The sequence below is a fragment of the Variovorax sp. CAN15 genome, assembly GCF_030462475.1.
GTDB lineage: Bacteria > Pseudomonadota > Gammaproteobacteria > Burkholderiales > Burkholderiaceae_C > Variovorax.
In genome coordinates this window covers 1-191189 of sequence record NZ_JASMRZ010000005.1, presented here as the reverse complement: position 1 = coordinate 191189, position 191189 = coordinate 1, and the positions used below count along the sequence as shown (strand labels likewise).

183 protein-coding genes, 1 tRNA gene and 3 pseudogenes are annotated in these 191189 nt (G+C 67.5%); 71 read left to right on the top strand and 116 right to left on the bottom strand.

Annotation, left to right across the window (positions count from 1 at the left end):
* Positions 1-270: pseudogene (locus tag QMO14_RS06750) on the bottom strand (superoxide dismutase); the annotation flags it as partial.
* Between the two features lie 50 nt (positions 271-320).
* On the opposite strand from QMO14_RS06750, the pseudogene QMO14_RS06745 reads away from it, so the two are divergent.
* Both QMO14_RS06745 and QMO14_RS06740 read left to right on the top strand, forming a co-directional pair.
* Positions 321-608 (top strand): annotated as a pseudogene (locus QMO14_RS06745) (LysR substrate-binding domain-containing protein); the annotation flags it as partial.
* A 90-nt stretch (positions 609-698) separates the two neighbouring features.
* Positions 699-1721, top strand: a complete 1023-nt coding sequence (locus QMO14_RS06740; RefSeq protein ID WP_301505601.1) for a tripartite tricarboxylate transporter substrate binding protein — start codon at positions 699-701, stop codon at positions 1719-1721.
* A gap of 124 nt (positions 1722-1845) precedes the next feature.
* Here the strand turns inward: QMO14_RS06740 and QMO14_RS06735 are convergent, their stop codons facing one another.
* Positions 1846-2169, bottom strand: coding sequence for a DUF1840 domain-containing protein (locus QMO14_RS06735; RefSeq protein ID WP_367618151.1), 324 nt, complete (start codon positions 2167-2169; stop codon positions 1846-1848).
* A gap of 14 nt (positions 2170-2183) precedes the next feature.
* Positions 2184-3455 (bottom strand): cyclopropane-fatty-acyl-phospholipid synthase family protein, encoded by a 1272-nt coding sequence (locus tag QMO14_RS06730; protein WP_301505599.1) that lies wholly within the window; start codon positions 3453-3455, stop codon positions 2184-2186.
* Between the two features lie 131 nt (positions 3456-3586).
* Between QMO14_RS06730 and QMO14_RS06725 the strand changes: the two genes are divergently transcribed.
* Genes QMO14_RS06725 through QMO14_RS06700 form a run of 6 tightly spaced genes read left to right on the top strand, consistent with a single transcriptional unit; the run spans position 3587 to position 10512 of the window.
* Positions 3587-5956 (top strand): bifunctional salicylyl-CoA 5-hydroxylase/oxidoreductase, encoded by a 2370-nt coding sequence (locus tag QMO14_RS06725; protein WP_301505598.1) that lies wholly within the window; start codon positions 3587-3589, stop codon positions 5954-5956.
* Position 5957: 1 nt separating this feature from the next.
* Positions 5958-6440, top strand: coding sequence for a MarR family winged helix-turn-helix transcriptional regulator (locus tag QMO14_RS06720; RefSeq protein WP_301505597.1), 483 nt, complete (start codon positions 5958-5960; stop codon positions 6438-6440).
* Positions 6437-7291, top strand: a complete 855-nt coding sequence (locus QMO14_RS06715; protein ID WP_301505596.1) for an enoyl-CoA hydratase family protein — start codon at positions 6437-6439, stop codon at positions 7289-7291. The genes QMO14_RS06720 and QMO14_RS06715 overlap by 4 nt, the downstream gene beginning before the upstream one ends.
* 4 nt (positions 7292-7295) lie before the next feature.
* The gene (locus QMO14_RS06710) at positions 7296-8489 is read left to right on the top strand and encodes an acyl-CoA dehydrogenase family protein (protein ID WP_301505595.1); all 1194 of its coding nucleotides are present in this window, start codon (positions 7296-7298) and stop codon (positions 8487-8489) included.
* A gap of 5 nt (positions 8490-8494) precedes the next feature.
* Positions 8495-10117 carry an AMP-binding protein gene (locus tag QMO14_RS06705; RefSeq protein ID WP_301505594.1) on the top strand — a complete coding sequence of 541 codons (1623 nt, stop codon included), beginning with the start codon at positions 8495-8497 and terminating at the stop codon, positions 10115-10117.
* Positions 10114-10512 (top strand): RidA family protein, encoded by a 399-nt coding sequence (locus tag QMO14_RS06700; RefSeq protein ID WP_301505593.1) that lies wholly within the window; start codon positions 10114-10116, stop codon positions 10510-10512. Before QMO14_RS06705 ends, QMO14_RS06700 begins: the two co-directional genes overlap by 4 nt.
* A 134-nt stretch (positions 10513-10646) precedes the next feature.
* Here QMO14_RS06700 and QMO14_RS06695 read toward each other — a convergent pair.
* From QMO14_RS06695 to rplN, 18 genes are all read right to left on the bottom strand, one after another.
* Positions 10647-10723: transfer RNA gene (locus QMO14_RS06695), tRNA-Met, on the bottom strand.
* Positions 10724-10741: 18 nt separating this feature from the next.
* Positions 10742-11140 (bottom strand): 50S ribosomal protein L17, encoded by a 399-nt coding sequence (rplQ, locus tag QMO14_RS06690; RefSeq protein WP_126021204.1) that lies wholly within the window; start codon positions 11138-11140, stop codon positions 10742-10744.
* Between the two features lie 93 nt (positions 11141-11233).
* Positions 11234-12223 (bottom strand): DNA-directed RNA polymerase subunit alpha, encoded by a 990-nt coding sequence (gene rpoA / locus QMO14_RS06685; protein ID WP_009124827.1) that lies wholly within the window; start codon positions 12221-12223, stop codon positions 11234-11236.
* A gap of 142 nt (positions 12224-12365) precedes the next feature.
* On the bottom strand, positions 12366-12989 hold the full coding sequence (gene rpsD / locus QMO14_RS06680; protein WP_093196104.1) for a 30S ribosomal protein S4: 624 nt from the start codon (positions 12987-12989) through the stop codon (positions 12366-12368).
* A 131-nt stretch (positions 12990-13120) separates the two neighbouring features.
* Positions 13121-13525, bottom strand: coding sequence for a 30S ribosomal protein S11 (gene rpsK, locus QMO14_RS06675; RefSeq protein ID WP_009124825.1), 405 nt, complete (start codon positions 13523-13525; stop codon positions 13121-13123).
* 12 nt (positions 13526-13537) lie between these two features.
* Positions 13538-13903 (bottom strand): 30S ribosomal protein S13, encoded by a 366-nt coding sequence (gene rpsM, locus QMO14_RS06670; RefSeq protein WP_013544105.1) that lies wholly within the window; start codon positions 13901-13903, stop codon positions 13538-13540.
* A gap of 23 nt (positions 13904-13926) precedes the next feature.
* Positions 13927-14040 (bottom strand): 50S ribosomal protein L36, encoded by a 114-nt coding sequence (rpmJ, locus tag QMO14_RS06665; protein WP_013544106.1) that lies wholly within the window; start codon positions 14038-14040, stop codon positions 13927-13929.
* 64 nt (positions 14041-14104) lie between these two features.
* A complete protein-coding gene (gene secY, locus QMO14_RS06660) occupies positions 14105-15418 on the bottom strand; it encodes a preprotein translocase subunit SecY (RefSeq protein WP_176665147.1) in 1314 nt (437 codons plus the stop codon).
* Between the two features lie 27 nt (positions 15419-15445).
* Positions 15446-15877, bottom strand: a complete 432-nt coding sequence (rplO, locus tag QMO14_RS06655; RefSeq protein WP_019653975.1) for a 50S ribosomal protein L15 — start codon at positions 15875-15877, stop codon at positions 15446-15448.
* 11 nt (positions 15878-15888) lie between these two features.
* Positions 15889-16074 carry a 50S ribosomal protein L30 gene (rpmD, locus tag QMO14_RS06650; RefSeq protein ID WP_009124818.1) on the bottom strand — a complete coding sequence of 62 codons (186 nt, stop codon included), beginning with the start codon at positions 16072-16074 and terminating at the stop codon, positions 15889-15891.
* A gap of 35 nt (positions 16075-16109) precedes the next feature.
* A complete protein-coding gene (gene rpsE, locus QMO14_RS06645) occupies positions 16110-16628 on the bottom strand; it encodes a 30S ribosomal protein S5 (RefSeq protein WP_301505592.1) in 519 nt (172 codons plus the stop codon).
* An 18-nt stretch (positions 16629-16646) separates the two neighbouring features.
* On the bottom strand, positions 16647-17012 hold the full coding sequence (gene rplR, locus QMO14_RS06640; protein WP_081267539.1) for a 50S ribosomal protein L18: 366 nt from the start codon (positions 17010-17012) through the stop codon (positions 16647-16649).
* A 14-nt stretch (positions 17013-17026) separates the two neighbouring features.
* Positions 17027-17560 carry a 50S ribosomal protein L6 gene (gene rplF, locus QMO14_RS06635; RefSeq protein ID WP_301505591.1) on the bottom strand — a complete coding sequence of 178 codons (534 nt, stop codon included), beginning with the start codon at positions 17558-17560 and terminating at the stop codon, positions 17027-17029.
* A 24-nt stretch (positions 17561-17584) separates the two neighbouring features.
* Positions 17585-17980, bottom strand: a complete 396-nt coding sequence (rpsH, locus tag QMO14_RS06630; RefSeq protein WP_301505590.1) for a 30S ribosomal protein S8 — start codon at positions 17978-17980, stop codon at positions 17585-17587.
* A 20-nt stretch (positions 17981-18000) separates the two neighbouring features.
* On the bottom strand, positions 18001-18306 hold the full coding sequence (gene rpsN, locus QMO14_RS06625) for a 30S ribosomal protein S14 (RefSeq protein ID WP_019653969.1): 306 nt from the start codon (positions 18304-18306) through the stop codon (positions 18001-18003).
* An 8-nt stretch (positions 18307-18314) separates the two neighbouring features.
* On the bottom strand, positions 18315-18854 hold the full coding sequence (gene rplE, locus QMO14_RS06620; RefSeq protein WP_081267426.1) for a 50S ribosomal protein L5: 540 nt from the start codon (positions 18852-18854) through the stop codon (positions 18315-18317).
* 11 nt (positions 18855-18865) lie between these two features.
* On the bottom strand, positions 18866-19198 hold the full coding sequence (gene rplX / locus QMO14_RS06615) for a 50S ribosomal protein L24 (RefSeq protein WP_301505589.1): 333 nt from the start codon (positions 19196-19198) through the stop codon (positions 18866-18868).
* 12 nt (positions 19199-19210) lie between these two features.
* Complete coding sequence (gene rplN, locus QMO14_RS06610) at positions 19211-19579, bottom strand: 50S ribosomal protein L14 (protein WP_009124801.1); 369 nt, start codon at positions 19577-19579, stop codon at positions 19211-19213.
* Between the two features lie 214 nt (positions 19580-19793).
* On the opposite strand from rplN, the gene QMO14_RS06605 reads away from it, so the two are divergent.
* Both QMO14_RS06605 and proC read left to right on the top strand, forming a co-directional pair.
* On the top strand, positions 19794-20966 hold the full coding sequence (locus tag QMO14_RS06605; RefSeq protein WP_301505588.1) for an esterase-like activity of phytase family protein: 1173 nt from the start codon (positions 19794-19796) through the stop codon (positions 20964-20966).
* Positions 20963-21820 carry a pyrroline-5-carboxylate reductase gene (gene proC, locus QMO14_RS06600; RefSeq protein WP_301505587.1) on the top strand — a complete coding sequence of 286 codons (858 nt, stop codon included), beginning with the start codon at positions 20963-20965 and terminating at the stop codon, positions 21818-21820. Before QMO14_RS06605 ends, proC begins: the two co-directional genes overlap by 4 nt.
* 33 nt (positions 21821-21853) lie before the next feature.
* Here the strand turns inward: proC and QMO14_RS06595 are convergent, their stop codons facing one another.
* The 4 genes from QMO14_RS06595 to QMO14_RS06580 form a co-directional block, all read right to left on the bottom strand.
* On the bottom strand, positions 21854-22339 hold the full coding sequence (locus tag QMO14_RS06595) for a MaoC/PaaZ C-terminal domain-containing protein (RefSeq protein ID WP_301505586.1): 486 nt from the start codon (positions 22337-22339) through the stop codon (positions 21854-21856).
* 7 nt (positions 22340-22346) lie between these two features.
* Positions 22347-23246 carry a 4-hydroxybenzoate octaprenyltransferase gene (gene ubiA, locus QMO14_RS06590; RefSeq protein ID WP_301505585.1) on the bottom strand — a complete coding sequence of 300 codons (900 nt, stop codon included), beginning with the start codon at positions 23244-23246 and terminating at the stop codon, positions 22347-22349.
* Entirely contained in the window at positions 23236-23811 is a 576-nt protein-coding gene (locus QMO14_RS06585) for a Dps family protein (protein ID WP_301505584.1), read from the bottom strand. The genes ubiA and QMO14_RS06585 overlap by 11 nt, the downstream gene beginning before the upstream one ends.
* Positions 23812-23963: 152 nt before the next feature.
* Complete coding sequence (locus tag QMO14_RS06580; RefSeq protein WP_301505583.1) at positions 23964-24929, bottom strand: LysR substrate-binding domain-containing protein; 966 nt, start codon at positions 24927-24929, stop codon at positions 23964-23966.
* A 269-nt stretch (positions 24930-25198) separates the two neighbouring features.
* Here QMO14_RS06580 and QMO14_RS06575 point away from each other — a divergent pair, with 269 nt between their 5' ends.
* Positions 25199-25447, top strand: a complete 249-nt coding sequence (locus QMO14_RS06575; protein WP_301505582.1) for a hypothetical protein — start codon at positions 25199-25201, stop codon at positions 25445-25447.
* A gap of 32 nt (positions 25448-25479) precedes the next feature.
* On the opposite strand, the gene QMO14_RS06570 is transcribed toward QMO14_RS06575, so the two are convergent.
* The 5 genes from QMO14_RS06570 to iaaH are packed head-to-tail and all read right to left on the bottom strand — an operon-like array spanning position 25480 to position 31314.
* On the bottom strand, positions 25480-26166 hold the full coding sequence (locus tag QMO14_RS06570) for an ABC transporter ATP-binding protein (RefSeq protein WP_301505581.1): 687 nt from the start codon (positions 26164-26166) through the stop codon (positions 25480-25482).
* Entirely contained in the window at positions 26163-27899 is a 1737-nt protein-coding gene (locus QMO14_RS06565) for an ATP-binding cassette domain-containing protein (protein WP_301505580.1), read from the bottom strand. The genes QMO14_RS06570 and QMO14_RS06565 overlap by 4 nt, the downstream gene beginning before the upstream one ends.
* The gene (locus QMO14_RS06560; protein ID WP_301505579.1) at positions 27877-28734 is read right to left on the bottom strand and encodes a branched-chain amino acid ABC transporter permease; all 858 of its coding nucleotides are present in this window, start codon (positions 28732-28734) and stop codon (positions 27877-27879) included. The genes QMO14_RS06565 and QMO14_RS06560 overlap by 23 nt, the downstream gene beginning before the upstream one ends.
* A gap of 2 nt (positions 28735-28736) precedes the next feature.
* Positions 28737-29888, bottom strand: coding sequence for a substrate-binding domain-containing protein (locus QMO14_RS06555; protein WP_301505578.1), 1152 nt, complete (start codon positions 29886-29888; stop codon positions 28737-28739).
* 19 nt (positions 29889-29907) lie between these two features.
* Positions 29908-31314 carry an indoleacetamide hydrolase gene (iaaH, locus tag QMO14_RS06550; RefSeq protein WP_301505577.1) on the bottom strand — a complete coding sequence of 469 codons (1407 nt, stop codon included), beginning with the start codon at positions 31312-31314 and terminating at the stop codon, positions 29908-29910.
* A gap of 176 nt (positions 31315-31490) precedes the next feature.
* On the opposite strand from iaaH, the gene QMO14_RS06545 reads away from it, so the two are divergent.
* The gene (locus tag QMO14_RS06545) at positions 31491-32378 is read left to right on the top strand and encodes a helix-turn-helix transcriptional regulator (protein WP_301505576.1); all 888 of its coding nucleotides are present in this window, start codon (positions 31491-31493) and stop codon (positions 32376-32378) included.
* A 14-nt stretch (positions 32379-32392) separates the two neighbouring features.
* On the opposite strand, the pseudogene QMO14_RS06540 reads toward QMO14_RS06545, so the two are convergent.
* Positions 32393-32554: pseudogene (locus tag QMO14_RS06540) on the bottom strand (IS3 family transposase); the annotation flags it as partial.
* Positions 32555-32777: 223 nt separating this feature from the next.
* Here QMO14_RS06540 and QMO14_RS06535 point away from each other — a divergent pair.
* Positions 32778-33338, top strand: coding sequence for a cytochrome b (locus QMO14_RS06535; RefSeq protein ID WP_301505575.1), 561 nt, complete (start codon positions 32778-32780; stop codon positions 33336-33338).
* A gap of 18 nt (positions 33339-33356) precedes the next feature.
* A complete protein-coding gene (locus tag QMO14_RS06530) occupies positions 33357-34064 on the top strand; it encodes a VIT family protein (RefSeq protein WP_301505574.1) in 708 nt (235 codons plus the stop codon).
* Between the two features lie 299 nt (positions 34065-34363).
* Here the strand turns inward: QMO14_RS06530 and QMO14_RS06525 are convergent, their stop codons facing one another.
* The 9 genes from QMO14_RS06525 to QMO14_RS06485 form a co-directional block, all read right to left on the bottom strand.
* Entirely contained in the window at positions 34364-34588 is a 225-nt protein-coding gene (locus QMO14_RS06525) for an MbtH family protein (RefSeq protein WP_301505573.1), read from the bottom strand.
* A gap of 39 nt (positions 34589-34627) precedes the next feature.
* Positions 34628-35950, bottom strand: a complete 1323-nt coding sequence (locus QMO14_RS06520) for a glycosyltransferase (protein ID WP_301505572.1) — start codon at positions 35948-35950, stop codon at positions 34628-34630.
* A gap of 1 nt (position 35951) precedes the next feature.
* Positions 35952-43478 carry a non-ribosomal peptide synthetase gene (locus QMO14_RS06515; RefSeq protein WP_301505571.1) on the bottom strand — a complete coding sequence of 2509 codons (7527 nt, stop codon included), beginning with the start codon at positions 43476-43478 and terminating at the stop codon, positions 35952-35954.
* Positions 43479-43864: 386 nt separating this feature from the next.
* Positions 43865-45595 (bottom strand): biotin carboxylase N-terminal domain-containing protein, encoded by a 1731-nt coding sequence (locus tag QMO14_RS06510; protein ID WP_301505570.1) that lies wholly within the window; start codon positions 45593-45595, stop codon positions 43865-43867.
* A complete protein-coding gene (locus QMO14_RS06505) occupies positions 45592-47169 on the bottom strand; it encodes an urea amidolyase family protein (protein ID WP_301505609.1) in 1578 nt (525 codons plus the stop codon). The genes QMO14_RS06510 and QMO14_RS06505 overlap by 4 nt, the downstream gene beginning before the upstream one ends.
* A 5-nt stretch (positions 47170-47174) precedes the next feature.
* Positions 47175-47939: a LamB/YcsF family protein gene (locus QMO14_RS06500; RefSeq protein WP_301505569.1), complete on the bottom strand. Its 765-nt coding sequence runs from the start codon at positions 47937-47939 to the stop codon at positions 47175-47177.
* 54 nt (positions 47940-47993) lie between these two features.
* Positions 47994-48689 carry a pyroglutamyl-peptidase I gene (gene pcp / locus QMO14_RS06495; protein ID WP_301505568.1) on the bottom strand — a complete coding sequence of 232 codons (696 nt, stop codon included), beginning with the start codon at positions 48687-48689 and terminating at the stop codon, positions 47994-47996.
* Positions 48690-48699: 10 nt separating this feature from the next.
* Positions 48700-49656, bottom strand: a complete 957-nt coding sequence (locus tag QMO14_RS06490) for a DUF979 domain-containing protein (RefSeq protein WP_301505567.1) — start codon at positions 49654-49656, stop codon at positions 48700-48702.
* 2 nt (positions 49657-49658) lie between these two features.
* Positions 49659-50399: a DUF969 domain-containing protein gene (locus QMO14_RS06485; protein WP_301505566.1), complete on the bottom strand. Its 741-nt coding sequence runs from the start codon at positions 50397-50399 to the stop codon at positions 49659-49661.
* A gap of 302 nt (positions 50400-50701) precedes the next feature.
* On the opposite strand from QMO14_RS06485, the gene QMO14_RS06480 reads away from it, so the two are divergent.
* Both QMO14_RS06480 and QMO14_RS06475 read left to right on the top strand, forming a co-directional pair.
* The gene (locus QMO14_RS06480) at positions 50702-51418 is read left to right on the top strand and encodes a GntR family transcriptional regulator (RefSeq protein ID WP_301505565.1); all 717 of its coding nucleotides are present in this window, start codon (positions 50702-50704) and stop codon (positions 51416-51418) included.
* A gap of 48 nt (positions 51419-51466) precedes the next feature.
* Positions 51467-52105, top strand: a complete 639-nt coding sequence (locus tag QMO14_RS06475; protein ID WP_301505564.1) for a LysE family translocator — start codon at positions 51467-51469, stop codon at positions 52103-52105.
* A gap of 6 nt (positions 52106-52111) precedes the next feature.
* Here the strand turns inward: QMO14_RS06475 and recG are convergent, their stop codons facing one another.
* From recG to QMO14_RS06460, 3 genes are read right to left on the bottom strand one after another with little or no spacing between them, the layout of a single operon-like run.
* Positions 52112-54319: an ATP-dependent DNA helicase RecG gene (gene recG / locus QMO14_RS06470; RefSeq protein ID WP_301505563.1), complete on the bottom strand. Its 2208-nt coding sequence runs from the start codon at positions 54317-54319 to the stop codon at positions 52112-52114.
* An 11-nt stretch (positions 54320-54330) separates the two neighbouring features.
* Complete coding sequence (locus QMO14_RS06465; RefSeq protein ID WP_301505562.1) at positions 54331-55821, bottom strand: TIGR01777 family oxidoreductase; 1491 nt, start codon at positions 55819-55821, stop codon at positions 54331-54333.
* The gene (locus QMO14_RS06460; RefSeq protein ID WP_301505561.1) at positions 55818-56495 is read right to left on the bottom strand and encodes a DUF4166 domain-containing protein; all 678 of its coding nucleotides are present in this window, start codon (positions 56493-56495) and stop codon (positions 55818-55820) included. Before QMO14_RS06460 ends, QMO14_RS06465 begins: the two co-directional genes overlap by 4 nt.
* 136 nt (positions 56496-56631) lie before the next feature.
* Here QMO14_RS06460 and queA point away from each other — a divergent pair, with 136 nt between their 5' ends.
* Positions 56632-57675 (top strand): tRNA preQ1(34) S-adenosylmethionine ribosyltransferase-isomerase QueA, encoded by a 1044-nt coding sequence (gene queA, locus QMO14_RS06455; protein ID WP_301505560.1) that lies wholly within the window; start codon positions 56632-56634, stop codon positions 57673-57675.
* 5 nt (positions 57676-57680) lie between these two features.
* Positions 57681-58853 (top strand): tRNA guanosine(34) transglycosylase Tgt, encoded by a 1173-nt coding sequence (gene tgt / locus QMO14_RS06450; protein WP_301505559.1) that lies wholly within the window; start codon positions 57681-57683, stop codon positions 58851-58853.
* Between the two features lie 16 nt (positions 58854-58869).
* Here the strand turns inward: tgt and QMO14_RS06445 are convergent, their stop codons facing one another.
* Positions 58870-59256, bottom strand: a complete 387-nt coding sequence (locus QMO14_RS06445; protein ID WP_301505558.1) for a hypothetical protein — start codon at positions 59254-59256, stop codon at positions 58870-58872.
* Positions 59257-59367: 111 nt separating this feature from the next.
* On the opposite strand from QMO14_RS06445, the gene QMO14_RS06440 reads away from it, so the two are divergent.
* Positions 59368-60153, top strand: coding sequence for an SDR family NAD(P)-dependent oxidoreductase (locus QMO14_RS06440; protein ID WP_301505608.1), 786 nt, complete (start codon positions 59368-59370; stop codon positions 60151-60153).
* Positions 60154-60291: 138 nt separating this feature from the next.
* Here QMO14_RS06440 and QMO14_RS06435 read toward each other — a convergent pair whose 3' ends face one another.
* From QMO14_RS06435 to QMO14_RS06405, 7 genes are all read right to left on the bottom strand, one after another.
* On the bottom strand, positions 60292-60675 hold the full coding sequence (locus QMO14_RS06435) for a DUF3597 domain-containing protein (protein WP_301505557.1): 384 nt from the start codon (positions 60673-60675) through the stop codon (positions 60292-60294).
* 137 nt (positions 60676-60812) lie between these two features.
* Positions 60813-61883, bottom strand: a complete 1071-nt coding sequence (locus QMO14_RS06430) for a serine endopeptidase (RefSeq protein WP_301505556.1) — start codon at positions 61881-61883, stop codon at positions 60813-60815.
* Between the two features lie 22 nt (positions 61884-61905).
* Positions 61906-62649, bottom strand: coding sequence for a DUF2145 domain-containing protein (locus tag QMO14_RS06425; RefSeq protein WP_301505607.1), 744 nt, complete (start codon positions 62647-62649; stop codon positions 61906-61908).
* Between the two features lie 77 nt (positions 62650-62726).
* Positions 62727-63185 (bottom strand): hypothetical protein, encoded by a 459-nt coding sequence (locus QMO14_RS06420; protein WP_301505555.1) that lies wholly within the window; start codon positions 63183-63185, stop codon positions 62727-62729.
* A gap of 27 nt (positions 63186-63212) precedes the next feature.
* Positions 63213-63737 carry a YiaA/YiaB family inner membrane protein gene (locus QMO14_RS06415; protein ID WP_301505554.1) on the bottom strand — a complete coding sequence of 175 codons (525 nt, stop codon included), beginning with the start codon at positions 63735-63737 and terminating at the stop codon, positions 63213-63215.
* A 126-nt stretch (positions 63738-63863) separates the two neighbouring features.
* Complete coding sequence (locus QMO14_RS06410) at positions 63864-65828, bottom strand: MFS transporter (RefSeq protein WP_301505553.1); 1965 nt, start codon at positions 65826-65828, stop codon at positions 63864-63866.
* A gap of 14 nt (positions 65829-65842) precedes the next feature.
* Positions 65843-66697, bottom strand: a complete 855-nt coding sequence (locus QMO14_RS06405) for a hypothetical protein (RefSeq protein WP_301505552.1) — start codon at positions 66695-66697, stop codon at positions 65843-65845.
* 145 nt (positions 66698-66842) lie between these two features.
* Between QMO14_RS06405 and QMO14_RS06400 the strand changes: the two genes are divergently transcribed.
* On the top strand, positions 66843-67577 hold the full coding sequence (locus QMO14_RS06400) for a helix-turn-helix transcriptional regulator (protein WP_125950470.1): 735 nt from the start codon (positions 66843-66845) through the stop codon (positions 67575-67577).
* 3 nt (positions 67578-67580) lie between these two features.
* Here the strand turns inward: QMO14_RS06400 and pyrF are convergent, their stop codons facing one another.
* The 5 genes from pyrF to QMO14_RS06375 are packed head-to-tail and all read right to left on the bottom strand — an operon-like array spanning position 67581 to position 71354.
* Positions 67581-68405: an orotidine-5'-phosphate decarboxylase gene (gene pyrF, locus QMO14_RS06395; protein WP_301505551.1), complete on the bottom strand. Its 825-nt coding sequence runs from the start codon at positions 68403-68405 to the stop codon at positions 67581-67583.
* A 44-nt stretch (positions 68406-68449) separates the two neighbouring features.
* The gene (locus QMO14_RS06390; RefSeq protein WP_301505550.1) at positions 68450-69253 is read right to left on the bottom strand and encodes a uracil-DNA glycosylase; all 804 of its coding nucleotides are present in this window, start codon (positions 69251-69253) and stop codon (positions 68450-68452) included.
* Positions 69250-69792 (bottom strand): ribosomal protein S18-alanine N-acetyltransferase, encoded by a 543-nt coding sequence (gene rimI / locus QMO14_RS06385; RefSeq protein ID WP_301505549.1) that lies wholly within the window; start codon positions 69790-69792, stop codon positions 69250-69252. Before rimI ends, QMO14_RS06390 begins: the two co-directional genes overlap by 4 nt.
* A 13-nt stretch (positions 69793-69805) precedes the next feature.
* Positions 69806-70522, bottom strand: coding sequence for a tRNA (adenosine(37)-N6)-threonylcarbamoyltransferase complex dimerization subunit type 1 TsaB (tsaB, locus tag QMO14_RS06380; RefSeq protein WP_301505548.1), 717 nt, complete (start codon positions 70520-70522; stop codon positions 69806-69808).
* 7 nt (positions 70523-70529) lie between these two features.
* The gene (locus tag QMO14_RS06375) at positions 70530-71354 is read right to left on the bottom strand and encodes a DeoR/GlpR family DNA-binding transcription regulator (protein ID WP_301505547.1); all 825 of its coding nucleotides are present in this window, start codon (positions 71352-71354) and stop codon (positions 70530-70532) included.
* Positions 71355-71433: 79 nt separating this feature from the next.
* On the opposite strand from QMO14_RS06375, the gene QMO14_RS06370 reads away from it, so the two are divergent.
* The 3 genes from QMO14_RS06370 to QMO14_RS06360 all read left to right on the top strand — a co-directional run bounded on the left by QMO14_RS06370 (position 71434) and on the right by QMO14_RS06360 (position 75209).
* Positions 71434-72021 carry a GDP-mannose pyrophosphatase gene (locus QMO14_RS06370; RefSeq protein ID WP_301505546.1) on the top strand — a complete coding sequence of 196 codons (588 nt, stop codon included), beginning with the start codon at positions 71434-71436 and terminating at the stop codon, positions 72019-72021.
* Between the two features lie 7 nt (positions 72022-72028).
* The gene (dacB, locus tag QMO14_RS06365; protein ID WP_301505545.1) at positions 72029-73459 is read left to right on the top strand and encodes a D-alanyl-D-alanine carboxypeptidase/D-alanyl-D-alanine-endopeptidase; all 1431 of its coding nucleotides are present in this window, start codon (positions 72029-72031) and stop codon (positions 73457-73459) included.
* Positions 73460-73607: 148 nt separating this feature from the next.
* On the top strand, positions 73608-75209 hold the full coding sequence (locus tag QMO14_RS06360; protein WP_301505544.1) for a S9 family peptidase: 1602 nt from the start codon (positions 73608-73610) through the stop codon (positions 75207-75209).
* A gap of 118 nt (positions 75210-75327) precedes the next feature.
* Here QMO14_RS06360 and QMO14_RS06355 read toward each other — a convergent pair whose 3' ends face one another.
* The 3 genes from QMO14_RS06355 to purE are packed head-to-tail and all read right to left on the bottom strand — an operon-like array spanning position 75328 to position 78094.
* Positions 75328-76329 (bottom strand): L-threonylcarbamoyladenylate synthase, encoded by a 1002-nt coding sequence (locus QMO14_RS06355; RefSeq protein WP_301505543.1) that lies wholly within the window; start codon positions 76327-76329, stop codon positions 75328-75330.
* Complete coding sequence (locus tag QMO14_RS06350) at positions 76326-77546, bottom strand: 5-(carboxyamino)imidazole ribonucleotide synthase (protein ID WP_301505542.1); 1221 nt, start codon at positions 77544-77546, stop codon at positions 76326-76328. The genes QMO14_RS06355 and QMO14_RS06350 overlap by 4 nt, the downstream gene beginning before the upstream one ends.
* Positions 77543-78094, bottom strand: a complete 552-nt coding sequence (purE, locus tag QMO14_RS06345; RefSeq protein ID WP_093196053.1) for a 5-(carboxyamino)imidazole ribonucleotide mutase — start codon at positions 78092-78094, stop codon at positions 77543-77545. The genes QMO14_RS06350 and purE overlap by 4 nt, the downstream gene beginning before the upstream one ends.
* Positions 78095-78130: 36 nt before the next feature.
* On the opposite strand from purE, the gene QMO14_RS06340 reads away from it, so the two are divergent.
* On the top strand, positions 78131-79051 hold the full coding sequence (locus QMO14_RS06340) for a tetratricopeptide repeat protein (protein WP_301505541.1): 921 nt from the start codon (positions 78131-78133) through the stop codon (positions 79049-79051).
* 146 nt (positions 79052-79197) lie between these two features.
* Complete coding sequence (locus tag QMO14_RS06335) at positions 79198-79647, top strand: META domain-containing protein (protein ID WP_301505540.1); 450 nt, start codon at positions 79198-79200, stop codon at positions 79645-79647.
* 20 nt (positions 79648-79667) lie between these two features.
* On the opposite strand, the gene QMO14_RS06330 is transcribed toward QMO14_RS06335, so the two are convergent.
* The 5 genes from QMO14_RS06330 to QMO14_RS06310 form a co-directional block, all read right to left on the bottom strand.
* Positions 79668-80573, bottom strand: a complete 906-nt coding sequence (locus QMO14_RS06330; RefSeq protein ID WP_301505539.1) for a phosphoribosylaminoimidazolesuccinocarboxamide synthase — start codon at positions 80571-80573, stop codon at positions 79668-79670.
* A gap of 102 nt (positions 80574-80675) precedes the next feature.
* Positions 80676-81740 (bottom strand): class II fructose-bisphosphate aldolase, encoded by a 1065-nt coding sequence (fba, locus tag QMO14_RS06325; protein ID WP_301505538.1) that lies wholly within the window; start codon positions 81738-81740, stop codon positions 80676-80678.
* Positions 81741-81804: 64 nt separating this feature from the next.
* Positions 81805-82734, bottom strand: coding sequence for an alpha/beta hydrolase (locus tag QMO14_RS06320; RefSeq protein ID WP_301505537.1), 930 nt, complete (start codon positions 82732-82734; stop codon positions 81805-81807).
* 35 nt (positions 82735-82769) lie between these two features.
* Positions 82770-83255, bottom strand: a complete 486-nt coding sequence (locus tag QMO14_RS06315; protein ID WP_301505536.1) for an Lrp/AsnC family transcriptional regulator — start codon at positions 83253-83255, stop codon at positions 82770-82772.
* Complete coding sequence (locus tag QMO14_RS06310) at positions 83233-83373, bottom strand: hypothetical protein (protein WP_301505535.1); 141 nt, start codon at positions 83371-83373, stop codon at positions 83233-83235. The genes QMO14_RS06315 and QMO14_RS06310 overlap by 23 nt, the downstream gene beginning before the upstream one ends.
* 24 nt (positions 83374-83397) lie before the next feature.
* On the opposite strand from QMO14_RS06310, the gene QMO14_RS06305 reads away from it, so the two are divergent.
* Positions 83398-84414, top strand: a complete 1017-nt coding sequence (locus QMO14_RS06305) for a 1-aminocyclopropane-1-carboxylate deaminase (RefSeq protein WP_301505534.1) — start codon at positions 83398-83400, stop codon at positions 84412-84414.
* Between the two features lie 102 nt (positions 84415-84516).
* Here the strand turns inward: QMO14_RS06305 and pyk are convergent, their stop codons facing one another.
* From pyk to QMO14_RS06290, 3 genes are all read right to left on the bottom strand, one after another.
* Positions 84517-85965 carry a pyruvate kinase gene (gene pyk / locus QMO14_RS06300; protein WP_301505533.1) on the bottom strand — a complete coding sequence of 483 codons (1449 nt, stop codon included), beginning with the start codon at positions 85963-85965 and terminating at the stop codon, positions 84517-84519.
* Between the two features lie 107 nt (positions 85966-86072).
* Positions 86073-87266 carry a phosphoglycerate kinase gene (locus QMO14_RS06295; RefSeq protein WP_301505532.1) on the bottom strand — a complete coding sequence of 398 codons (1194 nt, stop codon included), beginning with the start codon at positions 87264-87266 and terminating at the stop codon, positions 86073-86075.
* 103 nt (positions 87267-87369) lie between these two features.
* Positions 87370-88278, bottom strand: coding sequence for a LysR family transcriptional regulator (locus QMO14_RS06290; protein ID WP_301505531.1), 909 nt, complete (start codon positions 88276-88278; stop codon positions 87370-87372).
* Positions 88279-88369: 91 nt separating this feature from the next.
* Between QMO14_RS06290 and QMO14_RS06285 the strand changes: the two genes are divergently transcribed.
* Genes QMO14_RS06285 through QMO14_RS06260 form a run of 6 tightly spaced genes read left to right on the top strand, consistent with a single transcriptional unit; the run spans position 88370 to position 93896 of the window.
* The gene (locus QMO14_RS06285) at positions 88370-88930 is read left to right on the top strand and encodes a VOC family protein (RefSeq protein ID WP_301505530.1); all 561 of its coding nucleotides are present in this window, start codon (positions 88370-88372) and stop codon (positions 88928-88930) included.
* Complete coding sequence (locus QMO14_RS06280) at positions 88923-90044, top strand: alpha/beta hydrolase (protein WP_301505529.1); 1122 nt, start codon at positions 88923-88925, stop codon at positions 90042-90044. The genes QMO14_RS06285 and QMO14_RS06280 overlap by 8 nt, the downstream gene beginning before the upstream one ends.
* 7 nt (positions 90045-90051) lie before the next feature.
* Positions 90052-91704, top strand: coding sequence for an FAD-dependent monooxygenase (locus tag QMO14_RS06275; RefSeq protein WP_301505528.1), 1653 nt, complete (start codon positions 90052-90054; stop codon positions 91702-91704).
* Positions 91701-91919 (top strand): DUF2783 domain-containing protein, encoded by a 219-nt coding sequence (locus QMO14_RS06270; protein WP_301505527.1) that lies wholly within the window; start codon positions 91701-91703, stop codon positions 91917-91919. Before QMO14_RS06275 ends, QMO14_RS06270 begins: the two co-directional genes overlap by 4 nt.
* Positions 91916-92881: an MBL fold metallo-hydrolase gene (locus tag QMO14_RS06265; RefSeq protein WP_301505526.1), complete on the top strand. Its 966-nt coding sequence runs from the start codon at positions 91916-91918 to the stop codon at positions 92879-92881. Before QMO14_RS06270 ends, QMO14_RS06265 begins: the two co-directional genes overlap by 4 nt.
* 40 nt (positions 92882-92921) lie before the next feature.
* Positions 92922-93896 (top strand): tripartite tricarboxylate transporter substrate binding protein, encoded by a 975-nt coding sequence (locus tag QMO14_RS06260; protein WP_301505525.1) that lies wholly within the window; start codon positions 92922-92924, stop codon positions 93894-93896.
* Positions 93897-93980: 84 nt separating this feature from the next.
* Here QMO14_RS06260 and QMO14_RS06255 read toward each other — a convergent pair whose 3' ends face one another.
* The 5 genes from QMO14_RS06255 to def form a co-directional block, all read right to left on the bottom strand.
* A complete protein-coding gene (locus QMO14_RS06255) occupies positions 93981-94292 on the bottom strand; it encodes an AzlD domain-containing protein (RefSeq protein WP_301505606.1) in 312 nt (103 codons plus the stop codon).
* Between the two features lie 133 nt (positions 94293-94425).
* Entirely contained in the window at positions 94426-95166 is a 741-nt protein-coding gene (locus QMO14_RS06250) for an AzlC family ABC transporter permease (protein ID WP_301505524.1), read from the bottom strand.
* Complete coding sequence (gene fmt / locus QMO14_RS06245; RefSeq protein ID WP_301505523.1) at positions 95166-96128, bottom strand: methionyl-tRNA formyltransferase; 963 nt, start codon at positions 96126-96128, stop codon at positions 95166-95168. Before fmt ends, QMO14_RS06250 begins: the two co-directional genes overlap by 1 nt.
* On the bottom strand, positions 96125-96640 hold the full coding sequence (locus QMO14_RS06240) for a hypothetical protein (RefSeq protein WP_301505605.1): 516 nt from the start codon (positions 96638-96640) through the stop codon (positions 96125-96127). Before QMO14_RS06240 ends, fmt begins: the two co-directional genes overlap by 4 nt.
* 5 nt (positions 96641-96645) lie before the next feature.
* The gene (gene def / locus QMO14_RS06235) at positions 96646-97164 is read right to left on the bottom strand and encodes a peptide deformylase (RefSeq protein WP_301505522.1); all 519 of its coding nucleotides are present in this window, start codon (positions 97162-97164) and stop codon (positions 96646-96648) included.
* A gap of 158 nt (positions 97165-97322) precedes the next feature.
* On the opposite strand from def, the gene QMO14_RS06230 reads away from it, so the two are divergent.
* The 3 genes from QMO14_RS06230 to QMO14_RS06220 are packed head-to-tail and all read left to right on the top strand — an operon-like array spanning position 97323 to position 100285.
* Complete coding sequence (locus QMO14_RS06230) at positions 97323-98540, top strand: LysM peptidoglycan-binding domain-containing protein (protein WP_301505521.1); 1218 nt, start codon at positions 97323-97325, stop codon at positions 98538-98540.
* Between the two features lie 34 nt (positions 98541-98574).
* Positions 98575-99729 carry a DNA-processing protein DprA gene (gene dprA, locus QMO14_RS06225; RefSeq protein ID WP_301505520.1) on the top strand — a complete coding sequence of 385 codons (1155 nt, stop codon included), beginning with the start codon at positions 98575-98577 and terminating at the stop codon, positions 99727-99729.
* Positions 99730-99763: 34 nt separating this feature from the next.
* On the top strand, positions 99764-100285 hold the full coding sequence (locus tag QMO14_RS06220; RefSeq protein ID WP_301505519.1) for a DUF494 family protein: 522 nt from the start codon (positions 99764-99766) through the stop codon (positions 100283-100285).
* Between the two features lie 78 nt (positions 100286-100363).
* Here QMO14_RS06220 and QMO14_RS06215 read toward each other — a convergent pair whose 3' ends face one another.
* The 5 genes from QMO14_RS06215 to QMO14_RS06195 form a co-directional block, all read right to left on the bottom strand.
* Positions 100364-102790 (bottom strand): DUF1631 family protein, encoded by a 2427-nt coding sequence (locus QMO14_RS06215; protein ID WP_301505518.1) that lies wholly within the window; start codon positions 102788-102790, stop codon positions 100364-100366.
* A 162-nt stretch (positions 102791-102952) separates the two neighbouring features.
* Complete coding sequence (gene secF, locus QMO14_RS06210) at positions 102953-103906, bottom strand: protein translocase subunit SecF (protein WP_301505517.1); 954 nt, start codon at positions 103904-103906, stop codon at positions 102953-102955.
* 24 nt (positions 103907-103930) lie between these two features.
* Positions 103931-105814, bottom strand: a complete 1884-nt coding sequence (secD, locus tag QMO14_RS06205) for a protein translocase subunit SecD (protein ID WP_301505516.1) — start codon at positions 105812-105814, stop codon at positions 103931-103933.
* A gap of 78 nt (positions 105815-105892) precedes the next feature.
* Complete coding sequence (gene yajC / locus QMO14_RS06200) at positions 105893-106222, bottom strand: preprotein translocase subunit YajC (RefSeq protein WP_125950429.1); 330 nt, start codon at positions 106220-106222, stop codon at positions 105893-105895.
* 300 nt (positions 106223-106522) lie between these two features.
* A complete protein-coding gene (locus tag QMO14_RS06195; protein WP_301505515.1) occupies positions 106523-110134 on the bottom strand; it encodes an indolepyruvate ferredoxin oxidoreductase family protein in 3612 nt (1203 codons plus the stop codon).
* A 175-nt stretch (positions 110135-110309) separates the two neighbouring features.
* Here QMO14_RS06195 and QMO14_RS06190 point away from each other — a divergent pair, with 175 nt between their 5' ends.
* Positions 110310-110819, top strand: a complete 510-nt coding sequence (locus tag QMO14_RS06190; RefSeq protein WP_301505514.1) for an Lrp/AsnC family transcriptional regulator — start codon at positions 110310-110312, stop codon at positions 110817-110819.
* A 76-nt stretch (positions 110820-110895) separates the two neighbouring features.
* Here the strand turns inward: QMO14_RS06190 and QMO14_RS06185 are convergent, their stop codons facing one another.
* The 4 genes from QMO14_RS06185 to QMO14_RS06170 form a co-directional block, all read right to left on the bottom strand.
* On the bottom strand, positions 110896-111255 hold the full coding sequence (locus QMO14_RS06185) for a hypothetical protein (RefSeq protein ID WP_301505513.1): 360 nt from the start codon (positions 111253-111255) through the stop codon (positions 110896-110898).
* A 104-nt stretch (positions 111256-111359) separates the two neighbouring features.
* Positions 111360-111743, bottom strand: a complete 384-nt coding sequence (locus QMO14_RS06180) for a roadblock/LC7 domain-containing protein (protein ID WP_301505512.1) — start codon at positions 111741-111743, stop codon at positions 111360-111362.
* Positions 111740-112282, bottom strand: coding sequence for an ATP/GTP-binding protein (locus tag QMO14_RS06175; protein WP_301505511.1), 543 nt, complete (start codon positions 112280-112282; stop codon positions 111740-111742). The genes QMO14_RS06180 and QMO14_RS06175 overlap by 4 nt, the downstream gene beginning before the upstream one ends.
* A gap of 13 nt (positions 112283-112295) precedes the next feature.
* A complete protein-coding gene (locus QMO14_RS06170) occupies positions 112296-112874 on the bottom strand; it encodes a hypothetical protein (protein ID WP_301505510.1) in 579 nt (192 codons plus the stop codon).
* Positions 112875-113195: 321 nt separating this feature from the next.
* Between QMO14_RS06170 and QMO14_RS06165 the strand changes: the two genes are divergently transcribed.
* The 11 genes from QMO14_RS06165 (at position 113196) to QMO14_RS06115 (ending at position 124430) form a co-directional block, all read left to right on the top strand.
* Entirely contained in the window at positions 113196-113960 is a 765-nt protein-coding gene (locus QMO14_RS06165) for a basic amino acid ABC transporter substrate-binding protein (protein WP_301505509.1), read from the top strand.
* Between the two features lie 119 nt (positions 113961-114079).
* A complete protein-coding gene (locus QMO14_RS06160; RefSeq protein ID WP_301505508.1) occupies positions 114080-114850 on the top strand; it encodes an amino acid ABC transporter permease in 771 nt (256 codons plus the stop codon).
* Positions 114851-114999: 149 nt separating this feature from the next.
* Positions 115000-116625 carry an MFS transporter gene (locus QMO14_RS06155; RefSeq protein ID WP_301505507.1) on the top strand — a complete coding sequence of 542 codons (1626 nt, stop codon included), beginning with the start codon at positions 115000-115002 and terminating at the stop codon, positions 116623-116625.
* A gap of 161 nt (positions 116626-116786) precedes the next feature.
* The gene (locus tag QMO14_RS06150; protein WP_301505506.1) at positions 116787-117608 is read left to right on the top strand and encodes a creatininase family protein; all 822 of its coding nucleotides are present in this window, start codon (positions 116787-116789) and stop codon (positions 117606-117608) included.
* Positions 117605-118414 (top strand): ABC transporter ATP-binding protein, encoded by an 810-nt coding sequence (locus tag QMO14_RS06145; protein WP_301505505.1) that lies wholly within the window; start codon positions 117605-117607, stop codon positions 118412-118414. Before QMO14_RS06150 ends, QMO14_RS06145 begins: the two co-directional genes overlap by 4 nt.
* Positions 118392-119282 carry an ABC transporter permease gene (locus QMO14_RS06140; RefSeq protein WP_301505504.1) on the top strand — a complete coding sequence of 297 codons (891 nt, stop codon included), beginning with the start codon at positions 118392-118394 and terminating at the stop codon, positions 119280-119282. Before QMO14_RS06145 ends, QMO14_RS06140 begins: the two co-directional genes overlap by 23 nt.
* Positions 119283-119411: 129 nt before the next feature.
* Positions 119412-120794, top strand: a complete 1383-nt coding sequence (locus QMO14_RS06135; RefSeq protein WP_301505503.1) for an FAD-binding oxidoreductase — start codon at positions 119412-119414, stop codon at positions 120792-120794.
* A gap of 183 nt (positions 120795-120977) precedes the next feature.
* Complete coding sequence (locus QMO14_RS06130; RefSeq protein WP_301505502.1) at positions 120978-122006, top strand: ABC transporter substrate-binding protein; 1029 nt, start codon at positions 120978-120980, stop codon at positions 122004-122006.
* 156 nt (positions 122007-122162) lie between these two features.
* A complete protein-coding gene (locus QMO14_RS06125) occupies positions 122163-122753 on the top strand; it encodes an NAD(P)H-dependent oxidoreductase (protein ID WP_301505501.1) in 591 nt (196 codons plus the stop codon).
* A gap of 37 nt (positions 122754-122790) precedes the next feature.
* Positions 122791-123759 (top strand): PDR/VanB family oxidoreductase, encoded by a 969-nt coding sequence (locus tag QMO14_RS06120; RefSeq protein WP_301505500.1) that lies wholly within the window; start codon positions 122791-122793, stop codon positions 123757-123759.
* On the top strand, positions 123756-124430 hold the full coding sequence (locus tag QMO14_RS06115; RefSeq protein WP_301505499.1) for a TetR family transcriptional regulator C-terminal domain-containing protein: 675 nt from the start codon (positions 123756-123758) through the stop codon (positions 124428-124430). The genes QMO14_RS06120 and QMO14_RS06115 overlap by 4 nt, the downstream gene beginning before the upstream one ends.
* A 110-nt stretch (positions 124431-124540) precedes the next feature.
* On the opposite strand, the gene QMO14_RS06110 is transcribed toward QMO14_RS06115, so the two are convergent.
* The 9 genes from QMO14_RS06110 to mdeB form a co-directional block, all read right to left on the bottom strand.
* Positions 124541-124996 carry a RidA family protein gene (locus QMO14_RS06110; protein ID WP_301505498.1) on the bottom strand — a complete coding sequence of 152 codons (456 nt, stop codon included), beginning with the start codon at positions 124994-124996 and terminating at the stop codon, positions 124541-124543.
* On the bottom strand, positions 124993-126192 hold the full coding sequence (locus QMO14_RS06105) for an amidohydrolase family protein (RefSeq protein ID WP_301505497.1): 1200 nt from the start codon (positions 126190-126192) through the stop codon (positions 124993-124995). Before QMO14_RS06105 ends, QMO14_RS06110 begins: the two co-directional genes overlap by 4 nt.
* The gene (otnI, locus tag QMO14_RS06100; protein ID WP_301505496.1) at positions 126189-127010 is read right to left on the bottom strand and encodes a 2-oxo-tetronate isomerase; all 822 of its coding nucleotides are present in this window, start codon (positions 127008-127010) and stop codon (positions 126189-126191) included. Before otnI ends, QMO14_RS06105 begins: the two co-directional genes overlap by 4 nt.
* A gap of 12 nt (positions 127011-127022) precedes the next feature.
* A complete protein-coding gene (locus tag QMO14_RS06095) occupies positions 127023-127691 on the bottom strand; it encodes an aldolase (RefSeq protein WP_301505495.1) in 669 nt (222 codons plus the stop codon).
* An 8-nt stretch (positions 127692-127699) separates the two neighbouring features.
* Positions 127700-128971: a 3-oxo-tetronate kinase gene (otnK, locus tag QMO14_RS06090; RefSeq protein ID WP_301505494.1), complete on the bottom strand. Its 1272-nt coding sequence runs from the start codon at positions 128969-128971 to the stop codon at positions 127700-127702.
* 5 nt (positions 128972-128976) lie between these two features.
* The gene (denD, locus tag QMO14_RS06085) at positions 128977-129990 is read right to left on the bottom strand and encodes a D-erythronate dehydrogenase (protein WP_301505493.1); all 1014 of its coding nucleotides are present in this window, start codon (positions 129988-129990) and stop codon (positions 128977-128979) included.
* A 38-nt stretch (positions 129991-130028) separates the two neighbouring features.
* Positions 130029-130961, bottom strand: a complete 933-nt coding sequence (gene ltnD / locus QMO14_RS06080; RefSeq protein ID WP_301505492.1) for an L-threonate dehydrogenase — start codon at positions 130959-130961, stop codon at positions 130029-130031.
* 390 nt (positions 130962-131351) lie between these two features.
* Complete coding sequence (locus QMO14_RS06075) at positions 131352-132128, bottom strand: FadR/GntR family transcriptional regulator (protein ID WP_301505491.1); 777 nt, start codon at positions 132126-132128, stop codon at positions 131352-131354.
* Between the two features lie 64 nt (positions 132129-132192).
* Positions 132193-134847 carry an alpha-ketoglutarate dehydrogenase gene (gene mdeB / locus QMO14_RS06070; RefSeq protein WP_301505490.1) on the bottom strand — a complete coding sequence of 885 codons (2655 nt, stop codon included), beginning with the start codon at positions 134845-134847 and terminating at the stop codon, positions 132193-132195.
* Between the two features lie 105 nt (positions 134848-134952).
* Here mdeB and QMO14_RS06065 point away from each other — a divergent pair, with 105 nt between their 5' ends.
* Positions 134953-135426: an Lrp/AsnC family transcriptional regulator gene (locus QMO14_RS06065; protein WP_301505488.1), complete on the top strand. Its 474-nt coding sequence runs from the start codon at positions 134953-134955 to the stop codon at positions 135424-135426.
* 30 nt (positions 135427-135456) lie between these two features.
* Here QMO14_RS06065 and QMO14_RS06060 read toward each other — a convergent pair whose 3' ends face one another.
* From QMO14_RS06060 to QMO14_RS06050, 3 genes are all read right to left on the bottom strand, one after another.
* Entirely contained in the window at positions 135457-137523 is a 2067-nt protein-coding gene (locus QMO14_RS06060) for a PhoX family phosphatase (protein WP_301505486.1), read from the bottom strand.
* A 186-nt stretch (positions 137524-137709) separates the two neighbouring features.
* A complete protein-coding gene (locus QMO14_RS06055; protein WP_301505485.1) occupies positions 137710-139938 on the bottom strand; it encodes a PhoX family phosphatase in 2229 nt (742 codons plus the stop codon).
* 173 nt (positions 139939-140111) lie between these two features.
* Complete coding sequence (locus QMO14_RS06050) at positions 140112-141260, bottom strand: murein transglycosylase A (RefSeq protein ID WP_301505483.1); 1149 nt, start codon at positions 141258-141260, stop codon at positions 140112-140114.
* Between QMO14_RS06050 and QMO14_RS06045 the strand changes: the two genes are divergently transcribed.
* From QMO14_RS06045 to QMO14_RS06035, 3 genes are all read left to right on the top strand, one after another.
* Complete coding sequence (locus tag QMO14_RS06045; RefSeq protein WP_301505482.1) at positions 141259-141423, top strand: hypothetical protein; 165 nt, start codon at positions 141259-141261, stop codon at positions 141421-141423. The two genes, QMO14_RS06050 and QMO14_RS06045, sit on opposite strands and share 2 nt — an antisense overlap.
* Positions 141424-141620: 197 nt before the next feature.
* Entirely contained in the window at positions 141621-142280 is a 660-nt protein-coding gene (locus QMO14_RS06040; protein ID WP_301505480.1) for an OmpA family protein, read from the top strand.
* A 90-nt stretch (positions 142281-142370) separates the two neighbouring features.
* Entirely contained in the window at positions 142371-142937 is a 567-nt protein-coding gene (locus tag QMO14_RS06035; RefSeq protein ID WP_301505478.1) for an OmpA family protein, read from the top strand.
* Between the two features lie 204 nt (positions 142938-143141).
* Here the strand turns inward: QMO14_RS06035 and QMO14_RS06030 are convergent, their stop codons facing one another.
* The 4 genes from QMO14_RS06030 to QMO14_RS06015 form a co-directional block, all read right to left on the bottom strand.
* Positions 143142-143768 (bottom strand): response regulator transcription factor, encoded by a 627-nt coding sequence (locus QMO14_RS06030; RefSeq protein WP_301505475.1) that lies wholly within the window; start codon positions 143766-143768, stop codon positions 143142-143144.
* A gap of 136 nt (positions 143769-143904) precedes the next feature.
* Entirely contained in the window at positions 143905-145947 is a 2043-nt protein-coding gene (locus QMO14_RS06025; RefSeq protein ID WP_301505473.1) for an ATP-binding protein, read from the bottom strand.
* A 138-nt stretch (positions 145948-146085) separates the two neighbouring features.
* On the bottom strand, positions 146086-146901 hold the full coding sequence (locus QMO14_RS06020) for a carbon-nitrogen hydrolase family protein (protein ID WP_301505471.1): 816 nt from the start codon (positions 146899-146901) through the stop codon (positions 146086-146088).
* A complete protein-coding gene (locus QMO14_RS06015; RefSeq protein WP_367618150.1) occupies positions 146898-151139 on the bottom strand; it encodes a YhdP family protein in 4242 nt (1413 codons plus the stop codon). Before QMO14_RS06015 ends, QMO14_RS06020 begins: the two co-directional genes overlap by 4 nt.
* Positions 151140-151164: 25 nt before the next feature.
* Between QMO14_RS06015 and glnE the strand changes: the two genes are divergently transcribed.
* Positions 151165-153978 carry a bifunctional [glutamate--ammonia ligase]-adenylyl-L-tyrosine phosphorylase/[glutamate--ammonia-ligase] adenylyltransferase gene (gene glnE / locus QMO14_RS06010; protein ID WP_301505467.1) on the top strand — a complete coding sequence of 938 codons (2814 nt, stop codon included), beginning with the start codon at positions 151165-151167 and terminating at the stop codon, positions 153976-153978.
* Positions 153971-155182 (top strand): septal ring lytic transglycosylase RlpA family protein, encoded by a 1212-nt coding sequence (locus QMO14_RS06005; protein WP_301505465.1) that lies wholly within the window; start codon positions 153971-153973, stop codon positions 155180-155182. The genes glnE and QMO14_RS06005 overlap by 8 nt, the downstream gene beginning before the upstream one ends.
* A gap of 4 nt (positions 155183-155186) precedes the next feature.
* Here QMO14_RS06005 and QMO14_RS06000 read toward each other — a convergent pair whose 3' ends face one another.
* The 3 genes from QMO14_RS06000 to QMO14_RS05990 all read right to left on the bottom strand — a co-directional run bounded on the left by QMO14_RS06000 (position 155187) and on the right by QMO14_RS05990 (position 157579).
* Positions 155187-155648 (bottom strand): carboxymuconolactone decarboxylase family protein, encoded by a 462-nt coding sequence (locus QMO14_RS06000; protein WP_301505464.1) that lies wholly within the window; start codon positions 155646-155648, stop codon positions 155187-155189.
* Between the two features lie 87 nt (positions 155649-155735).
* A complete protein-coding gene (locus tag QMO14_RS05995; protein WP_301505462.1) occupies positions 155736-156626 on the bottom strand; it encodes an RNA polymerase sigma-70 factor in 891 nt (296 codons plus the stop codon).
* A 95-nt stretch (positions 156627-156721) separates the two neighbouring features.
* Positions 156722-157579 carry a ferritin-like domain-containing protein gene (locus QMO14_RS05990; RefSeq protein WP_301505460.1) on the bottom strand — a complete coding sequence of 286 codons (858 nt, stop codon included), beginning with the start codon at positions 157577-157579 and terminating at the stop codon, positions 156722-156724.
* Between the two features lie 129 nt (positions 157580-157708).
* Here QMO14_RS05990 and QMO14_RS05985 point away from each other — a divergent pair, with 129 nt between their 5' ends.
* Together QMO14_RS05985 and QMO14_RS05980 are read left to right on the top strand one after the other, a co-directional pair.
* Positions 157709-158323, top strand: a complete 615-nt coding sequence (locus QMO14_RS05985) for a glutathione peroxidase (protein WP_301505458.1) — start codon at positions 157709-157711, stop codon at positions 158321-158323.
* Between the two features lie 447 nt (positions 158324-158770).
* On the top strand, positions 158771-159991 hold the full coding sequence (locus tag QMO14_RS05980) for a cyclopropane-fatty-acyl-phospholipid synthase family protein (protein WP_301505604.1): 1221 nt from the start codon (positions 158771-158773) through the stop codon (positions 159989-159991).
* A 51-nt stretch (positions 159992-160042) separates the two neighbouring features.
* On the opposite strand, the gene QMO14_RS05975 is transcribed toward QMO14_RS05980, so the two are convergent.
* Positions 160043-160654 carry a glutathione S-transferase N-terminal domain-containing protein gene (locus tag QMO14_RS05975; protein ID WP_301505456.1) on the bottom strand — a complete coding sequence of 204 codons (612 nt, stop codon included), beginning with the start codon at positions 160652-160654 and terminating at the stop codon, positions 160043-160045.
* A 131-nt stretch (positions 160655-160785) separates the two neighbouring features.
* Between QMO14_RS05975 and purB the strand changes: the two genes are divergently transcribed.
* Positions 160786-162165, top strand: coding sequence for an adenylosuccinate lyase (gene purB, locus QMO14_RS05970; protein ID WP_301505454.1), 1380 nt, complete (start codon positions 160786-160788; stop codon positions 162163-162165).
* Positions 162165-162725: a YaeQ family protein gene (locus QMO14_RS05965; protein ID WP_301505453.1), complete on the top strand. Its 561-nt coding sequence runs from the start codon at positions 162165-162167 to the stop codon at positions 162723-162725. The genes purB and QMO14_RS05965 overlap by 1 nt, the downstream gene beginning before the upstream one ends.
* A gap of 10 nt (positions 162726-162735) precedes the next feature.
* On the opposite strand, the gene QMO14_RS05960 is transcribed toward QMO14_RS05965, so the two are convergent.
* Together QMO14_RS05960 and QMO14_RS05955 are read right to left on the bottom strand one after the other, a co-directional pair.
* Positions 162736-163041 (bottom strand): DUF2007 domain-containing protein, encoded by a 306-nt coding sequence (locus QMO14_RS05960; RefSeq protein WP_301505451.1) that lies wholly within the window; start codon positions 163039-163041, stop codon positions 162736-162738.
* Between the two features lie 2 nt (positions 163042-163043).
* Positions 163044-163523, bottom strand: a complete 480-nt coding sequence (locus QMO14_RS05955) for a DUF3717 domain-containing protein (protein ID WP_301505449.1) — start codon at positions 163521-163523, stop codon at positions 163044-163046.
* A 496-nt stretch (positions 163524-164019) separates the two neighbouring features.
* Here QMO14_RS05955 and QMO14_RS05950 point away from each other — a divergent pair, with 496 nt between their 5' ends.
* From QMO14_RS05950 to QMO14_RS05940, 3 genes are all read left to right on the top strand, one after another.
* Positions 164020-164769 (top strand): TerC family protein, encoded by a 750-nt coding sequence (locus tag QMO14_RS05950; protein WP_301505447.1) that lies wholly within the window; start codon positions 164020-164022, stop codon positions 164767-164769.
* A 79-nt stretch (positions 164770-164848) separates the two neighbouring features.
* Positions 164849-165313, top strand: coding sequence for a hypothetical protein (locus QMO14_RS05945; protein WP_301505445.1), 465 nt, complete (start codon positions 164849-164851; stop codon positions 165311-165313).
* A 93-nt stretch (positions 165314-165406) separates the two neighbouring features.
* Positions 165407-165760, top strand: a complete 354-nt coding sequence (locus QMO14_RS05940) for a phage holin family protein (protein WP_301505444.1) — start codon at positions 165407-165409, stop codon at positions 165758-165760.
* Positions 165761-165770: 10 nt separating this feature from the next.
* On the opposite strand, the gene QMO14_RS05935 is transcribed toward QMO14_RS05940, so the two are convergent.
* Positions 165771-167195, bottom strand: a complete 1425-nt coding sequence (locus QMO14_RS05935) for a M48 family metalloprotease (protein ID WP_301505603.1) — start codon at positions 167193-167195, stop codon at positions 165771-165773.
* A gap of 195 nt (positions 167196-167390) precedes the next feature.
* Here QMO14_RS05935 and moaC point away from each other — a divergent pair, with 195 nt between their 5' ends.
* A complete protein-coding gene (gene moaC / locus QMO14_RS05930) occupies positions 167391-167885 on the top strand; it encodes a cyclic pyranopterin monophosphate synthase MoaC (RefSeq protein WP_301505442.1) in 495 nt (164 codons plus the stop codon).
* A gap of 301 nt (positions 167886-168186) precedes the next feature.
* On the opposite strand, the gene QMO14_RS05925 is transcribed toward moaC, so the two are convergent.
* Positions 168187-168750, bottom strand: a complete 564-nt coding sequence (locus tag QMO14_RS05925) for a pilin (protein WP_367618149.1) — start codon at positions 168748-168750, stop codon at positions 168187-168189.
* A gap of 420 nt (positions 168751-169170) precedes the next feature.
* Here QMO14_RS05925 and QMO14_RS05920 point away from each other — a divergent pair, with 420 nt between their 5' ends.
* Positions 169171-169653, top strand: a complete 483-nt coding sequence (locus tag QMO14_RS05920) for a tetratricopeptide repeat protein (protein ID WP_301505439.1) — start codon at positions 169171-169173, stop codon at positions 169651-169653.
* A gap of 73 nt (positions 169654-169726) precedes the next feature.
* Here QMO14_RS05920 and QMO14_RS05915 read toward each other — a convergent pair whose 3' ends face one another.
* Positions 169727-171118 carry a Wzy polymerase domain-containing protein gene (locus QMO14_RS05915; RefSeq protein ID WP_301505437.1) on the bottom strand — a complete coding sequence of 464 codons (1392 nt, stop codon included), beginning with the start codon at positions 171116-171118 and terminating at the stop codon, positions 169727-169729.
* A 472-nt stretch (positions 171119-171590) separates the two neighbouring features.
* Between QMO14_RS05915 and QMO14_RS05910 the strand changes: the two genes are divergently transcribed.
* From QMO14_RS05910 to QMO14_RS05875, 8 genes are all read left to right on the top strand, one after another.
* Positions 171591-172091: a type IV pilin protein gene (locus tag QMO14_RS05910; RefSeq protein WP_301505435.1), complete on the top strand. Its 501-nt coding sequence runs from the start codon at positions 171591-171593 to the stop codon at positions 172089-172091.
* Positions 172076-172711, top strand: coding sequence for a Tfp pilus assembly protein FimT/FimU (locus QMO14_RS05905; protein ID WP_301505433.1), 636 nt, complete (start codon positions 172076-172078; stop codon positions 172709-172711). Before QMO14_RS05910 ends, QMO14_RS05905 begins: the two co-directional genes overlap by 16 nt.
* A gap of 2 nt (positions 172712-172713) precedes the next feature.
* A complete protein-coding gene (gene pilV, locus QMO14_RS05900) occupies positions 172714-173118 on the top strand; it encodes a type IV pilus modification protein PilV (RefSeq protein WP_301505431.1) in 405 nt (134 codons plus the stop codon).
* Positions 173115-174287: a PilW family protein gene (locus tag QMO14_RS05895; RefSeq protein WP_301505429.1), complete on the top strand. Its 1173-nt coding sequence runs from the start codon at positions 173115-173117 to the stop codon at positions 174285-174287. Before pilV ends, QMO14_RS05895 begins: the two co-directional genes overlap by 4 nt.
* Complete coding sequence (locus QMO14_RS05890; protein WP_301505427.1) at positions 174284-174877, top strand: hypothetical protein; 594 nt, start codon at positions 174284-174286, stop codon at positions 174875-174877. The genes QMO14_RS05895 and QMO14_RS05890 overlap by 4 nt, the downstream gene beginning before the upstream one ends.
* Before the next feature lie 17 nt (positions 174878-174894).
* A complete protein-coding gene (locus QMO14_RS05885; RefSeq protein ID WP_301505425.1) occupies positions 174895-179055 on the top strand; it encodes a PilC/PilY family type IV pilus protein in 4161 nt (1386 codons plus the stop codon).
* A gap of 544 nt (positions 179056-179599) precedes the next feature.
* Positions 179600-179914, top strand: coding sequence for a hypothetical protein (locus tag QMO14_RS05880; RefSeq protein ID WP_301505423.1), 315 nt, complete (start codon positions 179600-179602; stop codon positions 179912-179914).
* Between the two features lie 185 nt (positions 179915-180099).
* Positions 180100-180297 carry a hypothetical protein gene (locus QMO14_RS05875; RefSeq protein WP_301505421.1) on the top strand — a complete coding sequence of 66 codons (198 nt, stop codon included), beginning with the start codon at positions 180100-180102 and terminating at the stop codon, positions 180295-180297.
* 130 nt (positions 180298-180427) lie between these two features.
* Here QMO14_RS05875 and QMO14_RS05870 read toward each other — a convergent pair whose 3' ends face one another.
* The 9 genes from QMO14_RS05870 to sucC all read right to left on the bottom strand — a co-directional run bounded on the left by QMO14_RS05870 (position 180428) and on the right by sucC (position 189396).
* A complete protein-coding gene (locus tag QMO14_RS05870) occupies positions 180428-181045 on the bottom strand; it encodes an isoprenylcysteine carboxylmethyltransferase family protein (RefSeq protein ID WP_301505419.1) in 618 nt (205 codons plus the stop codon).
* A gap of 49 nt (positions 181046-181094) precedes the next feature.
* Positions 181095-181604: a pilin gene (locus QMO14_RS05865; RefSeq protein ID WP_301505417.1), complete on the bottom strand. Its 510-nt coding sequence runs from the start codon at positions 181602-181604 to the stop codon at positions 181095-181097.
* Positions 181605-181812: 208 nt separating this feature from the next.
* On the bottom strand, positions 181813-182616 hold the full coding sequence (locus QMO14_RS05860) for a 3',5'-cyclic-nucleotide phosphodiesterase (protein WP_301505415.1): 804 nt from the start codon (positions 182614-182616) through the stop codon (positions 181813-181815).
* 29 nt (positions 182617-182645) lie between these two features.
* Entirely contained in the window at positions 182646-184904 is a 2259-nt protein-coding gene (locus tag QMO14_RS05855; RefSeq protein ID WP_301505413.1) for a CHASE2 domain-containing protein, read from the bottom strand.
* 51 nt (positions 184905-184955) lie between these two features.
* Positions 184956-185609 carry an FHA domain-containing protein gene (locus QMO14_RS05850; RefSeq protein WP_301505412.1) on the bottom strand — a complete coding sequence of 218 codons (654 nt, stop codon included), beginning with the start codon at positions 185607-185609 and terminating at the stop codon, positions 184956-184958.
* Between the two features lie 93 nt (positions 185610-185702).
* Positions 185703-186491 carry a Stp1/IreP family PP2C-type Ser/Thr phosphatase gene (locus QMO14_RS05845; RefSeq protein ID WP_301505409.1) on the bottom strand — a complete coding sequence of 263 codons (789 nt, stop codon included), beginning with the start codon at positions 186489-186491 and terminating at the stop codon, positions 185703-185705.
* Between the two features lie 28 nt (positions 186492-186519).
* The gene (locus QMO14_RS05840; RefSeq protein ID WP_301505407.1) at positions 186520-187206 is read right to left on the bottom strand and encodes a TerC family protein; all 687 of its coding nucleotides are present in this window, start codon (positions 187204-187206) and stop codon (positions 186520-186522) included.
* Positions 187207-187325: 119 nt separating this feature from the next.
* Positions 187326-188219 (bottom strand): succinate--CoA ligase subunit alpha, encoded by an 894-nt coding sequence (sucD, locus tag QMO14_RS05835; protein ID WP_301505405.1) that lies wholly within the window; start codon positions 188217-188219, stop codon positions 187326-187328.
* 10 nt (positions 188220-188229) lie between these two features.
* A complete protein-coding gene (sucC, locus tag QMO14_RS05830) occupies positions 188230-189396 on the bottom strand; it encodes an ADP-forming succinate--CoA ligase subunit beta (RefSeq protein WP_019653821.1) in 1167 nt (388 codons plus the stop codon).
* Positions 189397-189602: 206 nt separating this feature from the next.
* Between sucC and argC the strand changes: the two genes are divergently transcribed.
* Positions 189603-190526 carry an N-acetyl-gamma-glutamyl-phosphate reductase gene (gene argC, locus QMO14_RS05825; protein ID WP_301505403.1) on the top strand — a complete coding sequence of 308 codons (924 nt, stop codon included), beginning with the start codon at positions 189603-189605 and terminating at the stop codon, positions 190524-190526.
* Positions 190527-190557: 31 nt separating this feature from the next.
* On the opposite strand, the gene QMO14_RS05820 is transcribed toward argC, so the two are convergent.
* A partial coding sequence (locus tag QMO14_RS05820; RefSeq protein WP_301505401.1) for a hypothetical protein occupies positions 190558-191189 on the bottom strand: 632 nt, incomplete at its 5' end.

Sequence of the window (191189 nt, the reverse complement as noted above, 5' to 3'; positions counted from 1 at the left end):
CACCGAGCCGTCGGCCTTCTTCACCAGCCAGGTCCAGCCCGAGCCGAAGTTGCCCACGGCCGATTTCACGAAGGCTTCCTTGAAGGCGTCGTAGCTGCCCCACTTGGCCTCGATGGCCTTGGCCAGCGCGCCGGTGGGCGTACCGCCGCCTTGCGGCTTCATGCAGTTCCAGAAGAAGGTGTGGTTCCAGATCTGCGCGGCGTTGTTGTAGATGCCGCCGCTGGACTTCTTGACGATCTCTTCGAGCGTCATCGACTCGAACTTGGACCCTGCGGCGCGTGCGGGCGCGAGCCGGCGAAGGGGGAGGCGAAGGCGAGGTCAGCGTCGAACTGCCGCGGCCGCGCGCCATCTTCAACGACCCCGAGGCGATCGCGCATGCCGCGCTGATGGGGCTGGGCGTGGCGATGCTGCCCATGCCTTTCGTCGAGCGCGGGCTGCGCAGCGGCGAGTTGCTGCGGCTCTTGCCCGAGTGGTACCAGGAGGCCGGCGCGGTGTGGCTCTACTACCCCAGCAAGAAGCTGCTGCCGCCGAAGACGCGGGTGTTCATCGACTTCGTGCTGGAGCGTTTCCGAGAGGAGCGGTTCGCGCGGCGGATGCAGGTGGCCTGAGACGCCTTCGCGACCGGACCGCGACAACCTCACGGGTTCACGGGGTTTTCACCCGCGACGTCCGAGGCGCGCGCCTGTACAAACGCGCGCATGACCAATCAGACTTCGTTCTCCCCGAATCGCCGCACCGCGCTGGCCGCATCCGTCGCCGCCGCGCTGACCCTCATGACCGCTCCTTCGTGGGCCCAGGGCACCTGGCCGACCAAGCCGGTGCGCATCGTCGTGCCGTTCGCGGCCGGCGGCACCACCGACATCCTGGCGCGCGCCGTGGCGCCCGAGCTTTCCAAGGCCTTCGGCCAGCAGTTCATCGTGGACAACCGCGCCGGTGCTGGCGGCAACGTGGGCGCCGAGATCGTGGCGCGCGCGCCGAACGACGGCTACACGCTGCTGATGGGCACCGTGGGCACGCACGGCATCAACCGCGCGCTGTACCCGAAGCTGCCCTTCGACCCGATCAAGGACTTCGCGCCGATCACGCTGGTGGCCGCCGTGCCGAACGTGATGGAGATGAATGCCGAGAAGGCGAAGACGCTGAACATCCACAACGTGCAGGACTTCATCAAGTACGCCAAGGCCAACCCTGGCAAGCTGAACATGGCCTCCAGCGGCAGCGGCACCTCGATCCACCTGGCGGGCGAGCTGTTCAAGAGCATGACGGGCACCTTCATGGCCCACATCCCGTACAAGGGCTCCGGCCCGGCACTGCTGGACATGGTGGGCGGCAATGCCGACGTGATGTTCGACAACCTGCCCTCGTCGATGGCGCAGATCAAGGCCGGCAAGCTCACCGCGCTGGCGGTGACGAGCACGCAGCGTTCGCCCGCCCTGCCCGACATTCCGACGGTGGCGGAAGTGGGCGGCCCCTCGCTCAAGGGCTACGAGGCGAGCTCATGGTTCGGGCTGCTGGCGCCGGCGGGCACGTCACCGGAGATCGTGAACCGCATCCAGCAGGAAGTGGCCAAGGCGCTGAGCACGCCGGCCATGAAGGAGAAGATGCTCGCGCAGGGCGCGATCCCGAGCGGGAATTCGCCGGCCGACTTCACGAAGCTCATTGCGAGCGAGCATGTGAAGTGGGCAAAGGTGGTGAAGGACTCCGGCGCGAAAGTTGACTGACCCCCAGGCTTCGCGCACTTCGTGTCGCTTCGCCAACCCCCTTGCAGGGGGCAACGCCTGCGGCCCGGCAAAGCCGGTTCCGCGGCGTTTCACGAAAAGATCCGGGGGTAGCTGATCTGGTTGATCAGGTCTTCCAGGTCACGTCTTTCTTTTCGGCCAGCGAATCCTTGAGCATGTGCAGCAGGGGGATCGCGCGCTGGTGCAGCCCGATGTGCTGCTTCTCGGCCTCGTTGGCGTGGCCTTCGACGGCGTAGTCGTCGTTGTTGTGGGAGTTGGAGGCCTCGCGCGCCAGCGCGGCTTCGAGGGCCGAGATGGCGCCGGGGATCTGCTCGACGGTGATGATGCCCTGCGGGGCGGCCGACTTGCCGACGATCTCCAGCAGCTGGCGCGCATGCACTTCCAGCATCACGAAATCGGGAGAGGCGCGGGACTGGAATCGATAGAGCATGGTGTAGTTCTCACTCACTTGTTGTAGATGTAGTCGCGCGCAAAAGGGTACACCGATTGCGCGCCGCGAAGGACGCCGTGTTCGACCTTGCCATCGGGTTTGGTGGAGAGCATCTGGTGCAGCGAAATCCAGCCCTGCTCGAAGCTCATGGCGGACCCCGCGAGGTACAGGCGGTAGGCGCGCAGCACGCGCTCTGCGTTCTCGGCCTGGCGCCCGCCGCTGCGCTGGAGCACTTCGCGCGCGGCGTCGAGCTGCGCTTCCAGGGCGTCCGACCAGGCCCAGAGCGTGCGCGCGTAGTGCGGGCGCAGGCTTTCGGTGTCGACCATCTCCAGGCCGGCCGCGGCCGTCTCGCGCAGCACGTGCGTCACGTGCAGCAGCTCGCCGCCGGGGAAGATGTATTTCTCGATGAAATCGCCCATGCCGGCGCCGAGCTGGCGGTAGTTGAGCTCACCGGAGGTGATGCCGTGGTTCATCACGAGGCCGCCGGGCTTCAGCAGCGAATGGATCTTGCGGAAGTAGGTCGGCATGTTGGCCGCGCCCACGTGCTCGAACATGCCGACGGAGGAGATCTTGTCGAAGGGCTTGTCGGTGGGCACTTCGCGGTAGTCGCGCAGCTCGACGCGCACGCGGCCCTGCAGGCCCTTTTCTTCGATCAAGCGCTGCACGTACGCATGCTGGTTCTTCGACAGCGTGATGCCGGTGGCGTCCACGCCGTAGTGCTCGGCGGCCCACAGCAGCAGCGCGCCCCAGCCGGAGCCGATGTCGAGGTAGCGCTCGCCGGGCTGCAGCATCAGCTTGCGGCAGATGTGATCGAGCTTGGCCTCCTGCGCCTGCGCCAGAGTAAGGTCGGGCGTGCGGAAGTAGGCGCATGAATACACGCGGCGCGCATCGAGCCACAGCGCGTAGAAGTCGTCGGAAACGTCGTAGTGGAACTCGATCTGCGCCGCGTCCTTGCGCAGCGAGTGCGAGCCGTGCGACTTGGCCCGGCGCTGCAGGCGGCTCCACCAGCCGGTGTCGGTCTCGGCCGGGTTGCCGGGGAGCATGCCGACCGTGGCGTCGATCAGGTCGCGCATGGCGCCTTCGATCTGCACCTTGCCTTCGACGTATGCCTCGCCGATGGCTCCCACCTGACGTGCAGCCAGCTTGGCGAGCACCGCCCATTCCTTGAAGGCCAGCGTGACGCGGGCTCCCGCCTGGGCTACGCGCCGGCCATCGGGCAGCTCGAGCGCGATGGGAACAGGCAGCGAAGCCAGCTGCGACTCGATTTTGGGTATCAAGTGTTGCATGGGGCCATGGTATTGATTTTTCCAAGCTTTTGCATGACTTCCCGTGTCGGCGCAAGCCGCGATCTGCGGCGGCTTTCGGCCGGCACGAACCCGGATTGACAACAGATTGTTTATGTCTAAACTATTTAGCCATGAACAGCCTCAGCCCGACCCGATCCGCTCCCGCCTCGGACCTCCAACGCATCCTGTGCATCGGCGGCGGGCCGGCAGGCCTGTACTTCGCCCTGTTGATGAAGGCGCGCAACCCTTCGCTGCAGATCACCGTGGTGGAGCGCAACCGCCCCTTCGACACCTTCGGCTGGGGCGTGGTGCTCAGCGACCAGACGCTCGCCAACCTGCGCACGGCCGATGCGCCGACCGCGGCGCTCATCGGCAACGAGTTCCACCACTGGGACGACATCCAGGTCTTCTTCAAGGGCCGCCAGGTGCGCTCCGGCGGTCACGGCTTCTGCGGCATCGGCCGCAAGCGGCTGCTCAACATCCTGCAGGAGCGCTGCCTCGCGCTCGGCGTCGAGCTGGTGTTCGAGACCGACGTCGCCGACGACCAGGCAATCGCCGCGAAGTACAAGGCCGACCTGGTGATCGCCAGCGACGGCCTCAACAGCCGCATCCGCCAGCGCTACGCCGACGTGTTCAGGCCCGACGTCGACCTGCGCAACTGCCGCTTCGTGTGGCTGGGCACGCACCAGACCTTCGACGCCTTCACCTTCGCCTTCGAGCAGACCGAGCACGGCTGGTTTCAGGCGCACGCCTACCAGTTCGACGACAAGACCTCGACCTTCATCGTCGAGACGCCCGAGGCCGTGTGGAAGGCCCACGGCCTCGACCAGATGGAGCAGCCCGAGGCCATCGCCTTCTGCGAGAAGCTCTTCGCCAAGTACCTCGGCGGCCACCCTCTGATCAGCAACGCCACGCACCTGCGCGGCTCGGCCAACTGGATCCGCTTTCCGCGCGTGGTGTGCGAGCGCTGGACGCACAGCATCGACGTCGAGGGCCGCTCCGTGCCCGTGGTGCTGATGGGCGACGCGGCGCACACGGCGCACTTCTCCATCGGCTCGGGCACCAAGCTCGCGCTGGAAGACGCGATCGACCTGGCCAACGAGTTCGCGCAGGGCGGCACCGTGGACCATGTGCTCGAAGGCTACGAGGCACGCCGCAGCGTCGAGGTGCTGAAGATCCAGAACGCAGCGCGCAACTCCACCGAGTGGTTCGAGAACGTGCCGCGCTACACCGGCATGCAGATCGAGCAGTTCGCCTACTCGCTGCTCACCCGCTCGCAGCGCATCAGCCACGAGAACCTGCGGCTGCGCGACACGAAATGGCTCAGCGGCTACGAGCAGTGGCTCGCCGGCGGCAAGGCGCTGCCCCCGATGCTCATGCCCTACAAGGTGCGCGGGCTCACGCTGAAGAACCGCATCCTGGTGTCGCCGATGGCCACCTACAGCGCAGTCGACGGCGTGCCGCAAGACTTCCTGCTGGTGCACCTCGGCGCGCGCGCTCTCGGCGGCGCCGCGATGGTGTTCGTCGAAATGACCAGCCCGACGCCCGAAGGCCGCATCACCCCCGGCTGCACCGGCCTTTACAACAACGAGCAGCAGGCCGCCTTCAAGCGAATCGTCGACTTCGTGCACACGCAGTCGAGCGCGAAGATCGCGATGCAGCTCGGCCACAGCGGCCCCAAGGGCTCCACCCGCGTGGGCTGGGAAGGCACCGACGAACCGCTCGAAAGCGGCAACTGGCCGCTGCTGGCCGCCAGCGCGCTGCCCTACGGCGAGCAGAACCAGCTTCCCGCTGCCATCACGCGCGCCGAGATGGACACGCTGCGCGACCAATTTGTCGACTCGACCCGCCGCGCCGCCGAATGCGGCTTCGACTGGCTCGAGCTGCACTGCGCGCACGGATACCTGCTGTCGGCCTTCATCAGCCCGCTGACCAACCTGCGCACCGACGAGTACGGCGGCGACATCGAGGCGCGCTGCCGCTATCCGCTCGAAGTATTCCGCGCCATGCGCGCCGCGTGGCCCGCCGACAAGCCGATGAGTGTGCGCATCTCGGCGCACGATTGGGCGCCAGGCGGCAACACCGACGCCGACGCCATCGTGGTGGCACGCCTCTTCAAGGAGGCCGGCGCCGACTTCATCGACGTGTCGTCGGGCCAGACCACGCGCGCCGCCAAGCCGGTGTACGGCCGCATGTACCAGACGCCGTTCTCGGACCGCATCCGCAACGAGGTCGGCATCTCGACCATCGCCGTGGGCGCGATCACCGACGCCGACCAGGCCAACAGCATCATCGCGGCCGGCCGCGCCGACCTGTGCGCCATCGCGCGCCCGCACCTGGCCGACCCGGCGTGGACGCTGCACGAGGCCGCCAAGCTTCAGAGCCGCGAAGTCGACTGGCCGAAGCAATACCTGAGCGGCCGCGACCAGATGTACCGCGAGATCGCCAAGCAGCAGCAGATGGCTGCGGCAGCCGCGGCGAACCCCGAGGAGACGCACTGACATGGACCTCGAAGCGCGCGCGCATGCCGAGCACCCCGAAGCCCTGCGGCTCTGGCTGCGGCTGCTCACCTGCACCCAGCTCATCGAAAAGCAGGTGCGCAACGAACTGCGCTCGCAGTTCGCGACAACGCTGCCGCGCTTCGACCTGATGTCCCAGCTCGAGCGCTCGCCCGAGGGCCTGAAGATGAACGAGCTCTCGCGCCGCATGATGGTGACCGGCGGCAACGTGACCGGCATCACCGACCAGCTCGTGGCCGAAGGGCTGGTGGAGCGCATCAACGTCGAGGGCGACCGCCGCGCCTGGCGCGTGCGCCTCACGCCGCGGGGCCGCAAGCTCTTCAACGACATGGCGCAGCAGCATGAAGACTGGATCGTCGAGGCCTTCTCGGGCCTCAGCGCGAAGGAGATCGCGCAACTGCACAAGCTGCTCGGCAAGGTCAAGCAGCACTCGCACAACCAACTACTGATGGCGGAGACCGAATGAAGCACTACATCGGCGCGGGCAATCCCATGCGCGCGCAATTCGAACCCAAGGCGGCCTACAAGGCGGAGCACTTCGCATGGAGCTTCGAGGCCGGCGTGGGCACCATCACGCTGAACCGGCCGGATCGCAAGAACCCGCTGACCTTCGACTCGTACGGCGAGCTGCGCGACCTGTTCCGCGCGCTGGTCTACGCCACCGACGTGAAGACGATCGTCGTGACCGGTGCGGGCGGCAACTTCTGCTCCGGCGGCGACGTGCACGAGATCATCGGCCCGCTGACCGGCATGCGCATGCCCGAGCTGCTGGAGTTCACGCGCATGACGGGCGACCTGGTGAAGGCCATGCGCGCCTGCCCGCAGCCCATCGTCGGCGCGATCGACGGCGTGTGCGCGGGTGCCGGCGCGATGATCGCGCTGGCCTGCGACCTGCGCTACGGCTCGCCTGCCACGCGCACCGCGTTCCTCTTCACGCGCGTGGGCCTCGCCGGAGCCGACATGGGCGCCTGCGCGCTGCTGCCGCGCGTGATCGGCCAGGGGCGCGCATCGGAGCTGCTGTTCACCGGCCGCGCGATGACCGCGCAAGAGGGCCACGCCTGGGGCTTCTTCAACGCGCTGCACGAAAGCGAGGCGCTGCTCGAGGCCGCGACGAAGGTCGCACGCGACCTGGCCGAGGGTCCGACCTTCGCCCACGGCATGACGAAGACGATGCTGTCGCAGGAATGGTCGATGACCATCGACCAGGCCATCGAGGCTGAAGCGCAGGCACAGGCCATCTGCATGCAGACCGAAGACTTCAAGCGCGCCTACGAGGCCTTCGCGGCCAAGCGCAAGCCGGTATTCGGCGGGGACTGACGCGATGATGACCAAGGCTCCCGCACCACCATCGACGGCGCACCTCGCGCTGCCCTTCTTCGACGACGCGCACCGCGCGCTCGCCGATGAGCTGCTGCCCTGGGCCGACGCGCAGGAAGTCGACGAGCACGACGACCGCGCGGCCTGCCGTGAATGGGTCCAGCGGCTCGGCGCCGGCGGCTGGCTGCGCTACTGCGTGCCTGGCAGTTCCGGCGGCGCATTGGAGCGGCTCGATTCGCGCGCCCTCGTGCTGCTGCGCGAAACGCTCGCCTACCACTCGCCGCTGGCTGATTTCGCCTTCGCTATGCAGGGCCTGGGCAGCGGCGCGATCACGCTGGCCGGCACGCCGCAGCAGCATGCCGACTACCTGACGGCCGTGGCCAGGGGCAACAAGATCGCAGCCTTCGCGCTCAGCGAACCCGAAGCAGGCTCCGACGTGGGCGCGATGGCGATGCGCGCCGAGCCCACTGCCGATGGCTGGAAGCTCAACGGCGAGAAGACCTGGATCAGCAACGGCGGCATCGCCGACTTTTACTGCGTGTTCGCGAAGACCGACCCGGCGGGCGGTACGCGCGGCATCACTGCGTTCATCGTCGATGCGAAGACGCCAGGTCTCGACACTTCCGCGCACATCGACGTGATGGCCCCGCATCCGCTGGCCACGCTGCGCTTCGAGAACTGCGTCGTGCCGCGCGCCGCACAGCTCGGCGAGCTCAACGGCGGCTTCAAGCTGGCGATGCGCACGCTCGACATCTTCCGCGCCTCGGTGGCAGCAGCCGCGCTCGGCATGGGCCGGCGCGCGCTGGCGGAAGCGATCGCCCATTCGAAGAAGCGCCGCATGTTCGGCCAGACGCTGGCGGACTTCCAGCTCACGCAGGCCAAGCTCGGCGAGATGGCCGCGCTGATCGACAGCGCCGCATTGCTCACCTACCGCGCCGCATGGATGCGCGACGACGCAGAGCGGCGCGGCGCACCTGCTGTGGGCGACGTGTCGGCCGCCGCGGCCATGGCCAAGATGTGCGCCACCGAGAACGCAAGCCGCGTGATCGACATGGCGCTGCAGATGCATGGCGGCCTCGGCGTGAAGGTTGGCACGAAGGTTGAAAGCCTCTACCGCGACATCCGCTCGCTGCGCATCTATGAAGGCGCGACGGAAGTCCAACAACTGATCATCGGCAAATCCGTTCTGCGGGGATAAACACCGTGTCTGCCCAAGTCGACCGCTTCGTTCACGACCGCCTGCCGCCTGCGGCGCAGTTGCCCGTCTTCCGCTACGACCTGCCCGAGCTTCGGCTGCCCGACCAGCTCAACCTGGTCGAGKAACTGCTCGACAAGGCTGCGGCGAAGGGCTTCGGCGACAAGCCGATGCTGCGCTCGCCGCAAGGCACGCTGACCTATGCGCAGGCGGCCGTCGAGGTCAACCGCATCGCGCAGGTGCTGGTCGAGGATCTCGGGCTGGTGCCGGGCAATCGTGTGCTGCTGCGCGGCGGCAATTCGGTGGCGATGGCGCTGGCATGGCTGGCGGTGGTGAAGGCCGGGCTGATCGCCGTGGCGACGATGCCGCTGCTGCGCGCCAAGGAACTGGGCGACATCATCGAGAAGTCGCAGCCTGTGGCCGCGCTGTGCGACGGGCGGCTGCTCGACGAGCTGCTGCTGGCGCAGCAGGCGCATCCAGTGCTCGCCACGGTGGTGGCGTTCAACAAGCCCGATGCGGACGATTCGCTCTCGGCGCGCGCAGCGAAGAAGAGCGGCGTGTTCAAGGCATGCCCCACGGCGTCCGACGACATCGCGCTGCTGGCCTTCACCTCGGGCACCACCGGCAAGCCGAAGGCCCCCGTCACCACGCACCGCGACGTGCTCGCGATGTGCGAAACCTGGCCGCGCCATGTGCTGCGCGCGCGCAGCGACGACATCGTGGTGGGGTCGCCGCCGCTGGCCTTCACCTTCGGGCTCGGCGGGCTGCTGGTGTTTCCGATGTGGGCGGGGGCATCGGTCTATTTCCCCGATGCGCCTTTCACGCCCGAAGGGCTRGTGAAGCTCATCAACGAAGTCGGTGCGACCATCTGCTACACGGCGCCGACCTTCTATCGCCAGATGGCGACGTTCGTGAAGCAGCACGGCATGCCCAGCCTGCGCATCAGCGTGAGTGCGGGCGAGGCCTTGCCCGACGCCACGCGCCAGTTGTGGAAGGAAGCTTCGGGCATCGAGATGCTCGATGGCATCGGCGGGACCGAGGTGTTCCACATCTACATCTCCGCTGCGGGCGACGACGTGCGCCGGGGAGCAGTCGGCAAGGCGGTGCCCGGCTTCACCGCGAAGGTGGTGGACGGCGAGGGCAACGAGGTGCCGCACGGCACGGTCGGCAAGCTCGCGCTGCAGGGGCCGGTGGGTTGCCGCTATCTCGACGATCCGCGCCAGGCCGACTATGTGAAGAACGGATGGAACTATCCGGGCGATTCGTTCGTGCAGGACGACGACGGCTATTTCTTCTATCAGGCGCGCGCGGACGACATGATCATCACGGCCGGCTACAACGTCGGCGGGCCGGAGGTGGAAGATGCGCTTCTCAAGCACCCCGCCGTGGCCGAGTGCGGCGTGATCGGCAAGCCCGATGCCGAGCGCGGCATGATCGTGAAGGCGTTCTGCGTTCTCAAGCCCGGCAACGAGGGCAACGCAGCCCTCGTGAAGGCGCTGCAGGACCATGTGAAGGCGACCATTGCGCCATTCAAATACCCAAGGGAGATCGAGTTCGTGCCGGTACTGCCGCGCACGGAAACCGGCAAGCTCCAACGATTCAAACTGAGACAACTCAACACGACATCATGATCAACAAACTCCTGCAGCCCGAAGGCTGGCTGCCTCCCAAGGGCTATGCGAACGGCGTGGCCGCTCGCGGAACGATGCTGTTCGTCGGCGGCCAGATCGGCTGGAATGCACAGCAGCAATTCGAGTCCGACGACTTCATCGACCAGTGCGGCCTGGCTCTGCGCAACATCGTCGAGGTGCTGCGCGCAGGTGGTGCGGGCCCAGAGCACATGGTGCGCATGACCTGGTACGTGACGGACCGCGACGAATACAGCCGCCGGCTGGGCGAGCTCGGGCCGGTCTATCGCGATGCGATGGGGCGCAATTTCCCGGCCATGACCTGCGTGCAGGTGGCGGCGCTGGTGGAGCACCGGGCCAAGGTCGAGATCGAGGTGACGGCGGTCATTCCGGACTGACCCGTTTCCTCGTCGCCCAAAATAAAAATGCCCTCATTGCGAGGGCATTTCTTTTTGCCACTCACTGGCAATTGATCGACAAAAAGATCGGCGAAGAAAAAGGCCCTTTGATTTGTCAAAGGGCCTTTTCAATTTGGTTGCGCGAGCAAGATTTGAACTTGCGACCTTTGGGTTATGAGCCCAACGAGCTACCAGGCTGCTCCATCGCGCGGCAGACTTAGATTATAGCTTATTCAGCGGCGTTTTGCTCGGCTGCGTCTTCTTTAATTTCAGGACGGTCGACCAGTTCGACAAGCGCCATCGGGGCGTTGTCACCCACGCGGAAACCCATCTTCAGGATGCGGGTGTAGCCGCCCGGACGCGTTGCGAAACGCGGGCCGAGGTCGCCGAAGAGCTTCACGACGGCATCGCGGTTGCGCAGGCGATCGAAGGCCAGGCGCTTGTTGGCGACGGTGGGCTTCTTGGCGAGCGTGATCATCGGCTCGATGACGCGGCGCAGTTCCTTGGCCTTGGGGACCGTGGTCTTGATGACTTCGTGCTCGATGAGCGAATTCATCATGTTCTGCAGCATCGCGAGGCGGTGCGAGCTGGTGCGGTTGAGTTTGCGGAGTCCGTGTCCGTGACGCATGGTGCTTTCCTTTACTTTATAAAAACAGGCAGCCGTGTCAGGTACTGCCCGCTGCACTGGCCCTTTTCAGGGGGCCTCTTCAAAAAATTCAAATCAACGCTTGTCGAGACCGGCCGGCGGCCAGCTTTCGAGCTTCATGCCCAAGGTCAGGCCGCGCGAGGCGAGCACTTCCTTGATTTCGTTGAGCGACTTGCGACCCAGGTTCGGGGTCTTGAGCAGCTCGTTCTCGGTGCGCTGGATCAGGTCACCGATGTAGTAGATGTTTTCGGCCTTCAGGCAGTTGGCCGAACGCACCGTCAGTTCGAGTTCGTCGACAGGGCGCAGCAGGATCGGATCGAACTGCTGTGCGCTGCGCGGAGCCGGAGCGTCGAACGCAGCGAGTTCGCCGCCTTCGAGCTGCGCGAACACGGCGAGCTGCTCGACCAGGATTTTAGCCGATGCGCGCACTGCGTCTTCGGCGGTGATCGCGCCGTTGGTCTCGATTTCGACCAGCAGCTTGTCGAGGTCGGTGCGCTGCTCGACGCGGGCGCTTTCGACGGTGTAGCTCACGCGCTTGACGGGCGAGAACGAAGCGTCGAGGACGATGCGGCCGATCGACTTGGTAGGCTCGTCCGCATAACGGCGCATCGTGCCGGGCACGTAGCCGCGGCCCTTCTCGACCTTGATCTGCATGTCGAGCTTGCCGCCTTGCGACAGGTGGGCGATCACGTGGTCGGGGTTGATGATCTCGACGTCGTGCGGGGTCTGGATGTCCGACGCCAGGACCGGGCCTTCGCCGTCCTTGCGCAGGCTCAGCGTGACTTCGTCGCGGTTGTGGAGCTTGAACACCACGCCCTTGAGGTTCAGCAGGATGTTGACGACATCTTCCTGCACGCCGTCGATCGACGAGTACTCATGCAGAACGCCAGCGATCGTGACTTCGGTGGCCGAGTAGCCCACCATGGACGACAGCAGAACGCGACGCAGCGCGTTGCCGAGCGTGTGGCCGTAGCCGCGCTCGAAAGGCTCGAGCGTCACCTTGGCCTTGTTGGCGGCAAGTTGCTCGACCTGGATGGTCTTGGGTTTCAGCAGGGTGGTTTGCATGCAGACTTCCTCTCAATACCCCCGGCTCGTTACACCGGTAAGGCTGGTGAAGCACCTGAGCCGCGACGGAGCGCGGAACAGGAACGTGAACAACAAAAACAATCTCCCGCCGGCGCGTGAAAGCGCAGGCGGGTAGAAAAAATCAACGCGAATACAGTTCGACGATCAGCGATTCGTTGATGTCGGCTGCGAATTCGTCGCGATCGGGCACCTTCTTGAACGTGCCTTCGGCCTTGTCGGCATTCACGTCGACCCATGCCGGAATACCGACTTGCTGGGCGAGTTGCAGAGCTTCGACAACGCGGGTCTGCTTCTTCGACTTGTCGCGCACGGCGATCACGTCGCCGGTCTTGACCAGGTACGACGGGATGTTGACCGACTGACCGTTCACCGTGATCGCCTTGTGCGACACGAGTTGGCGCGCTTCGGCGCGGGTCGAGCCGAAGCCCATGCGGTAGACGACGTTGTCCAGGCGCGATTCGAGGATGAACAGCAGGTTGGCGCCGGTGTTGCCACGGCGGCGGTCGGCTTCCTCGAAGTAGCGGCGGAATTGCTTCTCGAGCACGCCGTACATGCGCTTGACCTTCTGCTTCTCGCGCAGCTGCAGGCCGTAGTCGGAGGTGCGCTGGCCCGAGGTGCGGCCGTGCTGGCCTGGCTTGGAGTCGAACTTGGCCTTGTCCTGGATCGAACGGCGGGCGCTCTTCAGGAACAGGTCGGTGCCTTCACGGCGGGAAAGTTTGGCCTTGGGGCCGAGGTAACGTGCCACGATTTTTCCTTTGTGTCATCTGCCGCAGTTGCCTGCGGGAGCCATCGGCGGAATGCTGATGGCGGTGGGCTTAGTTAAAAAACAAATGCGCAGCCGCTATTCAAAGCCGGCTGCGCCTTGCTGGCTGACGATCAGATGCGGCGACGCTTCTGGGGACGGCAGCCGTTGTGCGGAACGGGCGTCACGTCGGCGATCGAATTGATCCGGATGCCGAGCGCAGCCAGTGCGCGCACCGACGATTCGCGACCGGGGCCGGGGCCCTTGATCTCGACGTCGAGGTTCTTGATGCCTTGTTCGACAGCAGCACGGCCGGCCACTTCGGAAGCCACCTGCGCAGCGAACGGCGTCGACTTGCGCGAGCCCTTGAAGCCCTGGCCACCCGACGAAGCCCACGACAGGGCGTTGCCCTGGCGATCGGTGATCGTGATGATGGTGTTGTTGAACGAAGCGTGCACGTGAGCGATACCGTCCGCGACGTTCTTGCGAACCTTCTTGCGAACGCGCTGTGCGGCGTTGTTTGCAGGTGCTTTAGCCATGCTGTTCTATCCTTATTTCTTCAGGGACTGCGCAGCCTTGCGCGGACCCTTGCGGGTGCGGGCGTTGGTGCGCGTGCGCTGGCCGCGCATCGGCAGGCCGCGACGATGACGGAAGCCGCGGTAGCAGCCGATGTCCATCAGGCGCTTGATGTTCATCGTCGTTTCGCGACGCAGGTCGCCTTCGATCGTGAACAGCGCGATCTGGTCGCGGATCTTCTCGAGATCGGCGTCGGTCAGATCCTTGATCTTCTTCGAATACTCGATGCCGCTCGCTTCGCAGATCTGACGGGCGCGGGTGCGACCGATGCCGAAGATGGCGGTCAGGCCGATTTCAGCGTGCTTGTGCGGCGGGATGTTGATGCCAGCAATACGTGCCATGTGCGTCCTCTAATACTCTTCAATCAACCCTGGCGCTGCTTGTGGCGCGGGTCGGTGCAGATCACGCGCACCACACCCTTGCGGCGGATGACCTTGCAATTACGGCAAATGGTTTTGACCGAAGCCGAAACTCTCATTTCACTCTCCTAAAACTGTTTAACGTGGCGGTCTACCGCCCGGACTCAATACTGAAACACAGCCCTACGATGTCTTGAAGTTCGCCTTCTTCAGCAGCGATTCGTACTGCTGGGACATCATGTAGTTTTGCACCTGGGCCATGAAGTCCATCGTGACGACCACGATGATCAGCAGGGAGGTACCACCGAAGTAGAACGGCACGTTGTACTTCAGGATCAGGAACTCTGGCAGCAGGCAGACGAAGGTGATGTACACCGCGCCAGCCAGCGTCAGGCGAACCAGAATCTTGTCGATGTAGCGAGCGGTCTGGTCACCCGGGCGAATGCCAGGAATGAATGCACCGCTCTTCTTCAGGTTGTCGGCCGTTTCCTTGCTGTTGAACACGAGCGCCGTGTAGAAGAAGCAGAAGAAAACGATGGCAGCGGCATACAGCAGCACGTAGATCGGCTCGCCGGGGCGCAGAGCGCTGGCAACGTCCTTGATCCAGCGAAAGCCGCCTTCACCGGTACTGAACCAGCCGACCACCGTTGCCGGCAGCAGGATGATCGACGAAGCGAAGATCGGCGGGATCACGCCAGCCATGTTCAGCTTCAGCGGCAGATGCGACGACTGGCCGCCATACACCTTGTTGCCCACCTGGCGCCGCGCATAGTTCACGAGGATCTTGCGCTGGCCGCGTTCGACGAACACCACGAAGTAGGTGACCAGCACCACCACGGCGACGATGAAGAGCGCGACGATCACGTTCATGGCACCGGTACGCACCAGCTCAAGCAGGCCGCCGATGGCGTTGGGCAGACCGGCCGCGATACCTGCAAAGATCAGGATCGAGATACCGTTGCCGAGGCCACGTTCGGTGATCTGCTCGCCGAGCCACATCAGGAACATGGAGCCCGCCGTCAGGCTCACCATGGCGGTCAGGCGGAAGCCGAAGCCGGGCGAGATGACCAGACCGGCCGACGATTCCAGAGCCACCGCGATGCTGAACGACTGGAACAGGGCCAGACCCAGCGCGCCATAGCGCGTGTACTGCGTGATCTTGCGGCGTCCCGCCTCGCCTTCCTTCTTCAATTGCTCGAAGGTCGGAAGCACGTAGGTCATCAGCTGCATGATGATCGACGCCGAGATGTACGGCATGATCCCCAACGCGAACACGGTGAAACGCGACAGCGCCCCGCCCGAGAACATGTTGAACAGGCTCAGAATGCCGCCCTGCTGGCCCTGGAACAACGCTGCCAACTGGTCCGGGTTGATACCCGGCACAGGGATATGAGCGCCAATCCGGTAGACCACGAGCGCGAGCAGCAAAAAGACGAGCCGACGACGGAGGTCGCCGAACTTGCCTGTTTTTGCGATCGTTGCCGCGTTAGTTGCCACGAAGAACTTCTTTCAGTCCGATGATGATCAGGCGATGCTGCCGCCGGCTGCTTCGATAGCAGCCTTGGCACCAGCCGTTGCGCCCACGCCCGTCAGCTTGACGGCCTTGGTGAGCTCACCGGTCTTCACGACCTTGACGACCTTGGCGAGTTGGCCCACTAGGCCGGCTTGCTTCAGCGCCAGGATGTCCACTTCGGCCAGGCCCAGTTGCTCGAGAGCAGTCAGCGTGACTTCGGCGTTGAACTTCAGCAGGTGCGACTTGAAGCCACGCTTCGGCAGGCGACGCTGCAGCGGCATTTGACCGCCTTCGAAGCCGACCTTGTGGAAACCGCCTGCGCGCGACTTCTGGCCCTTGTGGCCACGGCCCGAGGTCTTGCCCAGGCCGGAGCCGATACCGCGGCCGACACGGCGCTTGGCGTGCTTGGCGCCATCCGCCGGCTTGATGCCATTGAGTTCCATATCAGTCTCTCTTACAGAACTTTGACCAGATAACTGATCTTGTTGATCATGCCGCGCACAGCGGGCGTGTCTTGCAGCTCGCTCACGCTGTTGAGCTTGCGCAGGCCGAGGCCACGCACGGTCGCGCGATGCGATTCCTTGGTACCGATCGGGCTCTTGACCAATTGGACCTTGAGGGTTTGTTGTTGCGTCGTCATTTGAATGCTTCCTGCAGGCTTTCGAAGGCCCGCGTTTAAGCGAAGATTTCTTCGACGGTGAGGCCGCGCTTGGCAGCCACCTGGCCCGCCGTCGTCGAGTTCTTCAACCCGTCGAGCGTGGCGCGAACCATGTTGTAGGGGTTCGACGAACCATGGCTCTTGGCCACGATGTCGGTGATACCCATCACTTCGAACACGGCGCGCATCGGGCCGCCGGCGATGATGCCGGTACCCTTGGGAGCCGGGTACATCACGACAGTCGAGGCACCATGGTGGCCTTGCACCTGGTGATGCAGCGTGCCGTTCTTGATCGAAACCTTCAGCAGGTTGCGACGTGCTTCTTCCATTGCCTTCTGCACCGCAGCGGGCACTTCCTTCGACTTGCCCTTGCCCATGCCGACGCGACCATCGCCGTCACCGACCACGGTGAGTGCCGCGAAACCGAGGATACGACCACCCTTCACCACCTTGGTGACGCGGTTGATCGCGATCATCTTCTCGCGCAAACCGTCCTCGGGGCCTTCGTTCTGCGCTCTTGCCTGAATCTTTGCCATTTTGAATCTCGTGTCCGTTTAGAACTGCAGGCCGGCTTCGCGGGCAGCTTCGGCCAGCGCCTTGACGCGGCCGTGGTATGCGAAACCTGCGCGGTCGAAGGCAACCTTCTCGACGCCGGCAGCCTTCGCCTTCTCGGCGATGCGCTTGCCGACGGCGGTGGCTGCAGCGGCATTGCCGCCCTTGCCCGAACCGCCGAGCGAGGTACGCACTTCGGCTTCTGCCGTCGATGCGGTTGCAATCACCTTGGAGCCGTCGTCGGAGATGACGGTGGCGTAGATGTGCAGGTTGGTGCGATTCACCGTCAGACGGGCCACGCCCTGCGTCGCGATGCGGATGCGGGTCTGGCGCGAGCGGCGAAGACGCTGTGCTTTTTTGGTCAACATCATTTTGCTGCCCCTTACTTCTTCTTGGTCTCTTTGATCGCGATCTTCTCGTCCGAATAACGGATGCCTTTGCCCTTGTAAGGCTCAGGCGGACGAACAGCGCGGATCTCAGCGGCGATTTGACCAACGCGCTGACGGTCAGCACCCTTGATCACGATTTCGGTCGGGGTCGCGGTGAGCACCGTGATGCCTTGCGGCATGTCGATGTTGACCGGATGCGAATAACCGACTTGCAGGTTCAGCTTGTTGTTGGCTGCGGCTGCCTTGTAGCCCACGCCGACCAGGTTGAGCTTCTTCTCGAAGCCCTTGGTCACGCCAACCACCATGTTGTTCACCAGCTGACGGACCGTGCCGCTCATAGCGTTCGCTTCACGCGAATCGTTGGCGGGCTCGAAGTTCAGCTGGCCGTCATTGCTGACGATCTTGACCAGGGCATTGCGCGCCAGGCTGAGCGAACCGCCCGTGCCCTTGACGCTGATCTGGTCTTCCTTGATCGACACATCCACGCCTGCGGGGATGGTGATCGGCATTTTTCCTACTCGGGACATTTCAGTAACTCCTCGATGTCTCGGTTAGGCGACGTAGCACAGAACTTCGCCGCCGACACCGGTGGCGCGAGCCTTACGGTCGGTCATCACGCCCTTGGGGGTCGTGACGATCGCAACACCGAGGCCGTTCTGGACTTGCGGAATGGAAGAACTGGCCTTGTAGACACGCAGGCCGGGGCGGCTCACACGCTCGATGCGCTCGATGACCGGACGGCCAGCGTAGTACTTCAGCGAGATTTCAAGTTCGCTCTTGCCGGCTTCGGTCTTGACCTGGAAGCCGTCGATGTAGCCCTCGTCCTTCAGGACTTGTGCGATCGCGACCTTCACCTTGGAAGACGGGACCGACACGGTGGGCTTCGCCACCATCTGCGCGTTGCGGATACGCGTCAGCAGGTCGGCAATGGGATCACTCATGCTCATGTTGTTTGCTCCTGCCTGGCTTACCAGCTGGCCTTGGTGACACCGGGGATGTCGCCGTTGAAAGCCAGTTCGCGGATCTTGGCGCGGGCCAGACCGAATTGACGGAAAGTGCCACGCGGGCGACCGGTGATTTCGCAACGGTTGCGCTGACGCGTGGGGTTCGCGTTGCGCGGCAGCTTCTGCAGCGCCAGACGCGCAGCAGCACGTTCTTCTTCGGTCTTCTTCAGGTCGTTGGAAGCCGCCTTCAGTTCGGCGTGCTTCGCTGCGAACTTGGCAACCAGCTTGTCGCGCTTGAGTTCGCGCTGGATCAAAGATGCTTTAGCCACAGGTCACCTCAGTTCTTGAACGGGAAACGGAAGCCAGCGAGAAGCGCCTTGGCTTCTTCGTCGGTCTTGGCCGTCGTCGTGATGCTGATATTGAGACCGCGCAGGGCATCGACCTTGTCGTACTCGATCTCGGGGAAAATGATCTGTTCCTTGACGCCGATGTTGTAGTTGCCACGGCCATCGAACGCACGACCCGAGATACCACGGAAGTCGCGAACGCGCGGCAGCGCGATGGTCACGAAGCGGTCCAGGAATTCGTACATTTGCACGCCACGCAGCGTGACCATGCAACCGATCGGCTGGTTTTCGCGGATCTTGAAACCGGCGATGGCCTTCTTCGACTTGGTAACCACGGGCTTCTGGCCAGCGATCTTGGTCAGGTCGGCGACGGCGTTGTCGAGAACCTTCTTGTCGGCGACTGCTTCACCCACACCCATGTTGAGCGTGATCTTGGTGAGGCGCGGAACCTGCATCGGCGACGTGTAGCCGAACTTTTCCGTCAGGTCTTTCGCGATCTTTTCGCGATAGTGTTGTTGGAGACGTGCCATGTGAGTACCTCTTAGGCGAACTTGATTTCTTCGCCGCTCGACTTGAACACGCGAACAGCCACGCGCTTGCCGTCAACATCCTGGGAGATCTTGACGCCCACGCGATCGGCCTTGCCGGTCGCGGCGTTGAAGATCGCCACGTTGGATTGGTGAATCGGCATGGCCTTCTCGACGATGCCACCGGTCGTACCCTTGAGCGGGTTCGGCTTGGTGTGCTTCTTGACGAGGTTGATGCCTTCGATGACCACGTGCGAGTCATCCTTGCGCAGCGAGACGGTGCCCCGCTTGCCCTTGTCGCGGCCGGCCAACACGATGACCTGGTCGCCCTTGCGAATCTTGTTCATGGCGTTGTGTCCTTAGAGAACTTCGGGTGCCAGCGACACGATCTTCATGAACTTCTCGGTGCGCAGTTCGCGCGTGACCGGTCCGAAGATGCGGGTGCCGATGGGCTCCAGCTTGGCATTGAGCAACACTGCTGCGTTGCCGTCGAACTTGACGAGCGAACCGTCGGCGCGACGGATGCCCTTGGCGGTGCGGACCACCACTGCGCTGTAGATCTCGCCCTTCTTGACGCGACCACGCGGAGCGGCTTCCTTGATGCTGACCTTGATGACGTCGCCCACGCTGGCGTAACGCCGCTTGGAGCCACCGAGCACCTTGATACACAGGACGGATTTCGCGCCCGTGTTGTCGGCCACTTCGAGCCGGGATTCAGTTTGGATCATTTCTTGATATTCCCAACTTGTACCGATGTGCATCCAGGAGGGAGGCAAATCAGTCAGTCTTGGGCCCGTCGTCCATACCCCGAACCACTCGAGGCACTTCCGCTTTGGGCTGAAAGCTTCGCCTTTTGAAAGCGAAGCCCGCGATTGTTGCACGCAAGAAGCCGGAAGTCAACACCCCCGGTTGCCTTGAAGTACTGCAACTAGACTCCGGAGCGTGCACGCCCCCGAAAAACCCGTTCTTTCGACCTCATCACGGCAACGCCGCTTGCTGCTGGCCGGCGGGGCCGGTCTGGCAGGGTGGGCGCTGGCCGGCTGCAGGAGTGGCGCGACGCCGAATGCAGACCCTGGCCAGCTGCGCCTCCTCGCCCAGGCGCGCTGGCCGCACCGCCTTCATATTGAGGGAATCACGGTCGGCGGCCTCTCAGGCGTCGACTACGACCCGATCCGAGGTGAGTACCTGCTCATCAGCGACGACCGATCGGATATCGCCCCCGTGCGCTACTGCACCGCACGCTGGCCCTTCCCGCAGTCCACGCCGCCCGAGCCGACCGGCGTGGTGCAGCTGCAACGCCCCGGCGGCGGCCCCTGGCCCAGCCGGCGCAATGCGGTCGATGGCCTGCCGGTGCCCGACCCCGAAGCTCTCCGGCTGCGCCCCGCCAGCAACACCCTGCTGTGGAGCAGCGAGGGCGACGTCGCCCGCGGCTTCGGCCCGGCGCTGTACGAATCGGCCCGGGACGGCCGCTTCCTGCGCGAGTTCCGCATGCCGGCGATGTTCCAGCCCGACCCGGCCCAGCGCCGCGGCCCGCGCGACAACCTGACTTTCGAGGGCGTCAGCCTCTCGCCCGACGGCCGCTTCGCCTGGCTGGGAATGGAAAACGCCCTGGTCCAGGACGGTCCCGAGCCCACCACCAGCGCTCCGGGAGGCCCCTGCCGCTTCACCCGGGTCGACCTCGAGACCGGCCAGGTCGATCGGCAGATTGCCTATGTTCCCGACGCCATCCCTTTGCGCCCGCTGATCCCCGGCAGCTACGCCGACAACGGCGTGAGCGAAATCCTGATGCTCGACGCCGACCGCATGCTGGTGCTGGAGCGCGCCTACGCCAGCGGCGCTGGCAATTCGCTGCGCCTGTACGAGATCGACACCCGCGCCGCCAGCGACGTGCTCGCCGTCGACGCGCTGGCGTCCGGCAACCACCGGCCGGCGGCCAAGAGGCTGGTGGCCGATTTCGCAGCGCTCGGCCTGTCCAGGCTCGACAACACCGAAGGCATGTGCTGGGGCCCGCCCCTGCCAGGCGGCAGGCGCATGCTGGTGGTCGTGAGCGACGACAATTTCAACCCGCTTCAAATCACCCAGTTCGCCGCCTTCGAATACGCCGACCGACCATGACCATCGCCGTGACCTTCCTGCCCCGCACCGGCCCCGCGCCGCTGCCCCCCGTCGCCTTCATCGGGGGCGGCAACATGGCCAGCGCCATCATCGGCGGCCTGATCCAGCAAGGCACTCCGGCGGATGCCTTCGAAGTCGTCGAGCCTTTCGAGGAGGCCCGCGCGAAGCTGGCGCAGTCCTTCGGCATCGTCGCGAAGGCCGAGGCGAGCGAGGCGCTGTCGCGCTGCGGCGTGGCGGTCTGGGCAGTCAAGCCTCAGACCTTCGCCGACGCCGCGAAGGCGGTGCGCCCCTTCGCAGTCCAGGCCCTGCACCTGAGCGTGGCTGCCGGCATTCCTTCCGACAGCATCGCGCGCTGGCTCGGCACCGAACGCGTGGTACGCGCCATGCCCAACACGCCCGCGCTGGTGGGCAAGGGCATGACAGGCCTGTTCGCGCGCCCCGGCGTCGAGAACAGCGACCGCTCGATGGTCGGCCAGCTGCTGGCGCCCACCGGCGAACTGCTCTGGGTCGACGCAGAACCGGCGCTCGACGCCGTCACCGCCATGTCGGGCTCCGGCCCGGCCTACGTGTTCTATTTCATCGAGGCGATGACCGAGGCGGGAGTGGAGATGGGCCTCACGCCCGAACAGGCCCAGCGGCTGGCCATCGGCACCTTCACCGGCGCCTCGGCGCTGGCGCACAGCGCGACCGAGCCGCCGTCGGTGCTGCGCGAGCGCGTGACCTCCAAGGGAGGCACGACCTATGCGGCCATCACCTCGCTGCAGGCGGCGGACGTGAAGTCGCAGTTCAAGACCGCGATCCGCGCGGCGCAGAAGCGTGCGGCCGAACTGGGCGAGGAATTCGGCCGCGACTGAACGCGGCAGCTGGCTACATGAATAGAGAGAAGCTCAGCATCCGGACAGCGCGCCCGGGCCGAGCAGGAACAGCCATTCGGCGGCCAGCGTGACGGTGCCGTCTTCCAGCTCCAGCCAGACTTCTTCCTTCAGCAAAAAGCTGTCGCCCGGCCTGGCCGCCACGTCCGCGATGCGTATGCGCGCCCGGAAACGCGCGCCCACCGGCATCGGCCGCACGAAGCGCAGGCGATCGAAGCCGTAGTTGAGCGCGTGATTCGAGTCGAAGGGCAGCAGCGTGCGCATGGCCTCGCCGGTCAGCCGGATCAAGTGCGACACCTGGAAGAAGCCCTGCACGATGGTGCCGCCGTAGGCCGCCTCGCGCGCCGCGCGCTCGGGATCGAGGTGAATCCACTCGCCTTCGCCGTCGCCCGAGAGCTCCGAGTAGCGGTCGACCATCTCCTGCGTGATGCGATGCCAGCCGGAGTGGGCCTGCTGGCCGATCTTGAGCTTCAGCCGCTGCAGCAGCGCGTCGGACATCATGTTCCGTTCAACGCAGCGCGTAGCCGGCCACGACGCCGGCGAACACGGTGAAGCCCAGCCAGTGGTTCAGGCGGAAGGCCTTGAAGCAGCCTTCGCGCGTGCGGTCGTGGATCAGTTGCCAGTGCCACAGCGCCTGCGCCGCGGCCACCGCGATGCCGACGTAGAACAGCACGCCCAGCGAACGGCTCGCGCCGGCCCAGGCCCAGACGGCGAGGAAGATCGCGTAGCTCGTCATTACCGCCGCCACGTCGAGGCGGCCGAAGGTGATGGCCGACGTCTTCATGCCGATCTTCAGGTCGTCGTCGCGGTCGACCATCGCGTACTCGGTGTCGTAGGCCAGCACCCAGAACAGGTTGCCTGCGAGCAGCGCCGCCGCGAAGAGCGGCACGGTCGACTGCACCGCCGCAAAGGCCATCGGAATGCCGAAGCTGAAGGCGATGCCCAGCACCGCCTGCGGCACCGAGACAAAACGCTTGGCGAAGGGGTAGATCAGCGTGATGGCCAGTGCCGCGAACGACCACAGCACCGTCGTGCGGTTGGTCGTGAGCACCAGGCCGAAGGACACCAGCGCCAGCACCACGCCCAGCCCCAGCGCCTCCTTGACCGACAGCTCGCCGCTGGTCACGGGCCGCTGCGCCGTGCGCTTGACGTGGCGGTCGAAGTCGCGGTCGGCCACGTCGTTCACGCAGCAGCCGGCGCTGCGCATCAGGAAGGTGCCGAGCGTGAACACGATGAGCAGGTGCCAGCCCGGCCAGCCGCCCGCCGCGAACCACAGCGCGCCCAGCGTGGGCCAAAGCAGCAGCAGCCAGCCCGCCGGGCGGTTCCAGCGGATCAGGTCGAGATACAACGCAAAACGCCCGCGGCGAACCGCGGGCGCGATGGCGGTAGGAGCGGAATCAGTCTTCAAGGAGAGAACGCAGCATCCAGGCCGTCTGATCGTGCACCGTGCAGCGCGCGGTCAGCATGTCGGCCGTCGGGTCGTCGCCGGCTTCTTCGGCGACAGGAATGAATTCGCGCGCGATGCGCGACACGGTCTCGTGGCCCTTCACCAGGATGCGCACCATCTCCATCGCCTTGGGCGGGTTTTGCGGCACGTCGGGCACGGTGGCGATCTTGCTGAACTCGGCGTACGAGCCCGGCGCGTAGTGGCCCAGTGCGCGGATGCGCTCGGCCAGCACGTCGGTCGCGCCCCACAGCTCGGTGTACTGGGACATGAACATCGCATGCAGCGAGTTGAAGTGCGGGCCCGTCACGTTCCAGTGGAAGTTGTGCGTGGTGAGGTACAGCGTGTAGGTGTCGGCCAGCACGCGGCTCAGGCCTTCGGCGATGGCGGCGCGGTCCTGGCGCTCGATGCCGATGTTGATGATGGGCGCGTTGCGGCTGCCCGACTCCTGCGCGACCTGTTTGCCGCCCTTCTTGGGCACCTTGCCGGCGGAAGCGGCGGACGATGGTTTCTTCGAGTCTTTGGCCATGGCGGGAGATCCTTTTCTTCGGTCGAGTTCCTGGAAGGGTGTCGCCGGAATTCTGAAAGCCGGCACGCGGCTTGGCAACAGCGCCACTCTATCTCAGCGATCAACGATTCAAACCAGCAGCCGCGTAGGCCAAGTTCTCGAATTGCGGCCTGCTACGAAAGGCGCTTCACGCCCGGCAGCTCGCACGCGTAGATCGCATTGCGCAGCGCGGCGATGGCCTCGTAGCGCGTGAAGGTGCGCCGCCATGCGAGCACCACGCGGCGCGTGGGCGGATCGCGGTCCTGCGCGTCGCGCACAGGCAGATAGCGCACCATCTGCTCGGGCTCCTTGCGGCCCTTCACCTTGGGCTTGAGCGCATCGGCCGGCACCGACAGGCGCGGCACCAGCGTCACGCCCATGCCCGAGGCCACCATGTGCTTGATGGTCTCGAGCGAAGAGCCCTCGAAGCTCTTGCGGATGCCCTCGGCATTGCTGGAGAAGCGCGCGAACTCCGGGCACACCTCCAGCACGTGGTCGCGGAAGCAATGGCCGGTGCCCAGCAGCAGCATGGTCTCGCTCTGCAGTTCTTCAGACGTGATCGATTCGCGGTCGGCAAACTTGTGCTTGCTCGGCAGCGCCGCCATGAAAGGCTCGTCGTACAGCGGCGCCATCGCCAGACCGGTGTCGGGAAAGGGCTCGGCCATGATGGCGCAGTCGATCTCGCCCGCGCGCAGCATCTCCAGCAGCTTGACGGTGAAGTTCTCCTGCAGCACCAGCGGCATCTGTGGCGTGCGCTGGATCACCTGGCGCACGAGGTCGGGCAGCAGGTAAGGCCCGATGGTGTAGATGACGCCCAGGTTCAGCGGTCCGGCCAGCGGGTCCTTGCCGCGCTTGGCGATCTCCTTGATGCTCGCGGCCTGGTCGAGCACGCTCTGGGCCTGCTGCACGATCTGCTCGCCCAGCGGCGTGACGGTCACTTCGCCGGCACTGCGCTCGAAGAGCTTGACCTCGAGCTCGTCCTCGAGCTTCTTGATGGCAACAGAGAGCGTCGGCTGCGAAACGTAGCAGGCCTCGGCCGCCTTGCCGAAGTGCCGTTCGCGGGCCACTGCGACGATGTATTTGAGTTCGGTGAGAGTCATAGCTTGCGTCAATTATGCGCAAGGGCCTGTGACACGGCAGGCCTGGGGTCTTGGAGGCTCCCAACAGAGTGTCAAATTTCCCAACAGAGTGTCAAAAGCTGAATCGCCCCGGCTTTCACGGAAGCCGGGGCGATTCAGATGGCATCTGGAATGCAGCGCGCCATGAGTCCGAGCAAGACGTGGTCGAGCGGGACGAAGTAGATGCCGGGACGAGTCTTTCGCACTTGGCCCGTGCCGGGGCACTGGATACCAGGGCGGAGGATCGTCCCTTGTCGGACACACGCGCCGAACGCTGGGCGATCCTTCCGAAGGGAACGGGCCCGTTTGAGCACATGAAGAGCGTGCTCGCGCGGCAGGACCTCGCGCTGCCCAGCGTGGTCGTCGAGACGCGCTCGGTCATGGCGCTCAAGAGCCTGCTCGGCCGCTCGGGCTTTCCTGGGTGGATGCCGGCGCCGATGTACGACGCCGAGCGAAAGGCCGGGCTGCTCGACGAGCTTCGCGCGCTGACGGCAGCCTGAAGCGACATGAGGCACGCATCGATCGAAGATGGTCAGACGACCATGTGCTGCTCGATCCGCTCGCGGCCCAGGGCGGCGAAGTTGCCCTGCAGGACAACCTCTCCGTGGTCCAGGACCAGGACCGTGTCGGCAAAGGCCGCGACGAACTCCAGGTTCTGCTCGACGATGATGAACGAATCGCCACTGGCTTTCCTGCGATTGACCATCGCGGCCATCCGGTCGATGTTTTCCGGCTGTACACCTTCGGTAGGTTCGTCGAGCATCGCGAGCTTCGCCTGCAGCCCCATGGTCCGGGCGAAGGACAACAGCTTGCGCTCGCCGCCGCTGAGCGACCCCGCCCGCTGGTCGAGCCGGCGCTGAAGCAGCGGGAAGTGCTGGAAGACCTCCTCGTACCGTTCGGCCTTCCTGTCGTCGAGGTGCAGCCACAGGTTGTCCGCCACCGTCAGCTCGCCGAAAACGACGTTCTCCTGGGGCGCGAATGCGATTCCCAGGCCAAGCCGGGCGTGCAGCGGCTTGTCGCCGAGCGCCTGGCCGTTCCAGTCGACGTCGCCGCTCGTGAGCGGCAACTGGCCAGCCAAGGCCTTCAGGAGCGTGCTCTTGCCGACACCGTTTCTTCCCACGATGGCGAGCGCACGGCCGGGCCGGACTTCTCCGGACACCCCACGGACCACGACGGTGTCGCCGTAGCCGCATACCAATTCGTTGAAGACCAGAGTCATTTGCGGCCTCCCGCGTACACCGCCCGCACCGCCGCGCTGGACTGGATGTCCGCCAGCGAGCCCTTGTCGAGGAGACGCCCCTGGTGCAGCACATACACATCGCCGCCCATGGCATCCACGGCCGTGATGTCATGCTCGATGAGCAGCGCAGCCGCACCGATCTGGCTCACCAGGGTCTTGATGGCATCGATCATTTGATGGGTCTCGCCGGGCGAAAGCCCCGCGCAGGGTTCGTCCAGCAACACCAGCTTCGGCTCCGGAAGGAGCGTCATCGCCAGTTCCAGCGCTTGCCGATGCCCTTGCGCCAGCGTGCCGGCCGGAGCGTCGAGTTGCGACGCGAGGGCGGGAAACTCTTGCAGGATGTCGGCGAGAAGCCCGGTGTGCCATCCCAGCGTGGCCCGCTTCAGCATGTCGACGGCGGATGCCCGCCCGGCCCAGACAGCCAGGCCCAGGTTCTCCCGCACCGTGAGGTCGTGAAAGACCGACGGCACCTGCATCTTGCGTCCGATGCCCTTGCGCGCCACGCGCCACGCGGACAGGCCACCGATATCGTGGCCGTTGAGCGCGACCCCGCCGCCGAGAAGCGGAAGCCGGCCCGTGATGACGTTGAACGAAGAGGTCTTCCCCGCGCCGTTGGGACCGATGACGCAGCGGATACCGGGCCCGCTGAGGGCCAGGGAAAGCCCGTCGAGGATCGTCACGCCCGACTGGGCCGTCTTCACCCCGTCGAGAGTCAGGGAAACGGGCGCCTTGGTCGTAGCCGCTTCATGCGCGGCAGGGGCCGGCGAATCCTTGCCGTGGCGCGGGTCGGCCCGGCGCTTCAGCAGGCCGGCGACTCCGTTCGGCAGGAACAGCACCACGACGATGAAGAGCGCCGCCACCGCGACTTCCCAGTAGAGGAACTGCTCCCGAAGCTCGGCGGACGCATAGCCGACCACGGTGGCACCGAGCAATGGCCCCAGCGAGCTCCCCTTGCCTCCGACGGCGGCCCAGATCACGAACTCAGTCGAGAGGATGAAGCTCATCGCCTGCGGGGTCACGATGCCCTGGTGCGCGGAGAACAAGGCACCTGCCGCCGCGGCGAGCAAGGCGGAGAACGCGTAGGCGTTCGCCTTGACCCGGTCCGTTGCATACCCGAGCAGCTGAAGCCGCTCCTCGTTCTGCGCCACCGCCTCCCAGACCACCCCGATGGGCCGGGCTGCCAGCATCGCGAGCACGAGCGTCGAGACGACCGCGACCGCCGCCACGAGCCAGTACAAGGTCTCGTAGCGGGACGTGCCCGGAATGTCGGGAATGTTCGCCATGCCGTTGAAGCCGCCGGTAAGGCCGCTCCACTGCTGCGCCGCCAGGAAGCCCAGCATCGTCAGCGCCAGGGTGATGAGCGAGAAGTAGGGCCCGCTGCGCGAGCTTCTGGCGAACACCAGGCGCGCGATGACGTAGGCGAGCAACGCCGGCACCGCCACGGCGAGCGGCAGCGCCAGGTACAGCGCGGGGTTCGACTCCGCGCCCTTGAGCATTCCCCCGAAGAGGTAGGCTCCCAGCCCGAAGAAGAGCGCGTGCCCCAGGGGCAGGAATCCAAGGCGCCCCCAGCAGAGGGCCACGCCCTGCGCGGCAATCCCGTAGATCAGGAACAGGGCGATCTGGTACGCCACGAACTCGCTGGACGCGAACGGCAGCGCAACCAGTACCGCGGCCAGGAAGGCCGCCGATTTAGCGTCGCGAAAAAAGGCCATTGGGCTTGAGCCACAGAAAGATGATGGAGAGCATGAGCACCACCGCGTAGCCGCTGGTCTGCCCTGCCACGCTGCTGACGATGGCCTGCGAGCCGCCGATGATTCCGACACCGCCGAACATGCCGCCCAAGGTCCCGAGCCCGCCCACGACCAGCACGAAGAACGCGTCCAGCAGGTAGTCGACGCCGATGCCCGGTTCGATGCGGATCAACGGCGCAAGGAGCACCCCGGACAGGCCGGCGAACACGACTCCGATGACGAACGCCTGCGAAGCGAGCCGGCGGGTGTTGATGCCCAGCGCCTGCGCAAGAACGGGATTCGCCGTCATGGCACGCACTCGAAGCCCGGCCGCACTGCGCCGATACCAGAGGAAGAGCCCCGCCATCACAGCGAGCGCCAGAACGATCAGCGCCAGGCGATAGGCCGGGTACTGCGAACCGAAGACCATCATCGGTTCGGTCAGCGTCGATTCGACGTTCCGGTACTCCCTGCCGAAGACCGCTTCGACCAGCTTTCTCAGGAGCATGGCGAGCGCCCAGGTCGCGAGCAGCGTATCGAAAGGCCGCGCATAGAGCGGCCGTATGAGCCAGCGCTCCACCACGTACCCGAGCGCGCCGCACACCACCACCGCCAGGGGAGCCGCGGCCACCAGCGGCAGCCCCAGCTTCTGCACCGTCACCACCGAATAGGCCCCGAGCATCACGAACTCCCCGTGCGCCATGTTCATGACGCCCAGCAGGCCGAAGACGATCGCCAGGCCCAGCGTCGTGAGTGCGAGCGTGGACAGTTCGTAGGCCAGGTTCAGGCCGTGCAGCAGGATGTTGCCGTCGAGCATGGTCAGACCTTGCAAGTCTGGCCGGCGCCGACTTTCGGGAAGGTCTTCACCACGCGGAAGCCCTTGTCCGTGACGTCGGCCACGTAGATGTCCTGCTCCACGTGGCGCGCCTTCACGGTCACCGTGCCTCTCGGACCGTCGTAGGTCGTTCCATTCGAGGCGGCATCGAGCTTCGCCGGGTCCAGGCTCCCCGCCTTCTTCGCGAGCGCTTCGAGCATCAGGAAGCCTTCGTAGGTCGATTCGGCGAGGCCGTTCAGTGCCGGTGCATTCGCGCCGTTGGCCTTGGCATAGTCCGCGGCGAAGGCCTTTGCCGCGGGCGTGTCGATGTTCGCGAAGTATCCCGAGCTCGAATAGAGGTTGCGCGCGTTGGCGAAGCCGATGCCCGCGAGGGTGTTCTCCTCGATCAGCGTGCCCAGGCGGATCGCCTTGTCCGAAAGGCCGAAGCTCGCGAACGACTTGTTGAAGGTCACCGAAGCCCCGCCGACCAGCGACACGAGCACGGCGTCCGCGCCGCTGTCGCGGATGCGCGCGAGGCTCGCATCGAAGTTGTCGACGGTGAAGGGAAGGTACTCGTCCCCGACCACCTTGGCGCCGGTCTTCTCGATGTAGGCCCTGGCGGTGGCATTGGTGTTGCGGCCCCAGATGTAGTCGTTGCCGATCATGTACCACTTGGTCGGCTTTCGTTCGGCCGCCAGCCATGGGATGACGGGCTCGAGCTGCTGCTGCGGCGTCTCGCCCTTGACGTACGTACCCTTTGCGCACTCCCCGCCTTCATAGACGGGCGTGTACAGGTACGGCACCTGGCCCTTGAACAGCCCCACGAGCGCACCGCGCACCGCGCTGTCGTGCATTCCGATGACGGCACCCGCCTTCTGGCCCTTCCAGAGCCTCAGCGCGGCCTGGCCAGCTTCCGCAGGAGCGAGGCCCGCATCTCCGTACAGGAGCTCGATCTTGCGGCCCAGCACGCCGCCACGGGCGTTCAAGGCTACGGCGGCCATCTCGGCGCACGCCTTGCACGACGGACCGAACAACCCTCCGGGACCGCTCTGGGGAATCATCACGGCCACCTTGAGCGGGTCGGCCGCGAAGGCTTTGGGCAGTGCGGAAGCTGCCCCTGCGGCCAGCGTTGCTTGCAGGAAATGACGACGATCCATGGAATGCTCCTTCGGGATTTCAGTTGGGAGTTGTGAGTTGAGGGGCAGGCGGAAGCGCTGACTGGACGGCTTCGGCGATCGCCAGAAGCCGGCGGTCGGAGTTCATGGGGCCATCGAGCGCGAGGCCCACCGGCAGGTTGTCGGCAAGGCCGAGAGGGATGGTCACGCCGGGCAACGATGCATTGCTTCCGGGGTCTGTATTGCGAATGAATGTCCCGAAGGTCGACTGCTGCGTGCCGTTCAGGTCGACCGTCTCGTCCTCACCGATGAGGGCCGCAACCCGTGGCGTCGTGGGGAAGACCAGCGCTTCGATCCGATGCGATTCGAATGTCCGCTTGTAGAGGGCCTGCAACTGCCGTCTCGCCTGAAGAGCGCTCTCGTAGACTTCTTCGGGAATGCTCCCGCCGGTCAGAAGCGTACCGACCGCGCCGCGCACGTCCGGGCTGCCGACGGCTGCGATCAGCTCCTCGAGCGTGACGCCGCGCCCGCGCTCCTCGAGATATCTCCGCATGTCGCGTACGAACTCGAAGAGCGCCACCGGGAAGCCGACACCGGCATTGAGCTCGCGCAGGGCGGGCATGTCGACATCCACGAACTCGACACCGGCCTGCCGCAGCGTCTTGAGCGCGGATTCAGCCACCTGTTCGAGTGCGGGCTCCAGGTCATTCCAGAACGGAAGCCTCGGGACGCCAAGGCGCAGCCCCTTGAGCGCCACCTTCACCTGGCCGTCCTTGGCGCCTGTCATCACCTCATCGAGAAGGGCGCAGTCCGCAATGGTGTAGGCCACCGGCCCGGGCGTGTCACGAGTGAGCGAAATTGGTGCGATGCCCTGTGCCGACACGCGTCCCACGGTCGGCCGGAAGCCGCTGACCCCGCAGAGGGCCGCCGGGACGCGGACCGACCCGCCCGTGTCCGTTCCGATGGAGGCGGGAACAATGCGCGCACCGACCACGGCGCCCGAGCCCCCGCTGCTGCCGCCGGGAATCCTGGTGCGATCCCAGGGGTTTCTGACGGCACCGGTGACCGCGTTGTTGTTGGTGATGCCGAACGCCAGCTCGTGCATACCCACTTTGCCCGCAATCACGGCCCCCGCCGTCCGCAGGCGGGCGACCAGCTCCGCATCCGCGTTGGGCTTCTTTCCGCTCAATGACGCCGTACCGGCTCCACAGGCCATGCCGGCCGCCTCGATGTTGTCCTTCAAGGCGATGGGAATGCCCAGCAGGGGGAGCCGCTCGCCGGCGGCAAGACGACGGTCCGCATCGCGCGCTTCCTTCCGCAGTGCTTCGGGATCGAAGCTGACCCACACGTTGAGGTCGCTGCGGGCTTGCGACCGCGCGATGCAGGCCTCGGCCAGATCCAGGCTTGAAACGGACGCTCCATCAAGGAGCTTGCGAATGGCAGAGAGAGGAAGGTCGATCGCGTGCATGGCTCGTTCAGCGTTTGGTGACGATTCAATGTACGCAGCGGGGTTTTGCCGGGAACCTATAGAAATCGTTAGGGGGCCCGCTCGCCGGACGAAACGTAGGGTCAGACCCGACTGGCGAAAACCTCCCTACTGCCTAGCATTGGTGCCCCTCGCATGAAGCTTGCTTGGAATCGGCCATGCACCTCTCCACCACTCAGACCAGAGCCCTGTCGGACCTCATGCGCCTGGTCGCGAACTCGACCGACGGTAACGAACTGCGCGAGCGCATGGCGCTGCCAATGCTCGACCTCCTTCATGCCGACACCTATGTGTCGATGGTGTGGGACGGCGAAAGGCAGCGCTTCGGCCGGACGACCGCGCTCAACGTGTCCGAGGAGAATCTGCGGTCCTGGGACGACTACTTCCGCTTCGTGGACCCGCTGACTTACCCCATGATGCAGCGTCGCAAGCCGACCTTGGCGACGCAGGTGCTCTGCCAGAGAGACCTGTCGCGCACGGAGTTCTTCAATGACTTCCTTCGTCGCGACCGTATGTACTGGGGAGTGAATGTCTATTTCTACGATCAAGAGCGGTGCGTCGGGGACGTTCGCATCTGGCGCAATCGGGAGCGGGGCAACTTCGATACGGGAGAAATCGAGATACTGAGCCTCGTTGAGCCAGCAATCACCGCCGCGCTTTCACGGCTCGGCTGGAAGGAAACTGCACCTGTCGGCGAGGTAAGTGAATCCGCCGAGGCGACGCTGCAGCGCGAAGGACGCCTGAGCAAGCGTGAGGCCGAAGTGGCCTGGCTTGTCAGTTGCGGCTGTCCTGACAAGGAGATTCAGCGCCGGCTCGGCCTGGAGTACCCGACGGTTCGCTTCCATCTGAGCAATGCGTTCAAGAAGCTGCGTGTCGCCAACAGAGCCGCGCTAGTGGGCCGAGTTCGAGTCTTGCTGGCGCACCCGGAGCACGCAGTTGCTCAGGCGGCCCTCGCGATGCCTGTCGCGCCAACAGAAGACATAGTGGTCCCTTCCGTGCTGCCCGCTACGTCTGGGCTGCCGCCGGTTTCGTGGACACCGACCTGAATGTTTTGAGCTTTCTCGAGCTGTATCGGACAGACGTAGCCGAGCGTCGAGTGACGACGCGTCGGGTTGTGGAACCGCCCGATGTAGTCGAACACGTCGGCGCGGGCCTGTTCCCGGGTTCGGTACACCTTTCTGGCCGCGCGCTCGGTCTTCAGTGAACTGAGGAAGGTCTTCACGCCGGGCGAGGCGCCTCTTTCCGCAAGGGTAGCCTCTCGCTCGTTTCCGACAATGCAGCCCTTGCGCCAGCGCAAGCGCGCCTTGCCCGCAAGCGGCAACATCGGCAGACGGCAGCCCATGCAAGACATACCGATTTTCTCGGCGGCAGTACACAATTTTGATGCGCGACCCCGACCATGGCGAGCCCGAGACCGCCGGCACGCATTTCAGAAGCTGAGGAACATGACATTCAACAATTCGGACACCCGCTACGGCTCATGGGTCATCGGCTTGCACTGGCTGATGCTGGCGCTGCTCGTCGCCGTCTATGCCTGCATGGAACTGCGCGGGCTCGCCCCCAGGGGCAGCGACCTGCGGGCCAATCTCAAGACTCTGCACTTCCTGCTGGGCCTGAGCGTGCTCGCTCTCGCGATGGTTCGACTTGCCGTGCGATGGCGCGCAGGCGCGGCCCCCGGCATCGAGCCGCCTGTTCCAGCCTGGCAGGGGAAGCTGGCGCACCTCATGCACCTGGCGCTCTACGCCTTCATGATCGCCACGCCGATCCTGGGCTGGCTGACGCTGAGCGCCGAGGGCAAGCCGATCGTCCTGTTCGGTCTGCATGTGCCGTCGCTCCTCGGCGCGGACAAGCCGCTTTCCGAGCAGTTGCAGGACGTGCACGAAGCGCTGGCCACGGCCGGCTATTTCCTGATCGGCCTGCATGCGGCGGCGGCGCTGGCCCACCACTACATCGTGAGAGACGACACGCTCTTGCGGATGCTGCCCGGGCGCCACCCCCGTCGGTGAGCGGACCAGTAGCAGGCCATGAAGTCATTCCACTCCCGCGCCCATCCCGAGCGCCACCGCACCGAGCACATCGGCTGGCTGCGTGCCGCGGTGCTCGGCGCCAACGACGGCATCATCTCCACGGCCAGCCTGGTCGTCGGCGTCGCGGCCGCGCACGCCAGCCACGCCAACATCCTGACAACGGCAGTGGCCGGCCTCGTGGCCGGCGCCATGTCGATGGCGGCGGGAGAATTTGTCTCGGTCCATTCCCAGGCCGACACGGAAAAGGCCGACCTGGAGCGCGAGCGCATCGAACTGGAAACGGACCCCGAGGCGGAACAGCGGGAGCTGACCGCCATCTACGTGCGCCGCGGCCTCGACGGCAAGCTGGCCAGCCAGGTCGCCACGCAGCTCATGGCGCACGACCGGCTCGGCGCGCACGCCCGCGACGAGCTCGGCATCTCGGATGCGCTCAGTGCGCGACCGCTGCAGGCGGCGCTGGCATCGGCGGCGAGCTTCGCCGTGGGGGCCGCGCTGCCGCTGTCCGTGGTGGCCCTGGCTCCGCAGGCATCTTTGCTGCCCTGGACCATCGCGACCGCCATCGCATTCCTCGCGACGCTGGGGGCCGTCGCCGCAAAGATCGGCGCAACGCCCGTGGCGCGCAGCGTCTGGCGCGTCACCTTTTGGGGCACGCTGGCCATGGGAATCACAGCCGGTGTGGGAGCCGTGTTCGGCACCTCGGGCTGAGCTCTTCCTGGGGACTCTTCGGCAACCTCGGAGCCGCCTGCCGTGCGCGATGCCGGGCTTCTCGACCAGCCGATACCCGACCACCCGGGGCCCCCAGCCAGCAGCAACGCGCAGGGGGTGGGAAGACGCTCACCGCCGGCGCGGCCTGCCTTGCTGCTGCGGTTTTTCCCGCCGCCCTTCAGCCGACGCGGCACGCGCCTTCCGCTCGCCAGGCGCAACGCTCACCTCACCCGCAGCGGACGAGCGCAGGCGCGACGCATACGCCCATGCAGCGCCGCGCCGGTGCAGCGCGAACACCCTCATGCGCCAGCGGCGTCGAGAAGATCCTTGGCCGCGAGCGACCGCGGGCGCATGTCGGTCCAGTTCGCCTCGATGTAGGCGCCGCAGGCGGCCCTGTCGGTGGCGGGCAGCGCCACTTTCCAGCCGGCGGGCACGTCGATGAAGGCGGGCCACAGCGAGTGCTGGCCTTCGTCGTTCACCAGCACCTGGAAGGTGCCGTTCTTGTCGTCAAACGGGTTGCTCATCGTCTGTTTCCTTGCGGGTTCTTCATTCAATCGGGCTCGTCAGGCCATTGCCAGGGATTCGGAAGCGGCGGCTTCGCGCAGCGCCTCGAGCGCGGCCGAAATCTCGGTCAGGGCGTGATGCCGCGCGAAGTCGTCGCGCAGCACGCCCGCGCGCTGGCGGTAGGCAGGCTCCTTCAGCAGCCTGCGCACCGCGTCGCCGATCTGGCGCGCGGCGGGCTGCCCGTTGCCCAGGTTGATGCCTGCTCCCGACCAGGCCACGCGCGCGGCGATCTCGGGCTTCTCCTCGGTGGCGCCGGCCACCACCAGCGGCACGCCGAGGCTCAGCGCGTGGTTGACCGAGCCGTAGCCGCCGTTGGTCACCATCGCATGGACCTTGGGCAGCAGCCGGTCGTAGGGCACGAAGGGCAGCACGCGCGCATTCGCGGGCACCGCCATGTTCAGCGCTTCCGGCTGCGGGCCGCCGGTGGTCGCGATGACCTGGATGTCGCCCGCGCCGGCCAGCGCCTGCAGCGTCGGTCCGATCAGCTGCGCCGGGTTCTGGTTGGCCAGCGTGCCCTGCGTCACCAGCRCCACGGCGCGGCCGTCGTCCAGCTCGTGCCACCACTCGGGCGGCACGAAGTCGCGGCTGGCAGGCGCGAGCAGCGGGCCGACGAAGCGCACCGAAGCCGGCATGTCGCTGCGCGGGTACTCGAAGGATTCGGAGGTGAGCTGCAGGTACAGGTCGGGCAGCTTCACCATCGCGTCGATGAAGAACTCCGGCAGCGCCGGCAGGCCCGCGCAGGTCAGCAGCGCATCGAAGTAGCGCTGCACCTCGCCGAACATCGCCTGCTTGAGATTGGTGTTCATCGCCCGGTTGCGTACGCGTCCCTCCGGCGTGGACGAGGGCGGCAGCGCGGTGCCGAAGAAGGCGGTGTCGCAGCTCGACAGCGGCAGCGCCGAGATGCCGATGGCCACCACCGCCGGGCGCTGCTCGCGCGGCCCCAGCAGCAGCGGGAAGGTGCCGCAGAACATGGTGTCGACCACGATCGCGTCGGCCGCGAACTCGCGCAGGATCGCCCCGAGCCCGGCACGCTGCGCCGCCATGGCGTCGGCGAAGAAATGCTTCAGCCCGAAGCACAGCTGCGCATGCGCGGAAGGCAGCCGCTGGCGCTGCGGAAAGCGCTGGTCGAGCTCGCGGTGATCGAAGTCGATGGAGGCATCGAAGGGCGTGAAGCCCGCGCCGGTGGCCTCGACCTGCGCGCGGAAGCGGCTCGCCGTGTGCACCCGCACCTCGTGCCCCAGGCCCACCAGATGCTGGGCGATGGCCAGCATCGGCAGCACGTGTCCCGGCAGCGCGGTCGCCGCGATGAGGTAGCGCGCCATCTCAGGCCACCTGCGATGCGCGGGTTTCGACGGCCGGGCGGCGCGCCTTGGTGTCGATGCCCAGATCGACGAAATAGCGCTGCAGCAGGTCGCGGTCCACCGGGCGGATCGCCGCGCCGATGGCCTGGAGCTGCGCATGCGTGGCCTCGCCGCTCACCTTCGGCGGCGTGGCCGAGATGTCGTAGCGGTCGAGGATCGCGAGCACGGCAGCGAGGTCGCGGTCCTGCCCCACCGCAAGCCGCGCATGCGCGCGCTGCAGCCAGGGCTCGAGCCCCACCGGTTCGAGCCGCATGCCGAGCCGCTCGAACACGGCCGGAATGTCGCGCACCCGCAGCGCCTCCTGGCTGGTCAGGTGGAACACCTGGCCCCACGAGGCCTGCAACCCCGCGAGGCCGAGGATGGCGCGCGCCACGTCGTCCACCGGCGTGAGGTTCAGCGGCAGGTCCATGTCGGGAATGGCTTCGAGGTCGGCATAGAGGTGCGCCACGCGCCAGATCAGGTCGTCGGCGTTGCAGATCGCATGCGTGTGGTCGCCGGTGACCGCGCCCAGCCGGTAGATCGCCACCGGCATGCCGCGCGCCTGCGCCTCGCGCGCCAGCGCGTCGCCCACCCACTTGCTCTGGCTGTAGCCGTCGACCAGCCCGCTCCAGGAGGCCAGCGCCGACTGCTCGGTGACGGTGGCACCTTCCTTGCCGTTGTTCTGGCCGATCACCGCCAGCGTCGACACATAGTGCATGCTCTTCGGCCGGCCCTGCGCGGTCCACTCGAGCAGCGTGACCACGCTGTCGACGTTGGCCGGCTTCAGGCTGGCGTAGGGGTGCAGGAAGTCGACCTGCGCCGCGCAGTGGTAGATGGCGTCGCAGCCCTCGCGTACCAGTTCCACCGCGCCCTCGTCCAGGCCCAGGCGCGGCTTGCCGAGGTCGCCGGTCACGACCTTGATGCGCGCGTCGTCCCAGATCGCGCCAAGCTGCCGCTGCGCCAGCGTGAGCTGCAGGCGGCGCCTGCCGGCCTCTTCGTCGGCGGCGCGCACGTGGCAGACCACGCAGGCGGCGGTGTCACGCAGCAGCGCGGCCAGCAGGTGGCTGCCGACGAAGCCGCTGGCGCCGGTCAGGAACACGCGCTTCGCGGCCAGCGGCGGCACGGTCTCCTGCCTGCGGATGTACGCGGGCAGGTCGAGTTCGCGCGACAGGTCCAGCGCCCCGGCGCCGGCCGTGTTGTCGTCCAGCCATGCGGCCAGCGCCGCGATGGTCGGCCGGTTGTAGACCTCGGCATGCGGGAAGTCCGCGCGCACCTGCTGGCGGATGCGCATGCCGAGCTGGATCGCCATCAGCGAATGCCCGCCGAGCTCGAAGAAGTTGTCGTGGATGCCCACGCGCTCCAGGTGCAGCGTCTCGGCCCACAGTGCGGCAAGCTGCCTTTCGGTGGCTGTGCGCGGCTCGGCATAGGCCGAGGCGGCCTGCTGCTCAGGCCCGGGCAGCGCCCTGCGGTCGAGCTTGCCGCTTTGCGTCAGCGGCAGGAATGGCAGGTGCACGAAGGCCGAGGGCACCATGTAGTCGGGCAGCGACTGCGCCATGTGGGCGCGCAGCTGCGCAGGCTGCGGATCGGAGGACGCCACCACGTAGGCCACGAGGCGCTTCTCGCCCGGCACGTCCTCGCGCGCGATCACCGCCGCCTGCGTCACCTGCGGATGCCGCAGCAGCACCGATTCGATCTCGCCCGGCTCGATGCGGTAGCCGCGGATCTTCACCTGCTGGTCGGCGCGGCCGAGGAAGTCGAGGCTGCCGTCGTTGCGCCAGCGCGCCAGGTCGCCGCTGCGGTACATGCGGCTGCCGGGCTCGCCGAATGGATCGGCGACGAAGCGCTCGGCGCTCAAAAGCGATCGGTTCAGGTAGCCGCGCGCGACGCCGCTGCCCGCGATGTAGAGCTCGCCCGCCACGCCCGGCGGCACCGGCTGCAGCGCGTCGTCGAGCACGTACACGCGCGTGTTCCACACCGGCGTGCCGATGGTGGGCGGCTCCTGGCCGTTCATCGGCGCGCTGGTGCTCGCGCAGATGGTGATCTCGGTCGGGCCGTAGGCGTTGATCATGCGCCGGCCCCTGGACCAGCGCGCGGCCAGCTCGGCGGAGCAGGCATCGCCGCCCACCACCACCGTCCGCAGGCACGGGTACTCGCCCTCGGGCAGCGTCGCGAGCGCGGCCGGCGGGATCAGCGCGTGGCTCACGGCCAGCCTGTCGATCAGCGCGCCCAGTTCCGCGCCCAGCACCTGCTGCGCCGAAGGCACCACCAGCGCGGCGCCGGCATGGAAGGCCATCAGCAGGTCCATCACCGAAGCATCGAAGCCGCTGGAGGAGAACTGCAGCACGCGCGAGTCGTGGTCGATGGCGAAGCGCTGCGCCATCGAGGCGCCGAGGCTGCTCAAGCCCTGGTGCGGCACCACCACGCCCTTGGGCTTGCCGGTGGAGCCCGATGTGTAGATGACGTAGGCGGCGTCGCGCGGGTCGGCCGCGCGCGGCTGCGCCACGGGCCCGTCCGACTGGATGGCCAGCGCGGCAACGGTCTCGTCGCTGTCGAGCGCGAGGCAGTGCGCAATGCCGGCCAGCTCCGGCAGCAGCGACGCACGCGTCAGCACGGCGGCGGGCGCTGCCTCCTCGAACACGAAGGCGCTGCGGCCGGCCATGTGGTTCGGGTCGACGGGCAGGTAGGCCGCACCGGCCTTCACGATGGCGAGGTGCGCCACCACGAGGTCCAGCGAACGCGGCAGCACGGTCGCGACGATGTGGCCCGCGCCGACGCCCCGTCCGCGCAGCAGGTGCGCGAGCCTGTTGGCGCGCACGTCGAGCGCGGTATAGCTCACGACGCAGGCGTCGTCGAGCACCACCGCCGCCGCATGCGGACGCGCGGCGGCGTGCGACTCCACCATGGCCGCGAGCGACAGCGGCGCGATGTCGTCGCGCGTACCGGCACTCCTGCCGCTCCAGTCGGCCAGCAGGCGGCTGCGCTCCTCGTCGCCGAGGATGTCCAGGCTGCCCAGCGCGGCATCGGGCGCATCGCAGGCCTGCTCGAGCAGGCGCACCAGCCGATGGCCGATGGCCTCGACAGTGGCGCGGTCGAAGATGTCGGTGCTGAACTGGATGCCGCCCGCGATGCCGCCCGGCAGGCCGTCGGCGCCGCGCTGCTCGTCGAGGATGAAGGACAGGTCGAACTTGGCCGTGTCCACCTCCACCGGCTGCGGCGTGATCGACAGGCCCGGCAGCCCGAAAGAGAGCCGGTTGCTGCCGCTCTGGAAGCCCAGCATGACCTGGAACAGCGGCAGGTTCGCGCCGCCGCGCTGCGGCCGCAGCAGCTCCACGATGCGGTCGTACGGGAACTCCTGGTTCGCGTAGGCCGCGAGGTTGGTGGCGCGCACCCGAGCGACCAGCTCGCGCAGGCTGGGCTGGCCCGCCACGTCGGTGCGCAGCACCAGCGCGTTGACGAAGCAGCCGATGAGCTCGTCCAGCGCGTGGTCGCTGCGGCCGGCCACCGGCGTTCCGATGACGATGTCGTCGCCAGCGCCCAGCCGGTTGAGCAGCCCCGCGAGCGCGGCCTGCAGCACCATGAAGACGCTGGCCTGGCCGTCGCGCGCCAGCTGCAGCATGCGCTCGTGAACGTGCGATGGAATCTGCAGCGGCACCACGTCGCCCCGGTAGCTCGGCACGCCCGGATGAGGCCGGTCGACCGGCAGGCTCAACCGCTCGGGCAGGTCGCGCAGGGTCTCGCGCCAGAACTCGCGCTGGCGGCCGGCCATGCTCTCAGGGTCGTCCTCGCTGCCGAGCAGCTCCTGMTGCCACAGCGCGTAGTCGGCGTACTGCAGCGACAGCGGCGCCCAGCCCGGTGCCTTGCCTTCGCTGCGCGCGGCATACGCGATGCTGAGGTCGCGCGCCAGCGGCAGCAGCGAGGCGCCGTCGCCCACGATGTGGTGCGTGAGCAGCAGCAGCACATGCTCGTCGTCGGCCAGCCTGAAGAGGTGCGGCCGCAGCGGCGCGGTAGTGCCGAGGTCAAAGCCGCTGCGCGCGGCGGCGTGCAGCTGCGCGGCGATCTCGTCCTCGCTGCTGTCGGCCTCGATCAGCAGCGCGCGGGCCTGTTCGCCTTCAAGGATGTGCTGGCAGGGCAGCCCGTCCTCGCTCGGGTAGATGGTGCGCAGGCTCTCGTGGCGCTGCAGCAGGTCGTCGAGCGCCGACTGCAGCGCGGCGCGGTCGAGCACGCCCGACAGGCGCAGGGCCAGCGGCATGTTGTAGGCGGGATTGGCGTTCTCCAGCTGATTCATCAGCCACAGGCGGCGCTGCGCGAACGACAGCGGAATGCGCGCGGGGCGCGGCTTCGGGGTGATGCCGGGCCGCGACTGCGAGGCCTGGTCGAGCAGCTCGGCGAGGCCGGCGATGGTGGAGACCTGGAAAAGCGTGTCCAGCGGCAGGTCGATCATGAACTGCTGGCGGATCATCGAGATCAGCTGCACGATCATCAGCGAGTGCCCGCCGAGCTCGAAGAAGTTGTCCTCGATGCCCACGCGCGGCAGGCGCAGCGTCTCGGCCCAGAGGCCCGCGAGGATCTTCTCGGTGTGCGTGCGCGGCGCGACGTAGGCCGTGGCCGCCTGCAGCTCCGGCGCGGGCAGCGCGCGGCGGTCGAGCTTGCCGCTGGGGCCCAGCGGCAGCGCGGGCACGCCGACGAAGGCCGAGGGCACCATGTACTCGGGCAGTGCCTGCGCGAGGAACGTGCGCAGCTCGGCCGATTGCGGATCGGCCGCGTCCGCAGCCGTCACGAAGTAGGCGACCAGGCGCTTCTCGCCCGGCACGTCCTCGCGCGCGATCACCGCCGCCTGCGCGACCTGCGGATGCCGCAGCAGCGCCGACTCGATCTCGCCGGGCTCGATGCGCAGGCCGCGGATCTTCACCTGCTGGTCGGCGCGGCCGAGGAAGTCGAGGCTGCCGTCCTCGCGCCAGCGCGCGAGGTCGCCGCTGCGGTACATGCGGCTGCCGGGCTCGCCATAGGGATTGGCCACGAAGCGCTCGGCGCTCAGCAGCGGCCGCTCGAGATAGCCGCGCGCGAGGCCGATGCCCGCGATGTACAGCTCGCCGGTGGTGCCGGGCAGCACGGGCTGCAGGCCGCTGTCGAGCACGTGCATCTGCGTGTTCCAGATCGGCTGGCCGATGGGCACGCTGCCCTTCGGAGACTGGCCCTCGCCGTCATCGCGCGGGCATTCCCACGAGGTGACGTCGACCGCGGCCTCGGTCGGCCCGTAGAGGTTGTGCAGCTCGCACGGCAGCTGCCGCTGGAACTGCGACACCAGCGCGGGCGACAGCGCCTCGCCGCTGCAGATCACGCGCCGCAGCGAGGCGCACTCGCGCGCCTTCGGCTCGAGCAGGAATACTTCCAGCATCGACGGCACGAAATGCGCGGTAGTGATGCCTTCATCGGCGATCAGCTTCGCGAGGTAGGCCGCGTCCTTGTGGCCGCCGGGCTTCGCGAGCACCAGCGTGGCGCCGTCGATCAGCGGCCAGAAGAATTCCCACACCGACACGTCGAAGCTCGATGGTGTCTTCTGCAGCACGCGGTCGTCGGCCTTCAGGCCGTAGCGGTCCTGCATCCAGCGCAGGCGGTTGACGATGGCGCGGTGCGACACCACCGCGCCCTTGGGCTTGCCGGTGGAGCCGGAGGTGTAGATCACGTAGGCCGGATGCGCGGGGTCGATGGCCACGCCGGGCGCGGCATCGTCGCTGTTCGCCAGTGCCGCAAACGTTTGCGCTACATCGAGCAGAAGCTTCGGCGCATCTGCCGGCAACGACTGCGCGAGCGCTTCGGTGGTGACGAGGCAGGCGGGCCGCGCATCGCCGAGCATGAAGGCGATGCGCTCCTGCGGGAAGTCCGGGTCCACCGGCAGGTAGGCGGCGCCGGTCTTCAGCGTGGCGAGCAGCGCCACCATCAGGTCGAAGGAACGCGGAATGGCCAGCGCCACGGTGCGCTCGGGGCCCGCGCCATGCGCGCGCAGCAGGTGCGCGAGGCGGTTGGCGCGGCGGTCGAGTTCCTCGTTGCTCATCGCCTCGCCCTCGAAGCGCAGCGCGATGCCCTGCGGGTTGGCGGCGAGCCGCGCCTCGATGAGCGCGACGAGGTTCGTCTCGGGCACCGCGTGCGCCGTGTCGTTCCACGTCACAAGCAGCTGCTCGCGCTCTGCGGCATCGAGCAGGTCGACGTGGCCGATGGCCTGCGCGGGCCGGCGGATCACCGCCGTCATGAAAGCCAGCAGCCGGTGCTGGTGGTCGGCCAGCGACTGCGCGGTGTGGATCGCGGGGTTGGCGTCGAAGTCGATCTGCAGGTCCTGCCCGTTGCCGCGCTCGTACAGGAAGATTCCCAGGTCCTCGGCCGTGCCGTTGGACAGGTTGCGCGGCCTCGCGGCGTGGCCGGCGAAGCGGAAGTCGTAGTCGAAGGGCTCGACGTTGACCACGGTGGTGAAGAGCTGCCGGTTGTTCACCAGCATGTTGAGGTCGCTGCGCAGGTGCTCGTAGCGGTAGGACTGGTGCCGCAGGACCTGCCGCATCTGCCGCCCCACCTCGGCGATCAGCCCGGCCACCGGCAGGTCCGGCCGCATCGCGAGGCGCAGCGGCAGCGCGTTGGCCACCATCGCGGGCACGCGGCGCATGCGGTCGTTGTGCCGCGCGGTGACGGGAATGCCGATCACCATGTCCTCGACGCCGGTGGCGCGGTACAGGTAGGCGGCGGTGGTCGCGATCAGGATCTGCGGCAGCGTGGCGCCGAGCTGCTGCGCGATGTCGGCCAGGGCCCGCACGCTTTCGGCCGGCAGGTGCGCGGTCTGGCGCAGCAGGCCGCCCACGTTCACCGAGCACTGCGAGGCCAGGCTCAGCGGATCGGGGGCGTCGGCGAAGCGCTCCGTCCAGTACTGCCTGTCGCGCGGGTAGCGTCCCGATTCGCGATAGGCCTTGTCTTCCTCCATCAGCTGCGAGATGGGCGCGAGGCGCGATGCCTCCGGCACCTCGGTGCCGGCGATGCGTGCGCTGTAGACGTCGGCGAAACGGCGCGCGATGAGCCCGCCGCCGAAGCCGTCGAGCACGATGTGATGGCTGCGGTGGTACCAGACGTGGTGGTCGTCGGCCAGGCGGATCAGCGCGGACATCCACAGCTGGTCGCGCGCGAGGTCGTCCTTGCGCGTGAAGTCGGCCTGCATCCATGCCTGCGCGGCGGCGGCCGGATCGTGTTCGCCGCTGAAGTCCAGGAAGGGCATCTCGCGCGTGAAGGCGGGCGCCACCACCTGCCGCGGGCCCTGCGCGGTGTCGACGAAGTTCAGGCGCGTGGCCTCGGCCTCTTCGGTCACCTGCCGCATCGCGGCCATGAAGATGTCGGGATCGATCCAGCCCTCGATCTCGATGGCTTCGGCGAGGTTGAAGTTGGTGTCGGGCGAGGCGAACTTCGCGCCGAGCCACATCGCCATCTGGCCCGTAGTGAGGACCGATGCGGCGCCCAGGGGATCGACCGTGCTCATGAACTTCTCCACGTCTTGAATTGAATCGGCGAGCGATCGTTTCCCTCGGGAAACAATTGCAAACTCCGAATCAATGTACAAGCTGTTTCAATAATTTCAGCGACAGCTTCCCGGGTGAAAACATTTCACGTGAGGTGTTGAGAGAGAAAGATTTCATCGGGAAGTGGTCACCCGATTCGCGGCCGAAAAATCCGATGGCTTTCGTGGTAACCGCAAGCGCAAGCGCAGGAAATGGAATGTTGCAATGCAGCAACTTCTTCTGCTGCGCGTAGGGTCTTACCCGGACTGCGCGCTCTGGCAGCCGGCGTAGACACGAAGAGAAAATGCTTCAGGCGGCCGCGCCGACCGCCTGAAGCATGCAGAGAAAAGTTCTCCGCGCGTCGATATCAGGCGATGGTCGCGATGGCGGCGCCGACCGTCACATAGCCGCCCGCAGCCACCGAGAAGGCGATGCGCCCCGCGCGATGCGCGAGCACCTGCATCTCCATCTTCATCGCTTCCATCACCGCAATGACGGCGCCCTCGGCCACCTCGTCGCCGTCGGCCACCTTCCAGGCCTGCACCGTGCCCGAGACGGGCGCAGCCACCGCGGCTGCATCTGCCGCAGGTGCCTGCGAAGCAGGCGCCACGGCAGCGCCGCCAGCCGCCGACGAAAACCCGCTCAGCAGCACGGCAGGCAAGCCCACTGCCATGCGCCGCCCGTCGACTTCGATCGCCGTGCGCAGCAGCGCTGCATCGGGCAGCGGATCGGGGCGCAGGGCCGGCTTCTCGCCGTTGGCGAAGTCGGTCTCGATCCAGCGCGTGTGCACCTTGAAGGCATCGCCCGAAACGAAGTCCGGGTGCGCCATCACCGCGCGGTGGAAGGGCAGCACGGTCGGCAGGCCCTCGATGCGGAATTCCTTCAGCGCGCGACGCGCACGCGCGATGGCCTGCTCGCGCGTGGCGCCGGTGACGATCAGCTTGGCCATCAGCGAATCGAAGGTGCCCGGCACCTGCGAGCCCGCCTCCACGCCGGCATCCACGCGCACGCCCGGACCCGAGGGCGCGTCGAACACCTTCACCGGCCCCGGCGACGGCAGGAAGCCGCGCCCCACGTCCTCGGCGTTGATGCGGAACTCGAAGGCATGGCCGCGCGGCGCGGGCGTCTGCCTGATCTGCAGCGGCAGGCCTTCGGCGATGCGCAGCTGCTCGATCACGAGGTCGATGCCCGTGGTCTCCTCCGTCACCGGATGCTCCACCTGCAGCCGCGTGTTCACTTCGAGGAAGGAGATCGCGCCGCTCGCGCTCAGCATGAATTCGACCGTGCCGGCGCCGGTGTAGCCGGCCTCGGCGCAGATGTCGCGCGCGGCCTGGTGGATGCGCTCGCGCTGCGCGTCGCTCAGGAAGGGCGCGGGCGCCTCTTCCACCAGCTTCTGGTTGCGCCGCTGCAGCGAGCAGTCGCGCGTGCCGAGCACCACCACGTTGCCGTGCGTGTCGGCCAGCACCTGCGCCTCGACGTGGCGCGGACGGTCGAGGAACTGCTCCACATAGCACTCGCCGCGCCCGAAGGCCGTGACCGCCTCGCGCACCGCCGATTCGTAGAGGCCCTCGACCTCGTCGAGCCGCCACGCCACCTTGATGCCGCGCCCGCCGCCGCCGAACGCGGCCTTGATCGCGACCGGCAGGCCGTGCTTCTCGGCGAAGGCGAGCACCTCGCCCGCGTCCTTCACCGGATCGGCCGTGCCCGCCACCAGCGGCGCGCCCACCTTCATCGCGAGCTTGCGGGCCTGCACCTTGTCGCCCAGCATCGCAATGGCGGCCGGCGACGGGCCGATCCAGGTCAGGCCCGCGTCGATGACCGCCTGCGCGAAGGCCGCGCTCTCCGAAAGAAAGCCGTAGCCCGGATGCACCGCGTCGGCGCCGCTGCGCGCGGCCACGTCGAGCAGCTTGGCGATGTTGAGGTAGGTGTCGGCGGGCCTGTTGCCGTCGAGCCCGTAGGCCTCGTCGGCCGTGCGCGCGTGCAGCGCGTTCAGGTCGGCGTCGGCATACACGGCGACGGATTTCACGCCGTGGTCGGCACAGGCGCGCGCGATGCGCACGGCGATTTCGCCTCGGTTGGCGATCAGGACTTTCTTCATCGGAAGGCTTTCACTGGAGCAATGGGCTTGAAGCGGACGCGCGCGTTCACGGGGATCTGCCCCGCGCGGTCCAGGTGGTGCGTGGCGACGGAGGCGATCACCGGATAGCCGCCGGTCAGCGGATGGTCGGCCAGGAACAGCACGGGCTGGCCGCTGGCCGGCACCTGGATCGCGCCGCAGGCCGTGCCCTCGCTGGGCAGCTCGGCGTGGTTGGTGCGCTCCAGCGCTTTCTCTCCGGCCAGGCGCACGCCCACGCGGTTGGACTGCGGCGTGACCAGCCACGACTGGCTGCAAAGCAGCGCAAGCGCCTCGTCGGTGAACCAGTCGGTGCGCGGGCCGAAGACGATGTCGAGCACCACTTCCTCATGCACGCAGGGCAGGCCAGAAGGCGGCAGCTCGGGCTCGCCGACGAGGGCGCCGCCGGCGACAGGGCGGATGGGCAACACATCGCCGGCGGCGATCTGCGGCGGGCCGATGCGCGCGAGCGTATCGGTGGAAAGGCTGCCGAGCACCGGCGCGATGTCGAAGCCGCCACGCACCGCGAGGTAGCTGCGGATGCCGGCCGCAGGCTCGCCCAGCGCGAGCACGTCGCCATCGGCCAGCGCGACAGGCTGGTAGCGCGACAGCGGCCACTTCACGCCGTCCGCACGCGTGAGCGTGACGGAGCCTTCGGCACCAGTGACGGCCACCACCGCATCGCCACGGCAGGCGAGCTGGAAGCCGCCGTACGCGATCTCGATGCACGCCGTGTCAGACGCATTGCCCACGAGCCGGTTGGCCGCCTGCAGCGAGCGACGGTCCATCGCGCCGGAAGCCGACACACCTTGCTTCGCCTGGCCATGGCGCCCGCCGTCCTGCAGCAGCGCCTGCAGGCCCGGGGCGCGGATCTCGAAGGCGCAGCCGTTGTTCGACACCGCCGGTTGCGCCGGCGCGGCGACGGCTTTCACCTCCGCGCGCGGCTGCCCGGTCACGTCGACGAAGCGCACCGTGTCGCCCGGCTGCAGCAGCGCGGGCGTCTCGCGCGAAAGGTCCCACATCGGCGCGTCGGTGATGCCGAGGATCTGCCAGCCGCCGGGGCTGGCCTGCGGGTAGACGCCGCTGAAGCTGCCGGCGAGCCCGACCGCGCCCGCCGGAATGCGCGTGCGCGGCACCTTGCGGCGCGGCACGTTCAGGCTCGGATGCCCGCCCGACAAGTAGGCGAAGCCGGGCGCGAAGCCGGTGAAGGCGACCGTGTAGTCGCTGCCGGTGTGGCGGCGCACGACTTCACCGGGCGCGATACCGAGCAGCTCCGCCACCTCCTCCAGGTCCTCGCCGTCGTAGCGCACGGGAATCTCGATGCGCCTGTCGATGCGCGTCTCGCGTGCATCGAGGCTGCGCGCGCCGATCCGCCGCTCGAGTTCGTCGGCCGAAATGGCAGCCGGGCGAAAGCTGACCAGCAGCGTGCGCGCGGCGGGCACCAGCTCCTCGATGCCCGCGATGGGCTCCGCGCGCAGCGAGGCCAGCAGCGCGAGCGTTTGCGGCAGGTCTTCGAGCTCGACCAGCACCGCGTTCAGGTTGACCGGCAGGAAACGCATCGTCGTCATGCGGCGTCCACGAAGGAGCGGATCGCGACGCCCGCGCTCTCCAGCCGCGCGCGCACCTGCCGCGCCATCTCGACCGCGCCGGGACTGTCGCCGTGCACGCAGACCGACTCGGCCTCGATGCGCACCGTGCTGCCGTCGATGGCAGTGACCACGCCCTCGGAGGCAAGCCGCAGCATGCGCGCGGCCACCTCTTCGGCGTCGTGCAGCACCGCACCGGATTCGCGGCGCGATACCAGCGTGCCCTTCGGCGTGTAGGCGCGGTCGGCGAAGGCCTCGGCCACCGCGCGCAGGCCCGCGTCGCGCGCCCAGCCCAGCAGCGGCGAACCCGCGAGCGCCACCAGCACGAGGCTGGCGTCGATCTCGCGGATGGCGGCGATCACGTCGCGCGCCTGGCGCTCGTCGTGGGCGATGGTGTTGTAGAGCGCGCCGTGCGGCTTCACGTAGCGCACGGTGGCGCCGGCGGCCGCGGCCAGGCCCTTGAGCGCGCCGATCTGGTAGATCACGTCGGCGCGCAGGTCGGCGCTTTCCACGTCCATGTTGCGGCGCCCGAAGCCCACGAGGTCGCGGTAGGCGACGTGCGCGCCGATGACCACGCCGCGCTCCCTGGCCTGGCGCAGCGTGCGCAGGATGCCGGCCGGGTCGCCCGCATGGAAGCCGCAGGCCACGTTGGCGCTGCTCACGAGGGAAAGCATGGCGGCGTCGTCGCCCATGCGCCAGGCGCCGAGGCTCTCGCCGAGGTCGCTGTTCAAGTCGATGTTCATCGTTCGGTCTTCTTCGACGCGCGCCGGGTGGCGCGCTTCAGGGTCGTCGTCGGGTCAGTGCAGGCGGCCGGCCGTCTCGCGCACGTCGTCGCGCACCAGCAGCGCGGTGCGTATCGCCACACGGAAGGCTTCCACCTGCGTCTCCAGCGCCATGCTCGCCACGCCGGGCTTGGACGCGGCCTGCTCGGGCAGGTAGGGCACATGCACGAAGCCGCCGCGCGTGTGCGCCAGCATCGGCCAATTCGCGAGCCGGTGCATCAGCGCATAGAAGATGTGGTTGCACACGAAGGTGCCGGCGCTGTTGGACACCGCCGCGGGCAGCCCGGCGRCGCGCATGTCGCGCACCATGGCCTTGATCGGCAGCGTCGAGAAGTAGGCGGCCGGGCCGCCCGCTTCCACCGCGACGTCGATGGGCTGGCAGCCGGCGTTGTCGGGAATGCGCGCGTCGTCGATGTTCAGCGCGGCGCGCTCCAGCGAGATCTCGGTGCGCCCGCCCGCGGCGCCGATGCACAGCACCAGCGGCAGAGGCGCCCGGTCGGCCTGGATGCCCGCCAGCGCCGCCTCCAGCGTGCGGATCGAGCGGCCGAACACGCAGGGCAGCTGCAGCGCCTGCACCACCGTGCCTTCGCAGGTCCAGCCGTCGAGCGCGCGGGCGATCTCCCAGGCCGGGTTGACGGGATCGTTCTCGAAGGGCTCGAAGCCGGCGAGCAGTACGCGCGGTGCCGCGCCACTGGCCGTTGTCCTGGTCATGCTCGAAGCCTCAGCGGAACATCAGGAAGTACAGCAGGAAGATGTTGACCACCAGCAGCGCGGCCGCGGTCGGTATCTGCACGCGGATCACGGCGTTCTTGTCGGGCAGCTCCAGCAGCGCCGCCGGCACGATGTTGAAGTTGGCCGCCATGGGCGTCATCAGCGTCCCGCAGTAGCCCGAGAACATGCCGATGGCCGCCATCACCGCCGGGTCGCCGTGGTACACGCCCACCAGCACCGGCACGCCCACGCCGCCCGTCATCACCGGGAAGGCCGCGAAGCCGTTGCCCATGATGATGGTGAACAGCGCCATGCCCAGCACATACACCGCAACGGCCACGAAGCGGATGTCCATGTTGATGTAGCTGGTGGCGAGGTACGCCACCGCCTTGCCCACGCCCGCGTCGGAGAACACCAGGCCCAGCATGCCCAGCATCTGCGGCAGCACCACGGCCCAGCCCAGCGCGTCGGTCAGGCGGCGCGACTCGCGCATGCCCTGCACCGGCGTCTCGCGCGTCATCCAGCAGGCCAGCGCCAGCGCCGCCACGCAGCCCACGCCCAGGCTCACCAGCGTGGTGTTCTTGGGGTCGAGCAGGAAGGCGTCGCCGATCTTCACCTTGCTCATCAGCACGGTGCCGATCACGGTCACCAGCGGGATCGCCAGCGCCGGCATGAAGAGCTTGTTGCCCAGGCGCTTCGCGCTGGCCGCGTATTCGGAAGCCGTGGGCTCCTGGTGCTTGCCCGCGCCCACGCCGCGCAGGCCGGCGATGACGGCCATGGCGATGGCGCCCACGCCCACCAGTGCCGGCGGCAGCTTGTCGCCGACGAGGAAGACCAGCGAATAGAGGCCCCAGAAGAGCGCGCTGGTGTAGCGCTTGGGATGCTGGCGGTCGACCAGCGTCATCACCGCCGTGATCGCGAGGATCAGGCCGACCAGGATGTAGAGGTGCTGGATCGAGAGGATCATGATCAGCGGCCTTCCTGGGTTGCAGGGACGGCAGGCACGTCGGGCGCCGGCGTTCCTTCGAACTCACGGGCCAGCGCCTGGTCGAGCCGGCGCAGGCGCCAGGCGTGGATGATGAAGGCGGCGATGGCCGTGGGAATGCCCCACATCGCGACGTGCAGCGGCTCCACGTCGATGCCGGCCTCGTGCAGGAAGGTGGTCATCAGCACGATGGCGCCGAAGGCCACGAAGATGTCCTCGCCGAAGAACAGGCCGACGTTGTCGGTGGCCGCCGCATAGGCGCGCAGCTTGTGGCGGATGCGCTCGGGCAGCTTGCCGTAGCGCGTCTCGGTGGCGCCCTCGGCCATCGGCGCGAGCAGCGGACGCACCATCTGCGGATGGCCGCCCAGGCTGGTGAGGCCCATGGCCGCCGTGAGTTCGCGCGCGGCCAGATACACGATGAGCAGGCGCCCGGCGGTGGCCGACTTGATGCGGCTGATCCAGTTCTGCGCATGCTGACGCAGGCCGTGGCGCTCGAGCAGGCCGATCACCGCCAGCGGCAGAAGAATGATCAGCGGCAGGTTGCGCGTCTTGATGAAGCCGGTGCCGATGGCCGTGAGGATCGCCATCGGGCCGAAGCCCGCGGCCACCGCCGTGGCGATGGCGGTGACGATCACCACCAGCATCGGATTGAAGCGCAGGACGAAGCCCGCAATGATCACGGCGACGCCGATCAGCGGCCAGAGGTGAGGGATGTCAGGAGTCATGTTGGTCTTTCGTTCGGGTGATTCGGAGACACCTTGCGCCGGGGTTCCGGCTGGCCGCTTCTTGCAAACTGCGTGCCAATGAATGAGCAATCCATTTCTCCTGAATCACTCATTTCCAATAAATTGTTGAACAATTTAGGATAGTGTGCCCAACAACAGTGCCTGCATGACTCCATGAAAACCCTGAGCGCGCCACCGTCTGGTGCATCCGGCGGGGCCCGTCTTTCCCCGGTCGGGCGGGGAAAACCTGCTAAAAACGTCCGGTTCCGCCGCCCTTCCCACCCCCGCCTTCCCCTTTCGGCATGACCCCACCGGCCACCACGACCCCATCCGCCCCGCCTGCAGCAGCCGCCGGCGCACAGACGCTCAACGACCGGGTCGCGGAGCTGATCCGCCAGAAGATCGTGAAGGGCGAGTTCTCGCCGGGGCAGCGGCTGTCGGAGGCCGCGCTGGCCGACAGCTTCGAGATTTCGCGCAACACCCTGCGCGAAGTGTTCCGCACGCTGACCAAGGAAGGCCTGCTCAAGCACGCGCCCAACCGCGGCGTGTTCGTGGCGGTGCCGAGCATCGCGTCGATCATCGACATCTACCGGGTGCGCCGGCTCATCGAATGCCAGGCGCTGGCGCAGGCCTACCCGCGCCACCCGGCCAAGAAGCACATGCGCGAGGCGGTGGAGATGGCGCTCAAGTGCCGCGAGGCCGGCGACTGGCTGGGCGTGGGCACGGCCAACATGGAGTTCCACATGGCCATCGTGGAGCTGGCCGACAGCGAGCGGCTGAACAACCTGTTCGCCCACATCCTGGTCGAGCTGCGGCTGGCCTTCGGCCTGCTCAAGGACCCGGAGTTCCTGCACGCGCCGTATGTCGACATGAACACCAAGCTGCTCGAACTCATCGAGGCCGGCAAGTTCGCCGAGGGCTCGGCCGCGCTCAACGACTACCTGGTGCACTCCGAACGCATCGTGCTGGCGGTCTATGCGCGCAGCATGCCCGAGGGCGGGGTCGACGGCCAGGGGTGAACGGGGCCTGCGGATAATGGCGAGCCCACCTCCTTCGACGGACACGCCATGACCCTGTCTGCCTACCTGCTGTTCCTGCCGGCCTGCTTCGCCATCAACATGGCCTTCGGCCCCAACAACCTGCTGTCGGTGACCAACGGCGCGAAGCACGGCGTGTCGCCCGCGGTCATCGCGGCCAGCGGCCGGCTCGTGGCCTTCGCGATCATGATCGCCATCGCGGGGCTGGGCATGGGCGCTGTGCTGGTGGCCTCGGAGCTGGCCTTCGACGTCATCAAGTACATCGGCGCGGCCTACCTGGTGTGGATCGGCGTCCGCCTGCTGCGCGCGCCGGCGCCCACGGCCGAGGTCCAGCAGGCGCGCGACGCCGCGTCCGCGCCGCCTTCGATGCGAGCCCTCGTGCGGCAGGAGTTCACCGTGGCGGCGGGCAACCCGAAGGCGATACTGGTGTTCACCGCCTTCTTCCCGCAGTTCGTGGTGCCGGGCGCGTATGCCTCCAGCTACGTGCTGCTGGGCCTGACCTTCCTGGTGTTCGAGCTGGTGGCGATCGCGCTCTATGCGCTGCTCGGCGCGCGCATGCGCCGACTGGCGAATGGCAGCCGCGCGATGCGGTGGTTCAACCGCGTGAGCGGCAGCATGATGGTCGGCTTCGGCTTGATCCTGGCGTTCACGCGCCGCCCCGCGGCCTGATCTTCCTCAGGCTTTCAGGTACTCGGCCTTGGTGCCCAGCCAGCGGTCGATGTGCCGCTGCGCCAGGTCGGGGTGCTTGCGCAGCATGACCGGCGCGAGTTCGCGAGCCCAGTCGAGCAGCAGCGTGTCGGTCGTGAGGTCGGCAAAACGCAGCAGCGGTGCGCCCGACTGGCGCGCGCCGAGGAATTCGCCGGGGCCGCGGATCTCCAGGTCGCGCCGCGCGATCTCGAAGCCGTCGCTGGTCTCGGCCATCGCCTTGAGCCGGGCGCGCGCCGCCTCGCCGACACGGCCGCTGTCGCCCGGCGCATAGAGCAGCACGCAGGCCGAGGCCGCCGCGCCGCGCCCCACGCGGCCGCGCAGCTGGTGCAGCTGCGAAAGGCCGAAGCGCTCGGCGTGCTCGATCACCATCAGCGAGGCATTGGGCACGTCCACGCCCACTTCGATCACCGTGGTGCTCACCAGCACCTGGATCTCGTTGGCGGTGAAGGCCGCCATCACCGCCTGCTTCTCGGCCGTTGGCATGCGCGAGTGCAGCAGGCCGACCTGGATGGGCTCGCCCAGCGTCTGCGCCAGTTCGTCGCGCGTCTCGGTGGCGTTGCGCAGGTCCACGGCCTCGCTCTCCTCGATCAGCGGGCACACCCAGTAGACCTGCCGGCCCTGCGCGATCTGCGAGTGGATGCGGTCGATGACCTCGTCGCGCCGGTGGTCGGCCACCAGTCTCGTGATGATGGGCGTGCGGCCCGGCGGCAGCTCGTCGAGCGTGGAGACGTCGAGGTCGGCGTAGTAGCTCATCGCCAGCGTGCGCGGGATGGGCGTGGCGCTCATCATCAGCAGGTGGGGCTCCAATCCGGCGCCGGGCCGCCCCAAGCCGGATGCCTCCCCCTCGGGGGGGTGAGGCGAAGCCTCAGGGGGGCCAAGATTGCCTCCGGCCTTGCCGCGCAGCGCGAGGCGCTGCGCAACGCCGAAGCGGTGCTGCTCGTCGATGATGGCCAGCGCGAGGCTCTTGAAGCGCACTTTTTCCGAGATGACCGCGTGCGTGCCGATGACCAGCGCGGCCTCGCCGCTTTCCACCGCCGCCGACATCTCGTCGCGCTCTTTTTTCTTCTGGCTGCCGGTGAGCCACGCCACGCGCTTGCCGCGCGCGGCCAGCAGCGGATCGAGCCAGCCGACGAGCTTGCCGAAGTGCTGGGCCGCGAGGATTTCGGTGGGCGCCATCAGCGCGCACTGGAAGCCCGCGTCGATGCAGCGCGCCGCCGCGAGCGCCGCCACCACCGTCTTGCCCGAGCCCACGTCGCCCTGCAGCAGGCGGTGCATCGGGATCTCGCGGCCGAGGTCGCGCGTGATCTCCTCGCCGACGCGCTGCTGCGCGCCCGTGAGGCCGAAGGGCAGCACCGCGAGCAGCCGCGAGTGCAGCGAGCCCGCATCGGGCTCGGGCGGCGCGGGCGGCAGCACCGGCGCGCGCTGCGCCGCGCGTTCCAGCCGCGCCTGCAATTGCGAGAGCTGCTGCGCGAGCAGTTCCTCGGCCTTGATGCGCTGCCACGCCGGATGGCTGTGGTCTTCGAGCGTGGCGATCGCCACGTCGGGCGTCGGGTAGTGCAGGAAAGTCAGCGAGTCGCGCAGGTTCCACGCGCCGCGAAAGCCGATCTGCACCGGAACGGTCTCGTCGAGCACCGCGCGCGCCAGCCCCGAGCGCACCTCGCGCCGCAGCACCGGCTGCGCGAGCCCGGCCACCGTCGAATACACGGGCGTGAGCGCGTTCGGCAAGGCGGTGCCGGCCGCCTTCACCGTCGGATGCATGATCTGACGCCCCACGAAGCCGCCGCGCACCTCGCCCCGCACACGCACCCGCGCGCCGACCGCGAGCTGCTTCTGCTGCGAGGGATAGAAGTTGAAGAAGCGCAGCTGGCAGGTGTCGCTGCCGTCGTCGATGGTCGCCAGCAGCTGGCGGCGCGGCCGGTACACCACCTCGCACTCGGTGACCACGCCCTCGACCTGCGCCACGTCGCCATCGCGCGTGTCGGCGATGCGCACGATGCGCGTCTCGTCCTCGTAGCGCATCGGCAGGTAGAGGGCGAAGTCGATGTCGCGCACGAGGCCGAGCTTGCGCAGGGCGCGCTGGACCTGGCTGAGGCCGGCGCCCGGCTGAGACGGCTGCGGCGGCGCGGCGGCGGTCGTCGCTTCGGCGGGAGGAGTCGGGGCTTTCTTGGCGGGCACGGACAAGTCTTCTAGCGCGGGCGGCAAAGGTCCGTCAAGGCGCTGCGGGCATCGGGAAACATGAAGCGGAAGCCGGACTGCAGCAGCCGCGCCGGCACCACGCGCTGGCCTTCGAGCAGCAGGTCGGCCTGCTCGCCGAGCAGCAGCTTGACGGGCGCGGCCGGCGTCGGCATCCAGCAGGGGCGGTGCAGCACGCCTGCTGCGACGCGGGTGAACTCTTCCTGGCTCAGTGCGCCGGGCGCGGTGAAGTTGAATGCCTGCGCGCTCGGCGGCGTCGCGGCGTTTTCGGTCAGGGTCCACACATGCGCCATCGCCCGGATCAGGTCGTGCACATGCACCCACGACAGCCATTGCCGCCCGCTGCCCAGCCGTCCGCCGAAGCCGAGCGAGATCGGCAGCAGCAGCTGCGGCAGCGAGCCCTGGTGACCCAGCACGAAGCCGAAGCGCATGCAGGCCACATGCACGCCGTGCGCCACGGCCGACTGCGCCGCCTGCTCCCAGCGCTGGCAAAGCTGCGACATGAAGATCGCCTGCGGCGGCGCTTCTTCCGCGAGCTCGCTCGCATCGCCTTGCGGCTGCACGCCGTAGTAGCCGATGGCGGAGCCGGAAAGCAGCAGCCAGGGCTTGCGCGGGCGCGCAGCGATCCACGCGACCAGCTGCCGCGTCAGCCCTTCGCGGCTATGCAGCAGCTGCGCGCGGCGGCGCTCGCTCCAGCGCATGCCCAGGATGCGCGCGCCCGCGAGGTTGACGACCACGTCGATGTCGTCGGCCGCCGGCACCTCGTCGAGCGACTGCACGCAGCGCACCGCGCCGCCGAAGCCCCAGGCGGCCGATCGCGCATCGCGCGTCCAGACAGTCACGGCATGGCCGTCGGCCACCAGGTGGCGCACGAGCAGCTGGCCGATGAAGCCGGTGCCGCCCGTCACCAGCACGCGCTGCGGCTTCGATCCGAAGCGCACCGGCGCCTCGGCCGCGCGTGCCTGCTCCTGCGCGCCGCGCCTGAAGAGCGCGCGCGCCGCGAAGGCATCGCGCAGGCCCGAGAGGCCGACGCCCACGCCGCAAAGCGCGAGGAAGGCGCCGAGCCAGCCCTGCGGCTGCCACACCATCGCGGTCGGCTGTGCCGCCCAGCCTGTCGCGCTCATCGCCAGCAGCGCGATGAAGGCGCCCGCGTTGATGGCCAGCACCGTGTGCGTCACGCGCTCGGTCGGCGGCAGCAGGCGGCTGCCGTCCTCGACCACGAAGTCCCACATCGTGAGCACGATCTCGACGCCGAACACCGCGAGCAGCACCCACGCCCAGGCGCCGTGCCAGGCCCAGGACGACAGTCCGATGAAGAGCGCGCAGTAGATCGACGACCGGGTGGCGTGGATCGCCAGCTCGCGCCCCGCCGTGCCGCGCCTCGGCAGCGCCTCGGTGCCCTCGTGGTGGTAGAGCGTGTCGAAGGCGCCCAGCGCGCCTTGCGCGGCCATGAGCTGCAGCGCGAGCAGGTGCGTGTCGATCATGCGGGCACCGCCTTCGGCTCGGGGATTTCCTCGAACACGCCGACCTGGGTGAACGTCGTGCCCATCAGGCAATGGCGGATCTCGATGCGGATGTTGAAGCGCTCGGGCGTCTCGTTGTGATGCCAGAGGAAAGTCTTGCCCGGGGTGAGCACGCCGGGCAGCGGGATGCGCCAGCCGAACACGTCCCAGAAATAGCCGTCGCTCTGGAAATGCAGGCTGCCGTTCTCCACGCTCAGCACCAGCTTCATCCCCAGCCCCATGCCCACGTACTCCAGCACCTCGCCGCGCTCGCTCTCGCGCATGAAGCTGGTGAACTGGATCGGCTTGCGGTTGCGCAGGCGATAGATGCGCTGCTTGTAGATGGCCGGGTCCTGCGGCTTGGCGTAGACCTGGATCTCCACGGGGAAGCCGGCGTCGCAGTAGGGAATCAGAGCGCCCTGGATCATCGGCTGCGTGATGTGGCCCAGCAGCTTGCCGAAACGCGAGCAGCGCAGCTCGCTCAGCGACCCCAGGTAGTGCAGCGCCTTGCCCGGCGACGGGTTCTTGTCGAAGCGGCGGCGGATGTCGGGGTGCAGGCCCTGCCAGGCGCTGCCGAGGATCTTCTTGAAGAGCTCGCCTTCGGAGGGGCCGGACGACGAGCCCGAAGAAACACGCGCAGCTTGTGAATCGACCATCCGCCGATTCTGCCTCGCCAACCCCGCGAAGCCCGCGGAAGCGGGCGGCTTTCGCGGCATGGGACAATCCGGGCCTTCCCCGCGTCTCACCGCTTCCCCGTCTTTCTTGGAACGGGCCCGTCCGGCCCTCAAGCACATGCGCGCTTTCACGCTCTCCGATTTCGATTTCGCCCTGCCGCCCGAACTGGTGGCGCAACACCCGGCCGCCGAACGAACCTCCTCCCGCCTGCTGGACGGCACGGGGCCCGCACCGGTCGACCGCATCTTCAGGAACCTGCCCTCGCTGCTGCGCCCGGGCGACCTGCTCGTCTTCAACGACACCCGCGTGGTCAAGGCCCGCCTCTTCGGCGAGAAGCCCACCGGCGGCAAGCTCGAGCTGCTGATCGAGCGCGTGCTGCAGGGCCAGGAAGTGGTGGCGCACATGAAGGTGAGCAAGAAGCCGCCCGTGGGCACCACGCTGGAGATGGTCGGCGGCTTCCGCGCCACGCTGCTGGGCCGCTGGCCCGACGAGAACGGCGCGCTCTTCCGATTCGCCTTCGAGAGCGATACCGGCGAGAACCCCTACATGCTGATGGAGCGCTGCGGCCACGTGCCGCTGCCGCCCTACATCACCCACACCGACTCGGCCGAGGACGAGAGCCGCTACCAGACCGTGTTCGCGCGCGTGCCCGGCGCGGTGGCCGCGCCCACCGCCGCCCTGCACTTCGACGAAGGCCTGCTGGCCGAGCTGGAGGCCAACGGCGTGCAGCGCGCCAGCGTCACGCTGCACGTGGGCGCCGGCACCTTCCAGCCGGTGAAGACCGAGAACATTTCAGAACACACGATGCACGCCGAGCGCTACGAGGTGCCCGAGGCCACGCAGCGCGCCATTGCGCAATGCAAGGCGCGCGGCGGGCGCATCGTGGCGGTGGGCACGACCACCGTGCGCACGCTCGAATCGTGGGCCAGGAGCGGCGAAGCCTCGGGCGACACGCGCATCTTCATCACGCCAGGCTTCGTCTTCGAGCACGTCGACCTGCTGGTGACCAACTTCCACCTGCCCAAGAGCACACTGATGATGCTGGTCTCGGCCTTCGCGGGCTACGAGCGGGTGATGGGGCTGTATGCCCATGCCATCGCCGAGCGCTATCGCTTCTTCAGCTATGGCGATTCCATGCTGCTGGCACGCAACCAGGACTGAACGACATGCTGAACTTCGAACTCCTCAAGACCGACCCCGACAGCCACGCGCGCCGCGCCACGCTCACGCTCAACCACGGCAAGGTGCAGACGCCGATCTTCATGCCCGTGGGCACCTACGGCACAGTCAAGGGTGTGATGCCGCGCAGCCTCGAGGAGATGGGCGCGCAGATCATCCTGGGCAACACCTTCCACCTGTGGATGCGCCCGGGCCTCGACGTGATGGAGAGCTTTGGCGGGCTGCACCAGTTCGAGAAGTGGGACAAGCCGATCCTCACCGACTCGGGTGGCTTCCAGGTGTGGTCGCTGGGCGCGATGCGCAAGATCAGCGAAGAAGGCGTGAAGTTCGCCTCGCCGGTCAACGGCGACAAGCTGTTCCTCACGCCGGAGGTCTCGATGCAGATCCAGACCATCCTCAACAGCGACATCGTGATGCAGTTCGACGAGTGCACGCCCTACGACACCAAGGGCCACATCACGACCGAAGCCGAGGCGCGCGTCTCGATGGAGCTGAGCCTGCGCTGGGCGAAGCGCTGCCAGGCCGAGTTCTCGCGGCTGCAGAACCCGAACGCACTCTTCGGCATCGTGCAGGGCGGCATGTTCGAGAACCTGCGCGAGGAGTCGCTCGCGGCGCTGGTCGACATGGACTTCCCCGGCTACGCCATCGGCGGCGTGAGCGTGGGAGAGCCCAAGGAAGAGATGCTGCACATCATGGGCCACACGCCGCACCGGCTGCCCGCGAACAAGCCGCGCTACCTGATGGGCGTTGGCACGCCCGAAGACCTGGTGCAGGGCGTGGCCGACGGCGTCGATATGTTCGACTGCGTGATGCCCACGCGCAATGCGCGCAACGGCACGCTCTTCACCCGCTTCGGCGACCTGAAGATGCGCAACGCGCGCCACAAGAGCGACCCGCAGCCTATCGACCCGAGCTGCACCTGCCACGCCTGCGCGGGCACCTCGGGCGTGAGCTGGAACGACGGCGGCCGCGAAGGCTTCAGCCGCGCCTACCTGCATCACCTGGACCGCTGCGGCGAGATGCTGGGGCCGATGCTCACCACCATCCACAACCTGCACTACTACCTGAACCTGATGCGCGAGATCCGCGAGGCGCTCGACGCGGGCACGTTCACGGAATTCCGCGCGCGCTTCAAGTCGGACCGGGCGCGAGGGGTCTGAAAAAAGAAGCCGGCCGCTACTTCATCAGCGGCTGGATCGGCAGCGGCGTGGCGTAGGGCTCGATGCGCAGCGCATCGTTCCTGAACACCACGATCTGCCTGAGCGGCGCCTGCACCAGCGCGCCAGCCGCATCCTTGTGAGATGCGTACTGCCACAGCGTGAGCTGGCCCTTGGCGGCGAGCTGCGCCGCCAGCCGCTCCACGGCGGGGCCCGAGCCCGCGCCGAGCATCGCGGCATCGGCGCCGACGATCACCTCGTCGCGCGCGGAAACCACCTTGAAGAGCTGCACGCCCGACGCCGACGCCGACGCCTGCGCCCGCACGGAGCGCACCGCCAGCGCGGCGGGAACGAGCATCGCGAACGCAACGAGAGCGCGGCGGTGGGGAAGTGTCTTCGTTTTCATGGGCGCAAGCGTAGCCACGCACGTGCGCACCGCACATTCGCCGGACGCCATACACCGGCCGGCCGCTATCCGCTACGCTTGCCGTCCGTCTCCACGCTGCTGCAGCCTCCCATGACCGACGCATCACCACCACTTTCGCCCTACACCGCCCGCTATTCCTCGCTGGCCGGACGCACCGTATTCATCTCGGGCGGCGCCAGCGGCATCGGCGAAGCGCTGGTGCGGGCCTTCCATGCGCAGGGCGCGAAGGTCGGCTTCTGCGACCTCGACACCGCCGCCGGCAACGCGCTCGCGGCGCAACTGCAGGGCGAGCATCCCGCGCTTTTCGTGCCCTGCGACGTGACCGACACGGCCGCCCTCGCCGCCGCCATCGACGCGGTGCGCCAGCGTTTCGGGCCGGTGTCGGTGCTGCTGAACAACGCGGCCAACGACCGTCGCCACGAGATGGCCGACGTGACCGACGCGGACTTCGACCGCCTTGTGGCCGTCAACTTCAAGCACCAGTTCTTCGCCGCGCAGGCGGTGGCCGACGACATGCGCGCGCTGGGCGGCGGCTCGATCGTCAACTTCGGCTCCATCAGCTGGATGATCAAGGGCAAGGGCTACCCGGTGTACCAGGCCTGCAAGGCTGCGGCGCGCGGCCTCACGCGCTCGCTGGCGCGCGACCTGGGCAAGCAGAACATCCGCGTGAATTCGATCGTACCGGGCTGGGTGATGACCGAGCGGCAGATCAAGCTGTGGGTGAAGCCCGAGTCCGCCGCGGAGATCGATGCGGCGCAGTGCCTGCCAGGGCGCGTGATGGCGGAGGACATCGCGGCGATGGCGCTCTTCCTGGCCGCCGACGATTCGCGCATGTGCACCGCGCAAGATTACGTGGTGGACGCCGGCTGGACCTGAAAAAAGCCTCGCGCATCGCGCGAGGCTTTTGCCTTTAGAGAACACCGCGCAACCGCCTTTGCCGGGCCGCCGGTGTCGCCCCCGCAAGGGGGTTGGCACAGCGACACGAAGTGCGCGCAGCCTGCGGGGCGTGCTCGATCAGTCCCGAAGTTCCGCCGGAACCGTGCCACCGTTGGCGGCCAGCTTGGTCATGACCTGGCGGTGCAGCCAGATGTTCATCTTGGCGCTGTCGCTGGTGTCTTCACCGTAGCTCAGCTCGGCGGCCAGCTGCTTGCGGGCTTCGAGGCTGCTGTCCAGGCCCAGCAGCTTCATCAGGTCGACGATGGAGGTGCGCCAGTTCAGGTTCTTCGAGCCCGGCATGGCGTCGAGCACGGCGGCCACGTCGCCCAGCGGAATGGCGGGCGGCGGCGCGGCCACGGCGGGCGCTGGTGCATCGGCTGGCGCCGCGGCGGCAGGTGCCGGGGCCTCAGCGGCTTTGGCGCCTGGGAAGATCTTGGAAAGGATGCTGCCGAAAATGCTCATGCTAGTGCTCCGTCGAAGGGTTGGCTGAAAGTCTGCGGCAACACTTGTGTCGCAGCCGGGGGTTTGTAGCACGGCCCCGCGGCATGTCCGCTACACGACGTGTCGAAGCACCCTCGGGCCGTGACCGAATTCGCAGACTACGCCTCTGCCGTCCCGAGGGCCGGCAGCACGCGATTCGCGGCCGAGGTGCCGCACGCATGGCAGAACTTCGAGAACGCGCTCTTGCGCGTGTCGCAGTTGCCGCAGTGATCGAACAGGCCGATGCCGCAGTGCGGGCAGAAGTCGATCTCGTTGTTCTTCAGGTCCACCGGCCGCTCGCAACCGGGGCACACGCCCTTGGCCAGGCGCGCGAGCGCGGTGTCGTAGCTGAGCTCCTCGCGGCGCACGTTGTCGGGCTGCTGCTCGGCCAGCTTCTGGCGCGCAAGATAACGGTTGAGCGCGACGATGGCGTAACGCCCCACCAGCACCGTGAGCACGATGCCCACCACGTAGCGCACGTAGCCGCCGTAGCTCGGCAGGTAGGGCACCAGCTCGACGAAGAAGGCGAAGAGCGCGAAGAAGATGAAGCCCCACACGAACGGCCAGTAGGTGCTCTTGCGTTTCTTCACGAAGAGCCAGCCCGCCACCACCAGCAGCGGCAGCGTGAGCGCCAGCCGGTAGGCGAACACGCGCAGCTCGATGCGGCGGTATTCGGCGTCGAGCTTGATCTGCGCGTCGCGCTCCAGCTCCGACAGCGCCGTGCGGGCACGCTGCTCGCCCTGGCGCGCATCGAGCGTGATCTTCTGCTGCGCGTTGACCTTGCGCTGCAGCTCCTCTTCCTTCTGCTTGAAGGCATCGAGCGCCCTGGTGCGTGCGATGAGCTCCGTGTCCTGGTCGGGCTGCGCGGTGGCGCGCCGCGTGGAGAGCCAGTTCGCGAAGGTTTCGCGCGCATTGCGGCTGGCCTGCTGCGCGGCGTTGAGCTGCAGCTGGATCTGGTCGAGCTCGCGCGCGGCCTCCAACTCGGAGGTTTCGGCGTTCTTGATCACGGCACGCAGCGGCTCGGCCTTCTGCTTGTCGATGAAGTCGTCGATGCCGCGCACACGCTCGACCTGCGGCAGGTCGCTCACCACCGTGCTGCCGAGCCCGATGAGGAAGCTCGCGAACACCAGCGCCACCAGCCAGAGGCCGCGGCGGAACCATTTTTCCGAAAGTCGCAATGACTTGCTCATGTTGTTTTCTCCTTGTTCTTTCTCACTGAAGCTTCAGTGTCACCGGTGCCGCGCCCAGGCCGGCGCGCGGCATCCACGCGAACACCGAATCGACCGTCACCGTCTCGATGCGGTCTGAAAAACGCTTCTCGTTCGGATGATCGTCGAAGGCCACGTTGGCCGAACCCACGCGTCCGCCCAGCCGCGTGAGCGGGCCGAGCCTGAGCGTGGTGGGCTCGTAGTCCTTGAACTGCATCCATGCCTGCGCCTGCGCGCGATTGGCAATGGTGGCGGGCTCCATGGCCGCGGCCATGGTCTCGACCGCCCACTGGTTCGATTGCTGGTACTTGCGGCCCCACGCATAGCTCACGATGCTGTAGGGCTCGATGTGCAGCCGCACGATGCGCGCGGGCGATTCGTTCAGCGCCGCCAGCAGCCGCGCCTGCACCTCGGGCGTGGGCACGACCCACGCGGCCTCGTAGCGCCACAGGTCGTCGAGGAAGAATTCGCCGAGCCCCTGGCGGTAGACCTCGGCGACGGCGGTGCTGCATTGGTTGAGCTTGTGCACCACGCGCCACGGGCCGGCCTCGGTCTTGTAGGCGAAGCCCAGGTGGGAGTAGCGCAGGCCGTACTTGCTCAGGTCCTGCCCGGCGCGCGCGAGGATCACCACGCGCGCTCCGCTGGCGTCGAGCGCCTGCGAGGTGCGCTCGGCCAGCTGCATGCCCTTGGCGATCACGGCCGGCGTGGGCCTGAGCTGCTCGCAGGAGCGGCCGGCCCGCGCCTGCATGGGCAGCACCACCGCCGCGGCCGCGAGCGTGAACGCGAGCAGCGGCGGCAGCGGCAGCGGCAGCGGCAATGCACGGTTCACGACAACCTCTCGTTGTGCAGCAGCGCGCGGCCGATGGCGTTGGGCACGAAGGCCAGCACCTCGCCGGCGGCCGACAGCACCACGCCAGAACCGATCACCGTGACGAGCACGCTGGTGCCCACGGCCTTCGATGCGCCGTCGGCCACACGCCCCGCGACCTTGATGCTGGCGCGCGCGCCGTCGGAGGCGCGCTCGAGCACGTACACCGTGCCATCGACCGAGGCTTCGACCGCGACCACGGTGAGCACCGAGCCGCCCACCGACAGCGCGGCCGGCAGCGCGACCGCCGTGGTGGCGGAGGCCCCGATGGCGGAGGCACCGGCCACCACCGATGCCACCGGCATCAGCGAGAGCGCGGCCGAAGCCTCGCTCTGGGCCTGGGCTTGCAGGGGCGCCGAGATGCCCGCGAAGGCGGTGCAGGCGGCGACGAGAACAGCGGCAATCGACTTCTTCATGATGGGCTTTCGTTGGTGGAACACGGGTTACTCGGCAGCGGCAGCTGCAGTTGCAGCAGCGGCGGCGGCTTCGGCGCGCGCCATGCGGCGGCCCTGAATGCGGGCTTCGGCCAGGTCGGCCTCGTGGCGGTCGCGCAGCGTCTTGGCCAGCGTGAAGGCCGAGCTGATGAGGAAGAGCCAGCTCACGCCCAGGAAGGCCTTGTAGGCCTCGTTGATCTCCATGCGCACGAGGCCCCAGCCTGTCAGGCCCATCGCGGTGAAGAAGCTGCCCCAGACGACCAGCTTCCACATCGGCACGTCGCGTGCCGACTCGGAGCCGCGCTCGGCGGCCTGCTGGCTGTCGCGCACGAACTTCGACAGCATGAAGGCGGTGCTCAGGCAGAACACGTAGCCCATCACCATGAACGCCCGGTCCAGCGCCTCGCCCGGCAGCCAGCTCAGGCCGGTGGCGCACAGGAAGACGGAGATCGCGAACGAAGCCCAGGCCTGGAACTGCCAGGCCCGCGTGTCGCGCTGGATGAAGACGGTCGTGGTCGATGAGAGGGGTTGCATGTGTGCCTCGCGGCGTAGTGAAGGTGAGCGAATGATGGTTCGCCCCCGCACCGCGAGGCTTGAATGCTTGCACCAGTGGCGGTTTCCGGCGCCACCGGTATCCGCAAGCGATACTTTTCGGGGACCTCAGGAGGCCAGCAGGGCGCTCACGCGCTGGCGCAGCGCGTCGGGCTGCACCTCGGCCGGCGGCACCGGAGCGCCGACGTTCAGTCCCACGCGGCTGAAGAAACCGCGGCGGAAGGGCTTGGCCATGGCCACCTGCTCGCCGCCGCGCAGCTCGATGCGGCTGAAGTACGAGCCCCAGAGGTTGGTCAGCGCCATCGGGATCACCGGCGGCTCCAGGCCTTCGGCGCGCGCACTCTCGACGATCTTCATCACGCCGCCCTTGAAGGGCTGCAGCGTGCCGTCGCGCGTGATCGCACCCTCCGGGAAGATGGCGAGCAGGTCACCCTCGCGCAGCACGCCCAGCGCCTTGGCAAAAGCCGCTTCGTACGCTGCCGGGTCTTCCTTCTGCGGCGCGATGGGGATCGCCTTGGCCAGCTTGAACAGCCAGCCCAGCACCGGCACCTTGAAGATGCGGTGGTCCATGATGAAGCGGATCGGCCGCGGACTCGCCGCCATCAGCAGCACCGCATCGATGAAGCTCACGTGGTTGCACACCAGCACGGCCGCGCCCTCGGTGGGAATGTGCGTCTCGCCCTTGATGCCGAAGCGGTAGACGAAGCGCGACAGCACCCAGGCCACGAAGCGCAGCAAATACTCGGGCACCAGCATGAAGATGTAGAACGCCACCACCGCGTTGGCGATGCCGGTGAACAGAAAGATCTGCGGAATGGTGAAGCCCGCGCCCAGCAGCGCGCCCGCGATGACCGAGCTGCCGATCATGAAGAGCGCGTTGAGGATGTTGTTGGCCGCGATGATTCGCGCGCGGTGCGTAGGCTGGCTGCGCAGCTGGATCAGCGCGTACATCGGCACGCTGTAGAGCCCCGCGAAGAGCGACAGCAGCGCCAGGTCGGCCATCACGCGCCAGTGCGCGGCCTGGTGCACGAAGGCGCCGATGCCCATGTCGTGCGTGGCGGGCGCGAGGCCGCGCGAGGCGAAGTACAGGTCGATCGCGAACACGCTCATGCCGATGGCGCCCAGCGGCACCAGGCCGATCTCCACCTGCCGGCGGCTGAGCGTCTCGCACAGCAGCGAGCCGACGCCGATGCCCACCGAGAACACCACCAGCAGCAGCGAGGCGACCTGCTCGTCGCCGTGCAGCACTTCCTTGGCGAAGCTCGGGAACTGGCTCAGGAACACCGCGCCGAAGAACCACATCCACGAAATGCCCAGCAGCGAGCGGAACACCACCACGTTCTCGTTCGCCAGCTTGAGGTTGCGCCAGGTCTCGCTGATCGGGTTCCAGTTGATGACCAGGCCCGGATCGGTGGCCGGCGCGCGCGGAATGGCCTGCGCCACGCCCCGGCCCACCAGTGCCAGCAGCACGCAGCCCACGGCCACGCTCGTGTGGCCGACGTTCGGCAGGGCCACCAGCAGCCCGCCTGCCACCTGCCCCAGCAGGATGGCGACGAAGGTGCCCATCTCGACCATGCCGTTGCCGCCCGTGAGCTCGCGCGCGTCGAGCACCTGCGGAAGGTAGGCGAACTTGACCGGCCCGAACAGCGTGGAATGCAGCCCCATGAGGAACACGCAGCCCAGCAGCACCACCGCGTTGGCCGTGACGAAGCCCCAGGCGGCGATCAGCATGATCGCGATCTCGAGGTTCTTGACGAAGCGGATCATCTTCGTCTTGTCGAACTTGTCGGTGAGCTGCCCGGAGGTGGCCGAGAACAGCAAAAAGGGCAGGATGAACAGCGCGCCGATCACCAGGCCCGCCATGGAAGGCGGCATCCAGCTCAGCTGGAGCTGGTAGGTCACCATCACGGTGAAGGCGAACTTGAAGAGGTTGTCGTTCGCGGCACCCGCGAACTGGGTCCAGAAGAAGGGCGCGAAGCGCCGCTGCCCGAGGAGCGCGAACTGGTTGGCGTGGGCGTTCTCCTCGTGAGTCACGGGCGTGGCTGCTTCTGCTGCGGCGGCGGGATTTGTCATTCGAAGAGTGCTCCTCATGCGGCCACGGCGGCGGCGCCCGGATTGTGCCGCAGCGCGGCTTCCCAGCGCATCTCCAGCTTGCGCAGCGCGATCACCACGGGCAGCCCGGCGAGCGAGGCCGTCAGGTGCTTGAGCGTGTGGCCCGACACCGTCTGCTGCGTGAACTCGTAGATCTGGTGGTCGGCCAGCTCGAAGCCCTTGGCCAGCACGTAGAAGAAGATGACCCAGCCCAGCTTCAGCCCCACCGACTTGCGCATCGGCGAGGCCAGCGCCAGCGTCACCACCAGCGCCATGCCGCCGAACTGCACCAGCGCCCAGGGCATGACGTTACCGGTCTCCTGGAACACCTCGGCCGAGAGCAGCCCGGCCGTGAGCACGAACCAGGCGGCGGGCCAGCCGGCGCGCTGGCTCACTCGTTCACACACCGCCACCCCGATCAGCCCGGCGAAGGCCACTGCCATGCCGGCGCGGTCGGCCGCGAGCCGGGGGCCGTCGGGCAGGAGGTGGAAGAAGGCGGAACCGGCGGCGGTGGCGATCAGGCCGGCGAAGAACAGCCAGGCGCAGTCCAGCGTGTTGTCCGGCGGGTCGCTGGCGGGCGGGGCCAGCGGGAACTGCGACAGCGCCTCCTGGTGCGAGCGGTCGATGCGGTTGAGCCGGTACAGGCCCCACAGGCCGATCACCACGAAGGGAATGTTGCTCAGCACGTCCATGGCGTTGGGCAGCCCGTGCCAGGCGCGGGTGTCGGCGAACACCGAGGCGATGGCGACGTCGGCGGCCGGCAGCTCGGGGCCGAAGAAGCCGATCAGGGCAAGCAGCAAAAGGGCGAAAAGCAGCCCGCGTTCGCGGCGGCTGAGAGAGGGCAGAAGCATGGCGGTCCTCGGTGGTGGTCTGAACTGGGGCGGAATTTAGGGTCCGCACCCCTCCAGAGGCATCGAGAATCGATACGAGGCATTAATTCACACCTGACGGTATCTCCAATTGATACCTGCCGGCGCCCGTGTACGCTTCCGGCCCATGAGCACCACCGTCGATCTCGTCCAGGCCCTCAAGAACGAACTCAAAAGCGCGCGCATGACCTACGCCGACCTGGCGCGGTCGCTCGACATGGCCGAATCCAGCGTCAAGCGGATGCTGGCCAAGAGCGACATGCCGCTGTCCCGCGTGGACGCCATCTGCCGGGCGCTGAAGATCGATTTCGCCGAGCTGGCGCGCCGCGTGGCCGACGCCCAGCCGCTGCTGAAGGAACTGACGCACGAGCAGGAAAAGGCGGTGGTCAAGGACAAGAAACTGCTGCTGGTGGCCATCAGCGTGCTGAGCCAGTGGACGCTGGAGCAGATCGTGGCGGCCTACCGCGTGAGCGAGGCCGAGTGCATCGGCTTCCTGGCGCAGCTGGACCGCATCGGCATCATCGAGCTGCGCCCGCTCAACCGGTATCGCCTGAAGCTCGCCAAGACCTTCCGCTGGCGGCCGCACGGCCCGGTGATGGAGTTCTTCCGCGAGAACGTGGTGCTCGACTACTACAAGGGCGGCTTCGACGGCCCGGCCGAGGGCCTGCTGCTGGTGCACGGCCAGATCAGCCGCTCGCTGGCGCCGGCCTTCCTGGAACGCCTGCAGCGCGTGGCGCAGGACTTCGCGCAGCAGCACCAGACCGACCAGAAGCTGGCCGCCAAGGACCGCGAGGGCTACACGCTGCTGCTGGGGATGCGGAACTGGGAGTTCGAGGCCTTTACAAGGCTCCGTCGCGCCTGAGCCTCAGGGCTTGGCGGCTTCGAGGGTATCGCGCATGGTGCGCGCGGCGGCTTTGGCCGCATCGGCGAAATCGTCGCCCGAGGACGCATAGATGATGGCGCGCGACGAGTTCACGACGATCGGCGCATCGGCGCGCCAGCCGGCGCGCACCGTGGCGACCGCGTCGCCGCCCTGGGCGCCGACGCCCGGAATCAGCAGCGGCACGGTCGGCGCGAGTTCGCGCACGCGCTCGATTTCCGCCGGGTAGGTCGCGCCCACCACCAGCCCGAGCTGGCCGTTGAGGTTCCACGGGCCCTGCGCCAGCCTGGCGACGTGCTCGTACAGGAAGGGCTGCCCCTCCACGTCCGCCAGCCGCTGGCCCTGCAGGTCGGAACCGCCGGGGTTGCTGGTGCGGCACAGCAGGAAGGCGCCCTTGCCCTCGTGCTTGAGGTAGGGCGCCACCGAATCGAAACCCATGAAGGGCGAGAGCGTCACCGCGTCGGCGCCGTAGCGCTCGAAGGCTTCGAGGGCGTACTGCTCGGCGGTGGAGCCGATGTCGCCGCGCTTGGCATCGAGGATCACCGGCACGCCGGGCGTGTTGCGGCGCATGTGCTCCATCAGCTTCTCGAGCTGGGCTTCGGCGCGATGGGCGGCGAAGTAGGCGATCTGCGGCTTGAAGGCGATGACCAAGTCGGCCGTCGCGTCGACGATGCGGGCGCAGAAGTCATAGATGCGGCTGGCGTCGCCCTTGAACTGGCCCGGGAACCTGGCGGGCTCCGGATCGAGCCCCACGCAAAGCAAAGAACCGTTTTTTTGCTGTGCGGCGGCCAGCTTGTCGAGGAAAGTCATGGGCCGGGATTTTAGTTGGCCCGCCTCGAGGCCAGGTTCACGGCTCAGTTCGACGCCGGCGAGTGCTGTTCGGCGGCCAGGCAGAGGTCGGCCCAGGCGCGGGCCTTGTCCGCCGGGTTGCGCAGCAAATAGGCCGGATGGTAGGTGGCGACCACCGAGGCACCATTGACGGAATCCAGCGGCACGACGCGCCCGCGCAGCTTGCCCAGCGGGTCGCCGCTGCGCATCAGGCTCTGGGCCGCCAGCGGGCCCATGGCCAGCACGACGCGCGGGGCGATTGCCGCCGCGTGCTCGCCGAAGACTTCGTCCATGGCGCGCGGGCTGCCGGGCTGGCCGGCGGCCACGCCGCGGTGGGTGCGCATGAGGTGCACCGGCGTGCGGCCGTCGTGCAGCTTCAGGGCGCGCAGCATGTTGTCGAGCAGGCGGCCGGCGTCGCCCGCGAAGGGATCGCCGTGGCGGCCGTCGGCCTCGGGCGGCATGTCGGCGACGACGAGCCAGCCGCCTTGCACGGCATCGGTCGCGCCGGCTTCGGCGTAAAGCCGGCAAGGCGCTTCGACCAGAATGGCGGCGCCCTGGGCGACCGGCGCGGCTGCCGGCCGAGGAGCCGGTGCGGGCGCCACGGCAGGCCGCGCCACGGGCGGCGGCGGTGCGGCCACCGGCATTTCGGCTTCCTGGCGCTCGTCGACGACGGCGATTTCCTCTTCGGCCGGCGCGACGGCTTCGGGTGCAGGGGCCACTTCGACCGCTTCGGCAGCCTCGGGCACCGGCCACCAGACCTTCACGCCCATCTCGTCGAGCATGGCGCGCTGGCGGGCGTCCAGCCTCAATGTCTGCACTGCAGCGTTCATCGCAGGCCTCCCCAGGCGGTGGGGCTTTCGTTCAGGCGCAGGCTCATGACGACCGCGTCCTCGCGCTTGCCGTCGTGCGCCGGGTAATAGCCCTTGCGCACGCCGACGCTGCGGAAGCCCTGGCGCAGGTAGATGTCGAGCGCGCGCTGGTTGCTCTGGCGCACTTCGAGCCAGAGCCACTGCGCCCCCTCGGCGCGCGACCAGCCGCCCAGCGCCTCGAGCATGAGCGGCGCCCAGCCCTGGCGCTGGAAGGGCGGCGCCACGGTGATGTTCAGCAGGTGCACCTCGTCGACGCCCTTCATGGCGACGAAGTAGCCGATCAGCGTCTCGCCCAGCTGCCTGACCGGCGAATTCACGCCAGGCGCCGCGCCGGGAGCCAGCAGGCACTGGCAGTGGTAGCCCACGGCCATGGAATCGGTGAAGTTGGCGCGCGTCCAGGGGTGGCTGTAGGCCGTCTGCTCGACCGCGCAGACGGCATCGATCCGCTCGACGGTGAGCGGTTCGAGGCGGGCTTCGACGGGCTGGAGGACGGCGCTCATGCGAGGTGGCTGGCTAGCGTGCTGCTGCGGCCGCCTTGATGGCGGCGCGCTCTTCGGTGGTTTGCGCCACTTTATCGCGAACGTACAGCGGCCAGGCCTGCGCTGCCGGCACGGTGCGCCCGGCCGCGAGCAGCGCGGGCGCCAGCCGCAGCATGGCGGCGGCCATCGGCAGCGCCTCGTGGCGGGCGGCAGCCGGGGCCAGGCGCGGGCCGTAGGCGGCGAAGGCATTGCCGGCGAGCGCCCAGCCGGCGGGCACTTCGAGCTCCTCGGGGGCCAGCAGCAGCGGCTCCTCGCCGCCTTCGGGCTGGCCGAGCGGGCCGTGCGCCGCGAAGTCGTAGCGCGCGGCATAGACCTGTTCCATGCGCGCATCGAGCGCCGCCACCACCTGCCGCGCGCCGAAGGCATGGCGCGCTTCCTCGGCCACGGCGAGCAGGGTGTCGACCGGCAGCAGCGGCACCTTGGCGCCGAAGGCCAGGCCCTGGGCCACCGAGCAGGCGGTGCGCAGTCCGGTGAAGGAGCCCGGGCCGCGTCCGAAGGCGATGGCGTCGAGTTCGGCCAGCGCGAGCCCGGCTTCGCCCAGCAGTTGCCGGATCAGCGGAAGCAGGGTGCTGGAGGCCTGCGCGCCGCCGGCGCCGTCGTGCGCCAGCAATTTGTCGCCATGCAGCACTGCAACCGAGAGATGCTCGGTGCTGGTGTCGAAGGCAAGCAGCTTGGGCGCGGTAAGAGGCATCCCGCGATTATCGAGGGCCGGGCAATCCCGAAGCCCGGCCTGCGATATCGGCACCGTCCTGTGGAATCTCCGCGTTGTCGCTGCGCAGGATCGCCAGCCCCGTGCGGCGCAGCGACGCCAGCGCCCCGGCCGGCGCCAGCGGCGAGACCAGCAGGGTGCTGGCCGACGCCACCGGATTGACCACCCAGGCCGACGCCGCGCCGATCTTTTCCGACGAGGCCATCACCACCGTCTCGGCCGCAGAGGCCATCAGCGCGCGCTTGATCTCGGCTTCTTCCAGGTCGCCCGTGGTCAGCCCGGCCTCGGCGTGCACGCCGGTGACGCCCATGAAATAGGAGTCGGCGTGGATTCGGGAAATGGCCGCCATCGCCGCCGAGCCCACCGCCACCATCGAATGCCTGAAGAGCCGACCGCCGATCAGCACCACCTCGATGCCCGCGTGCGAGGCCAGCTCCATCGCCACCGGCGGGCTGTGCGTGACCACCGTGGCCTGCAGGTTCAGCGGCAGGTGGCGCGCGAGTTGCACGGCGGTGGTGCCGCCGTCGATGAACACCACCTGCCCCGGCTTCACCAGTCGCGCGGCGGCGCGGCCGATGGCCACCTTCTCGTCAGGCGCGAGCTGCTGGCGGCCCGCGAAGTCGGCCTCGGCCGCCGCCAGCGGCAGCGCGCCGCCATGCACCCGCTGCAGCAGGCCCTCGCCCGCGAGCTCGCGCAGGTCGCGGCGGATGGTGTCTTCCGACAGGCCCAGTTCTTCGCTGAGCGACTTGGCGACGACATTGCCGTCGCGCCGCAGGACCGAGAGGATGTGTTGCTTGCGCTGGCTGGTGAGCATCGGCCGATGGTATCGGCTGGCACCGTCTTTTGCACGATTTTTCTTGTTATTGCACGAACATGCACATATGCTCGGCGCCATGACTCTTCAAGACCGCGTCCGGGTGCACGAAGTCACCCTCCTTTCCGACAACTGGTACACCCTGCGCACCACCGCCTTCGACTGGCGCCGCAACGACGGCCAGTGGCAGCGCATGCACCGCGAAACCTACGACCGCGGCAACGGCGCCACGCTGCTGCCCTACAACCTCGAGCGGCGCACCGTGCTGCTCACGCGCCAGTTCCGCTACCCGGCCTTCGTCAACGGGCATGACGACCTGCTGATCGAGGCCGCCGCCGGGCTGCTCGACGACGCGGCGCCCGAGGAGCGCATCCGCGCGGAGGTCGAGGAAGAACTCGGCTACCGGCTGGGCGAGGTGCGCAAGGTCTTCGAATGCTTCATGAGCCCCGGCTCGGTCACCGAGAAGCTGCATTTCTTCGTCGCGCCCTACGAGGCCTCGATGCGCGTCGGCGAAGGCGGCGGGCTGGCCGAGGAAGGCGAGGACATCGAGGTGCTGGAAGCCGGCATCGACGAGGCGCTGGCCATGGTGGCCGACGGCCGCATCGCGGACGCCAAGACGGTGATGCTGCTGTATCACGCGAAGCTGCATGTTTTCCCGCCGGGATAATGGGCGGATGCCTTCTGCCTTTCGCCGCGCGGCCTGCGCACTGACCCTCGCAACGCTGGCCCCGGCCGGCGCGTTCGCCCAGCAAGCTCTCCAAGCCCTCCCCACCCAGGTCGACGCCGCCCTCGCCCGCGCCAAGGTGCCGCGCGAGTCGGTGACCATGCTGGTCGCCGAGGCCGACGGCACGCGCCAGCCGCGCCTGGCGTGGCGCACGCAGGCGCCGGTGAACCCGGCGTCGATCATGAAGCTGGTCACCACCTACGCCGCGCTCGACCTGCTGGGCGCCGCCTACAGCTGGACCACGCCGGTCTACGTGGACGGCACGGTGAACAACGGCGTGCTCAACGGCAACCTCTACATCAAGGGCCAGGGCGATCCGAAGCTGGTGCTGGAGCGGGCGTGGCTGCTGCTGCGCCACGTGCAGGGGCTGGGCATCACCACGGTGAGCGGCGACATCGTTCTCGACCGCAGCGCCTTCGAGACCACGGTGGAGGGCGACCCCTCGGCCTTCGACGGCGAGCCGCTGCGGCCCTACAACGCCTCGCCCGATGCGCTGCTGGTGAACTTCAAGTCGGTCAACATGACCTTCGCGCCCGACCGCGCCGGCCAGATCGCGCGCGTGAGCTACGAGCCCCCGCTGGCCAGCGTGGCGATGCCGCAGACCGTGGCGCTGTTGCCCGGCGAATGCGGCGACTGGCGCGGCACGCTGCGCGCCGACTTCACGGACGTGAACCGCATCCGCTTCAACGGCGGCTTTCCCAGCGGCTGCGGCGAGAAGAGCTGGGCCGTGGCCTACGGCGACCCGCGCACCTACGCCATGCGCGCCATCGGCGGCATGTGGGCCGAGATGGGCGGGCGCGTCGGCGGGCAGATGCGCGAGGGGCGCGTGCCCGCGGGGCTGAAGCCGGCCTTCGAGTTCGAGTCGCCGCCGCTGGCCGAGGTGATCCGCGACATCAACAAGTACAGCAACAACGTGATGGCGCAGCAGCTGTTCCTCACGATCGGTCTCGCGCAGAAGAACCGCGGCACCTTCGAGGCCTCGCGCGCGGCCATGGGCCAGTGGTGGCGCGAGCGCATCGGCACCGGCGAGGCGCAGCCGGTGTTCGAGAACGGCTCGGGCCTGTCGCGCGACGAGCGCATCAGCGCCGCCGCGCTCGGAAAGATGCTGCAGGTGGCGTGGCGCTCGCCGGTGATGCCGGAGCTGATGTCCTCGCTGCCGGCCATGGGCGTGGACGGCACGCTGAAGAAGCGCACGCTGCGCTCCGGCGGCTCGGCGCACCTGAAGACGGGCACGCTGCGCGACGCCTCGGGCGTGGCCGGCTACGTGGACGGCGCGAGCGGGCGGCGCTACGTGCTGGTGGCCATCGCCAATGGCGAGAACGCAGGCGCCGCGCGCGCGGCATTCGACGCGCTGGTCGACTGGGCCTCGCAGGACAACTGAGGTGCGACGGAAGGCCGCCTGCCGGCCGTGCAGCGCTGTGTACTGAAGTCTTCTGCGGGCAAACGCCCGCTTGCGTGCGGCATGGCCGCTGCACAGAATCGGACGGTCGTTCGATTCCATACAGGCGCATCAGCGCAGGAGACATACCTTGAACCAGCCTTACTCCCAGCCTTCCAGACCCCTGCGCAAGGCGGCCGCCTCGACGGCCGTCGCAAGCGCCGCGACATTGCTGCTGCTCGCCGCCTGCGGCGGGGGTGGAGGCGGAGGAGGCATCGGCATTGGCGTGGGCGTTCCCCCGCCGGCGGCCGACACCGGCCGGGGCTCGGTGGTCACCGACCCGCCCGAGAAGACAGCCTCGCTGACGGCCAGCCAGTTCACCGCCAGCCTGCAGGCCAGCGACCAGGGCAAGGCGCTGCTGCAGGTAGCGGGAACGCCCAAGTGCGGCGTGGACCTGCGCTATCTCGAATACCGCACCATCGGCGCGAAGAACGAAGCCACCAACGCCACCGCCGCGATCATGGTGCCCACCGGCTCCGACGTGGCCTGCGGCGGCCAGCGGCCGGTGGTGCTCTATGCCCACGGCACCACCGCCGCCAAGGCCTACAACCTCGCCAAGTGGACCGACAGCACCCAGGCCGCCGCCGGCGAGGGCCTGATGGTCGCCGCCATGTTCGCGGCGCAGGGGTACATCGTGGTGGCGCCCAACTACGCGGGCTACGACAAGTCGACGCTGCCCTACCACCCGTACCTCGACGGCGACCAGCAGGGCAAGGACATGGTCGACGCGCTCACGGCGGCGCGCAAGACCTTCTCGGGCATCGGCGCGAACGACGCCGGCTCGCTCTTCATCACCGGCTATTCGCAGGGCGGCTACGTGGCGATGGCGGCGCACCGCGAGATGCAGGCCACGGGCAAGGCGGTGACGGCGTCGGCGCCGCTGTCGGCGCCCTCGGCCATCAGCCTGCTGTCCGACTACACCTACCTGGGCTGGCCGGCGCTGGGCTCCACGCTGTTCGTGCCGCTGCTGTCGACCAGCTGGCAGCAGCAGTTCGGCAATGTCTACAGCTCCACCAGCGACGTGTACGAAGCGCAGTACGCCAGCGGCATCGACACGCTGCTGCCCAGCGCCTCGCCCGGCACGCTCTTCAGCAGCGGCAAGCTGCCGCAGCTCGCGCTGTTCCCGGCGAACGCCACGCCGGGGCCGGTGAGTCCGGAGCTGTCGATCTTCTACGGCGCCAACAACCTCATCAAGCAGAGCTTCCTGACGCAGGCGGCGGGCGACATCCAGGGCAACCCCTGCCCCGGCAACGCGCTGCCGCCCACGGCGGCTTCGCTGAGCACCACCTCGCCGCTGGACTGCAAGCCCGCCACGGGTTTCCGCAAGGCGGCCGTCGCCAACGACCTGCGCAACTGGGTGCCGACCCGGCCGATGCTGATGTGCGGCGGCGCCAACGACCCGACGGTGAACTTCGTGAGCACCCGCGCCACCTCGGGCTACTTCCGCGCCAAGGGCATGCCCTCCAGCCTGCTCTCCGTGGTGGACCTGGAGGACTCTGCAGCCATCGACGCCTACTCCACCGCCCGCGCCGGCTTCGCGCAGGCCAAGGCCCTGCTGGCACAGAACACATCGGGCAGCGCATCGGACAAGGCGCAGGCCGTCACGCTGGCGTACCACGGCACGCTGGCGCCGCCGTTCTGCCTTGCCTCGGCGAGAGGCTTCTTCCAGGGCGTGCTGGCGGCAGGCGGCTGAACGAAGAGCCCCTTCCAGGAACACCGCGGAACCGGCTTTGCCGGGCCGCTGGTGTTGCCCCCTGCAAGGAGGGGGTGGGCGGCCACACGAAGTGGGCAAGCCTGGGGGTTAGCCAGGTTCAGGCCGCCGACGCTCTCTGGAGGCGGTCTTTCACGCCTTCCCACTCATGCGTATCGGGCGGCGTCTCCACCCAGATCAGCTTCACGCCCTGCGCGTCGAACTCGCGCAGCACCGCGAACAGCAGCTGCGCGCTGGCCGCCGCATCGTCGGGCATGCGCCGCAGCAGCACGCGCTGCGAGCGGCTGCGCACCGCGGTGCGCGACCACACGGCGATGTGCGCGGCATTCGCGCCGAGCACGTCGAGGCCGGTCTGGATCGACTTGGCGTCCATCAGCCGCACCTTGGCGTTCGGCGCGTAGTGGGCTTCGAGCGTGCCCGAGGCGCGCGGGTCGGGCGTTTCGAGCACCTCCCGGTCGGCGAGCTTTTCGCCGCAGGCGGCCTCGATCTGCGTGCGCGTGATGAGGCCGGGGCGCAGCAGCACGGGCGCGCCGCGGCTGCAGTCGACGATGGTCGACTCGATGCCCACGTCGCAGGCACCGCCGTCGATCACCAGCAGTTCGTCGCCGAACTCGTCGTGCACGTGCTGCGCGGTGGTCGGGCTCACGCGGCCGAAGCGGTTGGCGCTGGGCCCCGCGAGGCCGGGCACGCCCTGCTCGGCGCAGGCTTCGAGCAGCGCCTGCGCCACGGGATGCGAGGGGCAGCGCAGGCCGATGGTGTCCTGCCCTCCGGCGGCGGCCGCGCCCGCGCCGGGCTGGCGCGTGACGATCAGCGTGAGCGGACCGGGCCAGAAGGCCTGCACCAGCTTCTGCGCGAAGGGCGGCAGCGGCTGCGCGAAACGCGAGAGCGACTCGGTGCCCTTGACGCCGGCCGCCACATGGACGATCAGCGGATGGTCCGACGGCCGGCCCTTGGCCTCGAAGATGCCGGCCACCGCGGTGTCGCTGCTCGCGTCGGCACCCAGGCCGTAGACGGTCTCGGTCGGGAAGGCCACCAGCCCGCCAGCGCGCAGCACGCGCGCGGCCTCGGCAATGGCTTCGGGAGAACGGCCGTCGAGGATCATGCGAGGTCGGCGGTGGTCACCGGCGGCAGGCCCAGCAGCAGCGCGGCCTGCGAGGCCGTGGCGCGCACCGCCTCCAGCGTGGCGCCGGTCAGCGTGAGGTGGCCCATCTTGCGGCCACGGCGGGGCTCGATCTTTCCGTAGAGATGCAGGTGCGCGCCGGGCAGGGCGAGCACTTCGCTCCAGCGCGGCGCGACCGGCTTGTCGGCCTTGCCGTCAGCCTTGTTTTCGGTGCCGGCAGGGAACCACAGGTCGCCCAGCAGGTTGAGCATGATCGCGGGGCTGTGCTGGCGCGGCGCGGCCAGCGGCAGGCCGGCGAGGGTGCGCACCTGCAGCTCGAACTGCGACACGTCGCAGGCTTCCATGGTGTAGTGGCCGCTGTTGTGCGGGCGCGGCGCCATCTCGTTGACGACCAGCGAGCCGTCGGCCAGCGCGAAGAATTCGACGCACAGCACGCCCACGTAGTCCAGGCCGTTGGCGATGCTCCTGGCCGAGTTGACGGCGCCCTGCGCCACCGTCTTGGGCATGTTCTGCGGATGCACCTCGGTCACGGCCAGGATGCCGTCGCGGTGCAGGTTGCGCTGCGGCGGGAAGTGCACGATCTGGCCGTCGCGTCCGCGCGCGAGGATGACCGAGCACTCGAATTCCAGCGGCAGCATCTTCTCGAGCACGCAGGGTACGCAGCCCGCGGCCTGCCAGGCGTCGACCAGCTCGTCGCGCGTCTTCACGCGCTGCTGGCCCTTGCCGTCGTAGCCCAGGCGCGCGGTCTTGAGGATGCCGGGTAGCAGGTTGTCGTCGACGGCGGCGAGCTGCGCGGCGGTTTCGATGACGGCGTAGGGCGCGCAGGGCACGCCGCAGCGGGTGAAGTGCGCCTTCTCGGCGATGCGGTCCTGCGCGATGGCGATGGCCGGGGCGGCCGGCGACACCGGGCGCGCCACCGCGAGATGCTCCAGCGAGGGCGCGGGCACGTTCTCGAACTCGGTGGTCACCGCGTCGGCCAGGCCGGCAAGGCGGGCGAGGCCGTCGATGTCGTCGTAGTCGGTGTGGATGTGGTGATGGCTCACGCGGCCGGCGGGGCTGTCGGTGTCGGGGTCGAGCACCGCGGTGAAGTAGCCCATGCGCTGCGCGGCGTGGACGAACATGCGCCCCAGCTGTCCGCCGCCGAGCACGCCGAGCGTGGCGCCCGGGAGGATGGGCAGGTCGCCGTTCCTGCTGCTCACAGGGCACCTCCGCCTTGCGGCGAGAAAGGAGACACGGGGGGCGCCTCGCCGGCGGGGGCCGGGGGCAGGGTCATGGCCTCGGCGGCGGCGGTCTGCGCGGCGCGGAAGGCGTCGAGCTTCGCGCGCAGCGCGGGGTTGTTCACCGCCAGCATCGACACCGCGAACAGCGCCGCGTTGGCCGCGCCCGCATTGCCGATCGCGAAGGTGGCGACCGGCACGCCCTTGGGCATCTGCACGATGCTGTAGAGCGAGTCGACGCCCTGCAGATGACGGCTGGCCACCGGAACGCCGAGCACCGGCACCGTGGTCTTGGAGGCCAGCATGCCCGGCAGGTGGGCCGCGCCGCCCGCGCCGGCGATGATTGCGGCAAGCCCGCGCCCGGCGGCGCTTTCCGCGTATTCGAAGAGCGTATCGGGCATCCGGTGGGCCGAGACCACCCTGGCTTCGTGCCCGATTCCGAATTGCTGGAGAATCTCGACCGCGTTGCGCATCGTCTCCCAATCGGAGTTGGAGCCCATCACTACACCGACCTGAATGGTTTCGTTCATGGTTTCAATTTTACGTTTCACCCTCAGTTGGTTCCGATGATCGACATCACTCTCGAAAATTTCCAGGCTGAACTGATCGAAGCCTCGGTCGCCGCGCCAGTGCTGCTGGACATCTGGGCCGAATGGTGCGGCCCCTGCAAGCAGCTGGGCCCGGTGCTCGAAAAGCTCGAAGTCGAGTACGGCGGACGCTTCACGCTGGCCAAGCTCGACGCCGACAAGGTGCCGCAGATTTCGTCGCAGCTGTCCGAGATGTTCGGCGTGCGCAGCATCCCGTTCTGCGTGATGTTCAAGGACGGCCAGCCCGTGGACGGCTTCGTCGGTGCCATCCCGGCCGAGAAGATCCGCGAATTCCTCGACAAGCACGTGCCCGGCGCCGACGAAGCCGAGGCCGCATCGGAAGAAGCCGCCGCGCAGGAAGCGCTGGCCGGCGGCGACACCCAGGGCGCGCTCGAGAAGCTGCAGCACGCGGTGGCCACCGACCCCGCCAACGACGACGCCCGCTTCGACTACGTCAAGCTGCTGCTGCAGGAAGGCCGCGTGGACGACGCCAAGGTCGCCTTCGCCCCGGTGATCGCCAAGACTTCGGTGGTGCGCCGCTTCGACACGCTGCAGCGCTGGATGGATGCTATCGATTTCGCAGCACCGCCCGCCGGCGCCGCGCCGGCCATCGCCGATTTCGACGCCAGGATCGCCGCCAACAAGCGCGACTTCGACGCCCGCTTCGGCCGCGCCCGCCTGCTGATGGCCGCCCAGCGCTGGACCGACGCGATGGACGAGCTGCTCGACATCCTGATGCGCGACAAGACCTGGAGCGAGGACCTCGCCCGCAAGACCTACATCGCCGTCCTCGACATCATCGAGCCGCCGAAGGTGAAGGTGGCCGACGGACAGATCCCGCCGGACGACCCGGTGGTGGCCACCTACCGGCGCCGCCTCAGCAGCGTGGTGTTGAGCTGATCCCCTCTCTTCCAAAGAAAGAAAGCGGCCTCCGGGTCGCTTTTTTCATGGCCCGGCGGCAAAGGGGCGGCATTGGCGGGCCAGGCGCCGTCGCATACGATCACGCCCGATTCAACTTGTTGCAGATCGAAAAAGGAACACTGGCCATGCGCTCCTTCGCCCGCCGCACCGCGCTTTTCCCCGCCCTTGCCGCCACGGCGCTGCTGGCCACGCTGGCCGGTTGCGGCAGCGGCATCAGCCTCGACGAGCCGATCGAGGGCCCGGCCTGGCAGCTGGTGCAACTGGGCGACGAGCCGGTCGCGCCAGGCAGCGGCGCCCAGGTGCAGTTCGACCGCAGCAGCGGACGCGTGAGCGGCTCGGGCGGCTGCAACCGCATCTCGGGCACCTTCACGCGCACCGGCGGCACCCTGAGGATCGGCCAGATGGCCTCGACCCGCATGGCATGCACCGACCCGACGCGCGGCGCCAACGAGGCGCAATTCATCTCGGCGCTGCAGAGCACCGCCAGTTACCGGCTGGCGGGACCGAACCGGCTGGCGCTGCTGGATGCCAGCGGGCGGACGGCGGCGCTGCTGAGCAGCAGCGGCGGGCGCTGAGCGCCTGCCGCTGGACAGACTCAGCCCGTCAGCCGCTCCAGCGCCTCGCGGTACTTGGCCGCCGTCTTCTCGATGACCTCGGCCGGCAGGCGCGGCGCCGGGGGCGTCTTGTCCCAGGGCTTGCCGTTGATCTTGGTGGCTTCGAGCCAGTCGCGCACGAACTGCTTGTCGTAGCTCGGGGGGTTGGCGCCGGCGGCCAGCGCGGCCTGGTAGCCCTCGACCGGCCAGTAGCGCGAGCTGTCGGGGGTGAGCACTTCGTCCATCAGCACCAGCGTGCCGTTCTCGTCCAGGCCGAACTCGAACTTGGTGTCGGCAATGATCATTCCCTTGGCCAGGGCGATCTGCGCGGCGGTTTCGTAGATGGCGATGCTGGTCTCGCGGATCTGCTGGGCCAGCTTGGGGCCGACGATCTCGACCACGCGCTCGTAGCTGATGTTCTCGTCGTGCTCGCCGGCCGCGGCCTTGGCGGCGGGCGTGAAGATGGGTCGCGGCAGCTTGCTGGCGTTGGTCAGGCCCTCGGGCAGCGGCACGCCGCAGACCGAGCGCGATTCCTGGTATTCCTTCCAGCCGCTGCCGGCCAGGTAGCCGCGCACCACGGCCTCGACCGGGATCGGCTTCAGGCGCTTGACCAGCATCGAGCGGCCGATGACCTGCGGCACCTCGTCGGCGGTGACGGCGCTCTCGGGCGCGTCGCCGGTCAGGTGGTTGGGGCAGATCTGGCCGAGGCGGTCGAACCACCACAGGGCCATCTTCGTGAGGATCTCGCCCTTGCCCGGGATGGGCTCGCCCATGATCACGTCGAAGGCGCTCAGGCGGTCGCTCGCGACCATCAGGATGCGGTCTTCGCCGACGGCGTAGTTGTCGCGCACCTTGCCGCGCGCAAGAAGGGGCAGGCTCTGGATGGAGGAGGTGTGGACGGTGGTCATGGGGCTGGTGCGGTGGGGAAACGGATGGCTGACGGGAAAAGCGGATTGTGCGCGCAGAAAAAAGCCACCGCGAACGGTGGCCGTCTGATCGCGGGGAAGTGCTTAGATGACTTCCTGGGCCAGTTCGCCCTTGGCGTACTTGGCGGCGACGACTTGCAGCGTGTCGCCCTTGATCTTGGCGCCCTGGCCTTCGCAGCCGAACTCGATGTAGCGCTGCTTGCAGATCTGCTTGGCTGCCTCGCGCGCGGGCTTGAGCCATTCGCGGGCGTCGAACTTCTCGGGGTTCTCGAACAGGAACTTGCGCACCGCGCCGGTCATGGCCAGGCGGATGTCGGTGTCGATGTTGATCTTGCGCACGCCGTACTTGATGGCTTCCTGGATTTCCTCGACGGGCACGCCGTAGGTTTCCTTCATGTTGCCGCCGTGCTTGCGGATGATTTCGAGCAGGTCCTGAGGCACCGACGACGAGCCGTGCATCACCAGGTGGGTGTTGGGCAGGCGGGCGTGGATTTCCTTGACGCGCTGGATCGACAGGATGTCGCCGGTGGGCTTGCGGGTGAACTTGTAGGCGCCGTGGCTGGTGCCGATGGCGATCGCCAGCGCGTCGAGCTGCGTGGCCTTGACGAACTGGGCGGCTTCCTCGGGGTCGGTCAGCAGCGCGGAGTGGTCGAGCACGCCTTCGGCGCCGATGCCGTCTTCCTCGCCGGCCATGCCGGTCTCGAGCGAGCCCAGGCAGCCCAGCTCGCCTTCGACGGTCACGCCGACCTTGTGCGCCAGCTGCACGACCTTGCGGGTCACGTCGACGTTGTAGTCGAAGGAAGCGGGCGTCTTGCCGTCTTCGTGCAGCGAGCCGTCCATCATGACGGAGGAGAAGCCGAGGTCGATGGCGCCCTGGCAGATGGCCGGGCTCTGGCCGTGGTCCTGGTGCATGACCAGCGGGATGTTCGGATACTGCTCGATGGCGGCCTGGATCAGGTGCTTGATGAAGGCTTCGCCGGCGTACTTGCGGGCGCCTGCGCTGGCCTGCAGGATGACGGGGGCACCGGTTTCCTTGGCGGCCTCCATGACGGCCTGGACCTGTTCGAGGTTGTTGACGTTGAAGGCCGGAATGCCGTAGCCATTGGCTGCGGCATGGTCGAGCAGTTCGCGCATCGAGACGAGTGCCATGGGAAATACCTCGCGGGAATTAGGAAAAGAAGAAGGCGGAAAGACGAGAAAAACTGCCGTAATTCTACCGAGCCCCCTTGTGGGACAGGACCGACGCCAGTCCGAGGAATTCCATGACGGGCGGCAGCACCGGGCCGCCCAGCCACTGGACAGGCTTGGCGAAGGCGCCGATCAGCGTCACGTGGCTCAGGTTGTCATACATCCGGACTTGTACCGGCACGCCCGCCGCGCGCAGCGCCGCAGCCATCTGGCCGGTGTTGCGGTCGGGGTAGACCAGGTTGTCCTTGGAGGCGGCCATGAGCAGCGCGCGCGGCGCGGCCGGAGTGACGTGCGCCAGCGGCTGCGAGTCGCGCGGCGTGTCCGGCCAGTTGAAGGCGGCCTGTGCCTGCGGATCGCCGATGGGCAGGAAGTCGTAGGGGCCGGCCAGGCCGATCCAGCCCGCCAGCTGCTTCGGGCTGGCGCCCAGTTCGCCGAGCCAGCGCCCGTCGAGCGCCACCATCGCGGCGTTGTAGCCGCCGGAGCTGTGGCCCATGACGTACACCTGCTTCGGGTCGGCGCCCAGCCGCGCGGCATTGTCGAGCGCCCATTTGACGGCCAGCGCGCTGTCACGCACGAACACGGGGTAGGTGAAGGTGGGCGACAGGCCGTAGTCCGGAATTGCCACCACAGCCCCGCGCGACGCGAGCGCTTCGCCGACGAAGCGGAAGCTCGCGCGGTCGCCCGTGGTCCAGGTGCCGCCGAAGAAAAACACTACCAGCGGCCGCGCGCCCGGGGCAGGCGCTGTCGTCGGCGGCGGCTGGTACACGTCGAGCAGCTGGCGCGGGGCCGGACCGTAGGCGATGCCGCCCTGGAACCGGTAGGTGTCGGTAGGCACCAGCCGGTCGATCACCTTGATCGGCGAGCAGGCCGCGAGCGCGGCAGCCGCAAGGGTGCAGAGGGTGGTGGAGAACGCGCGGCGGTGCCGGCGGAATGATGCGATGACGGAATGGCTCATCACCACCATACGCACGCCGGCGGCCGCCGGTTTCGTCAGACCGGCAGCTGCGTGGTCGACAGCACCTGCTTGAGCACGACGAAGGTGCGGATCTGCCGCACCCCGGGCAGGTAGAGCAACTGCTCGGCGTGCAGGCGGTTGAAGCTGTCGTTGTCGCGGGTGCGCACGAGCATGAAGTAGTCGAACTCGCCCGAGACCACGTGGCATTCGAGGCAGCCCGAGACCTTCTGGGCGGCTTTCTCGAAATTGGCGAAGGAGTCGGGCGTGGAGCGGTCGAGCACCACGCCGATCATCACGAGCATGCCCACCTCAAGCGCGTCGGGGTCGAGCAGCGCGACGATGCCCTTGATGAGGCCCGCCGCCTTCAGCCGCTCCACGCGGCGCAGGCAGGCGGCCGGGCTCAGGTTGACCCTGGCGGCCAGCGCCACGTTCGACAGCGAGGCATCGCGCTGCATGGTGCGCAGGATGGCGCGGTCGGTGCGATCGAGCTCCGGCGTGTCACGCAATTTTGTTGTGCTCATCTGATTCTTGTCGGAATGAAAGTTTTACTTCTTTCGATAGTGCATCTTTTTCGCTGATGAATCCAGAAAACTTCGCAAGCACGTTGCGCGGCATTGTTTCTACGATCAAGGCCTTCACCACCTCCTTCCTGGAACCGCCGCGATGAACCTCGAGAAGTTTCCCCGTCACCCGCTGACCTTCGGCCCCACGCCCATCCAGCCGCTCAAGCGCCTGAGCGCGCACCTGGGCGGCAAGGTCGATCTCTACGCCAAGCGCGAGGACTGCAACAGCGGCCTGGCCTTCGGCGGCAACAAGACGCGCAAGCTCGAATACCTGATCCCCGAGGCGATCGAAGGCGGCTACGACACGCTGGTGTCCATCGGCGGCATCCAGTCGAACCAGACGCGGCAGGTCGCGGCGGTGGCGGCGCACCTCGGCATGAAGTGCGTGCTGGTGCAGGAGAACTGGGTCAACTATTCCGACGCGGTGTACGACCGGGTCGGCAACATCGAGATGTCACGCATCATGGGCGCCGACGTGCGCCTGGACGCAGCCGGCTTCGACATCGGCATCCGCAAGAGCTGGGAAGACGCCATGGAGAGCGTGCGCAAGGCCGGCGGCAAGCCGTTTCCGATTCCGGCGGGCTGCTCGGAGCATCCGCGCGGCGGCCTGGGCTTCGTCGGCTTCGCAGAGGAAGTGCGCCAGCAGGAGGCCGAACTGGGCTTCAAGTTCGACTACATCGTGGTCTGCTCGGTAACGGGCAGCACGCAGGCCGGCATGGTGGTGGGCTTCGCCGCCGACGGCCGCGCCGACCGCGTGATCGGCATCGACGCCTCGGCAAAGCCGCAGCAGACTTTCGACCAGATCCTGCGCATCGCGAAGAACACGGCCGAACTGGTGGAGCTGGGCCGCGACATCACCGAGAAGGACATCGTGCTCGACCGCCGCTTCGGCGGCCCCGAGTACGGCCTGCCCAACGAGGGCACGCTCGAAGCCATCCGCCTGAGCGCGCGCTTCGAGGCCATGCTGACCGACCCCGTGTACGAGGGCAAGTCGATGCACGGGATGATCGAGAAGGTGCGCCTGGGCGAATTCCCGGCGGGCTCGAAAGTGCTGTACGCGCACCTGGGCGGCGTGCCCGCCCTGAACGCCTACAGCTTCCTTTTCAGGAACGGATAAGTTCCAGGAACACCGCGGAACCGGCTCTGCCGGGCCGCAGGTGTTGCCCCCTGCAAGGGGGTTGGCGCAGCGACACGAAGTGCGCGAAGCCTGGGGGTTTGCTTAACTTGCTCTGCAGATCTTGAGCATGTTGGTGCCCCCCGGAGCACCCATCGGCTCGCCGCAGGTGATGGCGTAGACATCGCCGCTTTGCACGATGCCGCGCTTCTTCAGGTGGTTCTCGGCCTGCAGCAGCGCGGTGTCGCGGTCGCTTTCCGAATCCATGAGCAGCGGGCGCACGTTGCGGTAGAGCGCCATCTTGCGCTGCGTCGACAGGCGCGAGGTCAGCGCGTACATGGGGATGTGCGCGCGGTGGCGGCTCATCCACAGCGGGGTGGAGCCCGATTCGGTGAGCGCGACGATGGCCTTGGCGCCCAGGTGATGGGCGGTGAAGAGCGCGCCCATGGCGATGGACTGGTCGATGCGGCTGTAGTTCTGGCCGCTGAAGTCGGCGTCGAGCTGCTTGTCTTCGGCGGCTTCGGCGGCCTCGCAGATGCGGCTCATCTCCTGCACGGTCTCGAGCGGGTAGCGGCCCGAGGCGGTTTCGGCGGAGAGCATGACGGCATCGGTGCCGTCGAGCACGGCGTTGGCCACGTCGCTCACCTCGGCGCGGGTGGGCACGGGGTTGGTGATCATCGACTCCATCATCTGGGTCGCGGTGATGACCACCTTGTCCATCTCGCGGGCCATGCGGATCATCTTTTTCTGCAGCGCGGGCACCGCCGCGTTGCCCACCTCGACCGCGAGGTCGCCGCGCGCAACCATGATGCCGTCGCTGGCGCGCAGGATCTCTTCGAGCTTCGGAATGGCCTCGGCGCGTTCGATCTTGGCGATCATGCCGGGCTTGTGGCCGTACTCGGCGGCCGCCACGTTGCACAGCTGGCGCGCCATTTCCATGTCGGTGGCGTTCTTGGGGAAGCTCACGGCCACGTAGTCGGCCTGGAAGCTCATCGCGGTCTTGATGTCTTCCATGTCCTTGGCCGTCAGCGCGGGCGCCGTGAGGCCGCCGCCCTGCTTGTTGATGCCCTTGTTGTTCGACAGCTCGCCGCCGAGCTTGACGGTGGTGTGCACCGCCTCGCCCCGGACGGCGTCGACGGTCAGCACGATGAGGCCGTCGTTCAGCAGCAGCCTGTCGCCGGGCTTCACGTCGCGCGGCAGGTCCTTGTAGTCGAGGCCCACGGCATCGGCGTCGCCGAGCTCGGTGCGCGAGGCGTCGAGCACGAACTTGGCGCCCGGCTCCAGCCAGACCTTGCCCTGCGCGAACTTGCCGACGCGGATCTTGGGGCCCTGCAGGTCGGCCATGATGGCCACTTCGCGCCCCGCCTTGCGGGCGGCTTCGCGCACCATGGTGGCGCGGTCGATGTGGTCCTGCGCCGTACCGTGGCTGAAGTTCAGCCGCACCACGCTGACCTTGGCCTGGATCATCTTCTCCAGCAGTTCAGGGGAGCTGGACGCCGGACCGAGGGTGGCGACGATCTTGGTGGCGTGGCGGGGAATGCGGTCCGTGCTCATGAGGGTAGTCTCCGTTTTGTATTCGCTACTGTATACACTTTGTGTGCCTGGCGGAAGTCACCCATGGGTTTTTCCTCGATGAGCCCCGGAACCCGGCCCAAGCCGGTTCAGCCGGCCGCGCGCTTCGACAGGATCTCGAAGGCCGGCAGGGTCTTGCCCTCCAGCACTTCAAGAAAGGCGCCGCCGCCGGTCGAGATGTAGCCGACCTGCTTCTCGATGCCGTACTTGGCGATGGCCGCCAGCGTGTCGCCGCCGCCGGCGATCGAGAAGGCGCTGCTCTCGGCGATGGCCTGCGCGATGGCCTTGGTGCCGCCCGCGAAGGCGTCGAACTCGAACACGCCCACCGGGCCGTTCCAGACGATGGTGCCGGCTTCGCGCAGCTGCGCAGCCAGGATCGCGGCTGTCTTGGGGCCGATGTCGAGGATCAGGTCGTCGTCGGCCACGTCGCTCGCGTCCTTGACGGTGGCGGCCGCATCGGCCGCGAAGGTCTTGGCCGTGACCACGTCCACGGGAATAGGCACGTCGGCGCCGCGCGCGCGCATGGCGTCGATCACCGCCTTGGCTTCGTCGACCAGATCGGGCTCGGCCAGCGACTTGCCAATCTTCAGGCCCGCGGCCAGCATGAAGGTGTTGGCGATGCCGCCTCCCACGATGAGCTGGTCGACGTTGGCCGACAGGCTCTTGAGGATGGTCAGCTTGGTGCTCACCTTCGAGCCCGCGACGATGGCCACCAGCGGGCGCTTGGGCTGCGCCAGCGCCTTGGTGATGGCGTCGATCTCGGCCGCCAGCAGCGGGCCGGCGGCGGCGATCCTGGCGAACTGCGCGATGCCGTAGGTGGTCGCCTCGGCGCGGTGCGCTGTGCCGAAGGCATCGTTCACGTAGATGTCGGTGAGCGCGGCCAGCTTGCGGGCCAGGCCTTCGTCGTTCTTCTTCTCGCCCTTGTTGACGCGGCAGTTCTCCAGCAGCACGACCTGGCCGGGCTTCACGTCGACGCCATCGACCCAGTTGGAGACCAGCGGCACTTCACGTCCAAGCAGCTCGCCCAGGCGCTTGGCGACCGGGGCCAGCGAATCTTCGGGTTTGAACTCGCCCTCGGTCGGGCGGCCCAGGTGCGAAGTGACCATCACCGCGGCACCGGCGTCCAGCGCCAGCTTGATGCAGGGCACCGAGGCGCGGATGCGCGTGTCTTCGGTGATGTTGCCGGCGTCGTCCTGCGGCACGTTGAGGTCTGCACGGATGAAGACACGCTGGCCGGCGGCCTTGCCCTGCGCGCAGAGGTCGGTGAATCGAATGACGTTCATTGGAGAAACCTGGAGAAGATTGGAAGACGGGGATCGGCCTGCATTGTAGTTTTGGCCCCATCGCCGCCTCTACGCGCCTCTTGCCGGGCGTCGATGCTTTTCCTCAGTCTTTCTGCTGCTGTTCGCGCGCGAAACCCTCCAGAACCTCCACGAAGCTCGCGCCCGCCGGCGACAAGGACCGCCGCGCCGCGCTGTAGACGCACACCTCGCGATGGAAGTCGGGCGACTCCAGCCGCACCATCTGCAGGCCGTGGGCGCGCACCAGCGGTGCCGAGTACGTGGGGCACACGGTCAGCCCCAGTCCCGAGGCCACCATGCCCAGCGCGGTGGTCATGTACGACACCTCCTGCGTGCCGGGGCGCAGCATGTACTCGCGCTCGGCGGGGGCCAGCTCGGGCAGCACGCGCTGGCGGAAGTCGCGCGTGGGCGCGATGAAGGTGTAGGGCCCCAGTTCGTGCCATCGCACCTTGCGGCGGCTCGCGAAGGCATGGCCGGGCGGGCAGATCAGCCAGTGCCGGTCGCGCAGCAGCGTGCGGCGCTCGATGGCGTCGTCGACCGCCACGTCCTGCCCCACGGCCAGTTCCACGTCGCCCGCCGCCACGCCGGCCAGCAGGTGCTCGGGCAGGGTGTCGGCCAGGCGCACGTCGACGTCGGGGTACTGCTCGCGGTAGAGCGCGATCACGCGCGGCATCAGCGTGCAGGCCATGAGTTGCGGCGCGGCAAGCCGTAGCAAGCCTTTCTTCTTGTCACGCAAATCCGTGACGCCGGCCACCGCGCCGGCCAGGTCGCCCAGCAGCCGGTGCACCGAGGGCAGGAACTCGCGCCCCGCCTCCGACAGCTGCACGCGCCGGGTGTTGCGGTCGAGCAGCTGCACGCCCATCTCGCGTTCCAGCTCGCGCACCAGCACGCTGAGCGCCGACTGCGTGAGGTGCAGCTGCTGTGCCGCGGCGGTGAAGCTGCCGCTCTCGGCCACGGCGGCGAAGGCGCGCAACTGGCGCAGGGTGAGGTTCATATATATGAATACTTCATCAATCGATGAATTAATTTCGATTGCATCATAAGACGTGGCATCGCCCAATACCGGCTCACCGGAGAAACGAGCCATGCCGACGACCGCTAACACGGCACCCCCACCGCCCATCCACGGGCTGCACCACTTCGCCTGGCGCTGCCGCGACAGCGAGGAAACCCGCCGCTTCTACGAAGACCTGCTGGGCCTGCCGCTGGCCCATGTCATCAAGAGCGACCACGTGCCGAGCACGGGCGAGTACTGCCCCTACGTGCACATCTTCTTCCGCATGCGCGACGGCTCGTTCATCGCCTTCTTCGACCTGGGCGACGACGTCGCCGCGCTGCCCTCGCCCAACACGCCCTCGTGGGTGAACCACATCGCTCTGCGCGTGGATTCGGTGGCCGACCTGCTGGCCGCCAAGGCGCGGCTCGAAGGCGCGGGCGTCGAGGTGCTGGGCGTGACCGACCACCACATCATCGAATCGATCTACTTCTTCGACCCCAACGGCATCCGCGTGGAACTCACCACGCCGACCGTGCCGCAGGCCGAGATGGACGCGCACGCGCTGCGCGCGCGCGCCGAACTCGACGCCTGGACCGAGCGCAAGGCTGGCCTGCGCGCCGCCGCCGCGAAGGGCACGCCGCATGCCTGAACTGCAACTCGCCGTCATCGACGTGAAGCCCGGCGCGGCCATGGAGAGCCAGTCGGGCCTGCAGCTGCTGCGCCCGCGCATCTACGGCGCCTACCGCGCGCCGCAGGGCCCGAAGAAGATCGCCGCGATCGTGATGCACCCCACGAGCAACTTCATGGGCCACTACCTGATCGGCCCGCTGGCCGAGCGCGGCATCTGCTGCATGGGGCTCAACTCGCGCTTCGTGGGCAACGACACGGTGCTGCTGATGGAGCGCGCCATTCAGGACCTGGGCGCCGGCGTGCAATACCTGCGCGCGGCGGGCTACGAGAAGGTGTTCCTCGTCGGCAACTCCGGCGGCGCCGCGCTCTCGGCCTTCTACCAGGCGCAGGCCGAGAAGCTCACCGCCACGCACCTTCCCGACGGCGACCCCACGCACCTGCACGCCAGCGACCTGCCGCCCGTGGACGGCATCGCGCTGTGCGCCGCGCACCTGGGCCGCACCCGGCTGATGCGCGACTGGATCGACCCCTCGGTCACCGACGAGCACGACCCGCTCTCGGTCGATCCCGAGCTCGACATGTACGACGCGCGCCACCGCGTGCCCTACGACAGCGACTTCCTCGCGCGCTTCAGCGCCGCGCAGAAGGCGCGGCTGGATCGCATCGAGCAGTGGTGCCTCGACCGCCTCGCGCTGCTGCGCAACACACCCGGCGCGCCGCGCGACCAGACCTTCGTCGTCTACCGCACGCACGCCGACCCGCGCTGCGTGGACCTCTCGCTCGACCCCAACGACCGCCTGCCTGGCAGCGTGTGGGGCGACGCGCGGCAGGTGAACTACTCGGCCAACGCGATGGGGCGCACCACCTCGCTCACGGCCTTTCTCTCGCAGTGGTCGTCGCGCTCGCAGGCCGACGGGCCGACGAATCTCGCGCGCACCTCGGTGCCGAAGCTGCTGCTGACCTACACGGGCGACCAGTCGACCTTCCCGAGCACGCGCAATGCGTGGATGGCGGCGGGCGGCTCGCGCATCCGCAATGTCGACATCGTGGGCGGCAACCACTACCTGGCGGGGCAGCCGGAGCTGATTCCGAAGGCGGCCGACGCCATCGCCGAATTCGCGCACGCGCTTTAGGGCAGACATGGAAAACTTCGCTTTCGCGCCGGCCTACGAGCTGCCGGTCTGGCCCTTCACGCCACCGCCCGAGCTGGAAAGCACTGCCGTCACGCGCCACCCCATCGTGATCGTCGGCGCCGGCCCCTCGGGCCTCACGCTGGCCTGCGACCTCGCGCAGCGCGGCGTGTGCGCCGTGCTGCTCGACGAGGACGACACCGTCGGCGTGCGCGGCGCCTCGTCGCGCGGCATCTGCTACGCGCAGAAGAGCCTGGAGATCTTCGAGCGGCTTGGCATCTACGAACGCATCGCGGCCAAGGGCATCACCTGGTCGTTCGGGCGCACTTTCTCGGGCGAGCAGGAGGTCTACAACTTCAACCTGCAGGCCAACAGCGTCTCGCGGCAGCCGCCTTTCATCAACCTGCAGCAGTTCTACATCGAGTGGTTCCTGGTCGACCGCATCATCGAACTGGGACTGACCGACCTGCGCTGGAAGAACCGCGTCACGCGCGTGGAGCAGCTCGCCGACGGCGTGCGCCTGGAAGTCGAGACGCCCGCCGGCAGCTACACCATCGAGGCCGATCGGCTGATCGACGCCACCGGCGCCAACAGCGCGATCCGCACGCAGCTCGGCATCGAGGCGCACGCCTCGCGCAGCACCGACCGCTGGTGCATCAGCGACGTGCGCTTCAGGAAGCCGCTGCCCACCGAGCGCTGGACCTGGGTGGACGCGCCCTTCAACGAAGGCCGCGGCGTGTGGCAGCACCTGATGGCCGACGGCGTGTGGCGCATCGACTACCAGATGCCCGAGGACTGCGACACCGCCTACATCAGCAAGCCCGAGGTGGCGGGGGCGCGGCTGCGCGAGCAGCTCGGGCCGGACGTGGAGTTCGAGTTCGTCTGGATCGGCCCCTACGGCTATCGCGACCACCTGCTCGACAGCTTCCGCCACGGCAATGTGTTCTTCATCGGCGACGCGGCGCACGTGGTGAGCCCCTTCGGCGCACGCGGCGGCAACACCGGCATCCAGGATGCGGCCAACCTCGGCTGGAAGCTCGCGCTGGTCGCGCAGGGCAAGGCCGGCGACGCGCTGCTCGACAGCTACGACGCGGAGCGCCAGCCCGCCGCGAAGCAGAACCTGCAGGTCACGAGCCGCTCGGCACGCTTTCTCGCGCCGCGCTCGCCGGCCGAGCACACGCTGCGCCGCGCGGTGGTAGCGCTGGCGGCGCATCATCCGTTCGCGCGGGCGCTGGTGAACACCGGCCGCATGTCGGTCGCCAACGACTATCCGCCCGCGCCGCTGCTGCCCGAAGGCGCGCGCTCGGCGCAGAACCTGCCGCTGCGCTGGTCCGACGGCCGCGAGACCACGCTGATGCAGCTGCTGGCCGAGGGCACGCATTGCATCGGCCTGTGGTTCGCGCCGACGCGCGGGCAGGCGGGAGCGGCGGTCGATGCGATGGCTTCATTGCCCTTGCGCCTGCTGGCCGTGGGCGGCGACAGCGGCCTGCCCACGCTGCAGGCCGACGAGAAGCTCGCGGCCCATCTCGGCGCCGGCGACGCGGGCAGCTTCGTGCTCGTGCGCCCCGACGCCTATCGCGCCGCCGTGCTGGCGAGCGCCACGCCCCAGGCCATCGCCTCCGCCGTGCGCACCGCACTGGCCGCCAACGAGCGCAACCCATGATCACCGAGCCCCGCATCCCCGACCCCGACGGCTTCTACGCCGCGCTGCTCGCCGCCCACGAAGGCCGCAGCGAGGCGCAGAGCGCCGACCTCAACGCGCGCCTCGTGCTGCTGCTGGCCAACCAGTGCGCCGACCAGGACGTGCTGCTCGCCTGCATCCGCGCGGCGGCCGAAGAAGAACCCACTACGACAACGGACGACCACCACACCCCATGACCACGACCGTTTCCTTCGCATCCGCCTCCGACACGCGCGAGCAGAAGCCCCGGCTGCAGCAGCTCGGCCCCGGCGCCTACGGCTACATCAGCGACTTCGATCCCAACTGCGGCTTCGTCGTCGGCGACGAGCACGTGGTGCTGATCGACACGCGCCCCACGCCGCGCATGGCGCGCGACTTCCTCGCCGCCATCCGCACGGTGACCGACAAGCCGATCCGCACCATCGTGCTCACGCACTACCACGCGGTGCGCGTGATGGGCGCAAGCGCCTTCGCGGAGGTGCGCGACATCGTCGCCAGCAGCGGCACGCTCTACTGGATACGCACGCGCGGCCGGGCCGATTTCGATTCGGAGGTCGGCCGCTTTCCGCGCCTGTTCGCTGGCGTCGAGGAGATACCGGGCCTGACCATCCCCACGAAGGTCTTCGACCGCGAGATGGCGCTGCCGCTGGGCGGCGGCCGCGAGCTGCGGCTGATGTCGCTGGGCCGGGGCCACTCGGGCGGCGATGCGGTCGCGTGGCTGCCCGACTGCGGCGTGCTCTTTTCCGGCGACGTGGTCGAGAACCGCTGCGGCGTGTATGCCGGCGACGCCTACATCGGCGACTGGGCCGGCACGCTCGACGCGGTGGCGGCACTCAAGCCGCGCGTGCTGGTGCCCGGCCGTGGCGCGGTGCTGCAGGACGAAGCCGCCTGCGCCGAGGCCATCGGGCTCACCAAGGCATTCCTCTCGACGCTGCTCGAGAGCGTGAAGGCCGGCATCGCGGCGGGTGAGACGCTCAAGGGCTGCTTCGCGCGCGCCGAGGCGGCGATGACGCCGCGCTTCGGCGACTGGCCAGTGTTCCAGCACGTGCTGCCCTTCGATGTCTCGCGCGCATATGACGAGCTGCGCGGCATCGAGCACCCGGTGGTGTGGACCGCCGAGCGCGACCGCGAGCTATGGCAGGTCCTGCGCGGCACATGACCTGAACCGATTTCAAAACGAGCAACGGAGACAAGAGACGATGAAGCGATTTTTTCTTCCCCTGCTGGCCTCGGCCTTCGCGCTGGCCACCAGCCTTGCATCGGCGCAGCCGGCGGCCTACCCCACCCAGCCGATCAAGTGGATCGTGCCCTACGTGGCCGGCGGCGGCACCGACAACCTGGCGCGCACGCTGGCCGAGGCGATGCAGCCCTCGCTGGGGCAGCCGCTCATCATCGACAACCGGCCGGGCGCCTCCACCAACATCGGCGTGGGCGTGATGATGCAGGCCAGGCCCGACGGCTACACCATCATGCAGGCCGAGAACGCCGCGCTGCTCTTCAACGAGCACATGTTCGCCAAGCTGCCCTACAAGCCCGCGAGCGACTTCACCTACATCGGCACCATCGGCCGCTTTCCGGTGGCGCTGGTGGTGCACCCCGACTTTCCCGCGAAGAACGTGGCGGAGTTCGTGCGCTACGTGAAGGCCAACCCTGACAAGGTGAGCTACGCCTCGCCCGGCAACGGCTCGCCGCACCACATGGCGATGGAACTCTTCAAGCAGAAGGCCGGCCTGACGATCACGCACGTGCCGTACAAGGGCGCCGCACCGGCCATGACCGACGTGATGGGCGGCCAGGTGCCGACGATGATGCTGGACCTGGCCTCGGGCCTGCCGATCATCAAGTCGGGCAAGGTGCGGGTGCTGGCCATCGCGCTGCCGCAGCGCGCAGGCGCCCTGCCGGACGTGCCGACCTTCGTCGAGGCCGGCTTCCCCGACGTCAACGCCTACGCCTTCCACGGCCTGATCGGCCCGGCCGGCATGCCGCCGGAAGCGGTGGCGCGGCTCAACGCCGAACTGCACAAGGCGATGAAGGCGCCGAAGGTGGTGAAGCTGTTCGCGGACTTCGGCTTCGAGGCACTGCCGGGGACGCCGCAGGACTTCTACAAGCTGTCTCGCGCGGAGAGCGAGCGCTGGGGCAACATCATCAAGACGGCCGGCGTGAAGCTCGATTGACGAACCGGGAGCCCCCGGGCTTTTCACTTCGCTTCGCTACGTGCAATTCCCCCCGAGGGGGAGGGGCGGCCCGGCGGCGGCCGCCTACCAGCCCAGCCCGAGGTGCAGCGGCAGGTACACAGCCATGCCCGCGAGCATCGTGCCGAGCACGCCGCGCCGCCAGTAGAAGTACGCGGCGCCGACCACCGCCGCGTACAGGCGCGCGTCGTGCAGCGTGGTGATGAGGTGGCCCTGCGTCATGACGATCTCGGGCGCGATCACGCCCGCGAGCGCGGCGGCCGGTGCGTAGTGCAGCGCGCGGTGCGCCCAATCGGGCAGGCCCCAGGGCCGGTCGAGGATGAAGAAGAAGCAGCGCGTGAACACGGTGACCAGGGCCAGGCCGACGATCACGGCCATGGTCCACCAGTCGGTGGTCGCGCTTGCAGTACTGCTCACTTGCTCCCCTCCCCCAGGCTCCGCGCACTTCGTGTCGCTTCTCCTCCCCCCTCCGGACGGAGGGGGCGAGCGCCTTCGGGCGGCCGGGCGGCGCTCACTTGTCGTCCTCCGCGTTCGGGTCGAGTCCGAGCTGCTTCTCGAGCCAGAAGCACAGCAGCACGGCCACGCCGATGGCCACCACGATGTTGAGCTTCAGCGGCAGCGCGTAGGCGGCGACCGCGGTGGCGCCGGCGATCAGCGCGGCCAGCACTCGCAGCCGCGTCGTCGCCATCGAGCAGACGATGGCGACCAGGCTCAGCACGCCGGCGAAGCCCAGGCCCCAGCTCTGGGGAATGAAGTTGGCCAGCGCGATGCCCAGCAGGCTCATGCCCATCCAGGCGCACCAGGTGACGAAGTAGTTGCCGGTGAGGTAGGCCTCCTGCGCCTGCTGCTCGGCCACGGTCAGCGGCGGCTTGGTGTACTTCTTCGTGAAGAGCGCATAGCTCATGTCGGCCGTGAGGTAGCCGTGCAGCATGCGGCGCCAGCGCGGCATGTGCATGAGGTAGGGCCGCAGATGCAGGCTGAACACCACGAAGCGCAGGTTGACGCAGAAGCCCGTCGCCAGGACCACCCAGGCCGGCGCCCCGGCGACGAGCAGCGGAATGGCCGCCAGCTGCGAGCTGCCCGCGTAGACCAGCAGCGTCATCGCCACCGCCTCGACCAGGCTCATGTTCGACTTGACCATGGCCACACCGGTCATCAGCCCCCAGGCGCCGATGCCCAGCGCCACGGGGGTCATGTCGCGCGCGCCGACGCGGAACTCGGGGCGGCCCCGGATGCTTTGCGAGAGGAACATCAGCCGAACACCTGCCCGGGCTTCAGGTCGAAGCCGTGCAGGAAGTCGGCCACCGGCAGGCGCTTGCCGCCGGGCCGCTGCAGTTCCGTGAGGAGGACGGCCGAGCCAGGGGCAGCGGCCACCGTCACGCCAGCAGGGTCCACGGTCAGGATGGTGCCCGGCGTGGCCGCAGCCGCTGAAGACCTCTCGGCGCGGGCGGCCCAGAGCTTGATGGTTTCGCCGTCCAGCGGACTGTTGGCGCCCGGGAACGGGTCGAAGGCCAGCACGCGGCGCACGATGGCCTCGGCGGGCTGGGCCCAGTCGACCAGCGCCTCGTGCTTCTCGACCTTGCTGGCGTAGGTGACGCCTTCGGCCGGCTGCGGCGTGCGGGTGAGCGTGCCGATGCGCGCGAGCGCCTCGACGATCATCCTGCCGCCGAGCTCGGCCAGGCGGTCGTGCAGACGGGCGGTGTTGTCGCCCGCGCCGATGTCGACGGCCTCGCGCAGCAGCATGTCGCCGGTGTCGAGGCCGGCATCCATCTGCATGATGGTGATGCCGGTCTGCGCGTCGCCCGCCTCGATGGCGCGATGGATCGGCGCGGCGCCGCGCCAGCGCGGCAGCAGGCTCGCGTGGATGTTCAGGCAGCCGTGCGCCGGCAGGTCGAGCACCCACTGCGGCAGGATCAGGCCGTAGGCGGCGACCACCATCACGTCGGGCTTCAGGGCCAGCAGGGTGTCGCGCGCGGCCGAGGCCTCGTCGGGGTACTTGCCGTCCAGACGCAGGCTGCGCGGCTGGGCCACGGGCCAGCCGTTGGCCACGGCGCACTGCTTGACGGGGGAGGCCTGCAGCTTCATGCCGCGGCCGGCGGGGCGGTCGGGCTGGCTCATCACCAGCACGACCTCATGGCCTGCGGCGGCGATGGCCTCCAACGCGACGCGCGCGAACTCGGGCGTGCCCGCGAAGACGACTCTGAGGCGGTTCAATCCCGGATCCGATCGAGCTCGAGATCGTCCCCCGTGTGATAGCGCCGGACCACGTCGGTCGGATCGATGTAGATGTACAGCATGCGGCGCTCGTTCACGGCCTTGTAGCGCCAGGTCCAGACGGCGCCGTCGAAGGAACTGACGCGGGTGATCTCATAGGGCCGGCCGTAGAAGGCCATCACGTCGTTCTGGCGCCACTGGTTGACCTTGATGTCCTGGCCGAAGCGCGCCTCGCTGAGCACCTGCGTCACCGAAACCACCTTGCCCGAGGCGTCCATGTCGATATCGATCACCTCGAAGCCGGCCGGCATGCGCGAGTACTGCAGCCGCTCGCCGCCGCCGTTGAGCGGGTAGCGGCCGGTGGGCGCGCCCAGGCGCTGGATGGTTTCGGCAGCCGAGGTGCCGGGCTGGATGCGGGTCGGTTCGCTGGCGCAGCCGGCCAGGAGCCCCAGGCCCGCAGCGGCGGCGAGCGCCAGTGCGGCGAGGGATCTGGAGCGCCGGCCCGCGTTCATGGGGATCAAGCCCGCTCCCGCATCTCTTCGCGCTGCTGCTTCAGCAGCTTGCTCTTGATGCGGTTGCGCTTCAGGGGAGAGAGGTATTCGACGAACACCTTGCCCAGCAGGTGGTCGAGTTCGTGCTGGATGCACACGGCCAGCAGGCCTTCGGCTTCGATGGTGCGCGTCTCGCCGTCCTCGTCGAGCGCCTGCACCTTCACCGAGGTGGAACGCATCACGCCGTCGTAGATGCCGGGCACCGAGAGGCAGCCTTCCTCGTTCAGGACCTTTTCCTCGCTGGCCCAGATGATCTCGGGGTTGATCAGCACGATCGGCTGGTTACGCTCTTCGGACACGTCGATGACGACGAGGCGCTCGTGCACGTCGATCTGGGTCGCGGCAAGGCCGATGCCGTTGGCGTCGTACATGGTTTCCAGCATGTCGGCTACCAGAGTCTTGATGCGCGCGTCGACGCCCTGCACCGGCTTGGCCACGGTGTGCAGGCGCTTGTCCGGGTAACTCAGAATGTTTCGTTTGGCCATGAAATCGAGGGAAAGTTGTGGCTATTTTCGCCAATTCCGCGACGACACGCGGCTCCGTAGCCCGAAAACGTTGCCCTCTCAAGGGCTTCAGCGCAGAATTCGTAGCAAATTGTGAGATTCGTATGCGCAGCGATACGTCGCGCGCTCACCCATCAGACATGAAAAAGCTCAGACTCACCGACCGCCAGCGCCCTTCTTTCCTTGCCACGCTGACAGCCCTGGCGGTGATCGGCAGTTGCGGCGCCACGACGGCCTGGGCCCAGAACTACCCCATCACGCCGCAGCAGCGCGCCACCGCCCAGCAGACCGCCCAGGCCGGCGTGCCGCTGAGCGAACTGGCGCCCAATGCGCCCGACGAATACACCGTGAAGCCGGGCGACACGCTCTGGGCCATCTCCCGCCTCTACCTGCTGCGCCCGTGGCGCTGGCCGGAGTTGTGGGGCATGAACATCAATGAAATCGCCAACCCGCACCGGATCTATCCCGGCCAGGTGCTCTACCTGGACAAGACGGGCGGCCGCGCCCGCCTGATCACCCGCCGCGGCGGCACCAGCGGCGACGGCGGAACCATCAAGCTGTCACCGCGCACCCGTTTCGACTCACTGGCCGGCATGGCGCTGCCCACGCTCAACCCGAGCGTCATCGAGCCCTTCCTGAGCGAACCCATCGTGGTGGACGCGGGCACGCTCGAAGCCGCACCGCGCATCGTGGCCGGCAACGACAGCCGCGTGCTGCTGTCCCGCGGCGACCGGGCCTATGCCCGCGGCACCGCCGAGGCGCCGCTGGTCGAGGTGCCGGGCCCGGTGCAGAACTTCCGCGTCTTCCGCAGCGCCACGCCGCTGAAGGACCCTGGCACGGGCGAAATCCTCGGGTACGAGGCGCAGTACCTGGGCAAGGCGCGTCTGCAGCGCGGCGAATCGACCACCGTCGAGACGGTCGAGGACAAGGACGTCATCACCGTCGTGCCCGCCAGCATCGACATCATCGCCTCGCGCGAGGAGATGCGCGCCGGCGACCGACTGCTGCCGGAGCCCCCGCGCCAGCTGCTGAGCTACGTGCCGCGCGCGCCGTCGACTCAGGTCGAGGGCCGCATCATCTCGGTCTACGGCAACGCGGTGCAGTTCGCGGCGCAGAACCAGGTGGTGGCCATCAACAAGGGCACGCGCGACGGTATCGACAACGGCCACGTGCTGGCGATCCTGAAGAACGGCGAGACCATCCTCGACCGCACCGGCGCGCGCAAGGAAACCATCAAGCTGCCCAACGAGCGCATCGGCCTGCTGATGGTGTTCCGCACCTTCGAGAAGGTTTCGTACGCGCTGGTGCTCGAAATCAACGACACTCCGCGCGCCGGCGACTTCCTCGTCAATCCCTGACCCGCGGCCCCGGCCTTTCTTCTCGCACACTCGATTGGAACGCGCAGAACTCGCAGGCTGGCTGCGGCTTTCGCTGACGCCCGGCATCGGCGACGGTGCCGCGCGCCGTCTGCTCGCGGCCTTCGGGCTGCCCGAGCAGATCTTCACGCGGCCCGATGCCGCGCTGCGCGAGATCGTCTCGCATGCGCAGGCCGAAGCGCTGCTGCAGCCGCCGACCGGCCTGCAGGCGCAGATCGACCTGACCTGGCAATGGCTGCAGGCGGGCGACGACAAGGTCTCGCGCCGCGTCGTCACGCTCGGTGACGCCGGCTACCCGGACTCCCTGCTCGAAATGGCCGACCCGCCGCTGATGCTCTACGTGCTGGGAGCCGCCGGCTTCGACCTCACGCAGCTGGGCCACAGCATCGCCGTCGTGGGCAGCCGCAACCCGACGCCGCAGGGTGCCACGAACGCGCGCAGCTTCGGGCGGGCGCTCGGCGAAGCAGGGCTGCCCGTGGTGTCGGGGCTGGCGCTGGGCGTGGATGGCGCAGCGCACCAGGGCGCGCTCGATGCCGCAGGCGATGCCTCCCGGCTCGCGACGGTGGCCGTGGTGGGCACCGGGCTCGACCGCGTCTACCCTGCGCGGCACCGTGACCTTGCCCACCGCATCACGTTGCAAGGGCTGATCGTGAGCGAGCTGCCGTTGGGCACGCCGCCGCTCACGCAGAATTTTCCGAAGCGCAACCGCCTCATCGCCGGACTGGCACGCGGCACGCTGGTGGTCGAGGCCGCGCTGCAATCCGGCTCGCTGATCACCGCGCGGCTCACCTCGGAGCAGGGCAAGGAAGTGTTCGCGATACCGGGCTCGATCCATTCGCCGCAATCGCGCGGCTGCCATGCGCTGATCCGGCAGGGCGCGAAGCTCGTGGAATCGGTGAACGACATCCTCGAAGAGTTGCCGCCGCTTCAGGCTCCGCGCATTGCCGCGGCTTCTCCGGCCTCCGGCAGCGCGACGAACATGGCTGCATCTTCATCGCCGGAAGATCCGCTGCTGGAGGCCCTCGGCTTCGAGCCGGCAAGCCTCGATGCCCTCGGCGCGCGCACCGGCTGGGGCGCGGCCGCGCTGCAGGCGAAGATGCTCGAACTCGAGCTGGACGGGCATGTCTCACGATTGCCCGGTGGTCTCTTCCAACGAGTGGCATCCACCTAGTCGGCATTGCACGAACGTCGGCTATATTGGGCCCATGTTCGAAGTGCTTGTTTTTGTCTACGAAAACTACTGGCGCGGCGACGCCTGCCCCGAACCCGAGCAGCTGGGCCGCAAGCTCAGTGCACATGGCTTCGAGGCAGAGGAGATCCGCGAAGCCCTTCACTGGCTCGACGGCCTCAGCCTTGCAACGCAAGGCCTGCAGATCGAACACAGCCCTGACAACGACGAGGCCAGCGCCACCGTGGTTCTCAGGGGCAGGCCCGAGGCGGCGCTGCCGCAGTCGGACAACGCGATGCGCATCTACTCACAGGCCGAGCAGGACCACCTCGGTGCCGAGTGCCTCGGTTTCATCCGCTTTCTCGAATCGTCGAACGTGCTGCCTTGCGGGCTGCGCGAGATCGTCATCGAGCGCGCGATGGCCGCGCCGGGCGATCCGGTCGCGCTCGACGAGTTGAAGATCATCGTTCTGATGGTGCACTGGAGCACCGGCATCGAGCCCGATGCATTGGTGCTCGATGAACTGTGCGAGAGCCGCGAAGGCCGCACGGCGCATTAGGCCCGCCCCCAGGCTGCGCGGCACTGCGTATCCGCTGCGCCAACCCCCTACCGGGGGCAACACCAGAGGCCCGGCCAGCTAGTTCAGAAGGCGCTCGGGATTGGCATCGAGCTTCGCCAGCGCTTCGCGCGTGGCGCGCACCGTGAGCGTTTCCTCTTCCGCCGGCACCAGCAGGCCGGCCTGCAGATAGGCCGCCAGCCGACCGGCCTGGATCAGGAAGCTGTGGCCATCTCCCGATGCGAACAGGTGCAGTTGCTTTCGATCGCTGCGCCAGACGAACTGCACCTGGCTCACGCGGTCGTTGTGATCGAGCATGAACCAGTTGCCCACCTGCAGTTCCTGCGCCCAGGCGACCATGTCCTCGGGCACCTTGGCGCCGGCCGTGTCGGGAATGACCTCGATCGATGCCGCGTCCACGCCCAGCAGCAGCTCGATGCTGTGTGCGTCCAGCGGCAGGTCGGCGGTGCCGCCAACGTCGCTCACGAAGTCTTCCAGGTGCGCCAGCCGCTCGGCCATTGCCTCGATCTTGGCCTGCGGGATCGCCTCGGTCTTCGACAGGAAGGCGTCGGACAGCGTGGCGCCGATGGCCTTGATATGCGCTTCCTGCGGCTCGTCGACGATGCCCAGCAGCGCCATGCCCTGGCGCAGGCGCTGCAGCAGCTGCGGCAGGTCCTGGATGACGCGGGCGCGGTCGGTGCGGTTGGGCTTGGCGCTCGCGGCCCACACCAGATCGGAAGCCACGCGCTTGAGCATCACGGTCTGCTCGCCCTGCGCGCCGTAGCGCAGCGCGGCGATGGCCAGCACCTCGGCCCAGATCTTGAAGAGGAACTCCCGGATCTCGTCGCGCACCGGCATGTCGTTCAACATCTTGCGCAGCTCGATGGTGTACTGGATCGCCATCGTCTCCTTCTGCTCGACCTGCTGCGCCACGCTCATCACGCGCTGCGTGGTGTCGCTCTGCGTCAGGTAGCGGTTGAGGAAGGCGACGAACTCGTCGAACACCAGCTTGAACACGCGCTGGCCGGTCTCGGGGTATTGCTCGATGACCTGCACCACGCGGCGGATCTCGCCTTCGAGCGCGCTGCCGCTGATGGCGGCCGCATCGAAGCCCATCACGCACGAGCCCATGCGGTCGATCAGCATGCGCGCGGGGTGCTGCAGGGTTCCGAAGAATTCGGGCTCGGCGATGGCCACGCGCAGCACCGGCATCTGCAGGCGCGCGAACCACACGCGCGCCGAAAACGGAATGCGCTCCTCGGCCAGGATGGCCTGGAACATCAGCGCGACGATCTCGACGGTGGCCTTGTCTGCCGTGGTTGGAGCGCGCTTCTTGAGTTCTGCCGTGCGCCGGCGCAGGTCGACGGCCGTCTGCTGCATCAGCGTGGCCTGTTCGGCCGCGCCTTCCATGTATTGGGTAGCGGCCATCCGGTACGCGGCCTCGGCTTCAGCGATGGCACCGGCGAATGTCCTGGAGAACGCGCGCGGCGCCGGGCTGGCACCTCCACCGCCGCCAGCCTGGCTGCCGGGGCTCGTCGTGGCGCGTCCTTCCGTGCCGCCCGCCTGGAATGCGCCGCCAGCGGCCCCCGGGTCGCCGCCGATGCGGGCGGTCACGAAGCGCTTGAGGCTCAGCAGAGCGGTCTGCGCGCGCTGCCGCGCGATCATCAGCGGCGAGCCGCCGGTAATTGTGGTGGAAGCCACCGTGGACGGCACGGAAAGCTGCTGGCCTTCGAATCCGAAGCCGGGCCGCTCCACGCCCCGGCCCGGGACCTGCGATGGATGGTGGATGCCGGACATGCCGCTGTCCATAGGCGCGGCGCCCGATCCGCCGCTGCCGCCACCGCTTCCGCCGCCCGCATTGCCCGTGCGCCGTACGAAGCTCTTGAGATCGATCTCCTGCATCACGCCGTTGGCGATCAGATAGGCGTTGGCGCTCTCGTAGGCCTTGACGATCACATCGACCAGCCCCTGCTGCACCGTGTCCTGCACACGGGTCCAGAGGCCACGACTCAGCCCGGCCGCGAGCCATTGCTCGACCAGCAGCTTGGCCAGCGTCTCGGGCTTGAGCACGTCCTTGGCATCGAGCTCGGTCGTGCCTTCGAGGTGCTGGATGCGCAGGCGCAGGTCGCTGAGCTCGAAGCTGGCCTTGTCGTGGATGAGCTGCGCGAGGCGCGAGGAGAGGATGTTGCTTTCCACCACCTCGTCGCCGATCAGTTCGAGCCGCAGCGCCGAGGGCAGGGTGCCCGCGCTGCCAGAGCTGGCGGCCAGCGCCTTGCGCCAGCCGGCCTGGCTGAGGCTGACCCAATGGGTGGCCTGCCCCTGGAAGGCGACGAAGTCGTCGCGGTTCTCCTGCATGGCGCGGGCGGTGCCGGCCTCGGACGCCATCGCCGTCAACCTGTCCCGGATCGCGCGTGCCAGCGGGGCGATCGCGCCTTCCGTGGCCGATACGAAACGCTCACGCGTCTCGCGTGCGAGCTGCAGGGAAGAAGCGGACCGCGCAATGCTCATTGAAAGGTCGGAAGGGCCAGGGTGGTCGGTTCGTCGGCGACAACCGGAGCTTGCATCGGGACGGGCTGCCGCACAAGTGCGGAGATTGCCCGGCGTTGCATGCGAGCCGCGACGCCGGTTTGCGCCGCCGCAGCCCTGGATTGCCGAACCCTGGAGTATCCGTCAGACGACAGCGCCGGCATTCGGGTCGTCCCCGGAGCCGCCGTCGCGCTTGGTCGGGCCGCCCTTGACCAGATCCTCGCGCTTCACGCCGAGCCACATGGCGATGGCCGCCGCCACGAAGGCCGACGAATAGATGCCGAAGCAGATGCCGATGGTCAGCGCCAGAGCGAAGTAGTGCAGCGTCGGGCCGCCGAAGAAGAACATCGACAGCACCACCAGCTGGGTGGAACCGTGGGTGATGATGGTCCGGCTGATGGTCGAGGTGATCGCGTTGTCGATGATCTCGACGGTCGACATCTTGCGGTAGCGGCGGAAGTTCTCGCGGATGCGGTCGAAGATCACGACCGACTCGTTCACCGAATAGCCCAGCACCGCAAGCACCGCCGCCAGCACCGCCAGCGAGAACTCCCACTGGAAGAAGGCGAAGAAGCCCAGGATGATCACCACGTCGTGCAGGTTCGCCAGCACGGTCGCCAGCGCGAACTTCCATTCGAAGCGCAGCGCCAGGTAGATCATGATGCCGACGACCACCATGCCCAGCGCCTTCAGGCCGTTGGTGGTGAGCTCGTCGCCGACCTGCGGGCCGACGAATTCGTTGCTGCGCAGCTCGACCGACGGGTCGGCGGCCTTCAGCGAGTCCATCACCTCGGCGCTCTGCTGGGCGGAGGTCGCGCCCTTCTTCACCGGCAGGCGGATCTGCACCGACTTGCCGAAGCTCTGCACCTGCACTTCGGTGTAGCCCAGCTTGCCGACGATTTCGCGGACCTTGCCGACGTCGGCCGACTGGTTGTAGGCGACTTCCATCACCGTGCCGCCGGTGAACTCCACCGACAGGTGCAGCCCGCGGTGGAAAAGGAAGAACACCGCCAGCAGGAAGGTGACGACGGAAACGATGTTCAGCACCAGCGCGTGGCGCATGAACGGGATGGTCTTGTGGATGCGGAAGAATTCCATGGCTGTGCGTCTTTCTTCTGCGTCTTACTTGGTTTCGGCCACGGCCGTACCGTCGGTCGAGGGGCGCCACACCGTGCCGATGGAAACCGACTTGAGCTTCTTCTTCTGGCCGTACCAGAAGTTGACGAGACCGCGCGAGAAGAACACCGCCGAGAACATCGAGGTGACGATGCCGATGCAGTGCACCACCGCGAAGCCGCGCACCGGGCCCGAGCCGAAGGCCAGCAGCGCGATACCCGCGATCAGCGTGGTCACGTTGGAGTCCAGGATCGTGCCCCAGGCGCGTTCGTAGCCCGCGTGGATCGCCGCCTGCGGCGACGCCCCGTTGCGCAGTTCCTCGCGCACCCGCTCGTTGATCAGCACGTTGGAGTCGATGGCCACGCCGATGGCCAGCGCCATGGCCGCGATGCCCGGCAGCGTGAGCGTGGCCTGCAGGATGGAAAGAATGGCCACCAGCAGCAGCAGGTTGACGGCCAGCGCGATCGACGAGAACAGGCCGAACAGCGCGTAGTAGATGCACATGAACACCATGATCGCGGCGAAGCCGTACATCACGCTGTCGAAGCCCTTCTTGATGTTCTCGGCGCCCTGCGTCGGGCCGATGGTGCGCTCCTGGATGATTTCCATCGGCGCGGCCAGCGAGCCGGCGCGCAGCAGCAGCGCGAGGTCGTTGGCCTCCGCCACGCTCATCGAGCCGGAGATCTGGAAGCGGTTGCCAAGCTCGCCGTTGATCGAGGGAGCCGTGAGCACTTCGCCCTTGCCCTTCTCGAAGATCAGCATGGCCATGCGCTTCTTGTAGTTCTCGCGGCTGACGTCACGCATGATGGTGCCGCCCTTGGAGTCCATGGTCAGGTCGACCTTGGGCTGATTGCTCTGCTGGTCGAAGCCGGGCTGCGCGTCGGTGAGGTTCTCGCCGGTGACGAGCACCTGCTTCTTCACGATCACCGGACGGCCCTGGCGGTCGAGGAATTTCTCCGAGCCGAAGGGCACGGGGCCGCCGCTCAGTTCGGCGGCGCGGCCCTCGGCGCTTTCGTCCACCAGGCGCATCTCGAGCGTGGCGGTGCGGCCGATGATGCGCTTGGCCTGGGCCGGGTCCTGCATGCCGGGCAGCTGCACGACGATGCGGTCGATGCCCTGCTGCTGGATCACGGGCTCGGCCACGCCGAGTTCGTTGATCCGGTTGTGCAGCGTGGTCACGTTCTGCTTGAGCGCCGCGTCCTGGAAGCGGCGCGCGGCCTCGGGCTTGATGCTGGCCACGATGCGCCATTCGCTGCCCTGCTGGGTCTCGACGGTGCTCAGGTCGGGCATCTGGTCCTGGATCAGGCGCCGGGCGATATCGACGCTGTCGGCATCGCGCAGCGTGATCTCGACGGTCTGGCCATTGCGGTTCACGGCGCTGCCGCGCACCTTCTTCTCGCGCAGGCCCGTGCGGATGTCGCCGGCGAAGGACTCGGCCTTCTTGTCGAGCACGCCTCGCATGTCGACCTGCAGCAGGAAGTCGACGCCGCCGCGCAGGTCGAGGCCCAGGTACATCGGGAAGGCGTGCAGCGCCGTCAGCCACGAGGGCGAGCGCGACACGAGGTTCAGCGCCACCGTGTAGGAGGCGTCGTCCGCGTCGGGCACCAGCGCTTGCTGCAGCGTGTCGCGCGCCTTGATCTGGTCGTCAGGGGTTGCGAAGCGAACCCGCACCGCGGTGGGATCGAGGGTCAGCAGGTCGGGCGTGAGGCCTGCCGCCTTGAGCAGCCCCTCCACCCTGGCCTGGGTCGACGCGTCGATCTTGACGGTCGACTTGGCTGCCGACACCTGCACAGCAGGCGCCTCACCGAAGAAATTGGGGAGGGCGTAGATGAGCCCCACGAGCAGCACGACCACGATGATCGCGTACTTCCAGACCGGGTAACGGTTCATGAGAAAGCGCTTTTTCTGAAACGGAACACGGCGTGAATTGGGGCCCCGCGCCCGAAGGCGCAAGGTCAGCTCACGCTTTTATTTGACGGCGCCCTTGGGCAGGACCTGCACAACGGCGCTGCGCTGGATCTTGATCTCGACGCCGTTGGCGATTTCGAGGCCGAGGTACTGGTCACCCAGCGAGGTGATCTTGCCGAGCACGCCGCCGGCGGTGGCGACTTCGTCGCCCTTGGCCAGGGCCTCGATCATGGCGCGGGCTTCCTTCTGGCGCTTCATCTGGGGCCGGATCATGACGAAATACAGCACCACGAACATCAGCACCAGGGGCAGCATGCTGCCGAGCGAGGACATCATGTCGCCGCCGCCTGCGGCGGGCGCGGTCTGGGCGAAAGCAGAGGAAATGAACAAGAGAGTCTCCAGCAGAGGGAAAAGGAAAGAAAGCGGCGGGAGCGCGGGTCACGCCCGCGGTTCCTTGGGCTTCGCGGTCGCGAGGGATGCGGACCGCAAGTCAAAGCGCGGCGGGGCCTGGCCGCGCACAGCACCGGGCATTGTATTCGGCGCGGATGGCGGCCCGGAGCCCTTATCCGGCGCGGCGGGGAGGGCTTTCCGGCTGCCCGGGAAGCCGTCGTTCTGCTCCCGTTTCAATAGCAAAGAGCGCCCGATGGGCGCTCTTTGCATGGTCGGCCGGTCCTGAAGCGGCCCTGAAGATCAGGCCGCCGCGCGCTGCCCCTGCGGGTTGCGCCACCTGGCCATCAGCTCGCTCCAGCGGGTGCGGGCAGCCGCCAGGTTGCGGTCCTTCACGTGGCCGTAGCCGCGGATCTGCTCGGGCAGGCTGGCGATCTCCAGTGCCAGCGCGTGGTTGTCGGCGCGCAGCGCGCCGATCACTTCCTCGATGCTGGCGCGGTACTCGCCGATCAGCGCGCGCTCGGTGCGGCGCTCCTCGGTGCGCCCGAAGACGTCGAGCGCCGTGCCGCGCAGGCCCTTGAGCTTCGCGAGGAACCTGAAGCCGGTCAGCATCCAGGGGCCGAACTTCTGCTTCTGCAGCTGCCCCTTGGCGTTCTTCCTCGCGATGATCGGCGGCGCCAGGTGGTAGTTGAGCTTGTAGTCGCCTTCGAACATGCCCTCGACGCGGTCGAGGAAAGTGCGGTCGGTGTGCAGGCGGGCGACTTCGTACTCATCCTTGTACGCCATCAGCTTGAAAAGATACCGCGCCACCGCTTCGGACAGCGCGGTGCTCTTGCCCACGGACGACTCGGCCTGCTGCACCTTGCCCACGAAGCGCTTGTATTCGTCGGCGTAGGCGGCGTTCTGGTAGCCGGTGAGGAACTCCGCGCGGCGCGCGACGATGCTCTCGACCGACTCGCGCTTCTTGAACTCGATGACCTGGCCCGGGCGCACGCGCTTTTGCAGTTCTTCCGGCCGCACCGCTGCCTGGCGGCCCCATTCGAAGGCGGCCTTGTTGTTCTCGACGGCCACGGCGTTCAGTTCGATGGCGCGCATCAGCGACTCGTGCGCCAGCGGGATCCAGCCCTTCTGCCAGGCGTAGCCCAGGATCATCGGGTTGACGTAGATGGTGTCGCCCATCAGCGTGGTCGCGGTGGCGTCGGCGTCGAAGCTGCCCACGCCGTCCACGCCCACGGCGCGCGCGATCTCGGCGGCGCAGGCTTCCTCGGGGTTCTTCCAGTTGGCGTTGCGCACGAAGGCCGCCGTCGGCGCGCTGTGGCTGTTGAGCGCCACGTGCGTGCGCCCTTCGCGCATGCGCGCCATGGTCTCGGAGTTCACGGTGACCAGCGGATCGCAGGCCAGGATCAGGTCGGCCGCCGCCGTGCCCACACGCGTGGTGCGGATGTCGTCCTGCGTATCGCCGATGAGCACGTGGCTCCAGGTGGCGCCGCCCTTCTGCGCAAGGCCGGCGGCATCTTGCGTGACGATGCCCTTGGCCTCGATGTGCGCCGCCATGCCCAGCAGCTGGCCGATGGTGATGACGCCGGTGCCGCCGACGCCCGCCACCACCACGCCCCACACCCTGCCGCCGGCCAGCGACGGAATCGAGGGCTCGGGCAGCAGGCCGAACTCGGCCGGCGTGGCCGCCTTGTTCTTGCCCTTCTTCTTGAGCTGGCCGCCCTCGACCGTCACGAAGCTCGGGCAGAAGCCCTTCAGGCAGCTCATGTCCTTGTTGCAGCTGCTCTGGTTGATGGTGCGCTTGCGGCCGAACTCGGTCTCCAGCGGCTCCACGCTCAGGCAGTTGCTCTGCACGCTGCAGTCGCCGCAGCCTTCGCAGACCAGCTCGTTGATGACCACGCGCTTGGCCGGATCGACGGCCGTGCCGCGCTTGCGGCGGCGGCGCTTCTCGGTGGCGCAGGTCTGGTCGTAGATGATGGCCGTGGTGCCCGCGATCTTGCGGAACTCGCGCTGCACGTCGTCGAGCAGGTCGCGGTGCTTGACCTGCACGTGGTCGCCGGGGATGTTCACGCCCTCGTACTTCTCGGGCTCGTCGGTGACGATGACGACCTTCACCGCGCCCTCGGCATGCAGGCTCTCGGCAATCTGCAGCACCGAGTGGCCTTCGGGCCGTTCGCCGACCTGCTGGCCGCCGGTCATGGCGACCGCGTCGTTGTAGAGGATCTTGTAGGTGATGTTCACACCAGCCGCGATGCTCTGGCGGATGGCGAGCAGGCCGCTGTGGAAATACGTGCCGTCGCCCAGGTTCGCAAAGATGTGCTGGTCTGTGGTGAAGGGCTGCTGGCCCACCCATGGCACGCCCTCGCCGCCCATCTGCGTGAAGCCGATGGTGGAGCGGTCCATCCAGGTCGCCATGAAGTGGCAGCCGATGCCGCCCATCGCGCGCGAGCCCTCGGGCACCACGGTGCTGGTGTTGTGCGGGCAGCCCGAGCAGAACCAGGGCTGGCGCGTGGCGTCGACCACGCTGGTGGAAGCCTGCTGCACCACCATCGAACGCTCCTTGGCTTCGAGGATGGCGAGCTGCGCGTCGATGCGCGCGGCCATGTCGGCGCCGGCGGCGGCCAGCAGGCCGGTCTTCTTCAGGCGCGTGGCGATGGCCTTGGCGATGAGCGCCGGGTTCAGGTCGGCGTTGGCGCGCAGCAGCGTGTGCGAGGTCGGGTTGGGCATCGACCATTCACCGCCCGAGTAGCCCTCGGCCGCGTGCACCTCGCCCTCGTCGAACTTGCCGACCACGTTGGGCCGCACGTCGGGGCGCCAGTTGTAGAGCTCTTCCTTGAGCTGGTATTCGATGACCTGGCGCTTCTCCTCGACCACCAGAATTTCTTGCAGGCCGGTGGCGAACTGGCGCGTGAGCTGCGCCTCCAGCGGCCACACCACGCCCACCTTGTGCAGGCGGATGCCGAGCTGGCGGCAGGCCGCGTCGTCCAGGCCCAGGTCGATGAGCGCCTGGCGGGTGTCGTTGTAGGCCTTGCCGCTGGCCATGATGCCGAAGCGGTCGTTGGGGCCCTCGATCACGTTGTGGTTGAGCCGGTTGGCGCGGATGTAGGCCAGCGCGGCGTACCACTTGTAGTGCATGAGCCGGGCTTCCTGCTCCAGCGCATGGTCGGGCCAGCGGATGTGCAGGCCGCCGGGCGGCATCTCGAAGTCGGTGGGAATGACGATCTCCACGCGCTCGGGGTCGATCATGGCCGTGGCGCTCGACTCGACGATCTCCTGGATCGTCTTCATGCCCGACCACACGCCCGAGAAGCGGCTCATGGCGAAGGCGTGGATGCCCAGGTCGAGGATTTCCTGCACGTTCGCCGGGAAGAACACCGGCGTGCCGCAGGCCTTGAAGATGTGGTCGCTCTGGTGAGCGGCGGTGGAGCTCTTGGAGATGTGGTCGTCGCCCGCCACCGCGATCACGCCGCCGAACTCGGTGGTGCCGGCCATGTTGGCGTGCTTGAAGACGTCCGAGCAGCGGTCCACGCCCGGGCCCTTGCCGTACCAGATGCCGAAGACGCCGTCGAACTTGTTGGTGCCCTGCGGGGAGAAGCCCAGTTGCTGGGTGCCCCATAGCGCGGTGGCGGCCAGCTCTTCGTTCACGCCGGGCTGGAAGACGATGTTCTGCTCTTTGAGGAACTTGCTGGCCTTCCACAGCGCCTGGTCGTAGCCGCCGAGCGGGGAGCCGCGATAGCCGCTGATGAAGCCGGCGGTGTTCTTGCCGGCCTGCTGGTCCCGCAGCCGCTGCAGCATGGGCAGCTTCACCAGGGCTTGCACGCCGCTCATGAATGCGCGGCCGTAGTCGAGGGAGTATTTGTCGTCCAGCGTGACGGTTTCGAGGGCCTTGCGAATGTGCGCGGGTAGCGGTGCATTCATGTCGTTTGTCTCCGTTTGGCAGGGCCTCGTGGGCCTGGCTGTTTCTGGGTCTGTGCCCGGGTAGGGCACGAGCCCATGATCACGCAAAGTGTATGCCGGGGTCCGCGACAGGTGTTTGCGTTCTTTGCCCGGAAAAACGAGCTTCCAGAAAGAATCTTGCTTAACATCGGCACTTATGGAAAGCATTGACAAGTTCGACCTCGCAATCCTGCAAGAACTGCAGGCCGACGGACGCCTTACCAACGCCGAGCTTGCGCAGCGCGTGGGCCTGTCGGCCGCGCCCTGCTGGCGCCGGGTGCGCGCGCTGGAGGAAGCCGGCTTCATCAAGGGCTACCACGCCGAGATCGACCGCCACAAGATCGGCCTGGGCGTGCTCGCCTTCGTGCGGGTCGATACCGAGCGCGTCACCCACGAGGCCACGCGACGGCTGGAGGACGCGATCCGCAAGCTGCCCGACGTGATCGCCTGCCACTACATCAGCGGCACCGGCACCTTCGAGCTGCAGGTGGTGGCCCAGGACCTCGACAGCTTCTCGGCCTTCGCGCGCCAGCACCTGATGAACCTGCCGAACGTGAAGGACCTGCACACCAGCTTCTCGCTGGGCGAGGTGAAAGCCAGCAGTGCGCTGCCGCTGGCGCACCTGGGCGGAGGCACCCGCGCGCGCACGGCCCAGGGGATGGAATGAAGAAAGGCCGGCCCCCCGCAAGGGAGCCGGCCCGGCGATCCGCCCGTGGGCGGGTGACGGCCTTCTGCCCGGAAGCTCAGAAGGCCATTTCCTTCTCGACGTCCTGCAGCTTGCGGCGGGCCAGCGCCAGGTTCGACTTGGACTTGTCCAGCACGAAGTAGATGAACACGCCTTCTTTCTGAGCCATGGGGCGCAGAAGGTGGTACTGCTTGCCGAGGGTGATCAGGATGTCCTCGATGGCGTCGTTCAGGCCGAGCGCGCGCATCGTCTTGAGCTTGGCGCGCACCACCTCGGTGTTCCCGGCGGCCGCCACTTCGAGATCGACACCGGAGCCGATGGCGCCCAGCATCATGCCGCTGGCGGAGTCGACCACGGCTGCGCACAGGGCGCCGTCGGCGGTCAGGAGGTTTTCGAGGCTGTTCTGGATCGAGGCCATTTCAATGATTTCCTGTGGTTCGGTTCAAGTCATGCGAATGAAGGGATGAAGCGGGGGCGTCGCATGCAAACCGCCCCCGCCCGATGTTGTTTTCCGCAGGCTGCTCAGGGCGCCTCGAGCACACGCACGCAGGCGGCGGTCCGGTACATCACCTGCGCCAGCACCGCATTGGCGTCTGCGATGACGTTCACCACCAGTTCGGTCTCGCCGTTGCGCACCGGGCTGACGAGCGCGAATCCCTTGTCGGTGGCCACCGTGATGCAGGTGCAGCGGCCCAGCCGCGCCTCCTGCGACACGACGGCGCCAATGGCGGAGATCGAACTCGCCATCGCGGCGATGCGCGCGGGCTCGAAGTGGCGCTGGCTGGCGCTGGCGATCTCGAAGCCGTCCGGCGTGGCGATGACCACGCAGGCGATGCCGTTCACGTCTTCCAGCACGCGCAGCACCTCGGCCGCGGCGCGCAGCTTGATTTCGTGGGGAATCCTCATGGCGCGATCTCTTCGTCGAGCGCCTCTATCTGCATCAGCAGCGTCTCGATCAGCGCGACGACGTCGTCCCTGCGGCGCGGATCGGTCGCCATCACCGGCAGCACCAGCCCGCGCGCCGCCAGTGCGTGCGCATAGTCGTCGAGCGTGGGAAAGGGATGGGTGGGCAGCCGGCTGACGCCGATCGCACAAGGCATCTTCTCGAGCGCGCCCGCGAAGCCGTCGAGGTAGGCCGCCATGTCGGCGAGCGGGTCTGGCCGGCTGTTGTCGATGAGGATGGCGAAGCCCAGCGCGTCGCGCACCAGGATCTTCCACATGAAGTCGAAGCGGGCCTGCCCCGGCGTGCCGTACAGGCGCAGGCGGTCGCCGTTGTCCAGCGTGACCTGGCCGAAGTCGAGCCCGACGGTGGTGGTGGCCTTGGCGACAGAGGCGTCGGCATTGGCGACCTCGGTGCTGACCGGTGGTGTTTCGCTGATGGCGGCGATGGCCGTGGTCTTGCCCACGCCCATCGGGCCCGTGAAGACGAGCTTGTAGTCCCTCATGGCCGTGCTCCGTTCAGGCCAGCCCGAGGCGCTGGCGGATGCGCGCGAGCAGGCCCCGCTTGCTCCGCGCGGCATCGCCGCCGGCGGACGCGCGGGACGCGGAAGGCGCAGGCGCCTGCTCGGCCCACGCCAGGGCGCCTTCGCCGTCGAGCAGGCCGAGAAAAGTGCTGCACACCTCGACGTCCACGCGGCCGAGCACGCTGAGGCTCTCGGCCGATTGCATGCTCCTGGAAAGCGCGGCGGCAAGCCGCACGAAGGCCGGATGGCGCCGCAGCGTCGCCTGCGAGGGCCAGCGCACCAGCGAGGCACGCATGCCGGGCGGGCGCACGGCGGCACGCGCGGCTTCGGCGGACGCTGTGCCCGGCCCGACCTCGTTGAGCAGCTCCACCAGCTCCTCGGCATAGATGGGCCGCGCGAGCGCGCGGCTGGCGCTCCTGGCGGCGGCATCGCCGCGGGTCACCACAGGCACGACGAAGCGCGCCCTGAGCGCCTGCCATTCGGAAGCGGGGAAATCGCCGTCCATCAGCAGCAGGTCGCAGGATCGCGATTCGCTGACGGTCCAGCGCGAACGGAGATTGGAGCTGAGGCGCACGATGATTCTCAGGAGCTCGACCTCAACCTGAGGGAGCCCCATGACACCCAGTACGAGAGACATACCTTCTTCCCTGATTGCTTGTTTTCAAATGTTCGCCATTGTTAGTCTTGTTAACTATTTGCGTATTCCAAATCGGTCCGACGCCTGAAATTGGGGCAGGCATCGAGAAGAAATCCACATCATTTGTTAACCGGGAGGGTCTCGACGCCACACCCATGCCGGCTGCGGCGCGGCAGGCGCCCCGCGGCCGGAGCCTAAAATCCCGCACCTTTGCCCTTCTTGGGCGGCCATGTCCGCCATTTCCCCCGGAGATACTCCATGAACCGCATCCGGCGCGCCCTGTCGCTCGTTCTTCTTTCCGCCAGCGCAGCCTTCTCGCTGGGTGTCCAGGCCCAGAACCGCGAGCTGATCGTGGCTTCCAGCGCCACCTACGCGCCCTTCGCCTTCGAGAACAAGGACAAGCAGATCGTCGGCTTCGACATCGACATCATCAACGCCATCGCCAGGCAGCAAGGCCTGAAGATCAAGGTCGTCAACACACCCTTCACCGGCATCTTCGGCGCGCTGAACAACGGCGACGTCGACCTCGTGATCTCGGGCGTCACCATCAACGAGAAGCGCAAGCAGAGCTACGACTTCACCCCGCCGTACTTCGCGGCCCGCCAGCTGATCGCGCTGCCGAAGAACAGCAAGGTCGCATCGCTGAAGGACCTGGCCGGCAAGAAGATCGCCGTGGTCAGCGCCTCCACCGCCGACGACATCGCCTCGCGCGAGTTCGGCAAGACCAACCCGGACATCCGGCGCTTCGAGAGCACGCCGCTCATCATTTCCGAGCTGGCCGGCGGCGGCGTCGATGCCGCCATGGGCGACAACGGCGTGATCGCCTATCGCGTGGCGCAGAACCCCGATCTGAAGACGCTGGACGACAAGTCCTTTCCCGAAGAAGGCTTCGGCATCGTCGTGAAGAAGGGCGACAAGCCGCTTCTGGACAAGCTCACGGCCGGCCTCGCCGCCATCCGCGCCGACGGCAGCTACGTGACGATCTACAAGAAGTGGTTCAACAAGGACCCGAACGTCCGATGAACCTGCACGGCATAGGCCAGGAATACCGCGGAGCCGGCTCAGCCGGGCCGCTGGTATTGCCCCCGGCAGGGGGTTGGAGAAGCGACACGAAGTGCGCGCAGCCTGGGGGAGAGCAATAGATGGAACAACCGATCCTGCTGTTTGGATGGTTCCGATGGGACATCCTCGTTGAGTACAAGGACCTGTTCTGGCAGGGCGCATGGATGACGCTGCGCATGACGGTGGTCTGCGTGCTGCTGGGCGCGAGCTGGGGCCTGTGCCTCGCGCTCGCGCGGCTGGCGCACCCGCGCCACGCGCCATGGACCTGGGTGGCACGCTTCTTCCTGCGCTGGCCGGCCACGGTGTACGTGAGCTTCTTCCGGGGTACGCCGCTGTTCGTGCAGATCCTCTTGATCCACTTCGCGGTGATGCCGGTGTTCATCCACCCGACCTCGGGCATCCTGATCGACGGCGAACTGGCGCGCACGCTCAAGCAGGAGCACGGCGCACTCATCTCGGGCGTGGTGGCGCTCACGCTCAACTCGGCGGCCTACATCTCGGAAGTTTTCCGCGCGGGCATCCAGTCGATCTCGCGCGGCCAGTTCGACGCGGGCCGTTCGCTGGGCTTCTCGCCCGCGCAGGTGATGCGCTACGTGGTGCTGCCGCAGGCCTTCCGCCGCATGCTGCCGCCGCTGGGCAACAACGCGATCGCGCTGCTGAAGGACACATCCCTCGTCTCCGCCATCGGCCTGGCCGAGCTGGCGTATGCCGCGCGCACCGTGGCCGGCGCCTATGCGCGCTACTGGGAGCCGTACCTCGCGATCTCGGTCATCTACTGGGTCATGACGCTGATCCTCACCACCCTGCTGCGCCGCCTCGAACACCGCCTGGCCCGCAGCGAAAGGACGTAGGCACACCCCCAGGCTTCGCGCACTTCGTGTCGCGCACGCCTTCCCCCTTGCAGGGGGCAACACCCGAGGCCCGGCGAAGCCGGTTCCTCGGTGTTCGCGCGATGACAGGATCGCGGGACCTGCTGGCGCCGGGGCCAAAATAGCGCCACATGCCGCCCATATCCCCCGAAGAGACACCCATCCCGCCAGCGAGGCCGCAGCCGACGAAGTTCGCGGCGCTCGTGCCCCTTCAGCTCCCCGTGTTCCGCATGCTGTGGAGCACATGGCTCGTCGCCAACATCTGCATGTGGATGAACGATGTGGCCGCCGCGTGGATGATGACCACGCTCACTTCTTCGCCGATCTGGGTGGCGCTGGTGCAGTCGGCCTCCACGCTGCCGGTGTTCCTTCTGGGCCTGCCCAGCGGCGCGCTGGCCGACATCCTCGACCGCCGGCGCTGGCTGGTGGCCACGCAGTTCTGGCTGGCCGGCACCGCCATCGTGCTGTGCGCCGCGTTGGCGCTCGACCTCATGACCGCGCCGCTGCTGCTGGCGCTGACTTTCGCCAACGGCATCGGGCTGGCACTGCGCTGGCCGGTATTCGCGGCCATCGTGCCCGAGCTGGTGCCGCGCACGCAGCTGCCGGCAGCGCTGGGCCTGAACGGCATCGCGATGAACGCGTCGCGCATCGTGGGCCCGCTCACCGCCGGCATGCTGATCGCGAGCGCGGGCAGCATCTGGGTGTTCGCGCTGAACGCGGTGCTGTCGGTGGCCTCGGGCTTCGTGGTGCTGCGCTGGCGGCGCGAGCACACGCCCAACCCGCTGGGCCGCGAGAAGCTCATCAGCGCAATGCGCGTGGGCGTGCAGTTCGTGCGGCAGTCGCAGCGCATGCGCGCGGTGCTCACGCGCATCTCGATCTTCTTCTTCCACTCGACCGCGCTGCTGGCGCTGCTGCCCCTGCTGGCGCGCAACCTCCAGGGCGGCGGCGCGGGCACCTTCACGCTGCTGCTGGCGGCCATGGGCGCGGGCGCGATCGTCGCGGTGCTGTTCCTGCCGCGGCTGCGCCAGGCGATGGGGCGCGACCAGCTGGTGCTGCGCGGCACGCTGCTGCAGTCGGGCGCCACGGCGGTGATGGCCTTCGCGCCCAATGCGTGGATCGCGGTGCCGGCGATGTTCTTCGGCGGCATGGCGTGGATCACGGTGGCCAACTCGCTCTCGGTGTCGGCCCAGCTCGCGCTGCCCGACTGGGTGCGCGCGCGCGGCATGTCGATGTACCAGATGGCGATCATGGGCGCGAGCGCGATCGGCGCGGCCATCTGGGGGCAGGTGGCCACCGTCACCTCGCTGGTCGAGAGCCTGTGCGTGGCGGCCGTCAGCGGCACGCTGCTGATGCTCGCGGCGCTGCGCTGGGTGACCGACCTGAGCGGCGAGGACGACACCAGCCCCGCGCAGGCCGGCTGGGCCGTCGGTCCGCCGACGCAGGCACCGGAGGAAAACGGCCGCGTGGTGATCACCGTCGAATACCTCATCGAGCCGTCGCGCGCCGCCGCCTTTCACCTCGTGATGCAGCAGACGCGCCGCGCGCGCCTGAGCCAGGGCGCCATCGGCTGGGAGCTGCTGCACGACATCGCGCAGCCCGAGCGCTACGTGGAACAGATCGTCGACGAGACCTGGACCGACCACCTGCGCCGCTTCAACCGCGCGACGGCCAGCGACATGGCGCTGCGCGAACGGCGGCTCGCTTTCCACATCGGCGAGTCGTCGCCGGTCATCACGCGCTACATCGTGCGGCGCTGAGCCGGCGCTCGCGCGACGGCTATTTCATACCAATTGGGCAAATTTGATGGCACGCCACTTGCATGGCGAAATTCGTCGGGTATCCACGGATAGCCCATCTTTTTTGACCGTATGGATAATTTAAGCCACCGCCACGCCCGGCGCCACGAGGTACACCCACGATGAATCCGCCGCCCCTGCGCAGCCGCTTCTGGTCCGACCTGACCAGCGAAGAGTTCTCCCGCCTCGACCGCGAACGGCTCATCGCCGTGCTGCCGGTGGGCGCCACCGAGCAGCACGGCCCGCATCTGCCGATGTCGACCGACACCGCCACCATCGACGGCATGGTGCGCGCCACGCTGCCGCACCTGCCCGACGACCTGCCGGCGCTGTTCCTGCCCACCGTGCCCTACGGCAAGAGCAACGAGCATTCGCGCTACCCCGGCACGCTCACCGTGTCGGCAAACACGCTGATCTCGATGTGGAAGGACATCGGCGCCTGCGTCGCCAAAGCCGGCGTGCGCAAGCTGGTGCTCTACAACAGCCACGGCGGCCAGATGAGCGTGATGGACATCGTCGCGCGCGACCTGCGCGAGGAGCACGGCATGATGGTCGTGGCCGCCAACTGGTACACGCTGGGCCTGCCGGAGGGCCTGTTCACCGCGCATGAAGGCAAGCACGGCATCCACGCCGGCGATCTCGAGAGCTCGGTGATGCTGCACCTCACGCCCGACTACGTGCGCCGCGACCAGTTCCGCAACTTCAGCTCCATGACCGAGCAGCTGGCCGCCGAGAACAAATTCCTCTCGATCACGCCCAGCGGCAAGCTCGGCTGGCAGATGCACGACATCAACCCGGCAGGCGCCGCCGGCGACGCCACGCGCGCCACCGCCGAGAAAGGCGCGGCCGTGCTCGACCACGTGGGCCGCCGCTTCGTCGAACTGCTGCAGGAGGTCGACCGCTTCCCGCTCTCGCGCCTGGCCAACCAGCCCGCCTGGAAATGAGCGCCGACGCCACCACCGCTGCCGGCGCGCCGCTGGTCAGCCTGCGCAACGTCAGCAAGCGCTTCGCCAACGGCACGCTCGCGCTGCAGGGCATGACGCTGGACATCGGCGAGCACGACTTCATCAGCTTCCTCGGCCCCTCGGGCTGCGGCAAGAGCACCGCGCTGCGCCTCATCGCGGGGCTCACGCGCCTGAGTTCGGGCGACATGCACTGGAGCAGTGCCGCCACCCACAAGAACGGCAAGACCGACCGCGACCTGGGCTTCGTGTTCCAGGAACCCACGCTCATGCCCTGGGCCAAGGTGTTCGACAACGTCTGGCTGCCGCTCAAGCTCGCCGGCACCAGCCGCGACGCCGCCGCGCCGGTGGTGAAGCAGGCGCTGGAGATGGTCGGCCTCTCGCGCTTCGCCGACGTGTATCCGCGCGAGCTCTCGGGCGGCATGAAGATGCGCGTGTCGATCGCCCGCGCGCTGGTCACGCACCCGCGCCTGCTGCTGATGGACGAGCCCTTCGCCGCGCTCGACGAGATGACGCGCATCAAGCTCAACAACGACCTGCTGGCCATCTGGCGCGAGCACCGCTTCTCGGTGGTGTTCGTCACGCACAGCGTGTACGAGTCGGTGTATCTGTCGAACCGCATCGTGGTGATGGCGGCGCGGCCCGGCCGCGTGATCGACGAGATCCGCATCGACGAGCCCTATCCGCGCGGCGAAGACTTCCGCACCTCGACCCGCTACAACGCACACTGCACCGCGGTGTCGCAATCGCTGCATGGAGCCCTGCATGGCGTCGACATCGATCACTGAGACCAACGCAGCCGGCCCTCTCGCGGATGCCGGCGCCGCGCCCTCCGAGGCTTCGCTGCGCGCGCACGAAGACCGTCTGCGCCGGCGCGAGTCGTTGCTGCGCATCGTGGTGCCCGCGGCCATCGTCGCGCTGCTGCTGCTGGCGTGGGAATGGACGGTTCGCGCCAACAACATCCCGCACTACATCCTGCCCGCGCCCTCGCTCATCATCCGCACGCTGTTCGACAACTGGGATTCACTGTCGAGCGCGCTGTGGTTCACGGTGAAGCTCACGCTGCTGGCGCTGGTCGCGGCCATCGTGGGCGGCGTGCTGCTGGCGATCGCCTTCGCGCTGTTCAAATGGGTGGAGATCGGCCTGTTCCCCATCGCCGTGATCCTGCAGGTGACGCCGATCATCGCGATCGCGCCGCTGATCCTGATCTACGTGTCGAGCACCACGGCGGCCCTGCTGCTGTGCGCATGGATCGTGGCCTTCTTCCCGATCCTGTCGAACACAGTCATCGGCCTGAAGAGCGCCGACAGCAACCTGCGCGACCTGTTCCAGCTCTACAAGGCCTCGCCCTGGCAGACCTTCCGCTACCTGCTGGCGCCCAGCGCGCTGCCCTACTTCATGGCGGGCCTGAAGATCGCGGGCGGGCTGAGCCTGATCGGCGCGGTGGTGGCCGAGTTCACGGCCGGCACGGCGGGCAAGGAAACGGGGCTGGCCTCGCGCATCCTCGAATCGAGCTTCCGCACCGAGATTCCGATGATGTTCGCGGCGCTGCTGCTGGTGTCCTTGCTGGGCATCGTGATCTTCATCGTGTTCGCGGCACTGTCGCGTCTGGTGTTGGGCCACTGGCACGAAAGCGAGATGCGCCGTGAAAGGTAGTTGGCTCGCCCCCAGGCTGCGCGCACTTCGTGTCGCTTCGCCAACCCCCTACCGGGGGCAACACCTGCGGCCCGGCAAAGCCGGTTCCGCGGTGTTCCCTTGCGAAGAGTCCCCCTTGACGGAGCGCCGATGAGCTCCGAACACGTTTCCCCTGCAAACGTCGACTGGAACGCCGTGCGCGAGGACCTGCGCGGCCTCAACGTGATCACCGCGCCGGGCCAGCGCAAGCAGCTGTCGAAGGACTTCTACTGGTACAGCCCCATCCTCACCGCGCAGCTCGCGGGCTGCGTGGCCGACCTGGTGGTGAAGGTCGGCACCGAGGACGACGTGCGCCAGGCCGCGGCCGTGGCCGCGAAGTGGAAGCTGCCGCTCACGGTGCGCGCGGGCGGCACCGGCAACTACGGCCAGTGCGTGCCGCTGGAAGGCGGCATCGTGCTCGACGTGACGCAGATGTGCCGCGTGCTCGACATCCGCGAGGGCAGCATCCGCGTGGAGGCCGGCGCGCGCATGCACGACATCGACCTCGCCGCGCGCGAGACCGGGCAGGCGCTGCGCATGTGGCCCTCGACCTGGCACGTGGCCTCCATCGGCGGCTTCATCGCGGGCGGCTTCGGCGGCATCGGCTCGTTCCGCCACGGCATCCTGCGCGACCCCGGCAACCTGCTGCGCGCGCGCGTGATGACGGTGGAGCGCGAGCCGCGCGTCATCGAACTGCACGGCGACGAGATCCAGCAGGTGCACCACGCCTACGGCACCAACGGCGTGATCCTCGACGTGGAAGTGGCGCTGAGCCCGGCCGTCGACTGGGTGCATTGCACGGTGCTGTTCGACACATACCGCGGCGCGCTCGACTTCGGCATCGCCGCGCAGGCGCCCTCGCTCGACATCTTCCTGCTCTCGACGGTGGAGGCGCGCTTCTCGCCCTACTACACCGCCATGCGCGACCGCTTCCCCGCCGACCGGCACGCGGTGTTCGCGATGGTCTCGCCCGAATCGATGGCCGAGTTCCGCGCGCTCGCCGACGCACAGGGCGGCACGATCTCGGTGGCCGGCACCGAGGCCGAGCTGCTCGCCGAAGGGCTGCCGCCCGCCTATGAGTGCGCCTTCAACCACACCACGCTGCAGGCACTGAAGGCCGACCGCAGCTGGACCTACCTGCAGGTGGCCTACGCCCAGCCCTTCGATCCGGCGGTGGTCGAGCGGCACCTCGAAATCTTCGGCGGCGACGTGCTGCAGCACCAGGACTTCGCGCGCGCCAATGGCGAGTGCGGCACCTTCGGCATCCTGCTGGTGCGCTGGAAGGGCGAGGCGCACCAGTACGAGGTGATCCGGGAGATCGAGTCGCAGGGCGGCTGCGTGATCTTCAACCCGCACGTCGTGACCATCGAGGACGGCGGCATGAAGACCATCGACACGCAGCAGATCGAGTTCAAGAAGCGCAGCGACCCGATGGGCCTGATGAACCCGGGCAAGACGCGCGGCTGGACTGCCGGCATGGCTGTCGAGCGCTGAAATGAAACCTTGGCTTTTCGCTCGTCGTGGGTGGTCTTCTGAGCGTTGCTGTTCAGGGCGCGCTCACGCCGACGGGGGACATTCGCGGAGGGGAGTACCCGACGGCCTGCGCACGCGCCCCGAAAAAAACCCCTCGACCAACACGAAAATCTCATCTCGCATTCAACCCAGGAGTCCACTGCCATGCGCGTTCCCGCTCTGACCATCCGTCCGCTTGCCCTCGGCATAGCGCTCGCTGCCGCCGCCTTCGCCGTGCAGGCGCAGGAAAAAGTGGTGTTCGCCACCAACTGGAAGGCGCAGGCCGGCCACGGCGGCTTCTACCAGGCGCTGGTGGACGGCACCTACAAGAAGTACGGCCTCGACGTCGACATCCAGCAGGGCGGCCCGATGGTCAACAACCGGCCGATGCTGCCGGCCGGCAAGGTCGACTTCCTGATGACCGGCAACCTGCTGCAGTCCTTCGACAACGTGAAGAACGGCGTACCCACCGTGGTGGTGGCCGCCTTCTTCCAGAAGGACCCGCAGGCCATGTTCGCGCACCCCGGCCAGGGGTTCGACACCTTCAAGGACATGACCAAGGCGCCCGTGGCCTTCATCGGCAAGGACGGCCAGTTCAGCTTCTGGCAGTGGATGAAGTCGGAGCACGGCTTCAAGGACTCGCAGCTCAAGCCCTACACCTTCAACGTGGGCCCGTTCCTGGCCGACAAGAAGTCGATCCAGCAGGGCTACGCCATCTCCGAGCCGCTGTCGATCAAGGCGCAGGCCGGCTTCGACCCGGTGGTGCAGCTCCTGGCCGACAACGGCTTCTCGACCTACTCGACCACCATCGAGACGCGCGCCGACATGGTGAAGACCAGGCCCGAGACGGTGCGCAAGTTCGTCGAGGCATCGATCATCGGCTGGAACAACTACCTCTACGGCGACAACAAGGCCGCCAACGAGATGATCGCCAGGATCAACCCCGACTCGCCCGTGGCCTCCTCGCAGGGCTCCATCGAGCTGATGAAGAAGATGGGCATCGTCGACAGCGGCGAATCGCTCACCAAGGGCATCGGCGCGATGGACGAGGCCCGCGTGAAGGACTTCTACGACAAGATGGTCAAGGCCGGCCTGTACAAGCCCGGCGAGGTCGACCTGTCGAAGGTGGTCACCACGCAGTTCGTGAACAAGGGCGTCGGCATCGACGTGCGCAAGAAGCTCACGGGCAAGTAGGCACACCGATTTTTTCCCGCGGGTCGCGCGGGGCTTGCGCCGGGGTCAGATGCCGGCGCCTGGGTTGCCATAAGGCACCGCGCGGCCTTTCACCCCCTGGGCTCTGACCCCGTCTCGCCGGCGGCCAACAACCGCCGGGCGAACCGGCCCTCAACCATGAAAACGCTAGTCGTCCACTGCCATCCGAACCCTGACAGTTTCAACCACGCGCTCTACCGCACCGCCCTCGAGGCGCTCCAGCCGCGACATCCCGTCAAGGCCATCGACCTGTACGCCGAGGGCTTCGACCCCACGCTGACATGCGAAGAGCGCATCGCCTACCTCGACAACCCCGCCCTGATACGCGAACGTGTGAAACCCCACGTCGAAGCGCTGCTGTGGGCCGAGCACCTGGTGTTCGTGTTTCCCACCTGGTTCCACGGGCCGCCGTCGATGCTCAAGGGCTGGCTCGAACGGGTGTGGCTGCCGGGCGTGGCCTTCCTGCCGGCGGAACGCAAGGGGCAGCTCGCGAAGTCGGGCATGCGGCACATCCGGCGGCTCACGGTGGTGACCACCGGCGGCTCGCCGCGCTGGTTCGTGATGGCCATCGGCGATCCGGGCAGGCGGCTCTTCACGCGGGCGCTGCGCGCACTCTTCGCGTGGCGCTGCAAGGTGACCTGGCTGCAGCTGCACGACATGAACGCCGTCACCGCGAGCGACCGCACCCATTTCATCGAACGCGTCTCGCGCAAGCTGGGCAGCATCTAGCGCAAGAGCCACCGACTCCAGAGGGAGACACAACACCATGAGCCTCGAACGCACGCTCACCGTCCGCGTCGAACGCATCTCGCGCCAGACGCCGGAAATCCTGGCCTTCGAGCTGGCCCACCCGTGGGGCCGGCCGCTGCCTTCCTACGAGGCCGGCGCGCACATCGACGTGCACATGCCCGGCGGCTTCTCGCGCCAGTACTCGCTGGCGCGCGCGCCATCGGCCGCGAACGCGGGGCGCTACGTGATCGGCGTGAAGCGCGAGCTGTCGAGTCGCGGCGGCTCGGCCTCGATGCACGAGCGCGTACGCGAGGGCGACCTGCTGCCGATCAGCGCGCCGCGCAACACCTTCCCGCTGCGCGAGGAGGCCACGCATCACCTGCTGCTGGCCGGCGGCATCGGCATGACGCCGCTGCTGGCGATGGCGCAGGCGCTCGCGGCGCGCGGCGCGGCCTTCACGCTGTGCGTGTTCGCGCGCAGCGAGGAGCACCTGGCTTTCGCCGACGCGCTGCGCATGCCTGCGCTGGCGCCGCACCTGCGCCTGCATCTCGACCAGGGCGATGCCTCTTCCCAGCGCATCGACCTGCGTTCGCTGCTGGCAGGGCACGCTCCCGGCACGCATCTGTACGTGTGCGGCCCCGGCGGCTTCATGCAGGCGGTGCGCGACGCCGCCGCGCACTGGCCCGAAGACGCGCTGCATGCCGAGTACTTCGCCGCGCCCACCGACGCGGGCGCGGCCGCCGGCCTGCCCTTCACGCTCAGGCTCGCCAGGCGCGGCATCACGGTGCCGGTGGCGGCCGACCAGACCGCCGTCGACGCGCTGCACGAGGTCGGCATCGACATTCCGGTGTCGTGCCAGCAAGGGCTGTGCGGCACCTGCGTGGTCGAGGGCGATGGCGAGGGCGCCGAGCACCGCGACTTCTGCCTCACGGGCAGCGAGCGCCGCCACAAGGTGGCGCTGTGCTGCTCGCGCGCCAAGGGGCTGGAACTGGAACTGCAGCTGTGAATGCACGCACCGCGATCACGGAAGAGAGCGACGGCGAGGCGCCCGCCACGCGCGGCCGCTCGCGCAAGTACACGCAGGTGCTCGGCCTCATCAACCAGGCCGCCATCGAGGTGTTCGCGAGCGAGGGGCTGGCCGGCGCGTCGACGCAGGCCATCGCCGACAAGGCGGGGCTGTCGAAGGCGCAGCTGCACTACTACATCGACAGCAAGGAGGCGCTGTACCGCCAGGTGCTGCAGGACATCCTCAACGACTGGATCGTGGTGTTCGGCTTCAGCGACGAGGCCTTCGGCCCGCGCAAGGTGCTGGGCGACCTGATCCGCCGCAAGATGATGTTCTCGTTCGAGCACCCGCTGCGCTCCCGCATCTTCACCGCCGAGATGCTGCGCGGTGCGCCGGTCATCAACGACATGATGGAGACGAGCAAGCAGCGCACCGACCAGGCCGCCGCCGTGATCCGCAACTGGATGACCCAGGGCCTGATGGACGAGGCCGACCCGATGCTGGTGCTGTTCCACATCTGGGCCGTGACGCAGTTCTACGCCGACCACGCCACGCAGGCCGCCTACTTCCGCGACACGGCCCAGCAGGGCCAGGACAAGGACGGCAAGGACCGGCGCTACCTGATCGAGCAGGTGACCGAGTTCCTGCTCAAGGGCGCCGGCGTCAGATAAGAACAGGACTTTTCGCGGACACCGCGGAACCGGCTCCGCCGGGCCGCAGGTGTCGCCCCCGGCGAGGGGTTGGCGAAGCGACACGAAGTGCGCGAAGCCTGGGGGAGTACCTATTGCGGCAGGTACATCGTGGCTTCCACCTCCACCAGCACCTCGTCCCCCGGCAGGAAGCGCGACACCTCCACCACCGTGCTCACTGGCGGCTCGCCCGGATAGAACAGGCCGCGCACCCGGTTGTAGAAGGCGTAGTGCGGCAGATGGCGGAAGTACTGCACCAGCTTCACCACGTCTTCCATCGTGCCGCCATGCTCGGCCGCGATCTGGCGGATGCGCTCCAGCACGAACCAGCTCTGCGCGACGATGGGCGCCTCGAACACATCCACCGACATCTGGCCGGTGGCGTAGCCCACGCTTTGCAAGGCGGTACGCGCTTCTTCGGGGATGGCGTCGTAGCCGGCGACCGCGCGGCGCGTGGCCGGGTCGACGGCGACCACGCCGCTCATGAAGACGAAATCGCCCACGCGCTTGGCGGCCGCGTAGTTGGCCATCGGCTTGCCCATGCTCATCGTTCGCTGCTCTCCAATACTTGGCCGGCGCGGATGACGGTGCGTTGCCGCCCGCGCGGGCCGATCAGTTCATGTTCCCCGGTGGCCGACAACACCAGCAGGTCGGCCGGGCAGCCCGGCGCGATGCGTCCGTCCCACGCGAGCCCCAGCGCCTTCGCGGGGTTCACGGTGATGGTGTCGAGCCAGTCGTCGGCCGGCGCGAGGTGCGCCGCCTGCACGCCGAGGCCGAAGGTCTCCAGCAGGTCGTAGCTGCCGTAGGGATAGAAGGCGTCCTGCACGTTGTCGGTCGCCAGGCTCGCACGCAAGCCCCGTGCCGCCGCTTCGCGGATGCGCGTGATGCCGCGACTCACCGGCGTGCGGTCCCACGCGCCCTGCAGGTAAAGATTGGTGGTGGGCAGCGCGACGAGGTGGATGCCCGCGCCGGCGCACAGCGCGAGCGTCTCGGCGGCCACCGCGTCTTCCTGCACCGAGAGCGAGCAGGCATGGCCGCAGACCACGCCCTGCCTGAAGTCGCGCGCACGCACCAGCTGGGCGATGCTGCGCAGGCCGGTGGCCTCGATGTCCAGGCCTTCGTCGACATGGAAGTCGAGCGCCAGGCCGTGCTGCTGCGCCAGGTCGAACACCCGCCCCAGCTTGTGGACGATGCCGTCGTTGCGGTAGACGAAGGCGCCGAGCACGCCTCTCGCGCGCTTCACCTCGCGCGCGACGCGCTCGCCCACCGCCATCTCGGCGAACAGGTCCAGCGGCGTGAGCGAGACGAACTGCAGCTCGATGCGCCCGCGCCATTCCTCGCGCAGCGCCTCGAACACCGCCAGCGCGGCCGGCGGCTCGGGCTGCACCCAGTCGAGGTGCGTGCGCAGCGCGCGGGTGCCTGACTGCCAGGCGTCGCGCAGCGCGTGCTCCATGCGCAGGCGCAGCGATTCGCCGGTCCAGCTCTCGCGGTGGCGGTTCATGCGCTCGATGGCGACGAACAGGTTGCCCTGCGCGGCGCCAACGTCCTGCACGGTGTAGTTCTTGTCGATGTGCGCATGCGCCTCGACCAAAGCGCTCAGCAGCGTGCCCCTGGCCTGCTGCTGTTGTGCGCTGGGCGTGATCGATCCGACCCTGTCGCCCGCCAGCACGATGTCGAACAGCTGCGCCTCGCCCGCCGCGAAGCCACGCAGCGGCGCCGGAATGCGCAGCCCTTCGAGCTTCATGCGCGCCGCTGCTTCCAGTCGCGCAGCCAGCCGAGGCCGGCCGAAGTGCCGCCGGGCTCCGAGCCGCGGCGCGGCCGGTACTCGCAGCCCACCCAGCCCTGCCAGCCGCACTGCGCCGACACCTCGTCGAGCACGTCGAAGAGGTAGGGGTAGTTCTGCTCGCCGGTGTCGGGCTCGTTGCGCTCGGGCACGCCCGCGATCTGGATGTGGCCGACGCGGCCGGTCGGCAGGTACTTGCGGATCTTCATCGCCACGTCGCCCTCGACGATCTGGCAGTGGTACAGGTCCATCTGCACCTTGAGGTTGGGCGCGCCCACGGTCTCGACGATCTCGTGCGCATGGTCCTGCCGGTTGATGAAGAAGCCCGGAATGTCGCGCGTGTTGATCGGCTCGATCAGCACGTCGCGGCCCGCCTTGGCGGCCTCGGCGGCAGCCCAGCGCAGGTTGTCGACGTACACGGGCTGCAGCGCGTCGCGCTGCTGTCCTTGTGGCACGAGGCCGGCCATGACGTGAATGCGCGGGCAGTCGAGCGCCACGGCGTAGTCGATGGCCCTGGCGATGCCCTCGCGGAACTCGGCCTCGCGCCCCGGCAGGCAGGCCAGTCCGCGCTCGCCGCCGTTCCAGTCGCCCGGCGGGCCGTTGAAAAGCACCTGCTGCAGGCCGTTGTGCTTCAGCCGGGCGACGATTTCTTCCTTCGAGAAGTCGTAGGGGAAGAGGTATTCCACGGCCTTGAAACCGTCCTTCGCGGCGGCGTCGAAGCGGTCGAGAAAGGCGAGCTCCGGATAGAGCATCGAGAGATTGGCTGCGAATTGGGGCATGGGGTGTTTTTACTACCAGCGCGCGCCGAAAGTGCGGCGCAGTTCATCGATCTGATCGGCATCCAGCGGCTCGGGCCTTGCGGCCTGCGCGAGCTGCTGGAGCCTGGCGGTTTCCTCGAGTTCCTCGAGCACGGCCATGGCGGCGGCCGGCGTGTCGTGCCACACGTTGGGACCGAGGCGCGTGAGCATCACGGCGCGGATCGGCGTGCCGGCGGCGCCGAAGCGCTCGATGGCCTGGGCGACCTGCTCGGCGGCTTCGGGCGCGCCGGGGCGGTGATACGGGATGACCGGCACATGGCCCACCTTCATCACGAAGTAAGGCGTGAGCGCGGGCAGCAGTTCGTCGCCGGGCGCCTTCAGCGTGAGCGCGACGCAGTGCGTGCTGTGCGTGTGGATCACGCAGGCGGTGTCCGCATCGAACTTCCGCGCGGCAGCGTAGATGCGCGTGTGCAGCGCGATGGTCTTGCTGGCGCGGTCGCCGCCGGTCTGCCGACCTTGCGCGTCGAGCCTCGCGAGCCGCGCCGGGTCGAGAAAGCCGAGGCAGGCGTCGGTGGGCGTGATGAGAAAGCCGCCGTCGTCCAGCCGCACGCTGATGTTGCCGGCCGTGGCGTGCACATAGCCGCGCTCGAACAGGCTGCGGCCGACGCGGCAGATTTCCTCGCGGGCTTGGTTCTCGGTCATGCTCTCGGTCATCCGAGCACTGTAAATGCCTTGGTGAAGAAATCGTCGCTGCCGAAGTTGCCGGACTTCAGCGCGATGTGCACGCCGGCCTCCGGCGCGGCCTCGGAGCGCGCATGGCACCACGGCACGCCCGGGTCGACCTGCGGGCCGATCTGCATCTGCGCGATGCCCAGCGCCTGCACGCAGGCGCCCGAGGTCTCGCCGCCGGCCACCACCAGCCGGTGCACGCCGCGCTCGACCAGCCCACGCGCGATGGCGGCGATGGTGCGCTCGACCATCGCGCCGGCCTCTTCCACGCCGAGGCGGCCCTGCACCGACTTCACGGCGCCAGCCTCGGCGGTGGAGTAGACGAGCACCGGGCCCTTGTCGATCAGCGGCGTGGCCCATGCAAGCACTTCGGCCGCGACATCCACGCCAGCCGCGATGCGCAGCGGATCGATGGCCAGCGCCGCGCCGCCGCGCTGGATGAAGTCGAGCACCTGCCGGTTGGTGGCCAGCGAGCAGCTGCCCGAGACCACGGCCGACTTGCCGCCGGACTTGGGCAGCGCGCTCGCCTGCGACGAGGGCGCGAGGCCGAAGTTGGCCGGCAGGCCGATGGCCACGCCCGATCCGGCCGTCACCAGCGGCCTCTTCGCGAGCGCCGGGCCCATGCGCAGCAGGTCGTCGTTAGACACCGCGTCGACGATGGCGATGGAAACGCCCTCGGCCTTGAGCTGCGCGATGCGCTCCTCGATGGCGGCGGCACCGCGCGCCACCACCGCGTAGTCGACGAGCCCCACCTTGCGCCTGCACTGCGCCTGCAGCACGCGCACGAGGTTGGGGTCGGTCATCGGCGTGAGGGGGTGGTTCTGCATGCCGCTCTCGTTGAGCAGCACGTCGCCCGCGAACAGGTAGCCCTTGAACACGGTGCGCTTGTTGTCGGGGAAGGCGGGCGTGGCGATGGTGAAGTCGCACCCCATCGCGTCCATCAGCGCCTCGGTCACGGGGCCGATGTTGCCTTGGGGCGTGCTGTCGAAGGTGGAGCAGTACTTGAAGTAGATCTGCTGCGCACCCTGCGACTGCAGCCAGCGCAGGGCATCCAGCGACTGGGCGATGGCATCGGCCGGTGCGACGGTGCGCGACTTGAGCGCAACGACGACCGCATCCACGTCGACATCAAGGGGACCTTCGGGCACGCCGATGGCCTGCACCACCCGCATGCCGGCGCGCACGAGGTTGTTGGCGAGGTCGGTGGCGCCGGTGAAATCGTCGGCGATGCAGCCGAGCACGAGCTTTGCCATGGCATTCAGTCCTTCAGCGGAAGCTTCACAGCCTGCGCGTTCTCGCGCACGTAGTCACGCAGGATCGCGTCGAAGCTGGCGTCGGCCTTCAGGCCCAGGGCCTCGGCGCGCACAGCGTGGATGCGGCTGGGCCAACTGGTGACGATCTTCGCGATGGCGGCATCGGGCTCCCAGTCGATCAGGCCGGCGGCTTCCTTGCCCGCGATGCGTTCGAGCGCCTGCGCCATGTCGCGCACGGTGGTGGTCAACGCGGGCAGGTTGATGGCAGTGCGCGCGCCCCATTCGGCGGCGCTGGCGGTGGCCGCGCGCACGATGCCCGCGACGGTGTTGCCGGGCGAGGCCAGCGCGACGGGCGTGTCGGGCGACACGGGGCAGCGCGCGCGCTCGCCGGCCAGCGGCTCGCGCAGCATGCCGCTCAGGAAGCTGGAGGCCGCGCCGTTGGGCCGGCCGGGGCGCACCGACACCGTCATCAGCCGCACGTTGCGGCCCTGCACGAAGCCCTTGCGCGTGAAGTCGGCCACCAACTGCTCGCCGATGAACTTCTGGATGCCGTAGCTGTTCTGCGGCGTGGGCAGCGTGGTGTCTTCGATCACCGCGGGCAGGCGCTGCTCGGGCGAGTCGCCGAACACCGCGACCGAGCTGGAGAACACGAACACCGGCGCATGGCCCGCGCGGCGCGCGGCTTCAAGCAGGCCGCGCGTGGCGTCGAGGTTGCTGCGCATGCCGAGATCGAAGTCGGCCTCGCATTCGCCGCTCACGGCGGCGGCGAGGTGGAACACGAGCTGCGTTTCGGCGACGGGCAACGCGCCATTGCCGAGCTGCTCCAGCAGGTCGCCCTGCACGAACTGCACGCGCGCGTCGGAAGCGAGGTCGGCGGGCGGCGGCACGCGGTCGGCCAGGGTGACGCGCGAGACGGGCTGCGCGGCCGATCCGGCCAGTGCGAGGTCGTCGCCCGCGAGCAGCGTGCGTGCGAGGCGAGCGCCCAGGAAGCCGCAGCCGCCGGTGATGAGGATGTTCATGTGCGTGTCTTTCTCTCTGTCTCTTTTTTCCGGATGCCTCAGGATTCTTGCGGAGCCTTCGGCACCTCGATGCCCGGGAAGATCTTGATGACGGCGCTGTCGTCCTCGCGCGCGAATCCCGCGGTCGAGGCCTGCATGAACATCTGGTGCGCGGTGGACGACAGCGGCAGCGGAAACTTGCTGGCGCGCGCCACGTCGAGCACCAGGCCCAGGTCCTTCACGAAGATGTCCACGGCCGACAGCGGCGTGTAATCGCCCGCGAGCACGTGTGCCATGCGGTTCTCGAACATCCAGCTGTTGCCCGCGCTATGGGTGATGACCTCGTACAGCGCCGCCGGGTCCACGCCCTCGCGCAGCCCCAGCGCCATGGCCTCGGCCGCCACCGCGATGTGCACGCCGGCCAGCAGCTGGTTGATGATCTTCACCTTGCTGCCCGCGCCCGCCTTGTCGCCCAGGCGGTAGACCTTGGCGGCCATGGCGTCGAGCACCGTGCCGGCGCGCTCGTAGGCGGCGGGGGTGCCGGCGGTCATCATCGTCATCTGGCCGCTCGCGGCCTTGGCGGCGCCGCCGGAAATCGGCGCGTCGAGGTACAGGATGCCCTGCTTCGCCAGGCGTGCTTCGAGCGCCACCGACCAGTTCGGATCGACGGTGGAGCACATCACGAACAGGCTACCGGGCTTCATCGAGGCGGCGCAGCCGGGCACGGTGCCGTCGCCGAACAGCACCGACTCGGTCTGCGCGGCGTTCACCACCACGCTGACCACGATGTCGCACTGCGCACCGAGCTCGGCCAGCGTGGCGCAGGCCGTGCCGCCCTCGCGCGCGAAGGCTTCGGCGGCCTCGCGGCGCACGTCGAACACATGCGGCGCATGGCCCGCGCGGCGCAGCGACTGCGCCATGCCGGCGCCCATCGCGCCCAGGCCCACGAGGCCGACGACGGGGGTGGCGGCGTTGGTCTTTTCTTGATTCATTGCGGTGCTTCCATTCAGTTGCAAGGCCACGCGCCCCCTGCGACGTGCCCCATTCGGGAAACACCGCGGAACCGGCTTGGCCCGGCTGCAGGTGTTGCCCCTGGCGACGGGGTCGGCGCAGCGACATGAAGTGCGCGAAGCCTGGGGATGTACTTCATCTAGCGATTGACGAGTTGTTTTGGCGTGAACCACACGGCGATGGCGCCGAGCACCAGCGCGCCGGCCAGCACGTACATGCCGATCTGGAGGGTCGAGGAAGTCGTGAAAAGCTGCTACTGGTGATTTATCAGGTCATCATACAAATTTGAATTCGGGTGGCAGGCCCGGGTAAACCCTTGGGACGGCCGCCTTCCGGCGGCTTTCCGGTGACTTCGTGTATCGGCGGCGGGCTCAGCCGCCGACCGGCCAGCCTTCGACCAGCGGACGGGCGAGCTGCTCGCCCTCCTGCTGCCAGAACACCGGATCGGCCTGCTCGATGCGGCGGATCGCGTTGTCCATGTGGCTCTTGGCGGCCTCGCGCGCGCGCAGCGGATCGCCGGCCTCGATCGCCTCGACGATGCGCGCGTGCTCCTGCGCCACCTCGCGCGCGAAATCGGCGCGGCGCGCCTCGTTGGCGCGCGTGACGCGGGTGGCGCCGTGCAGGAACTGCCGCAGGTACTGCAGCGTGCCGATGAGGAAGGGGTTGCGCGCCGCCTCGGCGATGGCGCGGTGGAAGCGCACGTCCTCGTCCGCCCCGTTGCCGCCCGCCTCGACCGCCGCGTGCAGTGCGGCGATGGCGTCGCGGATGCGCTGCACGTCTTCGTCCGTGCGGCGCTCAGCCGCCAGCGCGGCCACCTCGGCCTCGAGCGCGCGGCGCAACTCGACCATCTGGATCACGGCTTCGCGCGAGGCCACATGCGGCATCTCGAAGCGCAGCGGCTCGACGCCGGCGGCGCGCACGTAGACGCCGCTGCCCTGGCGCGAATCGAGCAGCCCCAGCGACTTGAGCCGCGAAACCGCCTCGCGCACCACGGTGCGGCTCACACCGAACTGCTCGGCCAGCGCGGTCTCGGTGGGCAGCCGGTCGCCCTCCGACAAGCGCCCGCTGCGCACCTCGGCCGCGAGCGCATCGGCCACCTGGTCGGCCAGGCGGACGGCGGGAGCGATGGACTGGAAGCGGGCGGCCATGGGTGCGAAGGGGGTGGGTCTGCGACTCTAACGCAGGGCCCGCCACTTTCGCGGCTGCTGCAGCTCAGCCCAGCGCGTGGCGCGCAGCGTTGGCGATGCTCTTCGCATCGACGCCGAAGAAGCCGCGCAACGCGGCGCGCGTGTCGCTGCGGCCGAAGCCGTCGGTGCCCAGCGTGATGTAGCGGCGGCCTTCGGGCAGGAAGGCTCGCACGCTCTCGGGCACGGCGCGCACGTAGTCGGTGGCGGCGACGATCGGCCCCTTTCCGGCGCCGAGCTGCCGAGCGATGAATGGCGTGTCGGCCTTCTCGCCAGCCAAGGCGCGCTGCTCGCAGGCCAGACCGTCGCGCGCGAGTTCGCTCCAGCTCGTCGCGCTGAACACCTCGGCCTCGATGCCCTCGTCGGCCAGCAGCTGCGCGGCCTTGACGACCTCGGTGAGGATCGCGCCCGAGCCCATCAGCGTCACTTTCTTCTTCGCCTTGCCCGATGCCGGCGCGTAAGTGCCGAAGCGGTAGCAGCCGCGCAGGATGTCGCCTTGCGCGCCGGCCGGCACGTCGGGCTGCGCGTAGTTCTCGTTCATGAGCGTGACGTAATAGAACACGTCCTGCTGCTCGACCATCATTTCGCGGATACCCGCGTCGACGATCACCGCCATCTCGCCCGCGAAGGCCGGGTCGTAGGCCTTGCAGTTGGGAATGGTCGCGGCCACGAGGTGGCTGCTGCCGTCCTGGTGCTGCAGGCCTTCGCCGCCGAGCGTGGTGCGCCCGGACGTGGCGCCGAGCAGAAAGCCGCGCGCACGCTGGTCGGCCGCGGCCCAGATGGCATCACCCACGCGCTGGAAGCCGAACATCGAGTAGTAGATGTAGAAGGGCAGCATCGCCAGCCCGTGCACGCTGTAGCTGGTGGCCGCGGCCGTCCAGCTCGCGATGGCGCCGGCCTCGCTGATGCCCTCCTCCAGGATCTGCCCGTCGGTGGCCTCGCGGTAGCTCAGCACCGAGCCGATGTCTTCGGGCGCATAGCGCTGGCCCACGCTCGAATAGATGCCGACCTGCTTGAACAGGTTGGCCATGCCGAAGGTGCGCGCCTCGTCGGCCACGATGGGCACGATGCGCGGGCCCAGGGCCTTGTCCTTCATCAGGTTGCCCAGCATGCGCACGAAGGCCATGGTGGTGCTCATCTCCTTGCCGCCGGCGACGGTGGCGAACTGCGCGTAGCTCGCGATGTCGGGCTTGACCACCACCTCGCAGGCGGTCTCGCGGCGCGGCATGGCGCCGCCGAGGGCCTCGCGGTGCTGGCGCAGGTAGCGCATCTCGGCGCTGTCCTCGGCCGGGCGGTAGAAGTCCATCGCGGTGGCCTGCGCGTCGGTCAGCGGCAGGTTGAAGCGGTCGCGGAATTCGATGAGGTCCACGTCGCCCATCTTCTTGTGCGAGTGCGTGGTCATCTTGCCCTGCGCGGCGCTGCCCATGCCGTAGCCCTTCTTGGTGTGGGCGAGGATCACGGTGGGCTGGCCCTTGTGCCTGGCCGCAGCCGCGTAAGCCGCATGGATCTTCACGAGGTCGTGGCCGCCGCGCTTGAGGCGGTCGATCTGCTCGTCGGTCATGCCTTCGGCCAGGCGCGCGAGCTCGGGGTTCTGGCCGAAGAAGTTGTCGCGGTTGAAGCGGCCGTCCTTGGCCGCGAAGGTCTGCATCTGGCCGTCGACGGTGTTGGCGAACACGCGGGCCAGCGCGCCGCTCACGTCCTGTGCGAAGAGGCCGTCCCAGTCGCTGCCCCAGATGAGCTTGACGACGTTCCAGCCGGCGCCGGCGAAGAGCTTCTCGAGCTCGTCGATGATGCGGCCGTTGCCGCGCACCGGGCCGTCGAGGCGCTGCAGGTTGCAGTTGACCACCCACACGAGGTTGTCGAGCTTCTCGCGCGCGGCGAGCGTCAATGCGCTCATCGATTCGGGCTCGTCCATCTCGCCGTCGCCGAACACGCCCCACACTTTTCGACCTTCGCAGTTCAGCAGGTTGCGGTGCGTGAGGTAGCGCATGAAGCGCGCGTGGTAGATCGAGCTGATGGGGCCGATGCCCATCGAGCCGGTCGGAAATTGCCAGAAGTCCGGCATCAGGTACGGGTGCGGATAGCTGCACAGGCCCCGCGCGCCGCTGCCGCTGGCGAAGGCGGGCGCGGTGAGCTCCTGGCGGTAGTGCTTCAGGTCTTCTTCGCTCAGGCGGCCTTCGAGGTACGCGCGGGCGTACACGCCGGGCGCGCTGTGCGGCTGGAAGAACACGAGGTCGCCGCGGTGGTGCTCGCTGCGCGCATGGAAGAAGTGGTTGAAGCCGGTCTCGAACAGGTCGGCCGCGCTCGCGTAGCTGGCGATGTGGCCGCCGAGCTCGCCATATGCCTGGTTGGCCTTGGCCACCATCGCGAGCGCGTTCCAGCGCATCAGCGAGGCGAGCTTTTCCTCGATGGCGAGATCGCCCGGGAAGGGCGGCTGGTCTTCCACCGCGATGGTGTTGACGTACGGCGTCGCCAGCTCGGGCTGCCAGCCGATGCGCTGCTGCCGCGCAAGGCGGGCCAGCTCGGCCAGCATCTGCCTGGCGCGCTGCGGCCCCTGCGTTTGCGCCAGCGCCACGAAGGCGTCGCGCCACTCGGCGGTCTCCGCGGGGTCGGGGTCGTGCGAGAGCTGCGTTTCATCCAGCAGCAAGGCGCGCATCTGGTCGGGCGAAATCGGGGCGTTCATGACGGCACTTTAGGCCGCGGTGAGCAAAATTAGCTACCGGCAGCGTCAATCCCATGCAGGTGCTGCAGCATAAAATTCCGCAAAATTCAAACAGCACGGCATTTCATGCAACTCGACGCCATCGACCTGCGCATCCTCGACGAACTTCAGCGTGACGGCGCGCTGTCGAACGTGGAACTGGCGCGGCGCGTGCACCTCTCGCCATCGCCCTGCCTGTCGCGCGTGAAAGTGCTGGAGGCCAACGGCGTGATCGACCGCTACGTCGCCCTCGCAAGCGCCAAGGCACTGGGCCTCGGGCTCAACGTGTTCATCTCGATCAGCCTCACCACGCAGAGCAAGCAGTCGCTCGCCGACTTCGAGCAGCGCATCGCCGAACACGACGAGGTGATGGAGTGCTACCTGATGACGGGCGACAGCGACTACCTGATCCGCATCGCGGTGGCGGACATGGCGGCGCTGGAGAAATTCATCCTGGAGCAGCTCACGCCGATCCCGGGGATCGAGAAGATCCGCTCCAGCTTTGCGCTGAAGCAGGTCAGATACAAAACGGCGCTGCCGTTGCCGGCAGCGCCGTCCTGAATCAGGCGCGAATGTGCTTTCGCGACGCTCTTACTTCGAGAGCTTCGGCTGGATCGGATCGGCCGTGAGGTAGCCGACGGCCGCAGCGTAGCGTTCCTTGTAGTTCGCGCGGATCAGCGGATCGAGCGTGGCCTGCACCTTGCCGTGGATGCTGCCCCAGTCGCCGGCGTGCTGGAAGTTGCTCATGATGTACGTCCAGCCGTTGATCTCGTCGACCGCGTGCAGGCCGGTCGATTCGCCGCCCGCGGGAATCGACATGACGCGCGAGAGCTTCTTCGTGTCGACGTTGTAGGCCCACAGGAAGTTGTTGACGTGGCTGCTGCTGTCCTCGCCGATGAACAGCGTGCGCATCTTCTCCGAGAACTTGAGGTTGTCGGGGTTGCCGACCTTGTCGGGATTGGATGTGTTGCCCAGCGCGTCGGCGGAGATGTCCTCGCCCACGATCAGCGCGCGCGTCTGCATCGGCACCCATTCGCTGTCGATGGCCTTGCCGTCGGTGTCCTTCTGGCCGCCCGTGAGGTTGTGCGCCATCACGCCGCCGGCACTGAGCTTCTTGGGCAGCGCGATGTTGGTGCCGGCGGTCCAGCCCTTGCCGCCGCTGACCATCGAGTCCTGGATGTTCTGCAGGGCGGAGTAGGCGATCTTGTCCTTGATGTTGACGGTGGTGCCTTCCATCTTGGTGAAGGCCATGCTCGCGCCCATGAGGTTGGCGTAGCGGTGGGTTTCCAGGAAGGCGGCCGCCTTCTCCATGCCCGGCTTCAGGCGAACCCAATTGGCCTTGCCGTCGCAGTACATCAGCGTGTAGGTGCTATCGACCGCGGTCACCGGGGTCAGCGGCGTAGCGTCGCTGGAGCCGTTCTGCACGGCGTACACGACATCGAGGATGTCCGTGGCAACGAGCGAGTTGGCCAGGGCCTCGATCTCGGCGCTGGTGGCGTGGCCGAGCCGCACCCAGGTCAGCTTCGTGGCCGCGGCGGCCGGGTCGATCGAGTAGCCCGCGTCGTACTTGGCGACATAGAGCGTGCCGGCCGACAGATCCTTTTCCTTGTCGGCGACGAACATGAAGAAGCCGCCGTTGGTGTAGTCGTCGCCCATGATGGCGGTGCGCTGGTCGGGCATGACCTGGATCAGCTCGTGCGAGATGCGGCCAAGGCAGTAGTGCTTCTTGACGCTGCCGGTGCCGTCTGGGTTGACTGTGACCTCGGGCAGGTGGCCGTAGTGGTACGGGTTGGCCTTGGTCGGGTCGCCGAACACGTTCTGGCTATAGGCCTTGAACATGGTGGAGGTGGTGGCGGTGAACGCATCGGGTTCGTACTCTTCGCTCGACAGATGGGTGCCCCAGGGCGACAGGCTCGCGCCGCAGGTGATCCACAGGCCGTGGGCGCTGGACATGTCGACGTTGTGGTACTTGACCAGGCTCAGCTTGCCGGTGGTCTGGTCCTGGTCGAGCGTGAGCACCGCGATCGGCGAGGGCAGCGTGCCGTAGGTGTTGTTGCCGGCAAGGTCGCGCGTGGTGTATTCGAACTGGACGACGGCGAAGACCGGCTTGCCCTTGACGCCGTCGACCTTGGCGTTGGGCACGGTCAGCAGCGAGGTGCCATCGGGGCTGTCGGAGTAGAACTGGCGCGTGTTGACTGGCACCGACTTGTCCAGGATGGGCTGGTTGTTGATGTCGTAGTAGCCGCCGGCCAGCACCTTGCCGCCCTTGCCGTCGGACACTAGGTCGCCGGTCAGGAAGAAGGGCTGGTAGGCCAGCTTGTATTCTGTCGAGCTGCCGTTGTCGAACGAGATCTTGAGCGTGGACCCGACAGTGGTGGTGGCCATGGCGGCGGCGTTGGACAGCGTCGGTGCGGCCATGCCGGTGAATTCGGCCGAGACATACGTTGCGGCGGCCGGGGCCGGTGCGGGCGCTGGGGCCGGCGCGGGAGTGGGAAGCGGCAGGAACGGCTGGCCGTTGCCGCCGCCACCTCCGCAGGCCGTCAGGAAGGCCACGCCGCCCAGCGGGAGCATGGGAGCGGCGCCCAGCAGCTTGAGGGCCTTGCGGCGCGAGGGAATGGGTTCGGCCGAGGGAACGTCGTTCCGGTTGTTTGCGGTCATGCGCAATGTCTTTCTTCGTAGGGTGGAAAAGTAACCAGCCCGCGAAGTTAGGCAATTCGCATGACAGCGCCGTGAAACACTCAGCGTCCAGTCAGGCGACTTGATGCCGATTTCACATTCTTGCAAGCACTCCGAAACCCGGCAGTGACGAGTCCCGGAGGGGGTTGCGGAGAGCGTCGGCGCTTGTCAGAGACCGATCAGGCCGCCGTCGTTCTTCGTGATCACGATGGTCGCCGAGCGCGGCCGGGCGTTGCCGCCGTCCGGCCAGTGGCTGCTGAACTTGCCCGGCGTACCGATGTCCGCGGAACTCGTGTCCTCGCCGGGATGCTGGATGTTCACGAACAGCGCGCGGCCATCGCCCGATTCGGCCACGCCGGTGATCTCGCATTCCACGGGGCCGACCAGGAAGCGGCGCAGGCCTTCGGTGCCTGGAGCCTTCCCCACGAAGGTGTTCTGCACGCGCGAGGACGAACCGGAGAGGTTGGTGATTGCCCTGGGGCCGCCGTCGCCCACCTTGCCCGGCAGCGCGGCCAGCAGCATGCAGTTGGTGACGTCGGTGTAGGCGCCGTCGTCGGTCTCGATCCACAGCAGGCCGGGCGCGGCCTCGCTGAACCACAGGCCGTCGGGGCTGGAGAAGTCGTTGTCGGCCGACAGCAGCGAGAGGTTGACGTCGGCCGAGGCGCCGTCGCGCGCACCGAAGAGGTACACGTCCCACTTGAAGCTCAGCGAAGTCGGGTCGCCGTTCTTGTCGGCGAAGCGCACGATGTGGCCATTGGGATTGCCCGAGTACGACGCGCCGGTGATCTTCGGCGCGCTGTAGGAGCGCGGATTGGCCGCGTCGGTGGTGGTGATCGAGCGGTTCGAGTTGTTGGTCAGCGTCAGATAGACCTCGCCGGTCTTCGGATTGACGGCAGCCCACTCGGGACGGTCCATCTTCGTGGCACCTGCGGCATCCGCCGCATGGCGGGTGTTGATCAGCACGTCGGCGGCATCGGCGAAGGCGTAGTTCGCGTAGCCGGCGGTGATGTTGTTCTCGCCCAGCTTCAGCTCGAGCCAGACGCCGGAGCCGTCGGCGTTGAACTTGGCCACGTAGAGGCGGCCGTCGTCCATGTACTTGTCGCCGGCCGCCAGGCCGCCGCCGACGTCGGACGCGGACCAGCTCTTCGTGGAGACGAACTTGTAGACGTACTCGCCGCGCGCGTCGTCGCCCATGTACCAGACCAGCGGCTTGCCGACCACGACAGGGCCCAGGCAGGCGCCTTCATGGCCGAAGCGGCCCAGCGCGGTGCGCTTCTTCGGTGTGCTCGACGGGTTGAATGGATCGATCTCGACCACCCAGCCGTAGGTGTTCGGTCCGTTGCGATAGTCGTCGGCCGCGGTGGCACCGGTGACTTCGCAGTTCCAGCGGCCGTACAGGTTGTCGGCCGTATCCGGCGTGACGGTGGCCCAGAGTTCGCGGCCGTTGCCGGAAACGCCGTAGCGGCCGAAGGAAGCCAGTTCCTTCGGCGTGGCGCCGGTGCTGTTGGTGCGGCGGAAATAGCCGGCCCAGTTCTCTTCGCAGGTCAGGTACGTGCCCCACGGCGTGGTGCCGTTGGCGCAGTTGTTGACGGTGCCGCGGGTCTTGCTGCCGTCGGTCGAGTACCTGGTCTTGAGATAGTCGGTCTTGGCGGCCGGGCCGGACAAGGTCATCTCCGTCAGCGTGTGGACGCGGCGATTGAAGCTCGAGTCCTGCTTGTAGCTCCAGTTGGCGCCGCTCTTGCTGACCTCGATCACGCTCACGCCATGCGCGTAGAACTCGCGCAGCACTTCGTCCGCGACGGTGCGCGCACCGCTGACGATGGTCTGGCCGGCGGGGTGCAGGAACACGGGCGTGATGGCCTCGTGGTTCATCACCAGCAGCCCCCGCGTGGCATTGGCTGGGTCCCACTTGTTCGAGGCGTTCATGCCGAAGAAGGTCATGCCGTCGTGGTGGTCGCCGGCGCGGCGATCGAAGGTATCGGCGGCGTCGGTGCCGTCGTTCCTGTAGGTGGCCACGGTCGGCGTGATCGGGTCTCCCAGGCGGAACAGCACGCTGGCGGTGTAGCCCACGGGCACGGTCACGACGTCGGCGAGGCTCTTGGCGACGGCATTGAAGCCCAGCTTCATCGGCCCGGCCGGTGCGGGAGCGGGAGCAGGCGCTGGAGCGGGTGCCGGGGCGGGCGCCGAGGGAAGAATGGGGAGGCCACCGCCACCGCCTCCTCCACCTCCGCAGGCCTGCAGCAGCGCAGTGCCGGCGGTACCGACGCCCAGGCCGACGAGGCGACGGCGGTTCAGCAGGGGAACGATCAGGTCGTTGAAAGAGGGATTCGACGTGGGATTGGTACCGATGTCGTCGATATCGACCACGGGGGTTCCCGTGCGGGGGTGGGCGGTCATGCGAAATGCCTTTCTTCGTGGGTTGAAAATCCAGCCCGCGAAATTAGGCATTCGGCATTACGGCTCCGTGAATTGGTCAGCTTCCGTTCAGATTCGAACGGTTAATCGGGAAATGCGGGGTATGGAGGGTATTGGGGACTTCCGGTGAATTGACGTCCCCGCCCACCGTTTCGTCAAGGCGCCGGCAACTGCCGCGGCCACAGGGCCCACAGCCTCAGCGGCTGGTTCATGCTCGCCGCGAGGCGGCCCGCGTCGGCGCCGGTGCCGGCGAAATAGTCGGCGCGCACCGCGCCGAGGATGGCGCTGCCGGTGTCCTGCGCCACCACCAGCTTCTGCAACTGCGCCGCCGGTCCGCTGGAGGCCAGCCACACCGGCGTGCCGTAGGGAATGCTCTCGCGGTCGACCGCGATGGAGCGGCCGGCCGTGAGCGGCACGCCCTGCGCGCCGCGCGGGCCGAAGGCGGCGTCGACCTCGCTCATGGTCTCTTCGCGGAAGAACACGTAGCGCGGGTTGCTCCACATCATCTGCGTCACGCGCTGCGGGTTCTGCGCGGCCCAGGCCTTGGTGTCGTCCGGCCACTTGCCGACCTTGGCCACGCCCTGGCTCATCAGCCACTGCTGCACGCTGCGGTAGGGCTGCTCGTTGGTGGCCGAGAAGGCGACGCGCACGGTGTGCTGCCAGCCGTTGGCCTCGGTGATGCGCAGCCGTCCGGAGCCCTGGATGTGCAGCATCAGCGCATCGATGGGGTCGGCCATCCATGCGATCTCGCGCCCGCGCAGCGCGGCCTGTGCCTCGGGCAGGGTCTCGATCTCCTGGCGCGTGTACCAGGGACGGCGCGGCACGAGGCCGTCGGGCGCCTGGTAGATCGGCACGTTGAAGGTGGCGGTGGGCACGCGCGAAGCCTCGTACACCGGCTCGTAGTAGCTGGTCAGCTTGCCTTCGATCTGGCCGTTCAGTGCCTCCACGCGGTAGGGCTGCAGCCGCTCGGTCATCCACTGGCGCTGCTCCTCGGGAGTGGCGATGGTCAGCTGGCGCACGTCGCGGCACAGCGGCGCGAAGGCGGCGTTGGGGCGCGTGCAGTTCGCCAGCAACGCGATCCACGCTTCGTGCAAGGGGTCTTCGCCGAAACCGGGAAGCTCGCCCCAGCCGACGGGCACCCAGCGGCTCTTGGGATGCGCGAGCGAGCCGGTGAGCGGACCGAGGTCGCGCGGCTGGCTGACGGGTGGGCGGATGGGAGCCTCGGGGGTGCGAGGGCCGGTGGAACAGGCGGCGAGCGTTGCTACGATCACAAGCCCGACCAGCCACTGGAGTCCATTTCTCATGGGTTTGATTCTGCTTGAAGCCCTCGCCGCGGGACTCGTGTTCATCCTGATCATCTGGTGGACCATGTTTTCGGGCCGCAACAAGGGCGAATTGCACGATGGCGACGACGAGCCCGAAGCCGGCCGCGGCACCACCGACCGAAAGCCGCCGCCCGAAGCGTGAACTGCTTGTGCAGTCTCCAGCCGCGCGGCGGTGTCGGACAAGCACCCGAATGCTATTGCTTTAGTAGCAATCATTGCAGCATTCATGCGCGAAGACGAAACTTTTCTTATTTTCCGCAGGGCTTTGAGCCCGTACCATCTCGCACTCCCCGAAGGCTAAGCTGTGGCCCGTCTGATTCAACCTTGAAAGGGATCGCCATGAAAAAATTCGTACTCGCCACCACCGCCGCCGCCCTCGTCCTCTCGGGCTGCGCGGGCGGCATGACCGACACGCAGCGCAACACCGGCATCGGCGCCGGCATCGGTGCGCTCGGCGGCGCCGCGATCGGCTCGGCCACCGGCGGCAACCGCGGCGCCATCGGCACTGGCGCGGTGCTCGGCGCGGCGGCCGGCGCGCTCGGCGGCTACCTGTGGTCGCAGCGCATGGAGAACCAGAAGCGCCAGATGGAAGCCGCCACGCAGGGCACCGGCGTGGCCGTCACGCAGACGCCCAACAACGAGCTGAAGCTGCAGATCCCGAGCGACGTGTCCTTCGACGTGGGCCGCGCCAACATCAAGCCCAATTTCGCGCCGGTGCTCGACCAGTTCGCCAGCGGCCTGCGCGGCAACCCGAACGCCGAGGTGCGCATCATCGGCCACACCGACAGCACCGGCTCGGACGCCATCAACAACCCCCTGTCGGTCGAACGCGCCGCCAGCACGCGCGACTACCTCGTGGCGCGCGGCGTGAACGCGGCGATCTTCCGCATCGAAGGCCGCGGTTCGCACGAGCCGATCGCCGACAACAACAGCGACGCCGGCAGGGCACAGAACCGCCGCGTCGAAATCTACGTGGGCGAGCGCGCACCGCAACGCTGAGCGACCGCCGGCGCACGAGAGGGAAACCGGTCGCGCTGAAAGGCCGGTTCCCGCCACTACCGTTCCATTGGTCCATTAAGAGGGAATCTCATGAGGAAGTTCGTTGTTTCGAGTGCGGCAGCCGCCGCGTTGCTGTTCATCGCGGGCTGCGCATCGCAGTCGGCCCCCCCGCCGGCACCCGCGCCTGCAGCCGCGCCCGCCGCCGCGCCGGCCAACAGCTGGACGGCCCGCCTGGCCACGCTGAAGAGCGACCTCGAGACCTCGACCAAGGGAACCGGCGTGGTGATCGAGCAGACCGCCGACAACCAGCTCCATCTGGTGATCCCGAACGAGATGTCGTTCGACACTGGCCGCGCCAACGTCAAGCGCAACTTCGCGCAGGTGCTCGACAAGGTCGCCGAAGGCCTGAAGAGCGCCACAGCCGCCAGCGTGCGCGTGGTGGGCCACACCGACAACACCGGCAGCGAGGAAGGCAACGAGCGCCTCTCGGTGAGCCGCGCCGACAGCGTGCGCAACCACCTCGTGAGCCGCGGCGTCTCGACCACCGCCATCACCACCGACGGCCGCGGCTCGCGCGAGCCGCTGGCGGACAACGGCACGGCCGCCGGCCGCGCGCAGAACCGCCGCGTCGAGATCTTCGTGGCGGAGAAGGGCTAACCCCCAGGCTTCGCGCACTTCGTGTCGCTGCGCCACCCCCCTTGCAGGGGGCAACACCTGCGGCCCGGCGAAGCCGGTTCCGCGGTGGTCTTGGGCTAACCCCCAGGCTTCGCGCACTTCGTGTCGCTGCGCCAACCCCCTTGCAGGGGCAACACCTGCGGCCCGGCGAAGCCGGTTCCGCGGTGTTCTGCGAAGAATCCGGGGCTAGAGTTCTCGTAGACGGTTGGCCAACTCGACGGCCGACTTCACTTCCATCTTGTCGAACACGCGCGCGCGGTGGACCTCCACCGTGCGCACGCTGATCGCGAGCTGGTCGGCGATGAGCTTGTTGGGCAGGCCCTCGACCACCAGCCGCATCACGTCGCGCTCGCGCTCGGTCAGCTCGCCGACGCGCTCGGCCAGCCCCCTGCGCGCGCGCTGCACTTCCAGCGCCTGAAGCGACGCGTTCAACGCATGCTCGATGCGATCGACCAGCGCGTTGTCCGAGAAGGGCTTCTCGCAGAAATCGAAAGCACCGCGCTTGACCGCGTCGACGGCCGTGGGCACGTCGGCATGGCCGGTCAGGAAGATCACCGGCATCGCGGGCAGCAGGCCGCGCTCGACGATCCGGTCGAACAGCACCAGCCCGCTGGTGCCGGGCATGCGCACGTCCAGCAGCAGGCACAGCGGCTGCTGCGGCAGCGGGCCCTGGTCGAGGAACTGCTCGAACGCCTCCGCGCTCGCGAAGTGCTCGCTGGCCAGGCGCCGCGAGCGCAGCAGCCAGGCCAGCGCCTCGCGCACGCTGGCGTCGTCGTCCACGATGAAGATCAAGCCGTCGATCAGCGGTTGCATATCAATTCAATTCAATTCCAAAAACGGGCGCGGGCCCTTCGAAGGCCCCGCGGAACCGGCTTCGCCGGGCCGCAGGTGTCGCCTCCGGCGAGGGGGAAGGAGAAGCGACGCGAAATGCGCGAAGCCTGGGGGTGGATCATGTACTCGGCAGAGTGAACCTGAACACGGTACCGCGCGGCTTGTTGGGCTCGAACACGAGCGCGCCGCCGTGCTGCTCCACCACCGTGCGGCAAAGGCTCAGGCCGAGCCCCATGCCGTCGGCGCGGGTGGTGAAGAAGGGCGTGAAGAGCCGCTCTGCGACCTCCTCGCTGATGCCGCTGCCCAGGTCGGCCACCGAGAACTCGATCCAGCGCCGGCCGTCCTCCTGGCCCGTGGCGCCCATCGCGGCGGCGCGCGCCACGCGCAACCGCAGCACGCGGCTGCCGACATTGTCGGGGCCGTCCATGGCCTGCATCGCGTTGCGCGCGAGGTTCAGCAGCACCTGCTCGACCAGGGTGCGGTCGCACATGACGGCGGGCAGGCGGTCTTCGAGCACCACCTCGATGATCACGCCGAGCTTGCGCGCCTGCAGCCGCACCAGCGGCAGCACCGCGTCGATCAGCGCCTGCGGCGCCACGGCCTCGCGCGCGCGGTCGCGCCGGCGCACGAAGTCGTGCACGCTGCGGATCACCTGCCCCGCGCGGTCGGCCTGCTCGGCGATGCGCTTCACCGCCATCGCGACTTCGCCCTGGTCGCCCTTGGCGTTCGGGCCCAGCAGGTTGAGCGAGCCGCTCGCGTAGCTGGCGATGGCGGCCAGCGGCTGTGTGAGCTCGTGGCTCAGCAGCGAGGCCATCTCGCCGACCGTGGCCAGCCGCGCGCTGGCCTGCAGGCGCTCCTGGCTGGCACGCGAGAGCTCCTCGATGCGGCGCTGCTCGCTCACGTCGATGAACGCACTCATCCAGCCGGTCTGCACCTTGTGCGCATTGATCAGCGGTGCTTCGAAGATGAGCACCGGAAAGCGCGTGCCGTCCTTGCGCATGAAGACCGACTCGAAGCCCTCGCGCGGCGGCATGCCGCCCGCAAGCCGGCGTGCCTGCCGCTGCTGGTACTCGTGGGCCAGCTCGGTGGGCCAGTAGGGAGCCTCGGCGTTGTCCGCCATCAGTTCCTCGGGGCTGAAGCCCACCATCTCGCAGAAGGCCGGGTTCACGTAGGTGATGCGGCCGCGCAGGTCGCGCGCGCGCAGGCCGGTGATGACGGAGTCTTCCATCGCCTTGCGGAAGGCCAGCGCGTCGGCCAGGTCGCGCTCGGCGCGCAGGCGGCGGCGGGTGTCGCGCGCGAGCAGCACCAGCACCGACACCAGCGCGATGGAGATCGCGGTGACCAGCGCCGTGAGCATGTTCGGGAACAGGTCGGGTGCCGCGCGCCAGCCGTCCACGCGCAGCATCAGCGCGGCGCCCGGCAGGTCGATGAGCTGCTGCGAGGTGAACACGCGCGTGCCGGTGCGCCGCGAGCTGCCCAGCGCCACCAGCCGGGTACCGTCGGCCTCGGTGAAGGCAACTTCCTGGCCGCGCGTGAGCGTGGGGCCGACCAGCTCGATCAGCGCATCGCGCAGCGAATAGCTGGCCACCAGATACCCGCCTGCATCGATGGGCACGCACAGCTCCATCACCTCGATGCCGCCGCCGCCCGCGATGGGCACGTAGTGGCTCGGCGAATAGGCCGACGCACCCAGCTTGCGCGCCGCGGCGCAGGCCAGCGACACATCGGACTGATCGGGGCCGCGCGTGTCCTCGTCGAGCACACGCATGCGGTAGGGCGTGTTGACGGCCTGCAGCGGGCGCAGCGCCGAATCGCGCCATTCGAGACGCAGCCACTCGCGGTGCTCGCGCAGCAGCGCGGCGGCCACCTCCGGCCACTTCGCGGGATCGGCGCCGGGCGCCTGCGTGGCGCGCAGGCTCTGCGCATTGCGCTGGAAGCCACTGCGCAGGTCGGCGACGGCGTCGGCGGTGTCGCGGTCGAGCGCTGCCTGCACCTGCTCGACCTCGTGCCGGCCCGCGAGCCACACCACCGTGACCAGCAGCACCGACACCAGCACCGCCAGCAGCAGCCACAGGAACCAGCGCTGCCACAGCGAGCGCAGCCGCGCATAGGCCAGCAGCGCCCATCGCTGCGGCCCAACGGTCACCAGCGCATCAGACATACCGGCAACACCGCCGCACGCAAGGTAAGCGGCTTGTTCCGGGAACACCGCGGAACCGGCTTTGCCGGGCCGCCGGTGTTGCCCCCGGCGAGGGGGTTGGCGCAGCGACACGAAGTGCGCGAAGCCTGGGGGTCATTTCTAGATCACGCTGTGCGAGAGCACCGGCAACTGTGTGCGCGAGCTCTGCACCTTCGCGGCGTCGATGTCGAACAGCACCACGCCTTCGTCGGTGGCCTGCTGCGCCACCACCGTGCCCCACGGATCGACGACCAGCGACTGGCCCCAGGTCTGGCGGCCGTTCTCGTGCGTGCCGCCCTGCGCGGGCGCGACCACCCAGGCCAGGTTCTCGATGGCGCGGGCGCGCAGCAGCACCTCCCAGTGCGCGGCGCCGGTGGTGCGGGTGAAGGCGCTGGGCACCAGCAGCAGGTCGGCGCCCTGCTTGGCAAGCGCCCGGTACAGCTCGGGAAAGCGCAGGTCGTAACACACGCTCATGCCCACGCGCCAGCGGTGGCCGTCGCGCGAGGGCAACTCGAACACCACCGGCTTCGCGCCGGGCGCGATGACGCGGCGCTCGTCGTAGCGCTCGGTGCCGTTGTCGAAGAAGAAGAGATGGATCTTGTCGTAGCGCGCCACGCATCGCCCGTCGGGCGAGAAGGCCAGCGAGCTGTTGAACACGTGATCGGCGTCGGTGCTCTCGATGGGCAGCGTGCCGCCGACGATCCACAGCCCGAACTCGCGCGCCGCATCGGCCAGGAAGCCCTGCACCATGCCCGCGCCGGCCGTCTCGCGCAGGGCCAGCTTGTCGGTGTCGCGCGCGCCCATCATGCAGAAATACTCGGGCAGCACCGCGAGTTCGGCGCCGGCCGCGGCGGCCTGCGCGAGCAGGTCGTGGGCACGCGCGAGGTTGGCTTCGCGGGCGATGGCCGACACCATCTGGATGGCTGCGACTTTCATTGCTTGGTCTCCGTTTTCTTGCCGTCGTCCGCTGTCTGCGAGGCGGGCGGCAGCCCGGGGATGCCGGGAATGCTCTGGGGCAGCAGCTGCAGCGAACGCGGCACCTTCGCTATTTTGGGATCGGTCCAGGTGCCCTCGACGTGGAACTCCTGCGTTGCCGCCGCCGCAAGCGGCTTGCTCAGCACCCATTGCGCAAGGAAGGTGCCCAGGCCGATGGCCGGGTTGATGGCCGTGGCCACGAGCGCCGCGGTACCGGCGTTGATCTCTGGCACCACCACCACGCGCAGGTTCTGCGTCTCGCGCACGATGTCGGCCGAGCCGTCCATCAGCGCGGCGGCGTTGACGCCCTTCATCTGCAGGTTGTTGGTGCTGGCGATGCCCTTGCTGATCTTCGCGTCGCCGCGGATGAAGTCGAAGGCGAAGCCCTCGCTGAACACGTCGCGGAAATCGAGCGTGAGCCTGCGCGGCAGCGCCTGCAGGCTCAGCACGCCCAGCAGCTTGGCGAGCCCCGGGTCGGCCTTGAGGAACTGGCCCTGCTCCACGTCGAGTTGCAGCTGCCCGCCCAGGCTCGGGTAGTCGAGCGAGAAGGGCGAGCCTCGCCAGTTGACGTCGCCTTCCATCCTTCCGCGCCCGCGCCGCAGCACGCCCGGCATGCCGAATCGCGTGAGCAGTTCGCCGGCGTCGGCGATGTCGAGCCTGAAGTTCATGGCGGTACGGCGCTGGCCGGCCGCGGCGCCGGGCACGGCGGCCCAGGTGCCCTTGGCCGCGAAGCTGGCCTCCGGCATGGTGAAGGTCAGCTTGTTGAGCGCCCATTCGCGTCCCGCGCCGCCGCGGTTGACCGCGTCGATCTCGGCGCGGCCGAGGCGCTTGCCCAGCAGCTCGAAGTCGTCGATGACGATGTCCAGCGCCGGCAGGTTGCCGGGCTGTTCGTCGAGCAGGGTCTCGACCTGCGTGGCCTCGGAGGGCGCGATCTTCAGCCGCGCGAGCCGCGCGTAGAGGCGCCCGGCCTGCGCGTGGCGGTACTCGGCATAGCCGCTGAGCTCGGTGGCGTCGATGTTGGCGCGCCAGACGCTGCCCTCGCGCGTGCCGCCGAGCACCACGTTGTGCAGCGTGCGGCCCGCGATGCCCAGCTGCTGCGCGCGCACCGCGATGCGCGTGGGCAGGTAGGCCATCGACGGATCGTCGGGGCGCTCCGGGGCCTCCGCGCCCGTGCCGGCGGCCTCGCCGAGCAGCGCCTGCCAGGCGGCCATGTCGAGCTTGGCGACGTTGACGTTCGCGAACACGCCTTTGTCGGGAAGGCTGGCCGTCTCGCCCTGCGCGAGTCCCACGCCGATGCTGCCGCGCAGCACGCGCGCCTCGCCCCCGGCGAGTTCGCGCACGTACTGGATGGCGCCGACGCGGCCGAGGTCCAGCGAGAGCTGGTCCTGCGTCGCCACGGCGGCGCCCTGTTTCGTGGTTTCGCGCGCGAGCACCTTCTTCTCGATGCGCAGAGGCATCTGCTCCTCGGCCGTCTTCACCAGCGGCTGCGGCAGCTCCAGCGCCAGGCCCTGCAGGCTGCTGGTGAGCAAGAACTCGGGTGCGCCGTCGCGCACCGAGAAGGTGGCGGCGTAGGACGTGCTGCCGGTGGCCTTCTTCGCCAGGCGCGCGAGCCAGTCGACCTCGCGCGCGCCGCGCAGGCCTTCGGCGGTGGCCGTGCCCTGGGCCTTCAGCGCGACCTCGCGGTTGGGGCCGGAGAAGCGGCCCCGGCCTTCCAGGCGGACATCGCCGCCGAGCAGCTTCGCCTGCACGCCGGCCAGCGAGAAGCCGGTTTCGGTGAAGCTGACCGTGCCCTTGGCCTGGGTGAACGCCGGCGCCTCGGGCACCACCTGCAGCTCGTTGCCGGCCAGCACCACGCTGGCCTGCACCTTGGCGTTGTCCATGGCCTCCAGGGGCAATTCGAGGCGCAGCTTGTAGTCGGCCGAACCGGTCGCGCGCGCGGCCTGCATGATCTCGCCCACGCCGCCCGGCTCGGTGCCGGCCAGCGGCGCCCCCGCGCGCAGAACCTCGCCCAGCGGGCCCTTGGCCTGCACGTCGACGCGCAGCATCTGCGCGTGGTGCGAAAGCTCCGGGATCTGCGCCTCGCCCTTGGTCACCTCGACACCGGTGGTACCGGCCAGGCGGCCACTCGCGTTGCGCACCAGCATGCTGTCGCGCTCGAACACCAGTTCGCCCGACAGGCCCGTGAGCGCCGGCCAGATGCGCGCGGGCGTGCCGTTTCGCGAGGGCGTGGCGTTCGTGATCGAGGGCGGCGCGTAGGCATAGTCGACGTCCGACACCTTGGCGGCGATGCGGAAATCGCCCTGCTTCGGGTCCTTGAAGGGCATGTCGTGGAGGTCGCCGCGCACGCGGAAGTCGACGCTGCTCGCGACGCCCTTGGTGACGGCCTCGCGCACGTAGTCGCGCGTGTGCTGGGGAATGTCCATCGGCAAATAGCGGAACACGCGCGTGCCATCGGCGCGCGTGAGCTTGCCCTGCAGGTCGAGCACGCCGGGAAAGCGGGACTTGCTGCCCGAGGTGGCCGGGTCGCTGGTGCGCCAGTTGGCCTGGGCCTCGCCCTCGGCGTCGGCGTTGGCGAAGCTCAGCCTGGACATCTGCAGCTGGGCGCTGCCGTTGCCGCTGTCGAGCTTCCATTGCAGCTGCGTGGAGAGCCTGTCGACCGGGATGACCGGCTCCTCGAACACGCCCGGGAATTCGAGCGTGCCCTTCGCGATGGCCAGCGTGGCGGTGCCGCCGGCGTGGGTGGCGTCGAAGTCGACCGTGGCGCCGCTCAGGCCGGGGGTGCCGGTGCGGGTTCGGTGCGGGGCGGCGGTGGCGGCGGTGGCCGTGGAGACGGTCGTCGCCACCGCGGTGGGCACCGCGACGGGCGCGGCGGGCGCCTGCTGCGGCGGTCCCGCCGTGGCATCGGCGGCCGCCGGCTGCGAGGCGATGCGCAGTCCGCTGACCCGGCCCTTGGCCTGGTAGCGGGTGGGCGCGCCCAGCGAGCCCTGCCAGTTCAGGTCGACGTGTTCGACCAGGCCGCGCGGCGCATAGGCGTTGAGCACACGGTGCGTGGCGTCGCCCAGCGGCAGCCGGTCGGCGATGAGGGCGAGCGCGGCCAGGTCGAGCCGGTCGGCGCGCAGCGCGCCGTGCTCCGGCGTGCGGCCCCTGCTGGGCGTGTGCTGCAGCCACAGATTGCCGCCGGGCCAGCGCATGCCGTCGCTGGTGTCGAACTGCAGTGCGGTGGTGGCGAACTCCAGCGTCTCCTCGGTAAGCTGGCCCGAGAGGCGGCCGGTGACGGTGCGCAGCACCAGCGGCTGAAGGCCTTTGTCGAGCGACACGTCGACCTTGTCGAGCCCCAGGTCGGCCGCGCCGCCGACGACCTGGCCGTCGTCCACGTCGGCCCACAGGCGCAGCGCGCCGTTGCCCTCGCGGATGCGAGCGTCGAGCGAAACGTACTGGCCGAGACGGGTCACGTCGATGTAGGGCAGGTCGGCGTAGATCTGGCCGTCCCAGGTCTGCCAGTGGCCGCTGCGGATGGACAGCAGCGGCTGGCGGAACTGGCCGCGCAGCGTGAAGCGCTCGCCCCAGCCGGCCGGCGGCGTGGCGTCGAGCCGCAGGCCGTGGCGCCGGGCGCTGTTGCGCGCGACGAAGCGCACGTCGGTCAGCAGCAGGGGTTCGGCCTGGCGCTGCTCGTCGGTCCAGCGCACGGTGCCGCCTTCGATGACCAGCTCGCGCTGCGCGAAAAACCAATCGGCGCCGCGGGTCTCTCCGGTGGTGTCGGTCTCCATGTGCAAACCAGCCACATGGAGTTTTCCCTGAGTGTCGCGGCGCACGTCGAGCTGCGGGCCCTCGATGTAGAGCTGCTCGAAATTGAGCCGCCAGAGCGAGCGCGGCGACACGCTGGCCACCACGCGCGCGAGGCGAAGGGCCTCGCGTTTGTCCGCATCCTGCAGCACCACGTCGCGCAGTTCGAAGGCCGGGAAAAGCCCTTCGGAGCGGGCGGTGATCGATCCGATGCGCACCGGCACGCCGATGGCCTTGCTAGCCTGCGCCTCCAGCGCGTCTCGGAAATCGCCGATTCGCGGCACAATCCACGCGTGTAGGACAACGACTGACAGCGCCAGCAGAAGCCATGCAGCGATCAACAGACCCAGCAGCCAGCGCGCCGTCACAGCGGTGATTTTGAGCAGACGTGAAGGGGAAGACGCCGTGTCGTTCATTGAGGATCGCGCTGTGTCCGGAATTATGACCGCCAGCATTCAGAGGGGTTCCACGGAAACCAGCATCGGTGTGAACCAGTTGCCAGACACCATTTCTCCCGATTCTTCGGCGCCGAAAGAGGCCTTCTCGTCGTATTCGAGATTCGTGCAGCGCCTGCGCCGCAGGTATGCAGCCGAGCTTTCATTGCTTCCCCCTGGCGCGCCGCGGCGCGAATCGATGACGGTGGCTTACGAGGCACTGCGCCAGCGTGGGGACGGCGTCGGCGATGCACTGAGGATTGTGCGGCAGCTCGTGATGGAGCGGCTTGTAACTCTTGATTGCGACGAGCAGGCTCCGCTGGCCGTGGTGACCACCGCCGTCACCGAGCTGGCCGAGCTGGCACTCGACATTGCGTGCCAGGAAGCCTGCCGCGAACTCGACGCGGCCCACGGCGCCCCGCTCGGCCCCGAAGGCCAGCGCGCGCAGCTGTGGATCGTGGGCATGGGCAAGCTCGGCGCGCGCGAGCTCAACGTGTCCAGCGACATCGACCTGATCTACCTCTACGACGTCGACGGCGAGACCCAGGGCGACGCCGACGGGCGCGGCCGGCTGGCCAACCAGGAGTACTTCGCGCGCGCCGTGAAACGCATCTATGCGCTGGTGGGCGACACCACCGAGCACGGCTTCGTGTTCCGCGTCGACCTGGCGCTGCGGCCCAACGGCAACTCGGGCCCCAGCGTGGTCTCGCTCGATGCGCTGGAAGAATATTTCCAGGTGCAGGGCCGCGAGTGGGAACGCTTCGCCTGGATGAAGAGCCGCGTGGTCGCGCCGCGCGACATCGTGCTCGCGGGCCACGCCCAGGGACTGCGCGGCGCGGTGCTGCCCTTCGTGTTCCGCCGCTACCTCGACTACAGCGTGTTCGATTCGCTGCGCGTGCTGCACCGGCAGATCCGCGAGCAGTCGGCGCGCCGCAGCGCCGGGCGCCCCGAGCGTGCCAACGACGTGAAGCTCTCGCGCGGCGGCATCCGCGAGATCGAATTCACCGTGCAGCTGCTGCAGGTAGTGCGCGGCGGCCAGTTTCCGGAGCTGCGCACGCGGCCCACGCTCGATGCGCTGCAGCGCCTGGCGCGCGCCAACCTCATGCCGCAGGAAACGGCCGATGCGCTGGCCGCGGCCTACGAGTTCCTGCGCCGCGTCGAACACCGCATCCAGTACCTCGACGACCAGCAGACCCACGTGCTGCCGGTGTCCGACGACGACCTGCGCTGGATCGCCCAGAGCATGGGCTACCCCAGTTGCTGCCCCTTCCTCGAGCAGCTCGACACGCACCGCGAGTTCGTCGCGCAGGAGTTCGACAAGCTGCTGGGCGGCGAGAAGCCCTGCAACGGCAAGTGCAGCGGCAAGAAGTCCGCCGCCCCCGCCGACCTGGCCGACCTGCTCGGCGACCTGCCCCCGGTGTTCGCCGAGCGCATCCGCGACTGGTGCGAGCAGCCCCGCGTGCTGGCCCTGCGCGAGGAAACCCGCGCGCGCCTGCGCCAGCTGGTTCAGCGCACCGGTCTGTGGCTGAAAGAACCCGACGGCGACGGCGCGGGCCAGACCCCGCGCCATGTCGACGCCGCCATGCGCTGGGCCGACTGGATCGAGCCGCTGATGCGCCGCGAGAGCTACCTGGCGCTGCTGGTCGAGCGCCCCGCCGTTCAGGAACGGCTGCTGCGCCTGATGGGTGCGGCCAGATGGCCCGCGCGCTACCTGATGCAGCACCCCGGCGTGATCGACGAGCTCGCGAGCGACGAGATGCTCTCGGGCCGCTTCATCGCCGCCGAGTTCGAGCGCGAGCTCGACGCGCGCCATGCATCGCTCACCCGCACCGGCGAGGCCGACGAGGAGCGCCTGCTGAACCTGCTGCGCCACGCGCACCACGCCGAGGTGTTCCGCACGCTGGCGCGCGACGTGGACGGCCGCCTCACCGTCGAGCAGGTGGCCGACGACCTCAGCGCGCTGGCCGACGCCACGCTGCGCGTGACCGCCCGCTGGTGCTGGCCGCATGTGCGCAACCGGCACCGCGAGGTGCCGCAGTTCGCGATCATCGGCTACGGCAAGCTGGGCGGAAAGGAGCTGGGCTACGGCAGCGACCTCGACATCGTGTTCGTCTACGACGATGACGACGAGCGCGCCGGCGAGGTCTATGCGGCCTACGTGCGCAAGCTCATCAACTGGCTCACGGTGAAGACCCGCGAAGGCGACCTGTTCGAGATCGACACCGCCCTGCGCCCCAACGGCAACTCGGGCCTGCTGACCACCAGCTTCGAGGCCTACGAGAAATACCAGCTCGGCCGCGGCAGCAACACCGCGTGGACCTGGGAGCACCAGGCCATGACACGCGCTCGCTTCGTGCTGGGCAGCGAGGACCACGGCGCCGAGCTGGGCGCGCGCTTCGACCAGGTGCGCGAGGCCGTGCTGGTGGCGCCGCGCGACCGCGAGGCGCTGAAGGCCGAGATCATCGCGATGCGCAACAAGCTGCGCGGCGCGCGGCCGGTGAAGGCCGACCGCTTCGACGTGAAGCACAGCCCCGGCGGCATGGTCGATGCCGAGTTCGCGGTGCAGTTCCTGGTGCTGTCGTCCTCGGGCGAGCATCCAGAGCTGATTCCGAACGTGGGCAACATCGCGCTGCTGCTGCGCGCCGAACTGGCCGGGCTGCTGCCCGAAGGCGTGGGCCGCAGCGCGGCGCGGGCCTATCGCGAGCTGCGCCGCGTGCAGCATCGCGCGCGGCTCAACGAAGAGCCCACGCAGGTCACGCCGCCCGCGCTGGCGGCCGAGCGCGACGCCATGCTCGCGCTGTGGAAGGCAGTATTTGGCTGAGGGAGCCCGCTCCCCAGCCACCACCGCGCTGGCGGCGTGCGCGGTAGCCGTCGCCGTTCTGCTTGCGGGCTGCGCCAGCGGTCCGCGCAGCGGCGGCGGCGTGGGCAGCGGCCGCGACGGCCCCGGCACCAACATTCCGCCCGACCTCGCGAACGTGCCCGACGCGGAACCGCGCATCGAGCCGATCCGCTCCAGTGGAGGCACCAGCAAGCCCTACACGGTGCTGGGCCGCGGCTATGTGCCGATCACCGACGACCGGCCGTTCCGCGAGTCGGGGCTGGCCTCGTGGTATGGGCGCAAGTTCCATGCGGCGTCCACGTCCAGCGGCGAGCCCTACGACATGTACGCCATGACGGCCGCGCACAAGACGCTGCCGCTGCCGAGCTACGTGCGCGTGCGCAACCCGGCCAACGGGCGCGAGGTGATCGTGCGCGTGAACGACCGCGGGCCCTTCGTGGACGGCCGCATCATCGATCTGAGCTACACGGCCGCGCTCAAGCTCGACCTGCTGCGCGGCGTGGCGCCGGTGGAGATCGAGCGGATCACGAACGAGGACATCCGCACGGGTGCATGGCGGCGCGACTCGGGAACGGCGTATGCGGCGGCAGCGCCTGCGGCCGCACCTGCCGCGCCGTTCGTTCCGGTGCGCGTGGCATCGTCGTCGTCCTCGCCGCGTCCGTCGAACGCTCAGCAGCCCGTGGCGGTGCCCGTGCAGTGGGCGACGCCCGTCGCCGCGAGCGGCAGCGGCTACAACAACCTGCCGCCGCCAGCCTCCACGATGCCGGTCGCGCCGCAAACGCCGATCGCCACCATGCCGCCGGCGGGGGCCGAGCCGAATTCGGCGCAGTCGCCGCCATCCATTCCGCCGTCGCGCCCCGCCATCGTGGTGACCGACCTGGCGCCGCTGCAGGCCGCGCCTTCGTCGCCGCCACCGTTGCCCGCGGGCGCACCCGCGCCCTCCACCGCGCTGCAGGGGTTCTGGGTGCAGCTCGGCGCGTTCCGCGAACGGGACGGCGCTGAAAGCATGTTGAACCAGGCCGCGCACGGCCTGCCTTCGCTGGCGCCGCAGCTGCGCGTGTTCAGCGAGGCGGGCACGCACCGGCTGCAGGCGGGGCCGTTCCCGTCGCGCAGCGCGGCGGGCGAGGTGGTCACGCAGTTGCGCGACAGCCTGCGTATCGCGCCGATGGTGGTGGAGCGGCGCTGAACCTTCAGGCGATCGCCTTGGCCGCGACGGGCAGGCGCATGCCGACACCCAGGCGGTTCCAGCTGTTGATCTGCGCAATCGCCACCGAGAGCTCGGCGATTTCCTGATCGTTGAAGTTGGCCTTCAGCGCGGCGAACTCGGCATCGCGTTCGTCGTGGCGGTCGGCCAGCCGCGTGAGCGACTCGGCCCAGGCCAGCGCGGCGCGCTCGCGGTCGCTGTAGAAGCTCACCTCGCGCCACGTCGGCAGGCTGTTGATGCGCTGCCATTCCTCGCCCTGCTTGCGCAGGTCGCGCACGTGCATGTCGAGGCAGTAGGCGCAGCCGTTGATCTGCGAGACGCGGGCGAAGACGAGATCGATCAGCACATTGCCGAGCGTGCTCGACTCGAGGGTGGCGTTGACCGAAAGGAAGGCCTCGAAGGACTTCGGGGCGAGCTTGGACCAGTTGAGGCGCAAAGTGGGGTTCATGGGTTTCTCCAGTTGGGTTGCGATGAAATCTGCCTGCTTACCCACTGAAGACGGGCGGGCCCCACGCCCTGTGACACGCCGGGCGAACTATTTCGAAGAAAAGAGCCGTGCGATGCGCGTCAGCTTGTCGGGGTTGCGCTGCGCGCGGATGCGCACGATGCGGCCGTCCTCGATCTCGAAGGTCTGGGCCGATTCAAGTTCGCCGTCGAGAAAGCGCAGCATGCCCGGCTCGCCGTTGATGTCGACGATTTCCATGCGCACCGCCGGCCCCATGCGGCGCCAGAGCGCAAAGTAGAGTTGCGCCACGCGCTGGCTGCCTTGCAGGCTCTTGCTGAAGGTCTGCACCTTGCCGCCGCCGTCGCCGATGAGTTCGGCGTCCTCGGCCATCAGCGCCTTCAGGTCTTGCAGGCTGCCGCGTGCGGCGGCATCGGCAAAGGCGCGCAGCAGGCGTTCGTGGGTCTCGCGCGTCACGGAAAAGCGCGGGCGCCCCTCCTGCACCTGGAGCTTGGCGCGGTGCACGAGCTGGCGACAGGCGGCCTCGGTCTTGCCGAGGGTGAGGGCGATCTCGTCGTAGTCGGCGTCGAACACCTCGCGCAGCAGGAAGGCGGCACGGGCCTCTGGCGCAAGGCGCTCCAGCATGGCGAGGAAGGCGACGGAGATGTTGTCTGCGCGTTCGAGCAGCTGTTCGGGCGTGGCGGGCGAATCGGACACGCCGGTCAGCGTGGGCTCGGGCATCCAGGCGCCGATGTAGTGCTCGCGCTGGACCTTCGCGGCCCGCAGCCGGTCGATCGACAGGCGCGTGACCACGGTCACCAGCCAGGCTTCGGCGCTGTCGAGCGAGTCCCTGGCGGCTTCATGCCAGCGCAGCCAGGCGTCCTGCACCACCTCTTCCGCCTCGGCCATGGAGCCGAGCATGCGGTAGGCGATGCCCTGCAGGCGGGGGCGATGGCGGTCGAAAGTGAGGGTTGCGTCGTCCATGCGGGAAAGACGGCCAGCGTCCCCGGTTTGTGACATGGATTCTGCAAAAAAAACGCCCCGGCATGCGGGGCGTTTTCTGGTCTCGGTGCCCGGGCTTATGCGCCCTGATATTCAGGCTTGGGGCCGAGGCTGGCGGCCAGTTCCTTGCGGTAGCGGTTGAGCTCCTGGACTGTCTTGAAGCTGCGGTTCATCAGCAGGCTCAGGTTGTGCAGGATACGCTCGCCAACCTTGGTTTCCCAGACGGCATCGAATTTGATCTGCTTGTCGAGCCAGTGCTCGAGCCAGTCTGGATCGGGCATGCGGCTCTGGATGGTGTCGTTGGGGAACAGCGCCTTGTTGACGTGCAGGTTCGTCGGGTGCAGGGCCTGCGCCGTGCGGCGGGCGCTGGCCATCAGGACGCCGACCTTGGTGAACGCGGCACGGGCCTCGTCGCCGAACTTTTCCATGGCGCGCTTCATGTAGCGCAGGTAGGCGCCGCCGTGGCGGGCTTCGTCCTGGCTCAGCGTGGTGTAGATGTGCTTGATGACCGGCTCGGTGTGCCACTGGGCGGCACGGCGGTACCAGTGGTTGAGCCGGATTTCGCCGCAGAAATGCAGCATGAGGGTTTCGAGCGGCGGGGCCGGGTCGAAGTCGAAGCGCACTTCGTGCAGTTCTTCCTCGGTGGGTGCATGTTTGGGGCTGAAGCGCTTCAGGTACTCCATGAGCACCAGCGAGTGCTTCTGCTCTTCGAAGAACCAGATCGACATGAAAGCGGAAAAATCGCTATCGTGGCGGTTGTCGCGCAGGAACATCTCGGTAGCCGGCAGTGCCGCCCACTCGGTGATGGCATTCATCTTGATGGTCTGCGCCTGCTCTTCCGACAGCAAGGAAGCGTCGAACGACTGCCAGGGAATATCCTTGTCCATGTCCCAGCGGACGGATTCGAGTTGTCTGAAGAGTTCCGGATAGAGCATCTATATCTTTCTAAGGCCGTCGATTTTAGTCGGCCCGTTTGGCGCGCCCATGACAGAAGCGCGATGATGCGGGTACGCGCGTCTTTGCGGCATGGATGCGCCACCCCTTTCTTGATTCAGGAGCCCGCCATGCGAACCCTCTTCCGATTGTCGATGCTGTGGCGTTGCGCCCCTGCGGTTTCCCTCGTGGCGAGCCTGGTTTCACCCCTTCCGGCGCACGCCCAGACGGCAGCCGCAGCACCCTCCCCGGCGGAAGCCGCGGGATGCCCGACGATCCTGCAGCACACCTTCCCTCGGCTGCAGGACGAAAAACCCCAGTCCCTGTGCCAGTACTCCGGCAAGGTGGTCCTGGTGGTCAATACGGCCAGCTTCTGCGGTTTCACCCCGCAGTACAAGGGACTGGAGTCGCTGGACATGAAATACCGCTCGCGCGGACTGGTGGTGCTGGGCTTCCCCTCGAACGATTTCGCCCAGGAATCGGGCTCCAACAAGGAAATCGCCGATTTCTGCGAAAGCACCTTCGGCGTCAAATTCCCGATGTTCGCCAAGTCATCGGTACGCGGCACCGACGCGAATCCGCTGTTCAAGCAGCTCGCGCAGGCCTCCGGCACCACTCCGAAGTGGAACTTCTACAAGTACCTGATCGGGCGCGACGGCAAGGTGGTGCAGGCGTGGTCGAGCATGACAGCGCCGGACGAGAACGGCTTCGTGAGCGTCATCGAGCAGCAGCTCGGGCCGAATTGATATGGACCAGTTCGCACCAGACCGCCTTGGCAACCCCGGTTGCCGATACGGCCAGGCCGCCCTGAATTCGCTGGAACAAACGTTTACAAACCAGGCGGGAACCGTGCCGCCGATGCTGCGCTCCTAAATCGCGTGGGCAGTGACTGCCCGCCGGTTTTCATGTTGCGAGGTCTTCCGGGCGCTTGCCGTCTGGTCGAAATCCCGAGGCGATTCTTCTCCTCCTCCCTCCCTCCCTCCTTCGCGTCGGGGCGCCTCGCAGCATTTTTGTATTCGGGCCGGGGTTGCGCCGTAGCTCAAGCCCCGGTTCCTCCGGCCGTTTGCTTGCTGAATCCGGTTCCCGGGATCGTGCGTAAACAGGTCATGGCCGAAAACGACGATCTCCCCCCGGTGCAGGGACGAACCCAAGGCGAAGCTCCCGGCATGTCCTGCGCGAAGGCCATGCCGCTGATGGGTTTCGGCGAAGTCAGCCGCACCCGCCCTTTCACACGCCCCAGGAAAGCGCCCGCTGCGGCTCGCACCGTGCTCGCTCTGCTGCAGCGCCTTTCCTGCGGCTCGCTCACGGTGCGCCTGCCCGATGATTCGGTGCGGCACTTCGGCGCCACACCTGGCACAGGCCCCACGGCCTCGCTCACGCTGCGCAACTGGAAAGCCTGCAAGGCCGCGCTCAAGTCTGGAGACATCGGCTTCGCCGAGAGCTACATCGCCGGCGACTGGACCACACCCAACCTCACCGAGCTCATCAAGGTGTTCATCGCCAACCGCCGCGCCATCGAGGACGTGGTGTACGGCAGCTGGCCCGGCCGCCTGCTCTACCGCTTGCGGCATCTGCTGAACCGCAACAGCAAGGCCGGCAGCTCGCGCAACATCCACGCGCACTACGACCTGGGCAACACGTTCTACAAGCTCTGGCTCGACGAGACGATGAACTACTCGTCGGCCTGGTTCGAGGGCGACCTGTCGAAGCCCATGCCCGAGGCGCAGCGCGCCAAGGTGCGCCGCGCGCTCGAGGCGGCGCGCGTGAGGCCCGGCGACCGCGTGCTGGAGATCGGCTGCGGCTGGGGCGCGCTCGCCGAGATGGCGGCCTTCGACTTCGGCGCCTCGGTGACGGGCGTGACCTTGTCGACCGAGCAGCTTGCCTATGCCCGGCAGCGCACAGCCGGCCTCGCGGCCGACTTGCGCCTGCAGGATTACCGCGACATCGACGACGCGCCGTTCGACGCAATCTGCTCCATCGAGATGGTGGAAGCCGTGGGCCGCGATTACTGGCCGACCTATTTCCGGACCGTGAGCCGCCTGCTCAAGCCGGGCGGCCGTGCCTGCGTGCAGAGCATCGTGATCGACGACGCGCTCTTCGACCGCTATGTCGACTCGACCGACTTCATCCAGCAGTACATCTTCCCGGGCGGCTGCCTGCCCTGTCCGCGCGAGTTCCGTCGCGAAGCCGAGGCCGCGGGGCTGGAGGTGGCGGACGAATTCGCCTTCGGCGCCGACTACGCCGAGACGCTGCACCGCTGGCGCGAGAGCTTCCTCGGGCAGCGCGGCCGCATCCTGCAGCTGGGCTTCGACGAGCGCTTCATGCGGATCTGGGAGTTCTACCTGGCCTACTGCGAGGCGGCGTTCTCGCAGGCAAACATCGACGTGGTGCAGTACACGCTGCGCAGGCGCTGAAGAAAAAAAAGCGCCCCGTGGCGCCCTTCCCTCGTGGAGCCCCCCGCCAGTTCAGGGCTTGGTGTCGATGAAGCTGGGCCGCAGCATCAGCTTGTCGTAGAGCTTCGCGAGGTTGGCGTTGTCCTTGCGCCAGTCGATCTCGGGGAAGCGCAGGTCCAGCCAGCCCAACGTGCAGCCCACGGCGATGTCCGACAGGCTCAGGTGGATGCCGCTGCAGAAGGGCTTGTCGCCCAGGCCCTTGGCCATGGCGGCGATGCCGTCCTCGACCTTGCCCCGCTGGCGCTCGATCCAGGCGGCGCTGCGCTCGCCGTCGCCGCGGCCGGACCAGGTGGCTTCCAGGCGCCAGAGCACGCCGGCGTCCATGACACCATCGGCCAGCGCCTCCCAGGTCTTGACCTCGGCGCGCTCGCGGCCCTGTTGCGGAATCAGCTTGCCGACCGGGGACAGGGTGTCCAGGTATTCGACGATCACGCGGGAGTCGAACATCGCTTCGCCGCCTTCCATGATCAGGCAGGGGACCTTGCCGAGCGGGTTGGAGTTGGAGATCGTGGTGTCGGCAGACCAGACGTCTTCGATCACGAACTGGTAATCGAGCCGCTTTTCGGCCAGCACCACGCGCACCTTGCGCACGTAGGGGCTGGCGGCGGATCCGATCAGTTTCATGCAGGCTCTCTCCCTATGCATTGATGACGTTTGTTAATAGGCATTTTAGGTGAACGGGAAAACCAGAGCCCGATTCGCCCCCCAAAGCGCCCTGGCGGCCCGGCCGGGCGGGCGCCGCCTAAAATTCGGGCATGAGCTTTTCCACCGTTTCCGCCCTTTCCCCCCTTGACGGCCGCTACGCGGCCAAACTCGCGGCGTTGCGTCCGCTGATGAGCGAGCAGGGCTACATGCACCGGCGCGTGCAAGTCGAGGTGGCGTGGTTCATTGCGCTGTCCGACTGCGGCTTCGCCGAATTCAAGCCGCTGACCGGCGGCGCGCGCAAGTACCTGCTGGGCCTTGTGTCCCACTTTTCAGAGGCCGACGCGCTGGCCATCAAGGAGATCGAGAAGACCACCAACCACGACGTGAAGGCGGTCGAATACTGGATCAAGTCGAAGTTCGAGGCCCGGCCCGAACTGCTCGCCGCCGCCGAGTTCGTGCACTTCGCCTGCACCAGCGAGGACATCAACAACACCAGCCACGCCCTGCAGATACAGGCCGCGCGCGACAAGGTGGTGCTGCCGGCCATCGACGGCCTGATCGCCAAGCTGCGCGAGATGGCGCACCAGTTCGCCGGCGTGTCGATGCTCTCGCGCACGCACGGCCAGACCGCCAGCCCGACCACCGTGGGCAAGGAAATCGCCAACGTGGCGGTGCGCCTGTCGAAGGCCCGCGAGCAGATCGCCGCGGTGAAGCTGCTGGGCAAGATGAATGGCGCGGTCGGCAACTACAACGCCCACCTGGCCGCCTGGCCCGACTTCGACTGGGAAGCCTTCAGCCGCAAGGTCGTGGAAACGCCCGCACCGCTGGGCCTGGGCCTGAGCTTCCAGCCCTACAGCATCCAGATCGAGCCGCACGACTACATGGCCGAGCTGTTCGACGCGGTGGCCCGCGCCAACACCATCCTGATCGACTTCTCGCGCGACATCTGGGGCTATGTGAGCCTGGGCTACTTCAAGCAGCGCCTGAAGAAGGGCGAGATCGGCTCCTCCACGATGCCGCACAAGGTCAACCCGATCGACTTCGAGAACGCCGAGGGCAACCTGGGCCTGGCCAACGCGGTGCTGCGCCACCTGAGCGAGAAGCTGCCGATCAGCCGCTGGCAGCGCGACCTGACCGACAGCACGGTGCTGCGCAACATCGGCGTGGGCTTCGGCTACGCCACACTGGCCTACGCGAGCCTGGCCACCGGCCTGGGCAAGCTCGAGCTCAACGAAGACGCGCTGGCCGAAGACCTGGAGGCCTCGTGGGAAGTGCTGGCCGAGCCCATCCAGACGGTGATGCGCCGCTACGGGGTGCAGGGCGCCTACGAGCAGCTCAAGGAAGTGACGCGCGGCAAGACCGTGACGGCCGAGGCGCTGCACGGGCTGATCCGCTCGCTGGAAATTCCGGAAGAGGAAAAGGCCCGCCTGCTGGCGATGACGCCGGCCAGCTACGTCGGCAAGGCTGCCGAGCTGGCCAAGCGCGTCTGATGGCCCTCAAGTCCACCATCTTCAAGGCCGCCCTCGCGGTGGCCGACATCGACCACGGCTACTACGCCGACCACGCACTCACGCTGGCGCGCCACCCGAGCGAAACCGACGAGCGGATGATGATCCGGCTGGTCGCGCTCGCGCTCAACGCGCACCAGCTGCAGGACGTGTGCAATGGCGACGGCACGCTGGCCTTCGGCGCCGGCCTGTCGAACGTCGACGAACCCGACGTGTGGCTGCGCGACTTCACCGGCGAGGTGAAGATCTGGATCGAGGTCGGCCAGCCGGAGGACAAGCCCATCATCAAGGCCTGCGGCAAGGCGGACGAGGTGATCGTCTACGCCTTCAACCACGCGGCCGAGATATGGTGGCGCGGCATCGAGAACAAGCTCACGCGGCCGCAGAACCTCAAGGTGTATCGCGTGCCGACGGCAGCCTCGCAGGCATTGGCCGCACTCGCGCAGCGCAGCATGCAGTTGCAGGCGACGATCCAGGAGAACACGCTGACGCTGGGCGACGGCGTCAACAGCATCGACGTGGAACTGCTTCGCTGGAAGTAATACCGCACGGCTAGGCGGCCGGCATCATCTCGCCGCACTGCCAGCACTGCTCGAAGCCCCCTTCGACCTGCTCGCCGCACACGCACAGCCAGCTGCGCTGCGGGCGGTGCTGCAGTTCGTGCAGCAGCTTCTTGGCAAGGTCGAACTGGGCCTCATCGTCGATCCAGATCTCGGGCAGGCATTGGTCGGGCGGCAGCTGGCCCATCACCGCGCCGAGGAATTCGCGCTGCACGGTGGCGGCCACGCCCTCCTCGCACAAGGCGTGCGCCCACACGGTCGCGATCGCGAGGTTGGGAGCTTGCGCGAGGCGGCGCATGGTCAGGGGGCCCAGTTCTTCTCGTCGTCGGGGTCGAACTCGGGCTCGTCGGCAGCCGGCGATGACGGATCGCGCTCCGCCTCGCGTGCGCGCTCGGCGTAGCGGTTGAAGCGCCAGGCCGAGTCTTCCATGGTGATGCGGCGCCACGTGGCGCGTTTCTCGACGGGCGACATGCCGGGCCAGAACTGCACCTCGTCGAAGCTGCGGCCGCAGCCCTTGCATTCGTCGTCGCCCTGGCTGGTGGAGCAGACCGCGATGCAGGGCGTGTCGGGCGTGCTGTCGTACCAGGCCATCCAGGCGGCCCAGGCCTTCTGCGGAAAGCCGACCTCGTCGACCTCGTCCTCGTGATGGAAGACCATGAGCGCGTAGACCTCGGCCAGCGCCCGCAATTCGGGGCCCAGCGTGACGCCGTCGGGCGACGGGGTCTTCTCGCGCCAGTAGTTGATGGCGGCCTCGATGTCGGTGATGTGTATGGCGGCCATGGAGCGTGAAAAATCGGCGGACGGCGATCATAGTCCGGCAATGTCCCGAGGTGCCGAAGGGACATGAATGCTATGAAAACAAGAGCGTCAAGCCTTTTATCCATGCGCATTCCAAAGCAGTTCTCCTTAAATTTCTGAAAACTTTCGATTGCGCCACCCAGAGCTTGGATGCTCTAATCCGCCGCACGAAGGGGAGTAGCTCCCGAGCGCCGTTGTCCACGGCGGCGCGAATCGTCAGGTCGTCAATACGAAGCAAAACACTTCCGGCCTGTCGGGCAACGTACGCGCGATTCTTCGCGCGAGCGCTGTCGAGCAAGACCTTCGATTTGAACCTGTGCAGGTTTGGTCGAAGCGTTCGCAAGCCCCGGAGTCACCCGGCCTTCATTCCTCGCTTTCGACCCACCCCGCATGGGATGAATCGAAACGCATAGACATGCGCCTTCCGTCGTCACCCCTGAAGGGAGAGACAGGGGCGCGAAGACAAAAGAGGAAAGCTATGGAAATGTTCATGACCCCGGAGTTCTGGGTCGCGGTCGGTCAGATCATCATGATCGACATCCTGCTGGGCGGCGACAACGCCGTGGTGATCGCGCTGGCCTGCCGCAAGCTCCCGCCGGCCCAGCGCACGCAAGGCATCCTGTGGGGTACCGCGGGCGCGATCGCGCTGCGCGTGGTTCTGATCTTCTTCGCGCTGACCCTGCTGGCCATCCCGTTCCTGAAGCTGGTGGGCGCGATCCTGCTGCTGTGGATCGGCGTCAAGCTGCTGGCCCCAGAACACGACGACGGCCATGGCAATATCTCCGGCAGCGACAAGCTGTGGGGCGCGGTCAAGACCGTGATCGTGGCCGACCTCGTGATGAGCGTCGACAACGTGATCGCCATTGCGGGCGCCGCCCAAGGCGCCGGCGAAAGCCACCAGATGCCGCTCGTCATCTTCGGCCTGCTCGTGAGCATCCCGATCATCGTCTGGGGCAGCCAGCTGGTCATCAAGCTGATGGACAAGTTCCCGATGATCATCACGGCCGGCGGCATGCTGCTGGGCTGGATCGCCGGCACGATGGCCGTTTCCGACCCGGCTCTGGCAAACACAGCCGCCTGGACCTGGGTGCCGAAGGTGCCTCAGACCGACGTGATCAAGTACGCAGCCGGCGTCTTCGGTGCGCTGCTGGTGCTGGCGATCGGCAAGTGGGTGGCCGCGCGCAACGCCCGCAACAAGCACGAGGAACCGGCGGTGACGACCGGCTGAACGCCGGCGCTCATTGCCCCACGACGAACTCCCCGTCCAAACCAGTCTCTGCCACTCTAACTACCTGAAGGAGCACGCCATGGAAAAGATCATTCTTTACGTCGACGACGTCACCTACGCCTGCGAGCAGTTCGCCGAACTGGCGCCGGATGCGAACAGTGTCGTGGCGCGCCATTGGGTGCTCGTGGCCTGCGCTCCGCGCATGACGCACCGCATCAGCAAGTGGGTGAGCCACAGCGCGCGCGAGAACTGGCGGGCCAAGTGGTTCAGCAAGGTGCAGGCGCAGATGACGCCGCTGCTGGAGCGCAACGGCGGGCAGGTGACGCCGGTGCTGGCCAAGGGCCCGCTGGCCGAACTGACGGCCCAGCTCAAGCGCGAGCATTCGGCCATTCACGTGGTCGATGCACGCCGCCCGAAGGTCGGCGTCGACCTGGAGCCGGTGACGCCGGACCAGACGCCGCCCCAGCAGTCGGGCTGGGCCTTTCCCGGCGCGGTGATGGGCATGGGCGCGCTGCTGGTGCTGGCGAACGAGCTGGCCGAGTAGGGCCGCAGGAAGAAACCTCATCCCCGACGAGCCCCGGCGCGGCAACGCACCGGGGCTCGTTGTCTTTTGCGGGCCCTGGGGTATCCTGCCGCCATGCGGATCATCCTCAAATGGCTGCTCAGCGCCGTGGCGCTGCTGGCGGTCGCCTATCTCTACAGCGGCGTCCAGGTCAACAGCTTCGGCTCCGCGCTGATCGCCGCCGCGGTGATCGGCCTGCTCAACATGGTCGTGCGGCCGGTGCTGGTGATACTGACGCTGCCCGTCACCATCGTCACGCTGGGGCTCTTCCTCTTCGTCATCAACGCGCTGCTGTTCTGGGCCGCCTCGGGCCTGCTGGGCGGCTTCCACGTCAACGGCTTTTTGGCCGCGCTGATCGGCTCGCTGCTGTATTCGGTGCTGGGGCTGCTGATCGAGTCCGCGCTGGGCGGACTGCTTTCCAAGCGCTGAGAACCCACTGCTACTTCAGCGGCGGCTCCGCCGCCTGCTCCTTCACCAGCACTTCCACGGCTCGAGCCCGGGTGTCGATGATCGACGCCTCGTAGTGATCGACCACCTTGGACTGGCGGACGATCTCCTGCGCGGCCTTGAAGCGGTCGCGCGCCGCCGGATAGTCGAGGATCGCCACGTTCGCCTCGGCATCGGCGCGCACCGCGCGCAGCGTGTCGTTCTGGGCGCCGTAGAGATTGCTGAGCGCACGCCATGCCGTCGCGTCGCGCGGATTGGCAGCCACCCAGTCGCGCAGCACCGGAATCATCGGCGCGGGCTGGCGCATCGCCGTGGCCGCCTCGGCCGACAGCAGCATCTCCGGCCGCTCCTTCGCCTTGGCATCGAGCAGGGCAGCCGCCTTGGGCGCAGCGCCCGCGGCGAGTTCGATTTCCGCGCTGAGCCAGCGTGCCTGCTTTGCCGCGGCAGGGTCGTCCGCCACGCGCGCGACAAGGCGCTCGGCCAGGGCGCGCGCGGTCTTGTAGTCGCGCATCTCTTTCGCCGACAGCGCCGCTGCGTACAGCGTGCCGGCCTGCTGTGCCGGCGAGCTCTTCGCGAATTCGCCGCTGGAGGCCGAGTCGATCCACAGCCGCAGCACGTCCACGCCAGGGCGCGTCAGCACGCGGGCGCGCGCGGCGATCATCGCGTGATCCATGACCAGCGGCTGCGGTGGCACCGTGTCCATGTTGAACTGGAAGCGGCCCTGCATGTCGGAGATGCGCTCCGTCGTCAGCGGGTGGCTGCGCAGGTAGGGGTACGAGCCGTTGTCGTTGAGGCGCGCTGCGTACTGCAGCTTCTCGAACATCGTGGCGGCGCCCTGCGGCGCGAAGCCGGCCTGCGTCATCACGCCGAAGCCGATGCGGTCGGCCTCGCGCTCCATGTCGCGCGAGAAGTTCAGCTGGTTCTGCGCGAACATCGCCTGGCTGCCCATGATCATGGCCTGGCCGGCATCGCCGTTGCGGCTCTTGCCGGCCGCGATCATCCCGAGGATCAGGCCGGCGATCATCAACGGCATCTGCCGGCCCTGCCTGGCCATGATCCGCGAGATGTGGCGCTGCGTGACGTGCGAGAGCTCGTGTCCGAGCACCGTGGCCAGTTCGTCGCGGCTGCCGACCACGGCCACCAGCCCGAGGTTGAGCCCCAAGTAGCCGCCCGGCAGCGCGAAGGCGTTGATGTTGCGATCGCGGCCCAGCAGGATCGTCCAGGCGAAGCGCTCGTCGAGCTCCGGGGTGAGCTCGCCGCGCGCGCGGGCTGCGACCAGCAGGCGCTGCCAGATGCCCTGTACGTACGCGGCGATCACCGGGTCGTCGATGTAGTCGGTGTCGCGGTAGAGCTCGCGGGCGATCTGGTCGCCGAGATGGCGCTCGGCGCTGGCGGTCATCTCGCCGCCGTCGCCCATGCCGGGCAGTACCTGCTGGATCTGCGCCAGCGCGGGCACCGGCAGCAGCACCTGGGAAGCTATCAAAACACTAGCGTACAACGACCGCAGGGCGGGCGTCCGCTGGCTCTGGGAGTGGCGTTGGGGAGTCAAGCGCGGCGTTCCTCGTCTGTGGCTCGGGCTCGTATGATGCACGTCCAACCTGATCGTTCACCCATGAGCACCCTCACCCATTTTGACGCCCAGGGCCAGGCCCACATGGTCGACGTGGCCGCCAAGCCCGCCACCCACCGCGTGGCGGTCGCCACCGGCCGCATCGAGATGCAGGCGGCGACGCTCGCGCTGATCGAGTCCGGCACCGCGAAGAAGGGCGACGTGCTGGGCATCGCGCGCATCGCGGGCATTCAGGCGGCGAAGAAGACGAGCGACCTGATTCCCCTGTGCCACCCGCTGGCCCTGACGCGGGTCGCCGTGGCCTTTGCGCTGGCCGATACGGGGAGCGCGCCGCAGGTGGCCTGCACGGCGACCGTGGAGACCGTGGGGCCGACGGGGGTGGAGATGGAGGCGCTGACCGCGGTGCAGGTGGCGTTACTGACGATCTACGACATGTGCAAGGCAGTGGATCGGGGGATGCGGATTACCGATGTGCATGTGTTGGAGAAGCTTGGGGGGAAGTCGGGGAGTTGGGTGGCTGGGCAAGGCACCGCCTGAACAAGGAGTGAATCCCGTCGACCGGTCCACCGAGATCATCGGAACTAAGCCGCTTGCCAAGCGAACTGGCGTTCGAATCTCGTTAAGAAGACGATAGCCGAACGCGGAGTACGGCTGCTCGGCGCCAGAGACATCGTCGATGAACCGCGGCAGCCGCGTCGTCACGTCTACACGGGACTGTCAGGAATTTCGTGTGTGAGGCATACGATGACCAGCAAGAGCATGTATGCCGAGTATGAAGAGCCGGCACAAGAGTTGCCGGCGCCCCCTCAAAAAACTTTACTCACACCCTCTCCAGTTCTTAGGACTTTCGACATTCCGCCGGGACATACTTATAGGAAGCGCTATCGGTAGTGCATTTCCAGGTTATGGCGCCAATTGTGCCCCCGCCGTCAGTACCACCAGTACCGCCAGTACCGCCAGTACCGCCAGTACCGCCAGTATTACTAGCAACAACCACGCTATTTGGAGCCAGTTTTACAACAACGCTCTTGGCCGCTGGACTCATAGTCACGGCAATGGAACCCGAATCGCCGCTACATGATAGTGAGGCAACGTGGCCTATTGATGCGGAAAGAGTAGTAACTCCCGCGCAGTAATCTGTGTTAGTGATGCCGAGGCCGCCTGCATTGGCAATGTTTTCTCCCACTGTTATCTTGGCTGCCGCTGCAAAGCCGAGGCCTTCAGCAACGCGAGTACGAATTATGTAGTCCTGGTAAGTCGGCAAGGCAAACGCAGCCAATATGCCAATTATTGCCACGACGATCATTAATTCGATGAGGCTAAAACCATTTTGTGATTTGCACAAAGAAGAGCGGCAGTTCATATACATCCCTGATGATTGATTTAATTTGCCCATATCCATCTACATGGGCAAAAATCAGGATGCACATCGTGTGCCCGCGCGCATCCTCCTTTCCGATGCCAAGTTATTGGAGCAGACTCATCCAAAAGATGTGCCAGAAACAATAATTTCACAAAGCGGCACTCAAAAAGAAGCACCCTGGCACAGGTCGTCGTGCGCCAACACCATCAATCAGTTGGGTACCGCCAGTATTACCCAATGGGTGACACAATTGCCCCAACACCCTCGAAGCCGTTAGATATTCAACAACTGCTAGCAATTGGCAATATTTATCTCCGGCCGTGGGATCTATGAAGCACCGCAGCAAGTGGGAAGAAATTATTTAGCGTGGAATCATTCTGCTAACAATTTCTCGATTCCTTGCACTCTACAATCGCAAGAGTGAACAGGGATAAGATAAGTTTAGAAGCAGCCATCGCAATGACCGGCGTCAGCAAGCGGACGCTATGGCGCCGCGTGTCTAGCGGATCAATAAAAAAAATCGGCAAGGACTCACGAGGCCGCGCCATGCTATGTCTTGCCGACGTTTCAGCATCAATCCCTATCTCGATGAGCAAAGAGGATAGGGAAATTTTGTTGAAGGCAGACGGTGGCGAGGCGGAGGCTCAAAATGACGCTGGTGCCATGTTCTATGTCGCCCGCTCCTTCGGCGCTGCAGCCTATTGGTTTATACTGGCCGCGACACAGCAAAACCCAGATGCGATGCAATGGCTGGGCCAGTGCCATGCAAATGGCCACGGGGTCTCTCAAGACTCAAATTTGGCAATCATGTGGCTTGCAAAATCTGCGGCTCTCGGGAATTTCATTGCCCGCCAGCAAATTCAATTCATGATTGAAAAAACAACCGCCCCGGATTTCTCGAAATATTTGCCCCCAACCGGAGGGCATGAGCAGCGCCGATGAGCTCAATCGCGGCAGCGCGGTTAATTACACATGGGCAACATATTCAAACGATTGAGCGACTCCAGCTTTTCTTTCACGGTTGCGGTACCGCCCCGGAGCCAGACTCGGAACCGGTTTGACGCAGCCAACGCGCGAACTCGAGCGGAAAAGCATCGCTGAAGCGCTCCGCCTGCGCTTTGGATTCTTCCTTGAAGCCGAGCAATTCGGCGCTCTTGATCAGCTTGACGATGACACGCGGCTCCGGCGAAAAATGGATCACACGACGCGCAAGAGCATGCATCTCAGTTGCGTTCGCGGGTGTCACGGTGGTGAGAGTCAGTTCCGCGAACTCAGCCTGTCGGGCGAAGAGCCATGTTCCCCTCACTTTGGCAAGGGTGTTCTCCTTGAAGGCTGACAGCCGCTCATCGGCCGGGAGGTAAATCTGACTGACACGGATGTATTCCCAACTGGCATACCCAACTACCAGCAGCATGGCTCCCGCCGCGAGAGACGACAGCGCCGGCCGGATCGCAAGGTTGGACCTGGCTGGCCACAGCATGCCCAGGCAAAAGCCGAAGACCAGTTGGAACGGCGCGTACCAGAGCGGGTATTCGAGCAGGCTGTGCAGCACGATCGCGCCCAGCATGCCCCACGCCATCAGTCGGGTGGGGTCGCGCTCGCACCAGGGTCCTGCAGCAAGCACCAGCCACAGGAAGCCGCCGCAGATGAATACCGCGGCAGGAATGCCCAGTTCCACTGCGAAATGCAGCGGTAGGTTATGGGCGTTGTCCAGAATTTCGACGAACCGAGGCCCGTCGTATTGGGTGCTGTAATGCGCGAAGCTGAGCTCACCCCATCCCCAGCCGGTCCAAGGATGTTCTGCGATAAGCGAAAGCACGTTGCGCCAGAGGACCAGCCGGCTGTGGTCATCGGGCGCGCCGGTATGCAGGCGCTGCAGCATGCTCTCGACGCCGCCGCCCGCGCCTCCCAGCAATTGAGGCAGCAGCCAGGCGAGGATGAAATAACAGGGGATGGTTGCCAGCAAAAGCAGGGGCGAGGGCAACTTCATCCGGTCTTCGGCTTCGGCGCGCCAGCCTCGGCGCTCGCGCCTCGCGACGAAACTCGCAACGCCCACGATAGCCAGCAACTGCAGCAATCCTGTGCGGGATGTCGAGGCTGCGGCCGCTATGAGCAACAGCAGTGCCGCAGCCAGCAATCCGCGCCTCGCACGGGGTGAGGGGTGCTTGGCATGAAGCCATAGCATCGCGATCCACGCCATGCTGATCAGCGTAGCGAACTGGTTGCGCTGGCGGAGGTTGCCGTAGGCCTGGCCGAGAGCGGGGGAGCTTGTCCACGGGGCGAGCGGCTCGGCATGGCCGTAGTACTGCAACAAGCCCAGCACGCCGCTGACGAGACCGGCGAGGAGCACGCCGGCGGCCAGCCAGGATGGGACCAGACAGCCTTCGCGCACCAGTCCACTGCCCACGCTCGCGGCTGCTGCGACCCCCGCGATCGCAAGACAAACTGGCCCCCATGAAGGCAGCGCATACCAACCGGAAAGGGCGACGAAAGCCCCCCCAAGACCCAGCCATGCCCAAACCCTGAGGGCAGGCGAGTGGACTGGAGCCAGCGACAACAACCCTGCCAGGCAGGCCCAGGAAACCAGGGATTGCCACGCGCTCACGGATGGACCGGCAACCAGGGGGCAAAGAAAAGGTATGGCGACGAAACCTGCGCGCGCAACACCGAGAACTTTGAAAGCGGGCAGAACTGAACTGGCGGGCGCTGCGCAGGAGGTCATCCGGTCATTGTGCCGGGGGCGCTTGCCGACGAAAGGTCACTGCCAGGAGACGGATGGTTTTGCAGAAACAAACATTCAGAGACATCCTTTAACAACTTTGTGTAATTGTTTCCCGCCCGTTTCCGGCCCTGCCGGCCGGTCTGAAAGGTGTCTTTTGATGAAACAGCAATCTGCTTGCAACCGGATCGCCCGCCGTGACCGATCGCACGGCTTCACGCTGATTGAAATCATGATCACGGTGGTGATCATCGGTGTGCTCGCAGCCATTGCTATCCCGAGCTACCAGGACTACGTACGGCGAGGGTACGTTGTGGACGCCACCAACGGGCTGGCGACCATGCGGGCGAACATGGAGAGGTACTTTCAGGACAACCGGACGTACAAAAAGGTCGGAACGATTATTCCGCCTTGTCAAAACACAGACGCAAAGCCCCGCACCTTCGGCAACTTCGTGGTGAGTTGCGCCGGCGATACCGACACGGGTGACACCAGCTTCCTTCTCACCGCAACCGGAAGCGGTCCTGCTAAGGACGTCGTCTTTACGGTCGATCACGCGAACTCTCAAGCCACGACCAAAATGCCATCTGGATGGTCGGGCTGGACGTCCTGCACCACCGCCTGGATCGTCAAGAAGGGGCAAGCATGCCCCTCGTCATGATGGGCCGCCGCTCTCCGGTCCGGCTTCTGGGCTTCACACTCGTCGAGATGATCGTGGTTGTGGCGATCATGGCCCTGCTCGCCGCGCTCGCTACGCCGTCCATGCTCGGCTGGGTGCGCAACAACAAGATCCGCACGGTCAGCGATTCGCTGCAGAACGCTCTACGGCAGGCGCAGACCGAAGCCACCCGGCGCAATCGGCAAGTGGTTTTCTCCTTGACCGACAACAGCCCCACCACTACCACCTATACAGCCAAGGCCAACGGCAGCAACTGGGCCATCAGCACAGTGGTGCCAGCCGACTCGGACACGACCGCAACGTTCGTGGAAGCGGGGATCCTGCTCGATGTCGCCTCGAACGTGGCGATCACGGGGCCCAAGACGTCATCCAACGTCGCATCGGCGCTTTGCTTCAGTTCCATCGGCCGCCTCGTGACGAACGAGACGCCAGGCCCCACTGGCGCAAAGTGCAAGGCCGAGGCCGCCCAGTACGACATCGCGATGAGCGACACCAAGACGGGTGACAGGCCGCTGCGTGTCACCGTTGCAGTAGGGGGACAAGTCCGTATGTGCGATCCCGCCCGAACACTTTCAGCGACCCAGCCCGACGGGTGTCCATAGCGATGAAATACCCAAGCGAAAAAACTCGCCGGAGCCAAGCCGGCGTCGCGTTACTTGAAGTCCTGATTTCAGTATTGCTGTTCTCCCTGGGATTGCTGGGACTGATCGGCCTTCAGGCGCGAGCCGTCAGCTTCTCGGTAGATGCCGAGGACCGCAATCGTGCGGCTCTGCTCGCGAACGAGGTCGTAGCCCTCATGTGGCTCAACCAGTCGGCGACTGTGCCTGCTGCTGCGCTGACTGCCTGGAAAGCTCGCGTCAAAGATCCGAAGTCGGGAGGCCTCCCCAGCGGTGATGGTCAAGTCGACGTCGCCGCCACGGCGAAGTCCGCCGACGTGACGATCACCTGGCAAGCCCCATCGCAAAGCACGAGCAGCAAACTCACAACCCACGTGGAGCTGCCCCAATGAGCGCTCGACAAGTCCGGCCTGCCTTGCGGGAACGCGGCCTCACCCTTATCGAGTTGCTGGTCGCCATGGTCATCGCGCTGGTGGTGACATTGGCGATCACAAGCGCCGTGATCTTCGGCGAATCGACCAAGCGCACGACCACATCGGTCAACGACATCAATCAATCGGGCTCCTACGCTGCCTATCTGTTGGACCGCGCAGGTCGCAGCGCGGGCTCCGGCTTCACCCAGTCGTGGGACCTGGGTGTCTTCGGATGCAAGCTGCAGGCCAAGCAGAACAACGTGGCGATCCTTCCGCGCACTACCGTCTTTCCAGCGCCGTTCGAGAAATTCCTCACCAACGCCGCGGGGGTCGCGGACCTGCGCGTCGCGCCGCTGCTGATCGGCAAAGGCCAATCTTCGGACGGCAAGTCCGACGTGCTGCTGATGATGGGGGGCAATGCCGCGGCTGGCGATGTGCCGCGCCCCATTCTCGCCGCGGGCACCGACCCGAAGATCCTTCGCCTGGACAACACGGTCCAGCTGAAGCCGAACGACATAGCGCTGGTCAGTCAGGTCGGCACAACCGACTGTCTGCTCGAACAGGTCGACTCTGCCTTTGCGGACAGCGCGAACAACGAACTGGTCACGCTCAACGGGATGTACTACACGGCAGGCGTCGGTACGACGCTGGCATCGCTTGCTGCCAGCGGCACCGCGTACCTCTCGGTGCTGGGCAACAACACGGCCAACAACGTGCAGTTCCAGCTCTTCGGCATCGGCCCGAACAACACGCTGGCCAGCTATGACCTGCTGCGCAGCGACGGCACCGACACGATCCAGACCCTGGCCGATGGCGTCATGGAGCTGCACGCGCTCTACGGGCTGGACACCAACAAGGACGGCATCATCGACGGGTGGAAGGCGCCTGATGCCACGGGCTTCGACATCAAGACCATGATGACGAACGGAAACCTCAGCAGGCAGGTGGTTGCCGTCCGCGTGGGCCTGATCCTGCGCAGCGCCACGCTCGAACGTGACGTTGTCTCATCGACCATTCCCGCGATGTTCAGCGATACGGGCCTGCAGCGCGACCCCGTCACATTGACCGGTGACGACCGCCGCTATCGCTATCGCGTCGTCGAATTCACCATTCCGCTGCGCAACATCCTGTTGCTGCCCAAATCATGATTACTTCCTTGCGCAGGCAGCGCCGCGAACGCGGCGTCGTGCTGCTGATCTGCCTGATCGTTCTCGTCATCCTGCTTGCGGGCGGCGTCGCCGTGATGCGCTCGATGAACACGACCCTCTCCAGCGCCGGTAACCTGGCGTTCAAGCGCGACCTCGTCAATCAGGGCGAGCAGGCGGCGGTCAAGGCCCTGGCACTGTTCAGCACCGGCGCCTTGTCTGCCGTTGGCGCCGACTACAACGATGTGAAAACGTCGAACTACAGCGCGGTCAGGTTGGACACCAACGACCGAGGAATACCGCTCGCGCTCCTGAAAGACGAGCTCTACAAGGGGAAAGCCACCGACATCATCGTGGGGACGGACGCGATACAAATCCGCTACCTCATCGACCGCCTCTGCAACGTCAGCGGCGCGTCGAGCAAGAGCACCTGTATCTACGCCCCTGCAACCACCGATGTGCGCGGCGGCAGTGTCCAGGAATCCGGGCGCCCCCCCCCGCCCAAGGCGCTGGTCTATCGATTGAGCGTGCGCGTGGACGGCCCCCGCGACACGCAGGTCTTCCTGCAGTCCTCCTTCACGAAGCCCGAATAACGCATCGCGAAAGAACCATGAACAACATTCCGATTCTTGCCACGCGCGTGGCTGGCGCGGTTGCGCTCGCCAGCGCACTCTTCGGCCTGCACACGCCAGCCGATGCAGCCAGCCTCGCCGACCAGCCTGTCTTCGCCACCTCGAACGTGCCCGGCAACCTGGCGCTGACGCTGTCCGTGGAGTGGCCAACGGCCTCGCGCACGGCACACACCGCCGCATACGCCAGCACAAGCACCTTCCTCGGCTACTTCGACCCCAACAAGTGCTATTCGTACGTGGTGGACACCACGGCCAACGAAACCAACACCGGCGACAAGAGCTTCTTCGACCCGACGGCCGTAGCCAGCAGCCACAAGTGCGACGGAACGAAGTGGAGCGGCAACTTCCTGAACTGGGCGGCCACGGCAACCATCGACCCGTTCCGCTGGGCAATGACGGGCGGCAGGCGCGTGGTTGACACGACGACCGACACCATCCTGGAAAAGGGCTATCACGCAGGGCAAGGCCTGTTCGACGATCGAAACCTTCCCTCGGCGGAAATCGCAGGCGCCACGCCGTTCAGCACCTCGACGAGCCTCGGCATCTCGGTCAACGGCCGCAAGTATGCGATGCGCATCACCGCATCCGGTGCATCACTGAAAGGCGAATACTACAACAACGCCAACAAGACACTCGCCGGTACGGCGACCGTCACGGTACCGCAAGACACCGTGGATCACGACTGGGGCTCCGGAGCGCCCGTGACAGGCATCGGCGCGGACAACTTCGCTGCGCGCTTTACGGGCTCGTTCGTTGCCCCTTCGACAGGCACCTATACGTTCCGGGTACGGGCGGACGACGGTGTACGCCTTTGGATAGGCGGGCTGCTGGTCATCGACAAATGGATCGACCAGGGCCCGACCAACTACGACGCCACGGTTGCCCTGGTGGCGGGACAGAGCTTCGACGTGAAGATCGAGTACTACGAGAACGGTGGCGGCGCGGTCATGCAGTTCCTGTGGAAGAGACCAGGCAGCAACAGCTTCAATACGTTCACGAGCGACATCGGCGGCGCAGTCACCAACGACTACACGATGCGCAACAGGGTTTGCAACCCCAACGCTCCCGGTGGTGTCGAGAGCAACTGCGTGCAGTACGGGAGCAACTGGAAGCCAGAGGGACTGATCCAGCAGTACGCGCGGCGCATGCGATTCAGCGCCTTCGGTTATCTGAACGAAGACGGCAATGGCCGCGATGGCGGCGTGATGCGCGCGCGCCAGAAATTCGTGGGCCCGATGCAGCCGGTGCCCGGGCTCCCCGATACCGCGAACGCCAACAAGGAATGGGACCCGAACACAGGTGTGTTCGTTCGCAATCCTGACTCAGCCGATGCCAGTGCAACCTCTGCCAATGGCGTAACCATTGCCGACAGCGGCGTGATCAACTACCTCAACAAGTTCGGCCAGATCATTCCCGGCTCCTACAAATCGAACGACCCTGTGAGCGAGCTCTACTACGCGGCCCTGCGCTACTACCGCAACCTGGGCAACGTGCCGGAATGGAGCAATCTGAACACCACCGACACAAACACCACGGCGAAGCGCCTCGACGGCTTTCCGGTCATCACGAACTGGGACGATCCGATCCAGTACTCGTGCCAGCGCAACTTCGTCCTCGGGATCGGTGACATCTACACCCATGCGGACAAGAACGTTCCCGGCAACACGAACACCGCCAACGAGCCGACGATGCCCGCGTCGGTCACGGCCGACAAGACGGTCAATGCAGTGACAGCGACAACCAAGGTCGGCCAGTTGCAAGGGATGACGGGAGATCTGGGCACGCGCACCAACGTCTCGAACAATTGCTGCAGCAACAACTCAGCGCTCATGGCAGGTCTCGCCTACGACGCGAACACCAAGGACATCCGGCCCGACGACACGAAGACGCCGAGCACCATCGGCAAGCAGACGGTTCAGACCTATTGGGTCGACGTGCTCGAACAGGCTTTCCAGGCGAACAACCAGTTCTACCTGGCTGCGAAGTTCGGTGGTCTCAAGATACCCACCAACATGCAGAACACGTTCGACCCGTACACCTTCAGCGACACCATTCCGCAGACATGGTGGTCCACAAGCGGCGACACGCTCACCGACACACGCAACGGCGGCACCACTCAGCCGCGGCCGGACAACTACTTCACGGCAGGCCGGCCCGACTCGATGGTGGATGGCCTGACGAAGGCCTTCGCGAGCATCGCCAACGCCATCAAATCGTTCACCACATCGTTCTCGCTGTCGAGCCCGCAGGTATCGGCCGCAGGCGCGGCGTCCTACGCATCGCAGTACGACTCGAACGGCTGGACAGGCGTGCTGTCGGGCAGCCAGCTCACGTTCCCCAACGACGTACCGACGCTCACGGAGATGTGGAACAGCTCGAGCACACTGGAAAGCCAGCTGGCCGGTACCGGCTGGGATACCGCCCGTCGCGTGCTCACCTGGAACGGCACCGCGGGCGTGCCCTTCCGCAAGGCCAACCTGACAGCGGCCCAGTCCACCGCCCTCGATACACCGTGGGCCACGGGTGACGACAGCGGCGACTTCCTCAATTACCTGCGTGGCGACCGCAGCAAGGAAAAGACGACCACCGACGACACCAAGCCCTACCGCCGTCGCGCCTTGCTGCTCGGCGACATCGTGAACGCGAAGGTCACGCCAGTTGGCCCGCCTTCGAGCCAGTTCTCGAACACGGTCAACCCCGGCTACGCGAAGTTCAAGACCGACTATGCCTCCCGCGCCACCATCGTCTATGCGGGCGCCAACGACGGCATGCTGCACGCGTTCAATGGCGCCCTCACCGGAACGAATGCCGGCAAGGAGCTGTTCGCCTACGTGCCAAGCATGCTGTTCTCGGGCCCCAGCAGCCCGGCCACGCCCACGCTCGATGGCCTGCGCCAACTCGGCAACCCGGACTACCAGCACCACTACTACGTCGACGCATCGCCCAAGGCCTTCGACATCGACTTCAACAGCGCCGGCGGCGTTTTCACGACCACCGCAACCGGCAACAACTCCGACTGGCGCACCGTGCTGATCGGCGGGCTCGGCAAGGGCGGCAAAGGCTTCTACGCCATCGACGTGACCGATCCCGCGAGCATGACCAGCGAGGACACCATCAAGACCAAGGTACTGTGGGAGTTCTCCAGCGCGACCACCGGCGTGGACAGCACGCTGGGCTACAGCTTCGGCACGCCGGTGGTGTTGAAGACCAAGAAGTACGGATGGGTCGTGGTCTTCACTTCGGGCTACAACAACGGCGACGGATTCGGCTACGTGTACTTCGTGAACCCGAAGACCGGCGCACTGCTTGAGAAAGTGCAGACCGGAAGCTCGGCAGCAGGCCTGGCACAGCTGACCGCCTACATCACCGACTTCACGGACGGCACCGCCGATGCGCTCTATGCGGGCGACCTGAACGGACAACTGTGGCGTTTCGACGTGACCGCGGCCAAGGGCAGCGCCGGTTCCTACCCTGCCCCGTTGAAGCTGGCCACCCTGGCCGATGCCAGCGGCTCACAGCCAATCACGACCCAGCCCCTGGTGGAGATCGACCCCAAGAGCAAGAAGCGCTATGTGCTCTTCGGCACTGGCCAGTTGCTCGACACCGTGGACATCAATTCGAAGGCGGGCCAGTCGTTCTACGCCATCATCGACGGCGATGCCACGAGCTTCGACAAAGGCAGAACCGCTGCGATCACGCGCGACGACCTGGCAGCCCTGAACGAGGACAACCTCACGGGCAAAACGGCTTTCAGCCTGGGAACGAAGCTGGGCTGGTACCTCGACCTGGGCAGCGACGCAACGTCGGGAACGACCTGGCGCGTGACGCTCGGCGCCACGTCGTTCAATGGGGTAGTGGTGTTCTCCAGCCTGATGACCACGGGCGACGCCTGCAGTCCCTCGGGCCAGAGCCGGATCTATGCTGTGAACTATGGGTCCGGCACAACAGCGCTGACTTCGGGGGCGGCATATGTCGGCTACACCAGCGCGATCACGGACATCCAGATCATCAACAACAACGGCCGGATGCAGGGCATCGCGGGCAACGTGAGAGGTGAAGTGAATCAACCGCCAATCGACTTCGGCAAGGGGACGGGGCTGCGGTTGTTGAATTGGCGGGAAGTGCCGACGATTGATTGATGGCTAGATCGGGCAGGCATTCCGTAGCGTAATTTACCCGAGCGTCTCGGTGGACTTCCGAGTGGTGCATCTGCGCCACCCGCGCTGGAGCAGGACTGGCATGTGGGTCGTTCAGAGCTTTGCGCAGGAAGCTAACGAGTACGCCTCGATCGGCGGCTCGACCATCATTCGGGGCGCGCCAGCTATCGACGACGCGGTCTGGCCGCCTCAATGACGATCAAACTCTTCCTTGCTGGTCTGGGCTGGAAACATCCAGGCTCCTCCGCGGCCTACACGACACCTGCGTGGCTATGCTGCGCCGGTCGCACCGAAAGACGGTGTGACCGGGATTGGTCTCCCGTGCAATCACTGCGATGCAAGCCGCAGTCCCCGCAGGGTCTGCGGCTTCGTCGTTCGTGCCTCCAGTTTTGGCGGCTCGGCGGGCGGGCGCAAGCCCGCCCGGTTTCACGCAAGTGGTTGCCCGGTAGACCAACCCGTCGAGCTGCCGCCCCGATTGGTCTCGGGACGGCAGTTTTTGAAAACTGCAATCACTTGGAGGCCGTTTATGGCTATGCCGGCAGACGCGTCCGCGCACGCCCCTTCGCTTCCTGGGTCTTCTGAAACCGTTAGCGCCGAATCGCTCGCGCTACAGGCATGCGATGACATCGACAATCTGCAGGTTGTGCGGCGCGCCTACGCGTGTCTTGAAAAACTCATCGCTCCGCAATATGTGACCGACACGGAAGAGATCTGTGCGACGCGCACCGAATTCAGCGTCATGGTGCGACTGGTCAACGAGGAGATGCAGCGGAGCATCAAAGCGGCGGAGACCACGATTCAATCGTTACTCGTTGCGCTTAGCGAAAGTAGGCGCAATTAAGCCTTCAACGTACAACGGAAGCCGACGCGAAGGTCAAACAGATTTGACTTTTGTATCGGGAGATCGCGATGCCACTGATCGGAGGTAAGCTGCACACAGACCAGATTGCACTGAGGTACCGAGTCGCTAACTTAATTTAGACCTGACTCTTATCCGCGCTGTCAAATTGGAATCGGACCCCAGATTTGCAGCAGGTTCAGATCGCACTGGAGGCCGCCAAGGCGCTGGGGCAGCACACCGCGCAACTCGCGGCAGGTGCGATGTCTGCCATGCATGTCTCCGCGGACATCAGCGGGTCGGGCAGCGCCAGCGCCAGCGCCAGCGCCAGCGCTTCGGATTCGAACAGCAATAGCACCAGCACGACTTACAACTACCAGTACTGAGTTGGGAGTCTTGACTTGGAATCAAGCTAATTGGAGGGCGCCCTACATATGCATGAACTCAAACTGGCAAGAGCAACACACCGCTACCTCCAATCACGACCGAATCGAGGCATCGCCGGATGAATTTAATTTAGATTAGCCCAAAAATCACTCGATATTTAACTTTCTTTGCGTATGTGGCGTATTCAGGGTTTTTCATTAAAAGCTGCTCCTCTCGAAAAATCCTGATTGCCTGAAAAAAATACAATGCTGCGTAGGTGAAAAAATTCCACCAACTAAATGTGGAAAGCAAAAAACCCAGATGGTTGAGAAAATATCCAAAATAGATAGGATGCCTGACTATTCGGTATGGACCGCTAGTGACGATGCCGCGATCTGCCGGCAGAAGACCAAATGATCGGCCCAGATAAATTTTGGAGACGATCTGCCATCCTATCCCCAAAACCTGCATTGTTTCTGTAACTATCAACGGGGCAATTTTTACTCCAGAGCTTAGTGATACGAACAGAAAATAGAACGTTGCAACCCCCGTACTGATAATGGATATTACATCTGTGGAGGTTGTTGTTGATGGCTTTGAGAAAATAACTATACCGATAGTAACCACTTCCCCAATTAGCAGGAGAACCAGCGTTGGCAATAGAGTGCGAGAGTTTTCGATGGTGAGCAATATTCGATAAACAAAAGCGGAAAGCGCAATTGTTACAACGAATTTAGTTGCAATGATTATCAGAAGTTTCTTGGACATATAAAAAAAGCGGTCCGAAGACCGCTTTTCAATATCAAACCCCAATCAATTAGCCTCCGCCGCCGCCGCCTGCAGCGGGGGTGTTCGGGCAACCTGCCGGCGCATACTTTGCGTCTGCCGTCGTACCGCAGGTCCAGCTGCCTGCATCAGTACGGGTCCAGGTGATCGTGAAAGGCGTCGCTTTCAGAATTGCGGCCGCTTGGCCTGCGAAGGAAGCAGCAATGGTGCCGTCGGTGGTCAGAGCGGCGGTATTCGTGGACGCAGCGAGAGCGGTGCCAGCGGTAGAAGTCAGGGGTGCCGACAGGCTCAAGATGCCCGAGCTAGTGGCGCCGAGGTCGCAGGCGCCAATGGCTGTCTTTCCATTGTTCAGGCAGTCCTCGTAAGCTGTCTTCAGTGCGCCGGTTTCTCCCATGGCGCGGGCCACTTGAGACTTGGCGATGTAGGTTTGGTACTGCGGAATCGCGATAGCGGCCAAGATGCCGATGATCGCGACAACGATCATCAGTTCTATCAAGGTGAAGCCGGCTTGCGCGCGGCGAGCGATAGTGCGACGGTTCATTGAACTAACTCCAGGTAGGTTGGTTGTTACGCCCGGGAACCTGCCCGGAGCGAGGTACCTTTCGCAGCATCTGTGCCACCCGCCTGAGACCCCCTTCCCGTACCGGACGTGTCACCTCTGACCACGTTGGAGTTACACGGTGTGACACAACTTGCCCCAAGATGCGACACTTGGTGACAAATTTGTCATGCCAAAGCGTCACCAACCGTCAGAGAGTCAGGACGCCATCCGCCTTCAGCCAGCGGATATCCCGCTGCGCCAGCCCAGCCACCTGATCGTCCACCAGCGCTTCGATCTGACTCATGATCTCGTCGGTTTCGGCGGGCTTGGTGTGGGTGATGTAGATCGGGTACTGCTTGCCCGGCCCGATGTGCGTCAGTTCGTCGGCCAGGACTGCGGGCGACAGGTGCAGGCTGCGCTCGGCGAGGGCCTGTTCGCGGCTGCTGAACGCGGTTTCGATGACCAGCATCGCCACGTCGAGTTCGTTCACGCGTTCCCAGAAGAAGGCGTTGCGCTCGGTGTCTCCGCTGAAAACCCAGTGGGCGCCGCCTTCCGCCCGCCGCACGGCGAAGCCGCAGGCCGGCACGGTATGGACCGCGGGCAGCACCTCCACCACCTTGGGCTCGCGGCTGCCCAGCGGCAGTTGCTGCCCCACCGCAATGTCGTGAAAGCTCACGAAGGGCGATTCGGGGCTGGGAATGCTTTCGAAGTCGGGCCAGATGACGTTGTTGAACACATGCACGCGCAGCGCGTCGATGGTGTCCCTCAGCGCATGCACGCGCAGCGGCTGCGTGCGGCGGCTGCAGATGGCGTCGAGCATCAGGGGGAGCGCCGCGATGTGGTCGAGGTGGCTGTGCGTGAGCACGACGTCGTCGATGCGGACCATCTCGTCGAGCGTGAGGTCCCCGACACCGGTGCCCGCATCGACGAGCAGGTCCGTGTCGACCAGGAACGAGGTGGTGCGGCAGTCTTTGGCGATGGCGCCCGAGCAACCCAGCACACGAACCTGCATTGTGAAAGACCCCTTTTATGTGTCTGTCGTCATTTGGTCTCGAACCGGGTCGCGCCGTCCCAGTTCGGGTCTTGCGGTCGCAACGCCATCGAGGCTAAACGCTGGGCGTAGAGCTGGTAAAGGACTTTTTTCGCATCCGCGGCGAGCAGGGGCGCCAGCAAGTTTCGGCCCATGGCCCAGTCCTGGCGGCGATATGCGGCGAGGACTTCGCTCCAGCGTTCGAGCAGCTGCTGCGCTTGCTGCACCGCCTCGGGCGTGCCTGCGGCGAGGGGCGTAAAAACGGAAACGGCTTGTGCTTTTCCCTTGACCCGCACGCTGTCGAGCTCCTGCCAGACGAAGCCCGGCGCCAGTTCGCGCGTCGCGCCGCTGGCGACCACTTCGACGCCGTAGTGCCCGCTCAGGCCCTCGAGGCGCGATGCGAGGTTGACCGCATCGCCGACCACCGTATAGCTGCGTCGCGCCGCCGATCCCATGTCGCCCACGCTCATCACGCCGCTGTTGATGCCGATGCCCACGCTGATCTCGGGCCGGCCGCTTGCGCGATGTATGCGGTTGATGTCGCGCACGGCCTCGGCCATGTCGAGCGCGGCGCGCACGGCGAGCGTGGCGTGTTCGGGCGTGTCGATGGGCGCGCCCCAGAAGGCCATGACGCAGTCGCCCATGTACTTGTCGACGGTGCCGCGGTGGGCGCTGACGACATCGGTGAGCCGGCTGAAGACGGTGTTGAGAAAGGCCTGCAGCTCGGCCGGCGCCATCTGCTCCGACAGGCGCGTGAAGTCGCGCATGTCGCAGAACATCACGGTCATGGGCTTGCTCTCGGCGCGCATGCTGTAGCGGTCGGGGTGCGCCATCATCTCGTTGACGAGCTGGGGCGGCACGTAGGTGCCGAAGAGCCGCACCAGCCCGCGCCGCGCGCGCGACTCGACGAAGTAGCCCCAGCTCATGTTGAGCGCGAACGCAAGAGCCGCCATGGCCAGCGCCGATGCGAGCGGCAGCACGAGGCTGTAGCCCGTGTAGAGCCAGAAATTCAGGCCGATCAGCGCGGCGATCGCCCCTGCTGCCAGCAGCATGGCGCGCGGGGCGGACAGCAGCGACATCCCGAAGGCGAGCAGGAGCCCGGTCACGACCGCGAGCAGTACCTCGTAGCCCGGCGCGTAGTCGGGCACGCTGAGCAGCCGCCCATCGAGCAGCGCGGAGACGATGTTCGCGTGCACCTCGACGCCCGGGAAGGCGGCTTCGACAGGCGTGGCGCGCAGATCCTGCAACCCTGGGGCGGTGGCGCCGACGAGCACGATCTTGTCTTTCAGCTCGCCCGGCGCAAGCCGCCCTTCGAGCACGTCGGCGGCCGGCACGTAGCGAAACGATCCGCCGTCCAAACCGCCCTGGCCACGGAACGGCACCTGCAAGCTTCCTGTCCCGTCGACCGGGACGCGCAGCCGCCCCACCCTCAGCGACTCGAGCTGCGGCGCCGTGCCGCCACCCGGGGCAAAGGCCGGCTGCACGGGTGGCGATCCGTTCGCGAGTCGATAGACCGCGAGCCCCAGAGACTCGTAGTAGCCCGGCTGCGCCCTGTCGCCGTCATAGCGGGCGATGAGCGGCACGCTGCGGATCACGCCGTCGCCGTCGATGCCGACCAGCGTGTTCAGGAAGCCCGCGGCCGGCGCGGCTTTCGCCAGCTCCGGCAGGCTGGCGCCGAAGCCGTTCCAGCCCGTGGCGTAGGTGCCCCCCGGGGGAAAGGCACCCACGGGCAGCAAGGGAGCCGCAGGCAGCCGCCCCTTGGCGCTGGGTGCGTCGGTTCGCGTGAAGTAGTAGCCCAGCGCCACGCGCCGGCCGCTCAGCGCGGCGGCGAGCGTGGCGTCGTGATCGAGCGAAGGCGCGAGCCGCTCGACCTCGGCGGCCAGGCCGGGTATTTTGCCCAGCGGGCCGCCCACAAGCTCTCTCAGCCTGTCGAGACCCGAGCTGCGGTCGGGCTCGAGGAACATGACGTCGAAGCCGAGCACGGCCGCCTGCTGCCGGGTCAGCAGCTCGGTGGTCAGACGGGCGATCTTGTCGCGTGCCCAGGGCCACTGGCCCTGCCGCGCGAGGCTGGCGTCGTCCACGTCGACGATCACCACCCGGGCGTCGGGGGTGCCCGGCATGGTGGCGCGCAGGCGGATGTCGTAGATCAGCTGGTCAAGGCGCTCCAGCGCGGTCAGCCGCCAGGCGCCGGTGGCATGCGCCAGTGCCAGCAGCACCGGCAGCAGGGTGATGGCGATGCGCGGCCAGTGCCGCCGCAGCTCTTCTCTCACGGCGCCCGGTCCGGGTATGCGAGACCGCGGCGAGCCGAGCGAGAAAGCGGCTCAGATGCGCACGAACTGCATGCGCGTGGCATCGCCCAGTTCGAGCACGTCGCGCTCCTGCAGCGCGACGGCCTCGACCCCCAGCTGCAGGCCGTTGAGCGTGACGTTGCCCTCGACGCCGGCTGCCACGTAGCCCTGGCGCCGGCGCGTGACCACAGCCACCGCGACTCCGGGCTTGCCGACGGTGGTGACCACCTTCTGGAGCCCGACGTCCTGCCCTTCGTTGGCGCCGGAAAGCACGCGCAGCACCGGAATGCCAAGCTCGACCAGCGCGCCGGATTCGGTAGGCGCCGAAGACAACGGCATGGCGCCTGACGGGTATTGGGCCGGGGCGGTGCGGATCGAGACAGCCCCGGTGTCGAGGTTGCTGCGCGCGCGGAAATGGATGCGGCAGCCTCCGACCTCGATGACATCGTTGTCCTTGAGCGCCTGCCGCTGGACGGCGAGCGCGTTGACGTAGGTGCCGTTGGTGCTGTTGAGATCTTCAATTTCGACTTCGCCGCCGGTCATGTGCAGCACGGCGTGCTCGCCGCTGACCGCCAGATTGTCGATCACGATGTCGTTGTAGGCGCGGCGTCCCAGCGTCGTGCGCTCCTTGGCGAGCGCCACCTGCCCGATGACAACGCCATCGACCGAAATGATCATCTTCGGCATTGCCGACTCCCCGAATCCAAAGCATGAATGACGACGGCAGGCAGGCCACAGGGCCGCTGCCCGCGGGCCCGGCTGGCCGCCTGTGCGCTGCGTTTACGCAACGCCCGCACTTGCCAGGACAACCGAGATGTTGTCCCGTCCGCCATTGTCATTGGCATTTGCAACCAAAAGTGATGCTTTTTTCTGAAGCCCGACATCGTGTCCTAGAAGCGTGAAAAGCTGCTCATCCGAAACCATCTCGCTGAGCCCGTCGGAGCAAAGCATATAGAGATCGCCCGGTCTTGCGCTGTGTTCATGCATTTCCAGCAAGACTTGGGCCTCCACGCCGACAGCACGGGTCACGAGGTTTCGGGTGGGTGAGTTCAGCGCTTCTTCGGCGGTGATGGCACCCGCATCCAGCTGCTGCTGGCGCAGGGAATGGTCACGGGTGAGCAGTTCCAGCTTGTTGTTGCGCAGGCGGTAGCAGCGCGAGTCGCCGATATGGCCGACCACCACCCGCTGCGGCCGGAATGCCGCCAGCACCAGGGTTGTCCCCATGCCCTGCAGTTCCGGGTTGGTCGTGCCTTCCTGCAGGATCGCGCCGTTGGCCTCGTCAGTGGCGGCCTGCAGCGCTCGCCGGACCACGCGGGCCGGCGCCTGCATTCCCGCATGGGCGAACCAGCGGCCGAAGCTGGCGTGCAGGAGCGAGACGGCCATGGCGCTTGCAACTTCGCCGCCCTTGTAGCCGCCCATGCCGTCGGCCAGCAGGGCCAGGCCGAGGGCGGGATCGACGTGCACCGCGTCTTCGTTATGGGAGCGCATCCGCCCGACGTCGGTCTGGTAGGCGAATTCCCAGGTCAGCGGGGGGCGGGAGGAGAAAAGGGAGACGCCGACACTCGCCATGGTCTGTCAGCGCCGATCTCTTTGCAGCTCAGTGTTGCGCGGCGGCGTGCGCGCGCCGCTGCATGAGGCGGCCGGCGGCCACGACGAACACGGCACCGGCAGCCGCGGCCGCATAGTGCAGCCACGGGTTGGCCGCCAGCGTGTCGCGCAGGATGGCGTCCTGCACGATGGTCTCGCCGCCGACCCAGCCGATCAGCGCGGCGCCCAGCATCACGATGATCGGGAAACGTTCCATGAGCTTGATCATGAGCGTGCTGCCGAAAATCACCAAGGGAATACTGATCGCCAGGCCCAGGATCAGCAACACCATGCTGCCCTGTGCCGCGGCCGCGACGGCGATCACGTTGTCCAGGCTCATCACCAGGTCGGCCAGCAGGATGGTGCGCACGGCGGCCATCATGCTGCCGTACTCCTTGGACTCGCCCTCGCCGTCGTCTTCCTCGCCCAGCAGCTGCAGGCCGATCCACAGCAGCAGCAGGCCGCCGATGATCTGCAGGTAAGGCAGCGCGAGCAGCCTGGCCGCCACCACCGTGAGCACGATCCGCAGCACCACGGCCGCGCCCGAGCCGAAGAGCACGGCCTTCTTTTGTTGGGCGGGCGGCAGCGAGCGCGCCGCCATCGCGATCACCACCGCGTTGTCGCCCGACAGGATGATGTTGATCCAGATGATCTTGAGCAGACCTATCCAGAAATCTGTGCTTTGAAGAAATTCCATGTCTCTGATCCCACTGTGTTTTATTGAAAAAAGCGCCCGCAATCCAATGCGGGCGCTTTTTTGTTTCTGCGTGGTCCTCTCATGACCCGGCTCTGCGGCCGGTGTCGCGGAGCCGTCTCTTACAGCTTGGCCTTGAGCAGCTTGGCCAGTTCCGAGAAGTTGCGCGTCACGGTGAAGCCGCATTCTTCCATGATGGACAGCTTGGCTTCGGCCGTGTCGGCGCCGCCGGAGATCAGCGCGCCGGCGTGGCCCATGCGCTTGCCGGGAGGGGCGGTGACGCCGGCGATGAAGCCCACGACCGGCTTCTTCATGTTGTCCTTGCACCAGCGGGCAGCGTCAGCTTCGTCCGGGCCGCCGATCTCGCCGATCATGATCACCGCGTCGGTGTCCGGATCGTCGTTGAAGGCCTTCATCACATCGATGTGCTTCAGGCCGTTGATCGGGTCGCCGCCGATACCCACTGCCGACGACTGGCCCAGGCCGATTTCCGTCAGTTGAGCCACGGCTTCGTACGTCAGCGTGCCCGAGCGCGAGACCACGCCGATGCGGCCCTTGCGGTGGATGTGGCCGGGCATGATGCCGATCTTGATCTCGTCGGGCGTGATCAGGCCGGGGCAGTTCGGGCCCAGCAGCAGCGTCTTCTTGCCGCCGGCCGCTTCCTTGGCCTTCATCTTGTTGCGCACTTCGAGCATGTCGCGAACCGGAATGCCTTCGGTGATGCAGATCGCCATGTCGAGGTCGGCCTCGACGGCTTCCCAGATGGCGGCGGCGGCGCCTGCCGGCGGCACGTAGATCACCGACACGGTGGCGCCCGTCTGCTGGGCGGCTTCCTTGACGGAACCGAAGATCGGGATGTTGAAGATCGACTCGCCGGCCTTCTTGGGGTTCACGCCAGCGACGAAGCAGTTCTTGCCGTTCGCGTATTCCTGGCACTTCTCGGTGTGGAACTGGCCGGTCTTGCCGGTGATGCCCTGCGTGATGACTTTGGTGTCTTTGTTGATGTAGATCGACATGACTTGTTCCTTAGGCCTTCTTGACTGCTGCCACGACCTTCTGGGCCGCTTCCGCCATGGTGTCGGCGCTGATGATCGGCAGGCCCGACTCGGCCAGCAGCTTCTTGCCTTCGACTTCGTTGGTGCCCTTCATGCGCACGACCAGCGGCACTTGCAGGTTCACGGCCTTGCAGGCCGCGATCACGCCGGTGGCGATGGTGTCGCACTTCATGATGCCGCCGAAGATGTTCACGAGGATGGCTTCCACGTTCTTGTTCTTCAGCATGATCTTGAAGGCTTCGGTGACCTTCTCGGGGGTGGCGCCGCCGCCCACGTCCAGGAAGTTGGCCGGCTCGCCGCCGAACAGCTTGATGGTGTCCATGGTGGCCATGGCCAGGCCGGCACCGTTCACCAGGCAGCCGATGTTGCCGTCCAGCGAGATGTAGGCGAGGTCGAACTTGGAGGCTTCCACTTCGGCCGCGTCTTCCTCGTCGAGGTCGCGCAGGGCGACGATCTCGGGATGGCGGAACAGCGCGTTGCTGTCGAAGTTGAACTTGGCGTCCAGGGCGATGATGTTGCCCTTGCTGTCACGGTTGAGCGGGTTGATCTCGACCAGCGAGGCGTCCGTCTCCATGTAGCAGGTGTAGAGCTTCTTGAAGATGTCCACGGCCTGGGCGGTGGAGTCGGCCGGAATGCCGATGCCGTCGGCGATCTGCTTGGCCTGTTCGTCGGTCAGGCCCTGGGCCGGGTCGGCGAACACGGTGATGATCTTCTCGGGCGAGGAGTGGGCCACTTCCTCGATGTCCATGCCGCCTTCGCTGGAAGCGATGAAGGCCACCTTCTGGGTGGCGCGGTCGGTCACGGCCGAAACGTAGTATTCCTTCTGGATGTCGGCGCCGTCTTCGATGTAGAGGCGACGGACCTTCTGGCCTTCGGGGCCGGTCTGGTGCGTCTTGAGCTGCATGCCGAGGATCTCGCCGGCGAGCTTCTTGACGTCCTCGATGGACTTGGCGACCTTGACGCCACCGCCCTTGCCGCGGCCACCCGCGTGGATCTGGGCCTTGACGACCCAGACCGGGCCCCCAAGCTTCTGGGCGGCTTCAACCGCCTCCTGGACCGTATATGCCGGGATGCCGCGCGGCACCGGCACGCCGAACTTGGCAAGGATTTCCTTGCCTTGGTACTCGTGAATCTTCATGAGGGATGTCTCTCGGAAGGAGGAAGTTGAGAAATCGGGAGATCGGGGCGGAGAGGGTCTATGCTCTGTTGCTCGCGGGCGACGGCAGCCTGACGGCTGGGGGCGGCGAACAACCGCGGACTGTATCATGGTGCGCCGCACCAATGCTGTAAGTGGGGTTGCGGGCAATACGTACTTCCTACTAGTTACCCTGGGGCACTTCCATCATGGCCAAGGTTTTCATCGACGGCGAAGCCGGCACCACCGGCCTTCAGATTCGCGAACGTCTGCAGGCAATGCCGCAGATCGAACTCGTGAGCATCGCCCCCGAGCTGCGAAAGGACGCCGGCGCCAAGCGCGAACTGATGGCCGGCGTCGACCTGGTGGTGCTGTGCCTGCACGACGACGCGGCGCGCGAATCGGTCGCGCTGATCGACCAGCTCCCCGGCGCCAAGCCCAAGATCATCGACGCCTCCACGGCGCACCGCATCGCTCCCGGCTGGGTGTTCGGCTTCCCCGAACTCACCGAAGGCCACTGGCAGGCGGTCGCCAGGGCAGAGCGCGTCGGCAATCCCGGCTGCTACGCCACCGGCGCGATCGCCATGGTGCGCCCGCTGGTCGACGCGGGCATCCTGCCGGCCGACTTCCCCATCTCGCTGCCCTCCGTGAGCGGCTACTCGGGCGGCGGCCGCACCATGATCGAGGCCTACGAAAAGGGCGAGGCCCCGGCCTTCGAGATCTACGCGCTGGGCCTGAAGCACAAGCACATCCCCGAAATCATGGCCTACACCGGCCTCACCCGCCGGCCGGTGTTCATCCCGTCGGTGGGCAACTTCAAGCAGGGCATGCTGGTGCAGTTGCCGCTGCACCTCGACCTGCTGCCCGGCAAGCCCAAGGCCGGCGACCTGCAGGACGCGCTGGCCGCGCACTACGCGCGCAGCAACACGCCCGAGCAGTTCGTGAAGGTGCTGCCGCCAACTGAAGACGGCAAGCTCGAGGCCCTGGCGCTCAACGACACCAACAACCTCGAGATCCGCGTGTTCCCGAACGAGGACCATCGCCATGCCGTGGTGATCGCCCGCCTCGACAACCTCGGCAAGGGCGCCAGCGGCGCCGCGGTGCAGAACCTGAAGCTGATGCTGGGGCTCTGAGCCCCACGCCTCGCACCGGCTTGCCGGCCGGTCAGTTCACCAGCCAGAGTCCCACGCCCAGCAGGGCCGCGTGCGCGCCCAGCGCGATGTACAGCGGCTTGCGCGAGGCCGCGGCCATGTCCTGAAGCGTCTCGTGGATGCGCCGCGTGAGCAGCGCGCGCAGCGCCGGATCCTGAGGCGGGGCACCGCCCTCGCCCGCCACCAGTTCGTTTCCGCTCTCCGCGCGGCTGCGCTGCCATTCGGCCAGCATCTCGCTCAGCGGCAGCCTGTCGATCACGAAGGCCACGACCGCGCGCACCGCCTTGCCTTCGCCCAGCACCGGCGCGAGCTGCCTGCTCAGCGCATCGACCGACAGCCAGTCGGCCACGCGATGCAAGGCGCCGTGCTCCTTCGGCATGGCCTCGATGCGGCTCGCGATCGCCCCGCCCAGCCGCTGCGACACGGCCTCGCCGCGCGCCGCCACCAGATGCTGCATCGCACGCGCACGCCCTTGCTGCGCGCCCAGCGCCACGTAGACGACCACGAAGAACAGCAGCAGCAGCGCCACCAGCAGCGGCGGCGAGGTGACGAGCGCGAGCACCGCGCCGACTCCGCCCGCGCGCGCGGCTACGTTGCCCGGCCCCTGCAGCTGGCTCAGGTAGAAGAAGAAAACACCGCCGCCCC

Coding starts and splice junctions, on each gene's coding strand:
- QMO14_RS06400 (WP_125950470.1), top strand. CDS start 66,843: ATGAGCACCACCGTCGATCTCGTCCAGGCCCTCAAGAACGAACTCAAA.
- QMO14_RS06510 (WP_301505570.1), bottom strand. CDS start 45,595: ATGAAGAAAGTCCTGATCGCCAACCGAGGCGAAATCGCCGTGCGCATC.
- QMO14_RS06710 (WP_301505595.1), top strand. CDS start 7,296: ATGATGACCAAGGCTCCCGCACCACCATCGACGGCGCACCTCGCGCTG.
- QMO14_RS06585 (WP_301505584.1), bottom strand. CDS start 23,811: ATGGCCAAAGACTCGAAGAAACCATCGTCCGCCGCTTCCGCCGGCAAG.
- rplN (WP_009124801.1), bottom strand. CDS start 19,579: ATGATCCAAACTGAATCCCGGCTCGAAGTGGCCGACAACACGGGCGCG.
- QMO14_RS06145 (WP_301505505.1), top strand. CDS start 117,605: ATGAGCGCCGACGCCACCACCGCTGCCGGCGCGCCGCTGGTCAGCCTG.
- rpsE (WP_301505592.1), bottom strand. CDS start 16,628: ATGGCAAAGATTCAGGCAAGAGCGCAGAACGAAGGCCCCGAGGACGGT.
- QMO14_RS06050 (WP_301505483.1), bottom strand. CDS start 141,260: ATGAGAAATGGACTCCAGTGGCTGGTCGGGCTTGTGATCGTAGCAACG.
- rplR (WP_081267539.1), bottom strand. CDS start 17,012: ATGTTGACCAAAAAAGCACAGCGTCTTCGCCGCTCGCGCCAGACCCGC.
- QMO14_RS05975 (WP_301505456.1), bottom strand. CDS start 160,654: ATGAAACTGATCGGATCCGCCGCCAGCCCCTACGTGCGCAAGGTGCGC.
- proC (WP_301505587.1), top strand. CDS start 20,963: ATGACCATCGCCGTGACCTTCCTGCCCCGCACCGGCCCCGCGCCGCTG.
- QMO14_RS06735 (WP_367618151.1), bottom strand. CDS start 2,169: ATGCTCTATCGATTCCAGTCCCGCGCCTCTCCCGATTTCGTGATGCTG.
- QMO14_RS05895 (WP_301505429.1), top strand. CDS start 173,115: ATGAGCGCTCGACAAGTCCGGCCTGCCTTGCGGGAACGCGGCCTCACC.
- QMO14_RS05980 (WP_301505604.1), top strand. CDS start 158,771: ATGGGTTTCGGCGAAGTCAGCCGCACCCGCCCTTTCACACGCCCCAGG.
- QMO14_RS06120 (WP_301505500.1), top strand. CDS start 122,791: ATGAGCCTCGAACGCACGCTCACCGTCCGCGTCGAACGCATCTCGCGC.
- otnK (WP_301505494.1), bottom strand. CDS start 128,971: ATGGCAAAGCTCGTGCTCGGCTGCATCGCCGACGATTTCACCGGCGCC.
- QMO14_RS05990 (WP_301505460.1), bottom strand. CDS start 157,579: ATGCTCTATCCGGAACTCTTCAGACAACTCGAATCCGTCCGCTGGGAC.
- rplQ (WP_126021204.1), bottom strand. CDS start 11,140: ATGCGTCACGGACACGGACTCCGCAAACTCAACCGCACCAGCTCGCAC.
- QMO14_RS06480 (WP_301505565.1), top strand. CDS start 50,702: ATGACCCCACCGGCCACCACGACCCCATCCGCCCCGCCTGCAGCAGCC.
- QMO14_RS05905 (WP_301505433.1), top strand. CDS start 172,076: ATGCCCCTCGTCATGATGGGCCGCCGCTCTCCGGTCCGGCTTCTGGGC.
- QMO14_RS06185 (WP_301505513.1), bottom strand. CDS start 111,255: ATGGCCTCGATCCAGAACAGCCTCGAAAACCTCCTGACCGCCGACGGC.
- QMO14_RS06045 (WP_301505482.1), top strand. CDS start 141,259: ATGGGTTTGATTCTGCTTGAAGCCCTCGCCGCGGGACTCGTGTTCATC.
- QMO14_RS06320 (WP_301505537.1), bottom strand. CDS start 82,734: ATGAGCCATTCCGTCATCGCATCATTCCGCCGGCACCGCCGCGCGTTC.
- QMO14_RS06330 (WP_301505539.1), bottom strand. CDS start 80,573: ATGACCACCGTCCACACCTCCTCCATCCAGAGCCTGCCCCTTCTTGCG.
- QMO14_RS06355 (WP_301505543.1), bottom strand. CDS start 76,329: ATGATCCTCGACGGCCGTTCTCCCGAAGCCATTGCCGAGGCCGCGCGC.
- QMO14_RS06130 (WP_301505502.1), top strand. CDS start 120,978: ATGCGCGTTCCCGCTCTGACCATCCGTCCGCTTGCCCTCGGCATAGCG.
- QMO14_RS06430 (WP_301505556.1), bottom strand. CDS start 61,883: ATGAGCAAGTCATTGCGACTTTCGGAAAAATGGTTCCGCCGCGGCCTC.
- QMO14_RS06375 (WP_301505547.1), bottom strand. CDS start 71,354: ATGCTCACCAGCCAGCGCAAGCAACACATCCTCTCGGTCCTGCGGCGC.
- QMO14_RS06525 (WP_301505573.1), bottom strand. CDS start 34,588: ATGAGCAACCCGTTTGACGACAAGAACGGCACCTTCCAGGTGCTGGTG.
- mdeB (WP_301505490.1), bottom strand. CDS start 134,847: ATGAACGCCCCGATTTCGCCCGACCAGATGCGCGCCTTGCTGCTGGAT.
- rpmJ (WP_013544106.1), bottom strand. CDS start 14,040: ATGAGAGTTTCGGCTTCGGTCAAAACCATTTGCCGTAATTGCAAGGTC.
- QMO14_RS06545 (WP_301505576.1), top strand. CDS start 31,491: ATGCACCTCTCCACCACTCAGACCAGAGCCCTGTCGGACCTCATGCGC.
- QMO14_RS05860 (WP_301505415.1), bottom strand. CDS start 182,616: ATGCAGGTTCGTGTGCTGGGTTGCTCGGGCGCCATCGCCAAAGACTGC.
- QMO14_RS05885 (WP_301505425.1), top strand. CDS start 174,895: ATGAACAACATTCCGATTCTTGCCACGCGCGTGGCTGGCGCGGTTGCG.
- QMO14_RS06405 (WP_301505552.1), bottom strand. CDS start 66,697: ATGCTTCTGCCCTCTCTCAGCCGCCGCGAACGCGGGCTGCTTTTCGCC.
- QMO14_RS06255 (WP_301505606.1), bottom strand. CDS start 94,292: ATGGCCGTGATCGTCGGCCTGGCCCTGGTCACCGTGTTCACGCGCTGC.
- QMO14_RS06535 (WP_301505575.1), top strand. CDS start 32,778: ATGACATTCAACAATTCGGACACCCGCTACGGCTCATGGGTCATCGGC.
- QMO14_RS06315 (WP_301505536.1), bottom strand. CDS start 83,255: ATGAGCACAACAAAATTGCGTGACACGCCGGAGCTCGATCGCACCGAC.
- iaaH (WP_301505577.1), bottom strand. CDS start 31,314: ATGCACGCGATCGACCTTCCTCTCTCTGCCATTCGCAAGCTCCTTGAT.
- QMO14_RS06180 (WP_301505512.1), bottom strand. CDS start 111,743: ATGAGGATTCCCCACGAAATCAAGCTGCGCGCCGCGGCCGAGGTGCTG.
- QMO14_RS05925 (WP_367618149.1), bottom strand. CDS start 168,750: ATGGATATGGGCAAATTAAATCAATCATCAGGGATGTATATGAACTGC.
- sucD (WP_301505405.1), bottom strand. CDS start 188,219: ATGTCGATCTACATCAACAAAGACACCAAAGTCATCACGCAGGGCATC.
- QMO14_RS06215 (WP_301505518.1), bottom strand. CDS start 102,790: ATGAGCATTGCGCGGTCCGCTTCTTCCCTGCAGCTCGCACGCGAGACG.
- QMO14_RS06025 (WP_301505473.1), bottom strand. CDS start 145,947: ATGTCTGATGCGCTGGTGACCGTTGGGCCGCAGCGATGGGCGCTGCTG.
- QMO14_RS06040 (WP_301505480.1), top strand. CDS start 141,621: ATGAAAAAATTCGTACTCGCCACCACCGCCGCCGCCCTCGTCCTCTCG.
- QMO14_RS06560 (WP_301505579.1), bottom strand. CDS start 28,734: ATGCTCGACGGCAACATCCTGCTGCACGGCCTGAACCTGGCCTACGAA.
- QMO14_RS06420 (WP_301505555.1), bottom strand. CDS start 63,185: ATGAAGAAGTCGATTGCCGCTGTTCTCGTCGCCGCCTGCACCGCCTTC.
- QMO14_RS05940 (WP_301505444.1), top strand. CDS start 165,407: ATGCGGATCATCCTCAAATGGCTGCTCAGCGCCGTGGCGCTGCTGGCG.
- tsaB (WP_301505548.1), bottom strand. CDS start 70,522: ATGCCTCTTACCGCGCCCAAGCTGCTTGCCTTCGACACCAGCACCGAG.
- QMO14_RS06715 (WP_301505596.1), top strand. CDS start 6,437: ATGAAGCACTACATCGGCGCGGGCAATCCCATGCGCGCGCAATTCGAA.
- QMO14_RS06435 (WP_301505557.1), bottom strand. CDS start 60,675: ATGAGCATTTTCGGCAGCATCCTTTCCAAGATCTTCCCAGGCGCCAAA.
- rpsK (WP_009124825.1), bottom strand. CDS start 13,525: ATGGCTAAAGCACCTGCAAACAACGCCGCACAGCGCGTTCGCAAGAAG.
- def (WP_301505522.1), bottom strand. CDS start 97,164: ATGGCCAAACGAAACATTCTGAGTTACCCGGACAAGCGCCTGCACACC.
- QMO14_RS06160 (WP_301505508.1), top strand. CDS start 114,080: ATGGAACAACCGATCCTGCTGTTTGGATGGTTCCGATGGGACATCCTC.
- QMO14_RS05995 (WP_301505462.1), bottom strand. CDS start 156,626: ATGGACGACGCAACCCTCACTTTCGACCGCCATCGCCCCCGCCTGCAG.
- QMO14_RS06440 (WP_301505608.1), top strand. CDS start 59,368: ATGACCGACGCATCACCACCACTTTCGCCCTACACCGCCCGCTATTCC.
- QMO14_RS06230 (WP_301505521.1), top strand. CDS start 97,323: ATGAAAAAGCTCAGACTCACCGACCGCCAGCGCCCTTCTTTCCTTGCC.
- tgt (WP_301505559.1), top strand. CDS start 57,681: ATGCTGAACTTCGAACTCCTCAAGACCGACCCCGACAGCCACGCGCGC.
- ltnD (WP_301505492.1), bottom strand. CDS start 130,961: ATGAATCAAGAAAAGACCAACGCCGCCACCCCCGTCGTCGGCCTCGTG.
- QMO14_RS06370 (WP_301505546.1), top strand. CDS start 71,434: ATGACTCTTCAAGACCGCGTCCGGGTGCACGAAGTCACCCTCCTTTCC.
- QMO14_RS05845 (WP_301505409.1), bottom strand. CDS start 186,491: ATGGCGAGTGTCGGCGTCTCCCTTTTCTCCTCCCGCCCCCCGCTGACC.
- rimI (WP_301505549.1), bottom strand. CDS start 69,792: ATGAGCGCCGTCCTCCAGCCCGTCGAAGCCCGCCTCGAACCGCTCACC.
- dacB (WP_301505545.1), top strand. CDS start 72,029: ATGCCTTCTGCCTTTCGCCGCGCGGCCTGCGCACTGACCCTCGCAACG.
- pyrF (WP_301505551.1), bottom strand. CDS start 68,405: ATGACTTTCCTCGACAAGCTGGCCGCCGCACAGCAAAAAAACGGTTCT.
- rplF (WP_301505591.1), bottom strand. CDS start 17,560: ATGTCCCGAGTAGGAAAAATGCCGATCACCATCCCCGCAGGCGTGGAT.
- QMO14_RS05955 (WP_301505449.1), bottom strand. CDS start 163,523: ATGGCCGCCATACACATCACCGACATCGAGGCCGCCATCAACTACTGG.
- denD (WP_301505493.1), bottom strand. CDS start 129,990: ATGAACATCCTCATCACCGGCGGCTGCGGCTTCCTGGGCGCTCGCCTC.
- QMO14_RS06415 (WP_301505554.1), bottom strand. CDS start 63,737: ATGCAACCCCTCTCATCGACCACGACCGTCTTCATCCAGCGCGACACG.
- QMO14_RS06075 (WP_301505491.1), bottom strand. CDS start 132,128: ATGGCCGCCCGCTTCCAGTCCATCGCTCCCGCCGTCCGCCTGGCCGAC.
- QMO14_RS06530 (WP_301505574.1), top strand. CDS start 33,357: ATGAAGTCATTCCACTCCCGCGCCCATCCCGAGCGCCACCGCACCGAG.
- QMO14_RS06065 (WP_301505488.1), top strand. CDS start 134,953: ATGCAACTCGACGCCATCGACCTGCGCATCCTCGACGAACTTCAGCGT.
- QMO14_RS05950 (WP_301505447.1), top strand. CDS start 164,020: ATGGAAATGTTCATGACCCCGGAGTTCTGGGTCGCGGTCGGTCAGATC.
- QMO14_RS06505 (WP_301505609.1), bottom strand. CDS start 47,169: ATGCGTTTCCTGCCGGTCAACCTGAACGCGGTGCTGGTCGAGCTCGAA.
- rpmD (WP_009124818.1), bottom strand. CDS start 16,074: ATGACGACGCAACAACAAACCCTCAAGGTCCAATTGGTCAAGAGCCCG.
- QMO14_RS06020 (WP_301505471.1), bottom strand. CDS start 146,901: ATGAAAGTCGCAGCCATCCAGATGGTGTCGGCCATCGCCCGCGAAGCC.
- QMO14_RS06260 (WP_301505525.1), top strand. CDS start 92,922: ATGAAGCGATTTTTTCTTCCCCTGCTGGCCTCGGCCTTCGCGCTGGCC.
- QMO14_RS06035 (WP_301505478.1), top strand. CDS start 142,371: ATGAGGAAGTTCGTTGTTTCGAGTGCGGCAGCCGCCGCGTTGCTGTTC.
- QMO14_RS05935 (WP_301505603.1), bottom strand. CDS start 167,195: ATGGGCGACGGCGGCGAGATGACCGCCAGCGCCGAGCGCCATCTCGGC.
- QMO14_RS06565 (WP_301505580.1), bottom strand. CDS start 27,899: ATGGCCTTTTTTCGCGACGCTAAATCGGCGGCCTTCCTGGCCGCGGTA.
- fba (WP_301505538.1), bottom strand. CDS start 81,740: ATGGCACTCGTCTCGATGCGCGAACTGCTCGACCATGCCGCAGCCAAT.
- QMO14_RS06015 (WP_367618150.1), bottom strand. CDS start 151,139: ATGAACGACACGGCGTCTTCCCCTTCACGTCTGCTCAAAATCACCGCT.
- QMO14_RS06580 (WP_301505583.1), bottom strand. CDS start 24,929: ATGACTCTCACCGAACTCAAATACATCGTCGCAGTGGCCCGCGAACGG.
- QMO14_RS06275 (WP_301505528.1), top strand. CDS start 90,052: ATGGAAAACTTCGCTTTCGCGCCGGCCTACGAGCTGCCGGTCTGGCCC.
- otnI (WP_301505496.1), bottom strand. CDS start 127,010: ATGCCCCAATTCGCAGCCAATCTCTCGATGCTCTATCCGGAGCTCGCC.
- purE (WP_093196053.1), bottom strand. CDS start 78,094: ATGAACGAAACCATTCAGGTCGGTGTAGTGATGGGCTCCAACTCCGAT.
- QMO14_RS06105 (WP_301505497.1), bottom strand. CDS start 126,192: ATGAAGCTCGAAGGGCTGCGCATTCCGGCGCCGCTGCGTGGCTTCGCG.
- QMO14_RS06335 (WP_301505540.1), top strand. CDS start 79,198: ATGCGCTCCTTCGCCCGCCGCACCGCGCTTTTCCCCGCCCTTGCCGCC.
- QMO14_RS06250 (WP_301505524.1), bottom strand. CDS start 95,166: ATGTTCCTCTCGCAAAGCATCCGGGGCCGCCCCGAGTTCCGCGTCGGC.
- argC (WP_301505403.1), top strand. CDS start 189,603: ATGGCCAAGGTTTTCATCGACGGCGAAGCCGGCACCACCGGCCTTCAG.
- QMO14_RS06280 (WP_301505529.1), top strand. CDS start 88,923: ATGCCTGAACTGCAACTCGCCGTCATCGACGTGAAGCCCGGCGCGGCC.
- QMO14_RS06195 (WP_301505515.1), bottom strand. CDS start 110,134: ATGAATGCACCGCTACCCGCGCACATTCGCAAGGCCCTCGAAACCGTC.
- QMO14_RS06425 (WP_301505607.1), bottom strand. CDS start 62,649: ATGCAGGCGCGGGCCGGCCGCTCCTGCGAGCAGCTCAGGCCCACGCCG.
- QMO14_RS06265 (WP_301505526.1), top strand. CDS start 91,916: ATGACCACGACCGTTTCCTTCGCATCCGCCTCCGACACGCGCGAGCAG.
- QMO14_RS06125 (WP_301505501.1), top strand. CDS start 122,163: ATGAAAACGCTAGTCGTCCACTGCCATCCGAACCCTGACAGTTTCAAC.
- QMO14_RS06220 (WP_301505519.1), top strand. CDS start 99,764: ATGTTCGAAGTGCTTGTTTTTGTCTACGAAAACTACTGGCGCGGCGAC.
- QMO14_RS05945 (WP_301505445.1), top strand. CDS start 164,849: ATGGAAAAGATCATTCTTTACGTCGACGACGTCACCTACGCCTGCGAG.
- QMO14_RS06720 (WP_301505597.1), top strand. CDS start 5,958: ATGGACCTCGAAGCGCGCGCGCATGCCGAGCACCCCGAAGCCCTGCGG.
- rplO (WP_019653975.1), bottom strand. CDS start 15,877: ATGGAACTCAATGGCATCAAGCCGGCGGATGGCGCCAAGCACGCCAAG.
- QMO14_RS05880 (WP_301505423.1), top strand. CDS start 179,600: ATGGCTATGCCGGCAGACGCGTCCGCGCACGCCCCTTCGCTTCCTGGG.
- pilV (WP_301505431.1), top strand. CDS start 172,714: ATGAAATACCCAAGCGAAAAAACTCGCCGGAGCCAAGCCGGCGTCGCG.
- QMO14_RS06490 (WP_301505567.1), bottom strand. CDS start 49,656: ATGATCCTCTCGATCCAGCACCTCTACATCCTGGTCGGCCTGATCCTC.
- QMO14_RS06460 (WP_301505561.1), bottom strand. CDS start 56,495: ATGGTCGATTCACAAGCTGCGCGTGTTTCTTCGGGCTCGTCGTCCGGC.
- QMO14_RS05850 (WP_301505412.1), bottom strand. CDS start 185,609: ATGCCGAAGATGATCATTTCGGTCGATGGCGTTGTCATCGGGCAGGTG.
- QMO14_RS06410 (WP_301505553.1), bottom strand. CDS start 65,828: ATGACAAATCCCGCCGCCGCAGCAGAAGCAGCCACGCCCGTGACTCAC.
- QMO14_RS06340 (WP_301505541.1), top strand. CDS start 78,131: ATGATCGACATCACTCTCGAAAATTTCCAGGCTGAACTGATCGAAGCC.
- QMO14_RS05865 (WP_301505417.1), bottom strand. CDS start 181,604: ATGAACCGTCGCACTATCGCTCGCCGCGCGCAAGCCGGCTTCACCTTG.
- QMO14_RS06155 (WP_301505507.1), top strand. CDS start 115,000: ATGCCGCCCATATCCCCCGAAGAGACACCCATCCCGCCAGCGAGGCCG.
- glnE (WP_301505467.1), top strand. CDS start 151,165: ATGACCGCCAGCATTCAGAGGGGTTCCACGGAAACCAGCATCGGTGTG.
- QMO14_RS06740 (WP_301505601.1), top strand. CDS start 699: ATGACCAATCAGACTTCGTTCTCCCCGAATCGCCGCACCGCGCTGGCC.
- QMO14_RS05965 (WP_301505453.1), top strand. CDS start 162,165: ATGGCCCTCAAGTCCACCATCTTCAAGGCCGCCCTCGCGGTGGCCGAC.
- QMO14_RS06055 (WP_301505485.1), bottom strand. CDS start 139,938: ATGACCGCCCACCCCCGCACGGGAACCCCCGTGGTCGATATCGACGAC.
- QMO14_RS06595 (WP_301505586.1), bottom strand. CDS start 22,339: ATGATGTCCGACGCGCTGCTGCAGCGGCTGAAGCTCAAGATCGGCCAG.
- QMO14_RS06295 (WP_301505532.1), bottom strand. CDS start 87,266: ATGAACGTCATTCGATTCACCGACCTCTGCGCGCAGGGCAAGGCCGCC.
- secD (WP_301505516.1), bottom strand. CDS start 105,814: ATGAACCGTTACCCGGTCTGGAAGTACGCGATCATCGTGGTCGTGCTG.
- QMO14_RS06475 (WP_301505564.1), top strand. CDS start 51,467: ATGACCCTGTCTGCCTACCTGCTGTTCCTGCCGGCCTGCTTCGCCATC.
- rplE (WP_081267426.1), bottom strand. CDS start 18,854: ATGGCACGTCTCCAACAACACTATCGCGAAAAGATCGCGAAAGACCTG.
- QMO14_RS06135 (WP_301505503.1), top strand. CDS start 119,412: ATGAGCTCCGAACACGTTTCCCCTGCAAACGTCGACTGGAACGCCGTG.
- QMO14_RS05985 (WP_301505458.1), top strand. CDS start 157,709: ATGCGAACCCTCTTCCGATTGTCGATGCTGTGGCGTTGCGCCCCTGCG.
- QMO14_RS06390 (WP_301505550.1), bottom strand. CDS start 69,253: ATGAACGCTGCAGTGCAGACATTGAGGCTGGACGCCCGCCAGCGCGCC.
- QMO14_RS06555 (WP_301505578.1), bottom strand. CDS start 29,888: ATGGATCGTCGTCATTTCCTGCAAGCAACGCTGGCCGCAGGGGCAGCT.
- QMO14_RS06110 (WP_301505498.1), bottom strand. CDS start 124,996: ATGAGCATGGGCAAGCCGATGGCCAACTACGCGGCCGCCAAGCGCGTG.
- QMO14_RS06270 (WP_301505527.1), top strand. CDS start 91,701: ATGATCACCGAGCCCCGCATCCCCGACCCCGACGGCTTCTACGCCGCG.
- pyk (WP_301505533.1), bottom strand. CDS start 85,965: ATGAGCACGGACCGCATTCCCCGCCACGCCACCAAGATCGTCGCCACC.
- QMO14_RS06095 (WP_301505495.1), bottom strand. CDS start 127,691: ATGACCGAGAACCAAGCCCGCGAGGAAATCTGCCGCGTCGGCCGCAGC.
- QMO14_RS06700 (WP_301505593.1), top strand. CDS start 10,114: ATGATCAACAAACTCCTGCAGCCCGAAGGCTGGCTGCCTCCCAAGGGC.
- QMO14_RS06485 (WP_301505566.1), bottom strand. CDS start 50,399: ATGACTCCTGACATCCCTCACCTCTGGCCGCTGATCGGCGTCGCCGTG.
- QMO14_RS06165 (WP_301505509.1), top strand. CDS start 113,196: ATGAACCGCATCCGGCGCGCCCTGTCGCTCGTTCTTCTTTCCGCCAGC.
- secF (WP_301505517.1), bottom strand. CDS start 103,906: ATGGAATTCTTCCGCATCCACAAGACCATCCCGTTCATGCGCCACGCG.
- QMO14_RS06140 (WP_301505504.1), top strand. CDS start 118,392: ATGGCGTCGACATCGATCACTGAGACCAACGCAGCCGGCCCTCTCGCG.
- QMO14_RS06190 (WP_301505514.1), top strand. CDS start 110,310: ATGGAAAGCATTGACAAGTTCGACCTCGCAATCCTGCAAGAACTGCAG.
- rpoA (WP_009124827.1), bottom strand. CDS start 12,223: ATGCAAACCACCCTGCTGAAACCCAAGACCATCCAGGTCGAGCAACTT.
- QMO14_RS06240 (WP_301505605.1), bottom strand. CDS start 96,640: ATGAACGCGGGCCGGCGCTCCAGATCCCTCGCCGCACTGGCGCTCGCC.
- QMO14_RS06000 (WP_301505464.1), bottom strand. CDS start 155,648: ATGAACCCCACTTTGCGCCTCAACTGGTCCAAGCTCGCCCCGAAGTCC.
- purB (WP_301505454.1), top strand. CDS start 160,786: ATGAGCTTTTCCACCGTTTCCGCCCTTTCCCCCCTTGACGGCCGCTAC.
- QMO14_RS06030 (WP_301505475.1), bottom strand. CDS start 143,768: ATGCAACCGCTGATCGACGGCTTGATCTTCATCGTGGACGACGACGCC.
- QMO14_RS05960 (WP_301505451.1), bottom strand. CDS start 163,041: ATGCGCCGCCTCGCGCAAGCTCCCAACCTCGCGATCGCGACCGTGTGG.
- QMO14_RS06465 (WP_301505562.1), bottom strand. CDS start 55,821: ATGATCGACACGCACCTGCTCGCGCTGCAGCTCATGGCCGCGCAAGGC.
- QMO14_RS06730 (WP_301505599.1), bottom strand. CDS start 3,455: ATGCAACACTTGATACCCAAAATCGAGTCGCAGCTGGCTTCGCTGCCT.
- queA (WP_301505560.1), top strand. CDS start 56,632: ATGCGCGCTTTCACGCTCTCCGATTTCGATTTCGCCCTGCCGCCCGAA.
- QMO14_RS06305 (WP_301505534.1), top strand. CDS start 83,398: ATGAACCTCGAGAAGTTTCCCCGTCACCCGCTGACCTTCGGCCCCACG.
- QMO14_RS06290 (WP_301505531.1), bottom strand. CDS start 88,278: ATGAACCTCACCCTGCGCCAGTTGCGCGCCTTCGCCGCCGTGGCCGAG.
- QMO14_RS05840 (WP_301505407.1), bottom strand. CDS start 187,206: ATGGAATTTCTTCAAAGCACAGATTTCTGGATAGGTCTGCTCAAGATC.
- rpsM (WP_013544105.1), bottom strand. CDS start 13,903: ATGGCACGTATTGCTGGCATCAACATCCCGCCGCACAAGCACGCTGAA.
- rpsH (WP_301505590.1), bottom strand. CDS start 17,980: ATGAGCATGAGTGATCCCATTGCCGACCTGCTGACGCGTATCCGCAAC.
- QMO14_RS06725 (WP_301505598.1), top strand. CDS start 3,587: ATGAACAGCCTCAGCCCGACCCGATCCGCTCCCGCCTCGGACCTCCAA.
- QMO14_RS05890 (WP_301505427.1), top strand. CDS start 174,284: ATGATTACTTCCTTGCGCAGGCAGCGCCGCGAACGCGGCGTCGTGCTG.
- rplX (WP_301505589.1), bottom strand. CDS start 19,198: ATGAACAAGATTCGCAAGGGCGACCAGGTCATCGTGTTGGCCGGCCGC.
- moaC (WP_301505442.1), top strand. CDS start 167,391: ATGAGCACCCTCACCCATTTTGACGCCCAGGGCCAGGCCCACATGGTC.
- QMO14_RS05870 (WP_301505419.1), bottom strand. CDS start 181,045: ATGTCCAAGAAACTTCTGATAATCATTGCAACTAAATTCGTTGTAACA.
- QMO14_RS06175 (WP_301505511.1), bottom strand. CDS start 112,282: ATGAGGGACTACAAGCTCGTCTTCACGGGCCCGATGGGCGTGGGCAAG.
- QMO14_RS05910 (WP_301505435.1), top strand. CDS start 171,591: ATGAAACAGCAATCTGCTTGCAACCGGATCGCCCGCCGTGACCGATCG.
- QMO14_RS05920 (WP_301505439.1), top strand. CDS start 169,171: ATGACCGGCGTCAGCAAGCGGACGCTATGGCGCCGCGTGTCTAGCGGA.
- sucC (WP_019653821.1), bottom strand. CDS start 189,396: ATGAAGATTCACGAGTACCAAGGCAAGGAAATCCTTGCCAAGTTCGGC.
- QMO14_RS06570 (WP_301505581.1), bottom strand. CDS start 26,166: ATGACTCTGGTCTTCAACGAATTGGTATGCGGCTACGGCGACACCGTC.
- QMO14_RS06060 (WP_301505486.1), bottom strand. CDS start 137,523: ATGACCGCAAACAACCGGAACGACGTTCCCTCGGCCGAACCCATTCCC.
- QMO14_RS06500 (WP_301505569.1), bottom strand. CDS start 47,939: ATGAACATCGACTTGAACAGCGACCTCGGCGAGAGCCTCGGCGCCTGG.
- QMO14_RS06285 (WP_301505530.1), top strand. CDS start 88,370: ATGCCGACGACCGCTAACACGGCACCCCCACCGCCCATCCACGGGCTG.
- QMO14_RS06445 (WP_301505558.1), bottom strand. CDS start 59,256: ATGAAAACGAAGACACTTCCCCACCGCCGCGCTCTCGTTGCGTTCGCG.
- QMO14_RS06150 (WP_301505506.1), top strand. CDS start 116,787: ATGAATCCGCCGCCCCTGCGCAGCCGCTTCTGGTCCGACCTGACCAGC.